Origin of the sequence: Nonomuraea sp. NBC_00507 (assembly GCF_036013525.1) — a bacterium.
Taxonomy (GTDB): domain Bacteria; phylum Actinomycetota; class Actinomycetes; order Streptosporangiales; family Streptosporangiaceae; genus Nonomuraea.
The window spans coordinates 12,008,476-12,239,161 of sequence record NZ_CP107853.1; the positions used below are offsets into that span (position 1 = coordinate 12,008,476).

The window sequence follows — 230,686 nt, forward strand, 5'->3', positions numbered from 1 at the left end:
GAACCGGCCCGCCTCGGCATGCGCCTCATCCGGCAACACCACCTCGGCGAACACCTCACCCGGCCAACCCCACGCCCCCACCAGCCCCTGGAACACCGGTCCGTAGTCCAGCCCGATCGCGGCCATCTCCTCATACAGGCCCTCGACGGCGATCTGCCGGGCCCCGGGCGGCGGCCAGACGGTCAGGTCGAACACCGGCGCGGGCACCTCGGGGGTGAGCAGGCCCTGAGCGTGCTGTACCCACTCCTCGCTCTGCGGGGTGCGCGAGTGCAGGCTGATCGGCCGCGCGCCGCTGTGGTCGGGGGCGCCGGCCATCAACTGCACCTGCAGGCCACCCTCATCCGGAACCACCAACGGCGCCTGAAGCGTCAGCTCCCCCACACCCGGACAACCGATCTCCTGCCCCGCCCGCAGCGCCAACTCCACCAACGCCGCACCCGGAACAACCACCCGCCCGTTCACCACGTGATCGACCAGCCACGGCTGCGCCGACGCCGACAACCGCCCGGTGAAGGAGACATGGGCACCATCCGGTGCCGGAACGACGGCACGCAGCAACGGATGGTCGAGGGCCTCCAGCCCAGCCGCCGCCACATCCCCGTCATCAACCCGCGCGGACATCCAGTAACGCTGGTGCTGGAACGCATACGTCGGCAACTCCACCCGCCGCGGAGACGCCGGAGCGAAGAACGCCTCCCAATCCACCGCCCCGCCATGGGAGTGCAACAGCGCTAGCGCCTCCACCACCGTGCGGACCTCTTCACGGCCCTTACGAACAGCAGGAACGAACACACCGCTGTCGAGGCTCTGCTGCGCCAGCCCGGTCAGGACGCCATCCGGTCCGACCTCAAGGAACACCGCCGCACCGGTGGCCGCGATGCCATCGGCGAACCGCACTGCCTGCCGGACGTGCTCCACCCAGTAACCGGCGTTACTCAACAGGCCCGGCTCAGCCACACGACCGCTCACGTTGGACACGATCGCCATGTCCGGCTCGTGGAAGGTCAGACCCGCGATCGCCTCAGCGAACTCGGCCAGCATCGGCTCCATCAACGGCGAATGAAACGCATGCGACACCCGGAGGCGGCGGGTGCGCACCTTCCGCTCGGCCAGCAGGGCGGCGATCTCCTCCACCACGTCCTGCTCACCGGAGACCACCACCGCGGCCGGCCCGTTGACCGCCGCGATCCCGGCCCGGCCCTCACGACCCTCCAGCAGCGGCACCACCTCAGCCTCCGGCGCGGCGACCGCCAGCATCGCCCCACCCGACGGCAACCCCTGCATCAACCGAGCCCGCGCCGCGACCAACGCACACGCATCCGCTAGCGAGAACACCCCCGCCACATGCGCCGCGGCGATCTCCCCGATCGAATGCCCCACCAGCACATCGGCGCGCACCCCGAAAGAGGCCAACAGCCGATACAGGGCGACCTCGAACGCGAACAACGCCGGCTGCGTCATCCCCGTCTCATCCAGCACCCCATCCGAATCGGCGAACATCACCTCACGCAACGGACGCGGCAGCAGGGGGTCCAGGGCTTGGCAGATCTCCGCCAGAGCCTCGCCGAACACCGGGAACGCGGCCGCCAGATCCCGGCCCATACCCACCCGCTGACTGCCCTGACCCGTAAACAACAACGCCAGCCTGCCGCCCGAACCACTCCCCATGACCACACCCGGCGCCACCGACCCATCGGCCAACACCCGCAGACCCGCCAGCAGTTCGTCACGATCCCCGCCGACCACCACCGCGCGATGCTCCAGCACCGTCCGGCCGGACGCCAGCGACCAGCCCACATCAGCCAGCTCCACCTGGTCCGTCACCCACGACACCAGCCGGCCGGCCTGCGCCCGCAACGCCTCCGGACTCTTCGCCGAGACCACCCACGGCACCACCGGCAGCTCCGAGCCACCAACCACAGCCTCGACCACGACCGGAGACGCCTCCAGCACGACATGCGCATTCGTGCCACTGATCCCGAACGACGACACCGCAGCCCGCAGCGCACGACCGTTCTCCTGCCACGACACCGGCTCCGTCAGCAGCTTCACCGCACCCGTCGACCAGTCCACATGCGGCGACGGCTCATCCGCATGCAGGGTCTTGGGCAGCAGTCCGTTGCGCATGGCCATGACCATCTTGATCACGCCGGCCACACCGGCCGCGGCCTGCGTGTGGCCGATGTTCGACTTCACCGACCCCAGCCACAACGGCCGATCCCCAGCCCGATCCCGGCCGTAGGTGGCCAGCAGCGCCTGAGCCTCGATCGGATCACCCAAAGTCGTCCCAGTCCCGTGCGCCTCCACCACGTCCACATCAGCCGCCGACAACCCCGCGTTCGCCAGCGCCTGCAGGATCACCCGCTGCTGCGACGGCCCGTTCGGCGCGGTCAGACCGTTGCTCGCACCGTCCTGGTTGACCGCCGACCCACGCACCACCGCCAGCACCTGGTGACCGTTACGGCGCGCGTCCGACAACCGCTCGACCAGCAACATGCCAACGCCCTCACCCCAGCCGGTGCCATCGGCCGAAGCCGAGAACGCCTTGCACCGGCCATCCGGCGACAACCCCCGCTGCCGCGAGAACTCCACGAACGTGCCCGGAGTGGCCATCACCGTCACACCACCGGCGAGGGCGAGATCACACTCACCCGACCGCAACGCCTGCACGGCGAGGTGGAGCGAAACCAGGGACGACGAGCAGGCCGTGTCGACGGTGACCGCCGGGCCCTCCAAACCCAGGCTGTAGGACACCCGTCCCGAGGCGATGCTCCCGGAGCTACCAGTCCCGATCAGTCCTTCCAGCTCACCTGGCACGGAAGACAACTGAGGGGCGTAGTCGTGGTACATGACGCCGGCGAACACACCGGTACGGCTGCCCCGCAACCCGAGAGGACTGATCCCGGCCCGCTCGATCGCCTCCCACGAGGACTCCAGGAGCAACCGCTGCTGCGGATCCATCGCCAGCGCCTCACGCGGCGAAATCCCGAAGAACCCAGGATCGAAGTCACCCGCGTCATACAGGAACCCGCCATGCCGGGCATACGACGTCCCCCGATTATCGGGATCCGCGTCGTACAACTTCTCCAGATCCCAACCACGATCGGACGGGAACTCACCCACCGCGTCCCGGGCCTGCGCCACCAGCTCCCACAGATCCTCCGGCGACGCCACACCCCCCGGGAACCGGCACGCCATCCCCACGATCGCGATCGGCTCGTCCACCACCGACGCGGCAGCCACCACAGCCTGCGAAACCTGCCCACCGGCCAGCTCAGCGGCAACATAGTCCGCCACCGCCTCAGCGGTCGGGCAATCGAAGACCAGCGTCGCCGGCAACCGCAGGCCCGTGGCCGTACTGAGCTGGTTGCGGAACTCCACCGCGGTGAGCGAGTCGAAGCCGAGCTCCTGGAATCGCTTGGCCGGCTCCACGGCATCCGCGTTGGAGAAGCCGAGCACGGCCGCCACCTGGCCGCGTACGAGTTGCAGGAGATCGGCCGGGTTCGCGGCGGCTGTGCTCGTGCGGCGGGCAGGCACCCGGACGAGCCCCTGCAGGACCGGGGGCAGCGTGCCCGCCTGGGCCTGGGCCTGCAGCGCGGGCATGCTCAGCGACGCCGGGACCAGGACGGGGTGTTCCTGGTTGACCGCGATGTCGAACAGGGCCAGTCCGTCGCCGACAGGCAGCGGCGTGATGCCGCCGCGTTCGAGGCGGCGCAGGTCGGAGTCGCCGAGCTCGCCCGCCATGCCGCCGGAAGCCCACAGTCCCCAGGCCAGCGAGGTAACCGGGAGGCCCTGCGCTCTGCGCCGCTGGGCCAGGGCGTCCAGGAAGGTGTTGGCAGCGGCGTAGTTGCCCTGGCCCGCGCTGCCCAGCACCCCGGAGAGGGAGGAGAACAGCACGAACGCGGTCAGATCCAGGTCTTGCGTGAGCTCGTGCAGATGCCAAGCGGCATCGGCCTTGGGTGTCAGGACCGCGTCGAGGCGTTCTGGGGTGAGGGAGGTGATGATGCCGTCGTCCAGAACACCCGCCGTGTGCACGACACCGATCAGTGGCTGCTCCTCGGCGACCGAGCCGAGCAGCACCGCCAAGGCGTCACGGTCGCCGACATCACAGGCGGCGACGCCCACGCTGGCACCATGCTCGGCCAGTTCGGCCACCAACCCGGCGGCACCAGGCGCATCCAAGCCACGCCGGCTGACCAGTAGCAGATGCCGCACACCATGAGTCGTCACCAGATGCCGGGCCACCAACGCACCCAGCCCACCCGTCCCACCCGTGACCAGCACCGTCCCATCCGGACCGAACACCGGCCCACGGCCCTCGACCACCGTGACCCGATTGAGCCGGGGCGTCCGCAACTGACCGGCACGCACCGCCACCTGAGGCTCGCCCGTGGCCAGTGCCTGACCGACCACGTCGGCGAGAACGGCCGCAGCATCCAGATCCAGGAGCACGAACCGGCCCGGCTGCTCAGCCTGCGCCGCCCGCACCAGACCCCACACCGCCGCCTGCGCCAGATCCGGAGTCTCACCCGGCTCAACCGCCACCGCACCACGCGTGACCACAACCAGCCGCGAAGCGGCCTGCCCGGTGGCGAGCAGTTCCTGCACCGCGGTCAGGACCTCGTACGTGGCCTGCCTGATCGCCTCTGGGGCGGGTGCGTCGGTCACGGGTACGTCGAAGAGCGTGTACGGGAGGTCACTCGTGGCCGTACGGCCGGCCGGCACCCAATCGATCTGGAACAGGTTGTTGTGACGGGCGGCCGGCTGCTCGGTGGCCGCGGGACGCAGGGTGAGGGAGCCGATCTCCATCACGGGGGCACCGGCGGTGTCCGCCATGGCCAGTGTGACGACGCCGGTGTTGCCTGTGGGGGTGACCCGGACGCGCAGGGCGGTCGCGCCGCCGGCGTGCAGCGCCGCCTGGTTCCAGGCGAAGGGGATGTACGGCCGGCCGGATTCGGCTTGGGGCAGGAGACCGGCCACGGGGATGGTGTGCAGGGCGGCGTCGAGCAGCGCCGGGTGCAACCCGAACCGCCGGGCGTCGGGGTGGGCGTGTTCCGGCAGGGCGACTTCGGCGTAGACCGCGTCGTCCTTCCGCCAGGCGGCTCTGAGGCACTGGAAGGTGTCGCCGTACTCCATGCCGGTCGCGGCAAGATCGTCGTAGAGGTGGTCGACGGCGATAGGCTGCGCGCCGGCCGGTGGCCACTGTGCGAGGTCGAAGCCGGGTAGGGCGGCGGCCTGAGCGAGCACGCCCTGGGCGTTCTGGCTCCACGCGGCGGCGTCCTCGTCCCTGGAGTAGATCGTCACCTGGCGGCGGCCCGATTCGCCGGCCGCCGCGACCACGACCTGGAGCTGCAGGTGGCCCTGTGCGGGCAGGACCATCGGGCTCTGGAGGGTGATCTCGTCCAGCACCGGGCAGCCGGTCTCGTCCCCGGCCCGTACCGCGAGCTCCACTTGCGCAGCGCCAGGCACGACCACCCGGCCGCCCACCACGTGGTCGGCGAGCCAGGGTTGGGCGGCCAGGGACAGGCGGCCGATGAGCGTGTGGGTGTCGGAGCCGGGGGCGGGAACGATGGCGGTGAGCAGCGGGTGGTCCACGGCCACCAAGCCGCCGCCCGAGGCGATGTCACCGGTGGTGGCGCCGGCGTCCATCCAGTAGCGCCGACGCTGGAAGGCGTAGGTGGGCAGGTCGACGTGCTGGGCGGGGATGGCGGCGAAGTAGGCGTCCCAGTCGATGACCAGGCCGTGCGTGTGGAAATGGCCGAGCGCTTCGACCAAGGTGCGGGCCTCGTCGCGATCCTTGCGGACAGTGGGGACGAAGACGCCGTCGCCGAGGCTCTGCTGGGCCAGAGCCGTCAAGGTGGTGTCCGGGCCGACCTCGGCGAACACCGTGGCCCCTGCCGCGTGCGCGGCGGTGACGCCGTCGGCGAACCGCACCGCCTGCCGGACGTGCTCCACCCAGTAACCGGGGCTGCTCAACTGCCCCGGCTCGGCCAGCCGGCCGGTGACGTTGGAGACGATCGCGATGTCGGGCTCGTGGAAGGTCAGCCCGGAGATCGCCTCAGCGAACTCGGCCAGCATCGGCTCCATCAACGGCGAATGGAACGCATGCGACACCCGGAGACGACGCGTCCGCACCTTCCGCTCGGCCAGCAGGGCGGCGATCCTCTCCACCACGTCCTGCTCGCCGGAGACCACCACTGCGGCCGGCCCGTTCACCGCGGCGATCCCGGCCCGGCCCTGGAGGAGCGGCAGCACGTCGGCCTCCGGGGCGGCGACCGCCAGCATCGCCCCGCCCGACGGCAGCGCCTGCATCAACCGGGCCCGCGCCGCGATCAACGAGCACGCATCCGTGAGCGAGAACACCCCCGCCACATGCGCGGCGGCGATCTCCCCGATCGAGTGCCCCACCAGCACATCGGCGCGCACCCCGAAAGAGGCCAGCAGCCGGTACAGCGCCACCTCGAACGCGAACAACGCCGGCTGCGTCATCCCCGTCTCATCCAGCACCCCATCCGAATCGGCGAACATCACCTCACGCAACGGATAGGGCAGCAACGGATCCAGCACCGCGCAGATCTCTGACAGGGCCTCCGCGAACACCGGGAACGCCTCTGCCAGGTCGCGGCCCATGCCCACCCGCTGACTGCCCTGACCCGTGAACAACAACGCCAGCTGGCCGCCCGCGCCACTGCCGATGATCACGCCGGCCGCGCCGTCGGCCACAGCGCGCAGCCCGGCCAGCAGATCCTCACTGGAGCCGCCCACTACCACCGCACGCTGCTCCAGCACCGCCCGAGCCGAGACCAGCGCCTTGCCCACGGCGGCCAGCGGGCGATTGTCCTGTTCGGCCCAGTCCGCGAGCCGCTTGGCCTGCTCCCGCAGCGCCTCGACGTCGTTGGCGGAGATCAGCCACGGCACGGCAGAAAGCTCCGGCACGTCCAGAGCGGGCGCGGCCGGGCTCTGCTCGATGATCACATGTGCGTTGGTGCCGCTGACTCCGAACGACGAGACGCCGGCCCGCCGGGGACGGTCCTCCCGGTCCCACGGCCGCGCCTCGGTCAGCAGTTCCACCGCGCCCGCCGACCAGTCCACGTGCGGTGACGGCTCGTTCGCATGCAAGGTGCGCGGCAGCAGCCCGTGCCGCATGGCCATCACCATCTTGATGACGCCGCCCACGCCGGCCGCGGCCTGGGTGTGGCCGATGTTCGACTTGAGCGACCCCAGCCACAGCGGCGTGTCCCGGTCCTGGCCGTAGGCCGCGATCAGCGCCTGCGCCTCGATCGGATCCCCGAGCGTCGTCCCGGTGCCGTGCGCCTCGACCACGTCCACGTCGGCGGCCGACACCCCGGCGTTGGCCAGTGCCTGCCGGATCACCCGTTCCTGCGCGGGCCCGTTCGGCGCGGTGAGCCCGTTGCTGGCGCCGTCCTGGTTGATCGCCGTCCCGCGGACGATCGCGAGGATCTGGTGGCCGTTGCGCTGCGCGTCCGACAGCCGCTCGACCAGCAGCATGCCCGCGCCCTCGGCCCACCCGGTGCCGTCGGCGGCAGCCGAGAACGCCTTGCACCGGCCGTCCAGCGCGAGGCCGCGCTGCCGGGAGAACTCGATGAAGACGCTGGGCGTGGCCATCACGGTCACGCCGCCGGCCAGCGCCAGGTCGCACTCGCCCGACCGCAGCGACTGCGCGGCCAGGTGCAGCGCCACCAGCGACGACGAGCACGCCGTATCCACCGTCACCGCCGGGCCCTCCAGCCCGAACGTGTACGACACCCGCCCCGAGGCGATGCTTCCCGCGCTGCCGTTGAGCACGAACCCTTCGAAGCCCTCGGGCGCGTGCGGCAGGCGGGTGCCGTAGTCGTGGTACATCACACCGGCGAAGACACCCGTACGGCTGCCCCGCATCGCCCTCGGGCTGATCCCAGCCCGCTCGATCGCCTCCCACGAGGTTTCCAGCAGCAGCCGCTGCTGCGGGTCCATCGCGGTGGCCTCGCGCGGCGAGATCCCGAATAGCGCGGGGTCGAAGCGGTCGGCATCATGCAGGAACCCGCCCTGGCGGGTGTAGCTCGTCCCGGCGTGCGCGGGGTCGGGGTCGTACAGCCGCTCCAGATCCCAGCCGCGGTTGTCGGGGAACGTGGTGATCGCGTCGTCGGCCCGCGTGAGCAACTGCCAGAGGTCCTCGGGCGAGACCACCCCGCCGGGGTAGCGGCAGGCCATGCCGACGATCGCGATGGGCTCGTCGGCGGTCGCCGTGCGAGTGGTGGCCCGGCCGGCCCCGGAGGTACCGGTGAGCTGCGCGTACAGGTGTGCGGCGAGCTCGTCGGGAGTGGGGAAGTTGAACAGGAGCGTGGCGGGCAGCCGCAGCCCGGTGGCGGCGTTGAGCCGGTTGCGCAGCTCGACGGAGCTCAGCGAGTCGAAGCCGAGCTCCTTGAACGCGGTGCCGATGTCCACGGTGTCGGCGTTGGCGTGGCCGGTAACGAGCGCGACGTTCGTCCGGATGAGTGACAGCAGCGCGCCCTTGTCCGCCGTGGCCCGCACGGGTCTGGCGGCGGCCCGCCGCGGCGGGGCCTTGACCAGCGCGCGGAAGACGGCGGGGATCTCGTCCTGGCGGCGCAGCGCGGCCGTGTCGAGGCGGGCGAGGATCTGCACTCCCCGGTCGAGCGCGAGCGACGCGTCGAACAGTGACATGCCCTCCGCCACGGGGAGCGGCGCGATCCCGGTCCTGGCGAGCCTGGCCACGTCGGCCTGGCTCAGCGCGCCGGCCATGCCACTGTCGGCCTCCCACAGTCCCCACTGCAGGGAGACGGCGGGCAGTCCCTGCGCGCGGCGGTGCAGGACCAGCGCGTCGAGGTACGTGTTCGCGGCCGCGTAGTTCGCCTGGCCCGCGCTGCCGATCGTGCCGGCGATGGAGGAGTACATCACGAAGGCCGAGAGGCCGAGGTCCTTGGTGAGCTCGTGCAGATGCCAGGCCGCGTCCGCCTTCGGCCCGAAGACGCGGTCGATGCGCTCGGGGGTCAGCGAGGTCACGGCGCCGTCGTCGACCACGCCCGCCAGGTGGACGACACCCGTCAGCGGCTGTTCGGCGGGGATCGCCGTCAGCAGGGCGGCGAGCTGGGCGCGGTCCGACACGTCGCAGGCGGCGATCGTGACCTGCGCGCCGAGCGCGGTCAGCTCGGCCAGCAGGTCGTCGGCTCCTGGGGCCGTGGGACCGCGGCGGCCGGCCAGCAGCAGGTGGCATACGCCGTGCTCGGTGACGAGCCGCCGTGCGGCCAGGGCACCGAGTCCGCCCAGGCCGCCGGTCAGCAGCACGGTGCCGGCTCCGAACGTGTGACCGGTCGCGGGTGGCCCGATCGCGGGGACGATCCGGGGCACGTGGATCGCGCCCCGCCGCAGGGCGAGTTGCGGCTCTCCGGACGCGCAGGCGCGGAGCACGGCGGCCTCCGAGTCTGGGTGGCCGTCGGTGTCGAGGATGACGAACCGGCCGGCGTGCTCGGACTGCGCGGATCGGATCAGGCCCCAGACGGGCGCGGTGGACAGGTCGGGTACGTCACCGACCGCACCGCTCGTCACGATCGCCAGCCGGGACTGGTCGAGCCGCTCGTCCGCGAGCCACTCCTGGACGAGCGCGAGCACTTCGTACGTCCTGGTGCGTCCCGCACCGGCCGGCACCCGGGCGAGCACCAGGTCGGGGACGTCCGCGCCGATCTGCTCGCGCAGCCCGGACAGGCCGTCGAGTATGATCACGCGTCCGGGCTCGGGACCGTCCGCCGGCACCGGCACCCAGTCGAGCGTGTACGGGGTGTTCTGGGTCGTCAGCTCGTTCGCCACGGCCCTGACTACCAGGGAATCCACCGTGAGGATCGGCGCGCCGGTGTGGTCCGCGATGCTCAGCGAGAGCTCGCCGGGGCCTTTCGCGGTCGTGCGTACCCTGGCCGCGGTCCCGCCCGCCGCGTGCACAGTGACACCGGACCAGGCGAACGGCAGTGCCGGGCGCCCGGGCTCGGTGCGGGGCAGGAGATCGCCGAGCGTGATGGAGTGCAGCACCGCGTCGAGCAGCGCCGGGTGGAACCTGAACCGCTCCGCGCCCGCCTGCACCTGGTCGGGCAGGACGATCTCGGCGTAGACGGCGTCGTCCTGCTGCCAGGCGCCCACGAGGCCCTGAAACGTCTCGCCGTACTCCAGGCCCGATACGGCCAGGTCGTGGTAGAGGTCGTCGATGCCGACGCGGTGCGCGCCGGGCGGCGGCCACTGCGCGAGGTCGAAGCCGGGCGCGGGGGCCTCTGGGCTGAGCGTTCCCTGGGCGTGCCGCTGCCAGGTGGTGGTGTCTTCGGTACGCGCGTACAGGGCGATGCCGCGCAGACCGCTGTCGTCCCGTCCTTCGATGACCACCTGGAGCTGTACGGGGTGGTCGTGCGTGAGAACGAGGGGTGCGTGCAGGGTGAGCTCGGAGACCGTCTCGCAGTCCTCGGTCTCCGCCATGGCGCGCAGCGCGATCTCGAGGAAGCCGGTGCCGGGGAGGATGACCGTGCCGTTGACCGCATGATCGGCGAGCCAGGGCAGTGCGGTCAGGGACAGTCGCCCCGTGAGGGTGAGGGTGTCGGAGTCCGGGGCGGGGACGAGCGCGCTGAGGATCGGGTGGTCGACGGCGCTGAGCCCGGCGGATGTCACGTCGCCGCCCGCGCTGCCGGATTCGAGCCAATAGCGCCGGTGCTGGAAGGCGTAGGTCGGCAGGTCCACCGGCCGCCCAGGGGTGAGGAGCGCTTTCCAGTCGATGGGGATGTCGTTGGTGTGGAGGTGGCCGAGGGCTTCGACCAGGGTGCGGATCTCTTCGCGGTCCTTGCGTACGGCGGGGACGAACACACCGCTGTCGAGGCTCTGCTGCGCCAGCCCGGTCAGGACACCATCCGGTCCGACCTCGAGGAACACCGCCGCACCGGTGGCGGCGATGCCGTCGGCGAACCGCACCGCCTGCCGCACGTGGTCCACCCAGTAGCCGGGGTTGGTCAGCTGGCCCGGCTCGGCGAGTCGCCCGGTCACGTTAGACACGATCGCCATGTCCGGCTCGTGGAACGTCAGACCCGCGATCGCCTCAGCGAACTCGGCCAGCATCGGCTCCATCAACGGCGAATGGAACGCATGCGACACCCGAAGACGACGCGTCCGCACCCCCCGCTCAGCCAGCAGGGCGGCGATCTCCTCCACCACGTCCTGCTCGCCGGAGACCACCACCGCGGCCGGCCCGTTGACCGCCGCGATCCCGGCCAGGTCCTCGCGGCCCTCCAGCAGCGGCAGCACGTGGGCCTCCGGGGCGGCGACCGCCAGCATCGCCCCGCCCGACGGCAGCGCCTGCATCAATCGGGCCCGCGCCGCGACCAACGCACACGCATCCGCGAGCGAGAACACCCCCGCCACATGCGCCGCGGCGATCTCCCCGACCGAATGCCCCACCAGCACATCGGCGCGCACCCCGAAAGAGGCCAGCAGCCGATACAGGGCGACCTCGAACGCGAACAACGCCGGCTGCGTCATTCCCGTCTCATCCAGCACATCGCCGGAACCGCTGAACATCACCTCACGCAACGGATGAGGCAGCAACGGATCCAGAACCTGGCAGATCTCCGCCAGGGCCTCGGCGAACACCGGGAACGCCTCTGCCAGGTCGCGGCCCATGCCCACCCGCTGACTGCCCTGACCCGTGAACAACAACGCCAGCTTGCCGCCCGAACCGCTGCCCGTGACCACACCGGGTGCGTCCGAGCCATCGGCCAACGCCCGCAGCCCCGCCAGCAGTTCGTCACGATCTCCGCCGACCACCACCGCGCGCTGCTCCAGCACCGTCCGGCCCGTCGCCAGCGACCAGCCCACATCAGCCGGCTCCAGCTGGTCCGTCACCCACGACACCAGCCGAGCGGCCTGCGCCCGCAACGCCTCCGGACTCTTCGCCGAAACCACCCACGGCACCACCGGCAACCCCGCCGCAACCACCCCAGGCTCCGCCACCGGACCCTGCTCGATGATCACGTGCGCATTCGTGCCGCTGACTCCGAACGACGACACCGCAGCCCGCCGCGGCCTATCCAGCTCATCCCACGGACGAGCCTCCGTCAGCAACTCGACCGCGCCCGCCGACCAGTCCACATGCGGCGACGGCTCATCCACATGCAGGGTCTTGGGGAGCAGCCCGTGGCGCATGGCCATCACCATCTTGATGACCCCACCCACACCCGCCGCCGACTGCGCATGCCCGATGTTCGACTTCAGCGATCCCAGCCACAACGGCCGGCCCGCCGGCCGGTCCTGCCCATACGTGGCCAGGATGGCCTGGGCTTCGATCGGATCGCCCAAAGTCGTTCCGGTGCCGTGCGCCTCCACCACGTCCACGTCGGCTGCCGACAACCCGGCGCTGGCCAGCGCCTGCCGGATCACCCGCTGCTGCGACGGTCCGTTGGGGGCGCTCAGGCCGTTGCTGGCACCGTCCTGGTTGATCGCGCTGCCCCGCAGCACCGCCAGGATCCTGTGACCGTTGCGCTCCGCGTCCGACAGCCGCTCGACCAGCAGTACGCCCACGCCCTCGGCCCAGCCGGTGCCGTCGGCGGCAGCCGAGAACGCCCTGCACCGGCCGTCCGGCGACAACCCGCGCTGCCGGGAGAACTCCACGAACGTGCCCGGCGTCGACATGATCATCGCGCCGCCGGCCAGGGCCAGGTCACAGTCGCCCGACCGCAGCGACTGCGCGGCCAGGTGCAGCGCCACCAGCGACGACGAACACGCGGTGTCCACCGTCACGGCGGGGCCCTCGAACCCGAAGGTGTAAGCCACCCGGCCCGAGGCGACGCTGGTCGAGCCGCCGGTCAGAAGGTATCCGGCCACGCTCTCCGGGCCCTCGTGCCGCCGCGGTCCGTAGTCCTGCCCGGCGATGCCGGTGAAGACCCCGGTCCTGCTGCCCCGCAACCCGCTCAGGTCGACGTTGGCGTGTTCGAACGCCTCCCACGAGGTCTCCAGCAGCAGGCGCTGCTGCGGATCCATCGCCAAGGCCTCACGCGGCGAAATCCCGAAAAATCCGGAATCAAACTGCGCCGCTTCGTACAAGAATCCGCCATGCCGCGCATACGACGTCCCCCGCCCATCCGGGTCCGGGTTGAACAGTCGCTTCAGATCCCACCCGCGATCGACCGGGAACTCTCCCACCGCATCCCGGCCTGAGACGACGAGTTCCCACAGGCTCTCCGGCGAGGTCACCCCGCCCGGGAACCGGCACGCCATCCCCACGATCGCGATCGGCTCATCCAACGCACCGGCCCGCACCACGGGCGCCGCCGTCGGCTCCGCATCACCTGCCAGCTCACCACGCAGGAACCCGGCCAGGGCCACCGGCGACGGATAGTCGAACAACAACGAACTCGGCAACCGCAGCCCGGTCGCCGTAATGAGCCGGTTCCTGAGCTCGACCGCCGTCAGCGAGTCGAAGCCCGCGTCCTTGAAGGCGCCCGCGGTGCTGATCACGCTGGGTGTCACGTGGCCCAGCACGACAGCCGCCTGGCCTCGTACGAGATCGAGCAGCGTACGTTCCTGCCCGTCGGCGTCCAGTTCGCGCAGACGCTGCGCGAGCCCCATCTCGCCGGCCCGGCCGCGTTGGACCGGCCGGGGCAGCATCGTGCGGAGCAGCACCGGCACGGGGTCGGCGACCTTCGCAAGGCTCAGCCTGGCCGCGACGGTCGTCGCCGCCTCACCGGCGAGCGCGGCGTCGAAGAGCGCCAGCGCCTTGTCCCGCGGCATCGGCGCGACACCCAGCCGGGCCCACCTAGCCAGGTCGGCGGTGTCGAGGTCGCCCGCCATCCCGCCGCGCTCCGTGGAGTTCTCCCACAGGCCCCAGGCCACCGACGTCGCGGGCAGGCCGAGCGCGTGGCGGTGCCGGGCGAGGCCGTCGAGGAAGGCGTTGGCGGCGGCGTAGTTGGCCTGGCCCGCGCTGCCAAGCGTGGCCGCGATCGAGGAGAACAACACGAACGCGGACAGCTCGCGGTCCCTGGTCAGGTCGTGCAGGAGCCAGGCCGTGTCCGCCTTGGTGCGCCACACGGTGTCCAGCCGTCCGGGGCTCAGCGCCGAGACGACGCCGTCGTCCAGGACGCCGGCGATGTGCACGACGCCGGTCAGCTCCTGGCAGGAGGCGATGAGCGCGGCCAGCGCCGCGCGGTCGGTGACGTCGCAGCCGGCCAGTTCGGCGTGTGCGCCGAGCTCGGCCAGCTGCGCCGCCAGCTCGACGGCCCCCGGCGCCCGCGGGTCGCGGGTGGCGAGGACGAGGTTCCTGACGCCGTGCCGGGTGACGAGGTGCTTGGTGACCGCCCGGCCGAGCGCGCCGGTGGCGCCGGTCACCAGTACGGTGCCGTCACCGAGCCACGTGGGCTCGCCGGACGGCTGCTCACGCCGGGACAGCCGGGGGACGAGCGTCCTGCCCTCGATGATCGCCAGCTGCGGTTCGTCATGGGGGAGGGCCGCGGTGACCTCTGCGCCGCCGTCGCGGGCGAGCAGGACGAAGCGGCCGGGGTACTCGGTCTGCACGGAGCGGACCAGGCCCCAGACCGCCGTGGCGGCCGGGTCGGGAGCTTCGCCCATCACCGCCCCGGTTTCGACCACGAGCCGGGCGGACGGGGGGTGTTCGCCGGAGACCCACTCCTGGACGGCGGAGAGCACGCGCAGCACGGCCGCGCGCGCCCTGGCCGCACCGTCCGCCTCGTCGTCCTCTTCCCAGGGCAGCAGGACGTCTTCCGATGCCGAGCTCCCAGTGGTGTCGAGCGCTGTGGTGTCGAGCGCTGTGGTGTCGAGCGCTGTGGTGTCGAGCGCTGTGGTGTCGAGCGCTGTGGCGGCGGGCGCGGGCACCCAGTCGACGCCGAACAGCCCGACGTGCTCGGTGGGCAGGTCGACAGGGCCGCGCGCCTCCAGCCAGTACCGCTGCCGCTGGAAGGCGTACGTGGGCAGGTCGACGTGGCGGGCGGAGGCACCGAGGTAGGTGTTCCAGTCGATGGCGACGCCGCAGGCGTGGAGTTGCCCGATGGCCTGGACGAACGTGCGGACCTCGTCGCGGTCCTTGCGTGCGGCGGCGATGAAGACGCCGTCGGAGAGCGTCTGCTGGGCGAGCCCGGTCAGGATGCCGTCGGGCCCGACCTCGACGAAGAGGGCGGCCGCCGCGGCGGCGACGCCGTCGGCGAAGCGGACCGGCTGCCGGATGTGGTCGACCCAGTATTGGGCGTTGGTGAGCTGCCCGGGTTCCGCGATCGCGCCGGTGACGTTGGAGATGACCGGGATGGCCGGCTCGTGGTAGGTGATGGTCGCCGCGATCCGGCCGTACTCCTCCAGGATCGGCTCCATCAGCGGCGAGTGGGAGGCGAGGGAGATCCGCAGCCGGTGCTTGCGTACGGTGATGTCCTGCGCGATCCGGTCGACCACCGCCGCCGCGCCGGAGATCACCACGGACGTGGGCGTGTTGATCGCGCCGATGGCGACCTGGTCCTCGTAGCCTTCGAGCAGCGGCAGCACGTCGGCCTCGGAGGCGGCGACGGCCAGCATCGCGCCGCCGGGGGGCAGCCCCTGCATGAGCCGGGCCCGCGCGGCGATCAGTGTGCAGGCGTCGGCCAGGGAGAACACGCCGGCCACGTGCGCGGCGCCGATCTCGCCGACCGAGTGCCCCGTGACCACGTCCGGCGTGACGCCGAGGGAGTTCAGCAGCCGGTAGAGGGCCACTTCGAAGGCGAACAGGGCGGGCTGCGTCATGCCGGTCTCGTCCAGCACCCCGTCGGGGTCAGCGAACATCACCTCGCGCAGCGGGCGGGGCAGCAGCGGGTCCAGAGCCGCGCAGATCTCCTCCAGGGCCTCGGCGAACACGGGGAAGGCCGCGGCCAGTTCGCGGCCCATGCCCACCCGCTGGCTGCCCTGTCCGGTGAACAACACGGCCAGTTTCCCGCCGGTGCCGCTACCGGTGACGACTCCGGGCGCGTCCGAACCGTCGGCCAGCGCCCGCAGCCCCGCGAGCAGCTCTTCCCGCTCGCGGCCCACGACCACCGCGCGCTGCTCCAGCACCGCCCGGCTCGTCGCCAGCGACCGGCCCACATCGGCCGGCCCAGCCAGATCATCGTCCGCTGGGGGGAAGTGCGCCGTGAACCACGACTCCAGCCGGGAGGCCTGCGCCCGGAGCGCCTCGGGGCTCTTGGCGGAGAGCAGCCACGGCACGTCGGGCAACGCCGGAGCACAAACCTCTGGCTCGGCCTCTGCCACCGGGCTCTGCTCGATGATCACGTGGGCGTTGGTGCCGCTGATCCCGAAGGAGGAGACGGCGGCCCGGCGCGGGTGATCGTGCTCGTCCCAGGAACGTGCCTCGGTGAGCAGCTCGACCGCGCCCGCCGACCAGTCGACGTGCGGCGACGGCTCGTCCACGTGCAGGGTTCGCGGCAGCACCCCGTGCCGCATGGCCATCACCATCTTGATGACGCCGCCCACGCCGGCGGCTGCCTGGGTGTGGCCGATGTTCGACTTCAGCGAACCCAGCCACAGCGGCTGTCCGCCGGCCCGGTCCTGGCCGTAGGTCGCGATGAGTGCCTGGGCCTCGATCGGGTCACCCAGCATGGTGCCGGTGCCATGCGCCTCGACCGCGTCCACGTCCGCGGCCGACAGTCCGGCATTGGCCAGCGCCTGCTGGATCACCCGCTGCTGGGAAGGGCCGTTGGGAGCGGTGAGCCCGTTGCTGGCGCCGTCCTGGTTGATCGCGCTGCCCCGCAGCACCGCCAGGATCTGGTGACCGTTGCGCTGCGCGTCCGACAGCCGCTCGACCAGCAGCATGCCGACGCCCTCGCCCCAGCCGGTGCCATCGGCCGCGGACGAGAACGCCTTGCACCGGCCGTCCGGTGACAGGCCGCGCTGCCGGGAGAACTCCACGAACATGCCAGGGGTCGCCATCACGGTCGCGCCGCCGGCCAGGGCGAGGTCGCAGTCGCCCGACCGCAGCGACTGCGCCGCCAGGTGCAGCGCCACCAGCGACGACGAGCACGCCGTGTCCACTGTCACGGCGGGGCCCTCGAAACCGAGCGAGAAAGAGATCCGCCCGGAGATCACGCTGGTGGTGGTGCCCGTCAGCACGTAGCCTTCGGCGCTTCCCGTGGCCTCGTGCAGCCTTGGGCCGTAGTCCTGCGCCATCGCGCCGGCGAAGACGCCGGTGCGGCTGCCCCGCAGGCCGGCCGGGGCGATCCCGGCCCGCTCCAACGCCTCCCAGGAGGTCTCCAGCAGCAGGCGCTGCTGCGGATCCATCCCCATCGCCTCACGCGGCGAAATCCCGAAAAATCCGGAATCGAATTCTGCCGCCTCATACAGGAAGCCGCCGTGCCGGGCATAAGTGGTGCCCGGGACGTCGGGATCCGGGTCGAACAGCTTCTCCGGATCCCAGCCACGGTCGAGCGGAAACTCCCCGATCGCGTCCGTCCCGGCGTCCACCAGCTCCCACAGAGCCTCGGGCGAGGAAACGCCACCAGGAAACCGGCAGGCCATCCCCACGATCGCGATCGGCTCGTCGAAACCACCGGTCCGCGTCATCGACACCGATGCCGGCGTCGCTTCTCCGGCCAGCTCCGCGCGCAGGAACCCCGCCAGCGTCGCCGGCGAGGGATAGTCGAACAACAACGAGCTCGGCAACCGCAGCCCGGTCGCCGCGATGAGCCGGTCCCTGAGCTCGACCGCGCTGAAGGAGTCGAAGCCGAGCGCCTTGAAGGCGACGCCGGTGTCGACGGTCGCGGAGGTGGCGTGGCCGAGGACGAGCGCGATGCAGGTCCGTACGAGATCCAGCAGCGCCTGTTCCCTGGCCTGCTCCGGCATCCCGCGCAGCCGGTCGGCGAGCGACTGTGCGCCCTGTCCGGCGGGCGCCGGCGTCTGACCGGCGGAGCCGTCCGTCACGGGCGTCCGGCCGGCGGAGCCGTCGGTCGAGGGCAGCCAGTGGTGCGTGCGCTGGAAGGCGTACGTGGGGAGTTGCACGCGCCGGGCACCGGGGTACACCGCGGCCCAGTCCACGGCGGCGCCCCTGACGTGCAGCTCGGCCAGGGCCGTGGCGGCGGTGAGGCACTCCGGGCGGTTGTCGCGCCCCGCGGCGGCGAACCGTGCGCCCGCGTCGGCGGGCAGGCAGGCCGGACCCATGGCGGCCAGCACCGAGCTCGGCCCGATCTCCAGGTACGTGGTCACGCCCCCCTCGGCGAGGGCGCGGATGCCGTCGTTGAAGCGCACAGCCTCGCGCACGTGCCGAACCCAGTGGCCGGGCGAGCACAGTTCCCGGCCGGACACGGTGGCGCCGGTGAGGTTGGACACGATCGGGACAGACGGCTCGTGGTACGTGAGCGACTCGGCGACCTGCTGGAACTCCTCCAGCATCGGGTCCATCAGCGGCGAGTGGAAGGCGTGGCTGACGCGCAGCCGATGGACCTTGCGGCCGCGGCCGCGGAAGTCCTCGGCGATCTCGGCGACGCGGCTCTCCGTACCGGACACGACCACGGAGTCAGGGCCGTTGATCGCGGCAAGGCCGGCCGAGGCGTCGAGGGAACCGAGGATCTCCTCCTCCGTGGCCTGGATGGCGACCATCGCGCCACCGGCGGGCAGGCTCTGCATCAGCCTGCCGCGTGCCGAGACCAGGGCGCACGCGTCGGCCAGCGTCAGCACGCCGGCGACGTGGGCGGCCGAGATCTCGCCGATGGAGTGGCCGATGAGCCGGTCGGGGCGGATGCCCCAGTGCTCGTACAGGCGGGTGAGCGCGACCTCGAAGGCGAACAGCGCGGGCTGGGCGAAACCGGTCTGGTCGAGCAGCTCGGCCTCGCGCGAGCCTGCCTCGCTGAACATCACGTCCATGAGTGGCCTGCCGAGCTCGCCCGCGAAGCAGCCGGCGATCTCGTCGAGCGCCCGCGCGAATACGGGATGCGCGCCGTACAGCTCGCGTCCCATGCCGGGACGCTGGCTGCCCTGCCCGGAGTAGAGGAACGCGATGCCGCCGGCGCCCGGCCCGCCCGTCACGATCTCGGCGGCGGGCTCGCCGCGGGAGAGCCGGTCGAGCACGTCGGGCAACTGCGCGGGATCGTCCACGACGACGGCCGCCCGGTGAGTGAAGGCGGTGCGCGTCGTGCCCAGCGAGTACGCGGTGCCCGCCAGGTCGGAGGCGGCAGTCAGGTGGTCACGGAGCCGTGCGGCCTGGCCGCGCAGCGCGGCCTCGGTCAGCCCGGCCAGCGGCACGATGAGCGGCGCCGTGGGCAGGTCCTGCCCGATCAACGGGCCCGCCTCGCGCGCGGGTGTTTCCTGCGGATATTCGGCGAGCACGACGTGGCAGTTGGCGCCGCCCATGCCGAAGGAGCTGACCCCTGCCACCAGCGGCACGTCGGCCCGGGGCCACGGGCTCAGCTCCGTGTTGACGCGCAGGTTCAGCTCATCGAACGGGATCAGCGGGTTCGGCGTCTCGAAGTTCAGCGACGGGGGCAGTTGCCGGTGCCGGATGGCCAGTGCGGTCTTCAGCAGGCCGACGATGCCCGCGGCGCCCTCGAGGTGACCGATGTTGGTCTTGGCGGAGCCGACGAGCAGCGGCGCGCCCGGCTCCTTCGACGTGCCGAGCGTGGCGCCGAGCGCGCGTGCCTCGACGGGGTCGCCCACCCTGGTGCCGGTGCCGTGCAGCTCGACGAACTGCACGTCGGCCGCGGACACGCCGGCCCGCGCGCAGGCCAGCCTGACGACCTCCTCCTGGGCGTGCTGGTCGGGGACGGTGAGGCCGTCGCCGCCACCGTCGTTGTTCACGGCGCTGCCCGCGATCACGCAGTAGACCCGGTCGCCGTCCGCGAGCGCGCGGCCCAGCGGCTTGAGCACGACCATGCCGCCGCCCTCGCCGCGCACGTAGCCGTTGGCGCGGGCGTCGAACGTGAAACATTTGCCGTCGGGCGACAGGGCGCCGAACTTCGCGGCGGCGAGCGTGCCCTCGGCGGTCAGGTTGAGGTTCACGCCGCCGACGATGGCCAGGTCGGACTCGCCGTTGCGGAGGCTCTCGCACGCCAGGTGCACGGCGGTCAGCGACGCGGACTGCGCCGAGTCGACGGTCAGGCTGGGGCCGTGCAACCCCAGCGTGTACGAGATCCGGTTGGCGAGCAGGGCCCGGCTGAGTCCGGTCAGGCTGTGCCGGTTCACCGCGGCGGAGCCGTTGCCCTGCAGCAGCTGGGCGTAGTCGCTGGCCATGGCGCCGATGAACACGCTCGCGCCGCTGTCGCGCAGGCTCGCCGGCAGGATGCCGGCGTCTTCCAGCGCCTCCCAGCTCAGCTCCATGACCAGCCGCTGCTGCGGATCCATCATCGCGGCTTCGTTCGGCGACACACCGAAGAACTCGGCGTCGAATTCGGCTATCCCGGTGATGAAGCCGCCGCGGAGTGAGCTCGTCTCCGGCGAGTCCCAGCGGCCGCTGGGAACCTCCGTGACGGCGTCACGCCCATCGCGCAACAACCGCCAGAAGGATTGCGGATCCGGTGCCTGGGGAAGCCGGCAGGATATTCCGACGATCGCCACCGCGTCGTCGGAGGAAACACGGGAGGAGAGTTCGGAGTGCATTGAACCAATCCTGATTCCGACGGAGCGAGAAGGGGACGGTGGAACGCCTTCAGCGATCAGCTGACGACGTCGTATTTTTCGAATCCGGTGGCCACTTCGACCGGTTCGAGAAAGAGGTCCAGCGGATTCTCGGGGTCGAATTTCCCGGAATGCTGATAGGCCGCCAAGGTGCCGTCGGAGCGTAGCGCCAGCATGTCGGGCCGCCCGTCCAGGTCGATGTCCGTGAGCGTCATCAGCCGCATGTCCTGCCAGCCGCGTGCGACGGTGTGCCAGGTGCCGTCGGTCGTCGTGCCCGGCCGGCCGGCGAACTCGTACAGCGCCAGGTCGCCGTTGGGGCGGCGGATCAGCAGGTCGAGCAGGCCGTTGCCGGTGAAGTCAGCCATGGCGACGGGGAGGTCGTCGACGCCGACGTCCGTGAGGCGCACCGGGTCCTTTTCGTAGCTGCCGTCGCGCACGACGCCCTGGTCACGGTGCGGGAACAGGTCCACGTTGCCGGCGTTCTTGCCTCGGCCGAACGTGTCGTCGGCGCCGTTGCCGGTCACGTCGGCGAACCCGATCGTCTCCCACTCCTGGCCGTCGTCGCGCTTGCTCGACACCCGGATCGGCTCGGCGAAAGGGCCGATCTCACCCGGCCCGCCGACGTTCCGCAGCAGGAAGAACCCGTGCTCGCCGTTCTCGCCGGGATTGATGTCGTAGTCGCTGGCGCTGAATGCGCAGATGTCGGCGCGCCCGTCGCCGGAGACGTCCACCGCGCGGACGAAGAAGAACCGCTGCCAGCCGAAGCCCTCGCCGATTTTCACCGGGTCGCCGAAGGTGTCCATGCCATTGAACGCGCCGCTGTGCGGATAGACGAAGAGCTCGCCTGTTTCGGTGTTCCGCACCAGCAGGTCGAGCCGCCCGTCCCCCCGGAAAGATCGGCACTGGCCGTTCGCGAAATTAGCCGCCACGGATAACCACTCCTCCTCGAGGGAAGTGCCAGTCACGCGGCATCAGTATTCGTGAGCGGGGAGAAAGCGGGTAACCCCTAGAGACCCCCAGCATTCGCTTGTGGTGGTGAAACGGGCATGCCCGGCGCGGCCTGGGGGGCGTCCGCGCCGGGCATGGTCAGCAGGAGGTCAGGCGTCCCGTGTGCGGAACACGGCGAACGCCGCGGCCAGCAGCACCGCGGTGAAGCCCGCCATCACCCCCAGCCCGGTCCACGGCGGCAGCCCGGTGGTGTCCTCGACGGTGGTGATGACCTGCAGGCCGGCCGAGATCGGCCAGTACGTCGTCACCCAGTCCCCGGCCGCCTCGGGCAGCAGCCGGGGCCCGATGATGGGGATGATGAAGTTGACCGCCACGACCAGGGTGATGGCGCCCGTCGTGGCCCGCATCAGGCAACCCACGGCCACGCCGACCAGGCCCACGAGCGCCCAGACGAGCCCCATGCCGACGACCGCCCGCAGGACTCCAGGCTGGCCGAGGTTCGCGGTGGGAGCGCCCGCCCCGCCGATCGCCGCCTGCCCGAGCCAGAAGGCGGAGAAGCTGGAGGCCTCCCCCGTCGCCAGGGCGATCAGGCCGAACGTGCCGACCTTGGCGCCCAGCAGCCGGCCGCGCCGCGGCACCACGGTCAGGCTGGTGCGGATCATCCCGGTGGCGTACTCGGAGGTCATCACGAGCACGCCGAGTGCGCCCACGGTGATCTGGGCGAACAGGAAGCCGCCGTACATGCTGATGTATGTGGCGTCGAACGTGCCCTGCGCGGAGGCCTGGTAGCCCTCGCCCGCGCGGTACGCGGTGAGTGCACCCGCGCCGACCATGAGCACCACGGCCACCACCAGGGTGGGAATGTTGGACGGGATCGAGCGGAACTTGGTCCACTCCGAGTGCGCCGTGCCGGCGATCGTGGCCCTCATGCCGCGCTCGCCTGGAACTCGATGCTGTCGCGGGTCAAGTCCATGTACGCCTGCTCCAAAGATCGCTGCGGTGTCAGCTCCGACAGCACCACTCCGGCGGTCAGCGCCACCTTCCCGATCTCCCTGGCCTCCAGCCCCGTGACGATGAGGGCGCCCTCGGTGCCCGGCTCGATGGCGCCGCCCGCCTCGGTCAGGCGGCGGACGAGCAGGTCCTGGTCGTCGTCGGTGCGCACCAGCACGCTGGAGCCCTGCCTGACGAACTCGCCGATCCCGATGTCCGCGATCAGCTTGCCGCGGCCGATGACGACGAGGTGGTCGGCGGTCTGCGCCATCTCGCTCATCAGGTGGCTGGAGACCAGGACCGTGCGGTTCTCCGCGGCCAGCCCGCGCATCAACTCGCGGATCCACTTGATGCCCTCGGGGTCCAGGCCGTTGACGGGCTCGTCGAACATCAGCACCTTGGGATCGCCGAGGAGCGCCACCGCTATGCCGAGCCGCTGGCCCATGCCCAAGGAGAAGGTGCCCGCCCGCTTGCGCGCCACCGACGCCAGTCCGACCAGGTCCAGCACCTCGTCCACCCGTTTGCCCGGGATCCCGTTCGTCTGGGCCAGGCAGAGCAGGTGGTTGCGTGCGGTACGCCCGCCGTGCACCGCACGGGCGTCCAGCAGGGCGCCCACCTCGTGCATCGGACGGGGTAAACCCGCGTAACCGCGGCCGTTGACCGTCACGCTGCCCGCGTTCGGCCGGTCGAGACCGAGGATCATCCTCATGGTCGTCGACTTCCCCGCGCCGTTGGGCCCGAGAAATCCGGTGACCCGGCCGGGCTCCACGGTGAACGTCAGCCCGTCCACCGCCATCTTGTCGCCATAACGCTTGGTCAGCCCATCAATGGTGATCATTTTCCGGTTCCTCCTGTAACGGCGGCTCGTGGCTCTCCGGAACGGCCAGGGCCGCGAGCATCGGGCGGAACTTCAGCCATGTCTCCTGGAGTTCCCCTCCGGGATCGGAGCCTGCCACGATGCCGCAGCCCGCGTACAGTGTCGCGATCCCTCCTCGCAGGTGGGCCGAGCGGAGCGCGACCGCGAAATCCCCGTCCTGGGCGGCGTTCATCCAGCCGACCGGGCCGGCGTACCAGCCGCGGTCGATGGGCTCGGCCCGGTCGAGCCAGGCGAGCGCGGGCTCCCGGGGGTGGCCGCCGACGGCGGGCGTGGGATGCAGCCGTTCGACGAGATCGAGCACACTGACGACGTCGGGGTCCGCGATCTCGCCGACGATGCGGGTGTGCAGGTGACGCAGGTTCGGCAGGTCGAGCACGTACGGCTCGTCCAGTTCGACGTGCCGGCACATCTGCTCGAACGCGTGACGCACGGCCTGCGTGACGATGCCCTGCTCGCGCCTGCTCCGGTCGTCCGCCAGCAGGGTTGCCCGCAGGCGTGCGTCCTCGGCCGCGGTGCCGCCGCGCGGCATGGACGCCGCCAGGCTCATCGACTCGGCCCGCCCGGCGTGCAGGCTCACCAGCCGCTCGGGGGTCGCACCGACGAACGCGTGCCCGTCCAGCCCGACGCCGAAGACGGTGCTGCCGGGCTGGGCATCCAACAGCGCTGCCAGCACGGACGGCACGTCGTACGCGGTGGGCGAGCTCACCCGCAACTGGCGGGCTACCACGATCTTGTCGAACGCGCCGCGCCCGATCTCCTCGACGGCCCGCGCGACCAGGGCCTTCCACTCCTGCCCTGATGGGATCTCGGTCAGCGTCGTCCCTGCTTGCCGCGGCGGGTTGCACGGATGTCCTCCGGCCCGCGAGAGCAGGGCCACGGCCTCGGCCGCCACGCGCACCGCGGCGTCACTCGTGGCCGGGCCGGGGTCGACGCGCACGCTGAGCGACAGGGTGGTCCGGCCGTCGCGATCACGGGCGATCAGGACGCGGGGCAGCCACATCAGCGCGCCCGGCATCGTCCCTGGACGCGGGGCGAACGCGAAGCCGCCGACCAGCGCGGGCGCCGCGCCCGAGCCCGGCCCGCCGGTGACCGCGTTCTCCATCGCGCTCTCCCAGCTCCGCCGGATGCCGGCGAACCGGTCCGCCTCGCCGGGGCCGGCCGCACTGTCAGCGCCGAAGTCGGCGCTGCTGCCGAGGGCGATGACGCCGCACTGCGGGGACTCCCAGAAGAAGGAGCGCCCGGATCGCTCGAACAGCGGCCCGAGAAGCGCCGCCGGATCGACGTGGCCGAGTTCCTCGCGCCAGATCGCCAGGGAAGGGCGGGAGGTGTTGCGCGCTTGGGCGGTGGCCTTGGCGTGCACCTCCAGGAATCCGGACAGGTCGATGTCCGCGCCATGCATGGAGGGCCTTTCTTCTTCGCGAACGGCTTCGTGGAGTCGTCTTCAGCCGAACATCGCCGTGAGCTTCTTCTTGCTGACCTTGCCGAGCGCCGTGAGCGGGAGCGCGTCGACGATCTCCAGCCGGTCAGGGATCTTGAAAGCGGCGACCCCACGCCCGCGGAGGAAGGCGACGAGCTCCTGGTGCGCCGGAGGCGCACCGCGCGGGACGACGCAGGCACAACTGCGCTCCCCGAGGACCTCGTCGGCCAGGCCCACCAGGGCGACCTCACGGACGTGCGGATGGGCGAGCAGGTGGTTCTCCACCTCCTCCGCCGCGATCTTGTCGCCGCCTCGGTTGATCTGGTCCTTGACCCGGCCCTCGAAGATCACGTGCCCGGTCGGCAGCAGCCGCACCAGGTCACCGGTCCGGTAGAACCCGTCCTCGGTGAACGCTCGGGCGTTGTGCTCGGGCGCCCGGTAGTAGCCGCGTACCGTGTAGGGGCCGCGGGCCAGGAGTTGTCCCACCTCGCCCGGCGGGACGTCGCGGTCCTCCTCGTCCACGACCCGCACCTCGTCGTCCGGTGAGACGGGGAGTCCCTGGCTGACGAGGACCACGTCGGCCGGATCGTCCCACCTGTGGAACCCGCACAGTCCCTCGGCCATGCCGAACGCCTGCTGCAGCCGGCAGCCGAGCGCGGGCTCCACCCGGCGGGCCAGCTCGGGATTGAGCTTCGTCCCGCCGATGGTGACGCGGCGCAGGCTGGACAGGTCGTGCTCGCCCCACTCGGCCACCTCCATCCAGAGCAGAGCCATGCCGGGAACCAGTCCGGTGTCGGTCACCCCCTCGCGCTCGACGAGCGGGAACGTCTCGTCCGGGCTCGGCCCCGGTGCCAGGACGAGCGTCGCGCCGACGTTGAAGGTCGCCATCAGCCCATGGGTCAGCGGCCAGTTGTGGCTCAGCGGCAGGCTCACCAGATGGACGGTGCTCGCGTCGTAACCGCACGCCTCCGCGACGGCGCGCCCGCTGTAGGACCATTCCTGGTGCACGCGCGGGACGAGCTTGGGCACACCGGTCGTGCCGCCCGACAGCAGGAAGATCGCCACGTCGGCGGGGTCGGGACGGGGTAGGTCCGGCAGGCTCCCGGCCGGCAGGTCGCCCAGGGCGGTGAACTCCCCGGGGTCCCCGGCGACGAGGACGTGCTTGAGGGTCGGCACCCGTGCGGCGACCTCGGCGGCCAGTTCCCGGTAGTCGAACCCGAGATGCGCGTCCGGGATGACGTAGGCGGTCGCCTCGGTGAATTCGCAGAAGTACGTGATCTCGCTGGCGCGGTGGGCGGGCAGCGCCACGACCGGCTGGGCGCCGATCCTGAACAGCGCGAAGAGCAGCGGTACGAGCTCAGGCACGTTCGGCAGCTGGACGACGACGCGCGCGCCGGGTCCGATGCCGAGCGCGTGCAGTCCTGCCGCCATCCGGTCGGCCCGCTCGTCCAGCTCGGCGTAGGTCCATCGGTGCGGGCCCACCACGAGAGCGGTCCGCTCGCCATGCGAGCGGGCCAGCTCGTGGAGGAACTCGCCCAGGTTCTCGTCACGCCAATAGCCGGCCGCGCGGTAACGCTCGGCGAACTCCTGCGGCCACGGCGTACATCCGTCCAGCACGCGATCGTCCTTTCAGAGGTGAACAACGACGGAGGTTCAGCACGCGACCTCGGCGAGCAGGTGCTCGGCCAGCTCGGCGGGAGTCGGGTACTCGTAGACCGCGTCGGCCGCCAGCTCGATGCCGGTCAGCTCGCCGAGCCGGTTGCGCAGCTCCACGGCGGCCATCGAGGAGAAGCCGAGGTCGAAGAACTCCGCGTCGTGCTCGACGGCGTCGGGCAGCGGGAACCGCAGGACCGCCGCGGCCTGGCGGCGTACCAGGTCGAGCAGGATCCCGAGGTGCTCGTCGCCCGGGCTGCCGGCCAGCAGGCGGCGGAACGCCGCGACGCCGTCGATGAGGTCGTCGGAGCCGTCCTGCCCGCCCGCGGCCTCAGGGATCTCCTCCAGCAGGCAGGAGTTCGCGGCGAGCGCGGCCCAGTCCGGGTCGGCGACCACGAGCGTCCGGTCCCCCTGGCGCAGCGCGTGGCGGATGGCCGACACGGCGTCTGCCGGCTCTTTCAGGCCCACCGCCGCCGACAGCGCGGGCAGTCCCGCGGCGTGCCGACCGGCCGTCAGGGCGTTGAAGTACTCGAACGTGGCCGCGCCCTCCTCGCCCCAGGCGGCGGCCGCGGGTGCCAGGAGCACGAAGACGGGCAGCCCCGCCGAGCGGGTGCGTTCGTCCAGCGCATCGGCCTGCTCCGGGGCCGTGCACACGACGGCGGTCAGCGGCGCGCCCACCGGCAGCAGGTCGTCCACGGCGTGCACGACGACGCCGGGCTCGCCTTCGAGACCCGCGGCGGGCTCGGTCAGCACGACCCGGTCGGCGCCGTTGCGTGCGGCCCACCTGGCCAGCTCTTCGGCGGTCTCGTCGAGCGGTCCTGCCAGCAGGACGGTGCCGCCCGGCCGCCAGTCCGCGCCGAGTGCCGCCCCTCGCGTCGGGGCTGGGCGGAGCCTGCGGGCGAAGGCGCCGCCGGACCGCACGGCCACCTCGTCCTCGCCGGTCAGCCCGGACAGCGCGCCGCACAACCGGCGGATGATCTGCTCGTCCAGCCTGGCCGGAAGGTCGATCAGACCACCACCGCGCAGCACCCCTTCGCGGGCCTTGGTCCGCAGGGCTCCCCAGGACCGCGCTCCCTCCGGCGCCGCCGTGCCATCGGACGGCGTCACCTGGATCGCGCCCTGAGTGATGAACCAGACCGGTGCGGAGCCCTGCGGAACGGGCGGCATCGCTGCTCCTTCGGGCAGCAGGCACACGATGCCGGCGGCGCCGTCGTCGGAGTCCGGCATCGCGGAGAGCACGACGATGTCCGCGCCGTGACCCGCGAGCGCGGCCGGCAGCGCCTGATCCGGCGTGAGCCCGGCGGCCGGAGCCTGGTCCCGGGTGGCGCCCTCAGCGACCAGGAGCCACTTCCCCGTCAGGGCCGGGGCGGGGAGGTTGGTGAGGGGCCGCCAGCCGAGTTGGTAGCGGACCTCCCCGTGGTCGGCCCCGTAGTCGGCGCCGCGCAGCCTGGCGAGGGCGGGCAGCAACTCGCCGAGGGTGGCGTCGGTGCCCAGGCCGAGCACCGCGAGCACCCCGTCCAGGTCCTCGCGGGCCACGGCGTCCCACAACTCCTGACCGGGCCGCGCGGCCTCTTCTGGCCGGGGCGGGTCCGGCCAGTAGCGCTGCCGCTGGAATGGGTACGTCGGCAGCGGCACGGTCCGCGCGCCTCCCCCGATCATCGTGCCCCAATCGACGGCCAGCCCGTGCACGTGCGCCTGGGCCAGGGCCTCGAGCAGGGTGGTGGTCTCCGCCCGGTCCCGGCGCAGCACCGGGGTCACCACCCCGGTCCAGCCGTCCAGGCAGTCGGTGACCATCGCCGACAACACCGCGTCCGGCCCGAGCTCGAGGAACGTCGTGACGCCCTGCCCCTGCAGGGTCCGCAGTCCGTCGCAGAAGCGCACGGGCTGTCGCAGGTGACGCGCCCAGTACTCGGGCGAGGTCAGCTCCTCGGCAGTGGCCGGCTCGCCGGTGACGTTGGAGACGATGGGGATCTCGGGCGGCTGGAACGTCAGCCCGCGCGCGACGCTGAGGAACTCCTCGAGCGCGGGCTCCATCAGTGGCGAGTGGAAGGCGTGGCTGACGGACAGCCGCCGGGTCTTGTGCCCGTGCGCGGCCAGCCGCTCGGCCAGGTCGAGCACGCTCGCCTCGTCGCCGGACAGGACCAGGGAGGCCGGCCCGTTGAGCGAGGCGATGCTCACGCGGTCGTCGAGCCCGGCCAGCAACGGCAGCACGTCCGCCTCCGCCGCGCCCCGGACCGAGACCATCGCGCCCCCTGGCGGCAGCGCCTGCATCAGCCTGCCGCGGGCGGCCACGAGCGTGACCGCGTCGTCCAGCGACAACACGCCGGCGACGTGTGCGGCGACGAGTTCGCCGATCGAGTGGCCGGCCAGGAAGTCGGGGCGCACGCCCCAGGCCTCGAGGCAGCGGAATAGGGCGACCTCGACGGCGAACAGCGCCGCCTGGGTGTAGCGCGTCTGCTGGAGCAGATCGGCGTCGCCGGTGATGACCTCGTGGAGGGGCCGGTCGAGGTGCGCGTCGAAGCGGGCGCACACGGCGTCGAATGCCTCCGCGTACGCGGGGTGTGCCGCGTACAGCTCCTCCCCCATGGCCAGCCGCTGACTGCCCTGACCGGTGAAGAGGTACGCGGTCCTGCCGCGGGTGGCCGACCCCGTGACCACGTTGGGCACGGGGGCGCCGGCCAGGGCGGACTCCAGCCCGGCGGCGAGGTCCTCGCGGGTGGCGCCGATGACGATCATCCGGCGTTTGAACGCGGCCCGGGTCGTGGCCAGCGACCAGGCGATGTCGGCGGCCGCTTGATCCGGCCGGGTCGTCAGGTGCTCGCGCAACCGGCGGGCCTGGATCTTGAGCGCGTCCGAGGTCTTGGCCGTCAGCACCCACGGGATCAGCGGGCCCGCGGGCCCCGCTTCCGCTCTGGCGGGCTCGGGCGGCGCCTGTTCGAGGATGATGTGGGCGTTGGTGCCGCTGATGCCGAAGGAGGAGACGCCGGCGCGGCGCGGCCTGCCGGTCTCCGGCCATGGCGTGGCCTCGGTGAGCAGCCGTACCGCGCCCGCGTCCCACGCGACATGCGTGGTCGGCTCGTCCACGTGGAGGGTTCGCGGCAGCAGGCCGTGCCGCATGGCCATGACCATCTTGATGACCCCCGCGACGCCCGCGGCGGCCTGGGTGTGGCCGAGGTTCGACTTGACCGAGCCCAGCCAGAGAGGCAGGTCCTCCTGCCGGTCCTGGCCGTATGTGGCGACGATGGCCTGGGCCTCGATGGGGTCGCCGAGCGTGGTGCCGGTGCCGTGGCCTTCGACGGCGTCGACGTCGGCCGTGGTGAGCCGCGCGTCGGCCAGGGCCTGCTCGATCAGCCGCTGCTGCGAGGGGCCGTTGGGGGCGGTGAGCCCGTAGCTGGCGCCGTCCTGGTTGATCGCGCTGCCGCGGACCACGGCCAGGACCTGGTGGGCGTGGCGGCGGGCGTCGGAGAGCCGCTCGACCAGCAGCAGTCCGACACCCTCGGCCCAGCCGGTGCCGTCGGCGGCCGCGGCGAACGACTTGCAGCGGCCGTCGGTGGACAACCCGCGCTGCCGGCTGAAGTCGACGAACACCGAAGGGGTGGACAGCACGGTGACGCCGCCGGCCAGGGCGAGCGAGCACTCGCCGCGCCGCAGCGCCTGGATCGCCCAGTGCAGTGCCACCAGCGAGGACGAGCACGCCGTATCAATGGTGATCGACGGCCCCTCGAAGCCGAAGGTGTAGGAGATGCGGCCGGAGGCGACGCCGGCCGAGATGCCGGTGCCGACCAGACCTTCGAGGTCGTTCCCCGGGTTCTGCAGGTGCATGCCGTAGTCGTGGTACATCAGCCCGACGAATACTCCCGTGTCGCTGCCGCGTACGGTGGCCGGGTCGATGCCCGCGTGCTCCAGCACCTCCCAGGAGCTCTCCAGCAGCAGGCGCTGCTGGGGGTCCATGGCCATGGCCTCCCGGGGCGAGATGCTGAAGAACGCCGGGTCGAACGCGGTGGCGTCGTAGACGAATCCGCCCTCGCGGGTGTAGGTCGTGCCCGGGTGTTCCGGGTCGGGGTGGTAGAGCTCGTCGAGGTTCCAGTTGCGGTCGGCGGGGAACACCGACATCGCATCGCCGCCCTCGGCGACGAGGTCCCACAGCTGGTCGGGGCCTGTGACGCCGCCGGGGAGCCGGCAGCTCATGCCGACGATGGCGATCGGCTCCTCATCGCGGGCCCGGGTCCTGGCGGACGCGGTCTGCTGGGGCGCGTCCAGGAGCCGGGTCTTCAGGTACCGCACCAGCCCGACGGGCGTCGGATAGTCGAAGACCAGCGTGGCGGGCAGCCGCAGCCCAGTGGCCGCGTTCATCCTGTTGCGGAACTCGACCGCGGTGAGCGAGTCGAATCCGGCCTCGTTGAAGGGGCGGTCCTGCTCCACGGCGCTCGCGTCGCGGTAGCCGAGCACGGTCGCCACCTGGCCGAGCACCAGGTCGAGCAGGACCCTGGCGTGCTCGTTCACGGGCATGCGGGCCAGGCGGTCGCGCAGCTCGGAGGCGGCCGCGGGGTCGGCGCCCACGACGCGCCGCCTGGATGTGGGAACGAGCGCCTGCAGGATCGTGGGCAGCGCACCGAACTGGGCGGCGACCCGCAGGCTGCCGAACTCCAGCCGGATCGGCACCAGCGTCGCCCGTTCCCCGGCGCAGGCCGCGTCGAACAGCGCGAGACCGTCGGCGGTGGACAGCGGGGCGACGCCGGTACGGGCCAGCCGCGCCCGGTCGGTCTCGCTGAGCGTCCCGGTCAGGCCGCTGGCCTGCTCCCACAGGCCCCATGCCAGGGAGACCGCGGGCAGGCCGAGCCGCCGGCGCCGCTGGGCGAGCGCGTCGACGAAGGCGTTGGCCGCCGCGTAGTTGCCCTGGCCGGGACCGCCGAAGACGCCCGCGGCCGAGGAGAACAGCACGAACGCGGTCAGCGGCAGGTCCTTGGTCAGCTCGTGCAGGTTCTGTACGGCGTCGGCTTTGGCCCGCAGCACGGTGTCGATCCGCTCGGGCGTCAGGGCGGCCAGGACGCCGTCGTCCAGGGAGCCGGCCGCGTGGACGACGCCGGTGAGCGGGTGCTCCGCCGGAATGGCGGCCAGCACCGCTGCCAGCCCCTGCCGGTCGCCGGCGTCGCACGCGGTGACGGTCGCCACCGCGCCCAGCCGTTCCAGCTCGGCCACCAGTTCGGCGGCGCCTTCTGCGTCGGGGCCGCGGCGGCTGGTCAACAGCAGGTGCCGGATCCCGTGCTCGGTCGCCAGGTGGCGGGCGACGATCCCGCCGAGGGTCCCGGTGCCGCCGGTGATCAGTACGGTGCCGCCGGTGTCCCATGGGGCGGGGCCGTGCCCGGTGGCGGGGTGGCGGGCCAGCCGCGGCACCAGGGCCTGGCCTGCGGCCAGCGCGATCTGGGGTTCGCCCGAGGCGGCGGCGGCGGGGAGCACCTGCCACGATTCCTCGGTGCCGTCGAGGTCCAGGAGCACGAACCGGCCGGGGTTCTCCGACTGCGCCGAGCGGATGAGACCCCACACGGCGGCGCCCGGCAGGTTGTCTCCTGCACCGGCCGGCCGGGCGTCTCCGGTGGCCGCTGCTCCCTGGGTGACCAGGACCAGGGGGACGTCGGCGTAACGGTCGTCTTCGAGCCAGGACTGGGCGGCGGCGAGCGCTTGGCTGGTCGCGGTGCGGGCCCCGGCGGCCGGGTCCTGGCCGTCGCCCGTCGTGCACAGCAGGAACGCCAACTGGGGCACGCCTCCGGTGGGATCGATCATTTCCACCCGCGCCCCGCCGGCTTCAAGCGCGGCTCTCAGCCGTGGGTCGTCGCCGCCGACGATGGCGTAGTGCGCGCCATCCTGCGCCGGGACAGGTTGCGGCGGCGCGGCCACCCAGTCGAGGGCGAAGAGCGCGTCCCGCAGCGGGTCCACGCCTCCCTTGAGGTCGCCGGCCGCCATGGGACGCACGACCAGGGAGTCCACGGAGGCGACGGGTGCCCCGTTGGCGTCGGCGACCTCGATCCTGACGGCGTTCGGCCCGGCGGGCGTGAGTCGTACGCGCAGGGTGGCGGCGCCGGTCGCGGTCAGCCGCACGCCGGTCCAGGCGAAGGGCAGGACGGGCCCGTCGGCGGGCTGCGCGGAGAAGAAGCTTCCCACGGCGAGCGGCTGCAGGGCCGCGTCGAAGAGCGCGGGGTGCAGTCCGAATCCGCCGTTCTCCGTCCCGTCCGGGAGGGCGACCTCGGCGAACAACTCCTGGTCGCGGCGCCACACGGTACGTACGCCGCGGAAGGCGGGGCCGTAGTCGACGCCGACGCCCGCCATCAGGTCGTAGACGTGGTCGGCGGGCACGATGGTCGCGTCGGCGGGCGGCCAGGAGGCCTCCCCGAAGGCGGCCGTGCCGGTGTCCTTGGTGAGGCAGCCGACGGCGTGCCTGGTCCACGGCTCGTCGTCGAGGCGGGCGTGGATGGTGAGCTGCCGCCGTCCGTCCTCGTCGGGGGCGCCGACAGCGACCTGCACCTGGACACCGCCGCGTTCGGGCACCGGCAGCGGGGCCTGCAGGGTGAGCTCCTCCAGCAGGTCGCAGCCGGCCTCGTCGCCGGCGCGGATGGCCAGCTCGACGAAGGCGGTGCCGGGCAGGATCACCTGGCCGTTGACGGCGTGGTCGGCCAGCCATGGGTGGGTCTTCAGCGACAACCGCCCGGTCAGCAGCACGCCTTCCGCGTCCGCCAGCGACACGGCGGCCGCGAGCAGGGGGTGTCCGGCGGGGCCGAGGCCGACTTGGGCGAGGTCGCCGTTGGCCTGCACGGTCTTCGGCCAGTAGGGCTCGTTCTGGAACGCGTAGGTGGGCAGCTCAATCGTCCGTGGCCGGGCGGGGGCGTACACCTGGGCCCAGTCGACGTCGGCGCCGCGTACCCATAGCTCGGCCGCACTGGTCCACAACCGTCTCAGGCCGCCGTCGTCGCGGCGGAGGGTGCCGGCCACCACCGCCTCTTCCAGGGTCTCACGCAGGCCGATCTGCAGCACCGGATGCGCGCTCGACTCGACGAAGAAGCGGAATCCCTCCTCCGCCAGTGCGCTGACCGCAGGGGCGAACCACACGGTCTGCCGGAGGTTCTCATACCAGTACGCCGCATCCGCCTCGGCGCCGGTGAGCCAGCAACCACGCACCGTCGAATACCACGGCACCTGACCGGCCCTAGGCGCCACAGGAGCCAGAAGCTCGGCGAGTTCCTCCTGAAGGTGTTCCACATGCGCCGAGTGCGAGGCGTAGTCCACCTCGATCCGCCGAGCCCGCACGCCGTCCGCCTCACACGCGGCCAGTAACTCCTCCAGCGCGTCCACATCACCCGACACCACCGTCGAGGCCGGGCCGTTGACCACCGCCACCGACACACGCCCATCCCAGCGCGCGATCAGCTCGGCCACCTCAGCCGACCCCAGCGGCACCGACACCATCCCGCCACGCCCCGCCAGCGCCACAATCGCCCGGCTACGCAAAGCCACCACCCGAGCGCCGTCCTCCAACGACAACGCACCCGCCACCACCGCAGCGGCGATCTCCCCCTGCGAATGCCCCACCACCGCAGCAGGAACCACCCCAACCGACCGCCACACCTCCGCCAACGAGACCATCACCGCCCACAACACCGGCTGGATCACATCCACCCGGTCAAACCCCTCACCACCCCGCAACACACCACTCAGCGACCAATCCACGAACGGAGCCAACGCCGCCTCACACTCCGCCACCCGCGCAGCGAACACCGGCGACGACTCCAGCAACTCCACCCCCATCCCCACCCACTGCGACCCCTGACCGGGGAACACCAGAACCGTCTTACCGCCTGCCCCGGCCACGCCCGCCACCACGCCGGGCACGTCCACGCCCTCGGCCAGCCCACGCAGGCCGGCCAGCAACTCGTCCCGGTCCGCGCCCACCACCACGGCCCGGTGATCGAACGCCGACCGGCTGGCCGACAGTGACCAGCCGGTGTCCGTCACATCAAGCTCGGGGCGCGACTCCGTCCACGAGGCGAGACGCGCCGCCTGGCGCCGTACGCTGCCGTGGCCGCGCCCCGACAGCACCCAGGGCACCACCGGCAGTCCCTGGGAGGAGCCCGTCTCGGCGGGCTCCTCTGCGGGAGCCTCTTCAATGATCACGTGCGCGTTGGTGCCGCTCATGCCGAACGACGACACGCCGGCCCGGCGCGGTTCGGCGCCCGCGGGCCAGGGACGGGCCTCGGTCAGGAGCTCGACCGCGCCCTTGGACCAGTCGATGTGCTCTGAGCGCTCGTCGGCGTGCAGGGTCGCCGGCATGACGCCGCTGCGCAGCGCCATCACCATCTTGATGACGCCCGCGGCGCCGGCGGCGGCCTGGGTGTGGCCGATGTTCGACTTCACCGATCCCAGCCACAGGGGCCGGTCGCCGTCGCGGTCCTGGCCGTAGGTGGCGATGAGTGCCTGCGCCTCGATCGGGTCGCCGAGTTCGGTGCCGGTGCCGTGCGCCTCGACGACGTCGACCTGGGTGTGCACGAGCCTCGCGTCGGCGAGGGCCTGGCGGATGACGCGCTGCTGCGAGGGGCCGTTCGGCGCGGTCAGGCCATTGCTGGCGCCGTCCTGGTTGATCGCGGAGCCGCGGACGACGGCGAGCACCGGGTGCCCGTTGCGGCGGGCGTCCGACAGCCGCTCGATCAGGAACACGCCCGCTCCCTCGGCGAGGGCCATGCCGTCCGCCGCGGCGGAGAACGCCTTGGAGCGCCCGTCCCTGGCCAGCGCGCGCACGCGGCTGAAGCCGATGAACGTGCCTGGGGACGACAGCACGGCCACGGCCCCGGCCAGCGCCAGCGAGCAGTCGCCGTTGCGCAGAGCGCGCACCGCCAGGTGCAACGCCACCAGGGACGACGAGCAGGCCGTGTCGATGGTGACGGCGGGGCCCTCCAGGCCGAGGGTGTACGAGATGCGGCCGGACACGACGCTGGTGGCGACGCCGGTCATCAGGTAACCCTGCAGCTCCGGCGGCGCCTGCATCATCAGGGTGAGGAACTCGGAGCTGTTGGCGCCCACGAACACGCCGGTCCTGCTGCCCTGCAGCGTCGCCGGGTCGATGCCGGCCCGCTCGATCGCCTCCCACGAGGTCTCCAGCAGCAGCCGCTGCTGCGGATCCATGGCGACCGCCTCACGCGGGCTGATCCCGAAGAACCCCGGATCGAACTCGGTGACATCCCCCACGAAACCGCCCTGGCTGACGTACGAGGTGCCGAAGGCGTCAGGGTCGGGGTTGTACATCGACTCCAGGTCCCAGCCACGGTCGTCCGGGAGGCCGGAGATGGCGTCGGTCCGGCCGGAGACGACCCGCCACAGGTCCTCGGGGCTCTGGACCTGACCGGGGTAGCGGCAGCCGATGCCGATGATCGCGATCGGCTCGTGGTCCTTGTCCTCGGCCGCCCGCAGCCGCTTCCTGCTGTCGTGGAGCTCGGTCGTCACGCGCTTCAGGTACTCGACGAGCTGCTCTTCTGTCGCCATCTGTGTTGCCTTCCTAGCCGTCGCTGAAGCCTGCTCAGGAGAGTCCGAACTCGTTGTCGATGAAACTGATGATCTCGTCGGCGGTCGCCGAGCCGAGCCGTCCCGCGACGTCCTCGGCGGGGACGGCGCCCTGCCGCTGCTTCCAGGAGAAGACGAGCTGCTCGAGGCGGGCGGTGATCTCTTCGGCGGTCTCGTGCTCCGCCGCGACGACGGCCAGCCTGGCCTCGATCCGGTCAAGCTCCGCCAGGACCTGCTGTTCGGGGCTGTGCGCCGGGGGCGCGAGCTCTTCCAGCAGGTGCCCGGCCAGGACGGCGGGGTTCGGGTAGTCGAAGACCAGCGAGGCCGGCAGCCGGAGCCCGGTGACGGATTTGAGTCTGTTGCGGAGCTCCACAGCGGTCAGCGAGTCGAAACCGATCTCCTTGAACGCCCGCCCGGGTTCGACCGCTTCGGGCCCGGCGAAGCCGAGCACGGCGGCGACGTGGCCGCGTACCAGGTCGAGCAGGAGCGGCGGCCGGTCGGCTTCCGGCAGGACGGCGAGCCGGTCGGTGAGCGACTCGGTCGCCGGGGATTCGGCGACCAGCACGCGGCGTGCGGAGATCCGTACCAGGCCGCGGAACAGCGGGTGCCCGAAGCCCATGGCGGCGCCGGCGCGCAGGGTGGCGAGGTCGAGGTGGATCGGCACGAGCGCCGCCTCGTCCGCGCTCAGCGCACGGTCGAACAGGTCGAGACCCTGCTCGAGGCCGAGCGCGCCCATGCCGGACCGGCTCAGCCTGCTCAGGTCGGCCTCGTCCAGGTGACCGGTCATGCCGCTGCCGCTCTCCGGCGACCACAGGCCCCAGGCCAGGGAGGTGGCCGCCAGGCCGCGGGCCCGGCGGTGCTGGGCGAGCGCGTCGAGGAAGGCGTTCGCCGCGGCGTAGTTGCCCTGTCCGGGACTGCCGAGCACGCCGGCAGCACCCGAGTACAGCACGAACAACGTCAGGTCGAGATCGGCGGTGAGCTCGTGCAGGTTGACGGCGGCGGAGACCTTCGGGCGCAGCACGGCCGCGACGCGTTCCGGTGTGAGCGAGGAGATCATCCCGTCGTCCAGCACGCCCGCGGTGCTGACGACCGCGGTCAGCGGATGCTCGGCGGGGATTCCCGCGAGCAGCGCCGCCAGGGCGTCCCGGTCGGCGGCGTCGCAGGCGGCGATCCGGACGTCGGCGCCCAGCCCGGTCAGCTCGTCCCGCAGCGTGGCGGCGCCGCCGGCGGCGGGGCCGCGGCGGCTGGTCAGGACCAGATGCCGCACGCCGTGCTCGGCGACCAGGCGGCGGGCCGCCAGTCCGCCGAGCGCGCCGGTGCCGCCGACGACGAGCACGGTGCCGTCGGGGTCCAGCTCGCGCGGCGTGGTCAGCACGACCTTGCCGATGTGGCGGGCCTGGGCGACGTGCCGGAAGGCCTCGGTGGCGCGGCGTACGTCCCACGTCCTGACCGGTGGCGGCTGGAGCGCGCCCCGCGCGAACAGGTCGACGATCTCGGCGAGGATCGCGCCCGTACGGCCTGGGTCGAGCTCGGTGAGGTCGAAGGTCTGGTAGTGCACCGGCGCCAGCTCGGCCGCGTCCCGCACGTCCGTCTTGCCCATTTCGATGAACCGCCCGCCGGGTCGCAGCAGCCCCAGCGAGGCGTCCACGAACTCTCCGGCGAGGGAGTTGAGCACGACGTCCACACCGTCGGCGAAGGTCTGGGCGAACTCCAGCGTCCGGGAGGAGGCGATCCGTTCCTGGGGGACGCCCAAGCGGCGTACCGCGTCCCACTTGGGCTCGCTCGCGGTGCCGTAGACCTCGGCACCCAGGTGGTGGGCGAGTTGCACGGCGGCCGTGCCGACGCCGCCGGCGGCGGCGTGCACGAGCAGCCGTTCGCCGCCCTTCAGGCCGGCCAGGTCCACCAGGGCGTGGTACGCGGTGATGAAGGCGATCGGCACGGAGGCGGCCTGGGTGAACGTCCAGCCGTCGGGGATGCGGGCGAGCATCCGGTGGTCAGTGACCGCGTGCCGGGCGAAGCCGTCGATGACGCCCATCACGCGGTCTCCGGGCGCGAGCGTGGTGACGTCGCCGGCGACCTCGATGACGACGCCGGCGCCCTCGCCGCCCATGGGGGCATCGCCCGGGTACATGTCGAGGGCGATCAGCACGTCGCGGAAGTTCAGCCCCATGGCCCGCGTGCTGATGCGGACCTGCCCGGGGGCGAGTGGCACCGTGGGCGCGGGGAGCAGCGCGAGGTCGTCGACGGTGCCACGGCTGGTCACGTCCAGCCGCCAGTTCTCGGCCGCAGCGGGCAGGGTGAGCGCGCCGGTCCCGGCGCGGGCCAGACGGGGCATGTACGCGGTCCCGCCGCGGAGTGCGAGCTGGGTCTCTCCGGTCGCCAGTACGGCGGGCAGCGCCCGGTAGGAGCCGGGGTCGCGGTCGAGGTCGACGAGGATCAGCCGGTCGGGGTTCTCCGACTGCGCGGACCTGACCAGGCCCCAGACGGCGGCGTTGGCCAGGTCCGCCACCTCGTCGTGGCCGGTGGCAGCGACGGCGCCGTGGGTGACGACGACCAGCCGTGAGGCGGGGAAGCCCTCCTCCGCCAGCCACGTCCGCAGCAGTTCCAGCACCTCGCAGGTCCGGTCCTGAACAGCCCCGGCGAGCCCGCCCTCCGGGCCGCCGTCCAGGGAGACGATCACCCGCTCGGGTACCGTCCCGGTGGCGAGGAGCTCGGCCAGGCTGCCATGAGCCACGGCGTCGATCCCGGCCACGTGGTCGCCGATGACGGCCCATCGCTGGTCGCCGGAGGGCTCGCCGGCCGGCACGGGCGTCCATTCGAGGGTGTAGAGCGAGTCGTGTCCCGTGGGCGCCGCGCCGAGGTCGGCGGGCAGGGGGCGCAGCACGAGCGAGGCCACGTCGGCGACGGGGACGCCCGCGGTGTCGGTGACGGTGAGGCCGACACGGTCGGGCTCCCGCATCGTGAGGCGTACGCGGATCGATGTGGCTCCGGTCGCGTGCAGCCGTACGCCGGTCCAGGAGAACGGCATCCGGGGCCCGTCCTGGGCGGCGTTGAGCGCGAGGGAGTGCAGGGCGGCGTCGAGGAGCGCGGGGTGCAGCCCGTATCCGGCGCCCTCTTCGGGCAGGGTGACCTCGGCGAACAGATCGTCGTCGCGGCGCCAGACGGCCTGCAGCCCCTGGAAGGCCGGGCCGTAGCCCAGCCCCGCCTCGCTGAGCCAGTCGTACAGGCCGGTCAGCGCGAGGGGTTGTGCGCCCTCGGGCGGCCACGCGGCCGGCTCCCGCGCCGGCGGCGGCGCGGCGGCCGGGGCGAGCACGCCGGCGGCATGGCAGGTCCACGGCTCGTCGTCGTAGCGGGCGTGGACGGTGAGGGACCGCCGTCCGTCCTCGCCGGGCGCGCCCACGGTCAGCTGGAGCTGGACGGCTCCGCGTTCCGGCAGGGTGAGCGGGGCCTGGAGGGTGAGCTCCTCCAGCAGGTCGCAGCCGGCCTCGTCGCCGGCTCTGATCGCCAGGTCGACGAACGCGGTGCCGGGCAGGATCACCTGGCCGTTGACGGCGTGGTCGGCCAGCCATGGGTGGGTTCTGAGTGACAACCTTCCGGTCAGCAGCACGCCGTCCCCGTCCGCCAGCGGGACGGCCGCGCCGAGGAGGGGGTGTCCGGCGGCGCCGAGGCCGGCCGCGCCGACGTCGCCCGCGGTCGCGGTGCGTTCCTCGAGCCAGTAGTGCTGGTGCTGGAAGGCGTACGTGGGCAGGGCGACCGTACGGGGACGGGCGGGGGCGTACACCTGGGCCCAGTCGACCTCGACGCCGCGTACCCACAGCTCGCCCGCGCTGGACCACAATCGGCGTAACCCGCCGTCCTCCCGGCGCAGCGTGCCGACCGCCACGACCTCGCCGCCGGCGTCCTCCGCCGTGTCCTGCACCGCCATGGTCAGCACCGGATGCGCGCTGACCTCCACGAACACGCCATGCCCCTCCTCGATCAGCGCCCGGACCGCAGGATCCAGCCGTACGGGTTGGCGCAGGTTCTCATACCAGTACGCCGCATCCGCCTCCGTCCCGGTGAGCCAGCAACCACGCACCGTCGAATACCACGGCACCTGACCGGCCCTGGGCGCCACAGGAGCCAAAAGCCCCGCGAGTTCCTCCTGAAGGTGTTCCACATGCGCCGAGTGCGAGGCGTAGTCCACCTCGATCCGCCGAGCCCGCACGCCCCACACCTCGGCGTCGACCAGCAGTTCGTCGAGTGCGTCCACGTCACCCGACACCACCGTCGAGGCCGGGCCGTTGACCACCGCCACCGACACACGCCCATCCCAGCGCGAGATCAGCTCGGCCACCTCAGCCGACCCCAGCGGCACCGACACCATCCCGCCACGCCCCGCCAGCGCCACAATCGCCCGGCTACGCAAAGCCACCACCCGAGCGCCGTCCTCCAACGACAACGCACCCGCCACCACCGCGGCGGCGATCTCTCCTTGGGAGTGCCCGACCACGGCCGCGGGAGTCACCCCGACCGACCGCCACACCTCCGCCAGCGACACCATCACCGCCCACAACACCGGCTGGATCACATCCACCCGGTCAAACCCCTCACCACCCCGCAACACACCACTCAGCGACCAATCCACGAACGGAGCCAACGCCGCCTCACACTCCGCCACCCGCGCAGCGAACACCGGCGACGACTCCAGCAACTCCACCCCCATCCCCACCCACTGCGACCCCTGACCGGGGAACACCAGAACCGTCTTACCGCCTGCCCCGGCCACGCCCGCCACCACGCCGGGCACGTCCACGCCCTCGGCCAGCCCACGCAGGCCGGCGAGCAACTCGTCCCGGCCCGCACCCACCACCACGGCCCGGCGGTCGAACGCCGACCGCGAGACCACCAGCGAATGCGCCACATCCACCAGCCGCTCAGGCGATCCCGCCACCCACTCAGCCAGCCGACCCGCCTGTGCCTGGAGGGCCTGCGTGCTCCGGCCGGACAGCGTCATCGGCACCACCGGCAGATCCGCCGTCTCTCTGGGCGCCTCCTCCGGGGCGGGGCTCTGCTCGATGATCACGTGAGCGTTGGTGCCGCTGATCCCGAAGGAGGAGACGGCGGCGCGGCGCGCGTGCCCGTTCTCCTGCCACGGCACCGCTTCGGTGAGCAGCTTCACCGTGCCGGCCGACCAGTCCACGTGCGGGCTGGGCTCGTCCACGTGCAGCGTCTTGGGCAGCAGCCCGTGACGCAGCGCCATCACCATCTTGATCACTCCGGCCACGCCGGCGGCCGACTGCGTGTGGCCGATGTTCGACTTGACCGAACCGAGCCAGAGCGGCCGATCCTCCGGGCGGTCCTGGCCGTAGGTGGCGATGAGCGCCTGCGCCTCGATGGGATCACCCAGCGTCGTCCCGGTGCCGTGGGCTTCGACCACGTCGACGTCGGCGGCCGACAACCCGGAGTTGGCCAGCGCCTGCCGGATCACCCGCTGCTGCGATGGCCCGTTCGGCGCGGTCAGGCCGTTGCTGGCGCCGTCCTGGTTGACCGCCGACCCGCGCACCACCGCCAGCACCTGGTGACCGTTGCGCTCGGCGTCCGACAGCCGCTCCACCAGCAGCATGCCGACGCCCTCCGACAGGCCGAACCCGTCCGCGGCGGAGGCGAAGGGCTTGCACCGCCCGTCCCGGGCGAGCGCGCCCTGCAGGCTGAAGCCGATGAACCCGAGCGGGGTGCACATCACCGTGACACCGCCTGCCAGCGCCAGGTCGCAGTCGCCGTTCCGCAGCGCCTGCGCCGCCAGGTGCAGGGCCACCAGCGACGACGAGCACGCCGTGTCGACCGTCACAGCAGGGCCTTCCAGCCCCAGCGCGTAGGCGACGCGGCCGGACACGATGCTGCTCAGCGTGCCGGTGACCAGGTGCCCCACCGATTCCAGCGGGATCTGGTCGGAGTTGCGGCCGTACTCTTCGTACGCCGCGCCCACGAAGACGCCGGTACGGGTGCCGCGCAGCGAGCCGGGCGCGATCCGGCCGTGCTCGATCGCCTCCCAGGAGGCTTCGAGCAGGAGCCGCTGTTGCGGGTCCATGGCCAGGGCCTCGCGCGGGCTGATCCCGAAGAACTCGGGGTCGAACTCGCCCGCCTCGTAGACGAATCCGCCGTCCCGTACGTACGAGGCGAGCACGGCGTCCGGATCCGGGTCGTAGATCCCCTCGACGTCCCAGCCCCGGTTGCCGGGGAGCGGCGAGATCGCGTCCCTGCCTTCGGCGACCAGCCGCCACAGGTCGTCGGGACCGTTCACGCCGCCGGGAATGCGGCAGCTCATCCCCACGATCACGACCGGGTCGTCCTCGACCGGCCCGCGGCTCACCCCGGCGGTCCCGAGCTCGGCTCGCACGCCGAGGATCTCGGTCCTGGCCAGCTCGGCCAGGACCTTGACGTTCGGGTAGTCGAAGACCACGGTCGCCGGGAGCCGCACGCCGAAGGCGGCGTTGAGCTTGCCGCGCAGCTCGACCGCGGTGACCGAGTCGAAGCCGAGATCCCGGAAGGCCCGGTCGGCGTCGACATCAGCCGGGCCGGCGTACCCGAGCACGCCGGCCACCTGCTCGCGGACGCGCGCCACCAGCAGGCGTGCCTGATCCTCCTGGGTCAGCTCCAGGAGTTGCCCGCGCAGTTCCGAGGTCTCGGGGGCGGGTTCGGTGTCGTCTCCGAGGGCGGCGACCGCCTCGGGCACGCCGTCGAGCAGGGGGCGGCGGCGGGCGGCGGCGAAGGGCGGCGCGAACCGCGTCCAGTCGATGTCCGCGATCACCAGGTTCGTCTCGTCGTCGTCGAGCGCCTGACACAGCCCGTCGACGGCCATTCCGGGATCCATGAACCGCACACCGGACCTGCGCGCGTCGTCCTCGCTGAGCAGCGTGGTCATGCCGCCGCCCGCGGCGTCCCAGAAGCCCCAGGCGATCGCCGTGCCGGCGAGGCCGCGGCCCCGGCGGTGCGCGGCGAGGGCGTCGAGGAAGGCGTTGCCCGCGGCGTACGCGCCGTTCTGGGCGCCACCCCAGACCCCGGCGCCGGACGAGAACAGCACGAAGGCGTCGAGCGGCCCGGCGAAGAGCTCGTCCAGGTTGGCGGCTCCGGTGATCTTGGCTTGGGTGGCGGTGGCGAGCTCCGCAGGATCGAGTTCGAGCAGCGGGCGGATGTGCGGGACGCCCGCCGTGTGGAAGACCGACCGGATGGCATCGCCGCCGTCCTCGATGCCGCGGACGAGGGCGGCGAGGGCCGCGCGGTCGGCCACGTCGCACGCGGCCACCGTGACGCGCGCACCGAGCTCTTCGAGTTCCGCGACGAGTTCGGGGACGCCGGGGGCGTGCGCGCCGCGCCTGCTGGTGAGCACGAGATGGTCCGCGCCGCCGCGGGCCAGCCACCGCGCCACGTGCGCGCCCAGGCCGCCGGTGCCGCCGGTGATGAGGGCGGTGCCGTGCGGCCGGCGGCGCTCCGCGGCGCGTTGCCTGGGCGCCGGGGTCAGCCGCCGGGCGAAGACGCCGGAGGCGCGGATCGCCAACTGGTCCTCGTCCCCGATCCCGGCCAGCACGGCCATCAGCCGGGTCAGGGCGCGCGGGTCGAGGGTTTCCGGCAGGTCGACGAGGCCGCCCCAGCGGGCGGGGTGCTCCAGGCCGAAGACCCGGCCGAGCCCGGCCACGGCGCCCTGCTCGGGATCACGTACGGCGTCGACCCGGCTGACGCTCTCGGCGCCGCCGGTGGCGATCCAGAGCGGCGCGTTCACGTCCGCGTCGGCCATGGCCTGGGTCAGCGTGAGCGTGCGCGCCAGGCCGCAGTGGAGGGACAACACGCCGGCCGGTACGACGTCGCCGCGCAGCAGTGCGGCGAGGTCCTCCCTGCCGAGGTCGTCGGCCAGCTCCAGGACCTGGGGACGGGCGCCGTGGCGCTCGAGCGCCTGGACGACGGAGGTCACCGCGTCGTCGCCGGCCCGCGCCGCCGGGACGGTCACCAGCCAGGCCCCGTCCAGCACGGGCGCGAAGTCGGCGATGGTCAACGGCGTCCAGGTCACGCGGTACCGCCAGGAGTCCAGCGTGGACTGGTCGCGCCTGCGCCGCCGCCAGGACGAGAGCGCCGGCAGGATGGCGGCGAGCGGCGAACCGTCCGCGATGTCCAGCGTGGCGGCGAGGGCGGCCACGTCCTCACGCTCCACCGCCGCCCAGAACTCGGGGTCGACGGCGTCGGCGGCCGGCGCGACCTCCTCGTTCCCGGGCATGAACCAGTAGCGCTTGTGCTGGAAGGCATACGTGGGCAGGTCGGCGCGCCGGGGACAGGCGTCGGCGAAGTAGGCGTCCCAGTCGACGGTGACGCCGCGGTTGTGGAGGTGGGCGAGGGCCTCGACAAAGGTACGGGCCTCGTCGCGGTCCTTGCGGGCGCCCGGGATGAAGGCGCCGTCGTCGACGGTCTGCTGGGCGAGCGTGGTCAGCGTGGTGTCCGGGCCGATCTCCACGAACACCGTGGCGCCGCCGGCTCTGGCTGTGCTGACCGCGTCGGCGAAGCGGACCGCCCGCCGTACGTGATCCACCCAGTAGCCGGGGTCGGTGAGCTGCCCGGTCGCGCCGGAGATGATCGGGATGGCCGGTTCGTGGTACGTGAGGGCGGCCGCGACCTGCTCGAACTCCCGCAGCATCGGCTCCATCAGCGGCGAGTGGAACGCGTGCGAGACCCGCAGCCGCCGGGTGCGGATCTGCTGCTCGCCGAGCGCCCGGGCGATGTCGTCGATCACTCTCTCGGTTCCGGAGACCACGACCGCGTCCGGGGCGTTGACCGCGGCGATCCCCGCCTGGTCCTCGTGGCCCGCCAGCAACGGCAGCACCCGCTCCTCGGCGGCGGCGACGGCGAGCATGGCGCCGCCCGCGGGCAGGGCCTGCATCAGCCGGGCCCGGGCCGCGACCAGCGTGCACGCGTCGGCCAGGGAGAGCACCCCGGCCACGTGCGCGGCCGCGATCTCGCCCACGGAGTGGCCGGTCAGCATGTCCGGGGCGACGCCCATGGAGGTCAGCAACCGGTAGAGGGCGACCTCGAACGTGAACAGCGCCGGCTGCGTCATGCCCGTGTCGTCCAGCACCCCTCGGGGGTCGCTGAACATCACGTCGCGTACGGGGTGGTCCAGGAGCGGGTCCAGGACCTTGCAGATCTCGTCCAGCGCCGCGGCGAACACGGGGAACGCCGCGGCGAGTCCCGCGCCCATGCCCACCCGCTGGCTGCCCTGGCCGGCGAACAGCAGGGCGACCTTGCCGCCGGTTCCGGTTCCTGTCACGGTTCCGGGTACGGCCGTGCCGTCGGCGACTGCCTGGAGACCGGCCAGCAACTCGTCCCTGTTCGCCCCCACGATCACCGCGCGGTGGTCGAGTACGGCCCGGCTCGTGGCCAGCGACCAGCCCACGTCCGCCACGGGCAGGTCCGGCCGCGTGTCCGCCCACGCCCTGAGCCTGGCCGCCTGCGCGGCGAGCGCGTGCGCGTCCCTGGCCGACACCGTCCAGGGCACCAGGGGCAGGGTCAGGCCGCCCGGCTCGGTGTCGTCCGGCTCAACCGGCGACTCCTCGAGGATCAGGTGGGCGTTGGTGCCGCTGAAGCCGAAGGCGGAAACCGCGGCCCGGCGGGGGGCGTCGTGCCGCTCCCATGCCCTGGCCTCGGTCAGCAGCTCCACGGCCCCGGCGGACCAGTCCACGTGGGCGGACGGCTCGTCCACGTGCAGGGTGCGCGGCAGCGTGCCGTGGCGCAGGGCCATCACCATCTTGATCACGCCGCCCACTCCGGCGGCGGCCTGGGTGTGGCCGATGTTCGACTTCAGCGAACCGAGCCACAGCGGCCGGTCCAGCGGCCGGTCCTGGCCGTAGGCGGCGAGGAGGGCCTGGGCCTCGATCGGGTCGCCCAGTGTCGTACCGGTGCCGTGTCCTTCGACCGCGTCGACCTGCGTGGGCGACAGGCCGGCGTCGGCCAGCGCCTGCCGGATCACCCGGATCTGGGAGGGCCCGTTCGGCGCGGACAGGCCGTTGCTGGCGCCGTCCTGGTTGACCGCGCTCCCCCGGATGACCGCGAGCACCTGGTGGCCGTTCTCCTGGGCGTCGGACAGCTTCTCGAGCAGCAGCACGCCCACGCCCTCGCCCCAGCCGGTGCCGTTGGCCGCGGTGGCGAAGGACTTGCACCGCCCGTCCGCGGACAGGCCCCGCTGCTGGGAGAACTCGATGAACGTGTTCGGGGTCGCCATCACGGTCACGCCGCCGGCCAGTGCCAGCGTGCACTCGCCCCGCCGCAGCGCGTGCACCGCCAGGTGCAGTGCGACCAGGGACGACGAGCAGGCGGTGTCGATCGAGACCGCCGGGCCTTCCAGGTCGAGGGCGTACGCGACCCGGCCGGAGATGACGCTGCCGAGCGCTTCGGCGCGGAAGTAGTCGTGGTACATGGCGCCGGCGTAGACACCGGTCCGGCTGCCGCGTACCGAGTTCGGGTCGATGCCCGCGCGTTCGAACGTCTCCCAGCACGTCTCCAGGAACAACCGCTGCTGCGGATCGGTCCCGAAGGCCTCACGCGGGGAGATGGCGAAGAATCCCGCGTCGAAGTCGGCGGCGTCGTAGAGGAATCCGCCCTGCCTGGCGGTGGTCGTACCCGGGTGGTCGGGGTCCGGGTGGTACAACTCCTCGCTCCAGCCGCGGTCGGCGGGGAACTCGGAGATCGCATCGCCGCCCTCGTCGAGCAGCCGCCACAACTCCTCCGGCGAGGTGACCCCGCCCGGATAACGGCAGCTCATGCCGATGATCGCGATGGGCTCGTGCTCCCGGCCCTCAACCTCGCGCAACTGCCGACGAGTTTGGTGAAGGTCGGCCGTGACCCGCTTCAGGTAGTCCCTGAGCTTGTCTTCGTTTGCCATCGAACGTTGCCCTTCAGGAGATCTCAAACTCGTTGTCGATGAAGGCGAACATCTCGTCGTCGGTGGCCGCCTCGAGCTGGTCGGCGACTCCGTTCTGTACAGCGGGATCGTTGAGGCCGGCCAGGACCTCCTTGAGCCGTGCGACGATCCGGCCGCGCGCCGTGCTCTCCTCGGCGAGCTTGGCCGTCGAGTTCTCGATGTTGTCCAGCTCGGCGAAGAGCCGCAGGATGCCGGCCTCTTCGTCCTGGGCTCCGTCGAAATGGCCCATCAGGTGCTCGGTGAGCTCGGCCGGGGTGGGGTAGTCGAAGATGACGGTGGCGGGTAGCCGGAGTCCGGTGCTCTTGCTGAGCTGGTTGCGAAACTCGACGGCGGTGAGGGAGTCGAAGCCGAGGTCCTGGAACTGGCGTCGCGGCTCGATCGCCGATCCGCCGGCGAATCCCAGGATGGTGGCCACCTGGCCGCGGACCAGGTCCGACAGTGCGGACTCGCGTTCGGCCGGATCCAGTGCGGCCAGCCGCTCGGCGAGCCCTTCCGCGGTGCCCGCGCGACGTACCGGGGTCCGGGCGCTGGTGCGGGTCTGCACGAACCGGGCCGGGACCAGCAGCGCCTGCCCGGACGCCACTGCGGTGTCGAACAGGGCCAGCCCGTCGGCCTTCGACAGCGGTGCCACACCCATCCGCGCCAGGCGGCGCAGATCGGCCTCGGTCAGCTCCCCGGTCATCCCGCCTTCCTCCCACAACCCCCACGCCAGCGAGGTGGCCGCCAACCCATCGGCCGCCCGCAGCTGGGCCAAGGCGTCCAGAGAGGCGTTGGCCGCGGCATAGTTGCCCTGGCCCGCACCCCCCAGCACGCCCGCCATCGAGGAGAACAGGACGAACGCGGTCAGATTCAGATCCCGCGTGAGCTCGTGCAGATGCCGGGCGCCCTCCGCCTTGGGCCTGAGCACCCTGTCCAAACGCTCAGGAGTCAACGACGTGATCATCCCGTCATCAAGCACACCGGCCGTATGCACCACACCCACCAACGCATGCTCGGCCGGAACCGAACCGATCACATCGGCCAGCGCCTCACGATCACCGACATCACAACCGGCCACGGTCACGCTCGCACCATGCTCGGCCAGTTCGGCCACCAACTCGGCGGCACCAGGCGCATCCAGACCACGCCGACTGACCAGCAGCAGACGCCGGACACCATGCACGGTCACCAAATGCCTGGCCACCAACGCACCCAGCCCACCAGTACCACCCGTGACCAGCACCGTCCCATCCGGACCGAACACCCGCTCGCCATCACCGGCCAGCACACGACCCTCGTCATCCAGCCCCGCGACCGTGCCCTGCACCCCAGGCAGGACAGCCCGGCTCAGCCGCGGCACCCACACCTGCCCACCTCGCACCGCCAGCTGAGACTCACCGGTGGCCAACGCCCCGGCAATCACGTCCGGCGAAGCATCATCCCCATCCAGATCCAGCAGCGCGAAACGCCCCGGCTGCTCAGCCTGGGCAGCCCGCACCAACCCCCACACCTCAGCCTGCGCCACATCGGGGCGCTCCCCGGCAACCGTCGCCACCCCACTCCGGGTGACAACGACCAGCCGCGACGCCACGAACCGATCATCGGCCAGCCACTCCCGCACCAGCCCCAGCACCTCATGCACCGCCCGCGCACCAACCGGAGCCGCCACCAACACCCACTCAGGAACCACCCCACCCTCGGGCAGCCCGGAAAGGATCTCGACACTCGGCGGCGATGACACGGGTGCGGCCGGGACGATCGTCCACTCCAGCTGGTGGAGCTCGCCTCGACCGGCTGGGACGGCGGACATCTGGCGCAGCGAGAGGGTGTCGATCACGGCGACGGGCGCGCCGGTCTCGTCGGCCACGGCCAGGGTGAGGCTCGCGCCTGCGCCACCCGTCCCTGTGGAGGCGATCCTTACACGCAGGCTGGTCGCCCCGGCCGCGTGCAGGGACACACCCGACCAGGCGAAGGGCAGGTACGGCCGCCCGGGCTCCGGTTGCGGCAGCAGTCCGCCGAGCGCGGTGGCGTGCAGCGCGGCGTCCAGCAGTGCGGGGTGCAGCCCGAACCTCGCGGCGTCGGGATGCGCCTGTTCGGGCAGGGCGATCTCGGCGAAGACCTCGCCGTTAAGCTCCCAGGCGCGCGTCAGACCCTGGAAGGTCAGCCCGTAGTCCAGGCCGATCGCGGCGAGGTTCTCGTACAGGTCCTCGACCACCACCGCCTGGGCCCCCGGAGGCGGCCACCGCGTCAGATCGACGTCAGGCGCGGGCACGGTCGCGGTGAGCGTGGCCTGGGCGTGCTGGGTCCACTCGGCGGCGTCCTGGAGACGGGAGTGGATCGTCAGCGCCCGCCCATCGGGCTCGTCGCCCGCGGTGATCACGGCCTGGATCTGTACGCCGCCGTCCTCCGGCACGACGAGGGGGGTCTGCAGGGTGAGTTCCCGCAGGTGCGGGCAGCCGGTCTCGTCACCTGCGCGGATGGCGAGCTCCACCAGGGCGGTGCCGGGCACGATCACGCTGCCGCCCACGACGTGGTCGGCCAGCCAGGGGTGGGTGGCCTGCGACAACCGCCCGCTGAAGATCACCGTCTCGCCGCCGGCCAGCTCGGTGGCCGCGCTCAGCAGCGGGTGATCGACGGCGCCCAGCCCGGCCGTGCTGACATCGCCGGCGCCGGGCTGGGCCGCGATCCAGTAGCGCTCGTGCTGGAAGGCGTACGTGGGCAGGTCCGCCCGGGACGGGTGGGCCGGAGCGTAGTAGGCCGACCAGTCGACGGTGACGCCGTGGGTGTGCAGCCGGCCCAGAGCGTGGGTGAAGGCGTGGGTTTCGTCCTGGTCCTTGGCTCTCGTGGTGATGAAGGTTTCATCACCGGTGAGCGTCTGCTGGGCTAGCCCGGTCAGCGTAGTGTCCGGGCCGATCTCGACGAACACCGTGGCGCCCGCGGTCCGAGCGGCGGTGACGCCGTCGGCGAACCGCACCGCCTGGCGGACATGCTCCACCCAGTAAGCGGCGTTGCTCAGCTGGCCCGGCTCGGCCAGACGGCCGCTCACATTGGAGACGATCGGGATGACCGGGTCCCTGAACGTCAGACCGGAGATCGCCTGAGCGAAGTCGTCCAGCATCGGCTCCATCAACGGCGAATGGAACGCATGGGAGACCCGGAGGCGGCGGGTGCGCACCTTCCGGTCGGCCAGCAGGGCGGCGATCTCCTCGACCACGTCCTGGTCGCCGGAGACGACGACCGATGCCGGCCCGTTGACCGCCGCGATCCCGGCCCGGTCCTCGCGGCCTTCCAGCAGCGGCACCACCTCGCCCTCCGGGGCGGCGACCGCCAGCATCGCCCCACCCGACGGCAACGCCTGCATCAACCGGGCCCGGGCCGCGACCAGCGCACACGCATCTGGCAGCGAGAACACCCCGGCCACGTGCGCCGCGGCGATCTCCCCAATCGAATGCCCCACCAGCACATCCGGGGCGATGCCCAGCGAAACCAGCAGCCGATACAGGGCGACCTCGAACGCGAACAACGCCGGCTGCGTCATCCCCGTCTCATCCAGCACCCCATCCGAATCGGCGAACATCACCTCACGCAACGGATAGGGCAGCAACGGATCCAAGACCCCGCAGATCTCCGACAGGGCCTCGCCGAACACCGGGAACGCGGCCGCCAGATCCCGGCCCATACCCACCCGCTGACTGCCCTGACCAGCGAACAACAACGCCGTCCTGGCCCGCGACCGCACCAGACCGGACTCGATCACCGACGTGCTCGGCCCGCCCTCGGCCAGCGCCGACAACGCCTCCAGCAATCCGGCACGATCATCGCCCACCACCACCGCGCGATGCTCGAGCACCGCCCGGCCCGACGCCAGTGACCAGCCCACATCGACCGCGTTCAGTTCGGGCCGCGTCTCCACCCACGACCGCAGCCGCCCGGCCTGCGCCCGCAGCGCCTGCCCGCTCCGCCCGGACAACACCCACGGCAGCACCGGCAACTCAGCCGGCGTCGCGGGCTCGGCCACGACCGGAGACTCCTCCAGCACGACATGCGCGTTCGTGCCGCTGATCCCGAAGGAGGAGACGGCGGCGCGGCGCGCGTGCCCGTTCTCCCGCCACGACACCGGCCCGGTCAGCAGCTTCACCGCGCCCGCCGACCAGTCCACATGCGGCGACGGCTCATCCACGTGCAGCGTCTGCGGCAGCACACCGTGGCGCATGGCCATCACCATCTTGATCACACCGGCCACACCTGCCGCCGCCTGCGTATGACCGAGATTCGATTTCACCGACCCCAGCCAGACCGGCTCATCCTCCGGCCGGTTCTGACCGTAGGTGGCCAGGATGGCCTGGGCCTCGATCGGGTCGCCCAGGGACGTCCCGGTGCCGTGCGCCTCGACCACGTCGACGTCGGCGGCCGCCAGTCCGGCGTTGGCCAGCGCATGCCGGATCACCCGCTGCTGCGAGGGACCGTTCGGCGCCGTCAACCCGTTGCTGGCACCGTCCTGGTTGACCGCCGACCCGCGCACGACCGCCAGCACCTGGTGACCGTTGCGCACGGCGTCCGACAGGCGCTCGACCAGCAACACGCCGGAGCCTTCCGACAGACCGACGCCGCCGTCGCCTTGCGCGAACGCCTTGCACCTGCCGTCCACGGACAGGTTGCGCGCCCGGGAGAACTCGATGAACGTCCATGGCGTGGCCATCACCGTCACACCGCCGGCCAGGGCCAGGTCACAGTCACCCGACCGCAGCGCCTGCACCGCGAGATGCAGCGCCACCAGCGAGGAGGAGCAGGCCGTGTCGACGGTCATCGCGGGGCCTTCGAAACCGAAGGTGTACGACACGCGGCCAGAGGCGACGCTGCCCGAGTTGCCGGTTCCGATCAGCCCTTCCAGCTCGTCGGGCACGAAGGAGAGCTGGCTGGCGTAGTCGTGGTACATGACGCCGGAAAAGACACCGGTACGGCTGCCGCGCAGTGTCGTGGGATTGATCCCCGCCCGCTCGACCGCCTCCCAGGAGGTCTCCAGGAGCAACCGCTGCTGCGGATCCATCGCCAGCGCCTCACGCGGCGAGATCCCGAAGAAACCCGGATCGAACTCGCCGGCGTCGTAGAGGAAACCGCCGTGCCGGGCGTAGGAGGTGCCACGGTTGCCCGGGTCCGGGTCGTACAGGTTCTCCAGGTCCCAGCCACGGTCGGAGGGGAACTCGCCGACGGCGTCTCCGGCCTGTGCCAGCAGCCGCCACAGGTCCTCGGGCGATTCGATCCCGCCGGGGAACCGGCAGGCCATGCCGATGATCGCGATGGGTTCGTCATCGACGGCCGGCGCCCGTACAGGTGTCGCGGCCTGGTTCGCGCCGAGCAGCTCACCGGACAGGAAGCCGACGAGCGCCACCGGGGTCGGATAGTCGAAGATCAGCGTCGCCGGGAGCCGCATGCCCGTCGCCGCGTTGAGCCGGTTGCGGAATTCGACCGCCATCAGCGAGTCGAAGCCCAGGTCCTGGAAGAGCTGGCCATCCTCGAGCGCCGACGCGTCGGCGAGTCCGAGCACCACGGCCACCTGGGCGTACACGAGCTCCCTCAGCACGGACTGTTGTCCGGCCGGTGGCAGTGCTGCGAGCTGCTGCTTGAGTGAGGCCGCGGCCTCGGACGCCGCGGTGACCACACGCCTGGTACGACCGGCCACCAGGCCGCGTAGCAGCGGTGGCAGCGCGTCCGCCTGGGCACCCAGTGTCTTGAGGTCGAGGTGGGCGGGCACCAGCGTGGCGCTGCCGTGGCTGAGTGCGGTGTCGAACAGGGCCAGCCCGTCGGCCTTCGACAGCGGTGCCACACCCATCCGCGCCAGGCGGCGCAGATCGGCCTCGGTCAGCTCCCCGGTCATCCCGCCTTCCTCCCACAACCCCCACGCCAGCGAGGTGGCCGCCAACCCATCGGCCGCCCGCAGCTGGGCCAAGGCGTCCAGAGAGGCGTTGGCCGCGGCATAGTTGCCCTGGCCCGCACCCCCCAGCACGCCCGCCATCGAGGAGAACAGGACGAACGCGGTCAGATTCAGATCCCGCGTGAGCTCGTGCAGATGCCGGGCGCCCTCCGCCTTGGGCCTGAGCACCCTGTCCAAACGCTCAGGAGTCAACGACGTGATCATCCCGTCATCAAGCACACCGGCCGTATGCACCACACCCACCAACGCATGCTCGGCCGGAACCGAACCGATCACATCGGCCAGCGCCTCACGATCACCGACATCACAACCGGCCACGGTCACGCTCGCACCATGCTCGGCCAGTTCGGCCACCAACTCGGCGGCACCAGGCGCATCCAGACCACGCCGACTGACCAGCAGCAGACGCCGGACACCATGCACGGTCACCAAATGCCTGGCCACCAACGCACCCAGCCCACCAGTACCACCCGTGACCAGCACCGTCCCATCCGGACCGAACACCCGCTCGCCATCACCGGCCAGCACACGACCCTCGTCATCCAGCCCCGCGACCGTGCCCTGCACCCCAGGCAGGACAGCCCGGCTCAGCCGCGGCACCCACACCTGCCCACCTCGCACCGCCAGCTGAGACTCACCGGTGGCCAACGCCCCGGCAATCACGTCCGGCGAAGCATCATCCCCATCCAGATCCAGCAGCGCGAAACGCCCCGGCTGCTCAGCCTGGGCAGCCCGCACCAACCCCCACACCTCAGCCTGCGCCACATCGGGGCGCTCCCCGGCAACCGTCGCCACCCCACTCCGGGTGACAACGACCAGCCGCGACGCCACGAACCGATCATCGGCCAGCCACTCCCGCACCAGCCCCAGCACCTCATGCACCGCCCGCGCACCAACCGGAGCCGCCACCAACACCCACTCAGGAACCACCCCACCCTCGGGCAGCCCGGAAAGGATCTCGACACTCGGCGCGCCACTCGCCGCACCGGCCTGCAGTGACACCCAGTCGACCTGGAAGAGCTTGTTCCGGTCCCCGGTGGCGGGAGGTGCCTCCAGCTGCCCGACCGGCACCGGACGTGCGGCCAGCGAACCGATCGTGGCGACGGCCAGTCCCTCGGTGTCCATCAGCGTCAGAGAGACCGCGCCCTGCCCGGCCGGAGAGATCCGGACGCGCAGCTTCGTGGCTCCGGACGCGTGCAGCGCCACCGCGCCCCACGCGAACGGCAGGTAGGGGCGGCCGGGCTCCGGATCGGCCGTGTACCCGCCGAGGGCGATCGCATGTAGGGCCGCGTCGAACAGCGCCGGGTGCAGCCCGAACCTGGCGGCGTCGCGGGCCATCTCCTCTGGCAGTGCCAGCTCGGCGAAGAGTTCGTTCTCCTTGCGCCAGACGGTCTTGAGTCCGCGGAAGGATGGGCCGTAGGCCAGGCCCATGTCGGCGAAGTCGTCGTACATCTCGTCCAGGGCCACCGCCTGGGCGCGTTCCGGCGGCCAGGTCATGTGGGGTTCCGGGATCGCCGGGACGGCCTCGGCCAGCACTCCGGCGGCGTGCTGCGTCCATGGCTCCTCCGGTACGCCGTGGGGGCGGGAGTAGATCCCCAGCGGCCGCCGTCCGTCCACGTCGGGCGCACCCACGGCCAGCTGGAGCTGGGCGGCTCCGCGTTCGGGGAGCATCAGCGGGGCCTGCAGGGTGAGCTCCTCCAGCAGACCGCAGCCGGCCTCGTCGCCGGCGCGGATGGCCAGCTCGACGAAGGCCGCGCCGGGCAGGATCACCTGCCCGTTGACTGCGTGGTCGGCGAGCCATGGATGCGTGGCGATCGACACGCGCCCGGTGAGAACGACCGCTCCGCCGTCGGCGAGCACCGTGAACGCGCCGAGCAGCGGGTGGCCCGTGGCCTGCAGACCGAGGCTTTCCGCATCCGCGGCGCCGACGGACTCCTGCGGCCAGTAGCGCTGGTGCTGGAAGGCATAGGTGGGCAGGGCGACCGTACGGGGACGGGCGGGGGCGTACACCTGGGCCCAGTCGACCTCGACGCCGCGTACCCACAGCTCGGCCGTGTTTGACCACAACCTGCTCAGGTCTCCGTCGTCGCGGCGCAGCGTGCCGACCGCCACGACCTCGCCGCCGGCGTCCTCCGCCGTGTCCTGCACCGCCATGGTCAGCACCGGATGCGCGCTGACCTCCACGAACACGCCATGCCCCTCCTCGATCAGCGCCCGGACCGCAGGATCCAGCCGTACGGGTTGGCGCAGGTTCTCATACCAGTACGCCGCATCCGCCTCCGTCCCGGTGAGCCAGCAACCACGCACCGTCGAATACCACGGCACCTGACCGGCCCTGGGCGCCACAGGAGCCAAAAGCCCCGCGAGTTCCTCCTGAAGGTGTTCCACATGCGCCGAGTGCGAGGCGTAGTCCACCTCGATCCGCCGAGCCCGCACGCCCCACACCTCGGCGTCGACCAGCAGTTCGTCGAGTGCGTCCACGTCACCCGACACCACCGTCGAGGCCGGGCCGTTGACCACCGCCACCGACACACGCCCATCCCAGCGCGAGATCAGCTCGGCCACCTCAGCCGACCCCAGCGGCACCGACACCATCCCGCCACGCCCCGCCAGCGCCACAATCGCCCGGCTACGCAAAGCCACCACCCGAGCGCCGTCCTCCAACGACAACGCACCCGCCACCACCGCGGCGGCGATCTCTCCTTGGGAGTGCCCGACCACGGCCGCGGGAGTCACCCCGACCGACCGCCACACCTCCGCCAGCGACACCATCACCGCCCACAACACCGGCTGGATCACATCCACCCGGTCAAACCCCTCACCACCCCGCAACACACCACTCAGCGACCAATCCACGAACGGAGCCAACGCCGCCTCACACTCCGCCACCCGCGCAGCGAACACCGGCGACGACTCCAGCAACTCCACCCCCATCCCCACCCACTGCGACCCCTGACCGGGGAACACCAGAACCGTCTTACCGCCTGCCCCGGCCACGCCCGCCACCACGCCGGGCACGTCCACGCCCTCGGCCAGCCCACGCAGGCCGGCGAGCAACTCGTCCCGGCCCGCACCCACCACCACGGCCCGGCGGTCGAACGCCGACCGCGAGACCACCAGCGAATGGGCCACATCCACCAGCCGCTCAGGCGATCCCGCCACCCACTCAGCCAGCCGACCCGCCTGTGCCTGGAGCGCCTCCGCGGTGCGCCCGGACAGAACCATTGGCGCCACTGGAAGATCCAGATCGTTGTCCTCGGTCACCGCCGCCGCCGATGGCTCCTCCAGAACGACGTGCGCGTTCGTACCGCTCACGCCGAAGGAGGAGACCGCCGCGCGGCGCGGGCGATCCCGGCGGTCCCACTGCCGGGCCTCGGCCAGCAGCTCGACCGCGCCCGCCGACCAGTCCACATGCGGCGACGGCTCATCCGCATGCAGCGTCTTGGGCAGCAGTCCGTTGCGCATGGCCATGACCATCTTGATCACGCCGGCCACACCGGCCGCGGCCTGCGTGTGACCGATGTTCGATTTCACGGATCCGAGCCACAGCGGCCGATCCTCCGCCCGGTCCCGGCCATAGGTGGCCAGCAGCGCCTGGGCTTCGATCGGGTCACCCAGCGTCGTCCCGGTGCCATGCGCCTCCACCACATCGACGTCCGTGGCCGACAACCCGGAGTTCGCCAGCGCCTGCCGGATCACCCGCTGCTGCGACGGACCGTTCGGCGCCGTCAACCCGTTGCTCGCACCGTCCTGGTTCACCGCCGACCCGCGCACCACCGCCAGCACCCGATGGCCGTTGCGCTCAGCGTCCGAGAGCCGCTCCACCAGCAGCATCCCGACGCCCTCACCCCAGCCCGTGCCATCCGCCGAAGCCGAGAACGCCTTACAGCGCCCATCCGCCGACAACCCACGCTGCCGCGAGAACTCCACGAACGTGCCAGGCGTGGCCATCACCGTCACACCACCGGCGAGCGCGAGATCACACTCACCGGACCGCAGCGCCTGCACCGCCCAGTGCAGTGCCACCAGCGACGACGAGCAGGCCGTGTCGACAGTTACGGCCGGGCCCTCCAAGCCCAGGCTGTAGGACACCCGTCCCGAGGCGATGCTGCCGGAGTTACCGGTCGCGATCAGCCCCTCCAGTTCGTCGGGCATGGAAGAGAGCTGGAGGGCGTAGTCGTGGTACATGACGCCGGCGAATACACCTGTACGGCTGCCGCGCAGCGTTGTGGGGTTGATCCCGGCCCGCTCGATCGCCTCCCACGAGGCTTCGAGCAGCAACCGCTGCTGCGGATCCATCGCCAGCGCCTCGCGCGGACTGATCCCGAAGAACGCCGGATCGAACTCCGCCGCGTCATGCAGGAACCCGCCGTGCTTGGCATAGAAGGTGCCGTGAGTGTCGGGATCGGGGTCGTAGAGCTTCTCCAGGTCCCAGCCGCGATCCGAGGGGAAGTCACCGATCGCGTCCGTGCCGGCCGCCACCAGATCCCACAGGTCCTCCGGCGAGAACACCTCGCCCGGATAGCGGCAGGCCATCCCCACGATCGCGATCGGCTCGTCGTTCACCGGTGTCCTGACGGCGGTGACGGGCACGAGGTCGGCCGCGACCCCGGTGAGCTCGGTCTCGAGGTAGTCCGCGACGGCCCGGGCGTTGGGGTAGTCGAAGACGAGGGTGGCGGGCAGGCGCAGCGCGGTAGCCGTGTTGAGCTGGTTACGGAACTCCACCGCGGTCAGTGAGTCGAAGCCGAGCTCCTGGAAGGCACGGTCCGGCTGCACCGCCTCCATCGAGGGGTACGCCAGCACTCTGGCGACTTCCTGCCGTACGAGATCCAGCAGCGCCTTGGCCCGCTCATCCGCCTCCAGACCGGCCAGCCGCCCTGCCAGAGCCGAGCCGCCCGCCGCCCCTGAGCGCGCCTGCCGTACCGGGCCGCGCACCAGGCCGCGCAGCAACGCGGGAAGAACATCCCCACGCGAGCGCAACGCCGCGGCATCCACCCGCAACGGCACCAACGCCGCCACATCCCGGCCAACCCCGGCATCGAACAGCGCCAACCCCTCAGCCACCGACAACGCCGGCAACCCCTGACGCCGCATACGCTCAAAATCGGCCGCACTCAACCAGCCGCTCAACCCCGTATCGGTGTCCCACAACCCGTACGCCAGCGACGTCGCCACCAACCCCAACGACCGACGATGCACCGCCAACGCATCCAGGAACACATTGGCCGCCGCATAATTACCCTGCCCCGCCGCCAGCACCAACCCGCCGGCCGACGAGAACAACACAAACGCCGACAGATCCACATCCCGCGTCAGCTCATGCAGATGCCACGCCGCATCCGCCTTCGCCGCCAGCACCCCATCCAACCGCTCCGCCGTCAACGACCCGACCAAACCGTTGTCGGCTACGCCCGCCGCATGCACAACGGCACGCAACGGAAACTCCACCGGCACCGACCCCAGCAGCTCCGCGACCGCCCGACGATCGGCCACATCACACGCGGCCACCGACACACTCGCGCCATGCTCAGCCAATTCGTTCACCAGCTCAGCGGCACCCGGCGCCGCCATGCCCCGCCTGCTGGCCAGCAGCACATGACGGACACCATGGGTGACAACCAGGTGGCGGGCCACCAGCGCACCCAGCCCACCGGTCCCTCCCGTGACCAGCACCGTCCCCGACGGATCCCACGCCACCGCCCCACCAGCCGCGGAGACCTTGGCCAGCCGCGGAAGCCACACCTCACCTTCACGAACAGCAGCCTCCGCCTCCCCTGAGGCCACCACCGAGCCCACCGCACGCCACGACTCGGCACTGCCATCCACATCCACCAGCACGAAACGGCCCGGATTCTCCGCCTCCGCCGCCCGCACCAGACCCCACACCGGAGCCTGCGCCACATCCAGACCGGCATCCGAACCCATCGCCACCGCACCACGCGTGACGACCACCAGCCGCGAAGACGCGAACCGCTCATCGGCCAGCCATCCCTGTACGGATGCCAGCACGTGGTTCACGGTCCGGCGCATCGCGCCCGGGATGTCCGACTCGGACTCGGTGACCGGGCACTCCACGAACGCCCACTCGGGCACTGATTCGACATCCTGCAGCGATGCCAGGTCCGGGTACTCATTGCCTTCGGCGGACACAACCGGACTGTTGGTCAGGGGTATCCAGTTCACCTGGTGAAGGGAGCCCTGGTGCCCGCCGAGGTCGGTGGTGGAGAGGGGGCGGAGGGTGAGGGTGTCGATCTGGGCCACGGGCGCGCCGGTGTGGTCGGCGACGGCCAGCGTGATGCCGCCGGTCACCGGGGTGACCTTGATCCGCAGGCTGGTGGCCGCACTGGCGTGCAGGCTCACCCCAGACCAGGCGAAGGGCAGGTACGGCCGTCCAGGCTCGGGCGCCGGCAACAGATCACCCAGAGCACTGGCATGCAAGCTCGCATCCAGCAATGCCGGATGCAACCCGAACCGGCTCGCCTCGGCATGCGCCTCATCCGGCAACACGACCTCGGCGAACACCTCACCCGGCCGACCCCACGCCCCCACCAGGCCCTGGAAGATGGGGCCGTAGTCCAGCCCGATCGCGGCCATCTCCTCATACAGGCCCTCGACGGCGATCTGCCGGGCCCCGGGCGGCGGCCAGACGGTCAGGTCGAACACCGGCGCGGGCAGATCGGGGGTGAGCAGGCCCTGAGCGTGCTGTATCCACTCCTCGCTCTGCGGGGTGCGCGAGTGCAGGCTGATCGGCCGCGCGCCACTGTGATCGGGGCCGCCGGCCATCAACTGCACCTGTAGGCCACCCTCATCGGGCACCACCAACGGCGCCTGAAGGGTCAACTCCTGCACACCCGGGCAACCGATCTCCTGCCCCGCCCGCAGCGCCAACTCCACCAACGCCGCACCCGGAACGACCACCCGCCCGTTCACCACGTGATCAGCCAGCCACGGCTGCGCCGACGCCGACAACCGCCCGGTGAAGGAGACATGGGCACCATCCGGTGCCGGAACGACGGCACGCAGCAACGGATGGTCGAGGGCCTCCAGCCCAGCCGCCGCCACATCCCCGTCATCAACCCGCGCGGACATCCAGTAACGCTGGTGCTGGAACGCATACGTCGGCAACTCCACCCGCCGCGGAGACGCCGGAGCGAAGAACGCTTCCCAATCCACCACCCCACCACGGGAGTGCAACAGCCCCAGCGCCTCCACCACCGTGCGAACCTCATCACGATCCCTGCGAACAGCAGGGACGAACACCGCGTCATCGAGACTCTGCTGCGCCAGCCCGGTCAGGACACCATCCGGTCCGACCTCAAGGAACACACCAGCACCCGCCACCCGCGCAGCCGCCACACCATCGGCGAACCGCACTGCCTGCCGGACGTGCTCCACCCAGTAGCCGGGGTTGCTCAGCTGGCCCGGCTCGGCGAGTCGCCCGGTGATGTTGGAGACGATCGCGATGTCCGGCTCGTGGAAGGTCAGACCCGCGATCGCCTCAGCGAAGTCGTCCAGCATCGGCTCCATCAACGGCGAATGGAACGCATGGGAGACCCTGAGGCGGCGGGTGCGCACCTTCCGCTCGGCCAGCAGGGCGGCGATCTCCTCCACCACGTCCTGCTCGCCGGAGACCACCACCGCAGCCGGCCCGTTCACCGCCGCGATCCCGGCCCGGTCCTCGCGGCCCTCCAGCAGCGGCACCACCTCGCCCTCCGGGGCGGCGACCGCCAGCATCGCCCCACCCGACGGCAACCCCTGCATCAACCGAGCCCGCGCCGCGACCAACGAGCACGCATCCGCGAGCGAGAACACCCCCGCCACATGCGCGGCGGCGATCTCCCCGATCGAATGCCCCACCAGCACATCGGGGGCGACGCCCAGTGAGGACAAGAGCCGATACAGCGCCACCTCGAACGCGAACAACGCCGGCTGCGTCATCCCCGTCTCATCCAGCACCCCATCCGAATCGGCGAACATCACCTCACGCAACGGACGCGGCAGCAGGGGGTCCAGGGCTTGGCAGATCTCCGCCAGAGCCTCGCCGAACACCGGGAACGCGGCCGCCAGATCCCGGCCCATGCCCACCCGCTGACTGCCCTGACCCGTAAACAACAACGCCAGCCTGCCGCCCGAACCACTCCCCGTGACCACACCCGGCGCCACCGAACCATCGGCCAACACCCGCAGACCCGCCAGCAATTCGTCACGATCCCCGCCGACCACCACCGCGCGATGCTCCAGCACCGTCCGGCCCGTCGCCAGCGACCAGCCCACATCAACCAGACCAGCCCGATCAATCGCGGATGGGCCTGCATCAGCTACCGCCAGCGCATCCGTCACACGGGCGCCCATCGCTGCCGCGTCCAACGCATCGGACTGCCCAGCCACCCACGACACCAGCCGCCCGGCCTGCGCCCGCAACGCCTCCGGACTCTTCGCCGAGACCACCCACGGCACCACCGGCAGCTCCGAGCCACCAACCACAGCCTCGACCACGACCGGAGACGCCTCCAGCACGACATGCGCATTCGTGCCACTGATCCCGAACGACGACACCGCAGCCCGCCGCGGCCGATCCAGCTCACCCCACGAACGAGCCTCCCTCAGCAACTCGACCGCGCCAGCCGACCAGTCCACATGCGGCGACGGCTCATCCACATGCAGCGTCCTGGGCAACAGCCCGTGGCGCATGGCCATCACCATCTTGATCACACCAGCCACACCCGCAGCCGCCTGCGTATGGCCAAAGTTCGACTTCACCGTGCCCAGCCACAACGGCCGATCCACCGCCCGGCCCTGACCATAGGTCGCCAGGATGGCCTGAGCCTCGATCGGATCACCCAAAGTCGTCCCAGTCCCGTGCGCCTCCACCACGTCCACATCAGCCGCCGACAGGCCCGCGTTGGCCAGCGCCTGCAGGATCACCCGCTGCTGCGACGGCCCGTTCGGCGCCGTCAGACCGTTACTGGCCCCGTCCTGATTGATCGCGCTGCCCCGCAGCACGGCCAGCACCTGATGACCGTTGCGGCGCGCGTCCGACAACCGCTCCACCAGCAACATCCCGACGCCCTCACCCCAGCCCGTGCCATCGGCCGAAGCCGAGAACGCCTTACACCGCCCATCAGCAGCCATCCCACGCTGCCGCGAGAACTCGATGAACATCCCCGGCGTCGACATCACCGTCACACCACCGGCGAGCGCGAGATCACACTCACCCGACCGCAGTGCCTGCGCCGCCCAATGCAGCGCCACCAACGAGGAGGAACACGCCGTGTCGACCGTGACCGCCGGGCCCTCCAAACCCAGGCTGTAGGACACCCGGCCAGACACCAAACTCCCGCCACTGGTCGAAGCCGGCGTCCCCAACCCGTAGTCGTGATACATCACCCCGGCGAACACACCCGTACGGCTGCCCCGCAGCGCGGTGACCTTGATCCCGGCCCGCTCGATCGCCTCCCACGAAGCCTCCAGCAACAACCGCTGCTGCGGATCCATCCCGGCCGCCTCACGCGGCGAGATCCCGAAAAACCCAGGATCGAAGTCCGCCGCGTCATACAAGAACCCGCCGACACGTGTGTACGTCTTGCCCGCCACCCCCGGCTCCGGCGCATACACCCCCTCGACATCCCAACCACGATCGGCCGGGAACTCCCCCACCGCATCCGTCCCGGCCACCACCAGATCCCACAGATCCTCCGGCGAGGTCACCCCACCCGGATACCGGCACGCCATCCCCACGATCGCGATCGGCTCATCCACCACCGAGGTGGCAGCCACCACCGCCCGTTCGGCATGCCCGCCCGCCAGCTCACCCACCAGATAGCCGGCCACCGCCTCAGCAGTCGGATAATCGAAAACGAGCGTGGCCGGCAACCGCAGCCCCGTAACCGCGTTCAGCTGGTTGCGGAACTCCACCGCGGTCAGTGAGTCGAAGCCGAGTTCCTGGAAGGCACGGTTCGGCTGCACCGCCTCCACCGACGGATATCCCAGCACCCTGGCGACTTCCTGCCGCACCAGATCCAGCAACACCCGGCCACGCTCATCCGCCGCCAACCCCGCGAGCCGCTGCCCGAGCCCATTGGCCGCTGCGCCGGCACGGCGGACAGGTCCGCGCACCAGGCCGCGCAGCAACGCGGGAAGAACATCCCCACGCGAGCGCAACGCCGCGGCATCCACCCGCAACGGCACCAACGCCGCCACATCCCGGCCAACCCCGGCATCGAACAGCGCCAACCCCTCAGCCACCGACAACGCCGGCAACCCCTGACGCCGCATACGCTCAAAATCGGCCGCACTCAACCAGCCGCTCAACCCCGTATCGGTGTCCCACAACCCGTACGCCAGCGACGTCGCCACCAACCCCAACGACCGACGATGCACCGCCAACGCATCCAGGAACACATTGGCCGCCGCATAATTACCCTGCCCCGCCGCCAGCACCAACCCGCCGGCCGACGAGAACAACACAAACGCCGACAGATCCACATCCCGCGTCAGCTCATGCAGATGCCACGCCGCATCCGCCTTCGCCGCCAGCACCCCATCCAACCGCTCCGCCGTCAACGACCCGACCAAACCGTTGTCGGCTACGCCCGCCGCATGCACAACGGCACGCAACGGAAACTCCACCGGCACCGACCCCAGCAGCTCCGCGACCGCCCGACGATCGGCCACATCACACGCGGCCACCGACACACTCGCGCCATGCTCAGCCAATTCGTTCACCAGCTCAGCGGCACCCGGCGCCGCCATGCCCCGCCTGCTGGCCAGCAGCACATGACGGACACCATGGGTGACAACCAGGTGGCGGGCCACCAGCGCACCCAGCCCACCGGTCCCTCCCGTGACCAGCACCGTCCCCGACGGATCCCACGCCACCGCCCCACCAGCCGCCGAGACCTTGGCCAGCCGCGGAAGCCACACCTCACCTTCACGAACAGCAGCCTCCGCCTCCCCTGAGGCCACCACCGAGCCCACCGCACGCCACGACTCGGCACTGCCATCCACATCCACCAGCACGAAACGGCCCGGATTCTCCGCCTCCGCCGCCCGCACCAGACCCCACACCGGAGCCTGCGCCACATCCAGACCGGCATCCGAACCCAGCGCCACCGCACCACGCGTGACGACCACCAGCCGCGAAGACGCGAACCGCTCATCGGCCAGCCACTCCTGGATCACACGCAGGACGGCTCCGACAGCCTCACGCACGGCATCGAGCACATCGGTTTCCGCTGATGTCACTGCGTGGACGACCGCCTCAGGGGCAACAACACCCTCAACGATCGCCGCCTTCGCGGCGGCGAGATCAGGCAGTTCCTCGGCCGCGGTCTGCGCGACCGGGAGTGGCGTCCAGTTCACGTGGAGCAGGGAGTCCGGACGGTCGGCGAGCTGGTCGGCGGAGACGGGACGTACGGCGAGCGACTCCACCGACAACACCGGCGCCCCGGTGGGATCGGCGATGGTCAGGGCGATGGAATTGTCGCGCACGGGCGAGATCAGCACTCGCACGCTGTTCGCCCCGGCCGAATGCAGGCACACTCCTGCCCAGGAGAACGGCAGGACCGTCTGCCCGTCACCGGCCAGCAGTTGGGCGTGCATCGTGGCATCCAGGAGTGCCGGGTGCAGCCCGAACCTGGCCGCGTCCGCGTGGGCCTCCTGAGGCAGCGCGACCTCGGCGAACACCTCGTCCGCACGCCGCCATGCCGCCTGTAGGCCCTGGAACACGGGCCCGTACTCGTACCCTCTGTCCAGCAGCAGGTCGTACGCCTCGGTCACATCGATCACCGTGGCCCCCGGCGGGGGCCACTGCTCCAGCCCGGACGCGGTCACCGGCGGGGCGGCGGCCAGCGCACCATCGGCGTGCGTGACCCACGCGTCCGCCGCGTCGCCGTCGGCGCGGGAGTGGATCGAGACCGGCCTCGTCCCCGCCCCGTCGGCGGCACCGACAAGGACCTGCACCTGGCGGCCGCCATCGGGCGGCACCACCAGCGGCGCCTGCAGGGTGAGCTCCTGTACGAGTCGGCAGCCCACCTCGATGCCGGCCTGTAACGCCAGCTCCAGGAAGGCCGTGCCAGGAAGGATGATCGTGCCGTTCACCGCGTGATCGGCCAGCCAGGGCTGCGCCGTCACCGACAACCGCCCGCTGAAGACCACGGACTCGCCGCCGGCCAGTTCGGTCACCGCGCCGAGCAGCGGATGATCGACACTCGCGAGCCCGGCGACAGCCATGTCCCCGGCATCACCCCGCGCGGACATCCAGTAACGCTGATGCTGGAACGCATACGTCGGCAACTCCACCCGCCGCGGCAACGCCGGAGCGAAGAACGCCTCCCAATCCACCACCCCACCACGGGAGTGCAACAGCCCCAGCGCCTCCACCACCGTGCGAACCTCATCACGGCCCTTACGAACAGCAGGGACGAACACCGCGTCATCGAGACTCTGCTGCGCCAGCCCGGTCAGGACACCATCCGGTCCGACCTCAAGGAACACACCAGCACCCGCCACCCGCGCAGCCGCCACACCATCGGCGAACCGCACTGCCTGCCGGACGTGCTCCACCCAGTAGCCGGGGTTGCTCAGCTGGCCCGGCTCGGCGAGTCGCCCGGTCACGTTGGACACGATCGCCATGTCCGGCTCGTGGAACGTCAGACCCGCGATCGCCTCAGCGAACTCGGCCAGCATCGGCTCCATCAACGGCGAATGAAACGCATGCGACACCCGGAGACGACGCGTCCGCACCCCCCGCTCAGCCAGCAGGGCGGCGATCTCCTCCACCACGTCCTGGACGCCGGAGACCACCACCGCAGCCGGCCCGTTCACCGCCGCGATCCCCACCCGGCCCTCGCGGCCCTCCAGCAGCGGCACCACCTCGCCCTCCGGCGCGGCGACCGCCAGCATCGCCCCACCCGACGGCAACCCCTGCATCAACCGAGCCCGCGCCGCGACCAACGCACACGCATCCGCGAGCGAGAACACCCCCGCCACATGCGCGGCGGCGATCTCCCCGACCGAATGCCCCACCAGCACATCGGGGGCGACGCCCAGTGAGGACAAGAGCCGATACAGCGCCACCTCGAACGCGAACAACGCCGGCTGCGTCATCCCCGTCTCATCCAGCACCCCATCCGAATCGGCGAACATCACCTCACGCAACGGATAGGGCAGCAACGGATCCAGCACCGCGCAGATCTCTGACAGGGCCTCCGCGAACACCGGGAACGCCTCTGCCAGGTCGCGGCCCATGCCCACCCGCTGACTGCCCTGACCGGTGAACAACAACGCCAGCCTGCCGCCCGAACCACTCCCCGTGACCACACCGGGTGCGTCCGAGCCGTCGGCCAACGCCCGCAGACCCGCCAGCAGTTCGTCACGATCCCCGCCGACCACGGCAGCGCGATGCTCCAGCACCGTCCGGCCGGACGCCAACGACCAACCCACATCAACCAGCCCAGCGGGATCCGCCACCAACGACGCCGCATCCGGCCATCCAGCGCCCGACACCACACGAGGCACCCCGACAGCGGGTTGCCCTGACACCCACGACACCAGCCGCCCGGCCTGCGCCCGCAAGGCCACAGCATCCTTCGCCGAGACCACCCACGGCACCAGCGGCAGCTCCGAGCCACCAGCCACCCCAGGCTCCACCACCGGACCCTGCTCAAGGATCACGTGCGCATTCGTGCCACTGACGCCGAACGACGACACCGCAGCCCGCCGCGGCCGATCCAGCTCACCCCACGGACGAGCCTCCGTCAGCAGCTCCACCGCACCCGCCGACCAGTCCACATGCGGCGACGGCTCATCCACGTGCAAGGTGCGCGGCAGCACACCGTGCCACATGGCCATCACCATCTTGATGACGCCGCCCACACCGGCCGCGGCCTGCGCATGCCCGATGTTCGACTTGAGCGACCCCAGCCACAACGGCACGTCCCGGTCCTGACCGTAGGCCGCGATCAGCGCCTGCGCCTCGATCGGATCCCCGAGAGTCGTCCCGGTGCCGTGCGCCTCCACCACGTCCACGTCCGCCGCCGACAGGCCCGCGTTGGCCAGCGCCTGCCGGATCACCCGCTGCTGCGACGGACCGTTCGGCGCCGTCAGACCATTGCTCGCACCGTCCTGGTTGATCGCGCTGCCCCGCACCACCGCCAGCACCTGATGACCGTTGCGGCGCGCGTCCGAGAGCCGCTCCACCAGCAGCATCCCGACGCCCTCACCCCAGCCCGTGCCATCCGCCGAAGCCGAGAACGCCTTGCACCGGCCGTCCGGCGACAACCCACGCTGCCGCGAGAACTCCACGAACGTGCCCGGCGTGGCCATCACCGTCACACCACCGGCCAGGGCGAGATCACACTCGCCCGACCGCAGCGCCTGCGCCGCCAGGTGCAGCGCCACCAGCGACGACGAACACGCGGTGTCCACCGTGACGGCCGGGCCCTCGAACCCGAACGTGTACGACACCCGCCCCGAGGCGATGCTGCCCGAGTTGCCCGTGCCGACCAGCCCTTCCAGCTCCTGCGGCACGACCTGCGGGGCGTAGTCGTGATACATCACCCCGGCGAACACACCCGTACGGCTCCCCCGCAACGTGTGGGGACCGATGCCGGCCCGCTCGATCGCCTCCCACGAAGCCTCCAGCAACAACCGCTGCTGCGGATCCATCGCCAGCGCCTCACGCGGCGAGATCCCGAAGAACCCAGGGTCGAACTCACCCGCGTCATACAGGAACCCGCCGTGCCGGGCGTACGTGGTGCCCCGGTTGCCGGGGTCCGGGTCGTACAGTCTCTCCAGGTCCCAGCCACGATCCGACGGGAACTCCCCGATCGCGTCCGCGCCGGCGGCCACCAGCTCCCACAGGTCCTCGGGCGAGGACACCCCGCCCGGGTAGCGGCACGCCATCCCCACGATCGCGACAGGCTCGCGCGCCGCGTCGACGAGGGAGCGGTTCTGCGCACGCAGCCGTTCCGTCTCCTTCAATGAGGAACGCAGGGCCTCGATGAGCTTGGTGTCGTTCGCAGCCATTCTCGCCTCGTAATCTCAGCGCTACCGAAAGATGTTCTCGGTGATCGTCCGCATCACCGCGGCGGCTTGGGAGTTCAGATAGAAGTGACCCCCGGGGAAGACCTGCAGTTCGAACGGGCCGCTGGTGTGCTCTTTCCAGCGCATCGCCTCGTCCATCGAGACATGCGGATCGGAGTCGCCGACCATGGTGATGATCGGCGCGTCGATCCTGACGTCGGCCGGGCAGCGGTAGGTCATGATCGCCGTGTAGTCGCCGCGCAGCGAGGGCAGGATCATGTCCACGATCTCGGGGTCGTCGAGCATGCGCGAGTCGGTTCCGCCGAGCCGGCGCACCTCGGCGATGAGCGCCCGGTCGCCTTCCTGGTGCACGGTCTCGGTACGCAGGCAGGAGGGCGCGCGCCGGCCCGAGGCGAACAGCACCAGCGGTGAGACGTCCCTGGCCATGAGCCTTCTGGCGGCCTCGAACGCGACCACAGCGCCCATGCTGTGGCCGAAGAAGGCCATCGGCTGATCCGCCAGCGGGAGGAGCTCCTCCGCCACGTGGTCCGCGAGGACGCCGATGTCCTCGATGCACGGTTCGTGGCGGCGTTCCTGCCGGCCCGGATACTGCACCGCCAGCACATCCAGCCGCGGCGACAGCTCCTTGGCGACCGGGTGGAAATAGGACGCGGAGCCGCCCGCGTGCGGAAAACAGATCAGGCGGGTACGCGGTGCCGGCGCGGGCTGGAACCGGCGCACCCATATTCCGGTTTCTGTGCTCACCCAGCGCCCCTTCCATTGATTTCCCTGGACGCCCACGAATTCGGCGCCCGAAACGCCTCCGGCGCATTCCAGGCGGGCGGCCTGCTCGTTCTCGTCGCTAATTTGTGTCTGAGTGCCACCATTACCGCGGCCACCTCTTCCTGATCTGGCTCGCCGCGTACGAAATGGAGCATGACGTCGTCGACGGCCATCACATCGGCAGGTTTCCGTGCTTGCGGTAAGGCGTCTCCGCGCTCTTGGAACGGAGCATGGACAACGACCGCGCGAGGATCGCCCGGGTCTCCGCCGGGTCGATCACGTCGTCCACCAGGCCGCGCTCGGCGGCGTAGTAGGGGTGCATGAGCTCCTGCTGGTATTCCTTGATCCGCTGGGCGCGCGCCGCCTCCGGGTCGCCGGCGGCGGCGATCTCCTTGCGGAACACGACGTTCGCCGCGCCTTCGGCGCCCATGACGGCGATCTCATTCGTCGGCCAGGCGAAGGACAGGTCCGCGCCGATGGAGCGGGAGTCCATCACTATGTACGCGCCGCCGTAGGCCTTGCGCAGGATGACCTGGATCCGGGGGACGGTCGCGTTGCAGTAGGCGTACAGCAACTTCGCCCCGTGCCTGATGATGCCGTTGTGCTCCTGCTCCTTGCCCGGCAGGAAGCCGGGCACGTCGACCAGGGTGACCAGCGGGATGCTGAACGCGTCGCAGAACTGCACGAACCGCGCCGCCTTCTCCGAGGCGTGGATGTCGAGTGCGCCCGCCATCGCGGCCGGCTGGTTGGCGACGATGCCGACCACCTGGCCATTGATCCGGGCGAGGGCGCAGATGACGTTGACCGCCCAGGAGGTGTGCACCTCGAAGAAGTCCCCGACGTCGACGATCTCCCTGATGACCTTCCGCATGTCGTACGAGCGGCTGAGATCGGCCGGCACCACGTCGAGCAGCGCCTCGCAGCGCCGGTCCGCCGGGTCGGCGCTCGGCAGGTCGGGCGGGTGCTCGCGGTTGTTGGACGGCAGGAGCGACAGCAGGAAGCGGACCTCCTCCAGGCAGTCCTGCTCGCTGTCGTAGACGAAGCTGGCCGCGCCCGAGATCGTGCCGTGCACCTCGGCGCCGCCGAGCCCGTCGTGGCTGATCTTCTCGCCGGTGACGGCTTCGACCACGCTCGGGCCAGTGATGTACATCTGGGAGATGCCGTTCACCATGAACGTGAAGTCGGTCAGCGCCGGCGAGTAGGTGGCGCCGCCGGCGCAGGGGCCGAGCACCACGCTGATCTGCGGGATGACCCCTGAGGCCTGCACGTTGCGCTGGAAGATGCCGCCATAGCCGGCCAGTGCCGTGACGCCCTCCTGGATGCGGGCGCCGGCTCCATCGCTGAGGCTGACCAGCGGCGCACCGGTCGAGGCGGCCAGGTCCATGAGTTTGTGGATCTTCTCCGCGTGCGCCTCGCCGAGGGAGCCGCCGAAGATGCGGAAGTCGTGGGCGTAGACGAAGACGGTACGGCCGTGCACGGTGCCCCAGCCGGTGATCACACCGTCGGTGTGCGGGCGCCGGTCCTCCATGCCGAAGCCGCTGGCGCGGTGCCTGCGCAGGGGCTCGATCTCGGTGAAACTGCCGTGGTCGAAGAGCAGGTCGAGCCGCTCTTCGACGGTGAGCTTGCCTCTGGCTCGCTGTTGTTGCGTGGCCCGGTGGAGATCGTCGCCGCGGGCTTCCTTACGCATGCCGAGCTCGGCGACCTTCTCGCGCAGGTTGAGAGTCGCATCCAGGCCGGTTTCTGTGGTCAGAGTCACGTCGTGTATATCCTCTCGGCCAATCAGCAGGGATATTCGACAAGGTGCCATTGGTGTGTGCGCAGGGGTGCCCCGCCGCATGCACGCCTCATTCCAGCCGATGCGGTCGCGATATAGCTACGGGGTCCGCCCCCTAACTATTCGAAGGTGATTCCCCTATGGAATCCCGCCCCGGTACCCACCACATTGAAATAGGGGGCGATAAGGGTTGTGCGCGCACGGCGGCGGGATATCGTTCGTCGGATGAGTGCCTCGCAGCCCATGACGCTCACTGCATACCAGCAGGCCCAGCAGGTCAGCCAGGACGCGGTCAGAACGGCAATTCTCGATCGGGCGATCTCGCTGCTGACCACGCACGGGCATGCCGCGCTGACGGTACGGCGGATCGCGGCGGAGGCGGGTTGCTCGACCAAGGTGCTGTACACCCTGTTCAGCGGCAAGGACGGGCTGGTCGACGCGCTGGGGCGGGAGGGTTTCGCCCGTCTCGGGCGCGCGCTGGAGCGCGTTCCGCACCATCGCGATCCGCTCGCCCATCTGACCGCGCTCACCCTGGCCTACCGCGCGCACGCCCGTGCGGAACCCGCCTACTACGAGATCATGTTCGCGGGCTTCGCGCCGGGTCCCGAGGCCTCATGGGCCGCCCTCGGCATTCTGGAATCGGCGTGCGCCGCGTGCGTCCAGGCCGGCCAGGCCATCGGCGACCCCCGCCAGATCGCCGTCCAGCTGTGGACCACGGTGCACGGCGCGGTGAGCCTGGAGCTGTCCGGCTTCGTCGGCCGCGAGCACGGCGATCGGCTGCTGGCGGCCCCGCGGCTCGAAGCCCTGCTCAACACCGGACGATGAGGTACCCACAGGGGCCCACCCCTAGCCACCCCATGGCGGGGTCCCGGACATCCGGTTAGGGGGCGGATCCCGTAGCTATGCCATGACCTCGTCGGCTGGAATGAGCCGTGGACCCTGCTGTCTCCTCCCGCTCCCGGCGCGCCGATCGCCCCTAGCCAGCTCACCAAGGGGACACCACACCAGGCAGCACGTAAGGAGAGACCGTTGGACTTTGGCCTGTTCTATTTCGCCGACGACGTCAGGACGGGAACCGACCAGTACCGGCTGCTGCTGGAGGGCGCCAAGTTCGCCGACACCCACGGGTTCTCCGCGGTGTGGACGCCCGAGCGGCACTTCCACCAGTTCGGCGGCCGTTACCCCAACCCCGCGGTGACCGCGGCGGCCATCGCCGCTGTCACCGAGCGCGTCGCGATCCGCGCGGGAAGCGTCGTGGCCCCGCTGCACCACCCGGCCCGCATCGCCGAGGAATGGGCAGTGGTGGACAACCTGTCCGGCGGCCGGGTCGGCATCTCCTTCGCCCCTGGCTGGCACCTGGTCGACTTCGCGCTGCGGCCCGAGAACTACGCCGGCCGCAGGCAGGTGATGATGGAGACGATCGACACCGTACGGCGCCTGTGGCGGCAGGAGACGGTGGAGCTGGTCGACGGGGCGGGAGAGCCGGTCAAGATTCAGACCTATCCGGCCCCGGTCCAGCCGGACCTGCCGACGTGGATCACCAGCTCGGGCAACCCTGAGACGTTCCGCCAGGCAGGCGAGCTCGGCTTCGGCGTCCTCACGCACCTGCTCGGCCAGAGTCTGGACGATCTCGTACGCAAGGTCGCTGACTACCGCGAGCACTTCGCCAGGACGCATGGCGGCACGGGTCACGTCGTCCTGATGCTGCACACCTTCCTCGGCGAGGACCGGGCACAGGTACGAGAGGTCATCCACGAGCCCTTCAGCGACTACCTGCGCAGCTCGATCGGGCTGATCATGCAGGCGGCCGAGGAGCTGATGCCCGGCATCGACCCGGACTCGATGGATCCCGAGGACCTCGAGTTCCTCGTGGAGATGTCGTTCGACCGGTATTTCGACACCGGCGGCCTCTTCGGCACGGTCGGCGACGGCCTGGCCCTGCTGGGCTCCCTCCAGGAGATCGGCGTCGACGAGATCGCCTGCCTCGTCGACTTCATCCCGGACACGGACGCCGTGCTCGACAGTCTGCGCCATCTCGACCGGCTCAAGCGGGCCTGGGAAGCGCGCTGACCGGCTTCACCAGGGAGCAGTGATGATCGATAGCTTGAGACTGAGGCGCGTGTTCGGGCACTACCCGACGGGGGTCGTCGTGGTCGCCGCGTTGTCGGACGGCGAACCGTACGGTTTCACGGTCAACTCCTTCACGTCCGTCTCGCTGGATCCCCCGATCGTGGGATTCTGCGCCGCTCACACGTCGAGCACGTGGCCGCGGATCCGGGATGCGGGCGCGTTCACGATCAGCCTGCTGAGCGTCGGGCAGGAGCAGGTGTGCCGGTCGTTCGCGGCCAAGGGCTCCGACCGGTTCTCCGGTGTCGAATGGTCCATGAAGGAGGGCGGCCATCCGGGGATCGACGGCGCGCTCGCCTGGATCGACTGCGTGCTGGACGACTGCCACCTGGTGGGCGACCACGAGCTGATCCTCGCCAGGGTGGTCTCGATGACCACGAACGACGTCGACGACGACCCGCTCGTCTTCCACGGGGGACGCCTGGGCCGGCTCTGCGCCGGGACCTTGGCGACGGCGTCCGGAAACGCGCGGGCCTGCCGGGGGTCGCCGGCCTCGTAGCCTCGCGACTCGTGCTCACCGCGGCTCGTGCTCACCGCGGCTTGTGTGGTCACGGACGCCGCCGAGGTGACGGTGCGGTTCGACGACGAGTGGTCAACCCGACCGCGATACCGATCCTCGGCACGCCGACCGGCCCTTGGAACGGGATGCTGTGGCGCGGCTGGCCGCGGCGTTCGGCGAGAGCCGGCCGCTACCCCATGTTGTCACTATAAATTCAAAAGATGGTCGAAAAGAGCCAGCTTATGGGGCTCTATAGTGAGGCGCCATGGGCGAGCATCACGACACCGAGGCGAGCCAACGCTACGCCTCGGCGCCGAGCCGTCGCGAGGCCATTCTGCGCCGTATCGAGCTCGACGGATACGTCTCGGCCACCGACCTGGTCACCCAGCTCGGCGTCTCCGCGAACACCGTCAGGCGTGACCTGCGCAGGCTGGCCGGCGACGGGCTGGTCCGTGCGGTGCGCGGCGGGGCCGCTCCGGCGGAGCCGAGCGGCGCCATGCCCTTCACCGACCGATCCGCCCAGGCGGCCGCCGCCAAGCGGGCGATCGCCGTCGCCGCCGTACGGCATATCGAGCCCGGCACGACCGTGGCCCTCGACTCCGGCACCACCACGTTGGAGATCGCCAAACTGCTGCCCGCCGACGCGGGTCTCACTGTGATCACGCACTCGCTGCCGGCCATCGCCGTACTCGCCCCCAGGTCGGACATCTCGTTCATCGGAATCGGCGGCCACTATGGCAGGGACACCCGCTCCTTCGGCGGGCCCGAGCCCCTGGCGGCCCTGGAGCACCTGCGCGTGCGCACCCTGTTCCTGTCCGCCGCCGCACTCGACGGATCCGGCGTCTACGGCTCCAATCCATGCGAGACCGACATCAAGCGCCGGTTCATGTCCATCGCCTGCAGCACCATCGTGGTGGCCGACGTGGGCAAGTTCTCGATGAGCGCCCCGATCAGGGTGCACAGCTGGGAGCCGGTCGAGCGCCTGGTGACCGACGCCGTGCCGGACGGGTTCAGCGCGGTTCCGGTAGAGATCGCGTCGTAGGCGCCCGGCTCAGCCGACCGGCTTCTTGACCGAGACGGGCATGGTCGGGACGGACCTGGCCGGACTGGTGTCCTTCTCGCGCCAGGCGCCACACCCAGGGTGTCGGCGTTGAAGAACCTTAACCGCGCAGGCGCGTGAGCGCCTGAGGGGTCAGGTGTCGCGCGAGCTCGTCGCGGAGTGCCACGATCTGGGCAACGAGCGCATACACAGCTGAGCGCCTCCATCGCTCCATTCCGCGCTGGACCGAAGCTGCCCTGTGTCCTACCGCCAGATCGGCGCGCCGATTCGGCATCGTCGAAGATCGCTGGGTGCTCGCGGGATGGCCGCACGTCCGGATACGTGGTGGCCGTCCACCTGGACTTGAGTTGACCGCTCAGCGGGAACGCTCAACGCGATCGATGCCGGGAGGCTGCCAGCCCGCTCCCCTCGCCACCGCCATCTCAACGGAGAGCAGGTCGTTACTGGTTCAAAAACTCCGCAACCTCCGCGTGGCCGGCATACTGCGCCCATTGCAGTGGCGTGGCATGGTAATCAGAGTCCCGTTTCGACCGGTCAGCGCCGAGTTCCACTAGTGCTTCGGCCATGGCCAGGTCGCCGGCCAGGGCCGCCTTGTGCAGTGCCGTCCACGGCAGGGCCGCGTTGACGTCGAAGCCCAGCCGGCAGGCCAGCCGCACGGCCGGCGTTCGCCCATATGTCGCGGCCTTGATGAGCAGATCCCGCCGTTGCGTCAGCAGGCGCTGGACCAGTCTGCGATCGCCGCTCACCAGGCGTTCGAGCTGCTCGCGATCCCCTCGCATGATCGCCGCCTCGGCCGAGTCCAGACCGCGCAGCGCGCCGGAGGCCCCTGCGGCGGCCAGGATCTGTGCCGTCTCCGTATGCCCGCCCAACTGCGCCGCCTCCAGCGCCGTGTGGCTGCCGAAGGCGGGGTGGCCCTTGGCGTTCACCGGCGCGCCGTGCGCGAGCAGGCACCGCACCCGGCGTGTCTGACCATGCAGCGCGGCCATCACGACCGCGCTCTCCAGCATGCGGGCCGGTGCGTCCAGCACCTGCCCCAGCCTGGCCCGCCACGGCCCGCCGCCTCCGTGGCCGAGCCCGAACTCCAGCAGTAGCTCCAGGTAGCCGGTGTCGTCGCCCAGAAGTCCGCGGTTGTACAGTGCTTGGCCGTCGTTGGCGTCGGCACCGGCCTCCAGCAGTACTCGGGCCACCTGCAGGTCCTGCGGGTGCGCCGGCTGTCCGAGTTCCCCGCCGCCCAGTGCCCCGGTCAACGCGGTGAACGGCGGCGCCAGCCCCTCGAGAAGGTAGCCGGCGTTCGGATCGGCCCCCGCCTGAAGCAAGACCCGCGCGGTCCCGGCGGCGTCAGCCTGAGGCACTCGCGAATAGGTCAGGTACAGAAGGGGCTCCCAGCCGAACGGGCCGCCCTGTGCCCGCGCCAGCGTGGGCTGAGCCGCCACCGCACGTTCGACTCCCGCCGCATCGCCGGTCGCCGCCAGCGTCCATACCGACGCAACGGCTATCTGCGGATTCGCGGCCAGCAATCGGACCGCCGCCTCGTACCGGGCGGGACCGTTGTAGGTCAAGCAGGCCAGTCGCAGGAATTCGGCCGCCAGGTCGGCCGACGGCCCTACCTCATCAGGTCGGCGCGCGAACTCCCCCACCATCGCCATGTGGGCGCGCAGCCGCGCCCAGCTCGTGAAGCCGTACTTGCGGGCCACGACCAGCTGTGCGCCGGCCAAACGCAGCTCTGACAATGACCCCGGGTGCAACGCCTCCGCAGTCGCGAGCGCGCGAGTCTCGCCCGCACGTACGCCACGCAGTAGCTGCTTGGCCTCGTTCTTCAGGTGCTCGAAGCTGGGGTTTTCGGGCAGACGGTTCGCCACGAAGACCTCCCTTTCGGATCTTGCCCGACGTCCGCATCTTCGGGCCGAAAAGGAGGAATGACACCATGAAACAGGCTAGGAATCGGGTGAGCTGAGCCCTTTCCGCGGACCGGGTGCGCCCCGCAGCGCCAACGCGAGCCTACCCCATCATCCCGTTTCAGGAGGATCGCGAAAGCGTCTCACGCCACCGATCACAGCTGGCTTGCCGTCCATGTGTGTGAGAAGGAGCGGCAGGCCGAGCAGACGCCGGCCACGCGGATCTGCAGTCGCATCCCCGTGGAGGTGACCGATGGTCACCTCAACCCGGTCGGCCGGCTTGCTTCGGGTTCGGGGAGCCAGGCGTCGTCCGGTGCCGACAGCCAGTCGTGTGTGGCGGTCAGGTCGTCCACTGCCTCGTGGAGGGCGCGCAGGCCGGGGTGATCGAGGTCGGCGCGCCACACCATCGTCCAGGGGAACAGGGCGACCGGGTCGTTGAGCGGACGCAGGACAGCGCCGGGTACGGCCGGCTGAGTGGTCATGGTGAGGATGGGGGCGCTGCGGTCGCGGATGTGCTGGCCGAGCTCATCGCCGCCCTGGACGTGTGGGTGTGCCATGGCCGGATCGACCCCGAAGGGCGCCAGCAACTGGAGCACTGCGTGCTCCCAGCCCGGTGTCGCGTGGTTGCCGGCGCGGATGCACACCCCGGTGCCGCGCAGCGACTCCAGTGACACGACGTCCATCCGGGCCAGCGGGTGGTGTTCGGGCAACAGCACAGCGATGGGCTCGTACCGGACAACGCGGTAGCGCACCCCCTTGAGCAGCCCCGGATCGCGGCCGAACGTGACATCCAGCCGTTCGGACAGCACCAGCGGCACAGCCGCCTCGGTGCCGGTGTGGAAGCGGGCGAAGAACTCCACGCCTGGAGCCCGCTCACGCGCCGCCGTCAGCACCAGCGCGGGGGTGAGGCCGGAGCCGACGACGTCGACGGTCAATGAGCGTGGCTGGCCGCGCAGGTCCAGCACGGTCGAGTCGTAGAGCGCCAGGATTTCTCGCGCCCGGCCCAGGAGCAGACTGCCTGCCGACGTGAGCGTGACACGGCGGGTGGTGCGCTCCAGCAACCGGACGCCCATCCGATCCTCCAGGCGCTGGATGTCGCGGCTGAGGACCTGCTGCGCCAGGAAGAGCCGTTGGGCGGCACGGCTGAAATGCAGTTCCTCCGCCACAGCAACGAAGTTGCGCAGCAGCCGCATCTCCACGTCGTCAGGCACGGCTCCGTTCTACCCGATTAACACACTTGGCGCGTAAGTATCACTCGAACAAGTGTTGGACCCTGCGCGGTGGCGTCGGCCAGGATCGCATCACGAGATCCACCGTGGAAGGGAGGGCATCATGGCCGCACGAGGCACGATCACGGTCCACTACGGATTGACCGGTGTGCTGAATGCGTTGTGGGGCGCCACACTCCCCGCCACGGACGCACGGCTGGACCTCGGTGCAGGGCTGCTGGGCGGCCTCCTGATGGCCCTGGCCGCCGGGGCGCTCGCGGCGATGCCGGTTGCCGGATGGCTGGCTGATCGGTGGGGCGGGCGGCGCGTGCTGAAGGCAGCCGCTCCGGCTGCATCGTTCGCACTGACCGGCCCCGCCCTCGCGGCCTCCGTCGACTCGCTGATGATCGCCGCCGCCGTCCTCGGAATGTCGATGGGGGTGCTCAACGTGGCATTGAGCGTTCAGGCCGTGGCCGTCGAACGTGCGCTGGCGCGGCCCATCATGGCAACGATGCACGGCACCTGGACGCTGGGTGCGGTGGCGGGCGGCGCGGTGGTCACGACCGCTCTTCGTGTCGGTACGGACGCGCGGCTGCTGATGGCCGCCGGTGCCCTCACGCTGGCTCTGGCCATGCTGGCGGCCGGCGGCAAGCTGGACGAGCCGACGCCACCGAACCCGGATGTCCGAGCGGAAAGCTGCACCGTACAGAGGTCTGCGCCGCTCCGCCCAGGGCTGGTGATCGCCCTTGGGGTGGTCGGTGCCGCCGCCTTCATCACGGAAGGCGCCGCCACGGACTGGGCAGGTGTGCACGCCACCCGGACACTCGGTGGCGATCCGGCGACAGGCTCGCTGGTGTACACGGTCTTCTTCGCGGCGATGACGCTGGTGCGTTTCGTCGCGGACGCCGTACGCGCCCGGCTAGGCGCCGTACGCACCATCCGGCTGGCCGGCGGCGCCGCCACCGCCGGATATGGGCTGGTGCTGCTGGCGGGCGCACTACCCGCGGCCGCGTCGACGCGCGTGGCATGCGCCATCGCCGGTTGGGCCCTCGCCGGGGCCGGCATGGCGGTGGTGTGGCCGATCGTGACCAGCCTGCTCGGAGCCGCCGACGGGAGCGCTCAACGGCTCTCCATGGTCACCACCATCAGCTACGGCGGGGGCCTGATCGGACCGGCGCTCATCGGCTACGTCGCCACGGCGGTGACGCTACCGCTGGCCCTGATGATCCCGGCGGTCTTGGCCCTGGTCGTGGCGGCCGCGGCACCGCTCCTGTTCGCCGCGGTCATCCGGACCCATACCACCACTTCTCACGCTCGCCGTGGAGCCGATGCCCCCGTTCCACGACATGACTGACCTGCCCGGCCGCATGGTCGGCCGGAACTCCAACCCCATAACCAGAAGGACTCACTCCCATGACCCAGTCGTCGGCCGTTCGCGCCACCAGCCACATCATCGAGATCCCGGGCGGACGCCTGTATTACGAGGTACGCGGTCAGGGTCCGCTCGTGGCGCTCGTCGGCGCCCCGATGGACGCCACCTCCTTCGCGCCGCTGGCCGACCTGCTGGCCTCCGACCACACCGTGCTCACCACCGATCCGCGCGGCATCAACCGCAGCCCGCTCGATGACCCCGGCCAGGATTCCACCCCGCCGCTGCGCGCCGTCGACCTGTCCCGGCTGCTGACACATCTGGACGCCGGACCGGCCACGATCCTGGGCTCCAGCGGCGGCGCGGTCACCGCCCTGGCACTGGCGCAGATCCATCCCAAGCAGGTCCGCACCGTCATCGCCCACGAACCCCCGCTGATCGAGCTGCTGGCAGATCGTGAGCGGCTCCACGCCACAACCGAGGACATCATCGCCACACACCTCGCCGGCGACGTCGTCGGGGCCTGGGCAAAGTTCATGGCCCAGGCCAACATCATCATGCCCGAGGGCGCGTTGGAGACGATGTTCGGCGGGGATCGCAATCAGCAGCAAGTCGCCGACGAACGCCGCTGGTTCGCCCACGAGCTGCGGGACACCACCCGATGGCAGCCTGACCTGGACGTCCTGCGCGCGACCCCGATCGACATCGTGGTCGGCATCGGCGAGGACTCGACCGGGCAGCTGTGCGACCGCACCTCTCGGGCGCTGGCCACGGCACTGGGCCTAGAGCCCACGCCCTTCCCCGGCGACCACACCGGCTTCGCAGAGGACCCCGATCGCTTCGCCACCCGGCTGCGGGAAGTCTTGCGCGAGCGCTGAAACCGGAACATCTCCGCCAGGACCAAGACACCAACCGGGGACGTACGCGAGGCCGGGCTCTGGGCATTCCTGACACAGCGAAGGATAGACGTGAACGAGATTTGGGCCGTGGTCCACGCCGAACGGGCGGCGCTGATCCGGGACCTGGAGACACTCCCCACCGAGCGGTGGGCCACACCGTCACTATGTCCCGGCTGGGACGTTCACGACGTAGTGGCCCATCTCGCAGATGACGCCAAGACCACCCGCCTGGGCTTCCTTCTGCGTCTTGCCGCCGCCCGCTTTGACTTCGACCGCTACAACACCGCGGGAATCGCGCGGGAGCGTACCGATGAACCACAACTCACGCTCGCCGCGTTCCGCGCGACGAGCCACAGGACCACCAGCGCCCCAGTGCCGAAGGCCACCCGGCTCGTCGAAGCGTTCGTACACGGAGAAGACATCCGGCGCCCTCTGGGCCTCAACCGGGACTATCCGGTCGCGCACGTTGCCACCGCGCTTCGTTACCAGATCAGCACCGGCGCGGCGCTCGGCGGAGGCAAAGAACGAGCACATGGACTGCGCTTGATGGCGACCGACGCGAGTATCGATGCCGGCGAAGGACCGGAGGTGCGCGGCACCGCCTTGGCGCTTCTGCTGGCAGTGTCCGGGCGGCCCATTGGCTCAGATGAGCTCACGGGCCCAGCCGCCCCAGCCCTTACCCGAAACGGAGGACCTCACCATGGTTGACAACAAGAGACACTGCCGCTGGCGGAGTTCCTGCAGCAGGCACGACAACGTGTGTCACCCTCAGCAGCCATGCCTTGAGCGGCGCGACCGGCGTGGCCACACTGATCCGCAGCCACTGGGCCATCAAGGCCCTGCCACGCTGCCGCCAGCCACTACCGCGGCCATCCCTCAGACGGTCTTCAAAGGCCGGCTCCCCTAGACGCTTTCCGAATGCCCAGGAGGTGTACATACCGGGACGGCGAGGACTTCGACGTCGACTGGTGCCACCTGCTCTTCCTGCGGCCCGCTGATCGGTACGGTCCGCGGGCCGCAGGGGATACGGCACTCGTGAAAGCGGCGATGGCCTGGGACCACCTCGACGAGTGCCGTGGACCTGCCCGGCATCGGGGGCCGATCAGTTGTAGAGGGGGTTGTCCGGAAGCCTCTCCGGGGTGACGAGGAGGCGGACGTGACCGGGCTTCACCGGCTCGGCGTCCCAGACCCGCCAGTCCCGGCCGACCTCGTCCTCGGGGACCGGCTCAAAAGACAGGGACGTTCTGGTCGGCTCCCCGCCGTCCGAGGGGCCACCCCCGGAGGCACCGCCGGAGACGCCGGCGCCCGTGTGGATGCGGCTGTAGGTGACGGTCAGGTTCCGCTTGCCGATCTCGGGAAGCAGCTCGACCACCGTACGGCCGTCCCTCATGGGGACGCCTTCAAGCGCCTCACCCGGCGCGGCGGCGGAGGCGTCGTTCTGGTAGGACTCACCGGCTTTCGCCTCGCGGCCGATCTCGACCTCGGCATGACCGGTGAGGTCGGCGGAGACGCGCAGGGTCATCCAGCAGCTCCCGCTAGTGCACTCGTCGACCTCCATGCTGCCCGACAAGCCGACGGACTCGGGTGATCCGGTGCCGCCGGTGGGCTCGGCGGATCCGATGCGGCCCACCTTGCCGACACCGCTGGGCGAGGAGGGCACCAGGCGAAGATCGACGTCCAGGCCCACGGCGGCAAAGGCCTCGGTGAACCTGCGATGGTCGGCGTAGGGGTCTTTGATCCTGGCCACCCATTTGTCGCCTTCTCGCTGGAGCTCGATGGCGGAGTTGGCGTACACGGTGGCGTCCGGGCCGGCGAGCAGGCCGGGCCCCAGTACCACGACGGCCGCGGCGGCACCGGTCACGACTGCCGCAGCCACGGCCAGACGCGCCTTCCCGCGGCGGACAGGACGTGGCGCGGCCCCGCGCGCCGTGTCGGTCGCGGGAGTGATGTCGCCGGCGACGATCGAGGTGAACAGGTCCCGGGCGGCGTCGGTGGACGCCTGGCCGTCCAGAGTCTCGTCGCTGACCTTGGCCAGCCGGTCCAGGATGGGGCGGGTGTCAGTCATGGGTTCCTCTCTGCCGAGATCCTCGTTGCCGGAGCGGTGTGGTGCGCGGAGAGGCCGGCGCGCCCCAGGGCGCGGGCCAGCCGTTTACGCGCGCGGAAGAGCCGAATGCGTACGGCGTTGGACGAGCGGCCCAGCACCTGAGCAATCTGGGCGGTGTCCAGGCCCTCCCACGCCAGCAGGGACAGCACTTCACGGTCCTCTTCCGGCAATGACCGGAAGACGCTAGTGATGGCCAAGAGGCCGAGACTCTCTTCGGGACCCGGGAAGAACGGGGCTATCGTGTCGGCCAGCGCCTGCCGGTGATGCCGGCGGCGCCGCTCCCCTCGGTAGTGGTTGGCCAGGGCCATGCGGGCCACGCCGTACAGCCACAGCGTGGCCTCTTCCCCCGGCGGCACGTCCTCGATGCGACGCCAGGCGATGGCGAAGGTCTCCGCCACCACATCAGAGGCGTCCTCAGGCGATTCACAACGGCGAACGGCGTAGCCAAGGATCTGCTTGTAGGAGCGGTGATAGACCTCTTCAAAACGTTTGACACGCTCATCTTCCACAGGCGAATCCCATGGTCGGCCTCCTCGGGGGGTGGGGTCAGCTCGGATCTTCACTCATCCGGTTCATGTCCGAAGAGGCTGGAGCTATTTCAAATACGTCTGCACATACGTCGAGACGCGGACGCGATCGGCTTGAGAGAAACGACGGGCCGCGGGTCGTGCTCGCGACGGGACCGGAGTCCGAACGTCCGATCCAGACCGTTCGATCTACCCCCATGATCTCGCACAGCTACCACGACGTTCACACCCGACCGCCACCACACCAGCCTTATCTACCTGCGAAAACAGGATGGAGGCCTCTCGCTGATGCCCGATGCGGTCGCCTCTTTCCTGACATGCTGCTTCCACGCCGAGATGACGGGCCGGATCAGCTCCCACCTCGTCGGAGAGATCGCCGGAGCATGGCATGCGCTCGCCATGATTGCCAGTTGAGCGCATCTACACCCTGACATCGCTTCTTAGTCGCTGGCAGATGGGGCTACAGCGCTCGGCGACGGCCGGGCGGACCGCGGACGAGCCTGCCGGGTGTGATGTCCACCGCGCACGCCGAGGGCGCACTGAAGGAACTCCACCATCCGACATAGGGATCCCGGCCACACGGCAGCGCATCACTGACAGGAGATGTCAGCGGATCCTCCTTACGGTTCCCCTATGAACAACAACTTCGATTGGTTCGTCGGTTCGTGGACATCCCAGCAGCGCCGCCTGCGCGAGGTTCTTGTCGGCTGCGACGACTGGTACGAATTCACCGGCATGTCCACATGCTGGAGCGCGCTCGGCGGCGCCGGTCACATCGACGAGGTCACCTTCCCAGAGCTTGGGACCGGCGGGGTGACGTTACGCCTGTACGACAAAGAGCGGGACGAATGGGCGCTCTACTGGGCGACCAGCAAGAGCGGTCTGTCTCTGCCGCCCGTGGTGGGCCGGTTCGGCGACGACGGGCGCGGCATTTTCCTCGCTGACGAGTCATATCAGGGCAAGCAGATCAAGGTCCGTTATATGTGGCTAGATATAACCGCGTCGTCGGCCCGGTGGGAGCAGGCATTCTCCACTGATGGCGGCATCACGTGGGAAACCAACTGGATCGCGGAATTCACCCGCGCGAGCTAGACAGAGCGTTTCGTGTTCGGGGACGGCGGGAGCCGATTCCGGGACGACAAGTTCATCGGCGGAGAGGGAATCATCGACCCAGAGCGTCAAGGGCGCCGACACCGTCCCGTGCACCTCGCGTGGCTACGATACGAATAAGATCAACGCCCCAAGCGGTTCAACGTCACCGACACCCTGGGCCTGAGCTCGCTCCAGTTGACGGTACTTCCAAGCCTGCCCGCCCAGCTTCTTCATCTTTGCGGATGAGGTTATGAATTCACTTCGATACGCGTACGCGGATGCCCGCGCATATCTTCCAGATGATGGGTGCATCAGCTGGATCAGGGGTTACACCCTCGAAGACGTGGTACGAATCTTCGGCGGTGATGAGTCGTCGATCTCACCGGCGACATTCCAGGAGGTGGAAGAGGAGGCCTGGGATTTGCTCGGCGAGGAGGACAACGGCGAGAGTGATCGGGCGGTGATGCTGGCGGCCCGGCATCAGGACTGGATCATCCTGCTGGAGATCTTCTATGGTCGCGCGCCGGACCATCTGCAGGCGATGTCGGCCGATGGCGCGGCACTCGCCGTGCGATGGATGCAGCACCGGCCGGATATGGTCACCTATTCCGAGGCTGGGCGCCTGGTCGCCGACTTCGACGCCGGAAACCCGAATTCGATGACCCCGCACTCGGGTCATCAGTGGCTGCGTGCGCTCCCCGTGGCGGTGGAGGACTGGGCAGACGACGGTCTGGCGACCGCGTTGGCGCTGGGTGAGGAGCTGAGCGGCGTTCGCATCGATCGGGAATGGCTGAGTCGCCGGCATCTGAGGGTGGCACGCGGCGACATGCCCGTGCGGCCGCGGCCGTTCGAGGTTCCCTTCGAGATTGACGGCGTCTTACGGCCGTTCCTGGACAGTGACCCCGGCCTAACGACGATCGCGCGCAACCCCACGCCCGGACATCGTCATGACGTCATCAAAATGATCATCGATATCGCTCTCCGTTACGTGCGTGCCGAGACCGCCCTCGAAACGGAAGCGCTACGTCTGATCGCAAGCGGCATCAGGAACGAGCACACCGAACGCCTGCGAGGTGATCTCCTGGCGGAGGCCGATCAGATCAAAGACCTGATGAACCGCGCCGAGCAGGCCGCGATCATCCAAGGAATGCGGCATCGGGAGCCGTACAGCAAGCCCGGCTCCTCCGGCGATCCGGACTGGGCCATCTACGTCCCATACGTCAATGGTCCGGCCGACGTGCACCGGGGCAAGCAGCTCACCCTGCTGAGGATCCTGCGACTGGCCCTCGACGAAGACTGCGACTCCACGCAACGGGCCGCCGAAGAGTTGAGGGCTCTCGGGCTTGGGCCGGAGGATGGGATGAAGTCCTCCCTGCTGCGAGACCTGGCGTACTACATAACTCATGGAAAGAACCTTTGACGCCGGTCAGCGGGCAAGCCGTCGTGATCAGCGTCGGCTCGGCCTGCTTGCCTAGCGTGCTCAGCCGCTTGAAACGCCTTCGCCTGGTGCCGATAGGCGGGAACCGCTCGACACCCACTCCAGCCGGTCCCGCCACCGGTCTTCCGCCGTACGGAACGGCATCCTGATTCGCAGGTACAGCCCGTGGAAGACTCCCTGATCCGGGTGGTTCAGGAAAAGCTTCAGCGCATCCCCGGTCGTGGAGTCCGACAGGGCGAACGTGATGGTGAGGTACTGGTCAGGCTCTCGCGGAGTTCCTCAGCGGCCAGAACCGGCCTATGTCGACGAGAGCCTCCGCCGTCGTCCTCACGACGACAGCGTCTACGCGATGGCAGGGGTCATTATCGACGCGTCGCACCGTGACGAGGTCCGCACCACGCTGGAGGGTCTCCGCCGAGGCAAGAGCCCTCACCTGCGCCGGCGTGACGAAACCCCCCGCCCGCCAGCGGCTCATAGCGACTACTCTCACCGAACTTCCCATAGCCGGCATGGTCACTGTGCACTTCTACAGCGACGGACACCGCACCGAGCGAGCCCGGCGGCGCTGCCTCGAACCGCTTCTGATCGAGAACGATCGCGCCGGGGCGGTCAAGGTCGTCATTGAATCGCGCGCGCCCGAGCAGGACCGTCTCGACCGAGGACTCCTCACCGGACTCCGCAAAGCGACCATCGTGCCCAAAAGCCTGGCGGTCACCTGGCAGCCGTCGAGCAGTGAGCCACTGGTGTGGGTGGCCGAAAGGCCGGACACCCGATTCCATCGGGAGGCCCGGCCTCACTTCCGCACCCCAGAGGGATTGGCAGTTCCCAGTGTTGCTTCACCGAACGTAAGCAGGCAAGCGCTATGCGAAGGGATACCGACCAGACAGGTTACAGCAGCGCTCGGAGCTGCGTTGGCTTTGGCGGGCGCGGCGAATACACATCAGTGGTTCGCCCCGACCAGCGGTTCGTCGGCGACCGCGTGGTGTGCCTACGTGACGATGCGGCTGGAGCGGTCGAACAGCCAGATCGCGAGCCAGCCGATTCCCACGGCCATGGTAACGAGTCCGAAGTCCAGCGCCGCCTCGGGCACGAAGGCTCGCAGCGACACGGGTACGGCGCCGACGGCGTACAGGACCAGCGGTGTGGTGGGGACCTCGCGGGACCGGAGCATGGCCGCGACGAAGGCAAGGGTTCCCAAGAGGAACAGGATGGATGCCGCGGTCAGCGCGATGCCGAGCGTGCCGTCGCGGAGCGCACCAATCGTATGGTCCGGGAGGTCGTTGAAGACGAAATTGATGACGAACTCCACGCCGACCAGCGCGGACAGGGCGAATGCGTTCAGCAGGAAGGCGACCAGGCCGAAGGTGCCGGCGCGGCGACCGAAGGCGAGGTAGAGGGCGGTGACAAGGGCCAGCGCCAGGATCTGGGCGAGCGGGGCGACCAGTTGGGTGAAGGCAGAGGTCGGGATGACCTCTGCGCGCTTGGCGGCATTGATGAGCAGGACGACGGCGCTTCCGCAGCCAGCGGCTGCGGCGATGCGATAGAGCGTCGCAGGGACGGGATGGGACATGGCTTTCTCCAACGGTTTCGATGGTTGACGGCTCCCGGCCGGTGGCCAAGGGGCTGGTGGAACGAGGAGTCAGGGTGCGTCGATGACCTCTACCGAGATCAACGTGGCGCCAAGGTCGCGTACCTTGGCGAGCAGGCCGTGGAGTGCCGCTTGGTCGGGCACGAGACCGCGCAGGGTGGTCGACCCGTCGTTCTCGTGGGTGAGGGTCAGATCGTCGAACCATGCGGTCCAGTGGTCGTCGAGGTGACCGTCGATCCGGAGCTCGTAGCGGGCGGGCGCCTGTCCTCTGCTGCCCTGGTCGCTCATCGGGACTTCACGACCGGATCTGCGGACCGGCGGGCCGGCTGCCAACGGATGAACCACTCGGCGACGGCAAGGTTGATCGTCCAGCCCGCGCCCTGCAGAAGGGCCTCGCTGAGGTCGCTCTCCCCGAGGATCGTCTCCCCGATGCCGAGGGTGAACACCTGGGTGCCGGCGCCCAGGGCGAGGGCGTAGGCGCGGGTCATCCACACGCGGTGCCGGGCGACGTCGCGCCGCTTGATGGCGAGGACGCCGAGGACGAGGATCGCGGCCATGCCCGATCCGGCCAGCAGCCGGAACGCGAACAGCAGGTCACCGCCTTCAGCGCGGGGATAGAACAGCGTCAACCACAGCGCGGACAGCGCAACGACCATGCCGGCGAGGACGAGGAGGCGTCCGGAGGCCCGATGCCAACCGGCTCTGCGGCGGCGGAGCCCGGCGCCGAACTGGAAGGCGCCGAGGACGGCGTACACGATGACGCTGACGATGTGCGCGACCAGCGGCACGGGTGAGGGGTCGTTGACGCGGGAAGGCAGCAGATGCGGGCCGCCCGACAGTTCGATGAGTCGGGCCGAGCCGGCCAGAACCGGGGCCAGGCTGAGCGCGACCAGCGCGGCGGGTACCCGCCAGGTCGACACGCGGCGCCGGACCGGCCGCCAAGACTGGGCCGGAGCTGCCTTCTTGCCAGAGGTTGGACCATGCTCGGGTCGGTTTACCGCGAAGGACCCGGTTCGGGACGTCACTCGACACCGGCCGCGTCGAGCCGCGCTCTGGGGTCGCTTTGCACGGACTCATGGGAGGTGCCACGCTGTTCGCGCCAGAGCGAGTACCCGAGGCCGGCCAGGGCCAGTCCGACAGGGAATGCGAGCAGCCGGTCGAGTGCGTGCGGGAGAAGAGGCACCAGGAGTGTGGCCACAGCTCCGACCGCGAGCAGCAGGGCAGCCCACCGCGCGAGGATGCGGGCCCGGAAGAGCGCGACACCGAACAGCAGACCGCCGAGCAGGTAGCCGACCGCCGACACCAGATTGGCCACCGGCAGGGGCCCCACGGCGCCGGTGACGGCAGCACCGGTGAAGGTCGCGAGGAAGTCACCGACATACTGGGGCGCCTGATCCGCGAGCGGCGGCAGGACGAACACCTCGACGAAGGTGACCGCAATCGTGAGCATGAAACAGGCTCCGAACAGCAGGAACCCGACCAGGCCCAGCACGCCGGTCTCCGTCACCTGGCGGAGGTACAGCCCGGTGAGCCCGACCAGCAGCAGGACGGACATCGCCATGGTCAGGATCGCGGTAACGGTCCAGGCGGTCGTTGTGACCGTTGCGACGTCCTCGTGGGGATGGATCAGCTGGATGAGGATGAACAGCAACCCTCCCACCACGGCCGCCAGGCCGGCCGCACAGGTGAGTCTGGTGGTGGTAACGGACATGACGCTTCCCTCGCTTCGAGTCGCCGTGGCCAGGTGCCGCGGATGACTCGGAATCTAGGAAGCAAGGTGGTGACCGGGCATCCCCACACGATGTGATTGACGTGGTGAGAGCGGCGGCAGGGCTAGAGCAGGCCACGCTCCCGGGCGCGGCTCACAGCCGCCGGGCGGCTGTTGACGTCGAGCTTGGTGAAGATGTGCTTGGTGTGGCTGCGAAAGGTGTTGAGCGAGATGAAGAGCTCGCGGGCGATCTCCGGCCCGCTGAGGGTGCTGTTGAGCAGTCTGAGCACCTGCAGCTCGCGCTCGCTCAACCCCACTGCCGACGGTGGTGTCACCTGGTCCGAGGCGTCTTCGCTCGGAGTGCGGGCACGGAGCATGCGACGAGCATGGTCGCCGAGTCGGCCACGTTCGTCGGCGGCGTGCAGCAGCGAGACCATGGGCTCACCCTCATCGAGGAGGAGCCGGCCGTAGCCTCCCGGTTCGGGTGTCTGGCCCAGGGCTCGTTCCAGCGCGTCGAGCGCGCGGGCCAGGTCGCCCTGGGCCTGGTGTGCGAGCGCTTGCAGCATGGCGATCTCGAGGAGACTCCCTGGTCGTGCGGCCTGTGTCGCGGCCTCATGCAGCAGGCCCAACAAGCCGACCGCCTCACGGATGGTGCCGGCGTCCGGGTGGCTGCGGTGCTGCGCGATCAGCAACCGCACCACAGTGAGGTGGTCGAACTCGCGGAGATAGCTGAGGTCATCCATGGCGGGCAGGCCGCGTTCGCGGGCCCAGTCGGCGGCCTCCGAGAGCTTGCCCTGGATGATCCGGATGCGCGCCCTCATCGCCGCGATCGGCCGTACGTCGGGGAAGAACCCGCGCACGTAGAGCCGCTCAGCCTGGTCCAGCAGGGAGATGGCTCCGTCTGGGTCGCCGTCCGCTTCCCGGATCCGCGCCATCGCCAGGAACCACCGGTGCCGGTTCTCCGTCATCTCGGCCCGCTCCCCGAGCGCCTTGGCGGTCTCGAGGTGTTGGGTCGCGCCTGCGAGGTTGCCCAGCTCGCGGTCGAGCTCGCTCAGACCGACATGTAGGTCCGCGGTCGGGAGCGGCAGGGCTGTGCCGTGGGTATCGCCGTGGGCAGTGGCCTCTCGCAACGCAGCCTCGTAAAGCCCGCGTGCCCGTTCAGGTCGTCCAGCCGCGAGCCACATGTCCGCCAGGACGATCGTGCCGCTCAACGCGTCGGCAAGATTCCCGGCTGCGCGCAGGCTCCGCACAGCCTCGGAGAACGTCCGCAGACCTGGCTCGATCTCGCCGTTCGCCCAAGCTGCGAGCCCGAGGAACCCCGCGGCGGCGCCACGGGAGAGGTGGGCGCCCGGCCCGGCCATCTCGAGCGCTCGCTGCGCGTGCTGCGCCGTACCTGCTGCGTCGCCGCGGGCTTGCGCGAGCGAGGCACGGTATATGGCCAGGGTCACCGGGAGGGTGCGGAGCTCCTCGTTGCCGGCGTCCGGGGTGCTGCCGGCGGCGAGTGCCCTTTCGGCGTCGTCCAGGCGGTCTTCGACCGCGTCGAGGTCACCCGAGACCATCAGCCTCCAGCCGTAGAAGACGCTGAGTACGGCGCTGCGCCGGACCACGTCGTCGGGGAGTGCGGCGAGCCAGCCGAGGAGCATCGCGTCCTGCCGGTTGCGGCGCAGCGCGGGCAGGGCCAGCTCCATCAGGTGGGCCGCATGATCGAAGTCCCGGGCAGCCAGGGCGTGCCGGACGGCGTCCTCGGCGAGATCATGGCGCTCGTACCAGTCGCTCGCGCGCCTGTGCAGCACCGGGATCAGTTCGGGTTCCTCGCTGCGCAGGCGCGCGCGGAGCATGTCGGCGAACAGGTGGTGGTAGCGGGACCACTCCCGTTGGTCGTCCAGGGCGACGACGAAGAGGTTGCCGCCATCGAGGTTCTCCAGCATCGCGGCACTGTCGGTCCGTACGGTGACGGCGTCGCACAGCGGCGCGGCGAGGCGGTCGAGGACGGCGGTGTGCAGCAAGAACGCGCGGACGTGCGAGGGCTGGTGCCGCAGCACCTCGTCCACGAGGTAGTCCAGGACGAAGCGGTGGCTGCCGGTGAACGCTCCGATGAATCCGGAGACGTCGACATGGCCGCGCAGCGAGAGGGCGACCAGCTGGAGTCCGGCGATCCAACCTTCGGTGCGGGTCTCGAGTGCGTCGACGTCGGAGGTGGAGAGACCGAGGCCCATGACCTGGTTGAGGAAGCTCATCGCCTCGTCCGGTGTGAAGCGCAGGTCAGCGGCGCGCAGCTCGACCAACTCGTCGCGGGTCCGCAGGCGGGACAGTGGTAGCGGCGGATCCGAGCGGCTCGCGATAACAAGGTGCAGCTGCGGGGGCAGGTGGTCGAGCAGGAACGTCATCGCCTCGTGCACCGGCCGGGCGTCGATCACGTGGTAGTCGTCGAGCACGAGCACGATCTGCCCGGCGGTCTGCGCCACGTCGTTGATCAGTGCGGTCAGGGACGCCTCAACCGGGAGCGCGAGCGTGCCGTGAAGGAGGCCGAGCGCCTCGTAGCCGAGGTCCTCCTCCAGTCCCTGCAACGCGGCCACGAGGTGGGTCAGCAGACGTGGAAGGTCGTTGTCGCCGTCGTCCAGCGACAGCCAGGCGACCCGCGCCGCGAGCTGACGTCGCGTGGTGTGCTCGATCCAGTCGGTGACCAACGTCGTCTTGCCGAAGCCGGCGGGCGCCGAGATGAGTGTCAGCCTCCGGCCGGGATCCAGCGCAGCGTCCAGCCGGTCGATCAGCCGCGGCCGAGCGACCAGTTGAGGGCGTCTTGCCGGCGCAAACACCTTGGTGGCCAGCACCGTCGTAGGCATCTCCCGACTATCCCTCAGTTCGGTGCTTCCTGCTGGCAGGCATCAAGGTTGCTCCGCCCGCGCGGGGGGGCAGACACCGCGCTTGCGCCAGAGGAATGTCCTGCTTTGGTCGGCCTCTTTGGAGACCAAGGTTCGATGCGGGGGCGTGCACGTCGTTCGTAGCTTCGGAACATGACGGAACTCCGCACACTGCCCGCAAGCCGTGTCCACGAGGTCGACGTGCTGCGCGGGTTCGCGCTGGCGGGCATCCTCGTCGCGAACATCGGCTTCTTCGCCGACCCCGGCTACGCCATGGCGGGCACCATGCCCATGCCCGAGGGGCCGGTGGCCATGGCCATCACCGCCTTCGTCCTGACGAAGTTCTACATCATCTTCTCGTTCCTGTTCGGCTACTCGTTCACGCTGCAGATGCGCTCGGCGGAGCGGGCAGGGGCGAGCGTGAAGACCAGGACCCTGCGCAGGTGCCTGGGCCTCTTCGTGATCGGCCTGCTCCACGGGATCCTGCTGTGGGTCGGCGACATTCTCACCCTGTACGCCGTGCTGGGCCTGATCCTGCTCTCGCTGCGCAACCTCAGGCCCAAGACCGCCGTCGTCATCGGATCGGCCATCATCGGCGTGCTGACCCTGCTGTGGTCGGCGCTGGCGTGGCTGACCACGCTGGACCCCACCGCGGGGCAGCCGGCGGCGGATCCCGCCGTGGCGGCGAGGGCGCTGGACCTGGCCACCGGCGGGCCGCTTGACTTCCTGTCCCTGCAACTGGAACTCTATCCGCCGCTCGTGACGATGATCTGGCTCTTCCAGGGGCCGACGGCGCTGGCCATGTTCCTGTTCGGGCTGGCGGCGGGCAAGTCCAGGCTGCTGGAGGAACCCGAACGGTGGTCGCGGCTGCTGCCCCGAATTCAGTGGGTGGGATTCGGAGTCGGCATTCCGGGCGGAATCCTGTTCGCCTGGACGTCCGGTGCTTCGGGCCCGGGGGAGGTGGCGGGTGTTTCGGTGAACACCCTCACCTCGATCCTGCTGGCCTCCGCCTACGTGGCGACCCTGCTTCGGGTGATCAGGCGCTTCCCCGCCGCAGGCCGCGCGCTGGCGCCTGCGGGGCGGGTGGCGGCGTCCAACTACGTGGGGCAATCCGTGCTGGCGTGCCTGGTCTTCACCGGGTACGGCCTGGCGCTGGCGGGCAAGCTGTCGCCGATCGCAGTGATGGGCGTGGCCCTCGTGATCTACACGGTTCTGCTGTGGCTTAGCGCGCTCTGGCTGCGGAATCACCGTTACGGGCCCGTGGAGCACGTCCTGCGCCGCATCACCAACTGGACCTAGCACCATATCGCTCTGGCGGATCGGGCGACTTCGATCCCACCGCTCTCGACGACGGTGAGATCCCCGAGGCGGATGGGGATTGACATGGGCCTCGCCGGGGGTTGGATCGAGGTTGCTCGCACCGTCTCTCCGGCCCCGGCGAGGTCATATCAAAGGAAGAGAGGGCGGGATACCCTGCCTGCGGTGCCTCGAACCACGTGACCGGAGGAGTCGATGCTGGGATGACGGCAGGGCGACCGATACCCACACAGGACGACGTGCTCGGCTACTTCGACACGCTGTCGAACTGGGGACGGTGGGGCGACGACGACGAGCTCGGCACTCTGAACCACATCACCGACGACGTCCGGCTGGCGGCGGCGCGGGCCGTGCGCCACGGCAGGAGCGTGTCGTGCGCATGGGAGGTTGCCGTACCGGAAGAGATGGAGCGGTCGACGACGACGTGCCCGTGCGCCGCCGACATGCCGGGTGCCGAGAACATGCCGGTGCCCGGATTCCGCAACGACCGGCGCTGGGGCTTTTCGAACGAGCGGCTCGGCATGATGTTCCACGGCAACACCATCACCCACGTCGACTCGCCGTGCCACATCTTCTGGGACGGCACGATGTACAACGGGCGGTCGCACTCGTTGGTCGACGCCGCAACGGGATCGGCGTGGGCGGCCGTCACGGCGGCGGCGAACGGGATCATCACGCGTGGTGTCCTGCTGGACATTGCGAGCGTCCGCGATGTGCCGTGGTTGGAACCGGGGCAGGGTGTGTTCCCCGATGATCTCGAGGAGGCGGAGCGTCGCCAGGGTGTGCGGGTGCGATCCGGCGATGCGGTACTCCTGCGGACCGGCTATGGCCGCGTCCGGCACGAGGCCGGTGCGGCCGGCGGTTTCACGCAGGCCGGCTGGCACGCGTCCTGCCTGCCGTGGCTGCATGGACGGGAGGTTGCGCTGATCGGCGCTGATACCCCCCAGGACGTTCAGCCGTCGGGGTACGAAGACGTGTTGATGCCGGTTCACGCCGTGAGCCTCGTCGCGATGGGTCTGTGGATGCTCGACAACTGCGACCTGGAGGCGTGCGCGACGACGGCTGCCGAGCTCGGCCAGTGGGACTTCCACCTCGCAGTCGCGCCGGTCCGCTTCGCCGGTACGTCCGGCAGCCCAGTCAACCCGATCGCCACATTCTGACGGCGGTTCACGAGGGGGGTCCCTCGCGCGTCAGCCGCCGTTCGGCCGTGGCCGGGCACGTACGTGAGCGCGTTCCCCCTGGGGCCCGTACAGGATGAGCAGCTCGACCGGCGTGGCCCCGGCGTTCCCCATCCAGTGCGGGACATGCGTGTCGAACTCGGCCACCTCACCAGGCGCCAGGATGAGGTCCTGGTCACCGAGCACGAGCCGTAGCCGGCCGCTGAGCACGTAGACCCACTCATAGCCTTCATGACGCTGCGGATCGGGCTCCGCAGGGCCCGTCGCCCCGGGAATGATCAGCTTGTACGCCTGGGTGCCGCCCGCCTTGTGGGTCAGCCGGATGTAGATCATGCCGTCGCGCTGGATCGGGCGCAGGTGGACGCGTGGGTCGCCGGTCTGCGGTGCCCCGATGAGCTCCTCCAGTGGCATGCCGTAGGCCCTGGCCAGCGGGAGGAGGAGTTCGAGGTTCGGCCGCCGCCCGCCGCTCTCCAGGCGCGACAGAGTGCTCTCCGAAATGCCGGTTTCCGCGGCCAGGTCGGCCAGGGTCAGGCCGCGATGGCGGCGCATCCGCCGAAGCCTCGGACCCAGGGCCGTCAGCGCGGCGTCGAGATCGTCGTCCACAGTGGCCATCCTTGCTGGTTCGGCAATGAGGAAACGCAGGCGCCGGACGCGGCTCCACGTCCAGCCATGGCGTCAAGCGTCCACGTATGCGCTCGCATTCCCCTTGGGCGCCTCTTGCCGGTCCGGCAATTTTTCGTGCGTCCGCCTCCGGGAGCGACGCAGACTCGCAGCCGTGCGACGCCTGCCAGGCGCCGAACACAGCCAGCACTGGCCACAGGCAGAAAGGACGCTCACGGTGAGCACCCAACCCCTCCAGAGCGCCGGCCACGATCCGCGCGACGACCGCGTCATCCCGCCGGATCAGCGGCCGGCGGAGAGCTGTGACCACCCACCCACCGCACAGCGGCTGCGGCTGCGCTACCCGGCGGTCATCGTGTTGTGCCTCACCCAGCTCATTCTGGTGATCGACAACAGCGTGGTGAACGTCGCGCTGCCGCAGATCCGGCACGCGCTGGGCTTCTCGGCGACCGGACTGTCCTGGGTGGTCACCACCTACGCCTTGGTCTTCGGCGGTCTGGTCCTGCTCAGCGGCAAGGTGGGGTCGATCATCGGCCCGCGCCGCGCGTTGCTGATCGGCGTGTCGATCTTCACCGTCGCCTCGGCGCTGGGCGGTGCGGCCACGACGCCGGCGATGCTCATCGCTGCCCGCGTCCTGCAAGGTGTGGGAGCGGCGCTGGCCGCGCCGGGCACGCTCGTGCTGCTGATGTCGATCACCAGGCCCGGTCCGCAGCGCGCCCGGGCGATGAGCGTGTTCGTGCTGTCCATCGGCATCGGCGCCGGGCTCGGCCTGGTGCTCGGCGGGCTGCTGACCACGTCCCTGGGCTGGGAATGGGTGATGTTCGTCAACATCCCCATCGGCCTGGTCGTCCTGGTCGGGGTACGCCTGCTGGTGCCGGAGGCGCCCCGCGCGCCGGCCCGTCTCGACGTCGGCGGGGCCGTCGCTTCCACGACCGGCATGACGGCCCTGGTCTACGGCCTCATCAACGCCGAGTCGCAGGGCTGGGCCAGCCTGCCGGTCCTCGTCTCGTTCGCGCTGGCGATCGCCGGGCTGCTCGCCCTGGTCCTCATCGAACGGCGCCACGCCGCCCCGGTCGTGCCGCTGGAGTTCTTCGCACGGATGCGCAGCGCGGCCCCGCTGCTGGCCATAATGCTGATTCCGGCGGGTCAGGCCGGTTTCCTCTACTTCGCCGCGCTGTTCACCCAGAACGCGCTGGGCTTCACCCCGCTGCAGACGGGGTTGTCCGTTCTGCCTTTCAGCGCCGCGCTGCTCCTCACGAACCTGTTGACCGGCCGCCTGGTGCCGCGGTACGGAGAGCGGATCGTCGGCTCCCTCGGGATGTCCGCCCTGCTCATGGGGTTGGTGTGGATGTCGCGAATCGACGCGTCTGACACCTTCGCCAGCGGCCTGCTCGGGCCGTTCGTCCTGCTCGGCCTCGGTGCGGGGCTGACCGTCGCGCCGCTCACCGCCGTCATCATGCACCAGGCGCCGCCCGCCCATCTCGGCGCCGCCTCCAGTCTCAATCAAGCCATGCAGCAGCTCGGCGGCGCGCTCGGCCTGGCCGTGATGACCACCGTCTACGGTGCCGCCGCGGCCGGAGCCGGTGAAGCGGGGGCGATCGCCACCGCCCTCACCGCCGGGGTCATCTTCCCCCTGTTCGCCCTGACCCTCTTCGCCACGTGGGCCCGCCCCACCACGGCCACGCACTGACCGGCAAATACAAGAAATACGGAGAACCACGATGAGCGACGCCCACGTTCCCACCAGCCCGATCATCGGCAACGACACCAGCCCGCAGGAGTTCACGCGCGCCTGGCGGGAGTGGAGGGCCGGCTGGGAGCAATGGCTCACCCAGCCCCTTGGCTGGCTGGCCGCCACCTCCCACGAATGGCTCGACGACACGCCCCGGAACTATCCCGGGCTGCCCGGCCGGTGGTGGCAGCACGGGGACGCCATCCACATCGACCCGCAGGGCACCCGGATGACGTTCGGCGAGGAAACCTTCACCGCCGAACGCCGGTTCACCCTCGCCGGCGCCCCCGACGACCTCCGGGTCACCGTGGGCGAGCGGGAGGTGGGCATCACCTACCGGGGCACGTACCTGATCGTGGCCTACGACCCGAACTCACCAGCACGACGGGACTTCGACGGCGTGCCCGTCTACGAGCCCAGCCCGCGATGGGTGTTCCCGGGCCGCCTTGAACGCTACGATTCGCCCGCCTCCGTAACGCTCGACTCCGTCGACTGGAGCGCCCACACCCACGAAACGCCCGGCCTGGTGCACTTCGAGTACGCGGGCACCGAGCACACCCTCCAGGTGCTCAGCTCACACGGAATGCTGCTCACCGTCTTCACCGACGCCACCAGCGGCGTCGCCACCTACGGGGCCGGCCGCTCCCTGGACATCCCCAGCCCGGACAGCGAGGGCAATGTGATGCTCGACTTCAACCGCACCGTCAACCTGCCCTGCGCGTTCAGCGAGCACTTCCCCATCTGCCCACTGCCGCCATCGACCAACCGGCTCCCCTTCGCGATCGAGGCCGGAGAGAAGACACCCCACTGAGCGGACTCAACGCGTGAGTGAACGGCACGCGCATGACCTTTTACGCCGCCCGGCGCATCCGGTCCGCCGGCGACAAGAGCCCGGCGGGCAAGCCGCAGCGTGACGACGCTGGAGGGGTGGATGCGCACCCCGGGTGTCGGCGTCGCGGCCGGTGGTGGGCAGGGCGTGGTAGGCGGCTTCTGCCGGAGGTTCAGGCGTGGCGGGCGAGCCAGACGGTTGGCTGCCGGCGGATCTGGTCGATGGAGGTGAGCGCCGCGCCGATCACGGCGGCGTCCGGGCCGAGCAGAGCGGGGCGGACGGTGACGGGAGCCCAGGCGGCGGTGAGCACGCGCCGGTCGATCTCGGCCTTGGCGGTGGCGGTGAGCCAGGACGACATCAGCGAGAAGCTGCCGCCCAGCAGCACGGTGTCGATGTCGAGGATGTTCAGCGCGCTCGACAGGGCGATGCCGAGCGCGGTGCCGGCCCGCTCCAGGGCGGCGAGCGTGGAGGGGGAGCCTGCCTCGGCGCGCTCGGTGACAGCGTTGTCGGGATTGACGGATTCCGGAACGGGGTCGTCGCCGACGATGGCGGCGGTGCTGGCGTAGGCCTGCAGGCAGCCGCGAGCCCCGCACGGGCAGGCAGCTCCGTCGGGGTGGACGGTGACGTGGCCGAACTCGCCGCTCCAGCCGCGGGCGCCGCGCATGAGGTGGCCGCCCAGCACGATCCCGGCACCGATGCCGAGGCCGCCGGAGACGTAGACGAAGCTGTCGAGGGTGTTGTCTCCGGCGTACAGCTCGCCGAGGGCGGCTAGGTTGGCCTCGTTTTCGACGGCGGTGGTCAGGCCCAGGTCGCCGAGGAACGTTCCGGCGGGCACGTCGCGCCAGCCGAGCGCAGGGGCCGAGCGAACGATGCCGCCGTCGACCGGCCCGGGCACGGCCAAGGTGGTCGTGACCACGGTCAGGTCCTTGGCGGTGACGGCGTCGACGGCCTCGCGGGCCATGCGCGCCAGCTCGGTTAGGACGGCGGCGGCGTCCCGGCCGGCGTAGCGGGCCGGGACGAAGGTCAGGTGGCGCACGGTGCCGGTCAGGTCCACGACGCACGCGGCCAGGCCGTCGGCGCGGATGTCCAGGCCGAGCCCGGCGGGACCGCGGTCCGACAGCGTGAGGCCGACGCGCGGGCGGCCCGCCCGGCCGCTGTGGGTGACGCCTTTCTCGGTGATGAGCTGTCCGGCCAGCAGTTCCTCGGCGATGCGGGTGATGGTGGGCCGGGTCAGCCCGGTGGCGGTGGCGAGCTCCGTGCGGGAGATGGGACCGCCCGCGGTGAGGATGCGCTGGAAGACCACCTCGAGGTTGAGGTCGCGCAGGTTTTCCTGCCGGACGGCGCCCTCGGGCGAGCGCGGCGCGCTGGGCCGGAAGGCGGCGGTCATGTCGCCAGCCGGGCCGCGTCTTCGGCCGTGAGGCGGCCGTCGGCCACCAGGACGACCACGGTGCGGGAGATCGTCTCGTCCGGCTCCAGCACCAGCGGCTCCGCCCAGGCCACGCAGGAGCCTACGCCGAGGTAGTCGCGGGCCCGGACGAACCAGGGGTCCTGGGCGGTGTCCTCGTCGCCGGGCCGGAAGACCAGGGTCCACTCCGGGGCGGCGACGGCGACCCAGGCGGCGCTCCGGCCGTGCACGGGCTCCACGCCTTCGCCCGCGGCGCTGAACACGGCGGCGCCGGTGACATTCGGCCCGCGCCAGAAGAAGCCGCCGTAGCCCGCGCCGACCCGGCCCTTGGCCGCCGGGCTCCGCATCACCAGGGCCCGCTCGGCGCCGTTGGTCAGCTGGGTCCGTACGGCCAGCGACCAGACGGTCCCGTCGAGCGGCGTGCAGGTGATCGTCCGCCGCTCGTGCAGCAGCAGCCCGTCGTCGGGCCCCAGCCAGCGCAGCGCGTGCGAGAGCGAGGTCTCGCTGCGGCTCAGCCAGCGTTCGTGCCGCTGGCTGCCGTGATTGTCGAGCCAGGCCGGCCCGTGACCGGTCACGAAGGTGCGCCCGCCCCAGAAGTTGACCCCGTCGAGGTCGGGGAAGGTCACGCCGATCCCGAACTGGTGCGGGTGGGAGTCGGGCATGGCGTCGGTCACGGTACGGCCGGCCAGGGTGCGCACGGGATGCAGGAAGGGGCGCGGTGAACTGGAAGCGGGCGCCTTCGGCTGCCAGACATAGGAGGCCACCTCTCGTCCATCCAGCCGCAGCACTTCCGTGGCCATCTCGCCGCCCTCTCGCATTCGGGGATTATGAGCGTAGTCCCCGGGCGGTGCCGCCACGAGCAGGGCGGGGGTCATGGCAATGGCAATCCCAGCTCATCCAGATGAACGGCCTTGCCGGTGCGCAGCGACTCGTTGCCCGCCACGCCGACCAGCACACTCGCGGCGCCGTCGGCGAACCCGGCGTGCCTGCTCAGCCGGTCTCCGGAGGGACCGCGGAAGACGTCGTGCAGAAGCATGGCGTCGCCGCCGCCGTGGCCGCCCGCGCCTTCGGGGATGGGCACCTCGACCGCGGGCTCCCAGTGGCGCTGCAGCAGCAGACGCGAGCCACGTTGCCGGTGTCCCGCGTCAGCGACGGCACTTTCGCTCTCCGACAGAGCGCTCGGGTCCAGGACTTCGGCCGGCTCGGCCAAGGCGACAGCCGCCTTCGAGGCGGCGGTGGCCGCGCCGATCGTTGAGGAGGCGCCGGCGGGTGAGACGTGGGGCCGCTCGACCACGTCGAGTTCGATGCGCCCCGCCGTACCGTTGATCGCGACGCGGTAGCCCTCCCACGGGCAGTGCGCGTGCAGGGTGTAGGACATCGACGCGCCGCCCCGATAGCCGACCACCACGTTGAGGTTGTCCTCGATGGTGATGCCGTCGGAGAAGACGTCGCGGTCGCGGATGTAGCCGTCCAGGTGCTCGCCGTCCCGGTAGAGCTCGCGGAGCTTCTCGTCCGAGGCCAGGTCCAGGGAGAACGGGTCGCCGTCGATGAGGCCGCGCGCGGGCCGGATGCCCAGGCCGCGGCGGCGGGCGTTGTCGGGGCCGTAGAAGCGCAGCCCGCCGCGGGCGAAGACCACCTCGGGACGGTCACCCAGCCACCAGTTGACCAGGTCGAAGTGGTGGGTGGCCTTGTGCACCAGCAGCCCGCCGGAGGCGGCCTTGTCGCGGTGCCAGCGGCGGAAGTAGTCGGCGCCGTGCACGGTGTCCAGGCACCATTCGAAGGTGACGGAGGTGACCTCGCCGATCTCCCCGTCGGCGATGAGCTGCCGCGTGAGCGCGTTGCGCGGGGAGTAGCGGTAGTTGAAGGTGACCGTCAGCTCCGACGTACCGGCCTGGAGCGCGTCGTGGATCTGCCGCACCCCGGCCAGGTCGATGGTCATGGGCTTCTCCACCACAACGTCCACCCCCGCCAGCAGCGCACGGCTCACGTAGCCGGCGTGCGTGTCGTCGCGGGAGGTGATGAAGACGACGTCGCTCTGTTCGAGCATCTCGTCGTAGGCGTCGGGGAAGTAGTGCGGCAGGGGGGCGCCGACGATCCGGTCGTAGTAGGCCATGCGCACCTCGTTGGTGTCGCAGAAGGCCACCGGACGGCCGAGGTCGGCGTAGGGGCCGAGCAGGGCGGCCAGGTACATCTGGGCGCGCGAGCCGGTCCCGACGAAGGAATAGCGTTGCATCTACTTCAATCCCGTGGTGGCGATGCCCTTGACCAGATACTTCTGGCCGGCGATGAAGAACCCGATGACCGGGGCGAGGGAGACGAACGACATGGCGAACATCTGCCCCCACTGGGACTGGCCCTCGGAGTCGATGAACTGGCGCACCGCCAGCGGCACGGTGTAGAGCTCCTGCTCGGTCAGGTAGAGCAAGGGAGAGAAGAACTCGTTCCAGGTCGAGATGAAGGTGAAGATCGCCGTGGTGGCGAAGGCGGGCTTGCACAGCGGCAGGATCACGCTCCAGAAGATCCGGAACGTGCCCGCGCCGTCGATGCGGGCCGCCTCGTCCAGCTCCTTGGGCAGGGAACGGATGAACTGCACCATCAGGAAGATGTAGAACGCGCTGGTGGCCAGGAAGTTCGGCACGATCAGCGGGAAGTAGGTGTTGAGCCAGCCCAGCTTGGCGAAGACGATGTACTGCGGGACCAGCAGCACATGGCCGGGGAGCATCATCGTGCCGAGCGTCAGCGCGAAGAACAGCTTGCGGCCACGGAAGTTGAGCCGGGCGAAGGCGTAGGCGGCCAGCGAGCACGACAGCAGGTTGCCCACGATGCTCAGCACGACGATGACGACCGAGTTGACCAGATAGAGGTCGAAGGGGAACTCCAGGGCCGTCCAGCCCTCGGTGTAGTTGGACAGGTCCCACTCGGCGGGCCAGAGCGAGAGGTCCTTGAAGACGATCCCGGCCGGCTTGAGCGAGCTGGACACCAGCCACAGCAACGGGTAAAGCATGACGATGCTGACCAGGCAGAGCAGCAGGTGTTTGGTGAAGCGCTTGCGGCGGGTGTTGCCGATGCGCTCGAGGTAGCTCTCGTCAGTTGTCATAGTGCACCCACCGCTTGGCCAGGAGGAAGTTGAGGCCGGTGAACGCCGCGATGATGATCAGCAGCATCCAGGCCATCGCCGAGGCGTAGCCCATGTGAAACTGCTCGAACCCCTGCTTGTACAGGTAGAGGTTGTAGAACATCGTGGAGTTGGCCGGCCCGCCCTTGCCTCCGCTGAAGATGAACCCTTGTGTGAAGGTCTGGAACGAGGAGATCAGCGACTGGATCAGGTTGAAGAAGATGATCGGGCTGAGCAGCGGCAGCGTGATCTTGCGGAACTGCTGCCACTTGTTCGCCCCGTCGATCGCGGCGGCCTCGTAGTACATCGACGGGATCTGCTTCAGGCCGGCCAGGAAGATCACCATGGGCGAGCCGAACGTCCAGATGTGCAGGATGATCAGCGTGGTGAGGGCGTAGTCCGGGTCGGACGTCCAGCTGATCTTCTCGATGCCGAAGAAACCGAGGAAGGCGTTGACGATGCCGTTGAGGCCGAAGATGTAGCGCCACAGCAGCACCAGCGCCACGCTGCCACCCAGCAGCGAGGGCAGGTAGAAGATCGCCCGGTAGACCGGCAGGCCACGCACGCCCCGGTTGAGGAGCATGGCGACGCCCAGCGCGGCGGCCAGCGACAGCGGCACCGAGACGAACGTGTAGACGAACGTGACCTTGACCGACTGCCACCAGGTGTCATCGGAGAACATCTCGGCGAAGTTCTCCAGGCCGATCCAGTTCGGCACGTTCAGCAGGTTGTAGTCGGTGAATGCCAGGTAGAGCGAGGCGAAGAACGGGATGATCGTGAAGGCCATCCCGATGAACCAGGGCAGGATGAACAGGTAGCCCGACCGGTCCTGAGGGGGTTTCGCCGCCTTGGGTGGCGAAACCGGCGCCTCGGACACGGCCGGGTCCTTCACAGACGTGAGCGTCACTGCGACAGGGCCTTCGTCGCCGCTTCGATGACCTTCTTGGCGGCCTCGGCCGGGGTCAGCCGCCCGTGCTCGACCTCGGGAGCGACCGCGGTGAGTTCGTCCTGGATGCCGCTGGCGCCCTTGGGGTACGGCGGGACGGCGACCAGTGTCTGCTTCTGCAGGCCGATCAGATAGTCGGTGGCCACCTGGTCGTCCTTCTCCAGCGTCGGCTTGATCGCGTCGGCGACGACGGTGCTGGCGGGAACGCCCCGGGTGGTGCCCATGGCCTTGTTGGCCTCCACGTCGTTGATGAGGAAGTTGAGCAGCTGCAGCGCCTCCTTCGGGTGCTTGGAGGTCGCGGCGATCGACCACAGCGCCGGGGTGCCGATGTTCGTGCCCCGCCGCTTGGCGGTGGCCTCGCCTGGGATGCCCAGCAGCACCAGGTTGCCGCCGGAGACCTTGTTGTAGCCGAGGAGGCCGTTGCTCGGGATGATCTGCGAGGCAACGGAGCCCTTGGCGATGTAGGACTGGTCGGGCGAGGAACCGATCGTTTCGACGAACCCCGCGGGCGGGAGGCCTCCCTCCTTCCGCATGTCCTCGAACATCTGGAACCACTTGGTCAGCGTGGCCTCGCTGACGCCGAACCTGCCGTCGGCGGTGAAGAGATCCTCGCCCTGCTGGGAGACGTAGACGACCAGGTTGGCCAGGGTCGCCGGGTCCACCAGGGTGCCGTAGACCTTCTTGCCGCTCTTGTCCGTGACCTCCTTGGCGAACTTGGCCAGGTCCTCCCAGGTCCAGGTGTTGCCGTCGGGGAGGGTCACGCCGTACTGGTCGGTGATCGTCTTGTTGACGATGTAGCCGATCGCGTTGAGGCCCGAAGGGATGCCGTAGACGGCGTCGCCGACCTTGCTGAGGTTCGCCGCGGCCTCACTGAGGTTGCTGGTGTTGACGGTGCCAGGGTGGTCATTGAGGTTGAGGAGCGACTTGCGGTCGGCGTACTCCCGCAGGCTGTCCATACGCATCATCATCAGGTCCGGCGGATTGCCGGCGGCGAAGCGGGTGGCCAGCTTGTCCTTGTAGGGGCCGCTGTCCTGGTACTCGGTCTTGATGGCGATGCCCGGGTTGGCCTTCATGAACAGGTCGAGCGCGGCCTGGGTCTTCTGGGCGCGGAAGGCATCGCCCCACCAGACCATGTTCAGCGTGATCTTGCCGGAGGCGGACTCACTGCCGCCGCCTCCACCGAAACCACGTCCACAGGCGGCCACGGCCAGACCGAGTCCGGTCAGTCCGGCGGTGCGCAGCATGTCTCTTCTGGAGATCATCAGTCGTTTGCCCTTCGCACGGGGGGTTGCCAGGAGGCTACGGCCGGGTTTCCGATTGCGTCAATCCGTGAAAGAAATATTAAGGAAAGCCATTGACGGTAATTCTGCGGCCTTCCTACAGTGAGGGCACCTCGCCCCAGACTCCCCAGCCGTGGCGACTGCGGAGACCGCCACAGCCGGATCTCCCTCAGGAAAGCGAACCCCCCTGTGACCACTGCGCGTCATGCCGCCCTGGCGGCTGCCACCCTGACCTTGCTCGCCGCCACCGCGCCCCCGGCCTCAGCTGCCTCAGGCCACGCGGGCGGCGGCTACCACATCGTCAACGCCGAGACCGGCCAGTGCCTGGACATCAAGCTCCGGGAGCAGCCCTGCCGTGGCCGCACCGCCGAGCTCCGCCTGAAGGCCGCGGCGGGCGGTCAGGTCCACCTGGTCAACGGCGCGAACCGCAGCTCCGCCGAGGTCACCCTGACCTACGCGGGCGACGGCAAGTATCGGATCGCCGATCGGCTCTGGACCTTCCGCCCGGTGGGCGGGCCCCGCCACTGGTCCGACCAGGCGGATGGCTTCGCCGCGGGCACCACGGGAGGCGAGGGCGGCCAGGTCGTCACCGTGACCACCCAGGAAGAGCTGAACACCTACGTCACGGCCGCCGAGCCGTACATCATCAAGGTCGCCGGCCCGATCGAGATCAGTCCGAAGGGGACCGAGCTCAAGGTGGCCTCCAACAAGACCATCATCGGGGTCGGTACGGCAGGCGAGATCGTCGGCGGCGGCTTCTTCCTCGGCGCCACGACGAGCAACGTGATCATCCGGAACCTGACGATCCGCGACACCCTCATGCCCGAGGACGACCCGGATGACAAGGACTTCGACTACGACGCCATCCAGATCGACTCCGCGACGAAGGTCTGGATCGACCACAACCGGCTCGCCCGGATGAACGACGGCCTGCTCGACAGCCGCAAGGACGCCACCGACATCACGGTGTCGTGGAACCAATTCCTGGACAACAACAAGACCCTCGGCATCGGCTGGACGGCCAACCTCATCACGCGGATGACTCTCCACCACAACTGGTTCGCCCGCACCAACCAGCGCAACCCCAGCGGCGGCAACCTGCTCAACATGCACATGTACAGCAACTACCTGCAGGACATCAGGTCGTACGGCAACTGGGCGCGCGGCGAGACCAAGGGCGTGATCGAGCACAGCCTCTTCCACAACGTGGCCGACCCCTACTTCGTCGATCCCGCCGGCGAGCTGGTCCAGCGGGGCAACGTCGTCACCGGCACGAGCTCCTGGCGCGACGGTCTCATCAAGGAGCAGGGGGACGCCTTCGACCCGGCGAGCTTCTATTCCTACACCCTCGACCCCGCCACCGCCCTTCCCACGTTGCTGGCCGAGTTCTCCGGCCCGCAGCCCACCATCGGCCTTTGACAGATGACGAGGACATCATGAGAACACAGAACCTCAGCAAGGCACGTCGCTGGATCATCCTTACCGCCACTGCGTTAGTGCTGCAGGCGGGCGTGGTGTCGCCCGCCACTGCCACGCCTCAGCCGACAGTGGCCGCCGACGGGAGCGGGACGTACACCACCGTCCAGGCCGCCATCGACGCCGTGCCGAACGGCAACACCAGCCCGGTCACCATCACCGTCGCGCCCGGCACCTATCGGGAGATCGTCACGGTGCCGTCGAACAAGCCGTACATCACGCTGCGCGGGCTTGGCCGCTCGCCCGAGAGCACCGTCATCGTGAACAACCGCCACGCCGGAGAGTACGGCACAACGGGCAGCTCGACCATGTTCGTCTACGGCCACGACTTCACCGCCCGCAACCTGACCATCGCCAACGACTTCGACGAGAGCACTGCCACCAGCGGCGGGCAGGCGGTGGCGCTGTACACCCGGGCGGACCGTGCCGTCTATCGCGACATCCGCGTGCTCGGCGACCAGGACACCCTCTACGCCCGTGCCGGCCGTGCCTACTTCAGGAACTGCTACGTGGAAGGCACCGTCGACTTCATCTTCGGCGAAGCCAGCGCCGTCTTCGACCGCTGCGACATCTACCAGAAGCGGCTCACCGGCGGTCCGATCACTGCGGCGAGCACTCCTGCGGCGAGCACCTACGGATTCTTGTTCTACCGGTCGACCATCACCGGCGCCGCCGACAACGTCACCCAGCTCGGCCGGCCATGGCGCCCGGATGCGCAGGTGCTGTACCGGGAATCGTGGCTGTCATCCACCATCGCCACCGCACAGCCGTGGATCAACATGTCCGCGAACTCCTGGACCGCCGCCCGGTTCTTCGAGTACCGCAACACCGGACCCGGGGCTGCCGTCCATGGCAACCGTCCTCAGCTGGCCGACGCCGACGCCGAGAACTACACCCCACAGAAGTACCTCGCCGGCTCGGACGGATGGGACCCCTTTGACCTCTGATCCGCACGCCTAAGGACCTCCGGCCATGCCCGAGTACCGCAATCCCATCATCGGCGGCTTCCACCCCGACCCCAGCATCTGCCGGGTCGGTGAGGACTACTACCTGGCCTGCTCCAGCTTCGAGTACTTCCCCGGTGTGCCGATCTTCCACAGCCGGGACCTGGTGCACTGGCGGCAGAACGAGTCCGGCCTGGTCACAGGCGTCCTGAAAGAGGAACGGCCATCACGTGACGCTTCTGCCTCAGGGGGCGAAGATGTCCGCAGCGGTGATGCCGAGGACGTCGTCGTCCAGGTTGATCAGCGTTTCTCTCGCGCAGACGGCGTAGCGCAACTCGTCTGGATCCGCGAGGTCGGCGACCTTGCGTTCCAGTCCCCGGCGGATGCGCGCCGCATCCACCTGCCGCGCCCATTTCGACTCTCCGGCCAGGATGGGCTTTCTCGTCCTGCCCTGCTTGGCCAGGACGACGGCGTCGAGCTGGTCTTGGCCGTCGTGCCGCCACCAGGGTCCGACCGCGACGACCGCGGGGCCGAGCCGTCCTTCGACCGCCAGTCGTCGCAGGTGATCGCGGAACGCCTCCTCGTAGATGGCCCCCATGTGGTCATCGAGGTCGTTCAGCAGGGCGTCGACGATCGTCGCCCCGAGGCCGCGCTCGATCTCGGCTCGGTAGTGCGACAGGATCCCCAGGTAGAACGCCAGGAAATTGTCGGCGATCCGGTAGATGCGCCGCTTGCTGCGCGCCGGGTCCTCGGTGACCGGGATCAGGCGTTCCACGAGTCGCATGGTGATCAGGCGCTCTAGAGTGCGGCTCGCCTCCGCCCGGATGGCGTCTTCGATCTCATGGTGCTTCGTCCGTCCTGCGGCCAGGGCGTAGAGGATGGCGGCCGGCTTGTCACCGGTTTCGATCTCGGTCCCCAGGACCCGCTCCCCCTCGGTGAGCAGGAGCGCCCCGGGGCGGCAGGCCAGTGTCCGCAGGTTCTCCCGTACCGAGAGATCCTGCTGCCACCACTGCAGGTAGAGCGGCATCCCGCCAGTGATCCCGTACACCAGCGCACGATCCGTCGGAGGCAGGCCAGGAAGCATCGCGGCCGCCTCAACGGGGCGGAACGGATGCAGCAGAACGCTCTCGTCGAACCGGCCGTACAGCGGCTCGCGGTAGTCCTGCATCGCCGCCATCACCCGGACCGAGGATCCGCAGATCAAGATCCGCAGGCGGGTGTGCCCCTGCGATCGGTCCAGAAACGCCCGCAGAATCGTCGGCAACGCGGGCGAGGCGGCGATCAGCTCGGGAAACTCGTCCAGAACGAGGAGCAGCGGCTCGTCCCGGGCCAGCTCCGCAAGGCCGTCGAGTAGATCTTCCCAACGCTCGTACGGCCGCTCCCGCAGATCACGAAGCGACTCCGCCGCCGCCGGTGCCATCCGGCTCGACAACTCCCGGAGCTCGTCCACCATGGGCCGCCGCGCCGCGGTGTGAAAGACCATCCGCTTGCCTTCGGCGAACTTCTCGATCAACGCGGTCTTTCCGACGCGCCGCCGCCCCCACACCATGGCCGGACGCGGCGCGGAGCCCGCCCACCACGCTTCGAGCGCCGCCAACTCCTCAGCCCTGCCAACGAAGGTCCGCACACAAGGAAACTAGCATGGGAAGCAACTAACGTTGTACGTAAGTTACGTCAGATGTTAGTTTTCTTGAGCCTGTGTGGATCGAGAGCGCCGCCGCATCCGAGCCAGTGGGCCTCTAGAGTCTTGGGCGTGGAGAAGATCTTGGCGGCAGCCTCGGCGGTCTTGGGCAAGAGGCTCAGCCGGCCGGTCGATCTGGGCGGGAGCTCGCGCAGCCACGTCCTGCGGTGTGTGACTGACGACGGCGGCGCGGTGGTGGTGAAGGCGTATCGGGACGCTGCGGGCTTCGCGGCCGAGGCGGCCGGCTTGCCGCTCAGTGGCGGGTTCGGGCCCCGGTTGCTGGCTGTGGACCCGTCTTTCCCGCTGATCGTGATGTCGGACCTCGGCGTCGCGCCGAGCCTGGCTGACGTGCTGCTCGGGGACTCGGCGGAAGCGGCGAGGGAAGGGCTGCTCACGTGGGCGCGGACGTACGGGCGGATCGCCGTGGCCGCCGCGGGGCGACAGCAGGAGTGGGAACGATCTCGGGCCGCCTACTCGGGAGAGGGCGCGGGATGGCGTCTCTTCCGCGACATAGGCGATCTGGGAGAGGTGTTACCCGATGCACCTTCGGGGCTTGAGGACGAACTGACGGCGCTGGAGGCGAGCAGCGAGCGGTATCCGGTGTTCTCCCCAGGCGACATCTGCCCGGACAACAACCTGCTGACGGCGGACGGGCTGCGGGTGCTCGACTTCGAAGGCGCCGGATATCACGCGGCCTTTCTCGAAGCGGCCTACGTACGCATGCCGTTCGCGACGTGCTGGTGCGTGTTCCGGCTGCCGCCCGGGTTGGAAGCGGAGATCGAGGACGTCTACCGCAAGGAGGTGGTCTCCGTTCATCCCGAGCTGGCCGACGACGTGCTCTGGGAGGCAGGGATGAGGAAGGCGGTGGCCACCTGGACGATTTTCATGACATGGGTCCTCTTGCCGCAGGCCCGTAAGCGGGATCAGCCTATGCATTCCACCCGGACGCCGGTGCCGAGCGAGCGCCAGCTCCTGCGCTACCGGTGGGGTCATCTGCTCAACGAGCTCGACCGGGGCCGGGACGAGCTCCCCGCTGTCCGGGAAGCCGTCCAGGCATGGTTGGAGACAACCGCAGAGTGGGATGTCGCCGAGTTGCCCCACTACCCTGCCTTCACCTCGACTGGGCCAGGCTAACGGTCGGCTGCCGCCTCGGCGTTGCCGTCGGAAGAGTCCGATGAGGAGCCCGCTGCAACTCTCGAGGTCCGTCACCTGCAGCTTGACCGGCATTCTGAGTCATCCGTCCAGCTTCGCCCCCTCCCGAGGATGCTTCCGCAGGCGCTTGGCCGGTGACGAGGTGGGTGTGGGCCGTACGCGCGCGTTCGGCCCATCGGTCGGCTGAACCCGCTGATTCGTCTTCGGGCGGAGACCGTCGTGCTTCGTGTCGTCGCTCACCAAGGGCGGACTGACCCAGTGCAAGGCGGCCAGGCCCGCTGTCATCGTGGCCGCCGCCACTCCCGCGAGGACGAGATGGCGGCGGGGAAGCCCGCTCCCGTTGCCGGAGGCCAGACGAATGCCGACGATGGCGGTACGCAACAGCACTCCGGTGACCGCGCCCAGCAGGAGCGGCACCACCTGGCCAGGGATCGGGCCGGCCCCGGCGACGAGGACGCCGACGGCGGGACTGACACACGAGACCACCAGCCACGGCCACAGCCGCTGCCGGGCCATGTCGAGAAGGGCGGCCAGAGCCAGGCCCTCGCTCGCGGAGTGCACCATCAAAGCGATGACGACGACGGCCGAGGCGGCAAGCGCCAGCGTCGCTCCTTCTATGGTGCGATGCACGGTCAGGGCCGCCGCCGTCCCCATTCCGCCGAACAAGGCGGCGCCGACGGCTTGTTTGACCCGCCGGTGCAGACCAGGTGCGTGCCTTGCGAGGGTCTTAGGGCGACGGTGACCATGCCCGCAGCCCTTACGGGTGAAGTAGGTGATCACGAGGAAGCCGACGGCGACGGAGACGCCGACGACCCACAGTGGAACCCCGTGCTCGACGGCATCCTGCCAGGCGTCCGGGAGGAGATCGGTCAGCGCCGTGACCATCATCATGGCCGAGGCGACGGTCAGCCACATGGTCAACCGTTCGGAGGCCCGCCGGGCCAGCCATGCTCCGGCCAGCGTGGAGAGCGAGACGAGCCCTACGGCGAGCCACGCCTCGGCCCCCGGTCGCCCGCCTTCAAGCACAGGTCCGAGGGCAAGCATCCACGTTGTTGTCTGCACGGGTCCTCCCTATACATGCGGCTGGCGATCGATGATCGGATCGGCGTCGGAGGGGGAGGTCTGCCGGCTGTCGCCTATCTCGGTCAGCTCGGCGAGGAGGTCCTCGATCTGGCTCAGCTGGGTCTGCAGAGTGTTCGCCATGCGCTCGCGATAGTCGGTCACCGAGCGATTCAGCGAGTGGACCTGCCGCTCCAATGCTTGCTGAGCCGCGGCCTGGTCCAGGGACTCCTCGATGAGAGCTTCGGCCTGGTCGCGGGCCTCCCGCGTGATGCGGTCCGCCTCCTGACGGGCGGCGGCGACCGCGCGATCGGCCGTCTCTTGGGCCAGGGCGATGATCCGGGCGGAATCGGCTTTCGACCGCACATCCGAAGTGTTGCGAGCGCGCAGTTCGGCGTTCTCTCGCAGGAGCACTCCGAGTGAGGCCTCCACGTGGCCGAGGAAGGCGTCCACCTCGGTCAGGTCGTACCCCTCCCGCAGGCGGACCACGGTGAAGACCTGGTTGCGGACCGCGGTCGGGTCCAGCACCGTCGCGGGATTCGTCAGGTACGTGCGGACTTGGCGCTCGTCGAGCACTTCGGTAGGGGTGTGGTCATGCCCGTCCTGGTGTGGGTGCATGGCCGTGTCCTTTCACCAGATCGATGGCTGAGCGATGGCGTGACGTCGCCTTCGGAGGCTCGCTCCGCTGCCGGCCCTCGGAGAATTCGGGCAGGCCGTGAGGGAAGATGTGGGCGACTCCTTTCCTTACGCAGAGTTGTTGGCTCGTTACGTAACGCTTAAACATCTGAATCGCTGTTCAGGTGTTGGCGCTGCCGCCTGGCCAGGTCGCTCTGTCCCGATAGGCGCTACACAGCCTTGACAGCATGGAAGGCATGGTTCAACCTCTCATATGAGCAGTCATTCAAGTATTGGCAGTGCGATCTCCGAAGGGGCAAAGGGGCTCAGCGATGACCGATCGAGGCCATCCTCGACACGACCACGGACACGGACATGGTCACGTGGCAAGCGCGGACGCCGACCGGCGCTATCTGGGCGGCGCGCTGGCGTTGATCGTCGCCTTCATGGCGATCGAGGTGGTCATCGGCGTGATCGCGCAATCGCTGGCGTTGATCTCCGATGCCGGTCACATGCTCACCGACGCGGTGGCGATCGTCTTCGCGCTGATTGCCATGCGGATCGCCGCCAAGCCGCCGCGGGGCGGGTTCACCTACGGGCTCAAGCGTGCGGAGATCATCTCAGCTCAGATCAACGGCATCACGCTGCTGCTCCTGAGCGCCTACTTCCTGTACGAAGGCGTCCGCCGCGTCATCGATCCTCCCGAGGTGGAGGGCGCGTACGTGGTGGTCACCGGGCTGGCGGGGATCGCCGTCAACCTCGTCGCGACCTGGATGTTGTCACGGGCCGACCGCTCCAGCCTGAATGTCGAAGGCGCCTACCAGCACATCCTCAACGACCTGTTCGCCTTCATCGCCACGACCGTGGCCGGTGCGGTGGTGTGGTGGACGGGCTGGGCCCGAGCCGACGCGCTGGCCGCGCTGGTGGTGGCCGGGCTGATGCTCAAGGCCGGATGGGGCCTGGTCAGGGACGCCGGACGGGTGTTCATGGAGGCGGCGCCGGTCGGCATGAACCCCGCGGAGATCGGCCAGAAGGCCGCCGCGCTCGATGACGTCGCCGAAGTGCACGACCTGCACGTATGGGAGGTCACCTCCGGGTACGCCGCCCTGTCGGCGCACATCCTGGTCACGCCGGGCGCCGACTGCCACACGATCCGGCAGGCCGCCGAGCTCATGCTGCGCGAGACCTACGGGATCGACCACACCACCCTCCAGGTCGACCACGCGCCGCCCGAACTGATCACCATTGGCGAGGTCCAAGCGCATTGCACCGACGCGCACGGCCCCGTGCACCCGGGCGTCTCGGGATGAGAGAGCAGCCGCCGTGGTCGGTCTGGGGGTGGTTGACGAGCCATACCTGGCGCGAGCAGGGCCGCGCTGGTCGGGGCGATGGAGGGTCAGAGGTTGGCAGGGACGGCGGCGGCGCGGAGGGATTCGAAGTTGGCGACGTACTGGCCGTAGATCCCGCGGTCGTTCACGCGCAGCAGGGTCTCGTCGTTGCGGCGCAGTGACGTCTCGTTGAAGTTGTGGCTGCCCGTGTACACCTTGCCGTCCACCAGCAGGTACTTGGAGTGGATGCGCCCGGGCAGCGCGCTGCCGTCGGCGAGCAGGCGCAGGTCGACGCGCGGCTCGGTGAGGAGACTCTGCTTGACCTCCGGGCTGAGGATCCCGGCGACGATCTGCACGTCGCAGCCGCTCCTGGCCAGCTCGCGCAGCCGGTCGGCGATCGCGATGCGGAAAGTGTCCCACTCGGACATGCCCACGCGGATCTTCTCACCCGGCCGGCACGACACCCTGCGCAGGCTGTCGACGATGATGTCACCCTCGGCCTGCGGGAAGAAGGTGGCGACGACGGAGCCGGTGTGCACGGTGCGGTTGTAGTCGAGGTTCTTGCGCTCGGCCGCGAGGTCCTCGAAGTAGCTGTTGTACGCACGCGACAGCTGCCGGTCGTCGGTGAAGGTGACGGCGTTGTTCCAGTACGTCGTGGAGTTCAGGTCGGTGAGGTTGGCCGACGACTGCACGACGACGTCGGAGGCGGAGCCGGTGCGGGAGAACAGGTAGAACTTGTTGTGCTGGCCCTTGTTGCCGATGCACGCGGCGGTGCCGCCCGACATCGGCCCGGTGCAGACGTGCAGCCAGGAGTTCGCCGTGATGTCGGTGCCGAGGGCGGCGGCAAGCCGGGCGGCCACCGTGCCGCCGCGGGTGTCGCCGTCGACGAGCACCTGCACGTGAACGCCGCGGTCGCGGGCCTTGATCAGCTCGGTCGCGAAGCCCTCGCCCGCCGCACCCGACATGACGAAGTGCGCCACCCTGATCCTGGCGCCCGCCGGGGTCTGCTTGATCATGGAGCAGAGCCACTGGACGATGGCGGCGCCTTCCCCCGCGACGGGGTTGTTGAACACGGCGCCCGTGGCGACCGGGACGAGGGGCGCGGCGGCGCACGTGGAGTCGGCGGCGGACGCGGGGACGGACACGGCGAGCGGTAAGGCCAGCGCGGCGGCGGCCAGCGCGGACATGACCGTCTTGGTCATGGAGATCTCCTTATGAGGCGGCGAAGTGGCAGGCGACCGGGTGACCGGCGCCTCTTTCGATCAGTAAGGGTTCCTCGTCGCGGCACCGATCCTGGGCCAGCCAACACCGGGTCCGGAACCGGCAGCCTGTCGGCGGCGACAACGGGGAGGGAACATCTCCCGACAGGACGATCTCGTGACGGCCGGTCTCTCGCCAGTCGTCGATACCGGGCGCGGCCGACAGCAGCGCCTGGGTATACGGGTGGGCGGGCTTGGCGTAGATGCTGTCCTTCGGGCCGATCTCGGCGACCTTGCCGAGGTACATAACCGCCACCCGGTCGCACAGGTGGTGGACGACGCCGAGGTCGTGGGAGATGAACAGGTACGCGACGCCGAGATCGCGCTGGAGCTCCTGCAGCAGGTTGAGAATCTGGGCGCGGACCGAGACGTCGAGCGCGGAGACGGCCTCGTCGCAGATGATCAGGCGCGGCCGCACGGCCAGCGCCCTGGCGATGCTGATGCGCTGACGCTGCCCGCCCGAGAACTGGTGGGGATAGCGGTCGGCGTGCTCGGGCCGCAGCCCGACACGGCCGAGCAGGTCGCGCACCTCCTCGTCCCATCGTTCGCGTGGGACCAGGCCGGGGTGGATACGCCAAGCCTCCTTGATCAGCGCGGATACCGTCATGCGCGGGTTGAGCGACGCGTACGGGTCCTGAAAGATCAGCTGGATCCCCTGCCTGAGCCGCCGCAGCTCCTTGGCGGGCAGCGACGCCAGGTCCTTGCCCTCGAAGAGCACCTGACCGGAGGCAGGGCGGACGAGACCGACGATGGTCCTGGCCACGGTGGACTTGCCGCAGCCGGACTCGCCGACCAGGCCCACGGTCTCGCCTTCGCCGACGGTGAGGCTCACCCCGGCCACCGCCTGCACCTCGACGCGGCGCGTGCGGTAGGTGGTGACGAGATCGACGAGCTCAAGCATGCGCGATCACCTCCTCGGCGAAGTGGCAGGCGCTCGAGCGCCCGGGTCCGAGTTGACGGGGTTCGGGATCGCTCTCGCGGCAGACGTCGCGGGCGAGCGGGCAGCGGGCGGCGAAGGAGCAGCCGGTCAGCGGCTTGCTCAGGTCGGGCGGCTGGCCGCCGATCATCTCCAGCGGCCTGTCGTCGCGCACGGAGGGCACGGCGCGCATCAGGCCGCGGGTGTAGGGGTGGGCGGGCCGTTCGTACACCTCGGGCACGGTTCCCGTCTCCACGATCCGGCCCGCGTACATGACGGCGACCCGTTCGGCGGCTCTGGCGACCACGCCCAGGTCGTGGCTGATGAGGATCATGCCGAGGCGTTCCGCCCGCTGGCGTTCGCGCAGCAACCGCAGGATCTGGGCCTGCACGGTGACGTCCAGCGCGGTGGTCGGCTCATCGGCGACGAGCAGGCGGGGGTCGAGGGCCAGCGCCATGGCGATCATCACGCGCTGGCGCATGCCGCCGGAGAAGCGGTGGGGGTGCTCGTCCAGCCGCCGAGTGGCGTCGGGGATGCCGACCAGGCTCATCAGCTCGGCCGAGCGGCTGCGTGCCTCCTTCCTGCCGAGGCCGCGGTGCCTGCGGAACATCTCGCCGATCTGGTAGCCGACCGTCAGCGACGGGTTCAGCGCGCTGAGCGGATCCTGGAAGATCATCGAGATGCGCTCACCGCGGAGCTTCTGCCACTGCTCGTCGGTGAGCCCGGTGACCTCCTGCCCCTCGATGCGGATGCGGCCTGCGGCCAGCCGGGCGCCGTGCGGCACCAGGCCGAGCAGCGACTGCGCGGTCACGCTCTTGCCGCTCCCCGACTCGCCGACGACGGCCAGCGTCTCGCCCTCCTCAACCTGGAAGGAGACGCCCCGCACGACGCGGGTGCCGCCGAACTCCACGGCCAGGTCCTCGACCTCCAGCAGGGGACTCATGCGCTCAGCTCCGTCATCGGGTCGGACAAATCGCGCAACAGGTCACCGAGCACGCCGATGCTGACCACCACGAGCGCCAGCGCGAGGCCGGGCGCGGCGGCGATCCACCAGGCGGAGGCCAGGTAGTCGCGGCCCTGCGCGATGGTGGCACCCCAGGAGGCCTGCGAGGCGGGCACGCCGAGGCCGAGGAAGCTCAGCGACGCCTCGGCGACCATGGTCAGGCCGACCTGCACGGTCGCCGCGACGAGCAGCGGCGGCAGGCAGGAGGGCAGGATGTAGTGGATGAGGATGCGCCCGTGGGAGGCGCCGAGGACGCGGGCGGAGTCGACGAACTCGCGGTGCCGTACGGCCAGCGCCGACCCGCGCACCACTCTCGCGAAGATCACCCATCGGGTCACGGCGAGCGCGATGATCACGTTGACCATGCTGGGCCCGAGGACGCCCGCCAGCAGGATCGCCAGGAGCAAGCTGGGGAAGGCGAGCTGGATGTCGCCGATGCGGGAGATGATGCCATCGGTCCAGCTACCGAAATATCCGGACAGAAGGCCGAGCACCAGGCCGATCGACCCGCCCACCAGCACAGTCACCAGCGCCACGGTCAGCGACGTGCGCATGCCGGCCAGCACCTCGGCCAGCAGGTCCTGGCCCACCTGGTCCGTGCCGAGCCAGGCGATGGCGCCGTCGGACAACCGGCTGCCCGGGGGCAGCAGCCGGTTCTGCGGGCTGGTGACCGCGGCCTCGAACGGAACGAGGAACGGCCCGACCAAGCCGGCGACCGCGAACAACAGCACGGTCCCGATGGCCAGCCGCGCTCGCAGGGGCAGCCGCCGGAGCACGGCGGTGTCGAGCGTCATGCGTTCTCCAACTGGATCCTGGGGTCGAGGTAGCTGTAGAGCACGTCGACCAGCAGGTTGAGCGTGATGTAGCAGACGGTGACCACGGTGAGGACGGCCTCGACCACGGAGTAGTCGCGGAAGGTGATCGAGTCGACGAGCAGCGAGCCGATCCCCGGCCAGGCGAAGACCACCTCGACGATGACGCCGTTGGCGATGAAGAAGCCCATCAGCAGGCCGAGCATGGTCACGACGGGCACCAACGTGTTGCGCAGCACGTGGATGTAGAAGACCACCCGCCTGCTCAGGCCCTTGGCCCGAGCCGTGCGCACGTAGTCCTGGTTCATCTCCTCAAGAATCCCGGTGCGCACCAGACGGCCGAGCCAGCCGACGAACGGCAGCGCGAGCGTGAGCGCGGGCAGCAGCAGGCTCGCCATGGTGCCGTCGGCGGTGCTCGGCAGGATCTGCAGCAGCCTGGCGAAGATCAGCGAGAGCATGATGCCGATCCAGAACGGCGGCAGAGCCTGCCCGACCAGCGACGAGACGGAGACCAGGTGGTCGGCCACGGTGTTGGCGTGCCTGGCCGCGAACGTGCCCGCCAGGAAACCGAGCACCACGGTGAAGATCATGGCCCAGATCGACAGGCTCAGTGTGGGGCCGAGGCGTTCCAGCGTGGCGTCCAGAGCGCTGCCGCCCTGCCGCCAGGAGTCGCCGAAGTCCAGGCGCAGGACGTCGAGCAGGTGACCGAAGTACTGCGCGATGATGGACTGATCCAGGCCGAGCTCGGTGCGGAGCTCGGCCAGCTGCTCGGGGGTGGCCTGGCTGCCGAGGATCAGCTCGGCGGGATCGCCGGGCAGCACGCGCAGCGCGATGAAGACGATGGTGACCGCGCCCCAGATCTGCAAGAGCGCCTGGGCGAGGCGGCGTCCGAGGAATCCGGTCATCGGCGGCTCGATCCGCGCACGATGAGCGTCGGCGGGAAGAGGATCTTCTCTGGCGAGCCCGTGGCCGACTTGGTCAGCCGCCGCAGCATGCAGTCGACCGCCGACACCGCGATGTCCGCGGCGGGCAGGTCGACCGTGGTGAGCGACGGTATGACGTAGGGCGCGAAGGGGTGGCCGCCGTACCCGACGACCAGCACGTCCTCGGGGACGCGCAGCCCCGCCTCGTGCGCGACGCGGTATATGGCCAGCGCGAAGTAGTCGTTCCCCGCGACGAAGGCCATCGGGCGCTCGGCGGCGCTGATCACCTCGCGGGCCATCCGGTAGGCCTCGCCCGGGTCCCACGGCATCGCGCTCTGTTCCAGCCGCCTGGTCGGGACCTTGATCAACGTGTCCTGCCGCATCGGCTGCCCGCTTTCGGCCATGGCACGGCGGTAGCCCTCGACCCGGTCGGCGACCGAGGAGACGCCCAGGTCCTCTTCCAGGAAGTAGATCTTCCTGGCGCCCTGGTCGAGGGCGTGCCTGGCCGCCTCGTAGCCGCCGCGAGCGTGATCGACGCCTACGAGGTCGGCGTTCAGTTCGGGGATGTCACGGTTGATCAGCACCAGCGGCACCCCGGCCGAGCGGAACGGGCGCCAGTGCTCGGCGCCCTCCTGCACGGCCACCATCAGGACCCCGTCGACGCCGCGGCGCAGCAGCTCCTCGGCTGCTCGCCGCTCGTTGTCCAGAGACTCCTCGGTCGCCATCAGCAGCAGCGAGTAGCCGTGCTCACGGCAGTGCTGCTCCATGCCGCTGATCAGCTGCGCGTAGAACGGGTTGGAGGGATTCGTGATCACCATGCCGAGCGTGGTCGCGGAGCCCAGGACCAGGGAGCGGGCGGTCACGTTCGGCACGTAGCCGAGCCGAGCCGCCTCCGCCTTGACCCGGTTCCTGGTCTCCACGCCGACGCTGTCCTTGTCCAACAGCGCCCGCGACACGGTGTTGACCGACACCCCGAGGCTCTCGGCGATGTCTTTCAGCGTCGTACGGCGTCCCTCAGGCATGATCGGCGGAGACCGTCCTGAACTCGGGCTGGCTGTTGGCCGCCGGGCGGAAGCCCTTGACCGTGGAGCGCACGCCGTAGGTGGCGGCCAGCGCCGCCGGGAACACGCCGACCGCGTCGGACCAGATGATCGCGCACGCCTGGCCGTACAGGGCCTTGCGTCTGTCCTGGTCGGCGGTCGACTTGGCCTCGGCGAGGAGCGCGTCGAGCTCCTTGTTGGCGTAGCCCATGCGGTTGGCCGCCGAGGTATACAGCCGGCCGAGCGTGTAGTCGGCGTCTGCGGTGGTCACGGTGTTGACCTGGAGCTCGATGTCCCAGTCGAGCGCGGTCAGCCGCTTGATCCAGGCGGCCTTCTCGATCTGCTGCGGCTCGACGACCACGCCCACCTTGGCCCACGCGGAGATGAACGACTGGGCCAGCTCGGTGGCCAAGGGCCCGGTGTCCCTGAACCACATCATGGAGGTACGGATGCCGTCCGCGTATCCCGCCTCTGCCAGCTCCTTCTTGGCCAGGTCGGGGTCGTACTCATAGAGCTTCTGCGGGGCGTGTCCGAACACCGCCGCCGGGATGGGCGCGTCCATGACCGTCGCCGCCTCGCCGTACAGGTTGGCGACGATGCCCTTGACGTCGAGCGCGTGGGAGAGCGCGCGGCGCACCTTGGGGTCGGTGAACGGCTTGCGCCCGCAGTTGAACCAGGTCAGGAAGTAGTTCAGGCCCGGTGTGCTCGCGACGGAGATCCCGGAAACCTGGCGCAGGCGCTTGAGCTCGTCGGGCGGGATGATCCAGGTGACGTCCACCTCGCCGTTCTGCAGCGAGGTCATCCGCGTGGACGCCTCGGGGATGTAGGGCAGGCGCAGGCCCCGCAGCGTGGACGCGCCGCCCCAGTAGTTCTTCACCGGGGTGAGGACCAGCTGTGACGACGGTGTGAACGACTCCACGGCGAACGGCCCGCTTCCCACCGGCTTGCGGAAGAAGCCCGCCTTGCCCATTTGGGTCGCTGGGAGGATGAACGCCAGCGTCAGGTTCACCAGCATCGTGCCGAGCGGCTCGGCGGTGGTGATCTTGACGGTCCGCGCGTCCGGCGCCTCGACCGAGGCGACCGCGGCCCACAGCGGCTTCTGCGGCCCGGTCGACTTGGCCAGCCGTTCCAGCGAGGCCTTCACATCGGCCGAGGTCAGCTTGCTGCCGTCATGGAAGGTGACGTCCTCGCGAAGCGTGAACACCCACGTCTTGTCGTCGGGTTGGGTCCATGACGTGGCCAGGCTCGGCGCCGGCTCGGTGCCGTTCCTGGTCACGAGGGTGTCGTAGATCTGCCGGTTGGCCAGCAGCGACGCCTCGTCGACCGCGCTCGGACCGTGCGGGTCCAGGTCGTTGATGGCCTGGTTGAACGCGGCGCTGAGCGGGGCGTTCTGGTCGGAGCCGGGCCCGCCAGGGGCGCATCCTGCGATCAGGACAGTCCCTCCGAGGAGGGTGAGGAACTGGCGCCTGCCTACATCGTCCATGTCGCTTACCTTCTGTCAGCTCTGTCAGCTCTTGAGTGCCAGGTAGATCAGGACTTTCGCCTTCGGATCGCCCCCGCGAAGTGAAGCCCGCAGCCGCAGCCAGTGACCGAACTCCCGCACGCGCCAGGACACAAGGCCCGGCTCAGTGGTCACCAGCTCGGGTGTCTCCTCGTCGCACCAGTGCAGCCCGTCAGGGGAGATCTGGGTGACGAGGTGGAGGCTGGGTTGCTCACCTTCGAGCTCCAGCGTCCGCACGAACCATCGGGCTTCGCCCGCCCATGCGGCTTCGTACGGCTCAGTCATGAAATCTGCGGTGAAAGTGGTGTTCCGCTCGAGTACGGCGGTTTGAGCGTTCTTCATGCCGAGGTCACCAATCCACGGAGATCAGGGCGGAATCAAGGAAGAGGAAGTTGCGGACGGGAGAATGGGTCCGCACGCTGACGTAGAAGTTCAGCAGGTTCTCCAAGCCGTCATACCTGTCCGGATAGTGCGGGACAGGGACGTCACGTAGATCCATGACCCGGTCGTTGACCTGAAGTTCGACGTTGGTCCGTGAGCGGGTGTCGAACTGCCAGCGCAAGTAGTGCCAGTTGACCTTGGTCGGCACCTCGTTGTAGCAGAGGAACTGCGGCTCCTCGTCGAGCGGGTGCCAGTCCTCGGGGTTGGGCGCGGTGAAGTCCTCGGTCGCCACCAGGTTGTCCTGGTTGTGCAGGTTCTCCTTTGGCGTCGGCTCGGGCACCACCGGGTACACCCAGCGCCTGGTCAGCTTGTTGTCCAGGTCGGTGTTCTGGTAGCGCATCACCGTGTGGTAGCGGACGCCGTCGCCGTCGCACAGGTCGGTCGCGATCGTGAAGCAGCCGAACTGCGCCTCCGACGGGTGCAGGTTACCGTCCCACTCGATCTCGCCGAAGCGGTTGCCGAGGCTGGACTCTGCCGTCGCCGCCTCGCTCTTGTAGGTGAAATAGGTCTCGAACTGCACGATCCCGCGCTGCGCCATCGTCAGCCGGCGGATCGCCACCCCCGTGTGTCCGGTGACCGGCCTGGTGGCCACCTTGAGCGCGTACGTGCCGCTCATCGCGCCGTGCGTGCCGGTGTCGAAGAAGTCGCATGAGCTGAGCTGCGGCGGACGGAAGTCGCGCATGTGCTTGTCGACGGTGTCCAGGTTGCCGTGGCCGTCATGGTTGCCGATGAGCTCGGTCCAGCCGTGGGTGCCGGTGTTGAACTCGTCGAAGGCGAGGATGCGGGGCAGCGGGTTGAACTTCGACAGCTTCGGATCGGCCGCGATCAGCGCGCGACGCAGATCATCGCTTTCCAAGTCGTCCTCCTACGAACCAAGAGGATTAACGTTCACGTGAACGTTAATCCTGAAGTTCAAGGAAGTTAACTTGTCCTATCCGTGAGCGTCAAGGCTTGGTTACAAAGCGGACATCCAACACCTGACGCCTCCGGGAGGCACCGAGCGTCACGAGCAGACCGTGCCGTCGGCCGGGACCTTGCCGTCGAGCAGATAGCCGTCCACCGCGTCGGTGACGCAGTCGCTGCCGGGGTAGGCGCCATGGCCCTCGCCCTTGTACGCGACCTCGACGCCGACGCCCTCGCCGAGCTGTTCGGCCATCCGCCGGGCGCCCTCGTACGGGGTCGCCGGATCGCCGGTGGTGCCGATGACGACGATGGGCTCCGCACCCTTGGCGCTGACCTCGACGGTCCGCGACGAGCCTTCCCTGACCTTCCAGCCGGAGCAGGTGAGCAGGGTCCAGGCCATGGATTCGCCGAAAACGGGCGATGCGTCACGGAACTGCGGGAGCCGGTCCAGGACATCCTGCTCGGTGTAGCGGTCGCTGGAATCGGCGCAGATCACGGCCGTGTACGCGGACTGGAGATTGTTGTACCGGCCGTTCTTGTCCCGGCCGTTGTAGAAGTCGGCGAGGAACTGGAGCCAGCGTCCGTCCCCGTTCTTCTTCATGGCGTCCCGCAGCCCGGACTTCAGCATGACCCAGGTCTCCTTGCCGTACAGCGCGGCCGCCATGCCGGTGAGTGCCTCGGCCTGGGTGAGTTCGCCGCCGTCCTCGCCGGCCTTCAGCGGCTTGCTGTCGAGCCGCTTCAGCAGGGCCGTGATCTTGCGGATCCCCGCGTCGGTGTTCTTACGGGCGGCGGGGCCGGAGCCGGTGGGGCAGTCGGGCTCCTTGGCGCAGTCCTTCATGAAGTTCTCCAGCGCCAGCTGGAAGCCCTTGGCCTGGCTGAGGGCCACGGCCGCATCGTCCTGAGTGGGGTCGACGACGGCGTCGAGGACGGTGCGGCCGACGTTCTCGGGGAAGAGGTGGGCGTAGACGCCGCCCAGTTCGGTGCCGTACGAGATGCCGAAGTAGTTGAGCCTGCGGTCGCCGAGGAGCTGACGCATCAGGTCCATGTCGCGAGCGGCGCTGACGGTGTCGACGTGCGGCAGTATCCTGCTGGAGTTCTTCTCGCAGGCCTGGATGAACGCCTTTGACCTGGTGCGCAGTTGTCCCAGCTCGGTGGCGTCGTCAGGGGTGCTGTCGGCCGCGAGCCAGCGTTCGAGGGCCTTGTCGTCCAGGCAGCGCACACCCCCGCTGTTGCCGATGCCGCGCGGGTCGAAGCTCACCAGGTCGTAGCGCTCGTGCAGCTTCATGTACTCGTCGGCGGCGAACTGGGGCAGGGAGGCCACTCCGGAGCTGCCGGGGCCGCCGAAGTTGAAGACAAGCGAGCCGATCCGTCCCTTGGACTCGGTCTTCGGTTTGGCCTCGGCCCTGATGAGGGCGAGGTCGATCGTCTCGCCGTCCGGCTTCGCGTAGTCGAGTGGCACCTTCATCGTCGTGCACTGCCAGGCGGTGCCGTCCGGCAGCTTGCCCGGTCTTCTGTCAGCGCCCTGGAGGACGGACGGGGCTGGGCAGGGCTTCCACCTCAGCTTCTGGGCGGTGAGGGAGGCGGGCAGGGTGACGGAGTCCACCTCGCTTCCGCTGCCGGTTGCGCTGCCGGTTGCGGTGCCTTCGGTGCCTTTTGCGGTGCCGGGGTCGGGGTCGGCAGTGGTCCTGCAGGCCGTGGCCGTGCCGGCGATCAGCAGAGCGGCGAGGGACAGGGCGGTGGTGGTCTTGCGGCGCATAAGGCAGCGTAGCCGTGGCCGTGCAGATCAGGCCGCGCCGCACGCCGTGCGGGCTAGGATCGGGCCATGCCCTTGACCGTGGACGACGTCGACCGGTTCGAGGTCTCCAGGCCGCGCATGGAGGCCATCGCCTACCGCCTCCTCGGCTCCGCGGGGGAGGCGGAGGACGCCGTGCAGGAGACGTTCCTGCGCTGGCAGGCCGCCGACGTCGACCGCATCGAGGTCCCCGAAGCCTGGCTGACGAAGGTCCTCACCAACCTGTGCCTCAACCAGCTCACCTCCGCGCGGGCGCGCCGCGAGACCTATGTGGGCCAATGGCTTCCCGAGCCGCTGCTGGCCGGGGACCCGATGCTCGGCCCGGCCGACACCGCCGAGCAGCGCGAATCGGTCTCCTACGCGGTCCTCACCCTCATGGAGCGCCTCTCCCCCAACGAGCGGGCGGTTTACGTGCTGCGTGAGGCCTTCGACTATCCGCATCGGGAGATCGCCGAGATCCTCGACATCACCGAGGCCGCCAGCCAGCAGATCTTCCACCGCGCCAAGAAGCACGTCGCGGACGGCAAGGCCCGCACCGAGATCGACAAGGCCGCCGCCCGGCGGATCGTCGAGGAGTTCCTGGCGGCCGCCACCAGCGGCCGGACCGAGCCGCTCGTGCGCCTGCTCACCCAGGACGCCATCTCGATCGGCGACGGCGGTGGGAAGGTTCCGGCCCGCGCCAAGGCGTTCGAGGGCGCCGTCGCGGTCGCGAAGTTCCTACGGGGCCTGTTCAAACCCAGCGAGGCCAAACGCGCCCTGGCCGGCGGCGTGCCCGAGATCTACGCCTGGACCGCCAACGGCGACCCCGCCGTCGTGGCCGTCGTGGACGGGCGGGTCATCGGCGTCATGTGCCTGGAGGTCACCGTCGAGGGCATCGCCGCGTTCCGCAACCAGGTCAACCCCGACAAGCTCGAACGCGCTTCCGCGCACTGGGCGGGCGTCGGCCACGGGGAGCCCCTGTTCAACGGCTTCTGACCGCTTGTGTGAGGTGCTTCACATCGCGTTCCTGTCAGGAAACGGCGGGCCGCCCGGTTCAAGGGGCAAACCCGCGCACGACAGGAGCAAGGACATGCAGCACCGCATCGTCGTCCTCGGAGCCGGATACACCGGAGCCGTCGCCGCCGGCCGCCTCGCCAAGCGGCTCCGCCGCGAGGACGTCGCCATCACCCTCGTCAACGCCGAATCCGACTTCGTCGAACGCGTCCGCATGCACCAGCTGGCGACCGGACAGGACCTCAAGCCCCGGCCGTTCAGCGAGATGTTCGCGGGCACCGGCGTCGAGCTGAGGCTCGCGAAGGTCACCGGCGTCGACGTCGACCGCAAGACCGTCACCGTCATCGACGCGAACGGCGCAGGCTCGAACGCGCCCGAGTCCGGCGCAGCCTCGAACGCGCCCGAGTCCGGCGCAGCCTCGAACGCGCCCGAGTCCGGCGCAGCCTCGATCGCGCCCGAGTCCGGCGCAGAAGAACTCGCCTACGACACGCTCGTCTACGCCCTCGGCAGCGGCTGGAACGCCCAAGGCGTCCCCGGGACCGCCGAGCACGCCTATGAGATCGCCAGCCGCCCCGGTGCACTTCGGCTGCGCGAGCGCCTGGCCCACCTCGACGCCGGGCAGACCGTGGTCGTCGTCGGCGGCGGCCTCACCGGCGTGGAAGCCTCGACCGAGATCGCCGAGGCACGCCCGGACCTCGACGTCGCCCTCGCCGCCCGCGCCGGCCTCGGCGACTGGCTTTCCCCCAAGGGCCGCGAGCACCTGCGGAAGGTCTTCGGCAAGCTCGGGATCACCGTGCACGAGCACGCCGCCGTCACCGGCGTCGAAGCCGACCGCGTCGCCACCGCCGACGGCACGGCCATCCCGGCCGCGGTCACCGTGTGGACCGCCGGCTTCGCGACCCACCCGATCGCGAAGGCGACCACGCTGGAGGTCACCGGCAGCGGCCAGATCGTGGTCGACGGGACCATGCGCTCGGTCTCACACCCGGACGTGTACGCCGTCGGCGACGCGGCCATGGTGATGGGCCCAGGGGACAAGCCGCTGCGGATGTCGTGCGCTTCGGGAATTCCGACCGCGTGGCAGGCCGCCGACGCGATCGCGGCGCGCCTGACCGGCGGGAAACTCCCGAACACGCCGATCCGCTACTTCAACCAGTGCATCTCACTGGGCCGCAAGGAGGGTTTGATCCAGTACGTCACCGCCGACGACCGCGCCGTACCGGCGGTCCTGGCCGGACGGCTCGCCGCCGTCTACAAGGAGCTGGTCTGCAAAGGCGCCGCCTGGGGCGTGGCCAACCCGACGCTCGGGCTGCCCACCCGGCGCCGCCGCGTCACGCGGGAGCGGACCGCGGCGGGCTCAGCCGTCAAGGCGCCGGCGTAGACCACGACGCGACGCAAGCGCCCTCGATGCGAGGGCGCCCGCTTCGCTCTCGGTCTTCGCGCTATCGCCCGTAGGACCCGTAGGAGAGGTCTCAGGAGTGCGGGCCGTCAGTGGTGGTAGGCGTGAATGACCGCATGGCCCTTGCCCCGTCCGATGATCCACTTGTTGATCGGCCACGTGACGAGGAACGCGACCAACAGCGCGAAGGCCAGCGCACCCCAGAACAACACAGAGGCGAGACCGGCGTCCATGGCGCCCGGAACGATCACCATGACGCCGTTGTCGACGATCTCCATGACGAGGATCGACAGCGTGTCCGCGGCCAGCGCGAGCCGCAGCGCCTTACGCCAGTCCACGCCGGCACGGAACAGGCCACGCAGCGTGAGCGCGTACCCGAAGATGAACGCCAGGACGACGGCCAAGATGATGCTGGGCACGTCATGCCAGCCCAGCGCGGTGGCGATCACCATGCCGAGGACCTCGCCAATGGCGCAACCGGTGAGGCAGTGCAACGTCGCCGACGCGGCCGCTCCCCAGGTCACCTTCATCCGGTGTGCTTCATGATCGCCGCCCTGGGAGTGGCCGTGATCATGCGAGCCGTGATCCTGGTGTTCATGCCCAGCGTGCTGAAATGATTCAGACATTGCTACCTTCTAGGTCGATCAAGCGCATCTTGGCGCCAATTTATACCCCACCAGGGTATGGATGCAAGTAGATGTCGCGGTAGGGCGGAAGCCTGCATCTACGATGATCAATAGGAAGCATCGTTTCGCGACTGTTACGGACGGACAGTCAACAGCCTCTTCCCGGCCGCTCGACCATGCTTCTGGCCCACATAAGAGCAGGTCAGTAGGATAGACAGCCTCGCAAAGGAGCCGTGCAGCGGAATTACGGAGTTTACATATTGGGCACTTGTATCTACGGAAAACCTCTATAGAGTCGCATGAAACACCCGTCCGCCCACCGCGGCGGCGATCTCAACCTCTTATACCCCCGGGAGGTTCCGTGTACCGGCAATCGAGGATGTTCATCGCGATGGCGGCCGCACTCTGGATGGCTCTGGCCGGGTGCGGCGCGGGCACCGAGCCTCCGCAGAGCGGGAAGACCTCCGCTGCCGCCAAGAGCGTGACGATCGCCATCTCCTCGGATGAGGGGACGCTGACCCCGTTCACCAACCAGACCGGTTATCCGGGGAATAACCTGGTGAAGCTGATCTTCGACACGCTGGTCATCGTCCAGGGCGACGGGGTCACTCCGCTGCTGGCCAGGCAGATCCAGACCACCGACAACAAGGTCTTCACCATGCCGCTCAGGCAGGGCGTCACCTGGCACGACGGCAAGCCGCTGACCGCCGACGACGTGGTGTTCAGCGTTGAGTTCTACAAGAAGCACCTGGAGGGTGACTCCTCGATCGACGTGCGGCCGGTGGAGAGGGTGACCGCGAGCGGCGACACCGTGACTCTGACCCTCAAGGCGCCCGATCCGGAGTTCCCGCGGCGCATTCTGGCCGACATGGCCATCTTGCCCAAGCACCTGTGGGAGTCGGTGGAGAAGGTCGGCGAGGCCGGGACCGACAAGGCGATCGGCACCGGCCCGTACAAGCTCACGCAGTACGACAACGCCCGCGGCTACACGCTGACCGCCAACGCCTCCTACGCCATGGGCAAGCCGAAGGCCGACACCGTGAAGATCGTCGTCATCCCGGAGGAGTCCACGCAGTTCGCCGCCCTGCGCACCGGCGAGATCCACCTGTCCACCCGCATCGTGCCGCCGCAGCAGCTCCAGGCGCTGGAGCGCCAGCCGAACATCGGCGTGGTGAAGGGCACCGAGTTCGCCTCGACGCTGCTGGCCTTCAACACCACCAGGGCCCCGTTCGACAAGCCGGAGGTCCGGCGCGCCCTGGCGAAGGCGATCGACGTGACCGACCTGGTCAAGACGGCCCTGCTCGGCCAGGGCACGCCCGGCAACCCGGGCTTCATCCACGCCGAATCCCCCGTCAAGCCCGACAGCCTCGCCCCGCTCTACGACGTCGAAGCGGCCAAGCGTGAGCTCGACGCGCTGGGGGCCAAGCCGGGCGCCGACGGGATCCGGGTGCTCGACGGCAAGCCGATGTCGTACGAACTGCTGGTCCAGAGCACCTCCACCGACCGGCTGCGCAGCGCGGAGCTGATCCGCGACATGCTCAAGGCAGTGGGTGTGGCCGTGAAGGTGTCCTCGCTCGACCCCGACTCGCTGGATGCGAAGGTGTGGCCCGACTACGACGTACGCAAGGGCCGCAACTACGACATGTCCATGTGGGGCTGGTCCGCTCCGGTGATGCTGAGCAGCGGCACCATTGCCCAGCTGGTCGCCTCGGATCCGGAGGACGGCTCCCTCAACGTCGTCGGTTTCAAGGACGACCAGGTCGATTCCGTCGTGAAGACCCTGACCTCTGCCCCGACCATGGAGGACAGGACGGCGGCAGCCAAGCAGCTTCAGGCTCAGATCGCCGAGCAGATGCCGTTCCTGACGCTCTACTACCGCAACGGCGCCTACGCCTTCCGCAAGGACGTCTACAGCGGCTGGGCCTGGCAGAACGGCTCGGCGGTGCTCAACAAGTTCTCCCTCGTCGAGTTCAAGCCGTGATGCCCTGGCGATATGCGGCGGGCAGGCTGGCCGAGTACGCCGCCGTGCTGGCGGTGGCGCTCACGCTGAACTTCGCCCTGCCCCGCGCCCTGCCGGGCGGCCCGCTGAAGTCGTTCGGCAGCCCGGAGGCGCTCGCGAGGCTGACTGACGACGAACGGGCGCAGATCGCCACCCAGTACGGCTTCGGCAAGCCCCTGCACGAGCAGTTCCTCGACTACCTCGGCGGCGTCTTCACCCTCGACCTCGGCACCTCACTGTCCGACGGACGGCCGGTGACACAGGCGCTGGGCGAGGCGTTGCCGTGGACGTTGCTGCTCGTTGGCACCAGCATCATCTGCACTGCGCTGGTGGGCGTGACGTTCGGTGTGCTGGGTGCGCTGCGCCGCCGCGAAGGCAAGGGTTCGGGGCTGCTCGGCACGGCCATCGTGCTCGACTCGTTTCCCCAGTTCTGGCTGGGGATGCTGCTCATCGTCCTGTTCGGCGTGCAACTCCAGTTGCTCCCGACTTTCGGGGTGTCGGGCGTCGAAGGCGTGACGGTCTCCGGGGTGTTGCTGCATCTGATCCTGCCGGTGACCACCATGACGCTGACCGGGATGGGCTACCTGTTCCTCTACACCCGCTCGTCGCTGCTGACGGTGTTGACCAGCGAGCCGATCCAGCACGCGCACGCCCGCGGCGTCCCCTATGGGCGGCTTGTCAGGCGGCATGCGTTGCGGCCCGCCCTGCTGCCCGTGCACACGATCCTCATGATGGAGATCGGCTTCCTGGCCGCGGGCTCGATCGTGGTGGAGACCGTCTTCGCCTATCCGGGGCTCGGCCGGCTGACCTTCGACGCGATCACGGCCCGCGACTATCCGCTGATGCAGGGCGCGTTCCTGGTGCTGACGCTGATGGTCGTGCTGATGAACGCGGTGGCCGACGCCACGTACCCGCTGCTCGATCCCCGCGCCAGAACCGGAGGCGGCCCATGATGTTCCTGCGCGCGCCCCGCCGCAGCCTCCTCGGCACGCAAGGGCTGATCGGCGCCGGCATCCTTGTCGCGATCGTCGGCGTCGCCCTTTACGGCACGCTGCTGCCCGACGACGCGGGCCGCGCCCGGGTGGCGCAGCCCTACGCCCCTCCGGGAGCGGGGCTGCCGCTCGGAGCCGACGATCTCGGCAGGAACCTCCTCGACCAGCTCATCGTCGGCGCCGGCACCTCGCTGAGCCTGGCGTTCATCGTCGCCGCGGCCACCACCGCGCTCGCGGCGCTGGTGGGCGGGGCGGCCGGGATCGGGCCGCGGTGGTTGTCGGCCACGCTGATGCGCGGCACGGACGTCATGCTGGTGCTGCCCGAGCTGATCCTCTACATTCTCGCGGCGGCCTTCCTCGGCCAGTCCTTCGGCACGCGGGTGACGATCCTGGCCCTGATCCTCTGGCCGGTCCCGGCCCGGGTGCTGCGGGCCGCCGTGCTGACCGCCTGGTCGCGCGGCCATCTGGAGGTGGCCCGCGCGATGGGGGCGCCCCGCTGGTGGCTGCTCCTGCGGCACGGCTCCTACCTGATCGGGCCGCTGCTCATCCCGGTGTTCGTCCGTACGGCGATGCGTGCCGTCATCTACGACGCGACCCTGTCGTTCCTCGGCCTCGGGGACCCGACCGCGCCGAGCTGGGGCACCACGCTGTTCTGGGTGCAGACCAACGGCGTGTTCCTGTCGGAGGCCTGGCTGTGGTGGGCGCTGCCACCGGGCGCCGCGATCACGCTCACCGTGCTGGCCCTCGCCCTCATCGGCATCGCCGTCGAGGAACGGCTCAACCCCGCGCTCAGGGAGGCCACCCGATGACGCTGTCACTACGCGATCTCACGATCAGCTACGGCAACCTGACCGCGGTGGACCGGATCAGCCTGGACGTCGAGGAGGGCGAGGTCGTGGCGCTCGTGGGCGAGAGCGGCTGCGGCAAGACCTCGCTCGCCCGCGCCCTGCTCGGGCTGCTCCCCCGCACCGCTTCCGTCACCGGCTCCGCGCAGCTCGGCGAGGACGAGCTGGCAGGGCGCACCGACTGGAAGGACATCCGAGGCCGCCGGGTCGCCATCGTGCCGCAGGGCGCGATGTCCGGCCTCAGCCCGGTGCACCGGATCGGCGCCCAACTCGTCGAGATGCTCACCCTGCACGGCGGCCACGCGGACCCGGCCGAGCTGCTGGAACGCGTCGGCCTCCAGCCGGCCATGCTGCGGTGCTATCCGCACGAGCTGTCCGGAGGCCAGCGGCAACGGGTCGCGATCGCCCTGGCCCTGGCGGGCGAGCCGCGGCTGCTGATCGCCGACGAGCCCACCACGGGGCTGGACGCGATCACGCAACGGCAGGTCCTCGCCCTACTCGCGGGTCTCGGCACCACCATGCTCATCGTCTCTCACGACCTCGCCGGGCTGATGCCGTACGCGGACCGGGTCGCGGTCATGTACGCGGGCCGCCTCGCCGAGGTGCGCCCCGCCCGTACGCTGGCCGCCGAGCATGCCCACCCCTACACGGCGGGCCTGCTGACGGCGACGCCTGTCGCGGACCGGCAGGTGCCGTGGGGCAGCATCCCCGGCTCCGCGCCCGCGCTCGACCTGCTGCCGGAAGGGTGCCGGTTCGCCCCGCGCTGTCCCCTGGCCACCAGCCTGTGCAGCGAGGAAGCGCCGCCGCTGCGCTCGCACGGCCCGGCGCAGGTGGCCTGTCACCACCACGACAAACCGGCATTCCCAGTGGTGCCGCGAGGCGACCATCCGCTGGGGGCTCCGGTGGTCCGCGTGGCCGATGTCCATCATCGCTACCGGACGCGGACGAGGACCGTGGAGGCGCTGCGTGGCGTCGATCTCGACATCCACGCCGGAGAGATCGTCGCGCTCGTGGGCGAGAGCGGCTCCGGCAAGAGCACCCTGGCCAGGATCATCCTCGGCTTGCTGCGCCCGGCCGGCGGCCGGGTCGAGATCGCGGGTGAGGACCTGACCACGCGGCGGGGCCGTGCGCTGCGCCGCCTGCAGCAGCGGATCGGCTTCGTCCACCAGGACCCTTACGACGCGCTCCACCCCGGGATGCGCGTCGCTAGCCTGGTGGCCGAACCCCTCGTGACGACCGGCGCACCACGGGAACAGCGAGCCGAGCGGGTGCGGGAGGCGGTGAGCGCCTCCGGGCTGCCGGTGTCGGACGAGTTCCTGCAGCGCTTCCCCGGTCAACTGTCGGGCGGGCAGCGGCAGCGCGTGTCCATCGCCAGGGCGCTCGCCGCCGATCCCCTCCTCCTGGTCGCCGACGAGGCCACCTCGATGCTGGACGTCTCCACCCGCGCCGGCATCGCCACCACGCTCCGCACGCTGGCCGTCGATCGCGGGCTCGCCGTCCTGTTCGTCACCCACGACCTGGGCGAGGCGGTGCAGTCGTGCGACCGGATCGTGGTGCTGCGCAGCGGCGCCGTCGTCGAGCACGGCCTGTCCGCCCACCTCGCCAGCGCCCCTTCCCATCCGTACACGGCCCAACTGCTTGAAGCAGCTCAGACCTGACAAGGACGGACAGAGTGACGGACGTCTTCGCACGCCTGGAATCCTTCGGCGACCGCTTCCGCCTCCAGCGCGGTATCGCGCCGGGAAAGGATTGGATCGCCTGCGACCGGCTGCTGGATCCGTGGTCCGGCGAGCTGAAACAAGTGCTCGACGCCGAGCGACGGGCCAGCGGCCAGGTCTCCGATCACGCGACCGCACTGACCGTGATGGCGGTGTACGCGGGCACCGTGACCGCAGCCGCCGTGCTGGCCTGGGCCGTCGACGGCGTGGTGATCGACATGCGACCGCACAACGTCGCCATCCGGCTCTCCCCGCATCACGGCTTCGAGGGCGTCGGGCTGCGCGAACCCACCGTCACCGAGGCGCCCGTGGAGACCCTGGTCACGTGGGTGCTGGACGACCATCTGCTCCCCCTCGCCCAGGCCATGCACGTCCGCACCCGAGCCGGGTTGCGCCAGCTCTACGGCGGCGTGGCCCACGGCTGCGCGGCCGCCTTCTGTATCGCGAGCCGGCGCGGCGGCGACGTCGACCAACTGGAGAGCGCCTACCAGACCTTTCTGGCCGCCGCCACCGGCGGGCTCGACCGCCTCGGCGAGGTGATCCGGCTCACGGAAGGTGGCCGGGAAGGACTCTTCTACCTGCGCAACACCTGCTGCCTCTACTACACCTCGGCGGAGAAGGTGAAGTGCTCCAGCTGCTGCCTGGACACCGTCGAAGACCGCGTGGCGAACTACCGGCGGGTGCTCGCTGACGGTGTAGTCCCACATTGATGGGCAGGGGGATCAATATCCGAGCCCTGCCCATCACACCCGGCAAACTGCTGTAGCAACGCATCTGCGTCCCCGCCCGGGCGCTGGTCGCGCCCGGGCGGGTCAGACATCAGAGCCGATCAAGGATCTTCTGAAGTCGCTCCACCTCGGCTTGCTGAGCGGTCTCGATGGTCTTGGCCAGTTCCTTGGCCTCCGGGTTCGAGCCGTCGGTCTGCTCGGTGCGGGCCATCTCTATCGCTCCGTTGTGGTGGGCGATCATCTGCTGGGCGAACAGCTTGTCGAACTCCGTACCCTTGGCCGCGTCGAGCTTCTTCATCTCCTCCTCGGACATGACACCCGGCATCTCATGGCCCATGCCACCCTCGGGCGCGGCCTTGCCCCACCCGGTCAGCCAGGCCTTCATGGTCTGGATCTCCGGGTCCTGAGCAGCCTTGATCTTGACGGCGAGCTCCTTGATCTCCGGATCGCTCGCCCGCGTCGCCGCGAGGTCGGCCATCTCGACCGCTTGCTCGTGATGCGGGATCATCATCTGCGCGAACGTGACGTCCGCGTCGTTGAAGGCGGCGGACGGCGAAGCGCTGGCGGTGGTGGCGGCAGGCGCGCTGCTGCTGCTCATCCCCTCATGTCCCGCCATGGAGTCGCCGTTACTCCCGCAGGCGGTCAGCAGAGCGAGGGCACCCGCGGCAACGGCGAAGGACAGCTTGCGGTTGATACGCATAGTCGTTTGATCTCTCGATGTTGTCGGAACTTTCGGCCTGTCGCGGACGGCCTCAGAGCTCGTCCGCAGGTCATCGGCCTATATGCGCAATATCGAGAGACTGGCCAGATTCACGGACGTGGGCTTCGGCGGAGGGCGGGCCACCCGCTGCACCGATGGCAGCACCCCACTGCTGTCCCCGAGTCGTCGCCGCGCTCGGATCCAGGCAGCGATCAACAACACGACCATGAGCGAGGACAGGATGGCCAGGCACACGCTGGTCGGGTCGAGTCCAGGCATCTTCTGCTCGGGAACGAATGCCTGCAGTCCCGCTGGAACGGTGAGAGGGGGCTCTTGAGCGACGCCCATGCCGTGGGCATCCGGCGGCGAGCCAGCGTGCCGGCCGTCCACGTGTCCCAGGGTGTGCATGCCGCCCACGCCTAGGGCGAGGGCGACGAGCAGGAGACCGCGCGCGACCCGCAACGCGAGGCGTCGCCGCACGACTCCCATCAGCCCCTCCTCTGGTGATCGGCGTATTCCAAATCCCATAGTACTAACGAGTCTCGTAGTACTGGCCGAAGCCGGCCGGGTGCCGTCATGGGAAGGTACGGCCCCCGACCGGCCACCGTTCACCAATGGAAGCCGCTTCCACCGGGCGTCAGGTCAGGCGGAGGTCAGCTCGTAGCCCGCCTCCTCGACAGCGTCGCGGACAAGCGCCTCGCCAATGGGCGCGTCCCCCGTCACGATCACCTTGCCGGTGGCGAGGTCCACATCCACGGCCGTCACGCCAGCGATCTTGCCGACCTCGGACTTGACACTGCCGACGCAGTGGCCACAGGTCATTCCGCTCACAGTGTACGTAGCGCTGGTCATCTCAACCTCCTCAGTTAATACCCCCGACGGGTATTCGTCCGCCTGCACGATACGCCAGCAATGCCGCCCGAACAACCATAACCCCCTAGGGGTATATGAGAGGTAAATCACGCCAAGTCCTATACCCCGCATGAGTATTCTCCTCCGCATGAGAGAGCTGAATGTAATCGCGGTCGTCGGAGCGTCCCTGGCCGGTCTGCGCGCCGTCCAGGCACTGCGACGAGAGGGCTCCGACGGAACCATCATGCTGATCGGCGGGGAAAGGCATCTCCCCTACAACCGCCCGCCCCCGACGCCTTCCCGAGCACCCGGAAGGCGTGCACACTCTGCGCACGATCGAAGATTCCCTGGCTCTGCGTGCCGAACTGGCCACTGGCCCCGGCAACGTGGTGGTCATCGGCGGCGGGTTCATCGGCTGGGAGGTCGCCTCGACCGCCCGCTCCCTCGGCCTGCCGGTCACCCTCTTGGACGCGTCCCCGTACCCGATGGAGAGGGTCCTGGGCACAGAGGCGGCGCGCTGGCTCGCAGGCCATCACCGGAACAACGGCGTCGACCTGGTGAGCGAGGCCCGCGTGACCGGATTCGACGGAACCGGACGGGTGACAGGGATACGGCTGAGCAACGGCCGCACGCTGCCCGCCGATCTGGTGGTCGCGGGCATGGGCGTGGTGCCGAACACCGACTGGCTGGAGGGCAGCACGACCAGGGCGCCGTCACGGCGCTCAACCTGCTGGCCGGACCCGAGAACGCCAAGCCGTTCGCCGACCTCCCATCCTTCGCCACCCATGTGCACGGGGCCCGCGTCCAGATCGCCGGCCTGCCGCACCTTGCCGACCCCAGCCGCGTCGTCGCCGGATCGCCGGAGGAGAACCGCTTCACGGTGGCCTTCGCCAGAGATGGTTTGCTCGTCGGCGGGGTCGCGGTGAACGCCCCAAAGGACCTGATCCGCGTCAAGCGCGCCATCGTGGCCGGCGACCGCCTGGACACCCTGGCATAGCGCGAATGCACGCCTACCCGCTTGTCTACGACCGCCGGTAGCATCAAACGAACGGCGGGGTAGAGGGGACTGGTAGATGGTGCGTGGTCTAGGGGAGCTCGAATCCGCGATCATGGATCGCATGTGGGCCATCAACGCGCCCGCCTCGGTCAGGGACGTCCTGGAGCACCTGCGGAAGAACCGCGCCTTGGCCTACACGACGGTGATGACCGTGATGGACAAGCTCCACACCAAGGGCCTGCTCAAGCGCAAGCCGGTCGGCCGGGCGTACATCTACGAGGCGGTGTCGTCGAAGGAGGCCTACACCGCCGACGTGATGCGCGAATCCCTGGCCAAGAGCGGCAACAGGGCGGCCACGTTCGTGCACTTCCTCGAACGACTTACCCCTGACGAGGCCAGCGCCTTGGAAGCGGCGCTCCAGGTGTACCCGCCGAGGGGACGCAGCTCGTGACGGTGGCGATCGCCCTCGCGGCGTACGCCGCTTTCGCCGCGGTGGCACTGCCGCGGCTGCTGCGGCGGGCCGCTTGGACCGACCGAGCGCCCCGGCTGGCCATCGCCATGTGGCAGGCGGCGGGCGCCTCGGTGGTGGTCTCGGTGCTGCTGTCAGCGTTCGCCATCGCCGTCCCCGCCTCCGTGGTGGGGCACGGCCTGGCCGCGCTGTTCGAGGCCTGCGCGGCCCTGCTGGGCCACGGAGCGACATTGAGCACGACGAGCGCCCGGATCGGCCTCCTCATCGGTGGACTGGTCCTGGCGCGGCTGGCCTATGCCGGTGGAGCCGTCCTGCTGAGCACGCGCCGCGGACGCCGACGGCATGCCGAGGCGCTCGCCCTGCTCGGCAGGCACGATCACGACCTCGGCGCGCTCGTCGTCGACTACAAGGAGCGCCTGGCGTACTGCCTGCCCGGCCGGAAGGGGCACGCCGTCATCACCACCGGGGCGCTGCGCTCGCTGGCGCCGGAGCAGGTCACCGCCGTGCTCGCCCATGAGCAGGCACACCTGCGCGGGCACCACCACCTGGTGCTGGCCGCCGCCGAGGCCCTGGCGCGGGCGTTTCCCCGCATCCCGCTGTTCGATCAGGCGCGGGCAGAGATCGCCCGCCTGGTCGAACTGCTGGCCGACGATGAGGCCGCACGCCATCACCCGCGCATCCACATCGCGGCGGCCCTGGTCCGGTTGGCGACGGGACGAGTTCCCGCATTCGCGCTGGGCGCGGGCGGGGAAACGGCGCTCATCCGCGTGCGCCGGATGTTGCATCCGCAGGCGCCGCTCGAATGGCGCGAACGCCTCTCGGGGCTCTTGGCGGTGACAGCGCTGCTCGCCGGTCCCACCGCCCTGGCCGCAGCCCCGGGTCTGGGCGCCTTTCTCGCCCACCACTGCCATTCCTTCCTCATCACGCTTTGATCTTCTACGAAGGGCGATAGTAGCGGGTAGTAGACTCGCGCCCATGAGGTGTGTGAGTCGGCGGCTGCGCACAAGCGCCGCAGGCGTGGCGCTTGTGGCGGCCCTGGCGGGCTGTGGTCAAGCGGCGCCGGAGCACGACGGGCAGGCCGACCCCGAACCGGGTGTGGGCCATGTCCACGGACTCGGCCTCGATCTCGCTGACGGCAGCCTTTACGTCGCGGGACACCACGGACTGTTCAAAATCACGTCTCCGACGACGATCGCCCGGGTCGCCGACCGCGACCAGGACCACATGGGCTTCACCATCGCCGGCCCGAAGACCTTCCTAGCCAGCGGGCACCCTTCCGCCGAGGACGTCTCGCCGGAACGCCCACCGCACCTCGGCCTTATCAAGTCGACGGACGCGGGTGTCACCTGGAAGGTGATCTCGGCGGACGGCTCCGCGGACTTCCACTCCATCCAGCCGGCCGGCGACAACCTGTACGCCTTCGACAGCCAGACCTCGAAGGTCTGGCGAAGCTTCGACGGCGGCGCCACCTGGACGCAGGGCACTGAGGAGAAGGTGATCGACCTCGGGGCCGGCGCCGAACAGCCCTCGCGCATCTACGCCACCACACCAGACGGGCTGAAGGTGAGCGAGGACGGCGGCGTGAACTTCACCGACGTGGCGAAGGCACCCCTGCTCAGCCATGTGGACGTGCTCCGCGGCGAGGTACTGGTTGGGGCCGGAGCCGACAGGAAGATCCACACCAGCCAGGACGGCGGCAAGAGCTGGTCGGCCGTCGGCGAGCTCCCTGGCCAGGCGGCCGCGTTCACGGCCGTGAACCGGCAGCGCCTGCTGGCCGCCATGGAGGACGGGACGGTCCTGGATTCCAAGGACGGCGGCAAGACCTTCACCACGGCTTTCGCCCCTACCGGCTGAGCGCCGCCGTCAGACGGCCAGACTGCGATGCCGCCCGCCTGCCGGCCGCCGCCTGGGCTACCTCAGCAACCCAGTCAGGATGACCTTGACGAGTCGGTGGGTGGCGGCCTCGGACGGCAGTTCACCGGCCGCCGATACGGCGTGGAGGCAGTAGGTTGCGAGCTCGTCCGGCGCGACGTCATCGCGGAACACCCCGCTCCGCACGCCCTCCGCCAAGATGTCCCGGATCATGTCGTGGAGCTGTCGCTGTGCTCGTGCAACCTGCTTGTCGCGGTGCAGGTGCGCCATGAGCGCACCATCGCCGTGCCCCCGGGACCGCTGGGTGATGTGCGCGTACGCCTCCAGCACGGCTTGCAGCCGCGTGTCAGGGCCGCCAGCCTGGTCGCGGACACGAGCGAGTTGTCCGAGATGAGCGGTGATCTGCCGCTCGTGCCAGGCCAGCAGGATCGTTTCGACGTCCGGGAAGTACTTGTAGAGGGTCGCGCGCCCGATCCCGACCTGCTCCGCGATCTGGGACATCGTGACCGACCGCAGCCCGTGCTCGGCCACGAGTGCCGAAGTGCGGTCGAGGATCGCATCACGTACATCACGGCGATGCGCCTCGATCGTCTCATTCCACAGCCTGGGCATGCTTTGAGCATACGACACGAAAGGATCAATACACAAAGTATTGATATAGACAGAGTGTTTTGTAAACATAGGCCTACGCAGGCCGACAATCCATGGAGGACAGCCATATGGCTGATGAACGCGACCGCGCCGACAGCGATGTCGGCATGCCACGCTGGGTGAAGGTGACGGGGATCATCGCCGCCGTTCTGGTCCTGCTCTTCGTCGTCCTGCTGCTCACGGGTGAGCACGGGCCCGATCGCCACTCGGCTGCGACGTCGGCGGTCGCAAAACTCGTCACCTCATGAGGACCATGGCGCCCCCGCTCCGCAAACTGGTCCTCACCACCCACATCACCTCGTCGGTGGGCTGGCTCGGCGCCGTCCTCGCCTTCCTGGCCCTGGCTGTCATCGGCTTGACCAGTCAGGACGATCAGGCCGTACGAGCCGTCTACCTGGTGATGGAGCCGGCCGCCTGGTACGCCCTCATCCCGCTGGCCGTCGCCTCGCTGCTCACCGGCCTCGTCCAGTCCCTGGGAACCACGTGGGGCCTGTTCCGGCACTACTGGGTCATCTTCAAGCTCCTGATCAACGTCGGCGCCATCGTCGTCCTGCTGATGTACACCGAGACGCTCGGCTATCTGGCAGGCCTCGCAGCAGCACCGGACACCGACCTGGGCCTGCTGCGAAACCCCTCCGTCCTCATCCACACCGTGCTCGCCCTGATGCTGCTGCTAGCGGCCACCGTGCTGGCGGTGTACAAGCCGCGCGGCCGCACACGGTACGCGCTCAGGACACGCCCCACCGCATCCAGAACTGCAGCGCCCCAGCGATGAGCTGAACAGCGATCGCCGCAGCCAGAGCCAGCACGACGGCCGCCACGGCCGGAGCACTGTCGGCCTGCTCCACGTAGAGCATGGTCGCTGCGATCGCACCCGGTCCGGCCAGCATCGGCGTACCGAGCGGGACGAACGCCACCGCGCCGCTCTCAGCGTCGGCGCGTTTCCGCGCGCAATCCGCTTTGAGGAGGTCGGGCGCGATCAGCGCCAGCAGCGCACCGCCGGCGATCTGCAAGGCTTGGAGCGAGATGCCCAAGGCGTCGAGCAGATGGTTTCCGGCGACGGCGAAGACCGCCACGATCCCCGCGGCCACCAGCACCGAGACGCGGGCCGTCCGCCGTTGGGCCGACGGGCTCTGGAGCCGCGTCAGCGTCAGGAACACCGGAATCGCGGCGAGCGGATCGAAGATGACGAGCAACGTGACGAAAGCCTGCACGAAAAGGCTGGAAGACATGGTGCGCCCCACGGGTGACCGGATTGGCCCCGTCCACCTGCGGGAGCGCTAGACGGACGGGCTGGGCCTGGTGACCGTGGGGTGGCAGGGCACCGTCCAGCGCAGCCACACGGCACTGCTGTCGTTCATGACCCATACCTCCTAGGCCGCCTTAACCCGGCGCTCTTTTCGCCTATTCCAAAGGGATGGCTCCGTCGCCGATCGGCGACGGAGCCCATTCCGAGTCGTTCTACTTGAAGCGGCGGAGCCGCAGGCTGTTGCTGACCACGAAGACGCTGGAGAACGCCATCGCGGCCCCTGCGATCATCGGGTTGAGCAGGCCGAGAGCGGCCAGTGGTAGGGCGGCCACGTTGTAGGCAAACGCCCAGAACAGGTTGCCCTTGATCGTGCTGAGCGTCCTGCGCGACAGCCGGATGGCGTCGGCGGCCACCCGCAGGTCGCCTCTGACCAGGGTCAGGTCGGAGGCCTCGATGGCGGCGTCGGTGCCGGTGCCCATCGCCAGCCCCAGGTCGGCCTGGGCCAGCGCGGCGGCGTCGTTGACGCCGTCGCCCACCATGGCCACGACCTTGCCCTCGTTCTGCAGTTCCTTGACGACGTCGACCTTGTCGGCGGGCAGCACCTCGGCGATGACCTCGTCGATGCCAACCTCGGCCGCCACCGCCTTGGCCACGGCCTCGTTGTCCCCGGTCAGAAGGACCGGGGTCAGGCCCAGCTTCCGCAACTGTGCGATGGCCTCGGCGCTGGTCGGCTTGACCACGTCGGCCACCACGAGCACCGCCCGCGCCTGACCGTCCCAGCCCACCGCGACCGCCGTGCGGCCGGCGGCCTGGGCGGCGTGCAGCGCCCGCTCCAGGTCGGGAGTGAGGTGCTGCGACCACTCCTCCAGTAGCCGGGGCCGGCCCACCAGGACGGCGTGCCCGTCGACGATGCCCTGCACGCCCAGCCCTTCGACGTTGGCGAAGTCCTCCGGCGAAGGGAGATCGCCGACGCGGGCGGCGGCGCCCTTGGCGACCGCCTGGGCGATCGGGTGCTCGGAGGCGTGCTCCAGCGCGCCCGCCAGGCGCAGCACCTCCTCCTCGCTCTCGCCTTCGGCCACGTGCACGTCAACCAGGGTCATCTTGCCCTCGGTGACTGTGCCGGTCTTGTCCAGCACCACGGTGTCGATCCGGCGGGTCGACTCCAGCACCTCCGGCCCCTTGATCAGAATGCCCAGCTGAGCACCCCGGCCGGTGCCGACCAGCAACGCGGTCGGCGTGGCCAGGCCGAGCGCGCACGGGCAGGCGATGATCAGCACCGCGACCGCCGCGGTGAACGCCGCGCCCACGCCGTCGCCCGTGCCGAGCCAGAAGCCGAGCGTGCCGAGAGCCAGCGCGATCACGATCGGCACGAAGATGCCCGAGATGCGGTCGGCCAGGCGCTGCACCTGGGCCTTTCCGGTCTGGGCGTCCTCGACCAGCTTGGCCATCTGGGCGAGCTGGGTGTCGGCGCCGACGCGGGTGGCGCGGACGATCAGTCGGCCGCCCGCGTTCACCGTCGCACCGGTCACCCCATCGCCAGGCTTGACCTCGACAGGCACGGACTCACCGGTCAGCATCGAGGCGTCCACCGCCGAGCTGCCCTCTTCGATCACGCCGTCGGTGGCGATCTTCTCGCCGGGACGGACGATGAACCGGTCGCCCACCGTGAGCTGCTCGACCGGCAGGCGCCGACCGTCGGCCAGCTCCACCTCCTTGGCACCCAGTTCCAGCAGGGCCCGCAATGCGGCCCCGGCCCGCCGCTTGGAGCGGGCCTCGAAGTAGCGTCCGGCCAGGATGAAGGCCGTCACCCCCGCCGCGGCCTCCAGGTAGATGTTGCCGGAGCCGTCGGTGCGCTCGACGGTGAACGCGAACGGGTGCGTCATCCCGGGGGTGCCTGCCGTGCCGAAGAACAGCGCCCACAGCGACCAGCCCAGAGCGGCGATGGTGCCGATCGAGATCAGCGTGTCCATCGTCGCGGCGCCGTGCCGCAGGTTGGTCCAGGCGGCCTTGTGGAACGGCCAGCCCGCGTACACCACCACCGGCGCCGCCAAGGTCAGTGACAGCCACTGCCAGTTCGTGAACTGCAACGGCGGGATCATCGCCATCGCGATCACCGGCACCGCCAGCACAATGGAGGTGATGAGGCGGTTACGCAGCGGCTGGAGCTCGTCCTCCGGCTCCTGCTCGGCCGATTCCGCCTGGGGCGGGGCGGGCAGGGCGGCGGTGTAGCCGACCTTCTCCACCTCGGCGATCAGCTGCTGCGCATCGACGCTCTCGGGGAAGGTGACCTTCGCCTTCTCCGTCGCGTAGTTGACCGTCGCGGTCACGCCGTCCAGCTTGTTGAGCTTGCGTTCGATGCGGTTGGCGCAGGATGCGCAGGTCATGCCGCCGATCGAGAGCTCGACCGCGTTGGTCCGGTCATCGGTGAGGGAGGACATCACCGTTCTCCTTTCTCTCGCTCAGTGGCTGTGACCGTCGTCGCTGTGCCCAGAGGATGTGGGCGTGGGAGTCGGGATCGCCGGCCGCTGGCCCGCGCCGAGCGTGAAGTCGGCCGTGCGGACCTTGCCGTCGTGCTGGAAGTCCAGGAAGAGCCGGTAGTCACCGACACTGGGCACCTCGGCATAGAAGACGATCTCGGGTCCAGCCGGGGTCTTGCCGTCGCCGGGCTCGCCGTCCGGGTGAACGTGCAGGTAGGCCAGGTCCCTGGCGCGCAGGGCCACCAGATGGCCGTAGGCGCCGAGGTAGGGCTGCAGGTCCGTCACGGGCTTGCCGTCCTTGCTGACCTTGAGGGTGAGCTTGCTGGATTGCCCAGGTGTCAGGTCGCCGTCGAGGGTGACGGTGTAGCCGTCCACTTCCGCCGTCCGGCTGACCTCGGGCAGGGCTTTGGGTGCGTAATCGCCGTTGACCAGCAGGTCTGTGCCGAGCGTCAGGCCGCTCCCGCCCGTGGGGACGAAGTCGGCGAAGACGCGATAGGCGCCTGGGCCGTCCAGCGTGAGTTTCACCGACCAGATGCCATCGGGTGTCATCTCGGGGTGCAGGTGCTGGAAGCTGCCCAAATCCCGGGAGACCACAATCAAATGCAGCTTCTTATCGTGCTCAACCTTGTAGTCGGTGACCGGCTTGCCGTCCGGACCGGTCACGGTGAAACGGAAGTCCGTCGGCTCGCCGGCCTTGATGGTGGTCAATGGGCTGAGGGTATAGCCGTTCTCGGACACTTGGAGCCCCCCAGGGGTATCGCTCTTCGCCTGCTCGGTGGCGTGCTCCCCGTGTCCCGCGCTCGCCGTCGGCGTCGCCATGGCCGTCATCGCGGCGTGGTCCTCGGCCTGGGGCGTCCCGACCGGCCCCACCACCTTGCCCACGCCCAGGGCGCCGCCGAAGACGACGGCGAGCCCCAGGACGTAGGAACCGAGCTTGACTGCGGTGTTCACGGGTTCGCCACCTCATATCCGGCCTCCTCGACCGCGGCGACGATCTTCGCCGGGTCGACGGGGGCGTCACTGTCCACGGTCAGCAGGCCGGTGGCCAGGTCCACCTCGACGTTGGTCACGCCGGCCACTTCGCTGACCTCTTCCTTGACCGAGCTGACGCAGTGGCCGCAGGTCATGCCCTTGACGGTGTAGGTGGCGGTGCTCATAGCGATCTCTCCTTCGATCAATGCGGTCAGGAACGGACAAGTCTGGCGATGGCGTCGGAGGCTTCCTTGACCTTTGCGTCGGCCTCCGGGCCGCCCTTCTTCGTGGCCTCGGCCACGCAGTGGGCAAGGTGCTCTTCGAGCAACGACAGGGAGAACGACTTCAGCGCGCTCGTGGCCGCCGACACCTGGGTCAGGATGTCGATGCAGTATTTGTCCTCGTCGACCATGCGCTGCAGGCCACGGATCTGCCCCTCGATGCGACGCAGCCTCATCGCCTGCTCATGCTTGCTATCGCTGTATCCGGCCATGTCAGTCCTCCATCGGGTTCGTTGCCCGTAACAACACCATACCCCCCTACCGTATTTCCGGCAACCCGAGGAGCGCACCTCTGCGACGCTGGGCGCCCTGCTGCCGACACTGCAGGCCCGATTCCCGTTGGGACCGGGACCGCCGGCGACCCTGATCGCCACGGCCTCTCCCGTCGCGTCGTCGCTCACCCAGCCCTTCTTCGGCGCAATGGCGAAAGATCGCAGCCTGCGGCTTGCCAGAGCGCCGGACACACCGGCGAGAAGCCGATCAGACTTGACATATACCCCCTAGTGGTATTGATTAGCCGTCGCCGCCTATACCCCTAGCAGGTATACGAGGCATGACGGATACCCTACCCCGGTATGGACAATCGAGGAGATCACCCATGTCCGCACCATCCCCCCGGCGCTGGACCGCCCTGGCCCTGATCGCCACCGCCCAGTTCATGGTCATCATGGACACGTCGATCATCGGCGTGGCCCTCCCCCGCATCCAGGAAGACCTCGGCTTCTCCCAGGAGAACCTGTCGTGGGTGTTCAACGCCTACGTTGTCGCCTTCGGCGGGCTGCTCCTGCTCGGCGGCCGCCTGTCCGACCTGTTGGGCGCCCGCCGCCTCTTCGGGGCGGGATGGCTCATCCTGCTCGCCGGCTCGCTGGTGGCCGGCATCGCCCCTGAGGTCTGGGTGGAGCTCACCGGCCGCGCCGTACAAGGCGTCGGCGCCGCCCTGATCGCCCCGTCCGCCCTCACCCTCCTGATGATGCTGTTCGGCCACGACCCCAAGGAGCTCACCAAGGCCCTGGCCCTGTACGGCGCGGCCGCACCGGCCGGCGGCACCGCCGGAGTCTTCCTCGGCGGCGTCATCACCGAATACCTCAGCTGGCCCTGGGTCTTCTACATCAACATCCCCATCGCACTCGTCGCGCTGCTGGCCACCGGCCCGCTGATGCCCGCCGCCCGGCCCCAGCGCGGCTCCGTCGACATCACGGGCGCACTGACCGTCACCCTCGGCCTCGGCGCCGCCGTCTACGCCATCGTCCGCGCACCGGAGATCGGCTGGGGCTCCGCGCAGACCTGGCTCGCACTGGCCGGCGCCGTGGTGCTGCTCGGGGCGTTCATCGCCATCCAAGCCCGCCGCCGCCAGCCACTCATGCGCCTGTCCATCTTCCGCACCCCGAACCTCGCCGCCGCCAACCTCACCCAGCTGCTGCTCGGGGGCGCATGGATCCCGATGTGGTTCTTCCTCAACCTCTACCTGCAGCAGGTCCTCGGCTACAGCGCCTTCCCCAGCGGCGCCGCTCTGCTGCCGATGACCGTCCTCATCATGATCGGCATGATCGTCCTGGCGCCCCGGGCCATCAACCGGTTCGGCCCCAAGGCCACGACCGTCACCGGCCTGGCCCTGCTCGCCGCCGGCATGGCCTGGCTCGCACTGATCAGCCCGGACGGCAGCTTCGCCGCCGACGTCCTGCCCGCCAGCCTGGTGGCCGCCCTCGGCATGTCGCTGGCCTTCATCCCCTCCCTCGGCACCGCCATCTCCTCCGCCCGGCCCGAGGAAGGCGGCCTGGCCTCCGGCATCGTCAACACCAGCTACCAGGTCGGCTCCGCGCTCGGCCTGGCCGCCATGACCGCGGTCGCCGCCGCCAACGGCGCCGCACAGCTCGGCAACCTGCCCGCCCTGACCAGCGGATTCTCCGCCGCGTTCGTCGGAGCCGCCGGCATCGCCCTGGTGGGTGCGCTGCTCGCCGCAGCGACCCTGCGCTCCCCCACGTCCGTGCCCGCCGACGAGGTCGCGGCCTCGCGCGGCTGACCCTCCCCTCACGGCGTGCCCCCGGCTCCGGCGCTCTGCGGAACCGGGGGCACGCCGCCGACCATCGCGCCGCCGGTCAGCCGTTATCCGCCTCGCCGTAGGGCAGGACCGGCCGGTGCTATCGCACGTAGTAGGCATCGGACCTGCGAATTGCCGCTGTTGAGGCCAATCACCCCTCGCACTTCTGTAGCATTTCGCCCCATATCAGGAGATTTACGAGGAGGCGTCGTAGTGCTGACCAGGCTTGGGCGAATGGCATTGACCGCAGCGCTGGCCTTGATCGCACTGACCTCGAACGCTCAAGCGGACCCGTCTCCCGCCAAGGCCAGGGCCAAGCTGGTCAAGCTGAACGAGCAGGCCGACCAGCTCGTCGAGCGCTACAACCAGGCCACGGAGACCTACAAGAAGGCCAAGAACAAGTACGACGCCGTCAACGCCGAATTCCGCCGCACGGGCGCGCGGGCCGACGCCCTGCGCAGGGACGTCGTCACGGTGGCGGTCAACGACTACCAGATCGGCCCTTCCACGGGCTGGCAGCGGTTCGTCGCCCAGGGCAGCCCCGAGCAGATCCTCGCCGGGATAGCCACCCTCCAGCAGATCTCCCAGGACAGAGCGGAAAAGGTGCAGGCCTTCGACGCGACGACCAGGGAACTGCGCGAACGGCGCCAAGAGGCCCAGAAGACTTTGGCGGAGGCCGAAACCGCGCGCGCCAAGGCAGGCGACGAGAAGGCCAAGGTCGACAAGATGGTCGCCGAACAGACCAAGCTCCTGCGCAGGCTGGGCGCCTTCCAAGCCGGCGACCCCAACAGCCCGGGCATCGAATACACCGGCCCCGCCTCCGGCAACACCCGCCTGGCGCTCGAGTTCGCCTTCGCCCAGGTCGGCAAGCCCTACCGGTACGGCGGCACGGGTCCCGAATCCTACGACTGCTCCGGCCTCACCCAAGCCGCCTGGCGCAAGGCCGGAGTCGAGCTCCCCCGCACCACCTGGACCCAGTGGAGCTGGGGCGCCGACCGTCGCGTCCCCCTGGACAAGCTGGAGCCCGGGGATCTGCTGTTCAGCAAAGGGTTGGGCCACATGGGCATGTACGCCGGCAACGGCAAAATGGTCCACGCGCCACAAACCGGAGACATCATCAAGGTGGTCGACCTCGACGACTACTGGCGCAACCGCCTACTCGGCGCAGTCCGCCCGTAACAGTGCGGGCGACCATATGACCGACCTACGACGCCGTTCGGCGGCGTAGGTCGGTATCGGGGCTGGTTGGCCCCGCGCGTACATATGACTGCGAGCACCACCGGGGAACCGTTTGGGGGCTTGAGGCGGGTTTCGATACGGTTTGCGGGTTGTAGCCACATGCCATGGTGGCAAGCTCCGGAGAATTGGAGACGCCGGATGGGGGAGTTCGGGCCGCTGGAGCAGGCGGTCATGGAGTGCCTGTGGGCGGCGAGCCGGCCGCTGCTGATCCGCGACGTTCTGGAGCAGGTCAATCATGGACGGGAACGGCCACTCGCCTACACGACGGTTCAGACGGTCGCCGATCGGCTCGCTCGCAAGGCTCTGGTCACGCGCAGCCGGGTCGGCACAGCGATCGCCTACGCGCCCACGCGGTCGCGCGAGGAGCATGTCGTCGCCGTGATGCTGGACGCGCTGTCGGACCTTCCGGATCACGGTCCCGTCCTGGCCAGATTCGCCGAGAGCGTCGACTCGGAGGACGCCCAGAGGCTCCTCGACGCGCTGGCCGACCGGGGCGCGAGCGGCCCGGCGCGGAGTGAGGGGCCATGGCCGGAAACATCGCGGGACTGATCGTCCTCGCTTTTCTGACGACCCACCTCGCCGGCCCGATGGTCACACGCGCGGGGTGGCTGCGCCGCCATGCCGGCCTCGCCGTGGTGGTGTGGGCCGGTGTCGTGGCGAGTGTGGTCGTCGTGCTCCTGGCGCTGATGGCCTCCGTGCTCGCCTGGCCGCCCGGGCCGGTGCATTCCTGGGTCGAGCACCTTCGTTCCTGCCTGCCGGGACACACGCACAGCGGAGAACTGACCACGATGGCGCTCGCCCTCGTGTCCGGCGGGGTGCTGTTGCGGGCGCTGTACGTCGGCGCGGCTCGCGTGCGCCGCACGACCATCGAGAGGCGACGGCACCACGACATGGTACGGCTGGTCGCGAGGTATCCGGACGACCCGGACGACGTCTGCCTGATTGAACATCCCGCACCGGTCGTCTACTGCCTGCCGCGACGTTCCCGGCCGATCGTGATGACCACCGGCGCCTTGGAACGGCTGGACGCCGACCAGCTGAGTGCGGTGCTGGAGCACGAACGCACCCACCTACGGCGTAGGCACCACCTCCTGCTCGCACTGGTCGACGCGGTCCAGGCGGCGCTGCCGTGGTCGGCGACCATCCGGCACGCACGGAGCGAGCTGTCCCGGCTGGTGGAGATGGTGGCCGACGATGCGGCCGCACACCGCTACGGCCGCGCCCCGGTGATCGGCGCGCTCCGCCGGCTCGAACTCGGCTCCGGCCCACCAGGTGGCTTGGCCGCCACCGGCGAGTCCCGGCAGTTGCTTGACCAGAGGATCGCCCGTCTCGAATCGGAAGAATCGCCGGGCAGGCTCAGCGCGGGAGCCGCGATCGCGCTGGCGCTCTCCCCGCCCTTCGCCCTCGTCGTTGTTGCGGTGGGATTACAGCTTTCGTGTTGATAAGTACGCATTTAACACCAAAGCAGGGCAATTCCCACCTGTAGCTGTAAGTCTCCTACGAAATGTAGGAGAACCTCTTCCGGACTGCCGGTATCGGCCCTTATGTTCCCCGTATTGCCATCCTCTGCCACCACTACGGAGGAATTTCCCCTATGAGGCACAAGGCCGGCCGCTTAGCGGTAGCCGCAGCCATCGCTGCAGGCGCAACACTGGCATCACTGGTACCGTCCGCGTTCGCGCACGACGGTGCGACAAGCAGCGACGGCGCGATCGACAACGCGAAGATCACGCACAACCACCACCAGCACGGCGGCGACCACGGCCACCTGCCCGCATCGAGTGCCAACGTCGAGCTCATCAGCAAGCTCGCGCTGAAGAACGTCGAGCCGGAGAAGATCGCCGACGTCGGCGTCTACAAGGGTTACGCGTACCTGGCCGCCTGGGGCGGCGCCACGTGCAAGTACAACGGCGTGCACGTCGTCGACATCAAGAACCCCGCGCAGCCCAAGGAAGTCGCGTTCATCGTCGCGAAGGAGGGCAGCGCGCCCGGTGAAGGCGTGCAGGCACTGAGCATCGACACGCCTGCCTTCAACGGCGACATCCTCGTCACGAACAACGAGAAGTGCAAGGAGAGCGCCGGAGTCGGCGGGCTGAACATCTACGACGTCAGCGACCCTGCCCATCCGACCCCGCTCGCGGTGGGCATCGGCGACGAGACCGTCGCGGGCGCCGGCAAGAAGGACGCGAACGAGATCCACAGCGTCTTCGCCTGGGACGCGGGCAACAAGGCCTACGCCGTCATCGTGGACAACGAGGAAGGCCCAGATGTCGACATTCTCGACATCACCAACCCGAAGAAGCCCAAGGTCATCGCGGAGTACGACCTCGACGAGAAATTCCCCGGCATCACCCAGCGGGGCCTCGATGAGGTCTTCCTGCACGACATGGTGGTGAAGGAGATCGACGGCAAGCAGGTCATGCTGTTGTCGTACTGGGACGGCGGCTACGTCCAGATCGACGTCACCGACCCGCTGAGCATCTCCCTGCTGGCGGACAGCACCTTTGCCGACCCCGACCCCGAGGCGCTCGAGAGCGGGCTGACGGTCAGGCCGGAGGGCAACGGCCACCAGGCCGAGTTCACCCTCGACAACAAGTACGTCCTCGCCGCCGACGAAGACTTCTCGCCGTTCGCGCTGAAAGCCTCAAATGTCACGGACGGCACGGAGATCAACGCCGGCCAGGGCGACGGCACCAAGAAGCTCGAGCCCGGACAGACGCTGACCGGCGTGAGCAAGTTCGTGGGACGCGCCTGTCCCCCGCCCGACGATCCCGCCGTCCCCGCCGGGGACCCGAACGTCGTCGACATCGCCGTGGTGGAGCGGGGCCTCTGCACGTTCACCGAGAAGGTCGACAGCGTCATCAAGGCCGGCGGCTACGACGCCGTCCTCATCTTCAACCGCACCGGCACCGATGGTTGTGACGGCTCCCTCGGCATGAGCGTCGAGGGTGACATCCCGGCCTTCGGAGTGGCGCCGCGCAGCCAGGGCTTCGCGATCTTCAACCAGCCGTACGACAACGCCGCCTGCCTCGCCGGTACCGGCCCGGAGCGGCTGCCGGTGCCCCTGGGGACGGCGGGTGACACGCTGACCTTCTCGTCGTCCTTCGACGGCTGGGGCTACGTGCACTTGTACGACCGCAAGACCATGGCCGAACTCGACACGTACGCGGTGCCCGAGGCGCACGACCCCGCGTACGCGACCGGAAAGGGCGACCTGTCGGTGCACGAGGTGGCGACGTCCGCCAAGCAGCCCGACCTCGCCTACTTCTCCTACTACTCAGCGGGCTTCCGGGTGACACGGATCGTGAACGGCAAGATCCAGGAAGTCGGCCACTTCATCGACGAGGGTGGCAACAACTTCTGGGGTGTGCAGGTATTCGAGCACAACGGCCAGGAGTACGTCGCCGCCAGCGACCGTGACCACGGCCTCTACATTTTCCGCTACACCGGCAACTGACCACCTGACGAGTGAAGCCGATGCCGCTCCGGCAATCAGCCGGGGCGGCATCGCCATCTCGTTCCGACGTGCTCATACCGTAAGGGAGGTCCATGTCACCGCGAGGCGTAGCTGTTCCCGAGATCCGCAGCAGGCTGTTCGACGCGGCCCGGGCCGTACTCCTGAGGGAGGGGCCGGGTGGGCTCAGCGGCCGGGCGATCACCCGCGAGGCCGGGGTCGCGACCGGGCTGCTCTACAACCACTTCGGCGACCTCGACGGTTTCCTGGCCGAGTTCATCGCCGATGGTGCTCGCGAGACTGCAGGCGCCGTCGCGCGGCTGAGCTCGCGCGTCGGTGAGGGCACGGTGGCCGGCAACCTGGCGCAGGCGGCCCTTGCCTTGGGCACTTACCTGCCTGCTGCCGCTGAGCTCGTCCGGGTCCGGCCGGTCGTGGCGGACCGGTTGCACCACGCGCTCTCCTCGAGTCTGCCCACGCTGGCGGAGATCCAGGAGACCTTCGCCACCTACCTGGAATCGGAGCGGAAGCGGGGAAGGCTCGCCCCAGACGCCGACACCAGGGCGCTCGCCCTCGCGCTCGTGGCCACCGCGCATCACCTGTTCACGACACAACCTCCGCCCAGCTCGGACCCCGACGATGATCTGCGGAGGGTTGTCGCCGTGCTCCTTTCCGTCGAGCCCGAGCAGAGGTGACTCTTCAGACGTACACGAGGGCCTGGCGGAAGCCGAAGCTTCGCACTCACAGGTGATTCACCAATACGCTCAGCGCCCATATGAGCACGACGGCGGCGAGGACATACAACAGCGCCACCCCGGCACCCTTCACCCAAGTCTTCACCCGGCCATCGTGCAGCCGCGTGGACGGGGAGAACAAGGGCCATTGGGAGGGGCATCGGGTGCCGGGCCTGGCACGGCAAGACTGAGCAGCATCAGGGCCTGGCCTGAACCGGCACGACGCCGGTCGTGAGCATTCCCCCGCGGTTGAGCAGGCCGACGGCCAGAGCACAAAGCGAGCCGACGAAGGCCAGCACGATCCATACTCCGGCGCTCCCGGTCAGCGCACCCACCAGCAGGTTGCCCACGGCGATACCGATCCCCGCGACGGTGTTGTACAGGCCGTAGTGAGTGGCGATCAGGCGCTCGCCCGAAAGCCTGACGACGGCATCCATCTCGAACGGGTACGTCAGTGCGTTGCCCACCGCGAGCAGCGTGGTACAGGCGATGACCGCCACCGTTCGTACGTCAGCCGGGGCAGGGGTGAGGCCGTACAGAGCCATGGGCACGAAGGCGAGCCCCATGAGCGCAACCCCGCGCACGATGGCCTGCGGTCCGCTCCAGCGGCGCCGTGCCCAGTCGGTGATTCTGAGCTGCCCGGCGATGGCCACCAGCGCGGACACCACGAACAGCAGGCCAACGGTCCCCGTCTGGCCGAGTTCCAGTGGCAGGGCCAGGTACAGCTGGAACGACAGCACGTACGAACCGGCCATGGCGAGCGAGAAGAGCAGGAACGGCCGATTGCCCGCGACGGCGCGCCAGTCGGCCGGCACGCTCGTGCGTGCCGGCGTTCCGGCCCGAGATGGTGGTAGGGCGAGCAATTGGAGAATGGTGAGCAGCGCGAAGACGGCGGCGGCGGCCACACACACGGTCCGGAAGTTCACTGTGATCAGAGCCAGCCCGATCAATGGACCGGCCAGGATGCCCGCCTGGTAGAAGACGTTGAACAGCGCGAACGCCTCCACACGCCGCGCACCCGCGTCCTGTGCCAGGTAGGCGCGTACGGCGGGGTTGAACAGGGCGCCGGCGAAACCGGTCATCATGGAGGCCGCCACCAAGGCCGGCACCGCGTCGACGAATCCGAGCAAGGCGAACCCGGCTGTTCGCAGCAGGCAGCCCGCGATGATGACCGGCCTATGACCGAGCCGGTCGGCCAGTGTGCCGCCGAGCAGAAACAACCCCTGCTGGCTCAGGTTGCGTACCCCCAGCACGAGCCCGACCGTCCAGCCCGCCAGCCCCAGCCCGGCGGACAGGTGGCCGGCGAGGTAGGGCATGAGCATGTAGAAGCCGACGTTGATCGCGAGCTGGTTGACCATCAACAGCCGGACGCTGCGCTCGAACGAAACGAATCGCCGCCACATCAGCGCATCACCATCCGGGTCCAGCGGGTGGCCTCGGCTTCATCTGGGTGTTTGATCTGGTCCGGCTCATCGGCCGGCGGCCGGCCGAGCAGGTCGTTCTGGGCACAGTAAGCGTCGTCGTAGACGGTGGTGTAGTAGCGAGCGGGGCCATCAGGGAAGACCGCTGCGATCCGGCAGCCCGGCGGGTTGGTCCTCGCCAGCCAGGCGGCGACGACGGTGACCGCGCCGACGCTCCAGCCTCCGGTGGTGTAGTGGGTGGCCGCCAGAGTGCGGCAGGCCCAGACCGCTTCGTGGGGTGCCACCCAGTGCACCTCGTCGAAGGCGTCGTGGGCCACATTGCGCGGGTTGATGCTGCTGCCCAGCCCGCGCATCAGCCGCGGCCTGGCAGGCTGGCCGAAGATGGTCGATCCGGTGGCGTCCACGCCGACCAAGCGCAGCGCCGGGTTCTGCTCACGCAGTGCCTTGGCGACTCCGGCCGAGTGGCCGCCGGTTCCTACGCTGCACACCAGGATGTCGATCCGGCCGAGCTGGTCGGTGAGCTCGCGCGCCAGGCCCGCGTAGGCGGCCACGTTGTCGGGGTTGTCGTACTGCTGCGGACAGTAGGCGCCGGGATGCTGGGCGAGCAGCTGGGCCACCCGGTCCAGGCGTGCTTGCTGCCAACCGCCCACCGGGTGCGGGTGCTCGATGGTTTCGACGCGGGCGCCGTAGGACGCCAGCAGCCGGCGCACGATCGTCTCCATGCCCGTGTCGGTGACGACGGTGACGGGGTGGCCGTAGACGATACCGGCCAGTGCGAGCCCCAGCCCGAAGGTGCCGGACGTGGACTCGACGATCATCGCGCCGGGCGCGAGCTCTCCCCGATGGCGGGCTTGCTCGGTGATGTGCAGGGCGGGCCGATCCTTCAGCCCTCCGGGGTTGGCCCCCTCGATTTTGGCCCAGAACCCGCGCCCGGCCGGGGCGAAGGGCTCCCCGATCCAGCACACAGGGGTGTCGCCGACCAGCTGGGCCACGGCGAGCATAGGTACGGAAACCGACGAGATCGATGACATGACGAAGACACGCTCTCTCCCGCGGGCGGGCGCGGGACGCTATCGACTGAGGACAGACCTGGTGAAGGCGTGTCATCAGGGTCGATAGACCTCGAGCGTGTGATTCCGGACGGCTCGCTCGCGGTGGCCGCATTTCGGGACATGCTCGGGGGGTTTCACGTCAGGCTCGGCCGCCGGGGGCGGCTGAGCGGGCAGCAGAGGCCCGAGCAACGGCATCGCCTTGAGGAACACGGACTTGGCGGCGGGCAGCAGGAAAGTGCCCCCATGGGCATGATCGACGTGGTGATCGTGGTCGTGTCCGTGTTCGATGACGACCGACCCCACTGGCGCGAAAGGCTCTTCCTCCGCAGCTCTCGCGTGCGCCCAGAGATGGGCGATCACCAGCAGGCCGAGCAGCACGGAATGCCACGCCAGCCAGCGTGGCCAATTCCCCGCTCTTCCCCCTGCGTACATGGCTGATTACAGATCGTAACAGCGGACGTAAGGGGCACTATGCATCGGGGCATGGCAGCAGCTGGCCTACTACACGCTGTAGCATTACACGCTGTAGTAGCGGTGGCCGACCCCGGCCCCGCCCCTGCCCATGAGAGAAGGGGACGTGATGCGGCGCTCGGCGCAGCTGGTCATCTCGGCCACGGTGTTCGTGGATCTGCTCGGCTTCACGCTGATCTTGCCCGCGCTGCCGTTCTACGCCGCCGATCTCGGCGCCACCGGGCTGTGGTTCGGGGCGCTGATGAGCGCCTACTCGGTGGCGCAGCTCGTCGCCGCACCTGTGCTCGGCAGGTTGTCCGACCGGTACGGCAGGCGGCCCCTGGTGCTGCTGGCCCTCGCCGGGTCGGTCCTGTCCATGGCGCTCACCGGCCTGGCCACGTCGCTCGCCTGGCTGCTCGTGTGCCGGGCGCTGGCCGGGGCGTGCGGCGGGAGCATCTCGGTGGCGCAGGCGTACCTGGCCGATGCGGTGCCCGCCGAGCGGCGTACCGGGGCGATGGCGCAGATGGGGGCCGCCATCGGGATGGCGTTCGTGATCGGGCCGGCACTCGGTGGCGGGCTGGCGCCGCTGGGGTTCGCCGCGTGCGCGTACGCGGCGGCGGGGCTGGCGGCGGTGAACCTCGCCGCCGCCCTTGCCTGGCTGCCCGAGCCGGATGGCCCTCGGACGGCACAGGACGGTGAAGAGGCGTCCAGCCCGGACCGCGGGCTGCGCCGGCCGGTGGTGCTGCTGGCCGGGACCGGTTTCCTGGCGATGGCCGCTTTCGTCGGGATGGAGACCACGCTGGCGTTCCTCGGCCGTGACCGTTACGGCTGGGACGCCACCTCGATCGGGCTGGCGCTCGCGGCGGCCGGGCTGGCGATGGCCGCCGTTCAGGCTGGGCTGGTGAGCCGGCTGGCCCGCCGCTGGGGTGAAGCGCGGGTGGCGGCGATCGGCGCGGTGACGATGGCCGCCTGCATGGTGGCGATCCCGCTGGCCGCGACCTGGTGGCTGTGCCTGGCAGCCGTCTGCTTGCTGGCGGCCGGTCACGGGCTGCTCACGCCGACCGTCTCCAGCCTGCTGGCGGCCGCCGGACCGCAGGAGCAGCGTGGAGCGCGGCTGGGCACGGGGCAGTCCGCGGGCGCCGCCGCGCGGATCGTCGGACCGGCCGCGGCTGGGTTACTGTTCGACGTCGGGGCAGCCATGCCGTACCTGGCCGGGGCGGCATCGGCGGCGCTGGCGGTCGCGGCTGTGCTGGCCGTACCCGCTCTGGAGCCCGCAGGACGTGAGGAGGGGGCGTGAACAGCCTTGGCGAGCTGGAACGCTCGATCATGGAAGTGCTGTGGAGCACTGACGGCTGGCTGACCGTGCGCGAGGTCGTCAACCGGCTCAGCGACAGAAATCTCGCCTACACCACGGTGATGACCGTGATGAACCGGCTCGTCCGCAAGGACTTCATCCGCCGCGAACGCGACGACGACGGGCGCACCTGGCGCTACCGCCCTGCGTCCGGGCGCGAGGCGTACGTCGCCGAGCTGATGCTCTCGGCGCTCAGCGAGACCGGCGACCGGCTGGCGGCACTGAGCCACTTCGCCCGCTCGGTCAGCCCGGAAGAAGCCGAGGCGCTGCGCCAGGCGCTCCCCCTCGGGCAGGAGCCGTCGTGACCTATGCCGCCCACCACATCCTCACCCTCCTGGCATCTCTGCTTGCCATGGCGGCCATGTCACGATCCCGGCTCACGTGGAGGACGCCCCGCACCTCATTGCTGATCTGGCAGGCGATCGGCCTGACCCTCGTCTTGTCGGCGGTGGGCACGGCGCTCGCCATCGGCCTGGCCCCCTACCGGCTCGGCATCGTCCCCGCGGTCGTCGGCTTCTTGCACGACCTGACACGCGGCGACCTGCCGACCGGGATCACCGCCTTCCATCTTTTCCTCACGGCCTGCGGTATCGCGGTGGCCCTCTGGATCGCGGCCGCCTTCGCCCGAAGCGCGGGTTCCGTCGCGGCCCTGCGGCGCCGGCAGCGGTCGTTGCTCGGCTTGATCGCGCACCCCCATCCCGAGCTCCAGGAAGCCCTGGTGGTGGCGCACCCGGCGGTGGCCGCGTACTGCGTGCCGGGACGCAAGGCCGCGATCGTCGTCAGCACCGGCAGCCTGGACCTGCTCACCGATCAGGAGCTACGCGCGGTGCTGGCCCACGAGCGCGCGCATGCCCGTGAGCGCCACGACCTGGTGATCCTCCCGTTCGCCGCCCTGCACCGCGCCTTCCCCGCCAGCCGCCATGTGCACGCCATGCTGGACGCGGTCGCGCTCCTGGTCGAAATGCGCGCCGACGACCGCGCTGCCCGCGACATCGACCGTCTGACCCTGGCCACCGCGCTCCACCGCTTCAGCACCTGCGACCGCATCGCCTCCCCGCCCGGCACGCTCGGCGGAGCCGGCCACGACCTCGACGCCCGCATCGCCCGCCTGACCATGCCCTCCCGCACACCATGGCCGGTAGGTGTCCTGCTCCTGGCCGTCGCCCTGACCGTGGTGAGCACCCCGCTCAGCCTGTTCTTCCTGCCCTTGTGACAGGGCTATCCGGTCGATTCCGGATAGTTCTCTTTGCGTTGAAGCCACCACCAGCCGCGTGCACCATCCATAGTCGTCAAAGGTGGTCGCGGTGAGATCGCAGGGACTCAGCCGAGCCGCGTCGGGCCGGTCATATTTCCAGGGAAGGAGCGCAACCGCGGCGCTCATGATGAGTCCCCGGGCGCCGCCGAGGTGGAGGGACCAGTTTTACAGGAGCACCGTCGCCAGGCCGAGCGCCGCGCAGATCGCGAGAATGCGGAGCATGGGCCAGCGCAGGACGAAGGTCATGGCCAGCGCCGCCACTGTGATCCCGAGGGCGACCGGGCTGACCGTGCCCGGCTCAGGAAGCTGGACGTTGAGCGGCCCCCACGTCCAGGTGAAGGTCTTGGCGAACAGGGTGTGCTCGGCGAAGTAGAGCGCCAGGTTGGCGATGACGCCGACGACCGAGGCGGTGATACCGGTCAGGGCCGCGCTGATGGCCGCGTTGTGCCGCAGCCGCTCGACGTATGGGGCGCCGAGGAAGATGAACAGGAAGCACGGCGCGAAGGTGACCCACGTGGTCACCAGGGCGCCGAGCACGGCGGCCGCCCAGGGGTCGAGCGCGCCGGGATCGCGGTAGGCGCCCAGGAACGCGACGAACTGCACGACCATGATGAGCGGCCCTGGCGTGGACTCGGCCAGGGCGAGCCCGCGGACCATCTCCCCCGGGGACAACCAGGCGTAGGTCTCGACGGCCCGCTGGGCGACGAAGGCGAGCACGGCGTACGCGCCGCCGAAGGTGACCAGAGCGGTGCCGGAGAAGAACAGACCCTGAGTGGTGAGGACACTGTCGGTGCCGAACAGCAGCACCACCGCGGCCACCGGCAGCCACCAAGCGGCCAGCCCCACCGCAAGAATCTTGCCCGCGGAGCGCCGGCTGGGCTGGGCGTGGTGCAGGGCGTCATCGGGAATCAGCGGCGCCGGGCCACCGTCGCCGCCGTTCCCGTTGCCGCTCTTGAGAGCGTGCGGGGCGAGCTTGTGCACCGTCCAGCCGACGAGCGCGGCCACGGCGATCACGAGGGGAAACGGCACCCCGAACAGGGCCAGTGCGAGGAAGGCCGCCACCGCCACGGCGACGAACAGCGGATGGGTCAGCGAGCGCTTGCCGACCCTGATCACGGCCTGGGCGACGATCGCGAGCACCGCCGGGGCGATTCCGGCGAACAGGGCGGTCACCACGGTGGTGTCCTGCCACAGGAGATAGACGACCGACAGCGCCAGCAGGGCGAGCATGCCGGGCAGCACGAACAGGGTGCCGGCGACCAAGCCGCCGCGCGTGCCGTTGAGCAGCCAGCCCACGTAAATGGCCAACTGCTGCGCCTCGGGGCCGGGGAGCAGCATGCAGTAGTTCAGCGCGTGGTTGAAACGCTGCTGACCGATCCAGCGTTTCTCCTCCACGAGCGTGTGCTGCATGACGGCGATCTGGCCGGCCGGGCCCCCGAAGGTCTGCAACGAGATCAGAAACCAGGCGCGTACGGCCTCCCGGAAGGGGATCACATCTGCCGGTGCCCGCATGGTCACGTCGTCCTCCTGGTTCGGTGAAAAGGGTGTCGTCATGCCGGTTCTCGCCCCAGCAGCAGGCCTCGCCGATACAACTCGTACAGCCCGTCGAAGACGGGCGCGGTGATCTCCAGCACGCGTGGGTCGTCGCAGGTCATCGACAGGCCGCGCAGGACAGCGTCCAGCCCGGGCGCCTCGGGGGCGTCGAAGCGCTCGTCGTCGATGTCCGCCTCGTGCACGATCTCGGCCATCTTCCACAGCACCGGATCGGCGAGCCCGTACCGGTGCAGGATCGTCTCGAACGAGCAGTCGCCGCCATGGTGGGACAGCTCCACACCGCGCATGTCGAACGGCGTCGCGTCCTCGGGCACCTCGGCCGGATCGCCGACGAACACGAACTCGGCGTCGGCGTCGAGGTGGCGGCGGATCAGCCAGGCGCACGCCGCCCGGTCGATGTGCACCCCGCGACGGGTGGCCCACTTCACCGCGGCTCCTCCTTCACGGCGGCACTCTCCTCAGCCAGGGCTCTTACGGCGAGGCGTGCCTCGTCCCGCTCGGCCGGCGGGAAATAGTCGCGACGGGCGATCCGCCGCAGCTCGGCCTGCAACCGCTTGGCCGTCCGGGCCCGCTCCCCCGGCCGGGCCTGCGCCGCGCTCCGCGCTTGCAGGATCACCGCCTGGTACTCGGCCGCTCTCGCCCGGCGCATCTCCGCCGCGATCGCCTGCTCCTGCCCCTGACTGCCCGGCGCGGCCAGCCAGAACGTCGACGTGCCGCCCATCTCACCGATCTCCTCGGCGATCCACTCCAACTGCTCACGCGTACGCGCATCAGCGGGCAACGCGACCAGCCCGTCGCCGAGCCGCGCCACGCCGAGCCGGTCGAGCTTGCGCCAGATCGTGATCCGCAGCGTGGACGGCTGCCGAGGCATCCGGTACGCCAGCAGCGCCCACTGCCCGGTTGTCCCCGTCACGGCCAGAACTCTCCGTCTTCCACGTGCTTGCGGTGAAACGCACCATTTATGCAACCATAGTTACTGTAACTATGGTTGCACAACACGTGTGACCGGCGAGTGTCTCGTACCAGGGCAAAGGACGGGAGTGCCTTCGGTCAGACACGGGCTCCCGGCTTGCGCGCAATGACCTGCTGACGGGACAAACGTATGCATGTATGCACGTGACAACAGTTCTGGTGCCAGCCGTCGGCAGGGGCGATCGGCTGCTCTGATGGACGCCGCCCAGAGAGGGTCGTGAGCCATGCTGCGACTCGGCGTACCCAACAAGGGCGGGCTCGCTGACGGCGCCCAGCTGATGCTGGCGGAGGCCGGTTTGTCGGGCGGCGCGGGGACGATGGCGCCACCGCCTATGTGGGGGTGGTCGAGAAGCACTTGGCCGACATCGGGGTCGATGCCCGCGTCATCAAGCTGGACGGTTCAGTGGAGACCGCGATCCGGCTGGACGTCGCCGACGCGGTGGCCGACGTCGTCGAGAGTGCGGCTCGTCTTCGCGAGGTAGGGCTGGAGGTCTTCGGTGACCCGGTCATGAGGTCGGACGTGACGTCGTGACCATGGAGTACGACATCGCACACGAGCGTGTCGAGGAAGCGATCGCGATCACGTACGGCATGGAGGCGCCGCCCACGGTGTCGGCGCTGCACAGGAACGGCTGGGTGGCTGCCGCCTCTGACGCAGACCACCAGCATCCTGGCCTTACATGGGCATTTCCACCGAGAAGCCGTACGGGAGCTCCAGCCGGTGGCGGCCCAGGAGCTCGGAGTCGGCGAGGATCGTGGTTGTCGGGCCGTCCGCGACGATGGTCCCGCCGGACAGGATGAGGGACCGCTCGCACAGTTCGAGCGCGTACGGCAGGTCGTGGGTGACCATGAGGATGGTGACATCGAGCCCGCGCAGGATGTCGGCCAGTTCCCGGCGCGCGGCCGGGTCCAGGTTCGAGGAGGGCTCGTCGAGCACCAGGATCTCGGGTTCCATGGCCAGCACGGTCGCGACGGCGACCCGGCGGCGCTGACCGCCGGACAGATGGTGCGGTGGCCGGTCGATCATGTTGAGCATGCCGACTCGCTCCAGTGCCCCGCGGATCCGCCCTTCCAGCTCGTCGCCCCGGATGCCGAGGTTGGCGGGGCCGAAGGCGACGTCCTCGCGGACCGTCGGCATGAACAGCTGGTCGTCGGGATCCTGGAAGACCAGGCCGACACGGCGCCGGATCTCCTTCAGGTTGTCGCGGGCCACGGGCAGCCCGCCGACGGAGACCGTCCCCAGGCTGGGCGTCAGGATGCCGTTGAGGTGCATGACCAGGGTGGTCTTGCCCGCGCCGTTGGGCCCGAGCAGCGCGACCCGTTCTCCCCGGTCGATCGACAGGTCCACGCCGAACAGGGCCTGGGTGCCGTCGGGGTAGGCGTGCATCAGCCCTTCGACCAGCAGAGAGTTCACCACAGTCCTCCGATGAGTATCGTGACCGCGGCGGCGGGAAGGGTGGCGGCCAGCGCCCACTGCGAGGCGGAGCCGCGCACGTCGTCGATGATGGGCATGGTTCCGGTGTAGCCGCGGCTGAGCATGGCCAGGTGCACGCGTTCGCCACGCTCGTAGGAGCGGATGAACAGGGCTCCCGCCGAGCGGGCCACGACAGGCAGATGCCGCAGGTCGCGTGCCACGAACGCGCGGGACTCCCGCGCTATGCGCATCCGGCGCATCTCGTCGAGGATCACCTCGACGTAGCGCAGCATGAACGAGGCGATCTGCACCAGCAGCTGCGGAAGCCGCAGCCGCTGGGCGCCGAGCAGCAGGGTCCTCGGCTCGGTGGTGGCCGCCAGCAGGATGCTCCCGATCACTCCGAGGGTCGCCTTGGCCACGATGTTCCACGCGGCGAGCAACCCTTCGGCGCTCATCGACACGCCGACAACGGTCATGCGCTCCCCCTGGGACAGGAACGGCAGCGCGACCGCGAAGATCACGAACGGCACCTCGACGACCATCCGCCGCAGCAGGAGCTTCAGGGGGATGCGAGCCGCCACGGCCACCGCGCCGAGCAGCAAGAGGTAGAGGGCGAACGCCCAGAACCGTTCCCGATCGGTGGCCACGACGATCATGATGAACGCGATCAGTGACAGGAGCTTGCACTGCGGGGGGAGCCGGTGGACGGGCGTGCCGGCGTGGACGTACAGGTGGTGGCTGTGTCCGGCGGCCATGGGTTCACGATTCCGGCGTCAGTGGCTTGGCGTCTGACCGGCGGCGGGCTCTGCGGCGCAGCGCCCAGGTCACACCGGCGCCCACCCCCAGCGAGATCGCCACTCCCAGTGCGCCGGCGAGTCCTGTGGACAACCGTTCGTCATCGACGCCTTTGACGCTGTAGTCGGCGAACGCCGAGTTGTCCAGCGGATGATCTTGCGCCTGAGACAGGAACCCCAGGTCGGTTGCCACCCGCTCGAGACCGTCAGGATTCGCCGAGGCGTAGAAGCTCACCAGTCCCGCGAGCACGACGGCGGCGGCGACCCCGCCGAGGAGAAACGGCCGAAGCCGCGGAGCCGCGCGATGGCTTCCCTCCGCCGGCCGAGAAGGAACCATCTCACCGGAGGCGGTGCGCAGCATCGCGGGCCTGACCAGGCTGCGCGCCCCATAGACCAGGTCGGGCCGTACGGCCAGCACGGTACTGACGGTCAACGCGGTAATCGCGCCTTCGCCCAGGCCGATGACCACGTGGACGCCGCCCATGGCCGCGGCGACCGTGACGGGATCGATCGAGGAGGTCCCGCCGATGGCATACAGTCCCGTGAAGAGCAAGGCGGACATCGGGACCGACACCATGGCGCCGGCGAAGGACGCCACGACCACGCCAGTACGGTTGCGCGGCGCCAGCTTGCCGACCGCGCGGAAGACCCCGTATCCCGTGAGGACGGTCACCAGCCCCATGAGGCAGATGTTGACACCCAGGGCCGTCAGTCCTCCGTCGGCGAAGAACAAGGCCTGCACCGTGACCACCACAGCGATGCACAGGACTCCTGTATAAGGTCCGACAAGGATCGCGGCCAGAGCTCCTCCGATCAGGTGGCCGCTTGTCCCGGCGCCGACGGGAAAGTTCAGCATCTGGACGGCGAAGATGAAGGCGGCCACCAGCCCGGCCAGCGGAGCCATCCGGTCGTCCAGCTCGTCTCTCGCCTTACGCAGGCAATAGGCGACGCCGCCGGCGGCCACGGCGCCCGCGGCAAGGGACATCGGGACGGTGAAGAAGCCGTCGGGTACGTGCACGAGATCCTCCGGGATTGCTTCCCAAGCGATTGGCGCGCCATTGCCGGGCTGACCCGTAAAGATGTACGCACTCGCGAATATGTCATCCAGGCGACGGCCGCAGCCCCGCTTCCCCGCGGACCACACGGAATCCGAGTCCCGGCTTGAGAGTGTCTTTGACGATCGGCACGGCGCTCTCCGACCGATGCGTCCGAGCCCGGCCGGATCACTCGTGCCGCGGGATCCTCGACACCTCGTGATCGGCATGATGAACCGCCTCGGCGATCAAGGCTCGAATGTGGGAGTCGCGGGCACGGTAGAGAACCCGCCGCCCCTCCCGGCGGCAGGCCACCAGCCCAGCCAGCCGGAGCTTGGCCAGATGCTGGGACACGGCAGGCCGGGCCGCTCCCACCGCTGTGACGAGGTTGCCCACGTCGTGCTCACCGTGAGCCAGAGCCCACAGCAGGCGCAACCTGGTGGCGTCGGAGAGCATCCGGAAGGCCGCGACCGCCACCTCCACCTGAGCGTCGGTCGGTGGGGCGCCGGTCGGTTGGCCGCCATTGTGCTGCTGCATGGTCGACGCACCTAACATGTGCTTGCGTGCGCATACGAATACATATCGAAGGGGATAACCGTACTGTCACCCGCGCTCCATGAGACAGGACGAGGAGCAGCAGATGAGCGTGCACAGCCGCCCAGGACCCTCCCACGAGCAGGACCACGACCACAGCCACGGACACGGTCACGGACATGGTCACGACGAGCATGACCACGGATCCCCCAGCCGCACCCTAGGGGAACGGCTCCGTCATGTGGTGACGCCACACAGTCACGACGCGGCAGCCCGGACTGATCACGCACTGGAGACCAGCCGCCGCGGCATGCGGACCCTGGCGATCTCCTTCGCCGTGCTCACCGTCACCGCTCTCGCCCAAGTCGTGATCTTCGCGAGGTCGGGATCGGTGGCCCTGCTCGGTGACACCCTGCACAACTTCGCCGACGCCCTGACCGCCGTGCCCCTGGCGATCGCCTTCACGGTGGGCCGGCGCATGGCTTCGCGCCGGTTCACCTACGGGTATGGCAGAGCCGAGGACCTGGCCGGCATCGTCATCGTGCTGATCATCGCCGCCTCGGCGGGCCTGGCCGGATACGAGGCCGTCAAGCGCCTGATCAACCCACAAGACGTGGAGGCGCTCGGCTGGGTCGCCGCCGCAGGAGTGATCGGCTTCCTCGGCAACGAACTGGTGGCCCGCTACCGGATCAAGGTCGGCCGCGAGATCGGCTCCGCGGCGCTGGTCGCCGACGGCCTGCACGCCCGCACCGACGGCTTCACGTCACTGGCCGTGCTGCTCGGAGCAGCCGGAGTATGGGCCGGCTGGCCGTACGCCGACCCGATCATCGGCCTGCTCATCACCATCGCGATTCTCTACGTACTGCGTGACGCCGCCCGCGAGGTCTACCACCGGCTGATGGACGCCGTCGACCCCGCGCTGATCAGCAAGGCCGAGCAGATCGTCGCCGAAACCCCAGGCGTGCGCCGCATCGGCTCCCTGCGCATGCGCTGGATCGGCCACTCCCTCCGCGCCGAGGTCGACATCGTGGTGAGCCATGAACTCTCCCTGGTCGAGGCGCACGCCGTAGCAGTGGAGGCCGAGCACCGGCTCATCCACAACCTCCCGCGGCTGCAGGCCGCCACAGTGCACGCCGACCCCGACGGGCCCGAAGGCACCGACCACCACGCTGTCCTGGTCATCCACCGGTAGATCACCTCACCTCGACCTTCGTCTTCGACTGCGCTGCAGCCGCCGGAGGCCGCCGCGGCGGCTCTACGATGTGCTCATGAGCATGAGCGCGGCCCACGCAGATGCGCTGACCTCCCAGCAGAGGGGTGAGCGGTTCGAAGTCGCCGCGTCCGTTCTGGCCCTGCTCGCCGATCGCACGCGGTTGGCGCTCCTGAGCCGGTTGAGTCTCGGCGAAGCCGATGTCACCACCCTCACCGAGGCCATCGGGGCCTCTCGCCCCTCTGTCAGCCAGCACCTGGCCAAGCTCCGGCTCGCCGGACTGGTGGCCGCCCGCAAGGACGGGCGCCACGTGGTCTACTCCCTGCACCATGGACACCTCCGCCGCCTGGTCGAGGAGTCGCTGAACGTCGCCGATCACCAGATCGGGTCACTGCCGCCGCATGACTGAGCGGCACGCTCTACGCCCGCCGGCGCGGCAGCGTCACACGCTTGGGCCGAACGGCAGGCCCTTCTCGGCCTTGGCCACGCAGTCCGGGCACACCGGCAGGTCCACTGACCGAGCCACGGCCTCCGGGGTGGCCGGACGCATCGTCCCCAGGAAGGTGAGGCCCGGCGGGAGCCCGGTCGCCAGATCCACCAGGAACGTCGTCACCTCCGCGGGGTCGTAGTCGAACTCCCGCTTGCACGCGTAGCAGCGACCGGTCTCCATAGGCCCGCCTTTCCGTCGGCAGCCAGCCTACGTCGGCGGCCTGTCCGAACTCTTGGCCTTCACCGCCGGCGCCCGTGTCCCGAGCCGGCGGGTCGGAAGGTCGGCGGCTGTGACGCGGCATGTGCCGTAATGGCCCGTAATCACCAGGTAAGCCATGCGTAAGATCTTGAAGGCGGATATGGCCATAACGTCCTGTGCGTCACATCCACCCGAAGGAGCACACGTGATGCGCCCTGTCCAACTGTTCGCAGGCCTGACCGCCCTCTGCGCCGGTATGGTCGCCCTGCCTGCCGCCGCACAGGCGAAACCCATGACGACGTGGACGGTGAAGATCCAAAACCTGACGCCGCCGGGATCCCAGCCGCTGTCACCCCCCGTGGTGGTCGTCCACTCGCCCAGCGTCCATGTCTGGCAACTCGGCCGGTTCGCCAGCCGTGGCGTCGCCGCGGTGGCCGAGGACGGCGACGCGCCGACGCTGATCAAGGAGATCTCCAAGCGGCCCGGCGTGCGTGACGCGTTCGCCCCGGCCAGCGCTCCGATCGCACCGGGCCAGAGTGCGACATTCCAGGTCAAGGTACGGCCAGGCGACCGAATCAGTGTCGTCAGCATGCTCGTCAACACCAACGACGGCTTCACCGGTGTGGACGCGTTGCGGCCTCGGCCGGGCTCGATCCGGACCATGGCCTACGACGCGGGCAGCGAAAAGAACCTCGAGACCAAGGCCACCATCCCCGGTCCCTGCTGCGGCAACCCGATGGTGCGTGCGCCCGAGAGGAGGCCGATCAGCAAGCACAAGGGGATCATGGCCTGTGGTGACCTGGACCGCGAGACCTACGGCTGGACCGGCCCGGTCGCCAAGCTGACCTTCGCGAATTGACGATCCAGGCGCTACGGCCGGTTGAGGCCGGTCTCGTAGGCGAAGATCACGGCCTGGATGCGGTCGCGGAGGCCGAGTTTCATCAGGATGCGCTTGACGTGCGTCCTGATCGTCGACTCCTCGACGAGGAGCGCGGCGGCGATCTCCCGATTGGACAGGCCACGCGAAATGAGCCCGAGGACCTCCCTCTCGCGTGGTGTCAGCCCCTCGAGCTTGGCCTGATCGCTGAGGTCGGGAACCGGCTGGCGGGCCATGCGGTCGATCACGCGACGGGTGACCGACGGGGACAGCAGTGAGTCGCCGGCGGCGACGGTGTGCACGGCGGCGATCAGGTCCTCGGGCCGGGTGCGTTTGAGCAGGAAACCGGAGGCGCCGGCCCGCAGGGCTCCGAAGATGTAGTCGTCCTGTTCGAAGGTCGTGAGGATCAGGACCTTCGTGTCAGGGGCGATCCTGGACAGCTCCCGGGTGGCGGCGATGCCGTCCATGTCTGGCATGCGTACGTCCATCAGGACGACGTCGGGCGCAAGTCTGCGGGTCCGGTCGACCGCTTCCCGTCCGGTCGACGCCTGGCCGACGATCTCGATGGCGGGATCGGCGGTGAGAAGCTCGGCGAGCCCGGCACGCATCAGGTCGTCGTCGTCTGCGATCAGCACCCGCGTCACGCGTGGTGACCCCTGTCGGGAAGCGAGGCGTGGAGCCGGAACGTGCCGCCCGCATGCTCGGTGTCGAGGCTGCCGCCGAGCAGGCGGGCGCGCTCGAGCATGCCGATCAGTCCATGTCCTCCGCCGGATCGGGGTGTGCCGCCGGCGCGCACCGGGTTGGTGACGGTGAGCTCGACCGTCGCCTCCCTGAACACGATCTCGACCGTAGCACTGCCGGTTCCATGGCGGGCGGCGTTGGTGAGGGCTTCCTGGAGGATCCGGTAGACGGTTCGATCAGCGGTGGCGGCGAGGGGCCGGGATCGGCCCGCGGATGTGAGCATGACCTCGAGTCCGGTCGCGGTGTGGCGGGCGATCAACGTGTCGAGCGAGGCGAGTCCGGGTGGCACCTCCACGGCGCCGTTCGCAGGGGTGGGCTCGCGGAGCGTGCCGACGACCTGATCGATCTCCGCCGCTGTCTGGCGGGCGAGCTCTTCGATCGTCTCCAGGGCGCGGAGCGAACGATCCGGGTCCCGATGGTGCCGCAGCCGGGCGGCGCCCGCCCGGACGGCGATCAGGCTGATCGCGTGGCCGGCCGCATCGTGCAGGTCGCGGGCGATCCTGGCGCGTTCTTCTGCGACGGCGAGCTGACGGTCGCGTTCGGCCTGCTGGGCGGTGAGCAGGGCGCGCTGTTCGAGGACGGCCATCTGCTCGCGCCGCAGGCGGGTCCGCTCGCCGGCGAACCACGCGACGGCCCAGGCGAGGCCGGTGTGGAGGAGCTCGAGCCAGGGGAAGCCGGCCTGCGCGACGGCGGCCGCGCTCATGTACGCCGCGAAGACGCCCACGACGATGCCGGTGGTGCGCATGGTCCAGGGCGCCGCACGATCGCGGCTCGCGGCGAGCAGGTAGAGCGCCACCGTGGGGCCGAGCGTCACGGCGGCGGGGCCGAGTATCGCGGCCGCGGGACCTCCTATCGGCTGGTCCGGGTAGCCGATGCCGGCCATCGCCACGCTCGCCGCCGCGGTCGCCAGGAAGACGCCGAGGGTGAAGCGCCGCCAGAGGAGAAGCGGCAGCGCCGAGAACGTCGCGAGCACGGCGCCGACCAGGTCGAGGTCATGCGCATCGAGGCGAGCGGCGCCGCCGTGGCTGAGCCTGGCCAGCGAGGCGGCCAGGACGACGGCCGTGATGGCCGCGTCGAGGATCGTTCGCGAGCTCGGCCGGGTCGCGAAAAGGCTGCGGGCGGTGGTTGTCAATGGCATAGGCCCTGCGAGCGTAACGCCTGCGCCGGTGGCCGGTCGTCGCCCTACGGGGGGATCCGTGTGGACGCGATGGGGACGGACGAGTTCCTCTCGCGGGGCGTTTCGCGCGTTCTGGATGATCCGTAGCTTGACGACACGTGACACAGGACAACGTGAGGACGCCCACATGAGCGAGTCCGGTATGCCGCAGTGGGTGAAGGTGCTGGCGCTCGTCGCGGCCATCGTGATCGTGCTGCTCATCGCCGTGATGCTGCTGGGTGGCGGTGGCGGTGGGCACACGCCCATGCGCCACGGCGCGCCCGGCCTCTCGTACGAGGGGGTCTGAGGCCATGGAACGCGTGATTCGCCTCAGCGATGTGCTCAAGACATACCCGTTGAGCGCTGGCGAGGTGGTCGCCGTCGACCATCTCGACCTGGAGATCGAGGCGGGCGAGTTCGTCGCGATCGTGGGGCGGTCGGGCAGCGGCAAGACGACGCTGCTCAACCTGCTGGCCGGCATCGACCGCCCCACCTCGGGGACGGTCCAGGCAGCAGGCGCAGATCTCGGCGCGCTGTCGGAGTCCGGGCTGGCCGCCTGGCGGGGCGCCAATGTGGGGCTGGTCTTCCAGTTCTTCCAGCTGCTGCCGACACTGACCGTCGCGGAGAACGTGATGCTGCCGATGGACTTCGCCGGGAAGATCCCGATCGGTGAGCGGCGGGATCGGGCCGTGCAGTTGCTCAAGCAGGTCGGCATCGGCGACCAGGCCGACAAGTTGCCCGCCACGTTGTCGGGCGGACAGCAGCAGCGTGCGGCGATCGCCCGGGCCCTGGCCAACGATCCGCCGCTGCTGCTGGCCGACGAGCCGACGGGCAACCTCGACTCCGCCGCCGCGGATGCCGTGCTGAAGCTGTTCGCCGACCTGAACGGCGAAGGACGGACCATCGTCGTGGTCACGCACGAACGCGACATCCGCTCGATCGTGGGCCGCGAGATCACGCTCGTGGACGGCCGCGTCGTCAGTGACGAGGGGGTCAGGAAATGAGTGGGCTGATGACGGTCAAGCTGCGCCGGGATCTGCGCGCGGCCTGGCCGCGGTTCGTGCTGATGGTGATCGCGATCGCGGTCAGCCTGACGGTGTTCGGGGGCGTGCTCAATGCGTGGTCGGCCATTGGAAGGGAGACCAGCGGCGCGTACATGAGCACCGAGCCCGCCTCGGCGACGATCGTTCTCGACCGTGATCTCGACCCGCAGCGGATGGCGGCGATCGCGGCCCAGGTACGCGAGCGGCCGGGGGTGCTCGAGGCCACGGCGCGCGCCCAGTTCGACGGCGAGATCGAGGTCAACGGCAGCAAGCTGGACGTCGCGCTGCAGGTCTTCGTGGCCGCGCCCGACGACCCGATGCGGATGGTCAAGTTCGATGTGGGGCAGGCAGGCAGCTGGCCACCGCCGCCCGGCGAGATCCTCATCGGACAGGATTCCCTCGGCCTGCTGGGCGTAGCGGTCGGCGACACGATGACCGTCACGACCCCGAGCGGCGATCCCGTACGGCTGCGCGTGGCGGGAACGGTGTATGACCCCAGCCTCGCCCCGTCCCCCCAGGAACAAAGGGGGCACGCCTACCTGTCCACCGCATCGCTGTCCACGCCCGGACTCAACCAGTTGAAGATCCAAGTCGCCGATCCCGGCACGACGGAGCCGAGCCGGGACCGCGATGCGGCGGTCGCCGTGGCGGGCGCGGTCAGCACGTGGCTGCAGCGCGAACACGGCCTGGCGATCAGCGAGATCCAGGTTCCCGAGCCGTACGCGCACCCGCACCAGTGGCAGGCCGACGTGCTGCTGTTGTCGCTGCTGGCCGGCGGCGCCGCCGCGCTGCTGCTGTCCACGGTCCTGGTGGCGAACATGCTCAACAACCTGTTCACCCAGCAGATCCCGCAGATCGGCATCATGAAGGCGATCGGCGCGGGGGCCGGCCGGATCGCCCGGCTCTACGCGGCGATGACGTTGTCGGTGGCCGCGGCGGCCACGCTGCTGGCGTTCGGGCCCGCCGTTTTCCTTGGCCAGGATCGGCTCAAGGGCCTGCTCGAGATGCTCGGCGTCCAGCCGGTCAGCCTGGCCGCTCCTTGGTGGAGCTATGCGATCATGCTCGCCGTCGGCCTCGGCCTCCCACCGCTGATGGCTCTGGTGCCGCTGGTCAAAGCCAGTCGCATCACCGTACGCGCGGCCATCGACCATCACGGGCTCGCAGCCAAGGCGAGCGCGGCAACCGGCGTCCTGGCCCGGTTGAGCCGCCTGCGCCGTCTCGACCGCGGCCTGCTGATGGCGCTGCGCAACACCGTCAGGCGGCCGGCCCGGTTCTGGCTCTGCGTCGGTCTCCTGGCCGGGGCGGGCTCGGTGTTCGTTGCCGGGATGTCCCTGACTTCCGGCACGCAGGCGGTCGAGGAGGAGAAGCAGGCGCTGCGCTACTGGGATGTCGAGGTGAAACTGGCCGGCCTCACCGAGGCGGACACCGTCGCCGGCGCGGTCGGGCGCGTGCCCGCCGCGGCCAGGGTGGAGACGTGGCAACGGGTCCAGGTCGGCATCGCCGCCCAAGGGCGGCTACCCGTCACCCGTACCTATCCCGACCAGGGTCACGGCAGCATCGCGTTGAACACGCTGATCGCCGGCCGCCCAGCGCCGCGGCTGTTGGAGGGACGCTGGCTGAACCCGGGTGAGACCGGCGCGGTGGTCCTCAACCAGAGCGTCCGCGCCAAGACCGTCCCCGGCCTCGGGGCCGGTGACGACGTCCTGCTGTTCATCGAGGGCAAGCCCACCACCTGGCGCCTGGCCGGCATCGTCGAGGAACGGGAGGGAGCCGGTGGCGGCGTCTACGCCACGGCCGAGGGGCTCGCCGCCGCCACCGGGCAGCCGCAGCGGGTCAACCAGGTCCGCGTCATCACCGGCAGCCACGACGAGCGCACGCGCGACGCGGTCGCCGCCTCCGCCCGTACGGCCTTCGCGGGCGCCGGTGTCACGGTGGAATCCGCGGCGTCGATCAGCAGGACCGAGGCCGCCTCGGCAGGCCACCTGGGCCCTGTGCTCCTGGTGCTGCTGGGGATCGCCGTGCCGCTCGGAGTGCTCGGCGGCATCGGCCTGGCCTCCACGATGAGCACCAACGTCCTCGATCGGATCCGGGAGTTCGGCGTCATGCACGCCATCGGAGCACGGCCCAGAGCCGTCCGCCGCGTCGTGGTCGCCGAAGGCGTCTTCCTCGCGCTCACCAGCTGCGTGCTGGCGATCCTGCCGACGCTCGGGCTCACCGCGGTCCTCGGCGCCGGGCTGGGCAACCTCTTCAACAACGCGCCGCTGCCGTACCGGATCTCCGGTCTCGCGGTCGCCGTCTGGCTCGTGCTGGTGATCCTCGGCGCCGCGCTGGCCACCGACGCGGCGGCGACCCGGGCCTCCCGCATCACGGTCCGAGAAGCCCTCGCCTACCTGGGATGAAGATGCCACCCCGCCTGCGAAAGTTCATGCTTCACTTTGCACGTCGCCTCCTCTGGCTTGGCGCCATCGCGTAGGACATCGCTCTCCACCTCACCGCCCTGACCGGCCCGGCCGCACAGTAGGTGACCATCACGCTCGCGAAGGCGAGCGCGATGGTCACCCCGAGTTTCCTCATCCGGACATGGGCTGGCTACCAGGCCAGGCGGGCCAGATCGTAGCGGGCGATCTGCTCGCCAAGCCGGATGCCGGCCTCGTCGGAGGTCCGGAAATGGAGGCCGGACCAGACGCGTGTGTTGATCACGTCCTGAGCGGTCTGCGCCCACGAGGTGTAGGTGCGGACGAACCCTGGCGCGTCGGGCGAAGTGAGCGTCACCGGCCGGGCCGGAGCAGGCCCGAGCAGATGGGTCATGACCGAGGCCGCCGCACCTGCGTAGCCGTTGTGGCCGCTGGGGTATTCGGGGTTGTCGGGCGCGGGGAAGAGCGACGTCCAGGTCGCGTCGGGCTCGGTGCCGGGGTTGCCGTCGGCGCCGGCCTGCCGGATCGCCGTGACCGGCCGCCAGGCAAGGTAGGCGTACTTGGCGTCGTACACCGCGATGTACGCATCCCCCGTCACCGCGTGGAAGGCCATGAGCAGCCGGGCACTGTCCCTGATCGAGCGGTTTGAGCCGTCGGTCAAGACCTGGCGCAGGATCTGGGTCCAGCTGGACAGGATCGCCGGCCGGTACAGCAGTGCGATGTTGGTCTGCCAGGGGGTGCGGACTGTGCTGTCGGCGCGGCCGTACGCCTTGGTCTCGGCGAAGTCGCGTGCGTACCGGGCGGAGGTGAGGGGCGGGGGAGGCCCGGGCCGGAAACGATCGGAGCGGCCGAGGAGGAAGGTCTTGCCCTTGCCCTGGCCAGCCTGTGTCGCCGGGTTGAACGCGGGCGGCGTCGGCTGCCAGACCCCCGGGGCGGCCGGGGGCGGGGTGAACGGCTCGTTGACCGAGGCCGGGTCCAGACCATCGCCTGCCCGTTCGGCCAGGACCTTGGCGGCGGCGATGCGGCCTGCATCGATGCCCCGGGTCTTGACGCGCCCGTCAGGAAGGCGGGCCAGGGTGGTGTTCAGCGCCGCGTCCAGTTCGGTCTTGCGGTCCGGCGCGATCGAGGCCAGCGAGCCGTGGACGGCCGAGGCAAGGGCGGCCTCGGCGAAGACGCCGTTTGCGTGCGAGCCGATTGCTCGGCTGGCGGCAGTCCAGCTGATGACCCACGTACGAATGTTGGTGATCATGGTGGGGGCGCCCACCGATGCGTTGGTCTGGTCGAACCACTCCAGGACGGTGTCGGTTCCTGGCGCGGCGCCGGCGTCGGGTCGAGCGGGCGCTGCTACGGCCGACACGAACAGTGCCGAGCCCAGCACGATTGATAACAGGCGTAGAGGAGATCGGGTGATTCGGCTGGTCACGTGCCCTCCCTGAGGCTACGAACGACAGTCCATTTCCCACAATCCACAGAGGATCATAGGAAATGCCCGAGACCAATCAACAAACTGCGGCGTTCCGTTGGGTGACGGTGACATCCGTACCGCACCATGTTCACCGCCGCGACGGCCCGCTACGCCCGCGCGGGCGATCCGCGGCTCGATCTGTTCCGCCTTGAGAAGGTTACGGGGTGCTGATCTCCTGGATCTTGACGATCTCGCCGCGGTACACGGTGATCAAGGCGGGTCGGTGCCCCGTCTTCAGGTGGGCGATCAGTGCATTGAGGGAGCAACGCTTGGTGCCGAGACCTCGATGGGCTCGTACTCTGCGGTGCCGCCACTGTATGCGCGTACCCAACCGCGCAGGATGCCGAGGAGGCGCTCGCCGAGGAGAAGGCGGTCGCCGGAGTTCCGCTCAGGGTGACCAGCGAACCTTGATCTCGCGCAGGCTGCCGTGCTCCCCCGCGCCACAGCCCGGCCGGCAGCTCGGGGGCCCATCTACCTGGCGATGCCGTACCCGCCTCAGCTGCCCTTGACCAGGAGCCGGAGCGGTCGATAGATCAACCCGTCGTCGGTCCACCGCACAGTCGACAGGTCGTCCTGCGCGTGCAGGCCGGGCAGGCGCGTCGACAGTGCGCGGAATGCCTCCTGAAGCTCCATCCTGGCCAGATTCGCCCCGAGGCAATAGTGGGGACCGTGGCCGAAGGCCAGGTGGGGGTTGGGCGCGGCGGAACCGGCGAATCTCTGGATATCGAAGCGCAGCGGATCGTCGAACGCTGACCGATCGTGATTGGCGCCGGCGGGGTTGGGCAGCACGACGGTCCCGGCCGGGATGGTGCCATCGGGCAATATGAGGTCCTCGGTGATCAGCCGAAGGAGGCCATTCCCTCCGGGGCCCTCGTACCGGAGGATCTCTTCCACCGCCGGCTCCAGCAACTCAGGATGGGCCGCCAGCTTCGCGTATTGCTCAGGGTGGCGTAGCAGGCGGAACGCGCCCCGGATGATCATCGAGGCTGTGGTCTCGTGCCCCGCCATGATCAAGGTGAACACCATGTGGGTCAGCTCGTCCTCGCTGAGCCTGTCCCCCTCGTCGCGCGCGTCGATGAGCAGGTCGATGAGGTCGTTGCCGGGCCTGACCCGGTGCGCCGCGATCAGCTCGCCGGCGTAAGCCATGAACGCTGCGAAGCCCTCTCCCCTGGCCTCGGCGCTCGCCTGGGAGGTGGACAGGAACATCTCGGTCCAGCCACGGAACTGCTCGAACCGGTCCATCGGCACCCCGAGCATCTCGCAGATCACCCGCGCGGGCAGCGGCAGGGCGAAGTCGGAGACCACGTCGAACTCCGCGCCGGCCCTGTCGATCAGCTCGTTGGCGATGGCCGCGGCGCGCGGCCGCCAGCGCTCGATCTGCCTGGGGGTGAAAGTGCCCTGCAGGATGCGGCGGTAGCGGCTGTGTTCCGGTGGATCCTGGTTGATCAGCGCCGCAGGATCGTCCTCCAGGGCCGTGCCGCTGATCATCCTGGGCAGGCCGGGCGCCCGCAGGTTGCGGCTGCTGGCCGGTGAGGCGAGGACCACGCGGACGTCGTCGTACCGGACGATCATCGGGACCTGATCCCCGCTCGGCATCGTGGCCGGCTCCATCGGAGCCTCCGCGTGCCTGCGGGCCAGGTCGGGCGATGGGGTGCCGAATGGTCCGGGCGGAAGGTCAGGCCATGGCCATCTGGTGCTGGACTGCTCTGTCAAAGTCGCCTCCTGGAGATGTCGTCCAACAAGCTCCCTGAACATACGAAGCAGCCCGTAAGTGGTCAATCTGTCCTGATAGCCACGCTTTCCGAGGCCAGAATCCTCATGAGCTCCGCTTCAGGCCGCCGATCCCGGAGGAACCGTCGGATGCGCTCTGCTAGTCGGACATCGTGCCCACCTGGACCACACCGGTGCCGGTCCCGAGGACATCGGCCGCGGCGGCCGGCTCGGCGGCCTGCGGTGGGAGGTCTTCCAGGAAGTCGGCGGCCGGCACGAAGAACAGCGTCCCGGTCACGGGGGTGGAAAAGTCCAGGATCCGGTCGTGGTTGCCCGGCGGATCGCCGATGAACATGTTCTCCAGCATCGTCTCGGTGACCGCCGGCGTGCGGGCGTACCCGATGAAGTAGGTGCCGAACTCGCCCCGGCCGGCGTTCCCGAACGGCATGTTGTCGCGCAGGATCCGGCGTTCCGTCCCGTCGGGGTCGGTGATGGTGGTCAGCGCGACATGCGAATTGGATGGCTTGACGGCGTCGTCCAATTCGATGTTCTCCAGCTTCGTGCGGCCGATGATGCGCTCCTGGGCCTGCACGGGCAGGGCGTTCCACGCTTCCAGGTCGTGCAGGTACTTCTGTACGATCACGTAGCTTCCGCCGGTGAAGTCGGGGTCCTCGTCACCGATCAGGACCGCCGCGGCCGCCGCCGGGCCCACCGGGTTCTCGGTGCCGTCGACGAAGCCCAGCAGGTCGCGCAGGTCGAAGTACATGAACCCCTGCACCTCGTCCTCGACCGTGACCACTCCCCGCAACCGCCGCATGATCTGGGACGCCAGCTCGAAGCACAGGTCGAGCTTCTCCGCGCGAATGTGGAACAGCAGGTCCCCCGGAGTGGAGACCGCACGGTGTACGGGACCGGAGACCTCGCGGAAGGGATGCAGTTCGGCGGGGCGAGGCCCGTCGAACAGGCGGTCCCAGGCGTCCGGCCCGATGCCGACGACGCAGCTGAGCGTGCTGCCTGGCGCCCGGAAACCGACCGAGCGCGACAGCCCGGCCACATCGCCCAGCAGTTCTCGTACGATCGGTTCACCGCCGTGACGCACCGTCAGCACAAGGAAGATGGCAGCGGTCGTCAATGGGCTCAGCACCGGCTGCGGTATGCCGCTACGCTCCGGCTCTTCCATACAGATCATCCCCCTTTGTCTACTTGGGCGAAGCATGCCATGACGATGCCGACCACCGCCTCGTCGCCGCCCGTCCAAAGGGAGACCTTAAGCGATCCGTAAGCAGGTCCCGCGAGGCTATAAGCACATCAGATCGGCCGGGCCGGACGGCCCAGCCCTTCCTTGGAGGACCAGCATGAGGACGATCGCCGCAAACCTGTTCATCTCACTCGACGGAGTCATCGAGGACCCGCAGGACTGGCATTTCCCCTACTTCAACGACGAGATGGGTGCCGCCGTGACGGAGCAAATGGCCGACACCCTGCTCCTGGGACGCAAGACCTATGACAGCTTCGCCGGAGCATGGCCGGAGCGGGAGGCCGAAGGCGGCGAGGACGCGGGCTTCGCGAAGACGCTCGGCGACGCACGGAAGATCGTCGTCTCGCGCCAGCCGCTGGAGTTCACCTGGCGGAACTCCGAGCTGCTCCAGGGGGACCTGGTCGAGGCCGTGACCGCGTTGAAGAGCGAGCAGGGCGGCCGCATCGCCATGAGCGGCTCGGTCTCGGTGGTCCGCCAGCTGCTGACCGCGGGGCTGCTGGACGAACTGCACCTGCTGGTGCATCCGATCGCCGTCCGCAAGGGCGAGCGCCTGTTCGACGAGGGCGACAACCCCATCCCTCTGGAGCTGATCAAGTCCGAGACGTTCACGACCGGTGTGCTGTACCTGGTCTACCGGCCTGCCAAGGCGGCCGGCGACGTTTCCTACGACGACGCCAAGGCCCACCTGTCCCAGGGCGAGTAGCAGGGCGAGCGCTTGCCACCGGCAGGCATCGGGCCTTTCGACTATTCGGCCTCGCGGGTAGGCGAGCAGCACCCGTCGTGGGCAGTGCTGCTGGAGGCGGCGGCGGCCGGGACGGCGCAGCAGGCGTCCTCCCGCCAGGCCTCTCGGCCTTCCTTGACCGCGACGGCGGCGATGACCAGGGCGGCGATCGGGTCGGCCCAGGACCAGCCGAACAGGCTGTTGAGCGCCAGCCCGACGAGGAGCACGCCGGACAGGTAGGTGCACAGCAGAGTCTGCTTGGAGTCGGCGACGGCGGAGGCGGAGCCGAGTTCGCGGCCGGCGCGGCGCTGCGCCTGCGACAGGAACGGTATGACGACCAGCGACAGGGCGGCCAGGATCAGGCCCGCCGTGGAGTGCTCGGCTTCACCGACGCCGAGCAGCGCTCGGACGGCGTCGAAGGTGACGTACGCGGCCAGCGCAAAGAAGGAGATGGCGATGACGCGCAGCGCCGCCCGTTCCCGCTTCTCGTGGTCGGCGGTGGACCAGGCCACCGCGGCGGCGGCCACCAGCAGCCGGACGCGGCGCAGCAGCAGCGCGCGCCGTGCCGGGGACGGGCCCAGGCCGGGCAGGTTGACCGCGGTCATGCGACCGCCTCCCCCGCCGGCTGCCCGCGGTGGTCGCCGGTGACGCCGATCGGGCGGGCGGCGCCCGGGGCCGGGCAGAGTGTGACCGCGTGGCAGTCGCGCAGGCAGGCCAGGTGCTTGGAGATGGTCGACTGGGCCAGGCCCAGCTCGGCGACGAGGTCCACCACGCGGGCTTCGCCGCGGGCCAGGCGTTGCACGATGCGCAGCCGGTTCTGATCGGACAGGGAGTGGAACAGCGCGGCCGCCGGGGGACCGCGATCAGTTCGGCCTCTGATTCGACAGCTTTCTATATTGACATGTCTCTAATCAGAGCGGGATGCTTGATTCGATAGACATCGATACAAGTCGGCGCCACCGTTCCGGTCAGGCGTCAGCCCGGATCAGTTTCAGACGGGAGCCTGTGATGAGCGAGCAGTCCGTCCAACTACGCGAGCAGGTACGGGAGCGGTCCGCGGCGGCCGCGACGGCGGTCACGGCCGGCGGAGCCGCCTGTTGCGGTCCGCAGGAGATCGAGGAGGGGTTCGGCGCGGCCCTGTACGCCGCCGACGAGCGAGAGGGCCTGCCCGCCGAGGCGGTGGCGGCCTCACTGGGCTGCGGCAACCCCACGGCGGTCGCCGAGTTGCGCGAGGGCGAGCGAGTGCTGGATCTGGGCTCGGGCGGCGGCATCGACGTGCTGCTGTCCGCCCGCCGGGTGGGCCCGGCCGGTAAGGCGTATGGGCTGGACATGACCGAGGAGATGCTCGCCCTGGCGCGCGCGAACGCCGCCAGGGCGGGCGCGGCGAACGTGGAGTTCCTCAAGGGCACGATCGAGTCCATCCCGCTGCCGGCCGCCAGCGTGGATGTGGTCATCTCCAACTGCGTCATCAACCTGTCGGTGGACAAGGACGCGGTGTTCGCCGAGACCTTCCGGGTGCTGGTGCCCGGCGGCCGCCTCGGCGTTTCCGACGTCGTCGCCGACGACGCCCTCACCCCGGCCCAGCGGGCCGAGCGCGGCGACTACGCCGGCTGCATCGCCGGCGCCCTGTCGTTCGCCGAATACCGGGCCGGGCTGCGGGCGGCCGGGTTCACCGGCATCACCATCACCTCCACCCACCAGGTCGCCGACGGCATGCACTCGGCCATCGTCCGCGCCGTCAAGCCCGCCGAGACCCGCCAGGGCGTCCCGGCGACCGACGTCGTGCACACCTCGCAGCCATGAGTCCGCCCGGGCGCCTGTCACGCCAAGCGCCCGGGGCATGGCCTTGATCAGAGCCGGTCGAGGATCTTCCGCAGCTGCTCTCGGCGAACAGCTTGTCGAATCGCTTGCCCTTGGCCGCCTCGAGCTTCTTCATGTCCGGCGCGGACATCATGCCCGGCATGCCGTGCCCCACGTGCCCTTCAGGGTCGGACTCGCGGCCAGGTCGGCCATGTCGACCGCCTGCTCGTGATGCGGCATCATCATCCGCGCGAACGTGACGTCCGCGTCGCTGAAGGCAGCCGACGGCGAAGCGCCTGTGGCGGTGACGGCAGGGGCGCGGCTGCCCACCTTCTGGTGTCCGGCCACCGAGTCGCTCGTGCCGCCGCAGGCGGTGGGCAGGGCGAGCGCCCCTGCGGCAACGATGGAGGACACGGCTTACTAAAGGGCGGTCTTGCGGAGCTGGGCCGCCTCGGCCCGGCAGTCCGCGCACTCCCTCAGATGCGCTCGCACGGCAGCCATCTCAACCGGTCCGAGAAGGTCCAGGACGTACGCGCCGAGCGCGGTCGGGTCGTGCCGCACGGACCATCCCGGCCAGAGCCGGAAGGCCACCGTCCGATCGAGACGGCCGCCCAGGTGCATGGCGCGCCAGACACCCCGGTACCCCGGCAGCAGCCCCGCCGCGACCAGCACGTGTCCGGCGATCAGCAGCGTCGCCAGGTACGTCGCCCAGACATGGATCCTGACCAGCACCGCGAACACCGGCCCTCCGTGCAACAGGCTCATGCCCGCACCGCTGGCGAGCAGGGCCAGCAGGGTTCCGGCCAGCGCGAGGTTGAGGACCCGCTGGCCGGGATCGAAGTGCCCCTCGTGGTGACCGAACCGGCCGGTGAAGAGTGCTGCGGGCCAGCGTACGAACCATCCCAGATCGCCCCTGCGGAAGCGCACCGATTCGGTGACGAACGTCCGGATGGCACGGCGCCCGAACGCGACCGCCACCAGGACGAGCACCGCGAGTGCCCAGCCGAGCCAGGTGTGCAGGACGGTGTCGGGCAGTCGGGTCAACCACGCGAGCGGGCTGGGGTCGCCCTCCCTGCCCGCCAGCAGCCACCAGCCGGTGCCGAGCAGCCCCAGCGTCGCCAGGTAGACGCCCGCATGGAACCATCTGGTCCTGCGGTCATAGCGCTCAGTAGTAGTCATTGCCGGAGCTCTGCGTCGGCGAGGGAGCCTGACCGCCCCCTGTCACGTTCACCGTGAGCTCGGCCGAGGCGCCGGCAGGCGAATGGTCGGCGTTCTGCAGCGTGACCCCCACCTTGTGCTCGCCCGGTGGCAGCCCGGCGATCTGGAACGGCGAGGCCGTGACGACGGTGTAGTCATCGGTGTGCCCATCGGTGAACACGTGAACATGGTGCTTGCCGGATTCCGGTGGGCCGATCTCCACGCTGGTGGTGAACTCCAGGGAGAACGTCCCGGCGACGTCGGCGTTGTTCGCCGGGCCGGTGATGGTCACGGTCGGGGAGCCGTCGGCGCCTGTCGCGCCGGCCGTGCTGCATCCCGCGAGCAACATGCTCGCGGCGAGAGCGAGAAGGATTTTTCTCATGCCGGTTGTACGGGTGGCGGCCCGCCCCGGGATTCACCTCGGTGAAGCCAGAATGATGATCCTTACCGTAGTACCGACTGTGGGCACTTTCGGATGAATCGCTCCTGGCCGGGATGGCGTCGGGCGACACGCAGGCCGCCACCACGCTCGTACGTCGCTATCAGGCCAGGGTGTTCGGTCTTGCCAGAACCATCGTGGGAGAGGCGGCGTTGGCGGAGGAGGTCGCGCAGGAGACCTTCGTGCGAGCATGGCGGCACGCGGCTGCCTACGATGCCAGGCGTGGTGCCGTACCGACCTGGCTGCTCACGATCACGCGCAATCTCGCCATCGACGCGCTGCGGCTCCGGCGCGAGCTGCCGGTCGATCCGCAGGCGCTGCTCACGCGGCTGCTGTCCGCGGAGAGCACCGAAGACGCGCCGCGTGATGAGGAGTTCGTCCGCCGGGCGCTGCGCATGCTGCCGCGGGAGCAGGCCAGGGCCATCGCCCTCACCGTGTTCTACGGACTGACCAGCAAGGAGGTGGCGCAGGTCGAGAGCATACCGCTGGGCACCGCCAAGACTCGCCTGCGCAGGGGGCTGGCCAAGCTCCGTGAACAGTTGGAGGTGAACGATGACTGAGCGGCCGGAATGCGAAGGGATCCGCGAGGCGATCCCGGAACTCGCCGCCGGCGCCCTCGCCGGCGACGAGCGCGCCGACGTGCTGCGCCATCTGTCGGGCTGCGCCGCCTGTCGCAGGGAGCTGGAGCAGGCCACCCAGGTGGTGGACGCGCTCACCACGCTGGCCCCCGCGGAGGAGCCGCCCGCCGCCTTCGAGTCCGCGGTGCTCGCCCGCATCAGCGGGGGACGCCCGCGCCGTCGATGGCGGCCGATCGGGATGCATCTGCTCACGGCAGCGATCGTCGCCGCGCTGGTGGGCGGGGCCGTGTGGGTGGCCACCGGGCCGGACCGCCGGCTCGCGGAGAGCTACCGGGAGACGCTCGCCATCGCCGACGGGCGCTACCTCACCGCCGCGGTCCTCTATGCCGGCCAGCGGCGAGTGGGCCACGCGTTCGCCTATCAAGGATCGCCGAGCTGGATCTTCCTCACCGTCGAGGCGGCCGGAGACTCCGGCTCCTATCAGGCCACTCTGGCCGGCAGGGACGGCGCCTGGAGCGACCTCGGCCAGGTCACCGTCTCCAGGGGGCGGGCTTCGTGGGGCACCACCGTGTCGACGCCCATCGCGGAGATCGACCGGGTCGTGCTGCGGAAAGCCGGCTCCCCCGATGTCATCGCCGTCTTCGCGCGATGAGAGTCACTTGCGAGACGGGATCCACCGGGGTGTGATTCGTTGAAGCCCGATCTCATCCCGCAAGCAAAGGCAACGAGGAGGTTGGCGGTGGGCAGGATCGTAGTCACCGAGTTCATCTCGCTCGACGGCGTGGTGGAGGCCCCCGGCGGTGAGGACTTCAAGCACCGGAACTGGAGCTTCGCCTTCGACCGCGGCGCGGACGGCGACCAGTTCAAGCTGGACGAGGCGCTGGCGGCCGAGGTGCTGCTGATCGGCCGCAGGACCTATGAGAGCTTCGCCGACGCCTGGCCGAAGTACACAGGTCCCTTGGCCGACAAGTACAACAGCATGCCCAAGTACGTGGTCTCGAGCACCCTGACCGACCCCCAGTGGAACAACACCTACGTGATCGCGGGCGACGTGGTCGCGGAGGTGACCAAGCTGAAGGAGCAGGTGGACGGCGAGATCCAGATCCCCGGCAGCATCCGGCTCGTGCAGGAGCTGATCGAGAACGACCTCGTCGACGAGATCCACCTGATGACCTTCCCGGTCATCCTCGGCACCGGCAGGCGCCTGCTCGGGGAGACCACCGACAAGACGACGTGGAAGCTGACCGAGTCGAAGACGGTCGGCGAGGGCATCCCGATCACGATCTTCCAGCGGGCCGGCCGATGAGTCTTGCCGCTTCCGAGGCCACGGACGCGAGGGCGGTTGTCAGAGCCGGGCTCCGACGTCGGCGCCGTTGGCAGGGCGTAGGAAGGTGGAGGTGCGGATCGAGCCGTCGGCGTTGCGCGGCCCCGTGATGATGCTCGGGTCGGTGCCGGCGAACGACCAGCTGCCGCCGAGGTTCCACGAGTTGCCGGTGCCGCTGGAGTTGGCGCCCAGTGACACGTTGACGCCGTTGGCGACGGCGAGGTTCTTGGTCAGCGTCGCGTCGGCGTCGGCGAAGTCAAAGCCGGTGCCGGGGTTGTCCCAGGCGGTGCAGTGGTCGATCATCATCTGGCCGGGGTTGGCGTTGTCGATGAAACCACCGGTGGCGTTGTCCCATGCCATGCTGTTGCGGACCACGTGTGCCGCCGGCAGATCCTCGTCTCCCCCGCCGAGCTTGAACCCGTTGCCGTCACCGGTGTAGTCGGGCAGGTTCCAGCGGTTGAAGCCGTTGCCGTAGGCGATGCTGTTCTCCACCGTCACCGGGGACAGGAACTCCCAGAAGTCCAGGCCGTCGTCGGAGTTGTTCCACAATCTGGCGCCGCGCACCACGTTGCCGGTGCCGGAGCCCTCCTTGATGGCCAGGCCGTCGGCGCTCTCCCCGTTGTTGCGGGGATCGCGGTTGCCGTACGCGTCCAGGTTGATGATCTGGTTGTTGCTGGACGCGCCCTGGAGGTGCAGGCCGCTTTCGTAGTTGTCCCGCGTGATGAGACGTTCGAAGACATTGTTGTTGGTGTCGAGGCCGAACACGGCGTACGGGCCGTTGATGATCTCCAGGCCGATCAGCCGCCAGTAATCGCCCTCGATGTGGATCGCGCCGCGCTCCGGGCGGGGGATGCTGCCATCGACCGGGGCTGGGGTATGCGGCATGTTCTCACCGTCGATGACGACACGCTCCCCGTTGTAGGTGGTCATCGTGATGGGGGCGCTCGCGGTGCCGTTCTTCAGCAGCTGGATGTTGGTGCTCGGCGTGTACGTGCCGCCGCGGAGGAGGATCGTGTGCCCGGGCTGCGCGAGGTCGACCGCGCGCTGGATCGTCCGCAGCGGTTGGGCCAGGGTGCCGGCGTTGCTGTCGTTGCCGTTGGTCGCGACGTAGAGCGTGGTGCCCGGCGGTGTCGTGCCGTCGGTGGTGACGTCGATGAAGTCGATGTTCGGCAGCCCGCCGGAAGCCGTCGGGCTGAACCGGATCGTGTTGCTCCCGGAGCTCACCGAAACGCTCAACGTCTTCGTGACCCACGTCGACCACGCGCCGGTGCCCTCGAACGACACCGACTGCACGGTCGAGCCGTTGACCATCAAGGTAGCGGGCCGGCTCGTCGTGGTCCCGTTGGCGAAGCGGACCGCCACCGTCGCGGCGCCCGCGGCCGGCGCGTTCACCGTGAACTGCGCCGCCGCGCCCACAGCGTTGGCGGCGTTGCAGAAACCGGTCCCCGAGTAGCCAGAGTGATTGGAGTCGATGGTGCCGTCGCACGTCGCGGGAGCGGTCTCCGCCTCATAGCGGGTGGTCGCCGCCGCCGCCGTGGCGGCGGGTAATGCCATGAACGCGCCGGCTGCCAGGGCGGCGCATGCGATGAACGGTCTCAGTCTCATCATCCTTCTCCAAGGGTCACCGACGTACGGTAAGCGCTTTCCGAATGCGTGCGAGGAGTGAAGCACAGGGGGTCGACGGCGAGAAGCCCTCAAGGGCGGCGCGACCCACCGGTTCGTCATCCGGCCAGGTCAAGCCGCCTGCCCAGCACCTGCTCGAGTTGCAGGCGCGCGGTGAAAGTTTCATGGCCGACGGCGAACTCGGCTCGCTGGAGGAAGCCGAGGAGGCGCTGCAGGAGACGCTGCTGCGCGCATGGCGCTCTCTGGGCGGCTACCAGGAGCGGGCGCCGCTGCTGCACTGGCTCCACCGCATCGCCACCGCCACCTGTCTGAAGGCCATCGCCGCGCGCGGGCGCAGACCGGCGACCTTGGCGGAGGTCTCGCACCTGCAGCCCTACCCCGACCGGGCTCGACCGCGTCGACCCCGCCGACACGGTCGAGCTGCGCGAAAGCGTGCGGCTGGCGTTCGTCGCCGCCCTGCAACTGCTGCCCGCCAGCCAGCGCGCGGTGCTCATCCTGCGCGAGGTGTTGTGCTGGAGCTCCGCGGAGGTGGCCGAGTTCCTCGATTCCAGCGTGCCGGCGCACCTAGACCTCGACGCGCTGGCGGCGCTATTACGCGAGGACGCGATCTTGCGCATGCCGCCCGAGCCGGTCGAGATCGTCGGCCGGGACGCCGTCTGCCGGTTCTTCGCCACCACCCCCGCGGAAGGCCGACTGGATCGCATCCGCCTGGTCGCGACCGCCGCGAACGGGCAGCCGGCGCTGGCCGCCTACCTGCCCGACGCCACCGATACGTGCCAGGGCTACGGCATCATGGTCCTCACCACGACCCCGGCGGGCATCGCCGAGATCACCGGGTTCCCCGACCAGGCTCTGTTCGCATGGTTCGGCCTGCCGAAGGAGTCTGCGCTCCTCCGGTGAGCCACCCGGCCCGCCTTACGCGTCATGCGCGGCCGGCGTCTCCTCCAGGGTGGGGTGGCCGGCCGTACCGCGCGAGGACGGCTGCGCCGGACTGCTCTGCGGAGCGGCACTCCAGGTGCGTGGCCGGGCCGGCGGCAGGAAAGAGCCGGTCGCCGGCGCCGAGGATCGTGGGGAAGGTCAGGAGCCGATACTCATCGATCAGGTCCGCGGCCATCAGCGCGCGCACGACGCTCAGACTGCCGGTGATGATCACATCGCGCTGCTCGCGCTTCACGGTGTCGATGAGGTCTCCGTCGATGACCTGGGAGTTCACCCACGCCGACGGGTCGGTCAGCGTACGGGAGGCGACCAGCTTCGGCACGGCGTTCATCCGCGCCGAGAACGGGTCGTCGCGCCCCGGCCAGATCCGGGAGAACACCTGCCAGGTCGTGCGCCCCAGCAGCATGACCCCCTCGTCCAGGGTGCTGCCCAGCCGGAACTTGTCCCCGGCGACGGCCTCGGCACCGTGTCGGAACGCCCAGCCGCCGGTCGGCGTGCCTCCGGACCCGTCAGGGTCGGACACGATCCCGTCCAGGGTGATGAACTGGATGACGATGACGCTCACGATGGGTGTCCCTTTCGCTCGATGTTCACCCGTACGTACCGGCGGCATCGGCCCGGCTCATCGCGCCTTGCGAAACTCCTCGGAAGAAATCCGCTCGGGTAGGTCGAACGCCTGGAACACGCGTGGATCGGCGAACACGACGTTGTGCGCGACCCGGCCACCGGTGACCGTCAAGACCTGGAGCGTGTGCAGCCGATGCCCGCCGCCGGGCTCCGGTGCGTATGCGGCGAGCGTGGGCTGCCCGTTGGCGGTGAGCGGGCGCATGGCCCAGCCCGGCCCCCACATCTCGAACACGCGGTCCATGAACAGGCCGTAGTCGCGGCTGCCCCGATACCACAGCGGCACCGGCGGCATCTCCATGATCGCATCGTCGGTGAGGAGCCGCACGAGCTCGGGGACGTCGGCCGCTTCGAAGGCCCGCATGTACCGCTGGACCACCGCGCGCACCTCGGGATCGTCCGGCTCGGCGACCTCGCCGACGTCGCCGGCGTCCGCGAGGGCGGCGCGGGCTCGCTGCAGAGCGCTGTTGACGGCCGTGACCGTGGTCTCCAGCTGCGTGGCGACCTCTGCGGCGCTGAACTCCAGCACCTCGCGGAGCACGAGCACGGCCCGCTGCCGCGGCGGCAGGACCTGCATCGCCGCCACCAGCGCCAGCCGCAGGTCAGCGCGCGCCCCCACGTCGAACCGCGCGTCGGGGAACGGCTGCAGCCAGGGGATGTCGAGCGCCGGCGTCAGCGGCGCCCCGGGGTCATCGCTCGGCGCTCCCAGCCCGGACGGCAACGGCCGCCGCGCACGCCCCTCCAACGCGGTCAGGCACGCGTTGGTCGCGATCCGGTACAGCCAGGTCCGTACGGAGGCACGCGTGTGGTCGTACCGGTCGCGGGCCTTCCACGCGCGCAGCATCGTCTCCTGCACCAGGTCCTCGGCCTCGTGAAACGAACCCAGCATCCGATAGCAGTAGGCCACCAGTTCGCCCCGGTAAGGCTCGAATTCCATGAGCCCATCATGGTACATCCCTGTTCCGCGCGGCTCCCGACCGCCGGCCGAGCGGCGCCATCTTCTTGGCCCTCGTCACCTGGCCGCCCAGTTCCAGGAGCTGGGCCTCGGAACAGGCCTGCCGCAGCCGCGGGAACAGGTCGTTCTCCTGCTCCCGCACGTGGTGGCGGATCTGATCCATCAGCCGCTCCAGCGTCGGCCAGAATGCCGTGTCGGACGACTCCAGCCCTTCCAGCTGCTTCATCGTCCGCTCGGCGGCGGCGTGCTCGGCGATCTCCTCATCCGCCAGCGCGTCGCCGCCCGGGACGTGTTCGCGCACCGCCGGGTACAGGTACGCCTCCTCCGCCACCGAGTGGCGCACCAGTTCGATGACCACCTGCTCCGCCAGGGTCTCGGCCTTCTCATCGATCCGGCCGACCATATGCTCCAGCCGGCTGAACAGCTCCTCGACCTCGCGGTGGTCGACGACCAGGACCGCGATCACATCCTGTTGTTCGCTCATCGGCGGGCTCCTTCGACCGAGATCAAGTCGCGGATCAGGGACGTCAGGTCGCCGACCGGACGTTCTCGCGGACGTCCTTGGTCGCCACGCCCAGCAGTTTGCCGGTCAGATCGATCAGTGCGCGGCCGACGGCCAGCTCTTCACCGATCTGCGGCGCGGGCGGGTCAGCCGGATTGCGGTGAGCTTCGCCGCACCCGGTCAACCGCACGTCGGCTGGGCTGGTCAAAGTGACGTACGCGGTGGCAAGATCGCCGGTCTCGGCGATGTCGATCTGAATGGACCATTGTCTGTCGGCCATGGGTCTCACCTCACTGGTACCTCACTGTCGCGCTACCCCAGGTCATGTGGGCAAACGCGGCTCGCTGAGGTAGCCGGGCAGCGCGGCGCCCGCCGAACGCCGCCCGGAGGGGGTGCTTGCGACATTCCGATCAATAGGCCCAGAAAAGCCTAATTTGATTCAACTTCGATCACTTTCGATCGCTACTATGGGGGCGTCGCGAGGAGGACCATGACGAACACTGCAACCGGATCCGCGGGCCGGCGGACGGAGAGCGGACCGGCGGAAGACGGGGCGGTCGGTCCCCTGCGTGCCGTCTGGGGGGCCGCGATGTCGCCGGAGGCCCTGGTCCGCAGCCTGCTGCCGGCTGAGGCGGCGCTGCCGGTCCCTCCCGCGGGGGACGCCGCCTGGGATCAGGTCCGCAGCTCAGGCACGCTGGCCGCCGTACGGGAGCGGGCGGAGGCAGAGCTGGGCACACCCTGGCCGCAGCCACTGGCCTCGCAGTACGCGCGTTATTTCCGCGACGGCAACCGCACCCGCTACGAGAGCCAGGTGTTCGAGCGCCAGGACCGGCTGACCCGGGCGGTGCTCATGGCGACGATCGGTGAGGCGGGCGGTGAGGCGGGCCGCGGGCAGAAGTGGCTGGACGAGGCCGCCGACGGGATCGTGCAGTTGTGTGAGCAGAGCTCGTGGTGCTGGCCGGCGCACGAGGACACCTGCCGGCCCCGCGGCACGGTCCTCCCCGATGTGGCGACCCCCTGCCTCGACCTTGGCGCCGCCGACGTCGCCGCCCAGCTGGCGTGGGCCGACCAGGCTCTCGGCGACCGGCTGGCGGAGCGCTATCCCGGGCTGCGCGAACGCGTGCGGGCAGAGGTGCGCGTGCGGGTGCTCGACCCGTTCGTCCAGCGGCGCGACTGGCACTGGCTGGGCCTGGACGGCGATGTGCACAACTGGTGCCCGTGGATCTGCGGCAACGTGCTCGTCGCCGCGCTGCGCCTGGCCGAGCCGGGGCGGGAGCGGGCCGGCCAGGTCGCCTGGGCGGTGGCGGGCCTCGATCGTTACCTCGCGGCGCTGCCGGCCGACGGCTCCGTCGATGAGGGTTATGAATACTGGTGGAACGGGGCATGCCGGGCGCTCGAGGCACTCGACCTCCTGGAGCACGCCACGTCGGGGCGGCTCGACGCGGCGGACGTCCCGGTCGTGCGGAAGACGGTCCGGTTCCCGCACCGCATGCATCTGGGCGGGCCGTGGTATCTGAACCTCGCCGACGCGCGGGCTCGGCCGCCGGCCGACCAGCCGTGGCAGGTGCTGCACCGCTGGGCTCGCCGGCTCGGCGAAGTGGACGCCCGCCGGCACGCGGAGTCGCAGCGTACGCCGGGGATCCCCGCCTCCGCCGAGCTCGGGCGGGCGCTCTGCGAGCTGGCCGATGACGCGTGGCAGCACGCCGAGCGCGGCGAGCCGCCTCTCGTGGCCGGGGTCTGGCTGCCGGGGACGCAGGTCGGCCTCGCGCGTACGGCGGGCGGGACGGCGCGCGGTCTCGCGCTCGCGGTCAAGGGCGGGCACAACGGGGAGCACCACAACCACAACGACGTCGGGTCCGTGGTCGTCGCCGTGGACGGCGTTCCCGTGCTGGTCGACGCGGGGCGGCCGACGTACACGGCGCAGACGTTCGGGCCGGACCGTTATGCGATCTGGACGATGCAGAGCACCTGGCACAACGTTCCCGAGGTGCGGGGCGCGGCGCAGGGGCAAGGGCCTGGGTTCCGGGCCCGGGACGTGCAGGTGGTGGACGAGCCCGGCCGGTTCGAGGTGCGGCTGGACCTGGCCGCCGCCTACCCCCTGCCCGAGCTCGAGCGGTGGTGGCGGACGGCGTCGCTCGATCGGCGCGCGTCACGCGTGACGATCGGGGACTCCTGGAGCTTCACCGGGGACGGCGACCCGAGCGTGCTGCATTTCTTGCTGAACGGGCAGGTGGAGCAGCCGTCCGCCGGGCAGGTCGTCGTCCGGCCGCCGGGCGGCGCGCGGGCGGTGCGCGTCGCGTGGGACCCTGAGGTCGCGGCGGCCGTGCTCACCGTCCGCATGCTGGAGGACCCCATGCTCTCCGAGGTGTGGGGCGAGCGGCTGACCAGGCTGGAGCTGCTCTTGCCCGGCACGGCGCGGGGCGCTTTCGAGGTCCGCGTGGAGGTGGGGGAATGACCGTGTCCGATTCGCCGGGTGCGCTGCCGGACGAGCGCCGCGCCCAGATGGTGGATTTGCTGCGCCGGCGCGGCGTGGTACGCGTCAGCGAGCTGGCGACCGAGCTGGACGTCTCGGCCATCACGATCCGGCGCGACATCGCGCTGCTCTCGTCCCAGGGGCTCATCCGCCGGGTACGCGGCGGCGCCGTACTCCACGACGGGCCGGTGGCCGAGACGCTCGCCGGCGTCGCCGAGACGGAGGAGTCGCCGGCATCCGACGCGGAGGCACCGCAGGTCACGATCGGCATGGTGGTGCCGTCGTTGAACTATTACTGGCCCGACGTGATCCGCGGCGTCCGGGAGGCAGCAGCGGCGGCCGGCGCGCGGGTCGTCCTGCGTGGCGCCAGCTACCGGGCCACCGACGAGCGCCGCCACCTCTCCCGGCTGGTGGAGGCGGTGGGCGTGGACGGCCTCCTGGTCGCGCCCACCACGACCGGCGACGAAGGGGCGGAGCTGGTGCGCTGGCTGCAGGACGCCGACATGCCCATGGTGCTCATCGAGCGCACCGCCGCCTCCGGTCCCTACCAGGAGGCGATGGAGTCGGTGGTCAGCGATCACGCGCTGGGGGCCGGCATGGCCGTGCGGCATCTGGTCGAGCTGGGTCACCGGCGGATCGGACTGATTACCACCATGCATAGCCCGACGAGCCCGCACGTGCGGCGCGGCTGGCAGCAGGCATGCGAGGAGTTCGGCCTTTCACGGGACGACTCGCTGGACGTCAGCACGGTCGACCAGTCGGATCCCGAGTGGCCCAGGGCGCTGGAGAGCCTGATCGACCGATGCGTCGCCTCCGGGACGACGGCGCTGCTCGTCCACTCGGACCCGGAGGCGATCGACCTGGTAGAACGGTGCCAGGAGCGCGGCATCCGCGTGCCCGGCGATCTCGCCATCGTGACCTACGACGACGAGGTGGCCGAGTTGTGCGACCCGCCGTTGACCGCTGTCCGCCCGCCCAAGACGGCCATCGGTCGGGCGGCCTTCGGGCTGCTCGCCGAGCGCCTGACCGACCCGGAGCGCCCCACCCACCGCATGGTCATCGAGCCACGTCTGATCGTGCGCTCGTCCTCGGCGTCATGAGCATGCCACGTCTGATCGTGCGCTCGTCCTCGGCGTCATGAGCATGCCACGTCTGATCGTGCGCTCGTTCTCGGGGTCGTAGCGTTCACTGTCCGCTGGGCGCGACGGACGTGTCCAGGAGGTCGTCCGTCCCGTCCGGCCAGGTCACACGGGCGAGCTCCGGGCCGTCCCAGGACAGGACCGGCGACCGGTCCGGCTCCTGACCGCCGAGGAACACCGCCACGTCGTACCAGGTGTCCGGCCGCGCCGGCGCGGTGGTGGCGCACCAGGGCACGAGCGTCCACGGTGCGAGCGGCGAGGAGTCCTGGGCGGAGAGCACCCCGCGCAGGTCCAGCCCCGGTCCCGCGATGACGCGCGCGTGCATGGTGCCGTTCGAAGCGGCGGGGAGGTCGCCCTGGACGGGGTCGGCGGCGGGGAGCGGCCATCCGCCGACACGCAGCCGGCCGGGCTCCGCCCCGGTGTCCCGCATCCGGACCAGGCGCAGCTCCCAGGGCCCGCGCACGGCGGAGAGCAGCTCCAGCCACGGCCCGAGGCGTACCGTCCCTGGCCGCCCGTAACCGTGGTCCCCGCGAGCGTCGCCCTCCGGGGTGACCCAGTGGGCCTGCCAGCGTGAGGCCCCGACCGTCGTTCCCGAGGGGAGGCGGTCGAGGAGGAGTGTCTCGAATCCCGTGCGGTGGCTCGGCCGCCCGTCCTCGTCCAGGAGCACGACCGCCTGGTCGAAGGGGTCGGCGGCGTGCTCACCTGCGAGCACGGGCGAGGTGACGGTCGAATAGCCCAGCCGCGCGTACAGGGGCGAGTCCGTCAGGTGTGTCCCCGGGTGGGAGTGGTCGGTGCCGTGGTTGATCACCCGTACGACGCCGTCGCCCCGGGTGCCGCTGACCAGCCAGCCCGGCGCGCGGACGACTCGCTGGTAGTCGCCGGACTCGATCGGCAGCGGCTCCTCCACGGCCGTCCACACCGGATGGTCGGCGGGCAGGGACAGGCCGAAGAAGCCCTTGGCCGCCCAGTACGGCGAGCCGGGCCCGGAGTAGGACTGGGCGATCGGGGGCCAGGCTCCGTGCCAGCCCAGGGTCAGGACTCCGTCCTCGTCCGGCGCCCCGCGTTCGGTGAAGTGGCGGGCGATGCCGGAGGCGGCGCGGCGCAGCAACCCGGGGCCCGGCGTGGCGATCCCCGCCCGGGCGCCGGTCCAGAACTGGGTGGCGGCGGCGAACCGGTAGGTCAGGCTGCGTCCCTGGACCAGCGGGGATCCGTCCGCTCCTACGAGGTGGACGGCGTCGTGCAGGTAGCGTTCGAGCCGCTCCAGGTAGAGCGGTCGCCGTGAATCCGCCGCCGGGTCCCCGGCCGCCATCTCGCTCCACATCAGCGGGTAGAACTGCAGCGCCCATCCGGCATAGTGGTCGTAGGCGCGCTCGGCGCCGTCGGCGTACCAGCCATCCTCCCTGGCGAAGCCGTCGGTGAACGCGAGCCCTTCCTCGATGTCCTTGCGCTCGAAGGGGCCGCCGACGGAGGCGAGGAACTGCTCGACCATGATCTGGAACCAGATCCAGTTGATCGGCGGGTAGTCCGAGCCGATCGCGGGCGCGAGGTAGTCGACGACCTGCTCCTGCACGATCGGGTCGAGCCGGTCCCACAACCACGGCCTCGTCAGGTGGAGCACCAGGGCGAGGGACGCGGCCTCGACCTTCGCCTGGCCGTGCTCGTCGAGGCGCACCCAGCGCTCGGGTGAGCGGGGGTCCGTGCCGGTGGCCAGGCCCTGCGCGTACCACTCCATCAGGCCGAGCGGATCATGCCCGCCCTCGCCCGCGACCCGGAACCCGGCCGCCAGGAACGTGCGCGCGAAGCCTTCCAGCGCGTCGACGTCGGGCCCGTACCCACCCGGCGGGCCGGGGAAGGAGATCCGGGCATGGGACGCCGAGGCGTACCGCCGGGCGGACAGGAGGAGATGGTCGGCGAGTGCCGCCCAGTGGTTCCTGGTCCATCCGGTGTGGGGCGAGAGCCGCAGGTCGTCGAACTCCCGCAGCATGAGCATGGATCCTCCTGGTCGTGATCGCGCACGTTAACGTCCCCGTTTCGTACCATGCCGAACGCTCTTTGGTACGAGACCGATCAATATCGATCAGATAACGTGATCGTTCTGATTAACGAGGTATTGACGTGATTGTAATGATCAGACATGATCAGCGGCACTGGTAAGCGCTTGCCCGGAAGGACACTGGTGAGACGACCCCCTGCCCTGCTGGTCATGGACCCTGCGAAGTTCAGCGTGCAGTTCCACGAGCCGCAGCTTCGCCGGTTGCACGACCTGGTCGAGGTGGGCGATCCGATCGTGACCGCGGACCTCGACGCACCCTCCGTGCGCCGCCGGTTGCGCGACGTCGAGGTGCTGGTGACTTCGTGGGGCTGCCCGTCACTGACGACCGAGCGGCTGGCCGACGCGCCGCGGCTGCGGGCGATCTTCCACTGCGCGGGCACGGTCCGCACGTTCGTCACCGACGAGGTGTGGCGGCGCGGGATCCTCGTCACCAACGCCGCCGACGAGAACGCGATCCCGGTGGCCGAGTTCACCCTGGCAGCAGTCATCTTCGCCGGGAAGAAGGCCCCGTTCCTCGCCCAGGACGCGCGCCGGCTGCGCGCGGACTGGTCCTTCTCCGCCGGTCGCGGGGAGCTGACCAACCGCGGGCGCACGATCGGCGTCGTCGGCTTCTCCCGGGTGGGGCGCCGGGTCGTCGACCGGCTCCGCAGTCTGGAGGTGGACGTCCTCGTCGCCGATCCCTATGCCGACCCGGCCGCGGTGAGCGCGCTGGGTGCCCGGCTGCTGCCGCTGCCCGAGTTGCTGCCGCGTTGTGACGTGCTCACGCTGCACGTCCCGGAGCTGCCGTCCACCCATCACCTCATCGGGGCGCCCGAACTCGCCCTGCTGCGTGACGGGACCACCATCATCAACACCGCGCGCGGCGCCGTCCTGGACACCGCGGCCCTGGAGCGGGAGTGCGCCCAAGGCCGGCTCGACGCGATCCTCGACGTCACCGACCCCGAGCCCCTGCCCGCCACCTCACTGCTGTACGACCTGCCCAATGTCATGATCACCCCCCACATCGCCGGATCTCTGGGATCGGAGACCCGGCGGATGAGTGAGAGCGCGCTCGACGAGCTCGAACGCTACCTGTCCGGTCAGCCGCCCCGTGCGGCCGTGACCCCCGACGACTTCATGGTGAGCGCCTGAGCCCTGAGACCGGCTCAATCGAAAGGAGACCGGAGCAAATGACCGCTTCGAACACGCCAGCAAGGGTGCGCCACCCCCTCGTGAAAACGCTGAGCGCCGCGGCCGCGCTCTCGCTGGCGCTCACCGCCTGCGGCGGGTCGTCGGAGCCGGCGAGCGGCGGCGACGGAAACGTCACGCTGAGCGTCACGGTGTGGAACATGGCCAAGACCCCCGAGTTCAAGGCGCTCTTCGACGCCTTCGAGGCGGCGAACCCCGGCATCAAGATCAAGCCGGTGGACATCCTCGCCGACGACTACGCCGAGAAGGTCACCACGATGCTCGCCGGTGGCGACAAGACCGACGTGATCACGATGAAGAACGTCACCGACTACTCGCGTTACTCCAGCCGCGGGCAGCTCCAGGAGCTCACCGACCTGGCCAAGTCGGGTGACGCCGCGAATCTGGCGGGCCTGGACGCGTTCAACGTCGGTGAGAAGTACTTCGCGCTGCCGTACCGGCAGGACTTCTGGCTGCTCTATTACAACAAGACGTACTTCGACAAGGCCGGTGTCAAGGCTCCCGAGACCCTGACCTGGGACGAGTACGCCAAGCTCGCGCAGCAGCTCACCAAGGACGAAGGCGGCAAGAAGGTCTACGGCACCTACCACCACACCTGGCGGTCGGTGGTGCAGGCCATCTCCGCGGCCCAGACGGGCGGCGACCAGCTCAGCGGCGAATACTCCTTCTTCACCGACCAGTACAACGTGGCACTCGGGGTGCAGAAGTCCGGCTCGACCCTCGACTTCGGCACCGCGATGGCGCAGAAGTCGGACTACAAGACGCTGTTCGAGACCGGGGCCACGGCCATGCTGCCCATGGGCACCTGGTACATCTCCGCACTCTTGGACGCCAAGAAGAACGGCAAGACCGACGTCGAGTGGGCGCTGGCCCCGATGCCGCAGCGCCCGGGCGGCTCGGGGGTGACGACCTTCGGCTCGCCGACCGCCTTCGCCGTCAACAAGAAGGCCGAGCACGCTGACGCGGCCAAGAAGTTCGTGCAGTTCGCCGCGGGCAAGGCGGGCGCCGAGGCGATCAGCAAGGTGGGCGTGGTGCCGGCGCTGCAGAGCCCCGAGATCACCAGCGCCTACTTCGCGCTCGATGGCATGCCCACTGACGAGGTGTCCAAGAAGGCGTTCGAGCCGGACAAGGTCAATCTCGAGATGCCGGTCAGCGAGAACACCTCCGACATCGACACCATCCTCAGGGAGGAGCACGAGCTCATCATGGTCGGCGACAAGCCGGTCGCCGACGGCATCAAGTCGATGAACGAGCGCGTCAAGAGCGAAGTGCTCAACTAAGGACCGGCCCCGGCGGGCCTGGAGACCTCCAGGCCCGCCACATGTCGCCGCAGGTCCTGCAGGAGAAGGATGGCCATGGCTCACGTTGCAACACCACCGGCGCCGACCGCCCCGCCTCACCGCCGGCGGGCCTGGCGCGACATCCTCGTCGGGTGGAGCTTCATCCTCCCGAACTTCGTCGGCTTCGCCCTGTTCACGCTGCTGCCGATGCTCGCGGCCTTCGCCCTGGCGTTCCTGGACTGGGACTCCTACAGCACGCCGGAGTGGGTGGGGCTGGAGAACTTCCAGCAACTGTGGGCGGATGAGAACTTCCACGTCGCCCTGCGCAACACGCTCTACTACGCCGCGGGCCACATCCCGTTGACGCTGGTGGCGGCGCTCGGCCTGGCCATCGCGCTCAACCGGAAGCTGCGCGGGGTGGCGTTCTTCCGCACCGCGGCGTTCTTCCCGTACATCACCTCGCTGGTCGCCGTGGCGATCGTGTGGAACACGCTGTTCAACCCGACGGCGGGGCCGGTCAACCAGGTCCTCGAAGCGCTCGGCGTGGCGAGCCCGCCCAAGTGGGTGGCCAGCACCGACTGGGCGATGCCGTCCGTGATCATCACCAGCGTGTGGCGGGACATGGGGTACTACATGGTGCTCTACCTGGCCGGGCTGCAGACGATCCCCAAGGAGTATTACGAGGCGGCGCGCGTGGACGGCGCGAGCGCCTGGCAGCGGTTCTGGAACATCACGCTGCCGTGCCTGCGGCCCACGACGTTCTTCGTCATCGTCATGCTGACGATCCAGAGTTTCAAGGTCCTCGACCTCATCGTGGTCATGACCGACGGCGGCCCGGGCCGCAGCACGCTGGTGCTGGCCCAGCTCGTCTACCGGGAAGGCATCACTGAAGGAAAGTTCGGCTACTCCTCGGCGGTCGCCCTGGTGCTGTTCGTCATCGTGCTCACCGTCACCGTCGTCCAGTTCCGTATCAACGAGCGGAGGAGCGCCCGATGACCGCGCTGCACGATGCTCCCCCGGCCGCCGCCCGGCCGCGCCCGCCGGCAGCGGCCGAGGACGGGGACCGCTCCGGCGGGAGCCCCATCCGCAAGGCGCTGGCCTACCTCTCGCTCACCGTCGTCACGCTGCTCGTGCTCGTGCCGTTCGCCTGGATGGTGTCGTCCTCGCTGAAGCGGGACAACGAGGTCTTCGCGATCCCCATGCAGTGGATCCCGCAGGAGCTGCGCTGGTCGAACTTCGTGGAGATCTGGGACCGCATCCCGCTGCTGACCTACCTGGGCAACTCGGCGTTCCTGTCCGTGACGATCACGCTGCTGCAGCTGCTCACCGGGAGCTTCGCCGCCTATGGGTTCTCCAAGGTGCGCTTCCCCGGCCGGGACGCGTTGTTCCTCGCCTACATCGCCACCATCGCCGTGCCGTGGCAGGCGTACATGGTGCCGCAGTACATCATGATGCAGCAGGCCGAACTGACGAACACCTACTGGGCGATCATCCTGCTGCAGGCGTTCGGCGCGTTCGGCGTGTTCCTCATGCGCCAGTACTACATGTCCATCCCGGACGACCTGTGCGAAGCGGCCCGGATCGACGGGCTGAGCGAATACGGCATCTACTGGCGGATCATTCTGCCGCTGTCCAAGCCGGCGCTCGCCAGCCTGGCCCTGCTCACCTTCGTCAACACCTGGAACGACTACATGGGGCCGTTCATCTACCTGACGGACAACGAGCTGTGGACCGTGCAGCTCGGGCTGCGTTCCTTCGTCGGGCAGTACGACGCCGACTACGCGATGATGATGACCGGCGCGGTGCTGTCGGTGCTGCCGATCCTGGTCATCTTCCTGGTGGGGCAGCGTTACTTCATCCGCGGCATCGCGACGAGCGGGCTGAAGGGATGAGCGGGCACGACGCCGGCTCGGCGGTTCGCCGCCTGCTCCGCCCGGCCGAACAGGCGACGTACGAGAAGGTCTTCTCCACCGTTTACGTCGGTCTCATGACGAACCTCCTGCTCGCCGTCGCCTGCGCGCCGCTCCTCGCGGCACTCGCGATCGTGCGGGACCCGCTGGCGTCGTGGCCGTTCTTCACCGTGTTGTCGTCGCTGTGCGCGCCCGCGCTGGCCGGGGCGTTCAGCTGCTTCGCCGCGCTGAGCGACGGCTCGACCGCCGTCTTCCGCACGTTCTGGAGCGGCTACCGCCGCTGTGCGGCCCGCGCGCTGCTGCTCTGGGCGGCCGGAGCCGCAGCCGTGAGCATGCTGACCGTGGACGCCGTCATCGTGGCGCGCACCACCTGGGGGCCGGCGCTCGCGCCGTTCTTCGCCACGGCGGCGGCCCTGGTCGCGGCCGTGATCTGGGCCTCGCTGGTGCTGCTGGCCGAGCCCAGGAACGAGCCCGTACGACTGCGCGACCTCGTGCGCCCCAGCCTCTACCTGGTGGCGCGGCGCTGGTACCTGGCCGCGGTCAGCATCGCCGTGCTCGTGCTGGCCGCGGCCATCATCCTGGTCAAGCCGGTGATCGGCCTCCTGGTGTTGTGCTCGCCCCTCCTGTACGTGGCGTGGGCCACGACCAGGTTCGTCGTCGCCCCGGTCCTGCCGGATTCCGCCGGGCGCTGACACTCGACCGCCTGCCGGCGGGTCAGTCTCCCTTCGTGACGGTGACCGTATGTCCCCCTATGTGATCCATCTCGGCATGTTAGGTCGACTCGGTGGCATGTTCGCCGATGAGGGGGACGAACTGCGCGGGCGTCACGGTTCGCTGCGGCTCCAGGCGGCCGTGCCGCTTGGTGAACAGCGTGACGAGGTCGGCCACACCCGCTGCGATGGGCATGACCAGACGGCCGCCCTCCACGAGCTGCTCGGCCAGCGGAGCGGGCACCTCGGCGGCCGCGGCGGAGACGACGATCGCGTCGAAGGGAGCGTGCTCGGGCAGGCCAGCGGTGCCGTCGCCGACCACCACCTCGGCGTTGGTCACGCCCACCGCGGCGAGATTGGCCCGTGCGTGTTCGGCCAGGTCGGCGTAGCGCTCCACCGAGTACACGCGATCGGCCAAGTGCGCCAGCAGGGCGGTCTGGTAGCCGTACCCGGTGCCGATCTCCAGCACCGTGTCCTCGTCCGTCAGCATCAGCGCGTCGATCATCTGGGCGACCAGGGACGGCTGCGAGGTGGGCTGCCCGTGGCCGATGGGGATCGGCGCGTCCTGCTCGGCACGCCCGGCCGAGCGCGGCGGCACGAAGTGCTCGCGCGGCGTGGCGGCGACCGCGGCCAGCAGGCGGGGGTCGGTCATCCCCATCTGCCGGATGATCTCCACCAGATTCCTGCCCATGACCTTCCGCTCCCCAGGCACCTGGGAATCACACCTGCTCAGGACCCAAAGCGGTGGCGCGGCGTGTGCCCGTCCCGTTACGACGAAGGAGCATCCCGCCTGCCGTCCTCATGGTCGAAGTCGATCCGCATGACCACCCGCCGGACCGTGGGATGGCTGACCTCCTTGAACCCGGCGTCCTCGAAGACCTGACGTGCCCCCACGTGCAGCTCGCCCCAAGTGATCTCCTTGCCCGGCTGGTGATCATCGGGTAGGCCTCGAGTGCACGGGCGCCGTGCCCATGGGCGAAGTCGGCTCGACCGCGACCCAGCCCGCGGGCTCATCGTCGACATAGGCCACCAGACCGCTGGTCGCCCCCGCGTCCGGGTCGCCGCAGGCGGTCTGCGCGCGGAGCATCGCGGTCCGCCCCTCCTGCGTGGAGTCACGCCAGATCCAGCCGACGACCTTGAACCGCTGGCACTGGCACCGGCCCGCGTCGGTGGTGCCGAAGATCGTGGCGAGGTCGTCCCACGACGCCTCGTTGGCGGGGACGATGGTCACCCGCTCGGCCGGGATCGGCGCGGGCTCTGCCGTCATCGCCGGCTCGTGAAGGGTGTCCTCGGTCATGGCCCGCATGCTAGGTTCCATTCCGGACGTTCTGCTACCGGATTGCGGAGATGGTGTGAAGCCCGACGCGAGCCCCACGGCACGCGCACTGCTGGCACTCGAACTGATCCAGGACAGCCCGGGCATCACCGCGGACCGGATCGCCGACAAGCTCGGCGTCTCGGAACGGGCCGCCCGGCGATACGTCGGCATCCTCCGCGAGGCCGGCATCCCGATCGAGTCCGTCCGCGGACCCTACGGCGGCTACCGCCTCGGCCGCGGTCTGCGGCTGCCGCCCCTGATGTTCACCGCCGAAGAGGCGCTCGGCCTGGTCATGGCCGTACTCGACGGCCACCACGACGCCGGCGATCCCACCGACCCGGTCGGCAACGCGCTCGGCAAGATCATGCGGGCGCTCCCCGGCCCGGTGGCCGCCCAGGCCGAGGCCGTCCGCCGGACCACGGCGCCCGCCCCCGACCGCGCCGCCGCCCGCCCCGACCCGGCGACCACGACCACGCTCGTGCGGGCCTGCTCGAGCCATCGGCGGGTGCGGCTCGGCTACCGTTCCGAGGCCGGGTCGCAGGAGCGGGCCATCGAGGTCGACCCGTGGGCGGTGGTCGTCCGCCACGGCCGGTGGTATCTGCTGTGCTGGTCCCACGTCGCGGATGCCCGGCGGGCGTACCGGATCGACCGGGTGCGCGGCGTGGAGGTGCTCGATGCCGCCTTCAGCCCACCCGCCGACCTCGACCCGGTCGCGACGCTCGAGGAGCATCTCGCCGTCGGATGGGAGTACGACGTCGAGGTCGTCATCGACGCCCCCGTCGACGCGGTGGCGGGGTGCCTCCCCCGGGCCCTCGGACGGCTCGAGCCGCTCGACGCCGAGACCACCCGCCTGGCCGGCAGCACCAGCAACCCTGTGTGGTACGCCGAGCAGCTCGTGGTGATCCCGGCGGCGTACCGGATCGTGCGGTGCCCCGAGGTCCAGGAGGCCGCACGTGTCCTCGGGCGGCGGCTGCTAGGGGCGGGTGAGCACCCCTAGGGTCAGTCGGTGCCGGACTCCATCGCGGCGGAGTCGAGCAGCTCGTCGCCGGGGATCTCGCCGCTGGAGGCGATCGCCTCGGCCCCGCCCTCCGGCATGGCGCCGATCAGCTCGGTCGGGGTCGCCGGCACGGCGCCGATCAGCGTCGGGTGCGCGCTGCCGACGATGCCCAGCCGGGCATATTGCTCCAGCTTGGCGCGGGAGTCGGCGATGTCGAGGTTGCGCATGGTCAGCTGGCCGATGCGGTCGACCGGCCCGAAGGCGGAGTCCTCGGTCCGCTCCATGGAGAGCTTGTCCGGGTGGTAGCTGAACGCGGGGCCGGACGTGTCCAGGATGGAGTAGTCCTCACCGCGCCGCAGCCGCAGGGTCACCTCGCCGGTGACCGCCGTGCCGACCCAGCGCTGCAGCGACTCGCGCAACATCAGCGCCTGCGGGTCCAGCCAGCGGCCCTCGTACAGCAGCCTGCCCAGTCGCCGGCCCTCGACGTGGTAGGCGGCGAGGGTGTCCTCGTTGTGGATCGCGTTGACCAGCCGCTCGTAGGCCGCGTGCAGCAACGCCATGCCCGGCGCCTCGTAGATGCCCCGGCTCTTGGCCTCGATGATCCGGTTTTCGATCTGGTCGGACATGCCCAGACCGTGCCGGCCGCCGATGGCGTTGGCCTCCAGCACGAGCTCGACGGCAGAGGGGAACTCCTTGCCGTTGATGGTCACCGGCCGCCCCTGCTCGAAGCCGATCGTGACGTCCTCCGCGGCGATCTCGACCTCGGGGTCCCAGAACCGCACGCCCATGATCGGTTCGACGATCTCGACGCCCGTGTCGAGGTGCTCGAGCGACTTGGCCTCGTGGGTCGCGCCCCAGAGGTTCGCGTCCGTGGAGTAAGCCTTCTCCGTGCTGTCCCGGTAGGGCAGGTCGCGGGCGAGCAGCCACTCCGACATCTCCTTGCGGCCGCCGAGCTCGCTGACGAAGTCGGCGTCCAGCCACGGCTTGTAGATCCGCAGGGAGGGGTTGGCGAGCAGGCCGTAGCGGTAGAACCGCTCGATGTCGTTGCCCTTGAAGGTGGAGCCGTCGCCCCAGATCTGCACGCCGTCCTCGAGCATCGCGCGCACCAGCAGCGTGCCCGTGACGGCCCGCCCGAGCGGGGTCGTGTTGAAGTAGGTGCGGCCGCCGGAGCGAATGTGGAACGCCCCGCAGGCCAGGGCCGCGAGCCCTTCTTCCACGAGGGCCGCGCGGCAGTCGACCAGCCGGGCGACCTCCGCGCCGTACGCCGTGGCGCGGCCGGGCACCGAGGCGACGTCAGGCTCGTCATATTGGCCGATCTCGGCGGTGTAGGTGCACGGCACTGCACCCTTCTCGCGCATCCACGCGACCGCTACCGAGGTGTCGAGGCCGCCGGAGAAGGCGATCCCGACACGTTCACCGACGGGGAGGGAGGTGAGTACCTTGGACACGAGCAGAAGTATATACACATCACTGCATGACCATGCAAAGGGGTGTGCGGTCGCGGCACGTCGCCTTCCGGCCGGGCGGTCGTCAGGCGGCCAGGCTCGACTCGCGTATGACCAGTTCAGTGGCGAGTTCGATGTGGTGGGATTCGATCTTCTCGCCTGAGGCCAGGCGCAGCGCCGTACGCAGGGCGACCATCCCCATCTCGCGCAGCGGCTGGCGTACGGTCGTCAGCTGGGGCGAGGTCATGGTGGCGATCTCGGTGTCGTCGAAGCCCACGACGCTGAGGTCTTCGGGGATGCGCAGACCGCGGTTCCTGGCGACCTGCATGGCGGCGATGGCGCACTCGTCGCTGACGGCGAAGACAGCGGTGGGCGGGGACGGCAGGTCGAGCAGCGCGATCGCCTCCCCCACTCCGTCGGGGTAGCAGAAGCCCGCAGTGCGCACGTATTCCGGGGGTACGGGCACACCCGCCGTCTCCATCGCAGCCCGGTAACCCTGCATGCGCGCCTGATTGGAGGCCGCGTCCGCGGGGCCGCCGAGGTAGGCGATGCGGCGATGACCGAGGGCCAGCAGATGCTGGGTGGCGGACAGGCCGCCGGCGAAGTTGGTGGAGCCGACGCTGGTCATGGGGGTGACCGGCGGGTTCATCGGGTCGACGACGACCACCGGGAGCTGAGCCAGGGACAGTGCGGCGAGGTGGGCCGCGGTCGGTTCGCAAGCGAGGGTGATCATTGCTCGCCGCCCGGCCGTGACCAGGTCGCGCACCCAGGAAGTGTCGTTGCCGGCCTTCAGGTGCGTGACGACGACCGCCACCTCCGACTCGGCGCCGGCCTCGATCGCACCCTTGATGATCTCAGTGGCGTAGGCGGAGAGTTTCCCGTCCACCCACACTTCGATCGTGGCCGAGCCCGCGGCCTGGTTGCGGTGCGATAAGCGGGGGATGTAGCCGTGCTCCACCAGCAAGGACTGCACCCGCGACCGGGTGGCCGGTGCGACGTCGCTGCGACCGTTGAGCACCTTGGACACGGTGGCGACGGACAGACCGGCCGAGGCGGCGACGGTGGCCAGCGTGGTCCGATGGGATCTGCTCGGCATCGAATCCTCCCTCACGCCCCGCTAACCCCAAGACCACTCCACCGCCGGGGCCCTGTGATCCGGCGATGGCGAGCGCACCCCATGTATCGATCTTCCTGCGCCGCGTGAGTGACATTTTATCAATTTCACCCTGCGGCGGGAGGTTACATATGGCTGGGTTCCTTTCCCGCATGGATTTTCGGTCGGCACTGTCCCCGTCGCCGTCCACGGCTGACCAGCGGGCGGCCCCACGCTGGTCGAGCTCCGGGGACGGTGAGCACGCGCGTCAGCGGCGAATGCCGATGGCCTCCAGATATTCGCCGGCCGCCAGCACGGTCCCGTCGTCGGCCCGGTTGAACTTCTTGGGCACCTCGGCCAGGTCCGCGGCGAAACGTGCCCGCGTGGCCTCGTCCATGGTGCCTGCCAGGCGATGGATCGGCCCATAGTTCGCCAGGAACCATTCCGCGAAGTGCTCGGGCGAGCGATAGCAGAACTCGAACGTCCGCGTCTTGAGCGCGACCCATTCGACCTCGTCGCCGAACAGCTCCCGCAGCCGCCCCTGCATGCCCCACAACATCGGGGACCTGACCTGCGGCGGGGGCGGCGCGTACGTCCCGATCGTCCGGAAGAGCACCCCCACCAGCCCATCAGGCGTCCAGCTGGCCAGCCCGATCGTCCCGCCCGGCCGCGTCACCCTCACCAGCTCGGCCGCGGCCCGCTCCTGGTCGGGCGCGAACATCACGCCGACCGTGCTGAGCGTGACGTCGTAGGACGCCTCGGCGCACGGCAGCTGTTCCGCATCCCCTTCCTTGAAGGTCACCTCCAGGTGCTCGGCCGCCGCCCGCTCGCGGCCCTGGTCGAGCAGGCCGGGCACGTAGTCGACGCCGGTCGCGGCGGCGAAGCGCCGCGCTGCGGCCATGGCCGCGTTGCCCTGGCCGCAGGCCACGTCCAGGATGCTCTGCCCGGCGCGTACGCCGGCCGCCTCCACCAGGCGTTCCGCCATGAGCTGCAAGGTGACGCCGACGCGTGCGTAGTCGCCAGACTCCCACCCCAAACGCTGGCGTTCCTTGAGCGCGACGAGGTCGGGCCGCGCCGGTGCCTGCGGTGTCTCCATGATTCCTCCCCTTTCCCGGCGCCGTCTCGGACGGAGGCGCCTTCACCACCTAGGCCGTTCCATGCCGTGACATCACGTGGAACGGAGGGCGGTACGCCGTCGGCAAGATCGGCGGGAAGAAGGGCGGGCATGATCGCCTGGCGTTGCCCGATCGCGGCGGCGCCTCAGGTCCGGCGGGCGACGCCGGCCACGACGTTGTAGCGGGTCAGGTCCTGGCGGATCAGGTCGTCCGGCTGGGAGCGCCAGTCGGCCAGCGGCACCAGACCAGGCTCGAGGAGCTCCATGTCGCCGAAGTACGACATGATCTCCGCCCGGGACCGCCAGCGTCCGGTGCCCAGGTTCTGGTTGAAGTTGCGCTCCGCCTCCACGGCGATCCTGGACGCTTCCGGGTGCTCGTCGCCGGGGTTGTGGAAGTGCACGATGGCCAGGTGGCTGCCGGGGGCGAGGGCGCTACGGAGGCGGGCCATCACGCCGTCGGGGTCCTCGTCGTCGTTGACATGGTGCAGAACGGAGACGAGCAGCAGCCCGACCGGCTTGCCGAAGTCCAGGAACTCCGCGACCTCGGGGTTGTCCAGAATCTCCCCCGGGCGTCGCAGATCGCCCTCCACCACCGTGGTGACGTCGTTGGTGGCCAGCAGCGCCCTGGCGTGCGCCAGCACGATCGGGTCGTTGTCGACGTAGACCACGCGTGCCTCAGGGGCCACCGCCTGGGCGATCTCGTGCACGTTGCCCTGGGTCGGCAGGCCGGAGCCGATGTCCAGGAACTGGCGGATGCCGGCCTCGCCCACCATGTGCTCCACCGCCCGGCGCAGGAAGGTCCGGTTCGCCCGGCCGGCCTCGCGGGCATCGGGGGCGATCTTCAGTGCTTCCTCGGCGACCTGGCGGTCGACCGCGAAGTTGTCCTTACCACCCAGGAAGTAGTCGTACACGCGGGCGATGCTGGGCACGGTCGGGTCGATCCCCAGGGGCACTCGCTGCCCCGGCCTCAGACCCGGCTCGTCGTCACCCATCGCACACCTCGCACCTCGCCGGCCGATGATCAATAGGCATGGTAGCCCCGCTTGACCCCAAATGTCCCCGCGCCCGCCCTTACTACTACGTGTATTAGTTGCCAGTCGGATGGCCGCCTCGCTCCCGTCGCGGTGACGGCGCGCGACTACGACGGCCGGTAGCATTGACGACATGAAGCGCGGGTTGGGCGAGCTCGAGTCCACCATCATGGATCGCATGTGGGCGCGACGCCGGCCTGCCTCCGTCCGTGAGGTGCTGGAGGAGCTGCGGCAGGAGCGCCAGATCGCCTACACCACCGTGATGACCGTGATGGACAAGCTGCACACCAAGGGCCTGCTCAAGCGCCGGGCGGTGGGCCGGGCCTACGTGTACGAGCCGGTCGCCTCGAAGGAGGCCTATACCGCCGACCTCATGCGCAGCGCGCTGGCCGGCAGCGGCAACCAGGCTGCCACGCTCGTGCACTTCCTCGAACGGCTCACCCCGGAGGAGACGACCGCGCTGGAGGCGGCCCTGCAGGTGTTCCCGCCCAAGGGCAAGCCACCACCGCACTGACGCATCAGCCGAGTGCCCTACGCGCGACCCGCCGCCATGAAGAGCGGCAAGGCCAGGAACATACGGCCGGACCGGGCGCGCTCCACCTGCTCGGCCACCCAGACGCTCTCCTGCTCGGCGGTGATGGCCCCGGCCGCGCGGACGGCCGCGGCGGTCCGCGCGAGCAGCGGCACCATCGTGGCGTCGGTGAAGACGGCCGTGTGCACCTCCACCGTCACGTCCTCGAATCCGGCGTCGAGCAGCAGGTTGCGGTGACGGCGGGCGACACGGGGGTTGGGGATCAGGTCGGCGCGGGCGTGCACGATGGCGCGGGTGAGCGCCGGGTCGTCGGAGTCGATGACCTGGGTGTCCCAGTCCTGGCCGACCAGCACCACCCGCCCGCCCGGTACGAGCACCCGCCTGGCCTCGGCCAGCGCCTTGGTGGCGTGCCCATGGTCGCGCTTGCTGCGGCCTCCGTTGGCTCGTCCCTCGCTCTCTCCGGCCTTTCGCGCCGCTCCGTGCCCATGGTCGCGCTTGCTGCGGCCTCCGTTGGCTCGTCCCTCGCTCTCTCCGGCCTTTCGCGCCGCTCCGTCGGGGAGCAGGTGGAAGACCTTGTCGGCCCGATACCCGGCCACTTCGCCGTCCTTGAGCGGCAGGTCGCAGGCGTCACCGACGCGGAAGTCGGCGTCGGGCCACCGGCCGCGGGCCACCGCGATCACCTCCTCGCTGAGGTCGACGCCGATCGCCCGCGCTCCGCGTTCCGCCAGTTCGCCGACCGCCCGCCCGGCGCCGCAGCCCACGTCCACCACGCCCGCCCCGGCCTGGAGGTCGAGCAGCTCGTACGAGCGGGCACGCAGCGCGGCGGCGGCCGGCATGGCGTCGGCGGCGTCCAGCAGCTGGATGAGTTCTGTCATCGACATGACAGCCAGCATGCGACTTCAAGTCGGCTTGAAGTCAACTGGCCGGACGCCGAACGTCCAGAAGTCTCAGCTGATGAGCTCCGACAAGTGGCGAATCGCGGCGGTCTCCGCCTCGTGAATGGTGCCTAGGCGGGCGCTGAGATCGGCGAACAGCTCGGACGGGTCGGTGGCGGCGAGTGACTCGTTCGCGGCGGCCCGCGCCTGCCACAACTGCCGGCCGGTCTCGGCCGCCTCCTCCCCGCCCGCGCTGCCGTCCGCCATGACGCTCTCCTTGATCGCAGCAGTCAGCTCGCGGACGCGGGCGAACTCCGGCACCTCGGCCGGCAACGCTGCCTCGGCCAGCCCGTGCCAGAGGGCGGAGATCTCCCTGAACCGGCCGGCCAGCCCGGCCAGCTCCGGCTCGTCCAGCAGGAGCGCCGCCTCGTCCAGCGCGTCGGCGAACAACTCGCGCAGGTTCCCGCCGTCCATGCCGACCGGCTCCGCGCCCTCCCACAACGACAGCAGCGCGTCGGCCAGGCCGCGGCCGTCGGCGAAGACCTTGGGCCAGGCCTTGGCGTTGCGGGTGTCGGTCAACAGCCGCGCCCACTTCCGCCAGGCCGGCAGCGAGAACGAGTCCGAGGGCGCCGACAGATGCGTGGCGCAGTCCCGCAGACCCTCGCGAGCCGCGTCCGCCAGCGTCGCCTCGTCCAGCTTGGCGTCGCCGAGCACATGCATGACGTTCTTGTACGACGGCACCCGCGCCCGTGCGGCGTCCAGCCGCTCCCGCGGGATGCGGATCGGCGCCTGGCCGCGGTCGTCGAGGTAAACGCCGCTCTTGTCACGCCGATAGGCCACCACGGGGCCGCCACCGTGCCCGTCGAGCGCGGCGGGCAGCTGCCAGTAGCCGAGGTGGTAGCGGTCGGGCAGGATCACGCACGGCCGCCCGGCGTCGAGCTCGGCGGCGAGCCGATCACTGGCGGCCCGAGCTCCGGCCGTCCGGTGCTCCTCGTACGGGACCCCGAGCCGGCCGAGTGTCTTGGCCATCCACCGGTCGTGGTACTGCCACTGGTTGCGGAAGCCCAGGGTCACGTGGCGGGAATCGTCGTGCTTGAACTCCCACAGGATGTAGCCCGCGCCGATGCCGCCCCCGGCCAGGAACACCAGCGGCTCGCTCACGGAGACGCCCTGGTTGACCAGGACGGAGGTGATCGCCGCGCTGGACGGATCACGCCCGCCGACGAACCGCCAGCCCGCGTCGGAGCGCGTCTCTGCTTGGCCCAGCACATGGTCGCGGGCTGTCGTGTAGCTCTCGCCGGTCTTGGCCATCCGGGCGCGGATGCGGGCCTTGAGCTGCTTCTTGCTGGTCATGACGGCTCTTCCTGCGACCATCGCCAGGGCCCGGCCCACGCCCGCGGCCCGTGGCGGCCGCGAAAGGATCGCCTGCCGGTCAGACCACCGCTCCCGAGGCGCGTCACGTCCCCTTTGCCCCCGCGGCCGGCGCGCCGCGTGGGGGCGCGCTCAGGGGGTTGGGCGGGAGAGCACCGCCGCACCTCGGATCGTAGTACAGCCACCAGCACCAGGCCAGATTTTGCTGGGGTCGTTGGGGCACATGGTTATGGTCTGCACCAGAATGGGGGGATGGCATACCCTCCACAGCCTCCGCAGCCCCAGCAGCCACAAGGGCCGTGGGGCCCGCAGGCACAGGGAGCACCGCAGGGCCCCGGCCAGCCTGGGTACGGCCAGACGCCCCCGCCACCGGGATACGGCCCCAACCAGCCGGGACCGACGGTCCCGCAGCCCGGCTACGGCCAGCAGGGCCCACCTGGACAAGAGAGTCCGTACGGCCAGCAGAACCCATCGGGCCAGCCACACCCGCATGGCCAGCAGAACCCACCGGGCCAGCCAAACCCGTACGGCCAGCAGAACCCACCAGGCCAGCCAAACCCGTACGGCCAGCAGAACCCACCAGGCCAGCCAAACCCGTACGGCCAGCAGAACCCACCCGGGCAGCAAAACCCCTATGGCGAGCAGACCCCGTATGGACAGCAGGGCCCCTACGGGCCGCAGAACCCACACCCGCAGGGCCAGTACCCCCAGCCCGGCCCGCACGGCCCAGGCCAGCAGTTCAGCCCGCCGCCCCGGCGCAACAACGGCCTGATCATCGGGCTCTCGGTCGCCTTAGGGGTGCTCCTCCTGGGCGGCGGCGCGATCGGCGCGGTCCTCTACCTCAACTCTTCCGGCCCGGCGACGACCGTGGCCCTCCCGAGCACCGCGCCTTCCGTCCCCACGACGACGCCCGAGCAGTCGGACCCGCCCTCGGCCACCCCGTCTGACCCGCCCACGTCCGAGCCCAGCACGGCCCCCACCGACCCCACGCCCACGTCGAAGCGGGTCCAGCCGGGTTCGCCGCTCACGCACAACGAGTTCGACGACTGGAGCTTCGGCCTGGGCGGCGTCAAGTTCAACGCCAACAAGGTCGGCGGCTGGACGTACAACTCCTGCGACCCGTTGGACGGCGAGGGCGTGCTGGCCAAGTACGACTGCGAGCGCGCCATCGAGGTCGCGTACTCGGCATACGGCGGGCACCTCAAGGCGGTGCAGCTCATGATGTCGTTCCCGAACGAGAAGGCAGCGAAGAACACCGCCACGCGGCTGTCCAAGCTCACCTCGGACGCGGTGACGTGGCGCAAGGACAAGGCGCACGCCACGTACGCGTACGGGAAGATCCGGTCGAGCGCCTCCAAGAAGTATCTGATCATCACCATCGTGACCGCGGACAAGTCGGCCAAGGCCCGGGCCGAGAAGTTCCACGCCTACCTGCAGACCGACCACGCGAGTTACTTCCTGATGCGCGACCTGACGATCACCAGCTGACGGCCCGGCACCCGGCGGCATCCGCACGAGCTCGCTGCTGTGCACTGATGCGCACCCACCGCACTATGTCAGCAGTCCTCGCCGGCGTGCTGCCGCGGCCGCCTGGGTGCGGGTGGAGACCTCGAGCTTGCCCAGGATGTTGGAGACGTGCACGCTCACCGTCTTCTGGGCGATGAACAGCCGCTCCGCGATCTCCCGGTTGGTGAGGCCCTCGGCGACCAGCCGCAGCACCTCGAGCTCCCGAGCCGTCAACCCGCCGTCGCCCTGCCGTTCACCGCCGCCTGGACCCCCGCCGCCGGCGATGCCGAACCGGGCCCGCCGCCCGAACTCCAGCAGCGCGCTCTCCAACGGCGCCGCCCGCAACTTGCCCGCCGTCTCCCTGGCCAGCTCCCACTCCGCCTGCGCCGCCGCCCGGTCACCGGCCGCGAGCAGCGCCTCGGCCAGGCGCCAGCGGGCCCGCGCCACCTCGTAGACGAAGCCGAAGTCGAACGCCGAGACCACCTTCCGCCACGACTCGACGTCATGGCGGCCGTGGACACGGTGCCACTCCGCCTCGGCCCGCAGCGCCCACGCGATCCCCTCGGGCCCCAGATGCCCGCGTTCGCCGGTGAGGCCGCGCTCGACGGCGAAGCGGACGCGCTCCAGCAGGTCGTCGGCGCCCTCGGTGGTGCCGAGCTCGGCGAGCGCCCACAGCCCGACGGCGGCCACCCGCAACACGCCGTGCTCGCCCGGGAGCAGCATCGCCAGGACCTCGTGCACGTGCTCCAGTGCCGCGGCCGGATCGCCGTGCCACAGAGCATGCTCGGCCGCCAGGCCCCTGGAAATGTAGCCGGCCAACTCGCCGGACCAGAACGGCCGCAGCCAGCCGAGCCGGCTCCCGACCGCGGGCAGATCCCGCCCGACCTCGATGAACAGCGCGAACGACGACAGAGTCGCCTCATGAATCGTGCCGACCCGCACGGGGAAGCCGGCGGCCACGGTCTCCGCCTGGTCCCACTCGCCTGCCACGTAGTGGATGAGGAAGCGCAGGAAGCGCAGGTCGGTGCCGTAGGTGCTCCACTTGAGCCCGGTGTCGAAGGCCATGCGGATGCCGTCGTCGGCCATCTCGGCGGCCGCGGTCAGGAACCCTTGCTCGTGGTGGATCCGGGCATGATGGAAGCGGGCCCGCAGGTCCATGGCGAGGTCGCCTGAGCTCTCTCCGGAGGCGAGCTCGAGCAGGTCGTGCGCCTTGTCCACGTCGCCCTTGTGCTCGAGGTAGGAGGCCAGTGCGATTAGCGCGCCTGCCTCGGCGTCCTTGGCTCCGGCCGAGCGGGCGGTCTCCAGCGCCTTGATGGCGAGGGCCTCCGCCTCCTGGTGACGCGGGCTCCAGAGCAGTGTGCGGGCGTGGGTGGCCAGCGCACGGGCGAGGGCGGCCTGGTCCTCAGCGCTCTCGACCGCCCGCTCGGCCGCCGCGATGGCGGCCGGCTGATCGTCGGTCTCGTAGAGGTAGTAGGCCAGACGCTCGCTGACCTCGGACGTCTGCGGCAACGCACGCAACTGGACGACGGCCCGGTGGTTGTCGCCGCTGTCGGCCGCCATCACCGCACTGCGGAAGGCCAAGGCCGTCCGGCTCTCCCCGGCCAGCTCCTCCGCCCCGTCCACCCGATCCCACAGGCTCAGCGCCTGGTCGTAGTGGCTGTGCGCCTCGGCGGGAGCGCCCAGACGCTCGGCCAGCCGGCCCGCCTCGGCGCAGGCCGCGAGCGCGCCGGCCAGGTCGTGGCCGGCGAGATGGTGGTGCGCCAGCTCGGCCGGGGAGGTCAGCAGGCGGGCGAAGGCGGCGTGCAGCCGGGTGCGCTCGCCGGGCAGCAAGTCGGTGTAGACCGCTTCCTGCAGCAACGCGTGGCGGAAGGCATAGCCGAAGCCGTCGACCCTGAGCAGCCCGCGCGAGACGATCTCCCTGACCGCCTCCTCGAACTCGGCCAGCGGCAGCCCCGACACCTCCCTCAGCAGCTCGTCCTCCACCCGCCGCCCGGCCACGGCAGCGGCCCGAAGCACCTGCTGGCCGGACTCGGGCAGGACCTCGACCCTGGACATCAGCAGACTGGCCAGCCCGTCGGGCAGGTTGTCGCCCTCCGCCACGGCCGCGAACAACTCCTCGGCGTAGAACGGATTGCCGTCGGCCCGCTCGACGATCTCTACCAGCTCGCGGGCGTCGACCTCGCCCAGCGTGGCCACGTAGTCCGACAGGTCGCCCGTCCCGAGCGGCCCCAGCTCGACGCTCGTGACCGTCGGCAGGCGCTTGAGCTCGGCCAGCACGGACCGCAGCGGGTGGCGGCGGTGGATGTCGTCGGTGCGGTAGGTGCCCACGACGCAGACCTGCTCGGCCTGCACCATGCGGCTGAGGAAGACCAGCAGGTCACGGGTGGAGCGGTCGGCCCAGTGCAGGTCCTCGATCACGAACAGCACCGGCTGCACGTCGGCCAGCAGCCCCAGCAGCGAGCCGAACAGCCGCTGCTGGGTGAGCCCGGTCGAGGGCGCGCTCTCGGTGCCGGGCAGCAACTGGCCCAGCATGGGATGCGCGGCGGCGGCCTCACGCACGGGCGGCTGCGCGCCGCGCAGGGCGTCGGCCAGCGGCAGGTAGGGCAGCGCGTCACCCAGCTCGGCGCACTGGCCGACCAGCACGTGAACACCCCGCTCGCGGGCCTGCTCGACCAGCTCGGAGACCAGCCGGGTTTTGCCGATGCCCGCGTCCCCGCCGACGAGCGCGACGCCGGCCGTGCCCTCGACGGCAGACTGGAGCACCCGCACGAGTCTGGCCAGCTCCGCTGAGCGCCCGACGAGAAGACCGTTCACGTCAGCAACTATGCCACGCCGCACCGACAGTCGATTGGTCCGCGAAATTGGCATTCCATTGGCCCTCGTGGGCGTACCAAAGCGAACCTAAGCTGCTCTTCATGATCTCCCCCACCACGTACGTCTTCTTCGTCAGCGCCTCGCTGGTCCTGGTGCTCATCCCCGGCCCGAACCACCTGTACATCACCGCCCGAGGGCTCGCCCAGGGCAGATCGGCAGGCCTGGCCAGCGCCTTCGGCGTGGAGGCCGGCACGCTCGTGCACATCGTCGCCGCCGCGGCGGGGCTGTCGTACGTCATCTCGCAGTCGGCCACGCTGTTCGCCCTCGTCAAGTGGGCCGGCGTCGCGTACCTGATCTATCTGGGGATCCGCGCGTTCACCGGCAAGCAGGAGGAAGGCCGGACGCCGCCCCCGCAGCCGCTGCGCAAGGTCTTCCTCGAAGGCGTGCTGGTCAACGTGCTGAACCCCAAGGTGGCACTGTTCTTCCTGGCGTTCCTGCCGCAGTTCGTGGACCCCGGCGCGGGCTCCCCCGCGCTGCAGGTGGTGGTGTTCGGCCTGACGCTGCTGCTGCTGGGCCTGCTGTCGGACATCGTGTACGCGTGCGCGGCCGGCGCCCTCGGCACCCGCATCAGCAGGCAGACCAGAGCCCTGTGGTACGTCAGCGGCGTGGTCTACCTCGGCCTGGGCGTGGCCACGGCGTTCACCGGGAGAAAATGACCCGTATGGCGCCGAGGAAGCAGCAGGAGATCTTCGATGCGACGTTGCGGCTGGTCGCCGAGAAGGGCTACGACGGGCTGACCGTGGAGGGGGTCGCCGAGCGCTCCGGCGTCAACAAGACAACGATCTACCGGTGGTGGCCGTCGAAGGCGGCGTTGCTGGGGGCGGCGCTGGTGGAGGCGGACGTGCTGGGGTTCGACACCCCGGACACGGGCAGCCTGCGCGGCGACCTGGTGGCGCTGGTCGAGTCCGTCATGCGGCTGCTCACCGAGCCTCCGGCCAGCGACATCGCCGTCGCCGCGCTGGCCGCCGCGGTGCGCCACCCGGAGCTGGACGCGCGCAGGTTCTTCGCCGACCGGTTCGCGCGGGAACGGGAGATCTTCGAACGTGCGGTGAGGCGGGGCGAGCTGAAGGAGTCGGCCGATCCGATGCTGATCGTCGACCTGCTGGCCGGGGCGGTGTGGATGCGTACGGTGTTCCGCGGCCTGCGCGTGCCGGACGACTTCGCCGACGAGGCGGTGGCGGCGCTGCTCGACGGCGTCTGAAGTCAGTAGATGAGCTGGTACGCGTCCGGCCGCACCCGCCTGGTACGCGCCCAGTACTCGAACGTGAACCCGGGCCAGATCGTCCGGTTCACTCCATGCTCGTCCAGATACCAGGAGTGGCAGCCGCCCGCGTTCCACACCAGCGGGTCGAGCCGTGCGCGCAGCCGCCGGTTGAACGCCCGCTGCGCCTCGGGACGGACGTCGAGGGCCCTGGCCTGGGTCCTGGAGAGCAGGCGCAGGCATGCGACGACGTAGCGGACCTGCGATTCGATCATGAAGACGACGGAGGTGTGCCCGAGGCCGGTGTTCGGGCCGAGCAGGAAGAACAGGTTCGGGAAACCGGCCGTGGCGATGCCGTAGTAGGCCTCGACGCCCTCCTTCCACGCCTCCTGGATCGTCAGCCCGTCGCGGCCGGCGATGCGCCGGTCGGCGAGCGCGTCCACCACCTTGAAACCCGTGCCATAGATGATCACGTCCACCTCGTGTTCGACGCCGGCGGCGTCCACGATCGACCGCTCGCGGATCTCGGTGATCCCGTCGGTGACGAGCGAGACGTCGTCCCTCGTCAGGGCCGGGTAGTAGTCGCTGGAGACGAGGACGCGCTTACAGCCGATCAGGTAGCCGGGCGTGAGGGCGCGGCGCAACTCCAGGTCGGGGACCTGGGCGTCCAGGTGCCTGAGCGCCAGCCTCTCGTGAGGCTTTATCAGGCGCGGGTGCACGGCGAAGCCCAGGGCCCTGGTCTCCAGGGCCCAGTAGAGGGCGTTGCGCAAGGTTCTGGTCGCGCCGGGCAGGCGGAGGAGCCTGCGTGCGCCGGGCGAGAAGGCGAGGTCGGGCTTGGGGATGAGCCATGGGGGCGTGCGCTGGAAGACGGTCACGTGAGCGGCCGCCGGGGCGATCTGGGGGACGAACTGGACGGCGGACGCGCCGGTGCCGATGACGGCGACCCGCTTGCCGGTCAGGTCCGCCGAGTGGTCCCATTCGGCGGAGTGGAAGGCGGGACCGGCGAACGTCTCCCGTCCCACAATTGCGGGAAATTTTGGGATGTGGAGGGCACCAATGGCGGAGACCACCGCGTTCGTCCGCAGGGTCTCACCGTCCTCGGTGGTGACCGACCAGGCACGCCGGTCGTCGTCATACTCGAGGGCGGCGACGTTCTTGCCGTACCGGATGTGCGGCGTCACGCCGTACTTGTCCGCACACGAGCGCAGGTAGGCCTGGATCTCCTCCCGTGGCGGGAACATCCGGGACCAGCCGGGGTTGAGCTCGAACGAGAAGGAGTAGAGGTGCGACGGCACGTCGCACGCGCAGCCGGGGTAGGTGTTGTCACGCCAGGTGCCGCCCAGCTCGGCGGCCTTCTCCAGGATGACGAAGTCGTGGTAGCCGGCTTCTTTCAGCTTGATGGCCATGCAGATCCCGGCGAAGCCGGAGCCGACGATCACTAACCCTGGGCCGCCCATGAGGAACCTCCTATTGGACTCATCGTCCAATGTAGGTCATGGGAGGCCACCACGAAAACCCGCCACGGCGTCGTGGCGGGTCGTCCTGGGCTCGGGACCTACTGGAGGAGGAGGAAGGCGGCGACGCCGATGACCACGATCACCGCGACGATCGCAAGGATGGGCAGCAGGGGCGACTTCTTGGGCTTCGCCGCGGCCTCCTGCTCACGCGCGTGCGCGAACGCTCGGAAGGCCTGGGTGTTGCCCGCAGGGTCGATGTGCTGGTCAGACATGGCCAGCAGCTTAGCGTGATCGGCTGCGCCGTTTGTGCTGTTTGGCGGGATCTGTAGACAACCCCTGATGAGGGGACCACCCCATTCGGCGGATAGCTTTGAAGCATGCTCAGGACCCTTCTCTCACCCCGCGTGATGGGGTTGCACCTGCTCACGATCGGGGTCCTGATCGCATTCATCCTGCTGGGACGCTGGCAGCTCGGCGTTTTCCAAGATTCGGGAAAGCCTCAGGCCGCCGCGGACCCAGGGCCCGTCACGGTCGCCACGCTCGCTCCGGTGGGCGCGCAGATGAGCGGAGAGGCCGTCGGCCGCAGGGTCGCGGCGGAGGGCGTTTACGAGCCCGATCGCCAGCTGCTGGTGGCCGACCGGCGGGCCGACGTCGACGCCCCCGGTGGCAAGGCCTCGCAGGACGACGGCTACTGGGTGCTCACCCCGCTCAGGCTCGACGACGGCACGCTGATGCCGGTGGTGCGGGGCTGGGTGGCCACGAGCGACGACCCGGCGGTGTCGGCCGTCCCGCAGGGCAGGGTCGCGGTGGCCGGGCGGCTGCGGCCACAGCAGGGCACCGACAGCGTGCAGCGGCGCTCCGAGGGCCTGCCGGCCGGTCAGGTCCAGACGGTGTCCACGGGCGAGCTGATCAACCTGTGGACCGGGCAGAAGGTGCGCACCGGCTATGTGGTGGCGCAGCCGCCGTCCGGTTCACTGACCCAGATCAAGGTGGCGCCGCCGGAGGTCGGCGGCACACTGACCTGGCGTAATCTGGCATATGCCGCTAATTGGTGGATCTTCGCCGGATTCGCCGTTTTCATGTGGTTCCACTTCGTCCGTGACGCCGTACGGGCGGATCGGGACCGCGCCAAGTCCCCTCAGATGGCTCTGGAAGGTTAAATCGTGGAATCGGCTCTGAAGCCCTTCCGGGTGCTCGCCTACGTGGTCGGCGTCATGCTGCTCGTGCTCTGCCTCGCCATGGTGCTGCGTTACGGTTTCGGCGACGCGGCCATGTCGAAGATCACCGCGCCGATCCATGGCGGGTTCTACATGATCTATCTGCTCACGGTCATGAATCTGGGCATGAAGGCACGCTGGACGTGGCAATACATGCTCGGCGTCATGCTCGGCGGCACGGTGCCGTTCCTGTCGTTCTACATCGAGCGCAGGGTGACCCAGCGCGTGCAGTCGGCGCTGGCCGCGGCGGAGGCCTGAACGGCCTCCGCCCATCGAGGGCTCAGCGGCCGATGCCGCGCTTGCGGACCCTCTTGAGCCGCTCGCGCTGCGACGGGTCGAGCATGAAATAGCCGACCACCGGGGCGGCGACCACACCGAGGACAACCAGTAGGGTGAGCCATCCGGGCAGGAAGATCAGCGAGAGCAGAACCGCGGCGCCGGCGCCTATGGCGTACTTCTGGACTGGCGACATACTCAACTTCCTCCGAGCTTCGTCCGAGCACGGAGCGCATGCCCCGCCTCTTCCACATTCTGCGTCGTGGATCCAACGAGTGAGCCCATTGTCTTGGTTCCCGTTCGCGATGTATCTCAATGACGCGCCACGGTGTGCAGATCCCGGCGCAGGTCGTCCAGGGACGGGCGGTCCGCCGGATTTCCCGACAACAGCCTGGCCAGGATCGGGGCCAGCGGGCCTGCCCTGCCCAGCGAGGCGCCCGGAGCGGGCGGCGTGCCCTCGACGGCGGCGAAGAGCGTGGCCCCGAGCGACCACAGGTCCGCCGCCGGACTCTGCCCGCCCTCGGGAGCCGTGTAGGCGGGCAGGGTGCCCGAACGCAGCGACGGGAGCAGGGTCGCCCGGCCATGCGCGTCCATGAGAACGTTCCCGGGCTGCACCCCGCCGTGGATCCCTCGCTCGAGCCGGTCCAGCGCGGCCAGCCCGATCGCGGCCACCTCGGCGGGTGGCAGCGGCCCCAGTGACTCGATGAGCGAATCCAGTGGCTGGTCCAGGGCCAGCCGTTCGAGCGTGTCGCGGATCACCTCGACCGGTGGCGGTCCCGTGGGGTGCAGCGTCGCCCTGATCAGCGACCTGAGCGGGTCCGGGCCCTCGGCAGGCGCCTGGCCCGGCGGCCTGCCCTCGATCGCGAAGTGCAGCGTGGCGCCCAGCGACCACAGATCCGCCGACGGCCACGTGCTGCGGCTCGGCAGCCCGAACCCGGTCAGCACCGCCCGGCCCGTCCTGGTGAGCAGCACGTTGCCGGGCTCGACGTGCCCATGCACGATCGCCGCCGCGTGCGCGGCCGTGAGCGCGGACAACACGCCGACGCCGACCCTGGCCGCCTGCATGACGGGGAGAGGGCGGCGCGAGCGCACGGTCTGCTCCAGCGACGACCCCGAGACGAACTCCATGATCAGCCACGGCGTATCGTCCTCGACCACCACGTCGAGCACCCGCACGATCGAGCCGTGCCGGAGCGCCATCGCCCGGCGCGCCCGGTGCAGCGCCGCGTCACGCAGCTCGGGCTGGATCCGCAGCTGCCTGACTGCGACGTCACGGTGCCCGTGTTCGTCGAAGGCCAGGCGCACAGAGCCTGCGCCCAGGGGGTTGAGCAACCGGTATCTACCGGCTAGCTTCCTGGTCTCTCCCATTTCGAGGTGCACGATAGCCTCCGTCCGCACCCCGTGGCCATCAGGCCGAGCCGCCGGCCATCCAGGCTTCGTGCGCGTCGTGCAACCTGCGCCAGAGCTTGTCCTTCTCCTCGGCGCTCACGTCGTCCAGCGGCAGTGAGAACACATCCGCCAGCGCCGCGTAGTAATCGCGTGCCGTACTCAGAGTGACCGCGTTGGCGCCGACGCCGATGCGGGACAGGACGAGTCCGCGCAGGCTGTCCACGCCCCAGGCGTCCCGCCGCTGGACCGCGGCCACGCGGACGAAGCCGGACGTCGGGGACGTGGTCAGATGGCGGTGCATCTCCACGAACGCGGACATGTCCGTGGGGGCCGCATCGAAATCCATGCCTTGGAACGAACCACTCGGATCGTGGTCGAACCGCCAGCCGCCGGGCGCGATCTCCGACGGGCGCAGGACGTACTCGAAGGGTCCCTGCCGGTACATGCCCGCGACCAGCGGCAGCGGCTCGTGCAACGCGTCACCGAGACCGAGGTCCACCAGCCACTCGCCCCCAGGATTGCCATCCGACGGCAGGCCGCGCACAGTCAGCACCAGGTGGTTGGCGTCGATGTTGGCCTCGCCGCCGCGGGGCTGCACGCCACCGACGTGCCTGGTCACGTCGTAGCCGAGCGCCATGGCGAGCGCGGAGAAGGCGCCGTTGAGGTGGAAGCAGTAGCCGCCCCGGCCCCGGATGATCCGCTCGGCGGATTCGAGGGGGTCGACGGTGGTGGGGCGGCCCAGCCAGATCTCCAAGGCCTCGTAGGAGACCTTCTCGATGTGCGCGACGTGCAGCGCGCGCAGGTTCTCAGCGCTGACGGGGGCGTTGAGGAGATGAGGCAGACCGATGCGGCGGAGGTACCCGGCAGTGTTCACCCGCCAAGTCTGCACCGTTTATGCACGCTAAGGAGGTAGTCGCCTGCACAGGGCGCTTCTAGGCTTTCGTACGTGGCAGAGCAGCGACGCATCCTCGTGGTCGAGGACGATGAGACGATCGCGCTTGCCGTACGGAATCGGCTGGCCGCCGAGGGCTTCGACGTCAGGGTGGCCGGCGATGGGCAGGACGCCCTCGTCCAGTACGGCAAGGCGGATCCCGACCTGGTGATCCTTGACCGGCTGCTGCCGGGCATCGACGGGCTGGAGGTGTGCCGCCGGATGCAGGCGGCCAGGCCGGTGCCGGTGCTCATGCTGACCGCGCTCGGTGAGGAGACCGACGTGCTGGTCGGCTTGGGGGTGGGCGCGGACGACTACCTGGCCAAGCCGTTCAGCATGCGCGAGTTGGTGGCGCGGATCCACGCGTTGCTGCGCAGGGTGGAGCGGGCGGCCCAGCTCGCCGTCGAGGACACCGTGATCAGGGTGGGCGAGGTGGAGATCGACACCGCGGCCCGCCGGGTGTTCGTGCGCGGGCTCGAGGCGCAGCTCACCAGGACCGAGTTCGACCTGCTGCGCCGTCTGGCCGAGCGGCCCGGGCAGGTCTTCGAGCGCGACCGGCTGCTGTGCGACGTGTGGGGCTTCTCCGAGGCTGCCGCGACCAGGACCGTGGACAGCCACGTCCGGGCGTTACGCCGCAAGCTGGGCTCCGACGTGGTGCGGACCGTGCACGGCGTCGGCTACGCGCTGGTGCGGCAATGAGGCCGCTGGACTTCCTCGGCCGGATCAAGGTCAAGCTCGGCATCGTGATCGTGCTGGCCGTGGGGACGGCCTTCGTCGTCAACGAGGTCGGTCTCAACTCCGGGTTGTCCCGCGAGGTGCGCATCGCGGTCGCCGTCGTCCTGGCGTTGATCATGGTGCAGGTCCTGGCCATGGGGATGACCAAGCCGCTGCGCCAGATGGCCAGCGCCGCGCAGACGATCGCCAAGGGCCGCTACGGGCTGCGGGTCACCGCCACCTCGCGGGACGAGGTGGGCGAGCTCGCCAGGGCGTTCAACGCGATGGCGGCCGACCTCGGCGAGGTGGACAGGCAGCGCCGCGAGCTCGTCGCGAACGTCAGCCACGAGCTGCGCACCCCGATCACGGGGCTGCGGGCCGTGCTGGAGAACGTCGTGGACGGCGTCTCGGCGCCCGATCCCGTCACCATGCGGACCGCGCTCGCCCAGACCGAGCGCCTCGGGCGGCTCGTGGCGCAGCTGCTGGACCTGTCGCGGCTGGACTCGGGGGCACGGCTCATGGAGCCCGAGGCCATCGAGCTGGCGCCGCTGATCGAGCAGGCCGTGCGCGAGGCGGCCCTGGCCCGCGAGGATGTCGTGATCCGGGCCCAGGCGCCGGGCGATCTGGCGCTGAGGGCCGACCCCGACCTGCTCGCGCAGGTCCTCGCGAACCTCCTCGACAACGCGGTACGGCACAGCCCCCTGAACGGGGTGGTGACCGTGAGCGGGGCGGCGGAAGGGGCCGGCGTGCGAGTGGTCGTCGCCGACCTGGGGCCGGGGATCCCGGCCTCGGCCAGAGGGCGGGTCTTCGAGCGCTTCTCCCGGCTGGACGCGGGGCGGGCGGCCGACTCCGGGGGCGCGGGGCTGGGGCTGGCCATTGTGAAGGAGATCGTCGAACTGCACGGGGGTTCGATTCGCATCGACGATGGTGCGGGGTGCCGCATGGTCGTCGATTTACCAGGGAGGACGACGATGGCTGACGCGCCGTTAGGGGCGGAGCAGCAGGCGGCGCTGGACACGCGGCCGGATCCGGCCGCCGTGCCCGCCGAGTGGGGCGTCGTGACAGGGGTCGGTGCTTCGGTGACCGGCCGCGTCGCAACCGCACCCGGCCCGATGACCGCGGGGGCTGATCCGGACGGGCTTGTGGTGGCCGGCGCCGGGCCTGCCGGCGACAGCACCGTCGCGCGTCTGGCCGACAGCGACCCGGCGACCGCCGGCGGCGCTCCGCTCGGCAGGGAGGCCGCGATCGCGGCCGGCGCCGCGAACGACGGGCGTCCTGCGAACGTCACAGGCGCCTCGACCGCCGACGGGAACAATCCGAGCGACGGTCGTGCCGTGGCGGGCACCGGAGCCCTGGTAGGCGGCAGTGCCCTGGCGGGCGACAGTGCCCCGATGGGCGTTGGTGCCCTGGCGGGCAGCGGTGCCATAGCGGGCGGCGGTGCCGTGGCGGTGGGGCCGGGTGCACTCGCTGGAGCGGCGCTGGGCGCACCGAGTCCTGCACTCACTGGAGCGGCGTTGGGCGCACCGAGTCCGCCGTCACCGGGCAGCGCGTTGGCCAGGATGATCGGTGGTGGCGTGGTCGGGGTGCTGATCGGCTTCCTGGTCGGCATGTTCGCCGCCGTGCTGGTCAGCGTGACCGCCGGGGATGCGATGGCGTTGGTCACGCTCGTCATGAGCACCGCGGTCATGGGGGCGATCGGCGCGTCCATAGGCGTCGGCTCGGCCCGCCGGGCGGCGGCCACGGCCTACCAGTCGGCGTACCATGCGGCCACCCACTCCATGGCGCAGGCAGGCCAGACAAGGGCACCACTGGCAGCCGCGGCGGCGGGACAGGCCGCAGGCCAGGCAGGATCGCAGCCCGCAGCCGCAGCGGCGGCGCAGGCCACAGGCCAGGCATGGGCACAGCCCGCAGCCGCAGCGGCGGCCCAGGCCAGAGGCCAGGCATGGGCACAGCCCGCAGGACAGGCAGGAGCGCAGCCCGTAGCCGCGGCAGCGGCGCAGGCCACAGACGAGGCAGAGGCGCAGCCCGCAGCCGCAGCGGCGGCGCAGGCCATAGGCCAGGCGCGATCGCAGCCCGCAGCCTCGGTGGCACCGCAGGCCGCAGGCCAGACAGGGCCGCAGCCCGCAGCCCCGGCACCGGCGCAGGCGCAGGCCGCAGGCCAGACAGGAGTACAGCCCGCAGTCGCAGCGGCGGCGCAGACCACAGGCCAGGCATGGGCACAGCCCGCAGGCCACGCCGGGGCACAGCCCGCAGGCCAGGCAGGATCGCAACCCGCAGCCGCGGCGGCGGTGCAGGCCGCAGGCCAGGCATGGGCGCAGCACGCAGTCCCAGCGGCGGCGCAGGCCACAGGCCAGGCATGGGCACAGGCCGGAGGCCAGGCGGTAGGCCGGGCGGCCGGTCCGCCAGGGGCACCGGTGGGAGGGCGGTTGGTGCCGCAGGCAGGGGGGCAGGCGCCACCGCCGCCGTATGTGCCGCCGCCGTTGTTCCCGAGGCCCGAGTTGCCCGAGACACCCCGATGGCTGTTGCCCGCCGCCGCCGGAGCAGGCGTGTTCGCGGCGGTGGCGTTGCCCGAGGCGCAGGTCGGGCTGGGTATCGTGCTGGTGTCCATGGTGCTGGGCGCGGCGGCGCTGCCGGCGGTGGCGCGGCGGATGACGCCGTGGACGGTGGCGTTCGGACTGACGGCGTACTGGCTGATCGCCATGGCGGCGGTGCGCGACGCCGACTGGCTGGTGGCGATTCTGCTCGTGGCGGGAGCCGGGCTGGGTGCGCTGGCCGTGTCGGGGGCGGGCGCCGGGTGGCTGGGCGTGATCAGGGGCGGCGTGTCCGTTCTGCTGGCGCTGGGCCCGGTGCCGTGGTTCCTGGCCGTCCCGTTGAAGAAGCTGACGGCCAGGCGGCGCGTCATGCCGATGGTCGCCGCACTCGGCATCACGGCGGTGCTGCTGCTGGTGTTCGGGCTGTTGTTCAGCTCGGCGGACGCGGTGTTCGCCTCCTACGTGGAGCGACTGACCACCGCACCCGCCTGGGCGGAATCGGCGCCGATGCGGATCTTCCTGTTCGGCGTCTTCGCTGTGCTGCTGGCGGCCGTGGTGCTGGTCGCGCTCCGGCCGGTGGTCGACCCCGTCGGCCCGGACACCAAGTTCACGGTGAGCAAGAGTGTCTGGGTCATCCCGCTCACGGCGGTGAACCTGCTGTTCTCGTCGTTCGTGGCCGTGCAGATCACGGCGCTGTTCGGCGGCAACACGTGGGTGCTGAAGACGGCGGGGCTGACCTATGCGGAGTATGCCAGGGAGGGGTTCTTCCAGCTCGTGGTGGTCAGCGTGTTCGTGCTCGGCATGGTCGCGGTGGCCGGCGGGCTGCTCAAGACCGAGCGCCGCGAGCGCTGGGTGCTGGCCTGCCTGCTGGGCGTGCTCTGCGGGCTGACGATGGTGGTGCTGGCCTCGGCCCTGCACCGGATGAACCTCTATACCGAGGCCTACGGCCTGTCCAGGCTGCGGATCACGGTGCAGGCCACGGTCTGGTGGCTCGGCACGGTGTTCGCGCTGGTGCTGCTGGCCGGGGCGGTACGGCTCGGGGGCCGCGGCTCCGGCTGGCTGCCGCGGACGATCGTCCTGATCACCGGCATCGGCCTGGGTGCGTTCGCGATCGTGAACCCCGACCTGCGGGTCGCGTACACGCAGGTGGAGGTGCGCGGCGTCGCCAAGATGGACTCCGACTACCTGGGGAACCTCGGCGCGGAGGCGGTGCCGGCCCTGGACCGGCTGCCGGAGCCGCAGCGCAGCTGCGTGCTGGCCGACGTCGTCAGAGCCAACGGGCTGGATCGGCCCGACCCGTGGAACGGCTGGAACGTCGCCCGCGCCGAGGCGCGCGACCTGCTGGCCGTAAAACCGATCGACAAGTCGGCCGTCTGCGCGGAGGTGTCGTCGCGCTCTGATTGAATCCTGAGGTGAGGTTCGACGTAGTCATCAGCGGTGGGCGGGTGCTCGACGGCACGGGCGCCCCGCCGCACCGGGCGGACGTGGCGATCGACGGCGATCGGATCGCGGCGGTCGGCCGGCTGGACGGCGCGCAGGCGGAGACCGTGATCGACGCCGCGGGGCGGTTCGTCGCGCCTGGCTTCGTGGACTGCCACGCCCACGGCGACGCGGCCGTCTTCGACCCGGCGGTGCAGCAGGCGGCGCTGCGACAGGGGGTGACGACGTTCGTGCTGGGGCAGGACGGGCTATCCTTCGCGCCCGGGTCCGCCGAGACCGTCGCCTATGCCTCACGCTACTTCGCCGCCGTCAACGGCCCGCCGGCCAAGAGCGCCCCATCCGGGGAGCATGTGCCGCCGTTCGAGGGATCCCTCTCCGGGGAGCACGTGCCGCCGTTCGAGGGATCCCTCTCCGTCGGCGAGTTGCTCGCCTCCTATGACCGCGCGGTGCCGCTCAACACCGCATACCTGCTCCCCCACGGCACCATCCGCTACGACGTCATGGGCCCGTCCCCCGATCCGGCCACACCGGACGACCTGGCGAAGATGCTGCGGCGCGTCGAGCGCGGCCTGTCGGAGGGCGCGGCCGGGCTGTCGAGCGGACTCGAATACCTGCCGGGCCGATACGCCACCGCCGAGGAGCTGGCCGCGTTGTGCGAGCCGCTCGGCGCACTCCCCTATGTCACCCACATGCGGGCCTACGGCGCCAGGGCGGGCGTGGGCATGGCCGAGGTCGTCGAGATCGCCGGCCGCTCCGGCGCCGCCGCGCACGTCTCCCACCTGCACGGGCCCGCCGACGTGCTGCTGCCGCTGGTCGAGGACGCGCTGGCCAAGGACGTCGACCTGACCTTCGACACCTACCCCTACCTGCGGGGCAACACGATCCTGGCGATGTACGCGCTGCCGCCGTCCGTGCCGGGCGCCGAGCCGGACCGCGCGCTGGAGATGATCGCCTCCGGGGAGTTGGACGGCTGGTGGGCGACGCTGGCCGAGTCGTGGCCCCGGCTGACCATCTCGCATGCCCCCGGCATGGAGTGGAGCGAGGGTCTGACCATGGTGGCGGCGGCCGAGCGGGCCGGAGTCGAGCCGGGCGAGCTCTGCCGCCGCCTCCTGACGGAGACGCGCCTGGAGGCGGGGGTGGTGTTCGCCCGCCCCGACGAGGGACCCGAAGGCGAGGAGTCCGTACGCCGGATGTTGCGCCATTCCTCGCACACCGGCGGCTCCGACGGCATCTACGTGGGCGGGCACCCGCATCCGCGGGGCTACGGGGCGTTCGCCAGGTTCCTCGGGCGGCATGTCAGGGAGCTGGAGGACTGGACGTGGGAGCAGGCCGTCGTGCACCTGGCCTCGCATCCGGCCAGGCGGTTCGGGCTGGCGAAGCGGGGGCTGGTGCGGGCGGGGTTCGCGGCCGACGTGGTGGTGTTCGACCCGGCCGCGGTCGGGGACCGGGCGACGTACGCGGCGCCGCGCATGCTCGCGACCGGCATCGACGACGTGCTCGTGTCGGGCGTGCGCGTGCTGGCCGGGGGCGAGCTCACCAGTGCCACCCCCGGACGCGCGCTCCGCTCCTGACCGCCGGCGCCCTGGCGAAGGCTGACCGCCGGTGCCTGGGCGAGGGCTGACCGTCGGCGCCCGGGCGAAGGCTGCGCTCGTGGACCTTGGGACGTGGGCGTGGGATCCGTTCCTGGTCATTGGGATAGGGTCGGACCCGGATGAAGGGGGTGCTGTGCAGTCCGTCCTCGAACAAGCCATCCTCCAACAGGCCGACCGGAGACTGTCGATCTTCGACGGCGGGCTCGGCTTCCCGCTGATGGTGGTGCATCGGGACGCGCTGGAGCACAACGTCGCGACGATGGCGGCCTTCGCCGGTGACCATGGGCTGGAGCTGGCCCCGCACGCCAAGACGCACATGTCAGCCGAGATCGCCGCCCTGCAGCTCGCGGCGGGAGCCTGGGGGCTGAGCGTGGCGACGCCGCGGCAGGCCCAGGTTGTCCGGGGGTTCGGGGTCGATCGCATCATGGTGGCCAACCAGGTCGTGGATCCGGCCGGGCTCGCCTGGGCGGCTGCCGAGCTGGAGCGGGATCCGGCGTTCGAGTTCCTGAGCTTCGCCGACTCCGTTGCCGGGGTGGACATCCTCGCCGGGCACGCCGGGGCGCAGCCGTTCCGGGTGCTGGTGGAGCTCGGGCACGAGGGAGGGCGGGCAGGCTGCCGCACCCTCGAGGAGCTGCTGCGGGTGGCCGGGCACGTGCAGGAGACGCCCGGGGTGGAGCTGGCCGGGGTGGCCGGGTACGAGGGCGCGCTGAAGAGCGCCGACGAGGTCCGGAAATATCTGGACTCCCTGCAGGAGGCCGTCGAATACGTCCGCGTCAAGAGCCCCATCCTCAGCGTGGGCGGCAGCCAGTGGTTCGACGTGATCGGGCGGGAGCTCGTCGCCGCCCAGGCCAGGATCCTGCTGCGCAGCGGCGCGTACGTCAGCCACGACGACGGCTACTACCGCGAGCGCACCCCGTTCAACCGCATCGACGGCGAGTTGCGCCCGGCGCTGGAGGTGTGGGCGCACGTCCTGTCCACGCCCGAGCCCGGGCTGGCGATCGTGGGCATGGGCAAGCGGGACGCGCCCTTCGACGAGGGGCTGCCGATCCCACGCCGCGACGGCGTCACCGTCGTGCGGATGCAGGACCAGCACACGATCGTGCGGGCCGCCGGCCTCAAGCCCGGTGACCTGCTGGCTTTCGGCATCTCCCATCCCTGCACCGCCTTCGACAAGTGGCGCGTGCTTCCCCTGGTGGACCGGGACTACCGTGTCGTTGGCACGATAAAGACCAACTTCTAGGGAAAGACCAACTTCTCAGGGAGATCGCGTGAAAAAGGAGCTCCGCACGAGCGAGGGCGCCGCCCCCATCGGCGCATACTCGCAGGGCCTCGTGGTGGGCGATTTCGTCTACACCTCCGGCATGGGACCGCTCGACCCGCAGACCGGCGAGATCGTCGGCGACGACGTGGCCGCCCAGACGCACCAGGTCATGCGCAATCTCGGCGCCATCCTCGCCGCGCACGGCCTCGGCTTCGATGACGTGATCAAGTCCACCGTCCACCTGCAGCACCTCAAGCGCGACTTCGCCGCCTACAACGAGGTGTACAAGTCCTATTTCAACGCGCCTTACCCCGTACGCACCACTGTGGGGTCCGAGCTGCTGGACATCCTCGTGGAGATCGACTTCGTCGCGCACAAGAGCGCATAAGGTCGGCTCGTGGACAGTTCGGTTTACGTCTTCGTCGAGGACCTGCGCGGCGAGGGCGTCGAGCGGGTGCTCGACAGGATCAGCGGGTACGGCGTGGCCGGCATCACCGTCGGAGCCGTGCACCACGCCTCCCGCGACGTCACCCCGCACGGGCTGTCCAGGCTGACCGTCCGGCACGACGGGGCGCACTTCGCCCCGCCGGCCGATCTGTTCACCGGGCTGCGGTTGGCCCCGGTGCCCGGCTATCTGGAGGCGTTCGACGGGCTTCGGGAGGCCTGTGCGAAACGGTCCATGAAGCTCCACGGATGGACGGTGTTCCTGCGCAACGCCACGATCGGCATGGAGCATCCGGACGTCACCGTACGCGACTGCTTCGGCGACCGCGGCTCCCCCACCGACCTGTGCCCGGCCCATCCGGACGTGCGCGACTACGCCGTCGCGCTGGCCAGGGCGGTGGCCAGGCTGGGGGTCGACAGCGTGGTGGCCGAGTCGCTGCACTTCCGGCCACTGAAGGCGCAGCGGTCGTTCGTGCCGCTCGGGCCGATGGACGCCTACCTGTTCGGGCTCTGCTTCTGCGACTACTGCATGCGGCGGGCCACCGACCTGGGCGTGCGGGCCGAGATGGCGCGGGAGGAGTGCGCCGGGATCGTGGGGCGGGTGTTCGACGGCGACCCGCCCGCGCAGGGCGAGGTGACCAGGGCGGCGCTGACCGCGTACGCGGGGCCCGACGTCGTGGCCTACGCCAGAGCCCGGTCCGAGACCGTCACGACGCTGGTGTCGGAGGTGGCGTCCGCGGTCGCCGAAGAGGGCTCCAAGCTGGTGTTCGTGGATTCGACGGGCGCGGTCAAGGGGTATGCCGACGGGTTGCCCACGCCCGGCCTCGCGGCGCACGACGCCTGGCAGTTCGGGGTCGATCTGGTGGCTCTGGGGGACCTCGTGCCGGCGTTCGGGGTGCTGGCGTACGCGCGGGACGCGGCGCGGGTGGCCGACGACGTGGGCGCCTATCTGCGGTCCGTGGGCAAGGACCGGGAGGTGCGGGCGGTGTTGCGGCCGGGCCATCCCGACAGCGATTCCGCCGACCGGCTGGTGGCCAAGGCCCGCGGGGCGAAGGCCGCCGGAGCGCAGGCGGTGGACTTCTACGCGTACGGGCTGGTGCCGCACCCGGTGCTCGACCGCATCCCGGCCGCCCTGTCCGAAGCCGTGTGACTCCCCTTAGGCGGTGCTGAACAGGCAGAACTCGTTGCCCTCGGGGTCGGCCAGCGTCACCCAGTCGTCGTGCGTGGCCTGCAGGGTGGCGCCCAGCGCGGTCAACCGGGCCAGCTCGGCGTCGGGGTCGGTGCTCTCCAGGTCCACGTGAACGCGGTTCTTGACGATCTTGCGCTCGGGCACGCGCTGGAACCACAGCCGCGGTGGCCCGCCCTCCACCAGCACCGTCGGATCGTCCTCGGGGTCGTCGACGCCTTCGGCACGCAGCCGCGCCAGCTCGGCCTCGTCGTAGGGGGCGATGGCGTAGCCGTCCAGCGCTGCGGCCCAGAACCTGGCCAGCGAGGCCGGGTGCCGGCAGTCGATCACGATGTCACGCAGGCTGGCCACCGGGCCGCCTCGCCTCGATGAGGAACCGGCTGGAGTGCGCCACGAACGGCCCCTCGGCCTCGATGCGCTCGTGCAACGCCCGCACCTTGTCGCGGTGCCGCTCCACGGAGAACCCCGGCACGATCCAGATCACCTTGCGCAGGAAGTAGATCACCGCGCCGATGTCGCGGAACTCCATCCGCAACCGCTCATGCCTCAGGTCCACGACCTCCAGCCCGGCGGACTCGGCCGCCGCCCTGGCTCGCTCGGGGTCGCGGCCCGAGCCGTCGTGGGGCCCGAGGAAGTGGTCCGTGAGCTCGGCCACACTCCACGGCCCGATCTGCTGGGAGAAGTAGGACCCACCGGGCCGCAGCACCCTGGCGATCTCCGCCCACCACGTCGTCACCGGGTGGCGACTGCTGACCAGGTCGAAGGCCCCGTCGCGGAACGGCAGGCGCGGCTCCTCGTCGTCGGCCACCACCCACGCCCCGCGCGGGCGCAGCCGGGCGGCGGCGAGATGGAGGTTGGGCGGCCACGATTCGGTGGCCACAGTCACCGGCGGCAGGGTGGGCAGGCCCGCGATGATCTCGCCGCCGCCGGTCTGGATGTCGAGTGCCGCTCGCGCCCCCGCCATCCGCTCGCCGAGCAGGCGCGCGTAGCCCCACGAGGGCCGCTCCTCGCTGGCCCGGCCGTCGAGCCAGGAGAAGTCCCAGCCGTCCACGGAGACCGTGCTCGCCTCCCGGACGAGGTCCTCGTACGTGCTATGCATGGTTTGACCTTGTCAGCGGCCCGGCCCGGCGTTCAACCAAATTACGGTCACGCCGCGGACCCCTCCCAGCGAGCGCCTACGGCCGCGCGGTCGATCCGGAGCTGGTCGACGAGCTGGGCGACGGGGTCGGGTCGCCGCTGCGCCAGCAGGGTGAGGGCGAGCTGCCGGGGCGCCTCCTTGGCTCTATTCCTCGCCGTTGTGGCCTTGATGGCCTGGTTGATGGCCGCCCGGGCGCTGGAGGTGAGCGCCGTGGAGGGAACCCGGGGGTGCTTGCGCGGCGCCGCCGGCAGGTCGCCGGCCTCGAGGCCGATCATGCGCAGCGCCGCCTTGTCGAGGTCGTCGAGCGCCGCCCGGGCCGCCTCCAGGTCCACGCCCAGCGCCCGTGCCGCGTCCGGGTGGTGGAGGAGGCCGAGCAGCAGGTGCTCGGTGCCCAGTCGCCGGTCACCCCGCAGCCTGGCCTCCTCGAACGCGGCCGTGACGACCACATGGAACGGGGTCTTCTGTCTGCCGAACATCGCGAATCCTCACTTCCCGTACTTGGCGTGCACGGACTGCCGTGACATGCCGAGCGCGTCGCCTATCTGCTCCCAGGTCCAGCCCTGCTCCCTGGCGAGCGCCACCGATACCGCCTCGACCTGCTCGGCCAGCCGGTGCAGCGCGCCCACCGCCCGCAGACCCATGGCGGGGTCGCCGGACCTGATCCGCTCGGAGAGCTCTGTAACGTCCACGCTGTCAGGCTAGCTTGACAGCCGTAGATTTGTCAATCTAGCCTGACAGGCATGGATGACGTGTTGATCGTAGGGGCGGGACCCGTCGGCCTCATGCTCGCGTGCGAGCTGGGCCTGTCGGGAGTCCGCCCGATCGTGCTGGAGAAAAGGACCGAGCCGAGCGAGCAGCCCAGGGCCAACGGCCTGGGTGGGCAGATCATCGAGCTGCTCGACCATCGTGGCCTGCTGGAGCGTTTCAGCGAGGGCAGCCCGTTCGCGGGCCGGGCGCCGGGGTTCCCGTTCGGCTCGGTGCCGCTGCGCTTCGATGGGCTGGACGACATCCCCCTACGCCTGCTGCTGATCCAGCAGCCGCGCATAGAGCGACTGCTGACCGAACGCGCGATCGAGCTCGGGGCCGAGATCAGGCGAGGGTGCGACGTGGTGTCCCTCGCCCAGGACGCCGAGGGCGTGACCCTCGGCCTGGCGGACGGCCAGGTGCGGCGCGCCCGCTACGTCGTGGGCTGCGACGGCGGTCGCAGCCTCGTGCGCGAGCTGGCCGGGATCGACTTCCCCGGCACCACCGACGACCACGTGCTGCGGCTGGGCCACTTCAGTACGGATGGCGTCGCCGATCCCTTCAAGCCCCTGGAGCTGGCCGGGCTGGAACCGGGCTGGAACCGGACGCCGCGCGGCCGCGTCCTGCTCACCTCGCTCCAGCACGGCGTGCTGATCGCCGGCGTCCGGGAGAAAGGGGAGCCCCAGGACGGGCCCGTGACGATCGAGGACTTCCACGCGGCGGTGCGCCGCGTGCTGGGCCGCGACCTGCCCTTGGGGGAGCCGATCTGGTTGTCGAGCACGGCCGCGCAGGCCAGGCTGGCCGAGCGGTACCAGGCCGGGCGGGTGTTCCTGGCAGGGGACGCCGCGCACCTGTTCCCCGCGGGCGGCTCGGCGCTCAACGTGGGCATGACCGACGCGGCCAACCTGGGCTGGAAGCTGGCCGCCGCGCTCCACGGCCGCGCCCCGGAAGGCCTGCTCGGCACGTACGAGGCCGAGCGCCGCCCGGCCGCCGAGCGAGCCCTCGTCCAGACCCGTGCGCAGGCGGCCCTGGACCGCCTGGACGACGAGGACGGAGCCGCGCTGCGTGAGCTGCTCGCCGAGGTGTTCGCGTACGAGCAGCCGGCCCGCCACCTGGCCACGCTCCTGCACGGCTCCGATATCCGCTACGGCTCCGCGCCGCATCCGCTGGTCGGCCACTTCGTCCCTGACCTGGCCCTGAAGGACGGCCGCCGGGTCGCCGAGCTGATGCGCACGGGCCGGCCGGTGCTACTCGACCTCGGCGGCGGGGCCGAGCTCGACGGCAGCGAGCTCCGCGGCCGCACCGAGGTCGGCGGCGGCTGGATTGACGTGGTCAGCGCGCGTGCCGACGATCCACCCGCCGACGCGCTGCTGATCCGTCCCGACGGCTACGTGGCCTGGGCAGGCGCGGCCGGCATGCCGGAAGCGGTGTCCGCATGGTTCACACCCAGCCCGGCTTGACCAGCCCCGACTCATAGGCGATCACGACCAGCTGGGCCCGATCCCGGGCATGCAGCTTCATCATCGCCCGGGACACGTGGGTCTTCGCGGTGGCCGGCGACATGAAGAGCTTGGCGGCGATCTCGTCGTTGGTCATGCCGGTGCCGACCAAGGAGAGGACCTCGCGCTCGCGCTCGGTGAGCTGATCGAGGCCGTCGGCGGCGACCGGCGCCTTGGCGCGCGAGGCGTACTCGGCGATCAGACGGCGGGTCACGCTCGGCGACAGCAGCGCCTCGCCGGCCGCGACCACCCGGACGGCCTGGATCAGCTCCGCCGGTTCGGTGTCCTTGACCAGGAAGCCGCTGGCGCCGCCGCGCAGCGCCTCGAAGACGTATTCGTCCAGCTCGAACGTCGTCAGGATGATGATGCGCGGTCCCTCGGGCATCTGGCGGGTCGCGGTCAGGCCGTCGGTGCCGGGCATGCGGATGTCCATGAGCACCACGTCGGGCCGGTGCTGGGCAGCCAGCCGCACCGCCTCCGCGCCGTCGGAGGCCTCGGCCACCACGGTCATGTCGGCCTGGGCGTCGAGCAGCGCCTTGAAGCCGGCCCGGACCAGCGCCTGGTCGTCGGCCAGCAGCAGCTTGATCATGAGGTCTCCTCGGGTAGGGGCAGCCGGGCCTCGACCTGGAAGCCCCCGCCTGACGGGCCTGCGACGAGCGTCCCGCCCAGCGCGGCGGCCCGCTCGCGCATGCCGGGGATGCCGTTGCCGCTGCCGGACTCGGACAGGACAGCAGGCGTGGTCGCGCCGGTGTCGGTCACGCGGATGACGAGCTCGCTCGAGCAGTATTCCAGCCGCACGGTCACCGCAGAGCCGGGGGCGTGGCGGGCGGCGTTGGTGAGCGACTCCTGCACGATCCGGTAGGCGGCCCGCTCCACCGAAGGAGGCAGGGGGCGTGAGCCGACCCGTTTGAGCGTCACCTCCAGTCCCGAGCGCTCGATCAGCTCGTCGAGCCGGTCGAGCCCGGCCGTGGGCGAGCGCGGGGCGCCCTCGCGCAACACGTTCAGCACCGAGCGCATCTCGCCCAGGACCTCCTTGGAAGCCGCCTTGATGGTGGCCAGGGCCGTCCTGGCCTGTTCGGGATTGTCGTCGATGAGGTGCAGCGCGGTCGACGCCTGGACGTGGATGAGTGAGATGTTGTGCGCGAGCACGTCGTGCAGCTCCTGCGCCATGGTCAGCCGCTCCTCGCTGGCCTGCCGCCTGCTCTCCTCTTCGGCGGCGCGCTGCTGCTGGGCCCGTCGTTCGCGGGCGATCCTGACCAGTTCCGCCGCGACCATGGTGAGTAGGATGAATGAGGAAACCGCCAGGTCGTGGAAGAGCCCGCGCTGCGGTTGGAGGGTGACCCAGGAGTAGAGGATGAAGGCCGCGAGCGTGATCCCGGCCAGGATCCACGCCACCAGCCGATGGCGCCGCAGGACCAGCAGGAACAACATGACGATCGGCGCGACGAACACTCCGCCGTAGGGGTAACCGCCCCAGACGTAGACGTAGGTCGCCAGGAAGGTGACGACGGCCGTGCTGATCGGGAACTTCCGGTGCAGGACGATCATCAGTGGCCCGACCAGCAGCAGCCCGTAGGCGAACGGGTCGAGCGGCTCCCTGAACGTCTGGCCGCGCTGCGCACCCTGGGACAGCCCCACTTGGAACACGGCGGTGATCAGGGCGAGGTAAGGGGCGAAGCCGGACTTCGAGCGCACGCCTCAACGCTAGGTCACCACTCCGACCGGCGCATCACCCTCATGTCGCAGGGGGCCCTACCACAACAGGCGTACCTGGTAGATGGTGGAGATCATGCGTCGAATGCTCATTCCCGCAGCAGCAGCAGTCCTCATCGCGCTCGTGCCCACGGCTCCCGTGTCGGCCGAGCCCCAGCAGAAGGTCCCGGTCGCCAAGGGGTACGGCGGCGCCGTCTCCACCGTCGACCTGGACGCGAGCAAGGCCGCCATCTCCGTGCTGAGAAAGGGCGGCAACGCCGTGGACGCCGCGGTCGCGGCCGGTGCGGTACTCGGAGTCACCGAGCCGTACTCGGCCGGGCTGGCCGGCGGCGGTTTCATGGTCTACTACGACGCCAGGCAGCGTAAGGTCTTCACGATCGACGGCCGGGAGACCGCGCCGCAGGCCATGACGTCGACCGCGTTGGAGGGCATCCCGTTCGACCAGGCCGTCACCAGCGGGCTGTCGGCCGGCGTGCCCGGCACGGTCGCGAACTGGGACCTGGCCCTGCGCAGGTTCGGCACGATCTCGCTCAAGCAGGCGCTCCAGCC

General features: G+C 70.1%; 173 protein-coding genes and 5 pseudogenes (2 of these 178 running past the window's edge). 78 read left to right on the plus strand and 100 right to left on the minus strand.

Annotated elements, in window-relative coordinates:
- The 12 genes from OHA25_RS57000 to OHA25_RS57050 form a co-directional block, all read right to left on the minus strand.
- Positions 1-20,592, minus strand: the 5' portion of a protein-coding gene (locus OHA25_RS57000; RefSeq protein ID WP_327585119.1) for an SDR family NAD(P)-dependent oxidoreductase. It extends 12,246 nt beyond the left edge of the window; only the first 20,592 of its 32,838 coding nucleotides appear in the window; the start codon lies at positions 20,590-20,592; the stop codon falls past the left edge of the window.
- A 56-nt stretch (positions 20,593-20,648) separates the two neighbouring features.
- The gene (locus OHA25_RS57005; protein ID WP_327585120.1) at positions 20,649-21,575 is read right to left on the minus strand and encodes an FG-GAP repeat domain-containing protein; all 927 of its coding nucleotides are present in this window, start codon (positions 21,573-21,575) and stop codon (positions 20,649-20,651) included.
- 132 nt (positions 21,576-21,707) lie between these two features.
- Positions 21,708-22,487 (minus strand): ABC transporter permease subunit, encoded by a 780-nt coding sequence (locus OHA25_RS57010; protein WP_327585121.1) that lies wholly within the window; start codon positions 22,485-22,487, stop codon positions 21,708-21,710.
- Positions 22,484-23,386, minus strand: coding sequence for an ABC transporter ATP-binding protein (locus tag OHA25_RS57015; RefSeq protein ID WP_327585122.1), 903 nt, complete (start codon positions 23,384-23,386; stop codon positions 22,484-22,486). Before OHA25_RS57015 ends, OHA25_RS57010 begins: the two co-directional genes overlap by 4 nt.
- A complete protein-coding gene (locus OHA25_RS57020) occupies positions 23,373-24,824 on the minus strand; it encodes an isochorismate synthase (RefSeq protein ID WP_327585123.1) in 1,452 nt (483 codons plus the stop codon). Before OHA25_RS57020 ends, OHA25_RS57015 begins: the two co-directional genes overlap by 14 nt.
- Before the next feature lie 42 nt (positions 24,825-24,866).
- Positions 24,867-26,459 (minus strand): (2,3-dihydroxybenzoyl)adenylate synthase, encoded by a 1,593-nt coding sequence (locus tag OHA25_RS57025; RefSeq protein ID WP_327585124.1) that lies wholly within the window; start codon positions 26,457-26,459, stop codon positions 24,867-24,869.
- Between the two features lie 36 nt (positions 26,460-26,495).
- The gene (locus OHA25_RS57030; protein ID WP_327585125.1) at positions 26,496-36,020 is read right to left on the minus strand and encodes a type I polyketide synthase; all 9,525 of its coding nucleotides are present in this window, start codon (positions 36,018-36,020) and stop codon (positions 26,496-26,498) included.
- Positions 36,021-36,054: 34 nt separating this feature from the next.
- Positions 36,055-46,941, minus strand: coding sequence for a type I polyketide synthase (locus tag OHA25_RS57035; protein ID WP_327585126.1), 10,887 nt, complete (start codon positions 46,939-46,941; stop codon positions 36,055-36,057).
- Between the two features lie 13 nt (positions 46,942-46,954).
- A complete protein-coding gene (locus OHA25_RS57040) occupies positions 46,955-67,918 on the minus strand; it encodes a type I polyketide synthase (RefSeq protein ID WP_327585127.1) in 20,964 nt (6,987 codons plus the stop codon).
- A 21-nt stretch (positions 67,919-67,939) separates the two neighbouring features.
- On the minus strand, positions 67,940-68,680 hold the full coding sequence (locus tag OHA25_RS57045) for a thioesterase II family protein (RefSeq protein ID WP_327585128.1): 741 nt from the start codon (positions 68,678-68,680) through the stop codon (positions 67,940-67,942).
- Entirely contained in the window at positions 68,677-68,871 is a 195-nt protein-coding gene (locus OHA25_RS61740) for an acyl-CoA carboxylase epsilon subunit (protein ID WP_442942252.1), read from the minus strand. Before OHA25_RS61740 ends, OHA25_RS57045 begins: the two co-directional genes overlap by 4 nt.
- Entirely contained in the window at positions 68,871-70,385 is a 1,515-nt protein-coding gene (locus OHA25_RS57050; protein WP_327591198.1) for an acyl-CoA carboxylase subunit beta, read from the minus strand. The genes OHA25_RS61740 and OHA25_RS57050 overlap by 1 nt, the downstream gene beginning before the upstream one ends.
- Positions 70,386-70,697: 312 nt before the next feature.
- Here OHA25_RS57050 and OHA25_RS57055 point away from each other — a divergent pair, with 312 nt between their 5' ends.
- From OHA25_RS57055 to OHA25_RS57070, 4 genes are all read left to right on the plus strand, one after another.
- Positions 70,698-71,297: a TetR/AcrR family transcriptional regulator gene (locus tag OHA25_RS57055; protein WP_327585129.1), complete on the plus strand. Its 600-nt coding sequence runs from the start codon at positions 70,698-70,700 to the stop codon at positions 71,295-71,297.
- Between the two features lie 204 nt (positions 71,298-71,501).
- A complete protein-coding gene (locus OHA25_RS57060) occupies positions 71,502-72,542 on the plus strand; it encodes a MupA/Atu3671 family FMN-dependent luciferase-like monooxygenase (RefSeq protein WP_327585130.1) in 1,041 nt (346 codons plus the stop codon).
- Between the two features lie 34 nt (positions 72,543-72,576).
- Positions 72,577-73,098 carry a flavin reductase family protein gene (locus tag OHA25_RS57065; protein ID WP_327585131.1) on the plus strand — a complete coding sequence of 174 codons (522 nt, stop codon included), beginning with the start codon at positions 72,577-72,579 and terminating at the stop codon, positions 73,096-73,098.
- 265 nt (positions 73,099-73,363) lie between these two features.
- Positions 73,364-74,140, plus strand: a complete 777-nt coding sequence (locus OHA25_RS57070) for a DeoR/GlpR family DNA-binding transcription regulator (RefSeq protein WP_327585132.1) — start codon at positions 73,364-73,366, stop codon at positions 74,138-74,140.
- Between the two features lie 458 nt (positions 74,141-74,598).
- On the opposite strand, the gene OHA25_RS57075 is transcribed toward OHA25_RS57070, so the two are convergent.
- Both OHA25_RS57075 and OHA25_RS57080 read right to left on the minus strand, forming a co-directional pair.
- Entirely contained in the window at positions 74,599-76,017 is a 1,419-nt protein-coding gene (locus OHA25_RS57075; RefSeq protein WP_327585133.1) for an ankyrin repeat domain-containing protein, read from the minus strand.
- Between the two features lie 293 nt (positions 76,018-76,310).
- Positions 76,311-77,264 carry a LysR family transcriptional regulator gene (locus OHA25_RS57080; RefSeq protein ID WP_327585134.1) on the minus strand — a complete coding sequence of 318 codons (954 nt, stop codon included), beginning with the start codon at positions 77,262-77,264 and terminating at the stop codon, positions 76,311-76,313.
- Between the two features lie 121 nt (positions 77,265-77,385).
- Between OHA25_RS57080 and OHA25_RS57085 the strand changes: the two genes are divergently transcribed.
- The 3 genes from OHA25_RS57085 to OHA25_RS57095 all read left to right on the plus strand — a co-directional run bounded on the left by OHA25_RS57085 (position 77,386) and on the right by OHA25_RS57095 (position 80,237).
- Positions 77,386-78,615 carry an MFS transporter gene (locus OHA25_RS57085; protein ID WP_327585135.1) on the plus strand — a complete coding sequence of 410 codons (1,230 nt, stop codon included), beginning with the start codon at positions 77,386-77,388 and terminating at the stop codon, positions 78,613-78,615.
- A 59-nt stretch (positions 78,616-78,674) separates the two neighbouring features.
- Positions 78,675-79,508: an alpha/beta fold hydrolase gene (locus OHA25_RS57090; protein WP_327585136.1), complete on the plus strand. Its 834-nt coding sequence runs from the start codon at positions 78,675-78,677 to the stop codon at positions 79,506-79,508.
- Positions 79,509-79,598: 90 nt separating this feature from the next.
- Positions 79,599-80,237 (plus strand): maleylpyruvate isomerase family mycothiol-dependent enzyme, encoded by a 639-nt coding sequence (locus OHA25_RS57095; RefSeq protein WP_327585137.1) that lies wholly within the window; start codon positions 79,599-79,601, stop codon positions 80,235-80,237.
- A gap of 394 nt (positions 80,238-80,631) precedes the next feature.
- Here the strand turns inward: OHA25_RS57095 and OHA25_RS57100 are convergent, their stop codons facing one another.
- Positions 80,632-81,594, minus strand: coding sequence for a hypothetical protein (locus OHA25_RS57100; protein ID WP_327585138.1), 963 nt, complete (start codon positions 81,592-81,594; stop codon positions 80,632-80,634).
- On the minus strand, positions 81,591-82,142 hold the full coding sequence (locus OHA25_RS57105; protein WP_327585139.1) for an RNA polymerase sigma factor: 552 nt from the start codon (positions 82,140-82,142) through the stop codon (positions 81,591-81,593). Before OHA25_RS57105 ends, OHA25_RS57100 begins: the two co-directional genes overlap by 4 nt.
- A 651-nt stretch (positions 82,143-82,793) precedes the next feature.
- On the opposite strand from OHA25_RS57105, the gene OHA25_RS57110 reads away from it, so the two are divergent.
- Positions 82,794-83,252 (plus strand): hypothetical protein, encoded by a 459-nt coding sequence (locus OHA25_RS57110; RefSeq protein WP_327585140.1) that lies wholly within the window; start codon positions 82,794-82,796, stop codon positions 83,250-83,252.
- Positions 83,253-83,502: 250 nt separating this feature from the next.
- A complete protein-coding gene (locus tag OHA25_RS57115) occupies positions 83,503-84,672 on the plus strand; it encodes a DUF6461 domain-containing protein (protein ID WP_327585141.1) in 1,170 nt (389 codons plus the stop codon).
- 1,006 nt (positions 84,673-85,678) lie between these two features.
- On the opposite strand, the gene OHA25_RS57120 is transcribed toward OHA25_RS57115, so the two are convergent.
- The 5 genes from OHA25_RS57120 to OHA25_RS57140 form a co-directional block, all read right to left on the minus strand.
- Positions 85,679-86,260, minus strand: coding sequence for a hypothetical protein (locus OHA25_RS57120; RefSeq protein ID WP_327585142.1), 582 nt, complete (start codon positions 86,258-86,260; stop codon positions 85,679-85,681).
- A 69-nt stretch (positions 86,261-86,329) separates the two neighbouring features.
- Positions 86,330-86,566: a hypothetical protein gene (locus tag OHA25_RS57125; RefSeq protein ID WP_327585143.1), complete on the minus strand. Its 237-nt coding sequence runs from the start codon at positions 86,564-86,566 to the stop codon at positions 86,330-86,332.
- Positions 86,563-87,198, minus strand: a complete 636-nt coding sequence (locus OHA25_RS57130; protein ID WP_327585144.1) for a DUF2306 domain-containing protein — start codon at positions 87,196-87,198, stop codon at positions 86,563-86,565. The genes OHA25_RS57125 and OHA25_RS57130 overlap by 4 nt, the downstream gene beginning before the upstream one ends.
- 101 nt (positions 87,199-87,299) lie before the next feature.
- On the minus strand, positions 87,300-87,989 hold the full coding sequence (locus tag OHA25_RS57135; RefSeq protein WP_327585145.1) for a hypothetical protein: 690 nt from the start codon (positions 87,987-87,989) through the stop codon (positions 87,300-87,302).
- Between the two features lie 122 nt (positions 87,990-88,111).
- The gene (locus tag OHA25_RS57140; protein WP_327585146.1) at positions 88,112-90,829 is read right to left on the minus strand and encodes a LuxR C-terminal-related transcriptional regulator; all 2,718 of its coding nucleotides are present in this window, start codon (positions 90,827-90,829) and stop codon (positions 88,112-88,114) included.
- A gap of 171 nt (positions 90,830-91,000) precedes the next feature.
- Between OHA25_RS57140 and OHA25_RS57145 the strand changes: the two genes are divergently transcribed.
- Positions 91,001-92,146 carry a DUF418 domain-containing protein gene (locus OHA25_RS57145; RefSeq protein WP_327585147.1) on the plus strand — a complete coding sequence of 382 codons (1,146 nt, stop codon included), beginning with the start codon at positions 91,001-91,003 and terminating at the stop codon, positions 92,144-92,146.
- A gap of 257 nt (positions 92,147-92,403) precedes the next feature.
- A complete protein-coding gene (locus OHA25_RS57150; RefSeq protein ID WP_327585148.1) occupies positions 92,404-93,324 on the plus strand; it encodes a cyclase family protein in 921 nt (306 codons plus the stop codon).
- Positions 93,325-93,354: 30 nt separating this feature from the next.
- On the opposite strand, the gene OHA25_RS57155 is transcribed toward OHA25_RS57150, so the two are convergent.
- A complete protein-coding gene (locus OHA25_RS57155; RefSeq protein ID WP_327585149.1) occupies positions 93,355-93,945 on the minus strand; it encodes a helix-turn-helix domain-containing protein in 591 nt (196 codons plus the stop codon).
- A 235-nt stretch (positions 93,946-94,180) separates the two neighbouring features.
- Between OHA25_RS57155 and OHA25_RS57160 the strand changes: the two genes are divergently transcribed.
- Together OHA25_RS57160 and OHA25_RS57165 are read left to right on the plus strand one after the other, a co-directional pair.
- Complete coding sequence (locus OHA25_RS57160; RefSeq protein ID WP_327585150.1) at positions 94,181-95,653, plus strand: MFS transporter; 1,473 nt, start codon at positions 94,181-94,183, stop codon at positions 95,651-95,653.
- A gap of 31 nt (positions 95,654-95,684) precedes the next feature.
- Positions 95,685-96,506 (plus strand): DUF1684 domain-containing protein, encoded by an 822-nt coding sequence (locus OHA25_RS57165; protein WP_327585151.1) that lies wholly within the window; start codon positions 95,685-95,687, stop codon positions 96,504-96,506.
- A gap of 190 nt (positions 96,507-96,696) precedes the next feature.
- Here the strand turns inward: OHA25_RS57165 and OHA25_RS57170 are convergent, their stop codons facing one another.
- The 6 genes from OHA25_RS57170 to OHA25_RS57195 are packed head-to-tail and all read right to left on the minus strand — an operon-like array spanning position 96,697 to position 103,252.
- On the minus strand, positions 96,697-97,911 hold the full coding sequence (locus OHA25_RS57170; protein WP_327585152.1) for an ROK family transcriptional regulator: 1,215 nt from the start codon (positions 97,909-97,911) through the stop codon (positions 96,697-96,699).
- Positions 97,908-98,747 (minus strand): PmoA family protein, encoded by an 840-nt coding sequence (locus OHA25_RS57175; protein ID WP_327585153.1) that lies wholly within the window; start codon positions 98,745-98,747, stop codon positions 97,908-97,910. Before OHA25_RS57175 ends, OHA25_RS57170 begins: the two co-directional genes overlap by 4 nt.
- A gap of 53 nt (positions 98,748-98,800) precedes the next feature.
- Complete coding sequence (locus OHA25_RS57180) at positions 98,801-100,162, minus strand: Gfo/Idh/MocA family protein (RefSeq protein ID WP_327585154.1); 1,362 nt, start codon at positions 100,160-100,162, stop codon at positions 98,801-98,803.
- Positions 100,163-101,026 (minus strand): carbohydrate ABC transporter permease, encoded by an 864-nt coding sequence (locus OHA25_RS57185; protein ID WP_327585155.1) that lies wholly within the window; start codon positions 101,024-101,026, stop codon positions 100,163-100,165.
- Entirely contained in the window at positions 101,016-101,936 is a 921-nt protein-coding gene (locus OHA25_RS57190; protein WP_442942014.1) for a carbohydrate ABC transporter permease, read from the minus strand. Before OHA25_RS57190 ends, OHA25_RS57185 begins: the two co-directional genes overlap by 11 nt.
- 11 nt (positions 101,937-101,947) lie before the next feature.
- Entirely contained in the window at positions 101,948-103,252 is a 1,305-nt protein-coding gene (locus tag OHA25_RS57195; RefSeq protein WP_327585156.1) for an ABC transporter substrate-binding protein, read from the minus strand.
- Between the two features lie 207 nt (positions 103,253-103,459).
- Between OHA25_RS57195 and OHA25_RS57200 the strand changes: the two genes are divergently transcribed.
- The 3 genes and pseudogenes from OHA25_RS57200 to OHA25_RS57210 form a co-directional block, all read left to right on the plus strand.
- Positions 103,460-104,689 (plus strand): pectate lyase family protein, encoded by a 1,230-nt coding sequence (locus OHA25_RS57200; protein ID WP_327585157.1) that lies wholly within the window; start codon positions 103,460-103,462, stop codon positions 104,687-104,689.
- Between the two features lie 17 nt (positions 104,690-104,706).
- Positions 104,707-105,693, plus strand: coding sequence for a pectinesterase family protein (locus OHA25_RS57205; protein ID WP_327585158.1), 987 nt, complete (start codon positions 104,707-104,709; stop codon positions 105,691-105,693).
- A gap of 25 nt (positions 105,694-105,718) precedes the next feature.
- A pseudogene (locus OHA25_RS57210) lies at positions 105,719-105,871 on the plus strand (family 43 glycosylhydrolase); the annotation flags it as partial.
- A 63-nt stretch (positions 105,872-105,934) separates the two neighbouring features.
- Here OHA25_RS57210 and OHA25_RS57215 read toward each other — a convergent pair.
- A complete protein-coding gene (locus OHA25_RS57215; protein WP_327585159.1) occupies positions 105,935-107,317 on the minus strand; it encodes an ATP-binding protein in 1,383 nt (460 codons plus the stop codon).
- 126 nt (positions 107,318-107,443) lie between these two features.
- On the opposite strand from OHA25_RS57215, the gene OHA25_RS57220 reads away from it, so the two are divergent.
- Positions 107,444-108,505: a hypothetical protein gene (locus tag OHA25_RS57220; protein ID WP_327585160.1), complete on the plus strand. Its 1,062-nt coding sequence runs from the start codon at positions 107,444-107,446 to the stop codon at positions 108,503-108,505.
- A 99-nt stretch (positions 108,506-108,604) separates the two neighbouring features.
- Here OHA25_RS57220 and OHA25_RS57225 read toward each other — a convergent pair whose 3' ends face one another.
- Complete coding sequence (locus tag OHA25_RS57225) at positions 108,605-109,585, minus strand: hypothetical protein (RefSeq protein ID WP_327585161.1); 981 nt, start codon at positions 109,583-109,585, stop codon at positions 108,605-108,607.
- 9 nt (positions 109,586-109,594) lie between these two features.
- Entirely contained in the window at positions 109,595-110,200 is a 606-nt protein-coding gene (locus tag OHA25_RS57230) for a DivIVA domain-containing protein (RefSeq protein ID WP_327585162.1), read from the minus strand.
- Between the two features lie 380 nt (positions 110,201-110,580).
- Between OHA25_RS57230 and OHA25_RS57235 the strand changes: the two genes are divergently transcribed.
- Positions 110,581-111,507, plus strand: coding sequence for a cation diffusion facilitator family transporter (locus OHA25_RS57235; protein ID WP_327585163.1), 927 nt, complete (start codon positions 110,581-110,583; stop codon positions 111,505-111,507).
- A gap of 86 nt (positions 111,508-111,593) precedes the next feature.
- Here the strand turns inward: OHA25_RS57235 and OHA25_RS57240 are convergent, their stop codons facing one another.
- The 10 genes from OHA25_RS57240 to OHA25_RS57285 all read right to left on the minus strand — a co-directional run bounded on the left by OHA25_RS57240 (position 111,594) and on the right by OHA25_RS57285 (position 122,079).
- Positions 111,594-112,727, minus strand: coding sequence for a phospholipase D-like domain-containing protein (locus OHA25_RS57240; protein WP_327585164.1), 1,134 nt, complete (start codon positions 112,725-112,727; stop codon positions 111,594-111,596).
- A gap of 10 nt (positions 112,728-112,737) precedes the next feature.
- Positions 112,738-113,685, minus strand: coding sequence for an ABC transporter ATP-binding protein (locus OHA25_RS57245; RefSeq protein WP_327585165.1), 948 nt, complete (start codon positions 113,683-113,685; stop codon positions 112,738-112,740).
- Positions 113,678-114,643 carry an ABC transporter ATP-binding protein gene (locus OHA25_RS57250; protein WP_327585166.1) on the minus strand — a complete coding sequence of 322 codons (966 nt, stop codon included), beginning with the start codon at positions 114,641-114,643 and terminating at the stop codon, positions 113,678-113,680. Before OHA25_RS57250 ends, OHA25_RS57245 begins: the two co-directional genes overlap by 8 nt.
- Positions 114,640-115,497: an ABC transporter permease gene (locus tag OHA25_RS57255; RefSeq protein WP_327585167.1), complete on the minus strand. Its 858-nt coding sequence runs from the start codon at positions 115,495-115,497 to the stop codon at positions 114,640-114,642. Before OHA25_RS57255 ends, OHA25_RS57250 begins: the two co-directional genes overlap by 4 nt.
- Positions 115,494-116,420: an ABC transporter permease gene (locus OHA25_RS57260; protein ID WP_305919039.1), complete on the minus strand. Its 927-nt coding sequence runs from the start codon at positions 116,418-116,420 to the stop codon at positions 115,494-115,496. Before OHA25_RS57260 ends, OHA25_RS57255 begins: the two co-directional genes overlap by 4 nt.
- The gene (locus tag OHA25_RS57265; RefSeq protein WP_327585168.1) at positions 116,417-117,460 is read right to left on the minus strand and encodes a LacI family DNA-binding transcriptional regulator; all 1,044 of its coding nucleotides are present in this window, start codon (positions 117,458-117,460) and stop codon (positions 116,417-116,419) included. Before OHA25_RS57265 ends, OHA25_RS57260 begins: the two co-directional genes overlap by 4 nt.
- A complete protein-coding gene (locus tag OHA25_RS57270) occupies positions 117,453-118,961 on the minus strand; it encodes an ABC transporter substrate-binding protein (protein WP_327585169.1) in 1,509 nt (502 codons plus the stop codon). Before OHA25_RS57270 ends, OHA25_RS57265 begins: the two co-directional genes overlap by 8 nt.
- A gap of 24 nt (positions 118,962-118,985) precedes the next feature.
- Positions 118,986-119,264, minus strand: coding sequence for a hypothetical protein (locus tag OHA25_RS57275; protein WP_327585170.1), 279 nt, complete (start codon positions 119,262-119,264; stop codon positions 118,986-118,988).
- Positions 119,265-119,328: 64 nt separating this feature from the next.
- Positions 119,329-120,276, minus strand: coding sequence for a DUF6772 family protein (locus tag OHA25_RS57280; RefSeq protein ID WP_327585171.1), 948 nt, complete (start codon positions 120,274-120,276; stop codon positions 119,329-119,331).
- A 147-nt stretch (positions 120,277-120,423) separates the two neighbouring features.
- On the minus strand, positions 120,424-122,079 hold the full coding sequence (locus tag OHA25_RS57285; protein ID WP_327585172.1) for an alpha/beta hydrolase: 1,656 nt from the start codon (positions 122,077-122,079) through the stop codon (positions 120,424-120,426).
- 66 nt (positions 122,080-122,145) lie between these two features.
- Between OHA25_RS57285 and sigJ the strand changes: the two genes are divergently transcribed.
- Entirely contained in the window at positions 122,146-123,090 is a 945-nt protein-coding gene (sigJ, locus tag OHA25_RS57290) for an RNA polymerase sigma factor SigJ (protein ID WP_327585173.1), read from the plus strand.
- Between the two features lie 94 nt (positions 123,091-123,184).
- Entirely contained in the window at positions 123,185-124,489 is a 1,305-nt protein-coding gene (locus tag OHA25_RS57295) for an NAD(P)/FAD-dependent oxidoreductase (protein WP_327585174.1), read from the plus strand.
- Between the two features lie 107 nt (positions 124,490-124,596).
- Here OHA25_RS57295 and OHA25_RS57300 read toward each other — a convergent pair whose 3' ends face one another.
- Complete coding sequence (locus tag OHA25_RS57300; protein WP_305919047.1) at positions 124,597-125,037, minus strand: DUF4396 domain-containing protein; 441 nt, start codon at positions 125,035-125,037, stop codon at positions 124,597-124,599.
- A gap of 457 nt (positions 125,038-125,494) precedes the next feature.
- Here OHA25_RS57300 and OHA25_RS57305 point away from each other — a divergent pair, with 457 nt between their 5' ends.
- Genes OHA25_RS57305 through OHA25_RS57325 form a run of 5 tightly spaced genes read left to right on the plus strand, consistent with a single transcriptional unit; the run spans position 125,495 to position 131,397 of the window.
- Positions 125,495-127,114, plus strand: a complete 1,620-nt coding sequence (locus OHA25_RS57305) for an ABC transporter substrate-binding protein (protein WP_327585175.1) — start codon at positions 125,495-125,497, stop codon at positions 127,112-127,114.
- Complete coding sequence (locus OHA25_RS57310; RefSeq protein ID WP_327591199.1) at positions 127,114-128,085, plus strand: ABC transporter permease; 972 nt, start codon at positions 127,114-127,116, stop codon at positions 128,083-128,085. Before OHA25_RS57305 ends, OHA25_RS57310 begins: the two co-directional genes overlap by 1 nt.
- Entirely contained in the window at positions 128,082-128,933 is an 852-nt protein-coding gene (locus tag OHA25_RS57315; protein ID WP_327585176.1) for an ABC transporter permease, read from the plus strand. The genes OHA25_RS57310 and OHA25_RS57315 overlap by 4 nt, the downstream gene beginning before the upstream one ends.
- The gene (locus OHA25_RS57320) at positions 128,930-130,627 is read left to right on the plus strand and encodes an ABC transporter ATP-binding protein (RefSeq protein ID WP_327585177.1); all 1,698 of its coding nucleotides are present in this window, start codon (positions 128,930-128,932) and stop codon (positions 130,625-130,627) included. Before OHA25_RS57315 ends, OHA25_RS57320 begins: the two co-directional genes overlap by 4 nt.
- Positions 130,628-130,641: 14 nt before the next feature.
- Positions 130,642-131,397, plus strand: a complete 756-nt coding sequence (locus OHA25_RS57325) for a (2Fe-2S)-binding protein (protein WP_327585178.1) — start codon at positions 130,642-130,644, stop codon at positions 131,395-131,397.
- 109 nt (positions 131,398-131,506) lie between these two features.
- On the opposite strand, the gene OHA25_RS57330 is transcribed toward OHA25_RS57325, so the two are convergent.
- The 3 genes from OHA25_RS57330 to OHA25_RS57340 form a co-directional block, all read right to left on the minus strand.
- Complete coding sequence (locus OHA25_RS57330) at positions 131,507-132,115, minus strand: DUF305 domain-containing protein (protein ID WP_327585179.1); 609 nt, start codon at positions 132,113-132,115, stop codon at positions 131,507-131,509.
- A 78-nt stretch (positions 132,116-132,193) separates the two neighbouring features.
- A complete protein-coding gene (locus OHA25_RS57335; protein ID WP_327585180.1) occupies positions 132,194-132,604 on the minus strand; it encodes a hypothetical protein in 411 nt (136 codons plus the stop codon).
- A gap of 153 nt (positions 132,605-132,757) precedes the next feature.
- Positions 132,758-132,967 carry a heavy-metal-associated domain-containing protein gene (locus OHA25_RS57340; protein WP_327585181.1) on the minus strand — a complete coding sequence of 70 codons (210 nt, stop codon included), beginning with the start codon at positions 132,965-132,967 and terminating at the stop codon, positions 132,758-132,760.
- Between the two features lie 317 nt (positions 132,968-133,284).
- Here OHA25_RS57340 and OHA25_RS61745 point away from each other — a divergent pair.
- Positions 133,285-133,602 (plus strand): annotated as a pseudogene (locus tag OHA25_RS61745) (FAD-dependent oxidoreductase); the annotation flags it as partial.
- Here the strand turns inward: OHA25_RS61745 and OHA25_RS57345 are convergent.
- Positions 133,500-133,754 (minus strand): hypothetical protein, encoded by a 255-nt coding sequence (locus OHA25_RS57345; RefSeq protein ID WP_327585182.1) that lies wholly within the window; start codon positions 133,752-133,754, stop codon positions 133,500-133,502. The pseudogene OHA25_RS61745 and the gene OHA25_RS57345 sit on opposite strands and share 103 nt — an antisense overlap.
- Between OHA25_RS57345 and OHA25_RS57350 the strand changes: the two genes are divergently transcribed.
- The 4 genes from OHA25_RS57350 to OHA25_RS57365 all read left to right on the plus strand — a co-directional run bounded on the left by OHA25_RS57350 (position 133,755) and on the right by OHA25_RS57365 (position 136,287).
- Positions 133,755-133,964: an oxidoreductase C-terminal domain-containing protein gene (locus tag OHA25_RS57350; protein WP_327585183.1), complete on the plus strand. Its 210-nt coding sequence runs from the start codon at positions 133,755-133,757 to the stop codon at positions 133,962-133,964.
- A gap of 76 nt (positions 133,965-134,040) precedes the next feature.
- On the plus strand, positions 134,041-134,415 hold the full coding sequence (locus tag OHA25_RS57355; protein ID WP_327585184.1) for a BlaI/MecI/CopY family transcriptional regulator: 375 nt from the start codon (positions 134,041-134,043) through the stop codon (positions 134,413-134,415).
- On the plus strand, positions 134,412-135,365 hold the full coding sequence (locus OHA25_RS57360; protein ID WP_327585185.1) for a M56 family metallopeptidase: 954 nt from the start codon (positions 134,412-134,414) through the stop codon (positions 135,363-135,365). The genes OHA25_RS57355 and OHA25_RS57360 overlap by 4 nt, the downstream gene beginning before the upstream one ends.
- 43 nt (positions 135,366-135,408) lie before the next feature.
- Positions 135,409-136,287 (plus strand): F510_1955 family glycosylhydrolase, encoded by an 879-nt coding sequence (locus OHA25_RS57365; RefSeq protein WP_327585186.1) that lies wholly within the window; start codon positions 135,409-135,411, stop codon positions 136,285-136,287.
- Positions 136,288-136,344: 57 nt separating this feature from the next.
- Here the strand turns inward: OHA25_RS57365 and OHA25_RS57370 are convergent, their stop codons facing one another.
- Positions 136,345-136,917 carry a TetR/AcrR family transcriptional regulator gene (locus OHA25_RS57370; RefSeq protein WP_327585187.1) on the minus strand — a complete coding sequence of 191 codons (573 nt, stop codon included), beginning with the start codon at positions 136,915-136,917 and terminating at the stop codon, positions 136,345-136,347.
- Positions 136,918-137,024: 107 nt separating this feature from the next.
- Here OHA25_RS57370 and OHA25_RS57375 point away from each other — a divergent pair, with 107 nt between their 5' ends.
- Together OHA25_RS57375 and OHA25_RS57380 are read left to right on the plus strand one after the other, a co-directional pair.
- Positions 137,025-137,204, plus strand: a complete 180-nt coding sequence (locus tag OHA25_RS57375; protein ID WP_327585188.1) for a hypothetical protein — start codon at positions 137,025-137,027, stop codon at positions 137,202-137,204.
- A gap of 5 nt (positions 137,205-137,209) precedes the next feature.
- Positions 137,210-137,731, plus strand: a complete 522-nt coding sequence (locus OHA25_RS57380; RefSeq protein ID WP_327585189.1) for a hypothetical protein — start codon at positions 137,210-137,212, stop codon at positions 137,729-137,731.
- On the opposite strand, the gene OHA25_RS57385 is transcribed toward OHA25_RS57380, so the two are convergent.
- The 5 genes from OHA25_RS57385 to OHA25_RS57405 all read right to left on the minus strand — a co-directional run bounded on the left by OHA25_RS57385 (position 137,685) and on the right by OHA25_RS57405 (position 142,147).
- Positions 137,685-138,200 carry a MarC family protein gene (locus tag OHA25_RS57385; RefSeq protein WP_327585190.1) on the minus strand — a complete coding sequence of 172 codons (516 nt, stop codon included), beginning with the start codon at positions 138,198-138,200 and terminating at the stop codon, positions 137,685-137,687. The two genes, OHA25_RS57380 and OHA25_RS57385, sit on opposite strands and share 47 nt — an antisense overlap.
- A gap of 217 nt (positions 138,201-138,417) precedes the next feature.
- Positions 138,418-140,643 (minus strand): heavy metal translocating P-type ATPase, encoded by a 2,226-nt coding sequence (locus tag OHA25_RS57390; RefSeq protein WP_327585191.1) that lies wholly within the window; start codon positions 140,641-140,643, stop codon positions 138,418-138,420.
- A gap of 21 nt (positions 140,644-140,664) precedes the next feature.
- On the minus strand, positions 140,665-141,633 hold the full coding sequence (locus OHA25_RS57395; RefSeq protein ID WP_327585192.1) for a hypothetical protein: 969 nt from the start codon (positions 141,631-141,633) through the stop codon (positions 140,665-140,667).
- A complete protein-coding gene (locus OHA25_RS57400; RefSeq protein WP_327585193.1) occupies positions 141,630-141,839 on the minus strand; it encodes a heavy-metal-associated domain-containing protein in 210 nt (69 codons plus the stop codon). Before OHA25_RS57400 ends, OHA25_RS57395 begins: the two co-directional genes overlap by 4 nt.
- Before the next feature lie 26 nt (positions 141,840-141,865).
- The gene (locus OHA25_RS57405; protein WP_327585194.1) at positions 141,866-142,147 is read right to left on the minus strand and encodes a metal-sensitive transcriptional regulator; all 282 of its coding nucleotides are present in this window, start codon (positions 142,145-142,147) and stop codon (positions 141,866-141,868) included.
- A gap of 386 nt (positions 142,148-142,533) precedes the next feature.
- On the opposite strand from OHA25_RS57405, the gene OHA25_RS57410 reads away from it, so the two are divergent.
- From OHA25_RS57410 to OHA25_RS57435, 6 genes are all read left to right on the plus strand, one after another.
- Positions 142,534-143,955 carry an MFS transporter gene (locus tag OHA25_RS57410; protein WP_327585195.1) on the plus strand — a complete coding sequence of 474 codons (1,422 nt, stop codon included), beginning with the start codon at positions 142,534-142,536 and terminating at the stop codon, positions 143,953-143,955.
- A gap of 252 nt (positions 143,956-144,207) precedes the next feature.
- A complete protein-coding gene (locus OHA25_RS57415) occupies positions 144,208-145,152 on the plus strand; it encodes an NlpC/P60 family protein (protein WP_327585196.1) in 945 nt (314 codons plus the stop codon).
- 198 nt (positions 145,153-145,350) lie between these two features.
- Positions 145,351-145,761 (plus strand): BlaI/MecI/CopY family transcriptional regulator, encoded by a 411-nt coding sequence (locus tag OHA25_RS57420; RefSeq protein ID WP_327585197.1) that lies wholly within the window; start codon positions 145,351-145,353, stop codon positions 145,759-145,761.
- Positions 145,737-146,654 (plus strand): M56 family metallopeptidase, encoded by a 918-nt coding sequence (locus OHA25_RS57425; RefSeq protein WP_327585198.1) that lies wholly within the window; start codon positions 145,737-145,739, stop codon positions 146,652-146,654. Before OHA25_RS57420 ends, OHA25_RS57425 begins: the two co-directional genes overlap by 25 nt.
- A 152-nt stretch (positions 146,655-146,806) precedes the next feature.
- Entirely contained in the window at positions 146,807-148,669 is a 1,863-nt protein-coding gene (locus OHA25_RS57430; RefSeq protein ID WP_327585199.1) for a PA domain-containing protein, read from the plus strand.
- Between the two features lie 92 nt (positions 148,670-148,761).
- The gene (locus tag OHA25_RS57435) at positions 148,762-149,358 is read left to right on the plus strand and encodes a TetR/AcrR family transcriptional regulator (RefSeq protein ID WP_327585200.1); all 597 of its coding nucleotides are present in this window, start codon (positions 148,762-148,764) and stop codon (positions 149,356-149,358) included.
- Between the two features lie 236 nt (positions 149,359-149,594).
- Here the strand turns inward: OHA25_RS57435 and OHA25_RS57440 are convergent, their stop codons facing one another.
- From OHA25_RS57440 to OHA25_RS57450, 3 genes are all read right to left on the minus strand, one after another.
- Positions 149,595-150,800, minus strand: coding sequence for an MFS transporter (locus tag OHA25_RS57440; protein ID WP_327585201.1), 1,206 nt, complete (start codon positions 150,798-150,800; stop codon positions 149,595-149,597).
- A complete protein-coding gene (locus OHA25_RS57445) occupies positions 150,800-151,810 on the minus strand; it encodes a PLP-dependent cysteine synthase family protein (RefSeq protein WP_327585202.1) in 1,011 nt (336 codons plus the stop codon). The genes OHA25_RS57440 and OHA25_RS57445 overlap by 1 nt, the downstream gene beginning before the upstream one ends.
- Positions 151,811-151,924: 114 nt before the next feature.
- Positions 151,925-152,248, minus strand: a complete 324-nt coding sequence (locus tag OHA25_RS57450; protein ID WP_327585203.1) for a hypothetical protein — start codon at positions 152,246-152,248, stop codon at positions 151,925-151,927.
- A gap of 202 nt (positions 152,249-152,450) precedes the next feature.
- Here OHA25_RS57450 and OHA25_RS57455 point away from each other — a divergent pair, with 202 nt between their 5' ends.
- From OHA25_RS57455 to OHA25_RS57465, 3 genes are read left to right on the plus strand one after another with little or no spacing between them, the layout of a single operon-like run.
- A complete protein-coding gene (locus OHA25_RS57455) occupies positions 152,451-153,617 on the plus strand; it encodes an MFS transporter (protein ID WP_327585204.1) in 1,167 nt (388 codons plus the stop codon).
- The gene (locus OHA25_RS57460) at positions 153,614-153,979 is read left to right on the plus strand and encodes a BlaI/MecI/CopY family transcriptional regulator (protein ID WP_327585205.1); all 366 of its coding nucleotides are present in this window, start codon (positions 153,614-153,616) and stop codon (positions 153,977-153,979) included. The genes OHA25_RS57455 and OHA25_RS57460 overlap by 4 nt, the downstream gene beginning before the upstream one ends.
- Complete coding sequence (locus OHA25_RS57465) at positions 153,976-154,887, plus strand: M56 family metallopeptidase (RefSeq protein WP_327585206.1); 912 nt, start codon at positions 153,976-153,978, stop codon at positions 154,885-154,887. Before OHA25_RS57460 ends, OHA25_RS57465 begins: the two co-directional genes overlap by 4 nt.
- Positions 154,888-155,094: 207 nt before the next feature.
- Here the strand turns inward: OHA25_RS57465 and chrA are convergent, their stop codons facing one another.
- Genes chrA through OHA25_RS57480 form a run of 3 tightly spaced genes read right to left on the minus strand, consistent with a single transcriptional unit; the run spans position 155,095 to position 157,396 of the window.
- Entirely contained in the window at positions 155,095-156,441 is a 1,347-nt protein-coding gene (chrA, locus tag OHA25_RS57470; RefSeq protein ID WP_327591200.1) for a chromate efflux transporter, read from the minus strand.
- 38 nt (positions 156,442-156,479) lie between these two features.
- The gene (locus OHA25_RS57475) at positions 156,480-156,911 is read right to left on the minus strand and encodes a chromate resistance protein ChrB domain-containing protein (RefSeq protein ID WP_327585207.1); all 432 of its coding nucleotides are present in this window, start codon (positions 156,909-156,911) and stop codon (positions 156,480-156,482) included.
- Entirely contained in the window at positions 156,908-157,396 is a 489-nt protein-coding gene (locus OHA25_RS57480; protein WP_327585208.1) for a Chromate resistance protein ChrB, read from the minus strand. Before OHA25_RS57480 ends, OHA25_RS57475 begins: the two co-directional genes overlap by 4 nt.
- Positions 157,397-157,795: 399 nt before the next feature.
- Here OHA25_RS57480 and OHA25_RS57485 point away from each other — a divergent pair, with 399 nt between their 5' ends.
- Positions 157,796-157,987 (plus strand): hypothetical protein, encoded by a 192-nt coding sequence (locus OHA25_RS57485; RefSeq protein WP_327585209.1) that lies wholly within the window; start codon positions 157,796-157,798, stop codon positions 157,985-157,987.
- Between the two features lie 2 nt (positions 157,988-157,989).
- Positions 157,990-158,043 (plus strand): annotated as a pseudogene (locus OHA25_RS57490) (hypothetical protein); the annotation flags it as partial.
- 88 nt (positions 158,044-158,131) lie between these two features.
- Here the strand turns inward: OHA25_RS57490 and OHA25_RS57495 are convergent.
- From OHA25_RS57495 to OHA25_RS57510, 4 genes are all read right to left on the minus strand, one after another.
- Complete coding sequence (locus tag OHA25_RS57495) at positions 158,132-158,872, minus strand: energy-coupling factor ABC transporter ATP-binding protein (RefSeq protein WP_442942015.1); 741 nt, start codon at positions 158,870-158,872, stop codon at positions 158,132-158,134.
- A complete protein-coding gene (gene cbiQ, locus OHA25_RS57500) occupies positions 158,866-159,624 on the minus strand; it encodes a cobalt ECF transporter T component CbiQ (protein WP_327585210.1) in 759 nt (252 codons plus the stop codon). Before cbiQ ends, OHA25_RS57495 begins: the two co-directional genes overlap by 7 nt.
- A gap of 4 nt (positions 159,625-159,628) precedes the next feature.
- A complete protein-coding gene (locus OHA25_RS57505) occupies positions 159,629-160,681 on the minus strand; it encodes an energy-coupling factor ABC transporter permease (protein WP_327585211.1) in 1,053 nt (350 codons plus the stop codon).
- A gap of 205 nt (positions 160,682-160,886) precedes the next feature.
- The gene (locus tag OHA25_RS57510; RefSeq protein ID WP_327585212.1) at positions 160,887-161,234 is read right to left on the minus strand and encodes an ArsR/SmtB family transcription factor; all 348 of its coding nucleotides are present in this window, start codon (positions 161,232-161,234) and stop codon (positions 160,887-160,889) included.
- Between the two features lie 79 nt (positions 161,235-161,313).
- Between OHA25_RS57510 and OHA25_RS57515 the strand changes: the two genes are divergently transcribed.
- Positions 161,314-162,423 carry a cation diffusion facilitator family transporter gene (locus OHA25_RS57515; RefSeq protein WP_327585213.1) on the plus strand — a complete coding sequence of 370 codons (1,110 nt, stop codon included), beginning with the start codon at positions 161,314-161,316 and terminating at the stop codon, positions 162,421-162,423.
- Positions 162,424-162,499: 76 nt separating this feature from the next.
- Complete coding sequence (locus OHA25_RS57520) at positions 162,500-162,850, plus strand: ArsR/SmtB family transcription factor (protein ID WP_442942016.1); 351 nt, start codon at positions 162,500-162,502, stop codon at positions 162,848-162,850.
- A 33-nt stretch (positions 162,851-162,883) separates the two neighbouring features.
- Here OHA25_RS57520 and OHA25_RS57525 read toward each other — a convergent pair whose 3' ends face one another.
- Positions 162,884-163,111 (minus strand): hypothetical protein, encoded by a 228-nt coding sequence (locus tag OHA25_RS57525; RefSeq protein ID WP_327585214.1) that lies wholly within the window; start codon positions 163,109-163,111, stop codon positions 162,884-162,886.
- Between the two features lie 226 nt (positions 163,112-163,337).
- Here OHA25_RS57525 and OHA25_RS57530 point away from each other — a divergent pair, with 226 nt between their 5' ends.
- Positions 163,338-163,988 carry a spondin domain-containing protein gene (locus tag OHA25_RS57530; protein WP_327585215.1) on the plus strand — a complete coding sequence of 217 codons (651 nt, stop codon included), beginning with the start codon at positions 163,338-163,340 and terminating at the stop codon, positions 163,986-163,988.
- Positions 163,989-163,999: 11 nt separating this feature from the next.
- On the opposite strand, the gene OHA25_RS57535 is transcribed toward OHA25_RS57530, so the two are convergent.
- Together OHA25_RS57535 and OHA25_RS57540 are read right to left on the minus strand one after the other, a co-directional pair.
- Positions 164,000-164,650: a response regulator gene (locus OHA25_RS57535; RefSeq protein WP_305919105.1), complete on the minus strand. Its 651-nt coding sequence runs from the start codon at positions 164,648-164,650 to the stop codon at positions 164,000-164,002.
- A complete protein-coding gene (locus tag OHA25_RS57540) occupies positions 164,647-165,885 on the minus strand; it encodes a sensor histidine kinase (protein ID WP_327585216.1) in 1,239 nt (412 codons plus the stop codon). The genes OHA25_RS57535 and OHA25_RS57540 overlap by 4 nt, the downstream gene beginning before the upstream one ends.
- 166 nt (positions 165,886-166,051) lie before the next feature.
- On the opposite strand from OHA25_RS57540, the gene OHA25_RS57545 reads away from it, so the two are divergent.
- From OHA25_RS57545 to OHA25_RS57555, 3 genes are read left to right on the plus strand one after another with little or no spacing between them, the layout of a single operon-like run.
- A complete protein-coding gene (locus OHA25_RS57545; protein ID WP_327585217.1) occupies positions 166,052-166,210 on the plus strand; it encodes a hypothetical protein in 159 nt (52 codons plus the stop codon).
- Positions 166,211-166,214: 4 nt separating this feature from the next.
- A complete protein-coding gene (locus OHA25_RS57550) occupies positions 166,215-166,907 on the plus strand; it encodes an ABC transporter ATP-binding protein (RefSeq protein WP_327585218.1) in 693 nt (230 codons plus the stop codon).
- Positions 166,908-166,915: 8 nt separating this feature from the next.
- The gene (locus OHA25_RS57555) at positions 166,916-169,345 is read left to right on the plus strand and encodes an ABC transporter permease (RefSeq protein WP_327585219.1); all 2,430 of its coding nucleotides are present in this window, start codon (positions 166,916-166,918) and stop codon (positions 169,343-169,345) included.
- Between the two features lie 190 nt (positions 169,346-169,535).
- On the opposite strand, the gene OHA25_RS57560 is transcribed toward OHA25_RS57555, so the two are convergent.
- From OHA25_RS57560 to OHA25_RS57570, 3 genes are all read right to left on the minus strand, one after another.
- A complete protein-coding gene (locus OHA25_RS57560; protein ID WP_327585220.1) occupies positions 169,536-170,783 on the minus strand; it encodes a vanadium-dependent haloperoxidase in 1,248 nt (415 codons plus the stop codon).
- A 537-nt stretch (positions 170,784-171,320) separates the two neighbouring features.
- On the minus strand, positions 171,321-172,436 hold the full coding sequence (locus tag OHA25_RS57565; protein ID WP_327585221.1) for a cytochrome P450: 1,116 nt from the start codon (positions 172,434-172,436) through the stop codon (positions 171,321-171,323).
- A gap of 259 nt (positions 172,437-172,695) precedes the next feature.
- A complete protein-coding gene (locus tag OHA25_RS57570; RefSeq protein WP_327585222.1) occupies positions 172,696-173,715 on the minus strand; it encodes a Dyp-type peroxidase in 1,020 nt (339 codons plus the stop codon).
- A 175-nt stretch (positions 173,716-173,890) separates the two neighbouring features.
- Between OHA25_RS57570 and OHA25_RS57575 the strand changes: the two genes are divergently transcribed.
- Positions 173,891-174,496, plus strand: coding sequence for a dihydrofolate reductase family protein (locus OHA25_RS57575; protein WP_327585223.1), 606 nt, complete (start codon positions 173,891-173,893; stop codon positions 174,494-174,496).
- 41 nt (positions 174,497-174,537) lie between these two features.
- On the opposite strand, the gene OHA25_RS57580 is transcribed toward OHA25_RS57575, so the two are convergent.
- Together OHA25_RS57580 and OHA25_RS57585 are read right to left on the minus strand one after the other, a co-directional pair.
- The gene (locus tag OHA25_RS57580) at positions 174,538-175,119 is read right to left on the minus strand and encodes a cation transporter (protein ID WP_327585224.1); all 582 of its coding nucleotides are present in this window, start codon (positions 175,117-175,119) and stop codon (positions 174,538-174,540) included.
- Positions 175,120-175,202: 83 nt separating this feature from the next.
- Positions 175,203-175,394, minus strand: a pseudogene (locus tag OHA25_RS57585) (ArsR/SmtB family transcription factor); the annotation flags it as partial.
- 128 nt (positions 175,395-175,522) lie between these two features.
- Here OHA25_RS57585 and arsM point away from each other — a divergent pair.
- Positions 175,523-176,317, plus strand: a complete 795-nt coding sequence (gene arsM / locus OHA25_RS57590) for an arsenite methyltransferase (RefSeq protein ID WP_327585225.1) — start codon at positions 175,523-175,525, stop codon at positions 176,315-176,317.
- Positions 176,318-176,464: 147 nt separating this feature from the next.
- Here arsM and OHA25_RS57595 read toward each other — a convergent pair whose 3' ends face one another.
- From OHA25_RS57595 to OHA25_RS57605, 3 genes are read right to left on the minus strand one after another with little or no spacing between them, the layout of a single operon-like run.
- Entirely contained in the window at positions 176,465-176,728 is a 264-nt protein-coding gene (locus OHA25_RS57595) for a DUF305 domain-containing protein (protein WP_327585226.1), read from the minus strand.
- Positions 176,729-176,734: 6 nt separating this feature from the next.
- A complete protein-coding gene (locus OHA25_RS57600; protein WP_327585227.1) occupies positions 176,735-177,493 on the minus strand; it encodes a cytochrome b/b6 domain-containing protein in 759 nt (252 codons plus the stop codon).
- Positions 177,480-177,893, minus strand: a complete 414-nt coding sequence (locus OHA25_RS57605) for a hypothetical protein (RefSeq protein WP_327585228.1) — start codon at positions 177,891-177,893, stop codon at positions 177,480-177,482. Before OHA25_RS57605 ends, OHA25_RS57600 begins: the two co-directional genes overlap by 14 nt.
- A gap of 113 nt (positions 177,894-178,006) precedes the next feature.
- Between OHA25_RS57605 and OHA25_RS57610 the strand changes: the two genes are divergently transcribed.
- The 3 genes from OHA25_RS57610 to OHA25_RS57620 all read left to right on the plus strand — a co-directional run bounded on the left by OHA25_RS57610 (position 178,007) and on the right by OHA25_RS57620 (position 179,834).
- The gene (locus OHA25_RS57610; protein WP_327585229.1) at positions 178,007-178,510 is read left to right on the plus strand and encodes an RNA polymerase sigma factor; all 504 of its coding nucleotides are present in this window, start codon (positions 178,007-178,009) and stop codon (positions 178,508-178,510) included.
- Positions 178,503-179,180 (plus strand): anti-sigma factor family protein, encoded by a 678-nt coding sequence (locus OHA25_RS57615; RefSeq protein WP_327585230.1) that lies wholly within the window; start codon positions 178,503-178,505, stop codon positions 179,178-179,180. Before OHA25_RS57610 ends, OHA25_RS57615 begins: the two co-directional genes overlap by 8 nt.
- 87 nt (positions 179,181-179,267) lie before the next feature.
- Positions 179,268-179,834 (plus strand): dihydrofolate reductase family protein, encoded by a 567-nt coding sequence (locus OHA25_RS57620; RefSeq protein ID WP_327585231.1) that lies wholly within the window; start codon positions 179,268-179,270, stop codon positions 179,832-179,834.
- Between the two features lie 39 nt (positions 179,835-179,873).
- On the opposite strand, the gene OHA25_RS57625 is transcribed toward OHA25_RS57620, so the two are convergent.
- The gene (locus tag OHA25_RS57625) at positions 179,874-181,457 is read right to left on the minus strand and encodes a right-handed parallel beta-helix repeat-containing protein (RefSeq protein WP_327585232.1); all 1,584 of its coding nucleotides are present in this window, start codon (positions 181,455-181,457) and stop codon (positions 179,874-179,876) included.
- A 182-nt stretch (positions 181,458-181,639) separates the two neighbouring features.
- Between OHA25_RS57625 and OHA25_RS61750 the strand changes: the two are divergent.
- Together OHA25_RS61750 and OHA25_RS57635 are read left to right on the plus strand one after the other, a co-directional pair.
- Positions 181,640-181,750 (plus strand): annotated as a pseudogene (locus tag OHA25_RS61750) (hypothetical protein); the annotation flags it as partial.
- Between the two features lie 157 nt (positions 181,751-181,907).
- Complete coding sequence (locus tag OHA25_RS57635; protein WP_327585234.1) at positions 181,908-182,375, plus strand: sigma factor-like helix-turn-helix DNA-binding protein; 468 nt, start codon at positions 181,908-181,910, stop codon at positions 182,373-182,375.
- Between the two features lie 22 nt (positions 182,376-182,397).
- Here OHA25_RS57635 and OHA25_RS57640 read toward each other — a convergent pair whose 3' ends face one another.
- From OHA25_RS57640 to OHA25_RS57655, 4 genes are read right to left on the minus strand one after another with little or no spacing between them, the layout of a single operon-like run.
- Positions 182,398-182,979, minus strand: a complete 582-nt coding sequence (locus tag OHA25_RS57640; RefSeq protein ID WP_327585235.1) for a dihydrofolate reductase family protein — start codon at positions 182,977-182,979, stop codon at positions 182,398-182,400.
- A 57-nt stretch (positions 182,980-183,036) separates the two neighbouring features.
- Positions 183,037-183,975: a sigma-70 family RNA polymerase sigma factor gene (locus tag OHA25_RS57645; RefSeq protein WP_327585236.1), complete on the minus strand. Its 939-nt coding sequence runs from the start codon at positions 183,973-183,975 to the stop codon at positions 183,037-183,039.
- 7 nt (positions 183,976-183,982) lie between these two features.
- Positions 183,983-184,477: a hemerythrin domain-containing protein gene (locus OHA25_RS57650; RefSeq protein WP_327585237.1), complete on the minus strand. Its 495-nt coding sequence runs from the start codon at positions 184,475-184,477 to the stop codon at positions 183,983-183,985.
- 43 nt (positions 184,478-184,520) lie between these two features.
- A complete protein-coding gene (locus OHA25_RS57655) occupies positions 184,521-184,775 on the minus strand; it encodes a dsRBD fold-containing protein (protein ID WP_305919124.1) in 255 nt (84 codons plus the stop codon).
- A 210-nt stretch (positions 184,776-184,985) separates the two neighbouring features.
- Between OHA25_RS57655 and OHA25_RS57660 the strand changes: the two genes are divergently transcribed.
- Together OHA25_RS57660 and OHA25_RS57665 are read left to right on the plus strand one after the other, a co-directional pair.
- The gene (locus OHA25_RS57660; RefSeq protein WP_327585238.1) at positions 184,986-186,950 is read left to right on the plus strand and encodes a heparinase II/III domain-containing protein; all 1,965 of its coding nucleotides are present in this window, start codon (positions 184,986-184,988) and stop codon (positions 186,948-186,950) included.
- The gene (locus OHA25_RS57665; protein ID WP_327585239.1) at positions 186,947-188,068 is read left to right on the plus strand and encodes a substrate-binding domain-containing protein; all 1,122 of its coding nucleotides are present in this window, start codon (positions 186,947-186,949) and stop codon (positions 188,066-188,068) included. The genes OHA25_RS57660 and OHA25_RS57665 overlap by 4 nt, the downstream gene beginning before the upstream one ends.
- An 85-nt stretch (positions 188,069-188,153) precedes the next feature.
- On the opposite strand, the gene OHA25_RS57670 is transcribed toward OHA25_RS57665, so the two are convergent.
- Complete coding sequence (locus tag OHA25_RS57670) at positions 188,154-190,097, minus strand: DUF2264 domain-containing protein (protein WP_327585240.1); 1,944 nt, start codon at positions 190,095-190,097, stop codon at positions 188,154-188,156.
- 186 nt (positions 190,098-190,283) lie between these two features.
- On the opposite strand from OHA25_RS57670, the gene OHA25_RS57675 reads away from it, so the two are divergent.
- From OHA25_RS57675 to OHA25_RS57695, 5 genes are all read left to right on the plus strand, one after another.
- Positions 190,284-191,291, plus strand: a complete 1,008-nt coding sequence (locus OHA25_RS57675) for a hydroxyacid dehydrogenase (protein WP_327585241.1) — start codon at positions 190,284-190,286, stop codon at positions 191,289-191,291.
- A 38-nt stretch (positions 191,292-191,329) separates the two neighbouring features.
- Positions 191,330-192,628 (plus strand): ABC transporter substrate-binding protein, encoded by a 1,299-nt coding sequence (locus OHA25_RS57680; RefSeq protein ID WP_327585242.1) that lies wholly within the window; start codon positions 191,330-191,332, stop codon positions 192,626-192,628.
- A 75-nt stretch (positions 192,629-192,703) separates the two neighbouring features.
- A complete protein-coding gene (locus OHA25_RS57685) occupies positions 192,704-193,624 on the plus strand; it encodes a carbohydrate ABC transporter permease (protein ID WP_327585243.1) in 921 nt (306 codons plus the stop codon).
- Positions 193,621-194,520: a carbohydrate ABC transporter permease gene (locus OHA25_RS57690; protein WP_327585244.1), complete on the plus strand. Its 900-nt coding sequence runs from the start codon at positions 193,621-193,623 to the stop codon at positions 194,518-194,520. The genes OHA25_RS57685 and OHA25_RS57690 overlap by 4 nt, the downstream gene beginning before the upstream one ends.
- On the plus strand, positions 194,517-195,230 hold the full coding sequence (locus OHA25_RS57695; RefSeq protein ID WP_327585245.1) for a hypothetical protein: 714 nt from the start codon (positions 194,517-194,519) through the stop codon (positions 195,228-195,230). The genes OHA25_RS57690 and OHA25_RS57695 overlap by 4 nt, the downstream gene beginning before the upstream one ends.
- Positions 195,231-195,309: 79 nt before the next feature.
- Here the strand turns inward: OHA25_RS57695 and OHA25_RS57700 are convergent, their stop codons facing one another.
- From OHA25_RS57700 to OHA25_RS57710, 3 genes are all read right to left on the minus strand, one after another.
- The gene (locus tag OHA25_RS57700; protein WP_327585246.1) at positions 195,310-195,939 is read right to left on the minus strand and encodes a protein-L-isoaspartate(D-aspartate) O-methyltransferase; all 630 of its coding nucleotides are present in this window, start codon (positions 195,937-195,939) and stop codon (positions 195,310-195,312) included.
- Between the two features lie 77 nt (positions 195,940-196,016).
- Entirely contained in the window at positions 196,017-196,142 is a 126-nt protein-coding gene (locus OHA25_RS57705) for a hypothetical protein (RefSeq protein WP_327585247.1), read from the minus strand.
- A gap of 40 nt (positions 196,143-196,182) precedes the next feature.
- Complete coding sequence (locus tag OHA25_RS57710; protein WP_327585248.1) at positions 196,183-196,545, minus strand: hypothetical protein; 363 nt, start codon at positions 196,543-196,545, stop codon at positions 196,183-196,185.
- A gap of 55 nt (positions 196,546-196,600) precedes the next feature.
- Here OHA25_RS57710 and OHA25_RS57715 point away from each other — a divergent pair, with 55 nt between their 5' ends.
- Entirely contained in the window at positions 196,601-197,563 is a 963-nt protein-coding gene (locus OHA25_RS57715) for a helix-turn-helix transcriptional regulator (protein ID WP_327585249.1), read from the plus strand.
- Between the two features lie 2 nt (positions 197,564-197,565).
- Here the strand turns inward: OHA25_RS57715 and argG are convergent, their stop codons facing one another.
- From argG to OHA25_RS57735, 4 genes are all read right to left on the minus strand, one after another.
- Entirely contained in the window at positions 197,566-199,011 is a 1,446-nt protein-coding gene (gene argG / locus OHA25_RS57720; protein WP_327585250.1) for an argininosuccinate synthase, read from the minus strand.
- Between the two features lie 82 nt (positions 199,012-199,093).
- A complete protein-coding gene (locus tag OHA25_RS57725; protein WP_327585251.1) occupies positions 199,094-200,104 on the minus strand; it encodes a LacI family DNA-binding transcriptional regulator in 1,011 nt (336 codons plus the stop codon).
- Between the two features lie 265 nt (positions 200,105-200,369).
- Complete coding sequence (locus OHA25_RS57730) at positions 200,370-201,197, minus strand: class I SAM-dependent methyltransferase (protein ID WP_327585252.1); 828 nt, start codon at positions 201,195-201,197, stop codon at positions 200,370-200,372.
- Positions 201,198-201,361: 164 nt separating this feature from the next.
- Positions 201,362-202,207, minus strand: a complete 846-nt coding sequence (locus OHA25_RS57735; protein ID WP_327585253.1) for an SAM-dependent methyltransferase — start codon at positions 202,205-202,207, stop codon at positions 201,362-201,364.
- A gap of 172 nt (positions 202,208-202,379) precedes the next feature.
- On the opposite strand from OHA25_RS57735, the gene OHA25_RS57740 reads away from it, so the two are divergent.
- Positions 202,380-202,760 carry a BlaI/MecI/CopY family transcriptional regulator gene (locus tag OHA25_RS57740; RefSeq protein WP_327585254.1) on the plus strand — a complete coding sequence of 127 codons (381 nt, stop codon included), beginning with the start codon at positions 202,380-202,382 and terminating at the stop codon, positions 202,758-202,760.
- Between the two features lie 17 nt (positions 202,761-202,777).
- Here OHA25_RS57740 and OHA25_RS57745 read toward each other — a convergent pair whose 3' ends face one another.
- Positions 202,778-203,659 (minus strand): methyltransferase domain-containing protein, encoded by an 882-nt coding sequence (locus OHA25_RS57745; protein WP_327585255.1) that lies wholly within the window; start codon positions 203,657-203,659, stop codon positions 202,778-202,780.
- A 66-nt stretch (positions 203,660-203,725) separates the two neighbouring features.
- Positions 203,726-205,006 carry a BtrH N-terminal domain-containing protein gene (locus OHA25_RS57750; protein WP_327585256.1) on the minus strand — a complete coding sequence of 427 codons (1,281 nt, stop codon included), beginning with the start codon at positions 205,004-205,006 and terminating at the stop codon, positions 203,726-203,728.
- Between the two features lie 270 nt (positions 205,007-205,276).
- Here OHA25_RS57750 and OHA25_RS57755 point away from each other — a divergent pair, with 270 nt between their 5' ends.
- Positions 205,277-206,512: a hypothetical protein gene (locus tag OHA25_RS57755; RefSeq protein ID WP_327585257.1), complete on the plus strand. Its 1,236-nt coding sequence runs from the start codon at positions 205,277-205,279 to the stop codon at positions 206,510-206,512.
- A 63-nt stretch (positions 206,513-206,575) separates the two neighbouring features.
- Here the strand turns inward: OHA25_RS57755 and OHA25_RS57760 are convergent, their stop codons facing one another.
- Positions 206,576-209,344, minus strand: a complete 2,769-nt coding sequence (locus OHA25_RS57760; protein WP_327585258.1) for a helix-turn-helix transcriptional regulator — start codon at positions 209,342-209,344, stop codon at positions 206,576-206,578.
- A gap of 101 nt (positions 209,345-209,445) precedes the next feature.
- Here OHA25_RS57760 and OHA25_RS57765 point away from each other — a divergent pair, with 101 nt between their 5' ends.
- A complete protein-coding gene (locus OHA25_RS57765) occupies positions 209,446-210,060 on the plus strand; it encodes a LysE family translocator (RefSeq protein WP_327585259.1) in 615 nt (204 codons plus the stop codon).
- 5 nt (positions 210,061-210,065) lie between these two features.
- Positions 210,066-210,605 carry a TetR/AcrR family transcriptional regulator gene (locus tag OHA25_RS57770; protein ID WP_327585260.1) on the plus strand — a complete coding sequence of 180 codons (540 nt, stop codon included), beginning with the start codon at positions 210,066-210,068 and terminating at the stop codon, positions 210,603-210,605.
- A 2-nt stretch (positions 210,606-210,607) separates the two neighbouring features.
- Here OHA25_RS57770 and OHA25_RS57775 read toward each other — a convergent pair whose 3' ends face one another.
- Together OHA25_RS57775 and OHA25_RS57780 are read right to left on the minus strand one after the other, a co-directional pair.
- Complete coding sequence (locus OHA25_RS57775; protein ID WP_327585261.1) at positions 210,608-212,062, minus strand: flavin-containing monooxygenase; 1,455 nt, start codon at positions 212,060-212,062, stop codon at positions 210,608-210,610.
- A 98-nt stretch (positions 212,063-212,160) separates the two neighbouring features.
- Positions 212,161-212,334, minus strand: a complete 174-nt coding sequence (locus OHA25_RS57780; RefSeq protein ID WP_305919153.1) for a hypothetical protein — start codon at positions 212,332-212,334, stop codon at positions 212,161-212,163.
- Positions 212,335-212,439: 105 nt separating this feature from the next.
- Here OHA25_RS57780 and OHA25_RS57785 point away from each other — a divergent pair, with 105 nt between their 5' ends.
- Positions 212,440-213,222 carry an SURF1 family protein gene (locus OHA25_RS57785; protein ID WP_327585262.1) on the plus strand — a complete coding sequence of 261 codons (783 nt, stop codon included), beginning with the start codon at positions 212,440-212,442 and terminating at the stop codon, positions 213,220-213,222.
- Between the two features lie 3 nt (positions 213,223-213,225).
- A complete protein-coding gene (locus OHA25_RS57790; protein ID WP_327585263.1) occupies positions 213,226-213,537 on the plus strand; it encodes a DUF3817 domain-containing protein in 312 nt (103 codons plus the stop codon).
- Between the two features lie 22 nt (positions 213,538-213,559).
- On the opposite strand, the gene OHA25_RS57795 is transcribed toward OHA25_RS57790, so the two are convergent.
- The 3 genes from OHA25_RS57795 to OHA25_RS57805 form a co-directional block, all read right to left on the minus strand.
- The gene (locus OHA25_RS57795) at positions 213,560-213,751 is read right to left on the minus strand and encodes a hypothetical protein (RefSeq protein WP_305919156.1); all 192 of its coding nucleotides are present in this window, start codon (positions 213,749-213,751) and stop codon (positions 213,560-213,562) included.
- A gap of 116 nt (positions 213,752-213,867) precedes the next feature.
- A complete protein-coding gene (locus OHA25_RS57800; RefSeq protein ID WP_327585264.1) occupies positions 213,868-214,935 on the minus strand; it encodes a protein kinase domain-containing protein in 1,068 nt (355 codons plus the stop codon).
- A gap of 28 nt (positions 214,936-214,963) precedes the next feature.
- Complete coding sequence (locus tag OHA25_RS57805; protein ID WP_327585265.1) at positions 214,964-215,818, minus strand: arylamine N-acetyltransferase family protein; 855 nt, start codon at positions 215,816-215,818, stop codon at positions 214,964-214,966.
- Positions 215,819-215,890: 72 nt separating this feature from the next.
- Here OHA25_RS57805 and OHA25_RS57810 point away from each other — a divergent pair, with 72 nt between their 5' ends.
- The 6 genes from OHA25_RS57810 (at position 215,891) to OHA25_RS57835 (ending at position 225,007) form a co-directional block, all read left to right on the plus strand.
- Positions 215,891-216,574 carry a response regulator transcription factor gene (locus tag OHA25_RS57810; RefSeq protein WP_327585266.1) on the plus strand — a complete coding sequence of 228 codons (684 nt, stop codon included), beginning with the start codon at positions 215,891-215,893 and terminating at the stop codon, positions 216,572-216,574.
- A complete protein-coding gene (locus OHA25_RS57815; RefSeq protein ID WP_327585267.1) occupies positions 216,571-220,524 on the plus strand; it encodes a DUF4153 domain-containing protein in 3,954 nt (1,317 codons plus the stop codon). The genes OHA25_RS57810 and OHA25_RS57815 overlap by 4 nt, the downstream gene beginning before the upstream one ends.
- Before the next feature lie 8 nt (positions 220,525-220,532).
- On the plus strand, positions 220,533-222,131 hold the full coding sequence (locus tag OHA25_RS57820; protein ID WP_327585268.1) for an N-acyl-D-amino-acid deacylase family protein: 1,599 nt from the start codon (positions 220,533-220,535) through the stop codon (positions 222,129-222,131).
- A 154-nt stretch (positions 222,132-222,285) separates the two neighbouring features.
- Positions 222,286-223,392 (plus strand): alanine racemase, encoded by a 1,107-nt coding sequence (locus OHA25_RS57825; protein WP_327585269.1) that lies wholly within the window; start codon positions 222,286-222,288, stop codon positions 223,390-223,392.
- A 28-nt stretch (positions 223,393-223,420) separates the two neighbouring features.
- A complete protein-coding gene (locus tag OHA25_RS57830; RefSeq protein WP_305919163.1) occupies positions 223,421-223,801 on the plus strand; it encodes a RidA family protein in 381 nt (126 codons plus the stop codon).
- Between the two features lie 9 nt (positions 223,802-223,810).
- Positions 223,811-225,007, plus strand: coding sequence for a hypothetical protein (locus OHA25_RS57835; protein ID WP_327585270.1), 1,197 nt, complete (start codon positions 223,811-223,813; stop codon positions 225,005-225,007).
- A gap of 6 nt (positions 225,008-225,013) precedes the next feature.
- On the opposite strand, the gene OHA25_RS57840 is transcribed toward OHA25_RS57835, so the two are convergent.
- From OHA25_RS57840 to OHA25_RS57855, 4 genes are read right to left on the minus strand one after another with little or no spacing between them, the layout of a single operon-like run.
- Positions 225,014-225,394 (minus strand): VOC family protein, encoded by a 381-nt coding sequence (locus OHA25_RS57840; RefSeq protein WP_327585271.1) that lies wholly within the window; start codon positions 225,392-225,394, stop codon positions 225,014-225,016.
- Positions 225,378-226,142, minus strand: a complete 765-nt coding sequence (locus tag OHA25_RS57845; RefSeq protein ID WP_327585272.1) for a class I SAM-dependent methyltransferase — start codon at positions 226,140-226,142, stop codon at positions 225,378-225,380. The genes OHA25_RS57840 and OHA25_RS57845 overlap by 17 nt, the downstream gene beginning before the upstream one ends.
- Before the next feature lie 47 nt (positions 226,143-226,189).
- Positions 226,190-226,657: a Clp protease N-terminal domain-containing protein gene (locus tag OHA25_RS57850; protein ID WP_327585273.1), complete on the minus strand. Its 468-nt coding sequence runs from the start codon at positions 226,655-226,657 to the stop codon at positions 226,190-226,192.
- A 9-nt stretch (positions 226,658-226,666) separates the two neighbouring features.
- Positions 226,667-226,870: a hypothetical protein gene (locus OHA25_RS57855; RefSeq protein ID WP_371825826.1), complete on the minus strand. Its 204-nt coding sequence runs from the start codon at positions 226,868-226,870 to the stop codon at positions 226,667-226,669.
- A gap of 51 nt (positions 226,871-226,921) precedes the next feature.
- Between OHA25_RS57855 and OHA25_RS57860 the strand changes: the two genes are divergently transcribed.
- Entirely contained in the window at positions 226,922-228,385 is a 1,464-nt protein-coding gene (locus OHA25_RS57860) for an FAD-dependent monooxygenase (RefSeq protein ID WP_327585274.1), read from the plus strand.
- Here OHA25_RS57860 and OHA25_RS57865 read toward each other — a convergent pair.
- Entirely contained in the window at positions 228,366-229,013 is a 648-nt protein-coding gene (locus tag OHA25_RS57865) for a response regulator transcription factor (RefSeq protein ID WP_327585275.1), read from the minus strand. The genes OHA25_RS57860 and OHA25_RS57865 overlap by 20 nt on opposite strands.
- Positions 229,010-230,119: a sensor histidine kinase gene (locus OHA25_RS57870; protein ID WP_327585276.1), complete on the minus strand. Its 1,110-nt coding sequence runs from the start codon at positions 230,117-230,119 to the stop codon at positions 229,010-229,012. Before OHA25_RS57870 ends, OHA25_RS57865 begins: the two co-directional genes overlap by 4 nt.
- A gap of 94 nt (positions 230,120-230,213) precedes the next feature.
- Between OHA25_RS57870 and ggt the strand changes: the two genes are divergently transcribed.
- Positions 230,214-230,686, plus strand: the 5' portion of a protein-coding gene (gene ggt, locus OHA25_RS57875; protein WP_327585277.1) for a gamma-glutamyltransferase. Its footprint extends 1,258 nt past the window's final position; the window shows 473 of its 1,731 coding nt (coding positions 1-473); the start codon lies at positions 230,214-230,216; the stop codon falls past the right edge of the window.

Excerpts from the sequence above, each read along its gene's own strand:
- OHA25_RS57010 (WP_327585121.1), bottom strand. The coding sequence starts at position 22,487 with ATGAGGGCCACGATCGCCGGCACGGCGCACTCGGAGTGGACCAAGTTC.
- OHA25_RS57015 (WP_327585122.1), bottom strand. The coding sequence starts at position 23,386 with ATGATCACCATTGATGGGCTGACCAAGCGTTATGGCGACAAGATGGCG.
- OHA25_RS57020 (WP_327585123.1), bottom strand. The coding sequence starts at position 24,824 with ATGCATGGCGCGGACATCGACCTGTCCGGATTCCTGGAGGTGCACGCC.
- OHA25_RS57030 (WP_327585125.1), bottom strand. The coding sequence starts at position 36,020 with ATGGCGACAGAAGAGCAGCTCGTCGAGTACCTGAAGCGCGTGACGACC.
- OHA25_RS57035 (WP_327585126.1), bottom strand. The coding sequence starts at position 46,941 with ATGGCAAACGAAGACAAGCTCAGGGACTACCTGAAGCGGGTCACGGCC.
- OHA25_RS57040 (WP_327585127.1), bottom strand. The coding sequence starts at position 67,918 with ATGGCTGCGAACGACACCAAGCTCATCGAGGCCCTGCGTTCCTCATTG.
- OHA25_RS61740 (WP_442942252.1), bottom strand. The coding sequence starts at position 68,871 with ATGGCCGTCGACGACGTCATGCTCCATTTCGTACGCGGCGAGCCAGAT.
- OHA25_RS57050 (WP_327591198.1), bottom strand. The coding sequence starts at position 70,385 with ATGCGTAAGGAAGCCCGCGGCGACGATCTCCACCGGGCCACGCAACAA.
- OHA25_RS57055 (WP_327585129.1), top strand. The coding sequence starts at position 70,698 with ATGAGTGCCTCGCAGCCCATGACGCTCACTGCATACCAGCAGGCCCAG.
- OHA25_RS57070 (WP_327585132.1), top strand. The coding sequence starts at position 73,364 with ATGGGCGAGCATCACGACACCGAGGCGAGCCAACGCTACGCCTCGGCG.
- OHA25_RS57085 (WP_327585135.1), top strand. The coding sequence starts at position 77,386 with ATGGCCGCACGAGGCACGATCACGGTCCACTACGGATTGACCGGTGTG.
- OHA25_RS57090 (WP_327585136.1), top strand. The coding sequence starts at position 78,675 with ATGACCCAGTCGTCGGCCGTTCGCGCCACCAGCCACATCATCGAGATC.
- OHA25_RS57100 (WP_327585138.1), bottom strand. The coding sequence starts at position 81,594 with ATGACTGACACCCGCCCCATCCTGGACCGGCTGGCCAAGGTCAGCGAC.
- OHA25_RS57110 (WP_327585140.1), top strand. The coding sequence starts at position 82,794 with ATGAACAACAACTTCGATTGGTTCGTCGGTTCGTGGACATCCCAGCAG.
- OHA25_RS57115 (WP_327585141.1), top strand. The coding sequence starts at position 83,503 with ATGAATTCACTTCGATACGCGTACGCGGATGCCCGCGCATATCTTCCA.
- OHA25_RS57120 (WP_327585142.1), bottom strand. The coding sequence starts at position 86,260 with ATGTCCCATCCCGTCCCTGCGACGCTCTATCGCATCGCCGCAGCCGCT.
- OHA25_RS57125 (WP_327585143.1), bottom strand. The coding sequence starts at position 86,566 with ATGAGCGACCAGGGCAGCAGAGGACAGGCGCCCGCCCGCTACGAGCTC.
- OHA25_RS57135 (WP_327585145.1), bottom strand. The coding sequence starts at position 87,989 with ATGTCCGTTACCACCACCAGACTCACCTGTGCGGCCGGCCTGGCGGCC.
- OHA25_RS57140 (WP_327585146.1), bottom strand. The coding sequence starts at position 90,829 with ATGCCTACGACGGTGCTGGCCACCAAGGTGTTTGCGCCGGCAAGACGC.
- OHA25_RS57145 (WP_327585147.1), top strand. The coding sequence starts at position 91,001 with ATGACGGAACTCCGCACACTGCCCGCAAGCCGTGTCCACGAGGTCGAC.
- OHA25_RS57165 (WP_327585151.1), top strand. The coding sequence starts at position 95,685 with ATGAGCGACGCCCACGTTCCCACCAGCCCGATCATCGGCAACGACACC.
- OHA25_RS57170 (WP_327585152.1), bottom strand. The coding sequence starts at position 97,911 with ATGACCGCCGCCTTCCGGCCCAGCGCGCCGCGCTCGCCCGAGGGCGCC.
- OHA25_RS57175 (WP_327585153.1), bottom strand. The coding sequence starts at position 98,747 with ATGCGAGAGGGCGGCGAGATGGCCACGGAAGTGCTGCGGCTGGATGGA.
- OHA25_RS57180 (WP_327585154.1), bottom strand. The coding sequence starts at position 100,162 with ATGCAACGCTATTCCTTCGTCGGGACCGGCTCGCGCGCCCAGATGTAC.
- OHA25_RS57185 (WP_327585155.1), bottom strand. The coding sequence starts at position 101,026 with ATGACAACTGACGAGAGCTACCTCGAGCGCATCGGCAACACCCGCCGC.
- OHA25_RS57195 (WP_327585156.1), bottom strand. The coding sequence starts at position 103,252 with ATGATCTCCAGAAGAGACATGCTGCGCACCGCCGGACTGACCGGACTC.
- OHA25_RS57205 (WP_327585158.1), top strand. The coding sequence starts at position 104,707 with ATGAGAACACAGAACCTCAGCAAGGCACGTCGCTGGATCATCCTTACC.
- OHA25_RS57230 (WP_327585162.1), bottom strand. The coding sequence starts at position 110,200 with ATGCACCCACACCAGGACGGGCATGACCACACCCCTACCGAAGTGCTC.
- OHA25_RS57240 (WP_327585164.1), bottom strand. The coding sequence starts at position 112,727 with ATGACCAAGACGGTCATGTCCGCGCTGGCCGCCGCCGCGCTGGCCTTA.
- OHA25_RS57245 (WP_327585165.1), bottom strand. The coding sequence starts at position 113,685 with ATGCTTGAGCTCGTCGATCTCGTCACCACCTACCGCACGCGCCGCGTC.
- OHA25_RS57250 (WP_327585166.1), bottom strand. The coding sequence starts at position 114,643 with ATGAGTCCCCTGCTGGAGGTCGAGGACCTGGCCGTGGAGTTCGGCGGC.
- OHA25_RS57255 (WP_327585167.1), bottom strand. The coding sequence starts at position 115,497 with ATGACGCTCGACACCGCCGTGCTCCGGCGGCTGCCCCTGCGAGCGCGG.
- OHA25_RS57260 (WP_305919039.1), bottom strand. The coding sequence starts at position 116,420 with ATGACCGGATTCCTCGGACGCCGCCTCGCCCAGGCGCTCTTGCAGATC.
- OHA25_RS57265 (WP_327585168.1), bottom strand. The coding sequence starts at position 117,460 with ATGCCTGAGGGACGCCGTACGACGCTGAAAGACATCGCCGAGAGCCTC.
- OHA25_RS57270 (WP_327585169.1), bottom strand. The coding sequence starts at position 118,961 with ATGGACGATGTAGGCAGGCGCCAGTTCCTCACCCTCCTCGGAGGGACT.
- OHA25_RS57275 (WP_327585170.1), bottom strand. The coding sequence starts at position 119,264 with ATGACTGAGCCGTACGAAGCCGCATGGGCGGGCGAAGCCCGATGGTTC.
- OHA25_RS57285 (WP_327585172.1), bottom strand. The coding sequence starts at position 122,079 with ATGCGCCGCAAGACCACCACCGCCCTGTCCCTCGCCGCTCTGCTGATC.
- sigJ (WP_327585173.1), top strand. The coding sequence starts at position 122,146 with ATGCCCTTGACCGTGGACGACGTCGACCGGTTCGAGGTCTCCAGGCCG.
- OHA25_RS57295 (WP_327585174.1), top strand. The coding sequence starts at position 123,185 with ATGCAGCACCGCATCGTCGTCCTCGGAGCCGGATACACCGGAGCCGTC.
- OHA25_RS57300 (WP_305919047.1), bottom strand. The coding sequence starts at position 125,037 with ATGAAGGTGACCTGGGGAGCGGCCGCGTCGGCGACGTTGCACTGCCTC.
- OHA25_RS57310 (WP_327591199.1), top strand. The coding sequence starts at position 127,114 with ATGCCCTGGCGATATGCGGCGGGCAGGCTGGCCGAGTACGCCGCCGTG.
- OHA25_RS57315 (WP_327585176.1), top strand. The coding sequence starts at position 128,082 with ATGATGTTCCTGCGCGCGCCCCGCCGCAGCCTCCTCGGCACGCAAGGG.
- OHA25_RS57320 (WP_327585177.1), top strand. The coding sequence starts at position 128,930 with ATGACGCTGTCACTACGCGATCTCACGATCAGCTACGGCAACCTGACC.
- OHA25_RS57330 (WP_327585179.1), bottom strand. The coding sequence starts at position 132,115 with ATGCGTATCAACCGCAAGCTGTCCTTCGCCGTTGCCGCGGGTGCCCTC.
- OHA25_RS57335 (WP_327585180.1), bottom strand. The coding sequence starts at position 132,604 with ATGGGAGTCGTGCGGCGACGCCTCGCGTTGCGGGTCGCGCGCGGTCTC.
- OHA25_RS57340 (WP_327585181.1), bottom strand. The coding sequence starts at position 132,967 with ATGACCAGCGCTACGTACACTGTGAGCGGAATGACCTGTGGCCACTGC.
- OHA25_RS57345 (WP_327585182.1), bottom strand. The coding sequence starts at position 133,754 with ATGGGTGGCGAAGGATGGGAGGTCGGCGAACGGCTTGGCGTTCTCGGG.
- OHA25_RS57355 (WP_327585184.1), top strand. The coding sequence starts at position 134,041 with ATGGTGCGTGGTCTAGGGGAGCTCGAATCCGCGATCATGGATCGCATG.
- OHA25_RS57365 (WP_327585186.1), top strand. The coding sequence starts at position 135,409 with ATGAGGTGTGTGAGTCGGCGGCTGCGCACAAGCGCCGCAGGCGTGGCG.
- OHA25_RS57370 (WP_327585187.1), bottom strand. The coding sequence starts at position 136,917 with ATGCCCAGGCTGTGGAATGAGACGATCGAGGCGCATCGCCGTGATGTA.
- OHA25_RS57375 (WP_327585188.1), top strand. The coding sequence starts at position 137,025 with ATGGCTGATGAACGCGACCGCGCCGACAGCGATGTCGGCATGCCACGC.
- OHA25_RS57380 (WP_327585189.1), top strand. The coding sequence starts at position 137,210 with ATGGCGCCCCCGCTCCGCAAACTGGTCCTCACCACCCACATCACCTCG.
- OHA25_RS57390 (WP_327585191.1), bottom strand. The coding sequence starts at position 140,643 with ATGTCCTCCCTCACCGATGACCGGACCAACGCGGTCGAGCTCTCGATC.
- OHA25_RS57400 (WP_327585193.1), bottom strand. The coding sequence starts at position 141,839 with ATGAGCACCGCCACCTACACCGTCAAGGGCATGACCTGCGGCCACTGC.
- OHA25_RS57405 (WP_327585194.1), bottom strand. The coding sequence starts at position 142,147 with ATGGCCGGATACAGCGATAGCAAGCATGAGCAGGCGATGAGGCTGCGT.
- OHA25_RS57410 (WP_327585195.1), top strand. The coding sequence starts at position 142,534 with ATGTCCGCACCATCCCCCCGGCGCTGGACCGCCCTGGCCCTGATCGCC.
- OHA25_RS57415 (WP_327585196.1), top strand. The coding sequence starts at position 144,208 with ATGGCATTGACCGCAGCGCTGGCCTTGATCGCACTGACCTCGAACGCT.
- OHA25_RS57420 (WP_327585197.1), top strand. The coding sequence starts at position 145,351 with ATGGGGGAGTTCGGGCCGCTGGAGCAGGCGGTCATGGAGTGCCTGTGG.
- OHA25_RS57425 (WP_327585198.1), top strand. The coding sequence starts at position 145,737 with ATGGCCGGAAACATCGCGGGACTGATCGTCCTCGCTTTTCTGACGACC.
- OHA25_RS57430 (WP_327585199.1), top strand. The coding sequence starts at position 146,807 with ATGAGGCACAAGGCCGGCCGCTTAGCGGTAGCCGCAGCCATCGCTGCA.
- OHA25_RS57435 (WP_327585200.1), top strand. The coding sequence starts at position 148,762 with ATGTCACCGCGAGGCGTAGCTGTTCCCGAGATCCGCAGCAGGCTGTTC.
- OHA25_RS57440 (WP_327585201.1), bottom strand. The coding sequence starts at position 150,800 with ATGTGGCGGCGATTCGTTTCGTTCGAGCGCAGCGTCCGGCTGTTGATG.
- OHA25_RS57455 (WP_327585204.1), top strand. The coding sequence starts at position 152,451 with ATGCGGCGCTCGGCGCAGCTGGTCATCTCGGCCACGGTGTTCGTGGAT.
- chrA (WP_327591200.1), bottom strand. The coding sequence starts at position 156,441 with ATGCGGGCACCGGCAGATGTGATCCCCTTCCGGGAGGCCGTACGCGCC.
- cbiQ (WP_327585210.1), bottom strand. The coding sequence starts at position 159,624 with ATGGCCGCCGGACACAGCCACCACCTGTACGTCCACGCCGGCACGCCC.
- OHA25_RS57510 (WP_327585212.1), bottom strand. The coding sequence starts at position 161,234 with ATGCAGCAGCACAATGGCGGCCAACCGACCGGCGCCCCACCGACCGAC.
- OHA25_RS57515 (WP_327585213.1), top strand. The coding sequence starts at position 161,314 with ATGAGACAGGACGAGGAGCAGCAGATGAGCGTGCACAGCCGCCCAGGA.
- OHA25_RS57520 (WP_442942016.1), top strand. The coding sequence starts at position 162,500 with ATGAGCATGAGCGCGGCCCACGCAGATGCGCTGACCTCCCAGCAGAGG.
- OHA25_RS57525 (WP_327585214.1), bottom strand. The coding sequence starts at position 163,111 with ATGGAGACCGGTCGCTGCTACGCGTGCAAGCGGGAGTTCGACTACGAC.
- OHA25_RS57530 (WP_327585215.1), top strand. The coding sequence starts at position 163,338 with ATGCGCCCTGTCCAACTGTTCGCAGGCCTGACCGCCCTCTGCGCCGGT.
- OHA25_RS57540 (WP_327585216.1), bottom strand. The coding sequence starts at position 165,885 with ATGCCATTGACAACCACCGCCCGCAGCCTTTTCGCGACCCGGCCGAGC.
- OHA25_RS57545 (WP_327585217.1), top strand. The coding sequence starts at position 166,052 with ATGAGCGAGTCCGGTATGCCGCAGTGGGTGAAGGTGCTGGCGCTCGTC.
- OHA25_RS57550 (WP_327585218.1), top strand. The coding sequence starts at position 166,215 with ATGGAACGCGTGATTCGCCTCAGCGATGTGCTCAAGACATACCCGTTG.
- OHA25_RS57555 (WP_327585219.1), top strand. The coding sequence starts at position 166,916 with ATGACGGTCAAGCTGCGCCGGGATCTGCGCGCGGCCTGGCCGCGGTTC.
- OHA25_RS57565 (WP_327585221.1), bottom strand. The coding sequence starts at position 172,436 with ATGGAGCCGGCCACGATGCCGAGCGGGGATCAGGTCCCGATGATCGTC.
- OHA25_RS57570 (WP_327585222.1), bottom strand. The coding sequence starts at position 173,715 with ATGGAAGAGCCGGAGCGTAGCGGCATACCGCAGCCGGTGCTGAGCCCA.
- OHA25_RS57575 (WP_327585223.1), top strand. The coding sequence starts at position 173,891 with ATGAGGACGATCGCCGCAAACCTGTTCATCTCACTCGACGGAGTCATC.
- OHA25_RS57580 (WP_327585224.1), bottom strand. The coding sequence starts at position 175,119 with ATGACCGCGGTCAACCTGCCCGGCCTGGGCCCGTCCCCGGCACGGCGC.
- arsM (WP_327585225.1), top strand. The coding sequence starts at position 175,523 with ATGAGCGAGCAGTCCGTCCAACTACGCGAGCAGGTACGGGAGCGGTCC.
- OHA25_RS57600 (WP_327585227.1), bottom strand. The coding sequence starts at position 177,493 with ATGACTACTACTGAGCGCTATGACCGCAGGACCAGATGGTTCCATGCG.
- OHA25_RS57605 (WP_327585228.1), bottom strand. The coding sequence starts at position 177,893 with ATGAGAAAAATCCTTCTCGCTCTCGCCGCGAGCATGTTGCTCGCGGGA.
- OHA25_RS57610 (WP_327585229.1), top strand. The coding sequence starts at position 178,007 with ATGGCGTCGGGCGACACGCAGGCCGCCACCACGCTCGTACGTCGCTAT.
- OHA25_RS57615 (WP_327585230.1), top strand. The coding sequence starts at position 178,503 with ATGACTGAGCGGCCGGAATGCGAAGGGATCCGCGAGGCGATCCCGGAA.
- OHA25_RS57625 (WP_327585232.1), bottom strand. The coding sequence starts at position 181,457 with ATGAGACTGAGACCGTTCATCGCATGCGCCGCCCTGGCAGCCGGCGCG.
- OHA25_RS57645 (WP_327585236.1), bottom strand. The coding sequence starts at position 183,975 with ATGGAATTCGAGCCTTACCGGGGCGAACTGGTGGCCTACTGCTATCGG.
- OHA25_RS57650 (WP_327585237.1), bottom strand. The coding sequence starts at position 184,477 with ATGAGCGAACAACAGGATGTGATCGCGGTCCTGGTCGTCGACCACCGC.
- OHA25_RS57655 (WP_305919124.1), bottom strand. The coding sequence starts at position 184,775 with ATGGCCGACAGACAATGGTCCATTCAGATCGACATCGCCGAGACCGGC.
- OHA25_RS57660 (WP_327585238.1), top strand. The coding sequence starts at position 184,986 with ATGACGAACACTGCAACCGGATCCGCGGGCCGGCGGACGGAGAGCGGA.
- OHA25_RS57665 (WP_327585239.1), top strand. The coding sequence starts at position 186,947 with ATGACCGTGTCCGATTCGCCGGGTGCGCTGCCGGACGAGCGCCGCGCC.
- OHA25_RS57670 (WP_327585240.1), bottom strand. The coding sequence starts at position 190,097 with ATGCTCATGCTGCGGGAGTTCGACGACCTGCGGCTCTCGCCCCACACC.
- OHA25_RS57680 (WP_327585242.1), top strand. The coding sequence starts at position 191,330 with ATGACCGCTTCGAACACGCCAGCAAGGGTGCGCCACCCCCTCGTGAAA.
- OHA25_RS57685 (WP_327585243.1), top strand. The coding sequence starts at position 192,704 with ATGGCTCACGTTGCAACACCACCGGCGCCGACCGCCCCGCCTCACCGC.
- OHA25_RS57690 (WP_327585244.1), top strand. The coding sequence starts at position 193,621 with ATGACCGCGCTGCACGATGCTCCCCCGGCCGCCGCCCGGCCGCGCCCG.
- OHA25_RS57695 (WP_327585245.1), top strand. The coding sequence starts at position 194,517 with ATGAGCGGGCACGACGCCGGCTCGGCGGTTCGCCGCCTGCTCCGCCCG.
- OHA25_RS57700 (WP_327585246.1), bottom strand. The coding sequence starts at position 195,939 with ATGGGCAGGAATCTGGTGGAGATCATCCGGCAGATGGGGATGACCGAC.
- OHA25_RS57710 (WP_327585248.1), bottom strand. The coding sequence starts at position 196,545 with ATGACCGAGGACACCCTTCACGAGCCGGCGATGACGGCAGAGCCCGCG.
- OHA25_RS57725 (WP_327585251.1), bottom strand. The coding sequence starts at position 200,104 with ATGCCGAGCAGATCCCATCGGACCACGCTGGCCACCGTCGCCGCCTCG.
- OHA25_RS57730 (WP_327585252.1), bottom strand. The coding sequence starts at position 201,197 with ATGGAGACACCGCAGGCACCGGCGCGGCCCGACCTCGTCGCGCTCAAG.
- OHA25_RS57735 (WP_327585253.1), bottom strand. The coding sequence starts at position 202,207 with ATGGGTGACGACGAGCCGGGTCTGAGGCCGGGGCAGCGAGTGCCCCTG.
- OHA25_RS57740 (WP_327585254.1), top strand. The coding sequence starts at position 202,380 with ATGAAGCGCGGGTTGGGCGAGCTCGAGTCCACCATCATGGATCGCATG.
- OHA25_RS57745 (WP_327585255.1), bottom strand. The coding sequence starts at position 203,659 with ATGTCGATGACAGAACTCATCCAGCTGCTGGACGCCGCCGACGCCATG.
- OHA25_RS57750 (WP_327585256.1), bottom strand. The coding sequence starts at position 205,006 with ATGACCAGCAAGAAGCAGCTCAAGGCCCGCATCCGCGCCCGGATGGCC.
- OHA25_RS57755 (WP_327585257.1), top strand. The coding sequence starts at position 205,277 with ATGGCATACCCTCCACAGCCTCCGCAGCCCCAGCAGCCACAAGGGCCG.
- OHA25_RS57765 (WP_327585259.1), top strand. The coding sequence starts at position 209,446 with ATGATCTCCCCCACCACGTACGTCTTCTTCGTCAGCGCCTCGCTGGTC.
- OHA25_RS57770 (WP_327585260.1), top strand. The coding sequence starts at position 210,066 with ATGGCGCCGAGGAAGCAGCAGGAGATCTTCGATGCGACGTTGCGGCTG.
- OHA25_RS57775 (WP_327585261.1), bottom strand. The coding sequence starts at position 212,062 with ATGGGCGGCCCAGGGTTAGTGATCGTCGGCTCCGGCTTCGCCGGGATC.
- OHA25_RS57780 (WP_305919153.1), bottom strand. The coding sequence starts at position 212,334 with ATGTCTGACCAGCACATCGACCCTGCGGGCAACACCCAGGCCTTCCGA.
- OHA25_RS57785 (WP_327585262.1), top strand. The coding sequence starts at position 212,440 with ATGCTCAGGACCCTTCTCTCACCCCGCGTGATGGGGTTGCACCTGCTC.
- OHA25_RS57795 (WP_305919156.1), bottom strand. The coding sequence starts at position 213,751 with ATGTCGCCAGTCCAGAAGTACGCCATAGGCGCCGGCGCCGCGGTTCTG.
- OHA25_RS57815 (WP_327585267.1), top strand. The coding sequence starts at position 216,571 with ATGAGGCCGCTGGACTTCCTCGGCCGGATCAAGGTCAAGCTCGGCATC.
- OHA25_RS57845 (WP_327585272.1), bottom strand. The coding sequence starts at position 226,142 with ATGCATAGCACGTACGAGGACCTCGTCCGGGAGGCGAGCACGGTCTCC.
- OHA25_RS57850 (WP_327585273.1), bottom strand. The coding sequence starts at position 226,657 with ATGTTCGGCAGACAGAAGACCCCGTTCCATGTGGTCGTCACGGCCGCG.
- OHA25_RS57860 (WP_327585274.1), top strand. The coding sequence starts at position 226,922 with ATGGATGACGTGTTGATCGTAGGGGCGGGACCCGTCGGCCTCATGCTC.
- OHA25_RS57865 (WP_327585275.1), bottom strand. The coding sequence starts at position 229,013 with ATGATCAAGCTGCTGCTGGCCGACGACCAGGCGCTGGTCCGGGCCGGC.